Source organism: Planococcus glaciei, assembly GCF_900099655.1.
Classification (GTDB): Bacteria; Bacillota; Bacilli; order Bacillales_A; family Planococcaceae; genus Planococcus; species Planococcus glaciei.
The window spans coordinates 460,410-669,795 of sequence record NZ_FNDC01000001.1; the positions used below are offsets into that span (position 1 = coordinate 460,410).

The following is a 209,386-nucleotide window of genomic DNA, read 5'->3' on the forward strand; positions in this document are numbered from 1 at the left end:
GGACTTTTGACGGGTCGGTGTAGACTTGCGCTTCTTTATCGCGGACCACTGCCCCGTCTTCCCAGCTTCCTTCCCACAGCTTGTAGCAGACTTCCAAATATTCCGCTGCGTAGTCATAGCGCTGGTCGTGGCTCATCTGGTCTTCTTGGCCGATATTGAGGGCCGCACTTTTCAGGTAGGATGTGACGACGTTCCAGCCGACCCGCCCTTTCGTCAAATGGTCAAGCGTCGACATGCGCCGCGCAAATGTATAAGGATGTTCGTGACTGACCGAAGCCGTCACGCCGAAACTCAAATGTTTGGTTGCTGAAGACATGAGCGGCACGACGAGCAAGGGGTCATTGACCGGCGTCTGGACCGCGTTGCGGAGAGCGGCGTCACGTGAACCCTCGTAAACATCGTATGTACCCAATACGTCGGCCAAAAAGATCGCGTCGAACTTCCCTTTTTCCAACAGCTTCGCAAGCTCGATCCAGTACTCGCTGTCTTTGTACGTATGGGAGCGGTCGTCTTCATGCCGCCATAAGCCCGGGGACTGGTGGCCTCCTGCACATACCATTTCAAATGCGTTCAAGTAAATCCGTTTCTTCGTCATATTATTCCTCCTCATTTTTTGTTTTGGAATTGCTGCGGCTTCGTTTTATTGGAACATATAAAAAGCCCTCTTTTCTCTGCATACGAGAAAAGAGGGCTGCGTTAATGGACGATTCCGCTCTCTTATCTCCCAAGAAAAATTCTTGCTGGAATTAGCACCTTTCTGACAAATGTCAGAGGTTGCTGAAGCGTCAACGGGCCAGTCCCTCGGCTTCTCTGGATAAGATTATTAAATTTAAATCCAATCATAGTACTAGGAAATTAAGAAGTCAACCAAACATTTTAAATTATTTGATTATTTATCCAACATTTTTATACTTCTGATTTCTCTAAAGCTTTAGCTTATCGCCTTTAAAGCGCTTCCAAATTATTTGAAAATTATTTATTTATATTGTCTTCTTTCTCTATAAATTCTATGATGAAATGAAGATGGATTAAGGGGTTGGGGTTATTGCGGAAAACAGAGGCGTATTCGAAAAATGAAGTGTTCACCGATTAAAAATATTGAGGAGAAAAACATGACAAATATTATTCCAAACCTGTTTACCGGGGAAAAGCTAAAGCTTTCCCAGCCGCGTGAAGAAGATACAGAATTGATGCTGAGGTGGGGAGAAGATTCCGATTACCTGCGGAATATCGATACCGAGTTCGCACTTCCCCGCACGCAGGAACAGCTCGCCAGCGAAGGAGCACCGAATCCCCATGAAGTATATTTCCGGTTGCGGACAATTGACGAGGACCGCTTGATCGGCTTTATCGTCATCCATTCCATCGAGTGGAATAACCGTGCGGGTTTGCTGGCGATCGGCATCGGCAATGCAGAAGATCGCAGCAAAGGCTTCGGAACGGATGCCCTGAAGCTGATCCTTCGCTACGCATTTCATGAACTGAACCTGGACCGCGTCGGCCTTGAAGTGATTGAGTATAATGGAGGCGGCATCCGTGCCTATGAAAAAGTCGGCTTTCAAATTGAAGGCCGCAAACGTTCGATGGTATACCGTGACGGCAAACGCTTTGACGTTATCGTCATGGGCATTTTGCGCCCCGAGTGGGAAGCAATCCAAGCTGAAAATTAACGAGGAAAAGCCGGACATCTCAATGGATGCCCGGCTTTTTCCTGTCAGCTTTCTTATTCTTCTAGCTGTTTGATGGTTCTGATCGGATTGCCGCCAACGAAGGCATTGGCTGGAACGTCTTTGTTGACGACTGCACCGGAAGCGATGACTGCGTTGTCGCCGATGGTGATGCCTGGATTGATGACAGCCCGCCCGCCAATCCAGACATTGTCTCCGATTCGGACAGGTCTCCCGGCTTCCGGTCCGGCAATCCGTTCTTTGGCATTCAAGGGATGCGTCGCTGTGTAGATGTGGACGCCCGGCCCCATCAGGCAGTTTGCACCAATCCGAATTTCACTGACGTCCAGAAAAACGCAGTCAAAATTGGCGTAGAAGTTTTCCCCGACATGGATGTTGTAGCCGTAATCACAGCGGAATGCCGGTTCGACTACCAAAACCTCTCCCGTCGAGCCGAACAGTTCTTTCAACAAGGCGGTTCGCCGGTCCATGTCTGCTTCGAGCGACTGGTTGAACAGCCGAGTCAGACGCCGCGCGTGCAGGCGTTCTTCCTGCAGTTCCGGATCCGCCGCGTCGTAAAGTTCACCTTTCAGCATCTTCTCTTTCTCGCTTTTCATCTGATGCCCTCCTCTTTCTGCATTTATTGCTCTTATCATCCTATTTTTCGGGGTAAATGGCTACTGGAAAATGCAGCTGCAATGGCTCTCGAAAAGCTTCTTTTCCCAATAAACGACAGAAAGAGCCTTAGCGAATAAAGGCTCTTTCTGTTGCTCTAGTTGATCACTTTTTCTAAATAGGCTTTTGTCAATTCGATCAATTCGCCTAAATCTCTCTTTTCGTCAATCGTGTACATTGCTGTCCGCAGTTTGTTCGCCTGTTCCGCACCGATAATTGGGTGGGTCAGGTTATTGAATTTCCGGGCCAAGTCTTCATCGGTCATCGGATTTTCGATGGACCCGGTCGCGTGTTTCACGACATGCTCGACTGTGCTTCCATCTTTCAGGAATGCCGTGGCATAGACTTCTTCTTCCTTGACGCTGGCGTCGACTTTCGGTGAAATTTTCGAGCGGAATTCAACAACTGCCGGGTCGGTGACTTTGCCGTCTGCATACTGCGCCTCAGCGGCATCGCCTTCCAAGAACGCCACGGCGCCTGTGTGGTAAATGCTGAATTTGCCTGCAAGGCCAGTCGGCGGCGTCGGTTTGCCGGTCAATTCCAGGACATACGGATTCACCGCCAGCTCAATGCGCTCCACGTCTTCCGCCTTCACCTGCTTGCCGAGTGCAATGCACGCATCGATCGACGGATGCAAAACTATGCCGCATGCGTAGGGTTTGAACGCATTCTTCAGCAATTCCCACTGGTTGCCCCAATTGACGTTCACTTTTGACAAATCGTGTTCAGGTGCCAGCACATTGGCAAATCCGCGCTTTGCTTCCAATACTTCCGTTGAACTCGTGAAGTTCTTTTTGGCGAGCAGCGCCGCCATCAGGCCGTTCTGCGCCGCTTTCCCCGGATGGAACGGTTTCGTCATCGTCCCGAACATTTCACGAAGGCCAAACGACTGCGTCCCGGCGATTCCGAGCGCCCATATCATCTGCTCCTCGTCGAGTTCAAGCAAGATGCCCGCTGCGACGGCTGCTCCAAAAACTCCTGTTGAACTCGTGATGTGGTAGCCAAGATGGTAATGGCTTGGATAAACAGCATTGGCTATGCGCAGCTCCGCTTCACAGCCGAGGATAAATGCATGCAGCACCTGCTCGCCTGTCAAATTGAGTTTCTCAGCGAGCGCCAATACGACCGGCGCAACCGGACCGCTTGGATGGTGGATCGTGTCGAGATGCGTATCGTCGTAATCGAAAATATGCGAAGACATGCCGTTAATCAAACTGCCGAGCAACAGATCCACTTTTTCCGTACGGCCGAAAATCGACACTTGTTCCGCGGAGTTGATGTCTTCTTTCAGGCCAAGCACCATATCGACCGATGGATGCTGCGATGCGCCGATGGCGACCCCCATCCAGTTGAACAAACTTCGTTTGCCGTGGAGCTTTACTTCTTCCGGAATGCCGCTCATTTTTGTCTTCATTACATTTTGCACCAATGTTTTGGTTTCCATCATCCGTTTCCACCCTCTGCTATTTTTTTAAGCGCATTTTCTTTTGCTTTCCGTACATGGAACCTCGCTGTACTTTCCGCAAAATCCCCATCCCCCGATTGGATTGCGCTGATCATCATCTTGTGTTCTTCGATATTTTCAAGCGGACGCCCCGCGTGCGACAGCGATGTCGCCATCATCAGGCTGATTTGCGTTTGCAGCATCGTCATGATTGCTTCCAAATAGAAGTTCTCGGACAGCCGCGCCACCGTCAAGTGAAATTCCGAATTGATTTCAGACAACTCCTTGATGTTGTTGGCGACCGCTTCTTTTTCCGCCCGCGCAACGTAGCCCTCCAATTCTTCCATGATTTCAGGCGTCTGGATTTGCGAAAGCGTCCGTGCCGCCAATCCTTCAAGCAGCTCCCTCACTTCATACAGCTGCTTTACTTTTTCGACCGTCAGCGTGACGACTTTCACCCCTTTATGCGGCACATGTGTCACAAGCCCCTGCTCTTCCAGCTTCCGGATGGCTTCCCGGACCGGTGTCCGGCTGACGCCGATTTTATCCGCCAAGTCCCTTTCCGTCAGCGTCTGCCCCGCTTTTATGTCCCCCGTACGGATGGCGTTGTATAAATAATCATAAACGGAGTTCTTCTTTACTTCAGTGATGGGAATCATGGATTCGCTCCTGTTCTTCTTTTGAATGGTATACCATCTTTAAAATTAGTATAGATAGAAAGGATAAATAGGTCAATATAAATATCTGAATTTTAATAATTGTATACCAAATATCTTATTGACTCATTATGACGATGCCAGGCACTCTCTCACAAGGGCAAAGCGCAGAGCAAAAGAAGGCTCTCCGGGAAATCAATCCGGAAAGCCTTCTTTACATTGTGTATCGGTGGAAATACGTGCGCACAATTTGTTCAGCGCTTTCTTCCAGCAACTCCGCCGCGTTTTGCATCGCTTCCTGGAGCGCCATGGGTGAGTTGATGATGCTGTGAATGCTGACAACGCCGTGTTCGTGCAGGACATCGGTGCCTTTTCCAACGGAGCCGGCGAGAATAATCGTCGGCACATTGCTGCGGTTCGCCCGCTGCGCGACCCCGAGAGCTGTTTTTCCGAATGCCGTCTGGTGGTCCACTTTTCCTTCGCCCGTTATGACCAGATCGGCTTCCTGCAAATGACCGTCGAGACCGATGTAATCCAGGACCACATCGATGCCGCGTTTCAGTTCAGCCGGAAAAAAAGCTTGAAAAGCACCGCCGGTTCCTCCCGCTGCCCCTGCACCTGGCCGGTTATGCAATTCCAGGCCGGTTGCTTCTAAAATCCGGTCTGCCCAGTTCGTCAGGTTGCGGTCCAACAACTCCACGTCTTCCGGTGAAGCGCCTTTTTGGGGACCGAAAACATGGGAAGCCCCATCTGGCCCAATCAGCGGATTTTCCACATCCGAAGCAATGACGAAACGGCTCCGGCTGATCCGTTCATCAAAATTTGTGAAATCCAGTCCGCTGACTTTCTGCAATTCGCCGCCGCCCGGGCCGATTTCCTGGCCGACGTTATCGTAAATCCGCAACCCCAAAGCTTGAAGCATGCCGGCGCCTCCATCATTGGTTGCCGAACCGCCAAGCCCGACGATGAATGAGGAAAAGCCGTCATCGAGCGCCTGGCGAATCAATTCGCCGGTGCCGAACGTCGTGGTTTTCAGCGGAGCGAGTTTTCCATCCGGCACCAAATGCAGTCCGGATGCTGCAGCCATTTCAATGGCGCAGGTTTTTCCGTCCCCCAACACGCCGTAAGCCGCCTCTACCGTATTTCCGAGAGGCCCGGTTACGCTCAGCTGCTTTAATTCCCCCCCGGTCGCCGCCACTAAGGTTTCCATGGTCCCTTCGCCGCCATCCCCGATCGGAAGCAGTACCGTTTCAACATCCGAAAAAGCTTTGTGGACTCCTTTGCCAATCGCTGCCGCTGCCTCGACGGCACTTAAACTTCCTTTAAACGAATCCGGTGCAATGATGATTTTCATCCGATCCCCTCCAAACCGCGTCCTTCTGCTTACCCAAATTATAGGGATATGGCAGCCATCCGTCCATCGGTTCCAAAACTCCAAGTTTTTTTCATTATGCACTTGTCTATTCCCCGCTCATTTCATACGATAAAAGAAAATGAGGAGGCTGATGGAATGGACAACGAAGACCGTTCGATTTATATTGACGCCGACCCTGAAACGGTCTGGCATGCGCTGACCAATGAGGACAATTTCTCTGCCTGGTATGCACCGGGTTCGGTTTGGCGGATTCCGGAGCTGGAAGCCGGCTGCAAAGCCCTCTTTACCTTGATGCCAAGTGAACACAATCAACTCGAAGAAGGCGAACATGTCGACATGAGTTTTACGATTACGGAAGTTGTGCCATACAGCCGCTTTTCCTATATGGCTGACGAAGACGAGCTTCACTTTATTTTTGATGTGCGGCCGGAAAATGCCGGCAGCCGGGTAACAGTCAACATGGACGGTTTTGGATTGAGCCTCGAAAACTTGAAGGCTTTTGCAGAAGGCCGGGAACCTCCAAATGTCTAAGCATACAAAAAAGCCGCCGCTCTTTTTTTAAGGAGCGGCGGCTTTTTTGCTTCAGATGCCTCGGTCTTCCAGCCGTTTCAAGTCATTCCGGTGTCCCATGACAATCAGGATGTCGCCAAGCTGCAGCTGGTCATTTGGAAGCGGTGCGATATCCACTTCTTCCTGCCGCTTGATCGCCAGTACGATGCATTTGTATTTTTCACGGAAGTTCAACTGGTTCAGCGTTTTATCCGCCACTTTCGCGGATGCCACCAGTTCAATGATGCTGTATTCGTTGGACAAATCGATGTAATCGATGATTTTATCAGAGTGCATATGCTGCGCCACCCGGATGCCCATTTCGTTTTCGGGCTGAATCACTTTGTCCGCGCCCACTTTCTCCAAAATCTTCTGGTGCTGCAGGTCCCGCGCTTTGACCCAGACTTTCGCGATGCCGATTTCTTTCAGCATCAGTGTACACAATACACTTGCCTGCAGGTTGTCTCCGATCGCCACGATGGCGTGGTCGAAATTCCGGACGCCGAGCGATTTCAATTCGCTTTCGTCGGTCGCATTGGCCACAACGGCATGGGAGGAATAATCCCGCAAATAGTCTACCCGGTCAACGTTGGTGTCAATGGCCAGCACTTCATGGCCCAGCCGGTAAAGCTCTTTGCATACACTGGTGCCGAATCGGCCCAGCCCAATTACCACTACTTGTTTTTTCACTGCATTCCCTCTTTTCTGCAGCATCCTGCCTCTTGGCTACAGTATAGCTTCTCGAACTCAGGAGTTGAAGCATTTCGTGTAAATCGCTTGAAATTATTGAATAGGCTTCTGAGCTGCGGCCGATGTGTGGCGAATTGTGACAAAGCTGCCTTGAGTTGCTACCAATCTTTCCTGAGTTACAACCAATCCTTCATGAGTTGCAACCACTCTAAGATTTCAACAATACTAGGCTGCCCATAAGCAGCTGTATCCCCCCTTTTTTCATCTTTCATTCTCTTCCAGCAGGAATTTTTTTATCTTATACCAGCAACACTTTCGGACTGTACAAGTCACCAAATTCTACCGCTTCAAATATGAATATTTGTTTTTGAAAAGGATCTTTAATCCCTTATAATGAGCTAATACTACTATTCGGTATTTATTAAAGGAGAATTCTAATGGAGACAATGAAATTCGGCGAACAAACCGAAGGCATCGAATACCCTGTAAGAAAAGGCGTTTACGCGGTCATTTTCAATGAACAGAAAGACAAACTGGCCATTGTGCAGTTGACGCGCGGACCGGTTTTCCTGCCGGGCGGCGGTCTGGAAGAAAACGAATCCCCCGAAGAATGCCTGAAACGTGAAATGCTCGAGGAGACGGGCCATGAAGTGGTTGTCGGACCTTATATCGGGCACGCGCAGCAAGTTTACCGGTCCAGCCAGAACGGCCCCGCCATAAACGACGGCTCTTTCTATCTTGCCGCAATCGGCGATAAAGTGCAGGAGCCGATCGAAGAAGACCATCACCTGAAATGGCTGCCGGTCCGCGAGGCCAAAGAACGCCTTTTCCATGAACACCATCGCTGGGCGGTACAGGAAGGGCTGAAAAGCAGCGGTTCGAAGTAAAAACAGCATTAAAAAAGGAATTGTCCCAAATTACTTTTGGGACAATTCCTTTGCGACGAAGCTAGCGCAGCGATGCAACGGTTTTTCATGTCCCGAAGCTAGCACAGCGATACAGGGACAGGGACAGAAACAGGAGCAATAGCATTACCACACCTTTATTTAGAAGCAAGTGGCTGTCCAATAAGTCTATTATCCGACTTATTGGACAGCCTTTTTTTCAATATCCGGCTTTGTTTTTCTGCTCGATCGCCATAAACCCCTCCACCATCTCCGCCAGTTCCGGCTCTTCGATGGTACGGAAGTCGAGGCAAACCCGTTCGTCCTGGATCCGGGAAATGATAGCCGGCCGGCAATCCCGCAGTTTTGCAGCCAGCTCCTGGGCCGACAACTGAATATGCGAGACGGCCGCCATGAATGTCGGCAGTTCCACGCCTGGCATCGTACCGCCGCCGACCTGGGAGGTGCTTTCTTTTAAATACAGGCGGTAAGCGGATGTTTTTGCTTCCATCTCGGCAATAAAGGCTTCTGCCTGGAGACGGATTTCTTCAGGCGTCCGGATGACGTCCCGGACCGTCGGCAATTCCATTGCTGCCGCTTCGCCGATAACATAAGCTTTCAAGGTTTCTTCGAGTGCCGCAAAGGTCAGTTTGTCGACGCGCAGCACCCGCGCCAGCTGATGCTTTTTCAGCCGGTCGATCAGTTCTTTTTTCCCCGCGATGATGCCGGCCTGCGGTCCGCCAAGCAGCTTGTCGCCGCTGAAAGACACAAGGTCGGCACCTGCAGCAATGACTTCCTGCACGAGCGGTTCGTCGCCGATGCCGTATTTTTTGAAGTCGTAAAGCGCACCGCTTCCCAAATCTTCATAAAACACGATTCCGGCGTGGCGCCGTTTCAACTCAGCTAGTACAGCGGTATCCACTGTTTCGGTGAAGCCCGTGATCAGAAAGTTGCTGGTGTGGACCTTCATCATCATGGCAGTTTCTTCCGTCAGGGCGTTTTCGTAATCGGCCAAATGCGTTTTATTGGTCGTTCCCACTTCCACCAGACGCGCACCGCTTTCTTCCATGATCGACGAAATCCGGAAAGAGCCGCCGATTTCAACGAGTTGGCCCCGCGACACCACCACTTCTTTGTTTTTCGCGAGCGCGCTCAATATCAAAAACACTGCCGCAGCGTTATTGTTGACTACCATCGCTGCTTCAGCCCCGGTCACTTCCCTCAGCAAATCTTCAATGATGTCGTGGCGGGAGCCGCGCTTGCCTTCTTCAATCTGATACTCCAAATTCGAATAATTGCGTGCCGCCTTGGTGACATGGGCGACAGCCCGCTCACTCAGCCGCGAACGCCCCAGATTTGTGTGCAGGACCGTTCCGGTGGCGTTAATGACCCGCATCAAGCGGTCATCGTTCCACTTCCGTGCTTTTTGGGAGGCATTTCCGAAGATGACATTGGTGAAGTTTTCAACAGAAGGCGCAAAAGCCAACTGGCCGCTCAAAACCTCTTCGCGCAAATCGCGGAGTTCCTGCTGGATGAACCTTGTCGCCTGTTCAGCAGTCAGCCGAAACTCGTTTAGGAATTCCGTAAAGCGTTTGTCTTTTTGTAGTTCATGTACCGGCGGAAGCTGGCGCAAATATTGTTTCATCTCAAATCCTCCATCTGCTTGCGGAACTTCCTGTTTCCGCAGGCAGCCTTTCCGCAATCTCTAGTTTTCTATTAGCCGGATGACTTCATCAATATCCGGATACTTTCCAGTCTCAAGCTTTGAATGGACCTTAACGCCATTGGCCGTCACTTCAAAAGCGCCTCCTGAACTCGGAATCAATTCCAGCGAGTCAATCCTTGAAGAAAAATGGTTGAATAACTGTTCCGCAAACCTTGCGGCTTTGGGGGCGTAGTTTCACTGCATGCAAAATTGAACTGAAATTTTGTAGCCCATGCCGATCCCTCCTTGGTTTTCTTCTATAAATAACTATTGCTCTTTATTCGCTCCAGCAGTCCAATGGCGCTGTTCTTCCCGGCGTTCCGTCAGGTTGAGGCCATCCAGCAATTCCAAAAATGGAATCAAATATTTTCTGGAGACATCGAGCGCATCCTTGGCTTCTTTTAAGCCGAACACCACTTCTGTCCCGTTCCGTAATTTTTCGACCGCTTCTTCAAAAGCCGTCCGGTGGATCAAGGTATCATCAAGCAGGCGGTAAGCCTGCCGGGTATTCAATAAATAAAGCGTCAATTCAGGGATGTCATTTTTCGGAAGCGGCGTGCCTTCAAAATATTCGTCCCACTTTTTCACTTTCAGTCCGTCCGTTTCCAGTGCCGCGATAATATTTTCTATACGCGTCTTCCACTTCTTCGGCAAATGCGGCTCAAAAGAAGCAAGTGCCACGAACTGGCCTGTTTTCTTGATATCGCCTCCGCCGCTGAGTGCCGTTAAGCTGTATTCAATGAATGGTTTCGGGTATGCCGCACTGAGCGACTGGACCAGTTCCGCTTTGCCGATGCCGGCTCTCATCGGAAATTCTTCGTGGTAATCGGCAAGGCGGGACGCTATGTCGTCCGTTATTTTTGCCAACGTTTTCGTTAGGCTGTAACGTTTCGGAGCCACTTCCAAAAAGCGCCCTTCTTCGATTCCGCTAGCTAAGGTATCCAAAAGCACATGCTCATCGAGTGAAGTGTGCTGAATCAGCTGCTGAAGTTCAAGGATAATGTGCTTGTCTAACGCATCTTCCACTAAATCTCGCGGCGTGCCTTCTTTTCTCGACTGCAGCATCTCCATGGTTTCATTGCCAAATCGGTACTTCGCGCCTTTCGGCTGAATCACCCAACCGCCGCCGAGCGTTTCCACCGGCGTCGGCCGCCGCAGAATAAACCGGTCTCCGCGCCGTACGACAATTTCTTCATCAAGCCGGATTTGGCACAGCACTTCTTCCTGCGCCGGCGCCAGTTCGTTGCGGTCGAAAAAGACGATCGTGCCCATGACTTCGGAAGTGCCGACATGGACTTTTACCGGGGAACGCTGCTTAAGCGGCGTGAAGTCCGCCTCGATCGGCTGAAGCGCTACATCGATCGTATCGGTTACAACAAAATGGTCGGATGCGACAAGCACATCACCGCGCGTGACCTCCGCCTTGTCGATGCCGCCCAGATTGATGGCTGTCCGCTGCCCTGCACGCGCCTGCGGCTGTTCCTCGTGGTGAACTTGAATCTGCCGTGCCTTCACTTTCAAGCCTTTCGGAAGCAGCGTCAGCTGGCTGCCTTGCTGGACAACGCCTTCATAAATCGTGCCGCGAACTACTGTGCCCTGGCCCTGGACCGTAAACACCTGGTCAATCGGAAGGCGGAACGAACCGTAGGCGTCGCGGAATTTCACTCTTTTCAATTCACGGAAAATCGTTTCTTTCAGTTCATCGAGGCCTTTGCCGGATAAGCTGTCGACTGCGACATAAGGCGCCCCGTCAAAAATCGTTCCTGCCAAACGGTCCTGAATGTCTTCGGTCACCAGTTCCAGCATGTCTTCATCGACCCGGTCGATTTTGGAAATGGCGACGATGCAATGTTCAACGCCAAGAAACTGGAGAATTTCAAGATGCTCTTCGGTCTGCGGCATGACGCCTTCATCCGCTGCCACGACAAGAATCACCAGATCGATGCCGGCTACGCCAGCGATCATTTGGCGAATAAACCGCTCATGCCCGGGGACGTCAACAATCGAAACATGGGCACCGTCTTCGGTCTGAAGAGGCGCATAGCCGGGTTCGATGGAAATGCCGCGCTCTTTTTCTTCTTTCAGCCGGTCGGTATCGACGTTTGTCAGCGCTTTTGTCAATGTGGTTTTGCCGTGGTCAATATGCCCGGCCATGCCGATTGTAAAATAAGTCTCGTCCATTCCGCTCCCACGCTTTCCTTAAATACTCATACCCCTACTTTAATCTTCGCCAAAGGGGGTTTCAAGTGATGGGACCCGGTTTTCCGGAAACCCTTCTCCCGCTTCCTTCAAGCGCCTTCCTTGCGCTTCCCTTTTTTTCGTTATAAACTTAGAGGGCTTGAACATTACGGGGTTGGATGGGTGACTGGTGTCTTCCTGGGTCTTCAAAACCCTGAGGGGCCTGCGTGCCAGGCTCGGTGGGTTCGATTCCCACACAATCCCGCCATACATAGCACTTTCAAAAGGCTGCCTTTTCCGGGCTGCCTTTTTTTCATGCTTGCATACAGGCACGAAAAGTGACAAATCCCCCTAATTTCATGATAATTGATAGAGGAACTTGTTATGGTCCTGTATTTTGTCAAAATCCTCTGCCCGCAGAGTGAATAAAGGATTGAAAAACTTATGAAGATTGTACTGGCCGCACCAAACTATCCGCAGCCGCGCGGCAACACGGTAACGGTTCGCCGAATGGCCGCCAACCTGGAGCAGCTCGGGGTGGAAACACGGATCGTGTCGACTACCGGAGAAAACCGGGCGGCCTCTCTTCCTTCTGCAGACCTGATCCATGGGTTCCATGCATATTATTTCCATCAGTTTCTGCAGAGTCTGGATGACTTGACGGTCCCGTATATCATCACGATGACCGGTACGGATTTAAACGTGGATTTATTTGATCCCGAAAAGCGTGAAGGCGTATTATCTGCTCTTGCCGGCGCAAAAGCGATCCACGTATTCGACCAATCCGCGCAGGACTTGCTGCTGAAGGAAGCGCCGGAATTTGAAGGGAAGGTTTTCCCGATTGCGCAAGGGGCCAGCAGTTTCGCCGAAGGCAGTCCGCTTTTCCAAAAGGAAGACGGAACGTTTTTATTCGTCCTTCCTGCAGGCATCCGGCAAGTGAAAAATATCCCGTTTGCCGTCTCGGCTTTGGAAAAGCTTCATCAAATCTATCCACACCTCCGGCTTTGGCTGGTGGGACCGGTGTTGGAAGAAGCCGAAGCGCAGACTGTACTGGCCCTGACCGAAAAGCATGCCGGCTGGATCCGCTATCTCGGCGAATTGCCCCATGAACAAATGGGTGCTGTCTATGAACAAGCGGATGCAGTATTGAATACATCGCTGTCGGAAGGCCAGCCGGCGGCGATTTTGGAAGCGATGGGCTACGGGCTGCCGGTGTTGGTTTCGGATGTCCAAGGCAATAACGGAATGGTTGACCATGGCAGAACCGGGTACTTGTATAACGGCCAGAATGAATTTCTGGAGTATGCCGAGCAATTGATGAATAATAAGGAAGTGCGGCAGCGGATCGGCCAGCAGGCGAAGCATTATGCAATTACCGAGCATTCCGCTTTGCATGAAGCGGAAGCGCTGCTGAAGATTTACAGGCGCGTCGTAGAATAAGCACCGCTTTTCTGCGGCGCGGCAAGTGATTTTATTCGAATAAAAGGAGTGAATCAATATGACTGAAAAAGATATGGTTAAATTAACGTCTTTATCATCTAAAGGTGGTTGAGGCTGCAAAATTGGTCCTGAGGACCTGGCGCAGGTTCTGCGTCATTTACCGAGAAATGTAGAAGACCCTAATCTGCTTGTCGGACTGGATACAGCCGACGATGCAGGTGTTTATAAAATCAGCGATGACGTCGCACTTGTCCAGACACTGGATTTCTTCACGCCAATCGTGGACGATCCGTATATGTTCGGGCAAATCGGCGCAGCCAATTCACTGAGCGACGTTTATGCGATGGGCGGCAAGCCGTTGACCGTCATGAACATTGTCGCTTTCCCGATCAACACACTTGATAAAAGCATCCTGGCCGATATTTTGGCCGGCGCTTCCGATAAAGTGAAAGAATCGGGTGCCACGCTTGTCGGCGGGCATTCGATCGACGACAAAGAGCCGAAGTTCGGCCTTTCTGTCACCGGAACCATCCATCCGGACCGCATCCGTTCAAACGCCGGTGCGCGTCCCGGGGACCGCTTGATCCTGACCAAACCGATCGGCGTCGGCATTCTGACGACCGCCATCAAACAAGGCGTTCTGGAAGAAGACGATTTGAACGAAGTGATGAACGTGATGGCGACATTGAACAAAGCCGCGGCGGAAGCCATGGATTCGTACACCGTCAATGCCTGCACCGATATCACCGGTTTTGGCCTACTTGGCCATACGATGGAAATCGCCAAAGGCGGAAACGTCGGCGTGACCATTTCGAACAAAGACGTTCCCGTGCTTTCCAAAGCGAAGGAACTGGCTGAAAAACACATCATTCCAGGCGGAACTTACAAAAACCACAGCTGGCTGGCACCAGACATCGATTACGATGACAGCATCAGCAAGCTCGACCAATTGATTTTGTGCGACGCTGTTACATCCGGCGGATTGCTGATTTCCCTGCCGGCTGACGAAGCGGAAGCGCTGCAGCGCGATTTGCAGGAACGCAACGTGCAATCGGCCATTATCGGCGAAGTCACCAGCGAAAACGCAGGACGCATTCACGTGATTTAATCTAAAACAAGGACTGTAGATAAAGTCAAAAGTAGATAAAGATGTATAAACCCAACCGGACCGGCCACTTCGCTTTCCGTGGGCTCGGCTTCAGCCTCCTCGTCACTGAAAAACATGTGCTCCTGCATCGCTGCGCTAGCTTCGTCGCAAAGGCTTGGCCTCACTGCCTTCGGCCAATGCCTTTCCTGCGGGGTCTTCAGCTCTCGTCGCTCAGTCGCGTTGCTCTTTCACTGCTCCCACAGGAGTCTCGTGGCCAGTCCGGTTGGGTGTGTCATGTTGAATGACAGCGACTCTTTATCCACAATTTCAGAATCCGGAACGTAAGGCGGCGACTCCAGCGGGATAGCGAAGTGCCGAAATCCACTCGGGCCGCAAGTTCCGAGTTAGTTCGGCGCGAGCCCGCGGAAAGCGTCCGCCTGAAGTGAAGAAGTCGTTTTCGATTCAGGTGATTTCTCTTAATTCCAGCGAACGAATAAGTATCCTTTTGTCTACAAACTAAAACAAGGACTCAACCAGAGTCCTTGTTTTACATAATGCTTTAAAACTAAAAAACAGAATAAGTGAGGTGTTTCCATTGAAAAAATGGAACCTATTAGCCCTTCTGCTGTGCCTGGCCGTTATTTTGGCAGCATGCGGAAGCAATTCAGAAGAAGAACAAACGACATCGGGCGGAGAAGCGGAAAAAGACGCCTTTACAATCGGGGTTATTCCGGTTCAGACGGAAGGCCAGATGGATACCGCAATGAAAAAGCTTCAAACTCTTTTAAGCGATGAACTTGGCCGTGAAGTTTCGATTGAAGTATATCCCGACTACAACGGCGTAGTTGAAGCGATGAATTATGACAAGATCGACATGGCTTACCTTGGGCCTTTGACTTATGTCATTGCCGAAGCGAACAGCAATGCCAAAGCGATCATCACGCAATTGATTGACGGTGTGCCGTATTACCATTCTTATATCGTGACGCACAAAGACAGCCCATTGACTTCCATTGAAGACCTTGTGGCAAAAGCAGGCGAAACGGATTTTGCATTCGGTGACATCAACTCCACTTCGGGTTCTTTGATTCCTTCCATTGAATTGCAGGACCAAGGCGTCTATACATCTGAAAATGACAATAAATTCGCCTCTGTGCGTTTTACCGGTTCACATGATGCGACTGCTTTAGCTGTCCAGAACAAACAAGTGGATGCTGGTGCGATTGACAGCGCCATTTACAACCAGTTGGTCGAATCCGGGAAAATCGACGGCGACCAGTTTAAAACCATCTGGAAATCGGAAGAATTGTTCCAGTATCCATGGGCAGTCTTAGAAAGTACAGACGAAGAAACCATCAAAACTTTGCAGGAAACGTTCCTGGCAATTGAAGATCCTGAAATTCTCGATGCATTCGGCGCCAGCGGCTTTACCGAAGCGACCAATGCTGATTACGAAAGCATCAAACAAGCAGCAATCAAGCAGGGAATCATTAAAGAATAGAGTTGATCATGCGTGTGGTTTAAAAAAAGCAATCTACTGACATTGGCGATATTGATTCTATTTGTGTTCTTCAGCATGCGGCTGACGGAATTCGATTTGTCGAAATTCAAGGATTTCCGCAATATGATCGATTTCCTGTCGCAGTGGTTCCCGATGGACTTTTCTTTGCTGCCGGACATGGTGCAGGATACGCTCGAGACATTGGCGATGGCCTTCCTCGGAAGCGTGCTCGGCCTTGTAATCGCGCTGCCGATCAGTTTTATCGCAGCCCGCAACACATCGCCTTCGCCGTTCCTGTTCCAAACTTCGCGCATTGTGCTGAGTTTTGTCCGCTCGATTCCGGAAATCGTGTTCGGGTTGATCTTGCTGACGACACTCGGCCTTGGGCCATTCCCGGCAGTGATTGCCATCATGTTCCACAACGTCGGCGTGTTCGGCAAGTTGATTTCGGAGTTGATCGAAGCGGCAGACCCTGGTCCGCAGGAAGCGATGAAAGCAGTCGGCTCGAGAACATGGGTGGCCAATTTGTTCAGCATTTTGCCGCAGATTTGGCCGAATGTCCTGTCCCAGTTTTTCTACCGCTTCGAAGTGGCTATCCGGACGTCGCTCGTCCTCGGCTTTATCGGGGGCGGCGGCATCGGGCAGCGTTTGTTCAACGACTTTAAAACCTTCCAGTACTCGTCCGTTTCACTCGATGTACTGATTATCATGGTGATGGTTATCATCATCGACTTTTTTGCCAGCTATATCCGGAAGCGGATTATATGAAGGAGGCAGGCTCAATGATTGAAATCAATAACCTCTCTGTCCTTTACGAAGGAAACACGGTGGAATCTCTTTCGGATGTGAATCTGTCGCTTCAAAAAGGCGATTTTATCTGCGTGCTCGGCAAAAGCGGCGCCGGAAAATCCACCTTTATCCGCTGCATCAACGGCCTGCAGAAACCGACATCCGGGGAAATCCATTTGAACGGCAAGACGATCACGAATGCCGGCGAAAACCAATTGCGGAAAATCAGACGGGAAATGGGCATGATTTTTCAGCATTTCAATTTGATTCCCCGGCTTAGCGTGCTGCAGAACGTATTGACCGGCACATTCGGCTACCGTCCGTCATTTAAAAACCTGGTCGGCTGGTTTTCCGCAGAAGAAATGGCTTTTGCCAAAAGCGTCATCGCGGAAGTCGGCCTTTCTGAAATGATGGACCGCCGGGTGGAACAGCTGAGCGGCGGGCAAAAACAGCGTGTCGGCATCGCCCGGGCCATGGTCCAAAAACCATGTGTGCTGCTTGGCGATGAACCGGTCGCCAGTCTCGATCCCGGCACTTCCAACCGGATTTTCACTTTGCTGAAAGAAATGCACGAGCGGCTCGGTTTGCTGACCATCATCAATGTGCACGATATTGATCTGGCAAAGCGCTATGCCACCCGCATCATCGCGTTGAAAGACGGCAAAGTCATTTACGACGGACTGCCCAAAGACTTTACAGAAGCGGAATACCAGGAAACGTACGAATCGCAGTCCCAGGAATATTACTTCGGTTCGGAAATCTGAACGGATAAGGAGAGGATCGGCATGATCAAAAGCCCTTGAGCAGTGGACAGTTCCAGAGTCGTGTACGGCTCTTCCAATCCCGATATTTTAACCAGTGTTCCAGGCGAAAAATCTGTAATCCTGACATTTGATGACGGTCCAAGCCGCGTACTGCCGCAGATTCTGGATGTGCTGAAACAGGAAAACGTCCCTGCCGCTTTCTTTTGGCAAACGCGCCTATTGCATCCCGAACGGCCGTGGAAACGCGTATTGGAAGACGGGCACCAAATCGGTTCGCATACCGTTAAACATTCCAATTTGGTGAATCTGCCTTTCGAGAAACAGTATAAGGATATTCAAAACAGCATCAACAAAATCGAACAAGTGACGGGTGCGAAAGTCACGTATTTCCGCCCGCCGTTCGGCCAGTTTAACGCCGATACCTTGCGGGCAGCGGAAGCGCTGAACGTCAAGCCGGTCATGTGGCGAGTGGCTTCGATGGACTGGGAGCTGCAGAACAATCCGCAGCAAGTGGTCTGCACCGTCCGGGACAATCTCGAAGACGGCGCGATCATCCTGCTCCATGAACTCCAGCACACTGCCGATATCCTGCCGGACCTGATCCGGGCAATCCGGGAACAGGGCTACGGGTTCAAAGGCCTGCCAAATGAATCAAAATAAAAAACAGGATTCCCCGTTAGAGGAATCCTGTTTTTTCATATTACGACTGCGCGAATTCTTTTACAGCATCATCCGGGATAAACCCGACTGAACGGTTCGCTTCTTCGCCGTCTTTTATCAAGATCAAAGTCGGAATGCTCTGGACACCGAATTGCCGGGCAAGTTCCGGCGCTTCATCCACATCCACTTTGTAAAAATGCACTGAATCGAGTTGTTCAGCTACGTTTGAGACCACCGGCCCCAAGAAACGGCAGCTTGGTCACCAGTCGGCAGTGAAATCGAGAACTACCGGTTTGTTGGCGTTTTTTACAAGCGTGTTGTATTCTTCTGTCTTGATTGATTTAACCATCTTCAAACCTCCCTTGATTGCTCTTGATGTTACTTGTTCAGTGTAAGGGCTGGCGTTTTTTCCATCAACCTATCTGCTCTGGCCGGACTAAGAATGCTTAGATTTACGGCTGGACGAACTTCTCGACGGCATCAGGCAGGAATGCCTCATCCCATGGATACCACAGCCATTGCCCGTTTTCGTTGTAAAGGTAAAATGCATGGGCAAACGGCTCATCGGTGTAAAGGATCATTCGATATAGTTCCGGGTCCGGCCGGTTGGCATTCTGGGCTTTTGGTACAACGTCCTCCGCCAGCAATTCTTTGAATTGTTCCAGCTCCCGTTTTGTGATGCGATTCAGCAATTCCGGGTTTTGTTCTCCAGTGTAAAATTCAACAGCCTTCACTCGATCCAACTCCACGTCTTTGAAATGGTGAGGGAAATCTTCCTCCGCTTCTTCTGCCAGGTACAGGCGGTAGCCATTCACTTCTTGCTCGTCCTTCACTGCCAGGAAATCCGGCATTTTCTTGACTTCATAAAGAGCGGTGCCTTTTTCCCAGAAAGCGGCGTCTCCGTTTTTCACCTGGTAATTGGTGCTGTTGATGTTATCCGCTACTTTAAAACCTACTTCTCCGACCTTCCTTCCAAATCCGTTCTTTTCGCTGAGAACAGCCGTATCGACTGCCGTATAATGCTTGCCTTCAAATTGGACAAAATCCACCCAATCGATGACGGTGGCCCCTTCTTCTGCCGCCTGCAATTTCTGTTTTTCGGTTTCATCCACTTCCGCATTGGCTGCCGGAAAGTCCTTTTGGCAAGCCGCTAACGCCATCGCAGCCATCATCAATATCACGAGTCTTTTCATCCCTCTGTCCCCCAATAGTCGCTTTATAGAGAAGACGTCCCGAGGGAATAAATGGTTACAATAGTATTTACTTGAAAGCGATGATTTAGCAGAATTTATTGCTCCAATATGGCCGCTACAATGGCTTCGACATGGATTTCCGTTGTGTTCAGCTGCGGAATTACAGAATCTTCGGGTTTGATTAGCATCGGCAGTTCCGTGCAGCCAAGAATGACGCCTTCGATGCCGTCTTCTTCAACCATGCGGGACACAATCTTTAAGAAAGCTTCCTTTGTATCGTCTTTGGCCACGCCTTTTTCCAGTTCCTCGACAATTTTCTGGTGGATGAACTCCTGCTCCTGCTGCGTCGGGACCACAATTTCTTTTTGCCGGCCGTTGAATACTTGCTGAAAAAAATCATTTTCCATTGTGAATTTGGTGCCAAGCAATCCGACTTTACCAAGCTTCATGTCATCAGCTGCCTGGACACTTTCCTCCACAATGCTGATCAATGGAATTTTTGCTCTTTGCTGGACCGCTTCAAAGACGATGTGTGCCGTATTCGCCGTCAGCACAGCGAATTCCGCTCCGCCTTTTTCAAGAACGCCAACCGCTTCTGCCAGATAGTCCGTCAGTTCTTCTGTTTGATTATTCTCAAGCAACTCAAAGATTTTGTACATATTGATGCTATTGATCAGGAATTCGGGCAAACTTTCCGGATCTTCTGTCTTTTCCTGGTATTTTGCAATGATGGATTGATAGTAATCCACGGTAGCTTCCGGCCCTGTGCCGCCGATCATGCCAAGCTTTTTCATAGGTTTCTCTCCTTTGCTGATGTAACTCTGTCTATCGTTTCCTATACCCGTTATTTCCACCGCCTCAACAATTCAGCTGTGCACCTTTATCAGGGCAATAAAAAAAGGAGAAACCGAAGTCTCTCCTTTCACGCTTTATCCCTGATTGGTCGGGCGGACGATGATTTCATTGACTGCCACGCCGTCCGGCTGGGAAGCTGCGTAGTAAACGGCGTTCGCCACATCTTCGCTCGTCAGCGACGGAATATTCGGGTCTTCGAAACGCGGCTTGATGTCCGGGTCGGTAATGAAGGAAGCCAGTTCCGTCTGGACAACGCCCGGGGAAATGCTGGTCGTTTTGATATTCGTCTGCGCGAGCTCTTTGCTCAAGCCTTCCATGAAAATCCGGGCCGCAAATTTTGTGCCGGAGTAGACTGTTCCGGAAGGAAATACATTGTGCCCGGCGACTGATGACGTCGTAATGATGTGGCCGCTGTTGCGTTCCTGCATATGCGGCAGGACTGCCGCAATGCCGTACAGGACGCCTTTGACGTTCACATCAACCATGCGGTCCCATTCGTCTATTTTCAATTTGTCCATAAACGACAAAGGCATCAGCCCCGCGTTGTTGAACATGACATCGATTTGGCCGTATGTATCAATCGCAAACTCCGCCAGCTCTTCAACTTCAGAATAAGACGTGACATCCGTCACTTTGATGACCGCTTCGCCGCCTTCCTGCTCAATCGCTTCTTTTAGGGTTTGCAGCCGGTCTTCACGTCTTGCCGCGAGCACCACTTTGCCGCCTTCGCGGGCAAACTTTTTCGCCGTCGCTTCCCCGATTCCGCTTGATGCCCCGGTGATGATGATCACTTTTCCTTCAATAGTAGACATTGCCCATCCTCCTTAATAATTCACCAACAATCGTGCAGTTTTTATAGCTTGCAAAAGTCCGTATTCCACTTTGTTCAACCGTCTTTTAAGGATGGTCTGCCACTCAAGTTCCGTGTCACTTCCAGGCGAGGTTTCTGCCAGCAAAATGACGTCTTTTAGTAACGGCAGCACCGGCTGATTCATTGCCAGATCCTGATCATAAATATCGCCGTTGACATAATTGAGTGGTATGAGCTGATGAGAAATTTCCAGCATCTGCTGATTTATGCTTTTGGCATCCTCATCTGGCCAATCCGTTTCTAACACAATCTGGTTTATTTCTTCTCCCAGCTTTTCAAGTGTTTCCGCTCTCTCTAAGGCTTTACGGAAATCCAGGCGGTTGCCTGCAATTTCCGCATACCCTTCCAGTGCACTTTTGAGTTCCCGCACCCCTTCTGCATGGTTTAAAGGCATCACTTTTCGAGAACAGGCGTCGTAGATAACTGAGATATACACCTGGCAGTCCCGGCGCAAATTTTCTTTATCCAGTTTGTCGAGTGTATCTTCCGTCGTATGCCACCACCAGCCAAAACCTCCTGATTTCACACCGCCAAATAGCTTTACCAATGTGCGGGAAGCTAAGTCATCGCTTAATGGCTGCTCCGACAATCCCATAAACAGGGCCGGAACGCCCGCTCCCCAAAATGACTGGTCTCCGCCGCGCCCGAATCGTTTACCGATAAATTTTTCGCCTGTCAGCGCTTCAACAAATGAGCCGCCGTATTTTTTGGTTTCTGCCATGCAATTGCTTTCCCCAAGAATTGCAGCACCTTTTCCGCCGACCGAATCGATGTAAACATGCAACAGGCAATTTTCATGAATGTCTTCCCAATGGCTGTCGCAGTAATGCGTCGATCCTGAATAGCGGCCATGTGAATGCCCCGACCAGAACACAATGCGCAAACTTCTTCTGAGCGGCAGCTGCTGTTCTTTTATTAGCCGGGCCACTTCAAGCATCGTGGCGTTTGCACCAGCGTTATCCATGGCTCCGTGATGCCAGGAATCAATGTGTCCGCTAAACAGGATAAATTTTTCGGGCTCAACTTCTCCTTTAATCTCAGCTACCAAAGTAGGAATGGGGCGCCACCCCGTATCAACCACTGTTTTTAGCCAGGCATCCAAGCCTTCGGCATCCGCTTCGAGTAAAGTTTTTAAACGATTCCCTTCATCTTCAGCAACCGAAATTACCGGAATTAACGGAAATTCCTTTCGAGTCTCAGGCGTCGGGTTGCCCCAGACCCTGGAGATGGTCATCTCATGGGTCCATGGCCCATTGATGAAAATGGCTGCCAGCGCACCGCTCTTTTCAGCTATTTCTACCGCGCCCGGCGTGGCAATTCCTTCTGTCAGAATGATTTTCCCTTCCGAAGATAGAATGCCTTTCAGTTCCTTCACATAAAGAAGTTCTCCGTTTATGCCTTCTTCTCCTGTCGATGCGGACATAGAATGTGTTATACAGGCGAGATTTTCACCTTTAACGGTCAATTCGGCTTCTACCGGCAAGCTGATTAAGCCTTTATGAAAACTCAATTCTGTTTCCGCACCAAATTCATCCATTTTTTCTTTAGCATATCGAAAGGCGCGGAGTTCTTCTTCCGAACCCGACAATCTTACTTCCGCGGACAAGCGTTCTGTAAAAGCCATCAGCCGGTCTGCCGATACCGCTTCAACCAGCTTCAGATGAGGTTCCTCCAGTTTAATGGCCATTCCGAATCCCCCTTTTTAAAACATTCATTGATGGAGATGTTCTTTATAAGACAAAGTCTTCCTTGCCGGTTTTCACCTGTTCAAACGGCTGGAATTGAGTTCCCGTTAAACCGCTGACTGCATCAATGAACGTATTTGTAGTATGCGGAGTATCGTATAAAATCTTGAAAAAGTCTGCCCGCTTTTCTTTCGCCACTGCATCGTAAGCTTTTCCGACCATCCAGCGTCCATAATAATAAGAGGGGTAATACGTTTTCTGAATCGGATCCGAGAAAAAGCGATGGCAATTTTTCGCTTCAATGGCACTCATAAGGCCGGTGTCCATCATATAGTGGATGGCTTCTTCTTTATTCATTTCTCCATTATTGAAAGCGCAGCAGGCATTCGTCATGGCCATCCGCTGCATATCAATCCAGTCGCGCGCCAATTTGTAGTGATGCTTTTGCAGCGACGTAATGCCTTCCGTCTCCTCTTCATCCCGGTCCCACCCCAGAAAATGAAGGGCACTTTCCGGACCGCCCTCGAACAGTGCATTCGTCGGTGAATTGATCAAGTAGTACGAAGTTTCAATCGGCAATTTGCCTTGCTTGTACAAATAATCCCACCGGCAATAAAATGCCTGATGCCCCGGGTATCCTTCGTGAGTCATAATCTGGGCAAGCACCGGTTCTGTCCAAGGCCGGTCGATGTTAAACGTCAGATTGCCGCGGTAATTTCCGGTGTATTTTGAATAGCCGCTCCAGAAAACCCCGGTAATCGGCTTAATGGAATCAATTCCGTCTTCTTCCGGCAGCCCGATAATCCGCTCCAATGTACCCGCTTTACTTTTCTCCTTCATTGACTCAGCCACCTCCACCACTTTTTCAGGTGGAATCAATGTCTCTTCAAGCCATTTTTCCGCTTTTTCCTTTAATGTACCTTTATATCCAAGATCGGCCAAGCCTTGCTCGACCAGTTCTTTTTGTTTCGATATAGTTTCCGGTCCAATCTGTGCTACAGGAAGTTCCTGAATATTCGCGATGTACTCGGAATACGGCAAATCATCTCCCTGCAAACTCCGGCAAAAATAGCGATAGGCATTGGCCATCGAGCGAAGGTATCTCCCTGGATGCCCTTCCAGCCCTTTAAGTTCATGATCCACTTCTTCTATTTTGCGGCTGATTTCCTGCAAGCTGTTAAGCGTCGGCTTGATGTCGCTGTAGCTGGCTGTAGCCACTTCCTGGCTGTACATCTTTTGGGTCTGCTCATTCAAACTTAATACGATGTCGACAATTGCTTCCCCTACCGGTTCAGAAGTCCAACGTAACGTCATTTTATCGTCCCCCTTTGTTGTTGCTCAAGTTCCCACAACACTTCGATATCTTTCAAAATCAGCTCAGTCAACAGCTCATATAGTTGCTGGCCTTTTTGGACGGTCGCTGCTTCCGCATTGCCTGAAAAAGCCTCTGGATACAGCACCGCTCCCCCATCTTTGAACCTGAAGCGCTTCGGAAGCGGAATTTCGTGGCTGCCGACCCCTTTCGTAAAGGCATAGTTTTCATCGATTGCCAAAACCAGTGAGGTTTCGTCTTCCCCGGCATGGCCTGGATCCGGCGTAATCCGTTTAATGTCTTCCCGGTAATCGATAAACCAATTGATCGTCAGGCTCCGAACCCCTATATCCGCCAGTTTTTCTGTCACGACATCCAGACTCGAATTATTGCCCCCATGGCCATTGAATAGAATGATGTTTTCAAAACCATTTTGGTAAAAGCCACGGCAAATTTCGAAAACATAGTTTGAAAAAGCCTGTGCAGATACATCAATCGTCCCAGCAAACGGGGCAAGTCCCCAAGAATGTCCATATGCCACTTCCGGAGCCATCAGGATTTTATCGCCTGCGACTTCTTCCAGGCGCCGGACAAATTCTCTTGGAATCAGGACATCCGTGCCCAGTGCACAATGAGGGCCATGCGCCTCAATCATGCCGATCGGCAACAGCACTGTATTGATCTTTTTTTGAATGGCTTCAAATTCCCTTAAATTCATTGTCATCATGTCCATAAGCGATACTCTCCTTTCAATTCATGTGGCGTTTGATCAATTCCGCAAGAAGGGCTGACCGGTAAGGTAGATTTTCAAGAATCACATGTTCATTCTCCGCGTGAGCTCCGTCACCTACCGGACCGAGGCCGTCAATCGTCGGAATTCCAATCGCAGCCGTCAAATTCCCATCACTTGCGCCGCCCGAATTGCCATGCTCCAACTCATATCCATGGCCTGCTGCTATTTCTTTTAATTGCTGATAAAGTTCCATGACTGCATCTGTTTGCTCCATTGGATAGCGATTGATATCCCCTGTCACTTCTACTTCGGTTCCTTCAATGAATGGTGTCCGGTTCAAGATAGCGGATTTCAGCCGTTCTCCTTGCTCAATATTCCGGAAACGCAAGTCAATATCAGCTTCTGCAAAAGCAGCTACTACATTCGTCCGGCCACCGCCTGAAACAGTGCCGATATTGATGGAGATGTTTTCCTCTTGATTATCCAATTTTTTTAGTTGCGCAAGCTGCATTACCAGTTCATCGATGGCGCTTGCGCCTGCCCATGGATTAATGCCGGCATGGACAGGTTTCCCTCGGACGCTTATTTTAAAAATCCCGATTCCTTTACGGGATGTTTTGACCGCTCCGGTAGTGGAAATGCTGGATTCCGGCACTAGCACTAAGGCACTCTTTTTGGCTTCTTCTTCTATCAAGCCCCTCGATTGGGCACTTCCGATTTCTTCATCAGAAGTTACAAGAAACACGACCTTTCTTTTCCCTTCTTCTCCAATGTGCTTTAATGCGCGAAGCGCCCAAAGGACAATTACCAATCCGCCCTTCATGTCAAAAACGCCCGGTCCATACAATACGCCTTCTTCTTTGCGAAGAGGCAAAGCACCCTGATCCCACACGGTATCGTAATGGCCGATGATCAAAATCTGTTCCGCCCCGCTTCCATAAGTAAAACGGTATTGATTGCCCACTTCTTCTTTTACAATGGTTTCTGCAGTGCCGCCGACTATTTCTTCAAACAATTCTTTGAGTACTGTCCCGCATTGATCGGCAAGGGGCTTATTTTTTGAAGGAGACTCTGCCTCAACTAATTTCTGAAGTGCAGACTCCATTTCTAGCTGTTGGCCTTTCAAGTAATCCAATATATCAGGCATCGATTCAATTCCTCCTATCGGGTAACAATCGGCGGGAACTTCATTTCCCTTGTTTGTTCAAGTGCATAAGCTGATTCAAGCAGTTCCATGTCTTGAAAATGCGGCGCAATCAGCTGCATCCCGATGGGCAGACCATTTTCCGCAAATCCCATATTCAATGTCAGTGCCGGATGCCCCGAAATATTGAATGGTCCTGTAAACTGCATTTCATCCAACTCTTCGCTGCCAATCACCGGATCTTCTTCAGGTGCTTCAAACGCCACGGTCGGCGTCAGCAGTATATCAACTTCATCGAATAACTTTGAAACGCTTGCTGTAAACCTTTTGAGGTCCCTTAACCCGTTTAAATAATCCACCGCTTTGTGCTCCATGCCGAGTGCAATTTGCTGATAGGTCAATGGTGCGTAGTCATTTTGCCGGCCAAACCAGTCCTGGTGGATTTGTGCCGCTTCCGGCAGAAGGACATTCATGATGATATCTTCCGTCCGCTCCCAATCGACAATATCAATTTCCTTCAGCTCCCAGCCGAGTGACTGGATTTGTTTTAATGTATCGTCATAGACCCGCTTCACATCCGGCTTCAATCCACTTAAACTTTTTTCAGAAAGGATACCCACCCGCTTTTTCCCAAGATTTTTTCCAAACTCTCCTATTGAATATCGGCCAATGCTTTCAGCTCTCGAATAAGAGTCTTTCGGGTCATAGCCCGCTATCGCCTCAAGTACAATAGCAGCGTCTTTTACCGTTCTTGTAATCGGTCCGGCATGGTCGAGCGACCACGACAGCGGAAAGACACCATGTGAACTGACGAGCCCGCGGGTCGGTTTCAACCCAATGGTTCCGCAGTAGGAAGCAGGGATGCGGATGGAACCACCGGTATCCGTACCGAGAGAGAAGCAGCCGATTCCGCTCGCTACCGCTGCCGCTGATCCACTCGATGAACCACCAGATGTCTTGGCAGTATCCCATGGGTTATTCGTTTTTCCGAAATCCGGATGGACGATGCCATAGGCGAATTCCAACATATTTGTCTTGCCGATCAAGACACTTCCGTTACGTGAAAGTTTCTCGATGGCCGTGGCAGAAAAATCCGGCTTAAAATCTTTCAAGACATTTGATGCGCATGTCGTTAAGATGCCTTTCGTGTAAAACAGGTCTTTTGCGGAGTATGGAATTCCAGTTAATAGATGAACTTTGTCACCCTTCAAAAACTTTTTTTCCGCTTCCTGTGCCTGTTGATAAGCATCCCTTTCCAATAGTGTAATAAAAGCATTGAGTTCCGGTTCGAGCCGCCGCTGCTGTTCGAATGCGCCCTTGGCCACTTCAACAGGTGATACTTCTTTTTTACGGTAGAGTTCTGCGATTTCTGTAATGGATTGGTTCAATAATTTTTCCATGTGCTATGCCCCCACTGCAAGCAAAGGATCTGTATCATTAATCGCCAATGAGCTGACCAGAAATAACACGGTGCCTTCTGTATGGGAGACAACTTCTTTGACCGTATCCCCGAATTCGTTCGCCAGCTTGCCCAGAACTTGCCCTTTGGCTACGGCATCTCCTATCTGTACAGCGGGATACCAAAGCCCTTTCCTGTCCGATCGATACCAATCAAATACCGAAAGAAAGGTGGAGTCGCTTTTTTCTGCTTCGCCTTCCAATAGTCCGAGAGAAATTAAAATATTTTTCACACCTTTTTGCAGAAGAAGCGAATGTTCCTCACTCATGATTCCTTGCTGCCCTGCTTCGGCAATAATGGCCGGAATCCCTTGCTCGGCAGCACAGCCATATGTAGAACCCGGCACTTGCCCTTTGCTTCCGATAACGTATTCGATGTCAAAAAGAGAAGCGATTTCTTTGGAAGAGTTTAAAACCTCTTCGTCTTCGGTTACATGGTAAATGGTGAATGGCACTAAAGCTTCAATCATATCTCCTCCATGAAGGTCAATGATGTAATCCACTTCTTTAAACACAGACTCATTCAGCCAATAAGCCAACCGTTCGGCATCTGTCCCTTCTTTTTTTCCTGGAAACACCCGGTTCAGGTTTTTCTGGTCTCCTGGATGCACATAGATGCTGCGGGCATAAAACGAAGCCGGATTGGCGATCGGCAACACTATTATTTTCCCTTTGACTTCAGCTGGAGTGATGGAAGCGCCAACTTTTTGCGCTGCATCAATGGATGTATATTCACAGCCATGAATCCCGCCTAATACCAATACTTTCGGTCCTTCTGCTATGCCATTGACCAGAAATGCCGGCAGCTTTTCGGCAATGGTCGGCAACTCTAAATACCCTTTTTCTTTTTGTCCTTCAGCAACAGATAAATTCCGGATTCCCCAGCCATTGCTCATCGCTTTCACCTTCCGTTCAAGGATTTTGGTTTTTAAAATGGTTTTTGCTAAAAAAAGTGGGATGCAGCTGCAGTTACACAGCCGCCCCCCTTTTCCTTACTGTTCTTTTGTGATTTTGTGGAATGGCACATACCACGTGTTCATCGGATTCAGCTCGTAACCTTTCACCCAGCTTCTTACAGGAGCCTGAATCTGCGGTTGAGCCACGAAAATGTATGGAACTTCTTCTGCCATCGTGTTTTGAATTTCTTTGTAATTGTTTTCGCGCAAGTCTTCATCTGTACTTGTTCTAGCTTCTTCCAACAAGGCATCCACTTCCGGGTTTTCATAGAATGCCAAGTTGAAACCAGGCCCCTTGCTGGAAGAATGTGCGAAATACCATAAGTTGTAATCTGGATCCGGATAGTCCGGTGTCCACGAAACGAGACCGAAATCGTGTTTGCCGCTTGTCACAAGATCCAGGAATGTCGGCCATGCGTATGTCTTGATATTTAATGTAACGCCTACTTTTTCAAGATCCGACTGCAGCAAAAGCGCCGTGTTGCTTCGGACTTCATCATCTTCAGAAATGGCGATTTCGAGTGTCAGCCCTTCCGCTTGTCCAGCTTCTTCTAATAACGCTTTTGCTTTATCTAAATCGTATTCATAAAGTTTTGCATCGGGGCTAAAACCGAACATGCCTTTTGGCACCGCTCCTACGATTCGTTCCGCATTTCCTAAATAGACGCTTTCAAGCAGTGCATCATAATTGATGCTGTGGGCAATCGCTTGACGGACTTTCACATCGGCAAGCGGACCGCTCTCGATATTCATCGGCATGTAGTCGATTTGGAATCCGGTTGCCTTCACGACTTCAATTCCATCGGTGCCTTCCATTTGTCCCAGCACTTCCGGGGAGACCATCGTATTGTCGATCAAATCAATTTCACCTTTTTCAAGCATCAGGCGGGCTGTTGAAGCTTCAGAGACAAATCGGATATTAACCGTTTCCATGGTCGGCTTTTCCCCCCAATAATCCGGGTTCGCTTTCATAACCAAGGTTTCGCCTCGATCCCAACTATCCAGGATATAAGGGCCAGAGCCCATTTCGGCTTCAGCCAGGAAACTTTCTCCCAAATCATCTCCGTGGTTTTCTTCCAAAGCCGGATTGATGATATTGGCAAAAGCAGTTCCCAATGTGCTGATGAACGGCGCAAATGGCTCTTTTAACGTAATCTTGATCGTATGATCATCGATAATTTCAAAACTGTTTTTATCAATGACTTTGCTGAAAATACCTGCTGCTGATTTCCCGACGTCAATTGCCCGCGTAAAAGAATACTGTACAGCTTCAGCTGTTACGGGGGATCCATCGTGGAACTTGGCATCTTTGACCAAATGGAATGTATATTCCATGCCATCTTCTGAAACGTCCCAGCTTTCTGCAAGCATTGGCTGCGGTTCTGTTGAAGTTCCGTCATACGTTACCAGACGGTCATACATCATGTAAATGACACGGAACGTTGTATTCGCTGCTTGTCCATGAGGATCTAAAAGCGGTATATCTTGGTTGGTGGCAAAATTAAAGACATTTTCATCAAAGTTCTCATTGGATGCTGCCGGGTCCGTAGCATCAGGCGAATCGGTACTTTCGGCATCTTCGCTGTAATTCTGGCATCCGGCAAGAGCTAATATGGCAATGACGAAGAACAATAGCAGTTTTGACCATCGGCTTTTAAAATTCATTGTATTTCCCCCTTATTTTTTATACTGGCCATTCCATAAGATACCGTCCGCTCTCAACCTCAGCCCTCCTTTCGATCAATTCATCCTAAAACGGATTAGCGCTGCTTCGGATCCATTACATCGTTGAGCCCGTCTCCGAGCAGGTTGAAACCCAAAACGGTGAGAAGGATGGCGATGCCTGGGAAAGTCGCCGCCCACCAAGCTTCCCGCAATATTTCTCGGCTGTTTGATAACATGGCCCCCCATTCCGGAGACGGCGGCTGTGCACCAAGGCCGATGAAACTCAAACCGGCTGCAGACAAAATCACAAAACCTAAATCGAGCGAAGCCTGTATAGTAGCAGGCGCAATAGAATTCGGAATGATCTCCTTGAACAAAATCCGGAACGGATTAGCACCTAGCGCACGCGAAGCTTCAATAAACTCCGAATGTTTTATGGAGAGAACCGATGAACGGACAATCCTTGTATACCAAGGCCACCAAGTGGCTGCTAGAGCCAGCATGACGTTCTCAATTGACGGCCCAAGCGCTGCTGCGATGGACATTGCCAGAATAATGCCGGGAAACGACAGGAATATATCCGTAATCCGCATAATGATCTGGTCCACCCGCCCTCCGATATAACCCGCAATCGCTCCAAGAATGGTTCCAATCGGGAAAGAGATTAATACTACCAATAGCCCAATGCGTAAAGAAATCCTTGTGCCGTAAACAATCCGGCTGAAAATATCCCGCCCGACTTCGTCCGTACCAAAGTAATGTTCTCCACTTGGCGCTTCTAATTTGCTCAGCAAATCGACTTCGGTAGGACTGTGGGTGGCGATTGCCGGCGCAAATATGGCTGACACTATGATGATTAAAACAATAACAAGCCCCAATACAGTGAGCGGGCTGCTTACAACTCTACGCACCAATCCGGCCACCTCCTCAATTGTGTTTCAAACGCGGATCAATGAAGAAATACATCGTATCGACAATCAGATTGACTAAAATGAACATGATGGCAATTAATAGGGTCACTCCCATAACTGCCGGAAAATCCAGGTAATTGATGGCATTGACTGCATATTGTCCGAGTCCCGGCCAAGAGAATACCGCTTCCACCAATACACTGCCTCCCAAAGCATGGCCAAAAGCCATCCCCAGCAAAGTGATAACCGGCATAACCCCGTTGCGCAAAGCATGGCCATACAGTACCCGATTTTCTGGAGCCCCTTTAGCATAGGCGGTGCGGATATAGTCACTTTGCAAAACGGTCAGCATACTCGAGCGTGTCATCCGGGTGATCATTCCGACCGTGACAGCTGAAAGCGTGATGCCGGGCAGCACCAAATGCATGACTGCCGAGATAAATACTGGCCAGTTACCTGTCAATAAAGCATCCACGGTGTACATTCCGGTGATATAGTCCGGAGGCGACATGCCATTATCCAGCCTGCCCGACCCCGGAAAAACTCCAAGTCTCAAATAGAAAAACAAGAGCAATAATAAGCCGAGCCAGAATGCCGGCATGGCCACCCCCAGCAAGGCGAATATCCTGGTGAATTGATCAGCGATTTTATCTTTTCTGCTGGCACTGATAATGCCGAATGGAATACCGATCAATAGCGTGATGACCATTGCGAAAATTGTCAGTTCGAATGTAGCCGGTGAATAGCGGATCAAGTCATCTGCAACCGGCCTCTGGGAATAGGTGCTTTCTCCAAGATCTCCCTGAAAAATCCCTGCCATATAACGGCCATATTGGACATAGAGCGGATCATTCAACCCCATATCCTCCCGAAGCGCTTCCAGTCCTTCCGGAGTGGCTTTTGGCCCTAATATTAGCCGGGCTGGATCTCCGGGAATCGTATTTGAAATGGCAAAAGTCAGTATGCTGATCCCGATCAATATTGGAATCATCAACAACAGGCGCTTGGCGATAAATCTTAAGGCATCCATTTGATTGTCACCCCTTTTTTGCGTTTTGATTCTATGTGTGGATACAGGCTGCAAAATGATCGGTTGTTTTTTCTTCCAATGGCGGAACAATTTCTGCACATTCTTTTGTCGCCATCGGGCATCTTGTATGGAATGGACAGCCTGGCGGTGGATTAGCTGGACTTGGCAAATCGCCTTGCAGAATGATCCGGTTTCGGACACGCACAGGATCCGGAATCGGCAATGCTGAAAGCAAAGCCCGGGTATATGGATGCAATGGATCCTTATAAACTTTCTTTACATCTGCGATTTCCACCACTTTCCCCAAATACATTACAGCCACTTTGTCCGATACATGTTGGACTACAGACAAATCATGGGAAATGAACATATAACTCAAATTTCGTTCCTGCTGAAGATCCAGCATCAGATTCAGCACTTGGGATTGAACAGAAACGTCCAAAGCTGAGACCGGCTCGTCAGCAATGATCAATTTGGGGTTGAGCATTAGCGCCCGGGCGATTCCAATACGCTGTCTCTGTCCGCCTGAAAATTCATGAGGATAGTTGTTTAACTGTTCTTTTCGCAAACCAATTTTTCCGGCCAAACTCTCAATTCGTTCCTGGCGTTCTTTTTTATTTCCTGTACCGTGAATAAGAAGCGGTGCTTCCAATATTTTCCGGACCGTGTTGCGAGGATTGAGGGAAGCATAAGGATCTTGAAAAACAATTTGCATCTCTTTCCTCAATTCCTTCATCCCCCTAGGGGACATGCCGACAATTTCCTGGCCATTAAATTTAACACTGCCTTCAGTAGGCTCTACCAGGCGAAGGATTGAACGGCCCAAGCTGGATTTGCCGCAGCCCGATTCCCCTACAACTCCTAAGGTTTTTCCTTCCTCAATCGAGAGGCTGACGCCGTCTACTGCTTTGATCACCGTTTTTTCTCCCATAAACCCTTTTTTAGTTGTGAAGTGCTGTTTCAAGTTCTGTACTTCTAGCAGAGCCATCGTTTTTCGCCTCCTTTTCATCGTAAAGCCAGCAGGCTGTCTGGTGATTTTCCTGAATGTTAATCATTGGAGGGAGGGTGGATCTACAGATATCCATTGCATGAATACAACGGTCAGCAAATCGGCAGCCTGCCGGCATATTCCCGGGTGTTGGAACCGTTCCCGGAATTGAGCCTAATTTCTTTTTGCGTTCCCCCAGTTTCGGGATCGAATCCAGCAAGCCTTGTGTATAAGGATGTTTAGGATTTTGGAATAGCTCAATGACCGGTGCTTCTTCTACAATTTTCCCGGCATACATCACAATGACCCGGTCGCATACTTCCGCAACCACGCCCATATCATGGGTGATCATAATGATGCCCATCTTGGTCTGCCGTTTGATATCATTCATCAATTCCAAGATTTGCGCCTGGACGGTAACATCTAAGGCAGTAGTAGGCTCATCACAAATCAACAGCTGCGGTTCGCATGCCATGGCAATGGCAATCATGACGCGCTGCCTCATTCCGCCCGAGAGCTGATGAGGGTATTCGTCAATCAGTTCTTCTGCACGCGGCAAGCCAACCGCCCGCAACAAATGAAGGACACGATCACGCCTTTCTTGTTTGCTTTTTTTCGTATGAAGGATCAAGGATTCTTCTACTTGTGTTCCGACGGTATGGAGAGGATTGAGTGACGTCAATGGGTCCTGGAAAATCATCGACATTTGATTGCCCCTGATTTTCTCTAATTTGCGTTTTGAAAAACTGGTGATTTGTTCTCCCTGCAAATCCACTTTTCCGCCTAACCTTGCTTTATCGGGCAGCAGCTGCATCAGCGACAGCGCCGTCATGCTTTTTCCACAGCCGGATTCGCCTACAATTCCAAGCGTTTCTCCTTGAGCCACCTGAAAAGAGATTCCGTCCAGTATTTTTGAATATTTCCCCGCTCTTTTGAGCGATAAAGACAAGTCGTTCACTTCTAGCAGCATCTGTTTCCACCGTCCTTTACTCTTTGGTCGAAGCTACTTTAGACAAATCTTTTAATGCTGTTTTATAGTGGTCTGAAAATGCGAGTTGAATTCTTTCACAGTCCTTGGTCCGTAAAGCATCCAGCAATATTTGATGGTTATGGACAACTTGTTCCACCCGCAGCGGCACCTGATTGGCAATGGTCAAAAACATGGCCCCGACTTGTGTATCAAGATGTTTATGAATGCTGATTAACCGATTATGTCTGGATGCCCCAACAATCGTGCTGTGGAATAAAATATCGCATTGTGCCTGTTTCTCCAGATCCTTCGCAATCATCATTTGATGGAATTTCTCCAGCAGGCGCTCCAGCTTGGCAAAATCTTTTTCTTTCAAATTAGGTACAGCAAGCTGAGCTGCTTCTCCTTCCAGCAAAGCACGAAGAGTATATATTTCAAATGCATCTTGCTGGGATAACGTTGCAACAAAAGTGCCTTTATTTGTTTCATGCTTGATCAAACCTTCGTTCTGAAGCAATTTCAAGGCTTCTCGTACGGGTCCTCTGGAGATGCTAAGCTTTTCAGCTAACTGTGCCTGATTAATGCGTTCTCCAGAACCGAATTCTCCATTTAAAATCATTTTCCTTATTATTGCTGCAACATCATCTGATAAGGTTCTCTGGTCCGGGATCAGCATCTTCTTCACTCCTATTTTTAACTTGCTTTAGTAGGCAAGGATTCATAAATTTTCTTCAACTCGTAAAGGTTGTCCCAGCTCATTTCTCTGGTTCCCTGCTCTATTTCTTTGATTGAATCAACCAAAGCAGACAGCAACGGCATTTCCACTCCGTTGTTTTTTCCAATTTCAAGTACATCGCCCAGTTGAGCATCAACTTCCGTTTCACGTTTACGGACTGCCAAATCACGCCAAATGCCGCTTTTTGTTTTTTTATTGGCGGCCATGCGTTTTGCCAATTTTTCCAGCTGCGCTTCCAATTCTTTTCGATTGCGCTGCTCTCGCGGATAAACGAGTGCCGGTTCCCAGTCATCAAAGCCAAGAGGAGAAACATTCAGTTTGTCTGCCACTTCCAGTATTTCAGAACACAACTCCATCAACATTCCTCGTAAATCCTGCCTTCTGACCACTTCCGCCATTGTTTCATCTACTAAAGCGGTTGCGTACAATAGACCCGCATACGACATCTTGCCCCACAAATATCCCCATATATTATCGGTCACTTGGGCAGGACCCCAACATTGCAGTTTTTCTTTCAACACTGTGATCCGGCTGGAAATGCTGCCATCCAGTTCGCCTAAATACAAAGAGGCCACCCCTCCGTAAAGAATTCTTCCCGGCTCCAGATAATCGGCAGAGAAGTTAACAAAACAGCCGATTGTCCGTTCTTCTCCAATCATTTTTGAAATCTTTCTTTCACACAGACCATTTTGCAAGGAAATTATTTGTGAATCAGGAGTTAAAAGAGGTAAAAAAGGCAGCAGAGCTTTTTCTGTATGGTGGGCTTTAACGCAAAGGAATATTGTTTCAAGAGGTACGTTTCTTTCAACTAGTTGTTCTGGAGTATAAGCTGTTCCCTTAACCGTAAATGTTTCATCGGGACCTTCAATAGTGATTCCGTGTAAATTCATCTTGCTGACATGATCTTCAGCAATGTCACAAAAAATGACCGTCTCTCCTGCCCTTATCAAGTAAGCACCAAGAACACCGCCAATCGCACCCGCACCAATTATTGTAATTGCCATCTTACCCCTCCTAAAAAAGTTGCATTCCACCATCTGCGGATATTACTTGACCGCTTACATAGCGGGCAAAGTCTGATGCAAAAAAAAGCACAGGGTGCGCAATGTCTTCTGGTGTCCCCAGTCTTTTTACCGAGATGGATTGAATCAGATTTACTTGTTCTTCATCAGACATCGCCTTCCACTGCCGTTCTGTAGAAGGATTGGATAACACAAACCCCGGCGCTACATTGTTGACGGTTATTCCAAATGGGCCCAATTCTCTGGCCATTTGCCTAGTAAAGCCAATCTGTCCAGCTTTGGCACTTGTATAAGCCTGTATGCCGGTCAAGCTGCTGCTTCTTCCGGCACCGCTTGAAATATTGACGATTCTTCCATATCCTGCTTCCTTCATATGCGGAACAACTGCCCGCACCATGAAAAAAGTGGATTTCAAGTTAATATCGATCACTTTTTGCCAATCATCATCCGCTACTTTTTCAATTGGTTGATGCACTTGACCCGCCACACCTCCAGCCACATTGACTAAAATGTCTATTCTTTTGAAAGTTTTTATGACTTGCCGGATAACGGATGCTACTGCATTGGAGTTTGTGACATCGCATAGATATGTAGTCATTTCCCCTGATGAATGGGCTGATTTTATATCTTTTTCTGCTTCATCTTTAGTGGCATTTAAAGGGTCTTCAAGGATATCCAGTGCAATTACGTGGGCACCGCGACTGGCAAGTTCCCGGCAAATGCTTTTGCCAATCCCATGAGCGGCACCGGTCACTACAGCAACTTTTCCTTCGAAAGTTAACTGTAAACTGTTAACACTTTGCTCCAATCCAATCCCTCCCTCAACGATTTTTTTTAGTATATTCTTATCATTTTCAAATTGCAATACTTTTTTGAATATTTAGTTTTCTATTTTTATTACTAGGATTCTTCTTTTAGTATTAAAAAAGGAGTTGTCCACTAAGTCGAATAATAGACTTAATGGACAACTCCTTAAATTTTTTATTAACTGGTTACTGTGCAGTGTAGCCACCGTCGACCATTACCGTACTGCCCGTCACAAACTCATTTTCGCACAGGAAGATGATCGCATGCGCCACTTCTTCCGGCTGCCCCAAGCGTCCGATCGGATGTTTCGCTACCGCTTTGGCATAAAGTTCGGGGTTTAAAGTATTTCGATTTGACATTCCCGTCTCAATATAGCCAGGGCTTACCGCATTGACCCGAATGTTCTTGTCTGCATATTTGAGCGCCAACGATTTTGTCATTAAATTTACCGCACCTTTAGATGCGGTAACCGCAAAAGCATTTGCTTCTCCCACCGAGCCCAATATAGAAGCCGTATTGACAATCGCACCGCCTCCGGTTTTCAGCATTTCACGAATGGCATGTTTTGATCCGAAGAAAACTCCGTCTTGATTGACCGCAATTACTTTCCGGTAATCTTCGAAGGAAAGCTCGTGCGTTTCAGCAGTTGACCGGACTCCTGCATTATTGACCATGATGTCAAGCTGTCCAAACCGTTTGACTGTTTCGGCTACAAGGTTTGCTGCGGAGTCTTCCCGTGAAGCGTCGAATTCAACAAATGCAACTTCTGTTTCATTGTTTTGAAGTTCTTTTGCAGCCGCTTCGCCGCCTTCCACATTGATGTCTGCGATGACCACGTGTGCTCCTTTGTCCAATAATGCTTTTACAGTAGCCAGTCCAATTCCGGATGCGCCGCCTGTTACAATTGCCACTTTTCCTGCCAATTGCATGTGAATTGCCTCCTTGTATGGAAAATCTCACTCATACAATTATAGCATCTATTTTCTGAAAATTTTAATATTATATATATATATAAAAGGCAATCTGTTCTTTTGAACGGATTCCTGGTTCACCAATTTCAGCCTATCAGTTTAGGACGTACTTTTTTTTTGAACAATGTTCAATGAACTCTTTCGTTTCTGCTGTTGCGCGCATCTCACGGTCCTGCATCAGCAGCTGAATTTTTTCAATCATTTTATGTCCCAGCCCTTCGCCCCGGTAAGAAGGAAGGACGGAGATGTGGTGGACTGTAAAATACGTATCTGCAACTTCCACGCCAACCAGTCCGATATAATCTTCTTCATTTTTCAGCAAGTACAACTGCCAATCCGGATCTTCTGTGTAGCGGTTCATGGTTTGGCATAAATTTTTCACGTTTCGTTCATTCGGCATAAAGGACAATAACCCCATCGCTATCTTCTGGCATGATTTCTTATATCTGACTAACATAAGTCCGTCCTCGCTTCGTTTTTAATATGCTGCTGTTCGCAGGCATTTTTAATTCATGTATATTTGGCCTTTTAATTCCTCAAGTGCTTCAAGTGCTCCTGCCAGCCGCTCGGCAAAGTATTCCGGACGCTCTTTCGACTCTAAATGCACACAAACAATATTCGGATTCGAAATCAGGCGCTGATGGAAATCCGTTGGCAATGGAATCGGATAAGCGTTGAAATTGGATAAGAAGCACGGAAACTCTTCAGGCAAAAGATAGATTTCCGCTTTGTTGTGTGCCGTCCCGTCTTCTCTGAAACGGTCAAAGGAGATGTCAAAATTCAAAGTACAGCTAAAAAAGGCGGTATTGGCATGAATTTCGAGCGTTCTTTTCTTTTTGACGATACACCCTTTCGGCTGCAGTTCAATTTCCGATTTTAGCAGCATCCCCACTTTTTCAGCCACTTCTTCTAAATGTTCCACCCTAACCCACTCCTTATAAATTTTTAGCATTCCTTTTAGTTCAACTGGATAAAGTCGTTTGAAACGATTCACAATGTGCACACCTTTTGTACTTCTGTTCTTTTACAAGCAGGTCCACATAGTTGGGACAATTCGTAAACTCTCTGCTTTCAATCGACGTTCCCACAAAGCCGCATCGATCTCCCGCAAACTTTTGCTGATGAATACTTTTTTTGTTGTGATCAATAAAATACTGCATCATTTCCGCTCCTTTTTCCGGTCCAAACATACAAAAAACGCCGAAAAGAATGTGGTGAAATCCTTTTCGGCGTTGTTCCCAGCTCTATTGTCTGTAACATCCAACCAGAGTATTTAGTTGTTTATAGCAAGGTAAAGTATTTAAATTTCAGTCAGCACAGAAACACCAATGTTTTCTGATTACTTACATCCTATAATGCGTTCACCAAAATGTGAAATCTTTAGACCTAGTTTCGTCAAAAATTTTTAACAAAAAGTTAAAAATCGACGCCAGAAGTCGCGGATACTTTATAAATACCCTTCCCTAAATTTTGTTAAACCTACTTTTAGAAAGGTAATTTTCCCATTCGAAGCGGCTTCTTTTACGCTAAGATGACTTTCATCCATCCTCTGATACTATTGATGAACCACAACGCGTCAACGTCCGCCAGTTCATTTTTCAGCATCACTTTTTCTTCAATTTCGCCCCGGTCAATCAAGTACTGGCGGAAAGTTCCCGGCAATAATCCGCAACTGACAGGCGGGGTAAAAAACTTCCCGTTTTTTTCAATCACCAGATTGCCGATTGTAAATTCAGTGAGCTCTTCTTTTTCATTCCATAATAATACCGAAAAAATGTCGCTGCTGCTCTTATGCTCGTCGTAGACTTTTCTGTAAGTCGTTTTATGGAATAGAAAAGGATTGCCACTGTCTATCGGAGAAGCAGCCAGCCTGCACATAACCGGTTCTTGGATTGGCTGGGTTTCAAGTGCTTCCGCAAAGACGTTTCCACGTTCATTTAAAAGCAGCCGTACTTTGAACAGACCCATTGGGTGTTGATGTGCCAGGCTTTTAAGCACATGTTCTACCTCTGCTTTATTTCCCGGGAAATGAAAATACTTGGCCGAATCGCTCAAGCGCTCCAAATGATATTCCAGTAACGGATACGTACCATCTTCCAGCTTTAAGGATTCCAGCAGCTCAAACTCCGGACGCTTCGCTGTCAGGACTTGCGCCTTGGTGTACAGTTCCTGGTATTCGCCTTCTGAAGTTGAGTCCCACGTAATGCCTCCACCGACGCCGTAGCGCGCTGTTTCCCGTTCTGCATCGATGACGACTGTCCGGATCGGCACATTGAAAACCGCATTTTTTTCTGGCGTGATAAAGCCGATGGCGCCGCAATAAACTTCACGCGGCGACTGTTCCAGTTCCGCGATTGTTTTCATCGTGCTGATTTTCGGTGCGCCGGTGATCGAGCCGCAAGGAAACAGCGCTTTGAACCAGTCGTATACAGTCGCTCCGCTGATGAGTTCCGCTTCCACGGTCGAAGTTAACTGATGGACCGTGGGATAGGTTTCCACTTCAAAAAGTTTTGCGGCATGCACCGTTCCGGGTTTCGCCAGGCGGCTTAGGTCATTGCGGAGCAAATCGACGATCATCAAGTTCTCGGCCCGTTCTTTTTCTGAAGCTAGCAGGCGCTCGACGTTTGCTTCGTCTTCTGCCGTCGTGCGTCCGCGCGGCGCCGTCCCTTTCATTGGTTTCGTCGTCAATTTGCCGCTGTCGACACGGAAAAACAGCTCCGGCGATGCTGACAAGATCCGGTACTTGCCCAGATTCAAATAAGCGCCATAGCCCGCCTGCTGATTTCTGGCCAGCTGATGGTAAAACGAACGGTCGCTTCCTGAAAATTTCGCATGGAGCCTTTCCGTGTAATTCACTTGATAAGTATGCCCTTCTTCAATGGCTTCTTTGATTTTTTCAATGCCTTGTTTATAGCGGTTCACCGAACTCGCCATATTCCAGTCCGATACTTGGTAAGGTTCTTCTATTGCTGTGTGTTCCAGTGCAAGCGGTTGTTCAAAAAGCCCGAACCAGACAAGCGGCATTTCTGCGCCTCGGCGAACCTGCATTTCCGGCTGAAAGGCAGGAGCTGCTTCGTAGGACACATAACCGGCAGCGTAATAGCCGTCTTGAATCGCCTCTTCGATGTTTTCCATAATGGCTGGCACTTCTTCCAAACGCTCCGTCTGCAGCACTTTGACGGGATTTTGGAATACGAGAGGCTGGATATTGCCATTGGCATCCTGGAACTCGAACATAAGGTAAGGGTTGGTCATTGCGCCGCCCTCCTGTTCTGACTAGCTTTCCATGCTCGCGCATCTTCATAGCAGTTTTGCAGCATGCGGAAGCCCTCTTCCGTCAAAATCGACTCCGGATGAAACTGAATGCCGGTAATCGGCAGCGTCCGGTGCCGAACGCCCATCACGACGCCGTCTTCCGTTTTAGCAGTAATGATTAAGGAATGCGGCATCTCCGCTTGATCGGCAATTAGCGAATGGTAGCGGGTCACTTTCGCCGGAGAAGCAATTCCTGCAAATACCCCTTTGCCATCGTGGTCCATCAGCGAAACTTTGCCATGCATCGGCTGCGCTCCTTTGATGATGCGCCCCCCGAAATGCTCGACGATGGTCTGATGCCCCAGGCAAACACCCAGGATCGGAAACTCTTCCGTAAGTGAACAGAGAATTTCCTTGGTTGCGCCCGAACGGACCGGCCGCCCTGGACCCGGTGACAGCACAATCAAATCCGGCGATAAGTTTCTCACTTCTTCGGCTGTAATTTGTCTATTTTGAAAAACGGCCACTTCCGGGTCAAACTGCTCCAGGTAATGGACCAGGTTATAAGTAAACGAATCGTGGTTGTCGATGATGACAATCATGGGTGCACCTCTTTGCATTCAATCTATTGGTGGTTTCATTATACTTTTTTGCGCTCGCAATGTGTGAATTCAGAGATAAAAAAGGGATGCTGCAAGTAAACTCCGGTTTGCCGCAAATAAATTTTCTTTGCAGCAAGTAATCCCTTCTTCCGCAAAGAAAACCCGGCCATATCGAATGGCCGGGTTTTCATTATTCAAAAGATGAGCTATTGGCTGCGGCAAGTGCCTGGCCGATCTGTTCGGCCGCTTGTTGGAGCAGCGGCAGGAATTCTTCGCGCAGCACATCCTTGCTGACGCGTCCGGCGTGCACGGAACAATTCATCGCAGCAATGACTTTGCCGCGGGCGTTACGGATTGGAACAGCAATGGAACGCAGGCCTTCTTCGAACTGCTGATCTACGCCGCCCCAATTTTTCTCACGCACCCCTTCCAATACTTTAAGAAACTCTTCTTTGTCGGTAATGGTTTTGTCCGTAAATTTTTCGAAATTCATCTTTTCCAGGTAAGCTTCCAGTTCTGCTTTCGGCAGATTGGCGAGAAGCACGTGCCCCATGGACGTCGCATATGCCGGAAGGCGGGAACCGACGCCAAGGTTGATCGACATGATGCGTTTTGTCGAGACACGGGCAACATAGAGAATATTCGTTCCATCCAAGATGGAAATGGAGCACGATTCCCCTGTCTGGTCGACGAATTGCTTCATAAACGGATGCGCCATGCTCCAGCTGTTATTGGAAGACAAATAGGCATACCCAAGCGATAAGGTCCGTGCCGTCAAGGAATAGCTGCCGTTTTTCGATTCGGCAAAGCCGAGCGCTTCAAGTGTTAAAAGGATGCGCCGTGCCGCCGGTCTGCTCAACCCTGTTTTTTTGGCAGCATCGCTGACGGTCATAGATGAGTTTTGCTGCGAAAAAGCCTGGATGACCTGCAATCCACGCTCCAATGACTGGATATAGTCACCCGATTTTTTAAAATTGTCTAATTCTTCTGTTGACATTTACTCTGCCCCCTGTGTAAGATGAGATTGTACGTAAAGCGATATATTGTACGTTTATCGTACAATAAATACTTTGGCATTGCAAGTGCTATTCTCCAATCCGTTCTTTTTTTAGCACAACATGAATGCGTTTACATTTGATGAACTCACTTACAAAGGAAATTCAGCATGACCATACTTTTTATGAGGAGGAATTTAGATGACAGAAACAGTAGTAAAAAATGAACGCGTGTTATCAGCTTACGAGGGCTTCGTCAAACACATGAAAAACTTCTTGGACGAGCAGCAATTCAATCATGAAGAATACACGAACTTTGTAAAATGGGCAGATCGCCTTGGGCGCAGCGGAGAAATCCCGTTGTTCTTGGACGTCTTCGTTGAGACATATGTTTTGGAAGCGAAATACAAAAATTCACCAGGCACCGAACCTTCTCTTTTAGGGCCGTATTACGTAGAAAATCCGCCATTGCTTGAAGAAGCCCCATTCGTTATCCCGCAGCGCGAAAACGAACCAGGCGACAAACTGGTATTCTTCGGCAACGTCAGTTCCGTAAACGGACCTCTTAAAAACACAAAAGTGGAGTGGTGGCAGGACGATGCAGACGGCCTGTATTCGAACTTTGACTCCACGGCACCAGACTTCAATCTTCGTGGACAGTTCTACACGGATGAAAACGGCAATTTTGAAGTGCACTCAATCGTTCCGATCCCTTATCAAATTCCGACGAGCGGACCGACTGGCGAATTTACGTTTGCGGCAGGCTACCACGCTTACCGCCCTGCGCATATCCATATCAAATTTGAACATGAAGGCCATGAAACATTGATTACCCAAGTATTCTTCGAAGGCGACCAGTGGCTGGAAACAGATGTGGCAGGCGGCGTTCGCTCTACATTGCTCACTAAATTGATCGACAAAGGCGACCACAAGGAAGCATCGTTGAACTTTGTCATGAGAACGGAATAAGCAAATATCCTGTGGCTGTCGAGGAAACCTTGGCAGCTTCTTCTTCATTATAGGCATTGCCAATCTTTGAACCGAGGTGGAACAGATGGAATTGTATAAAGTGAATGTTAATGGAAATGAGATTCAAGTAGCCGATTATCCGGGAGAAAAAGGACCGATACTCGCGATTCACGGACTGACCGGCACTCATAAAAACATGCATTATTACGCAGAAAAGCTGAAAGGCGACTACCGTTTTATCGCGGTAGACCTTCGGGGACGCGGAAACAGTTCGAAAGCTGATCCGGATACTTCCATTTTCAAGCATGCGGAAGATATCATCGGCCTTATTCAAGAACTGAAGCTGGAAAACCCGATTTTATTCGGCTATTCGATGGGCGGATTTATTTCCGCGATTGTGGCAAGCCGCTTGAAATCCGTGGAAGCACTGATTTTACTGGACGGAGCCGCTAAAACTTCCGAACATCAGCGCGGCATTATTCAGCCGTCGCTTGGCCGCATCAGCCGCCATTTCGACTCTAAGGAACATTACGCGGAAGAAATCAAGAAAATCTATGCGAACCTCGGAATCGAGTGGACGGATGTATTGCAGGATACAGCGGAATACGAAGTCGGACCGGCCGGCGGCCACTGGGAAAACAAAGCCGATGAGTCCCGGATTGTTGCCGATTTCGAAAGCTTCTACACATTCGATCCCGCAGCAATCGGCAACGATATTGACTGTCCGACCCTGCTTGTTTACGCCGAAGGAAACATCGGATCCATGCCGCCGCTATTCTATCTTGACGACTACAAAGAAACGCAGGCTTCGATCAAGCAAATCAAAACGGTCGTTTCCGACTGCAATCATTACACCATGGTATTTGAACAACGGGATGATATCCAAAAAGCTTTAGATGCTTTTTTAGAGAAACTGTAATTCATTAGCAAAGGCGAATGGGGGAACATAAATGAATTTTTCATTTAAGAAGCTGAACCAAAGTATGTGGAAATCCCACAAAGACACGAAAGACCTGGTGACGATGGCGGAACTCCGGACACACAGCAATGCTGGGGTGGCAACTGCTGAAATGCCCGGGAAGAAACAAACGGCCGCTTTCGAAAAAGAAGGGACCGACCGCAAGAAATCTTACAGCACGACACAAATGATCGGCCTTTTTCTAGGCCCTATTCTCTTTTTATTAGTCCTCTTCGCTTTGCCGCTTCCTGGGCTTAGCGATCCCGGACGCGCGGTGCTCGCTATCACGGCCTGGATGTCCGTTTGGTGGCTCTCGGAAGCGATTCCGCTTGGCATCACTTCCCTCATGCCGCTGATTTTACTTCCTTTAATGGGAGCGGTTGATGGCAACACCGCCGCTTCAAGCTACGGCGATTCGCTGATTTTCTTATTCATCGGAGGATTCGCGCTAGCTCTGGCACTCGAACGCTGGAATCTTCATGAACGGATTGCCGTTACGGTTTTGAGTGCGGTTGGCGCCAGTACTTCCGGCCTTGTTCTCGGCTTTATGATTGCGACCGGCTTTATCTCGATGTGGGTGTCCAATATGGCGACCGTCATGCTGATGATTCCGATCGGTCTGGCCATTATCGCCAAAGTGGTCACGTTGATGAAAGAAGACAACGTCTATACGGTGGAAGAAGAACAGAAATTTACGAAATCGATTGTGTTTGCGATCGGTTTCGGTGGTACGATCGGCGGCAGTGCCACGTTGATTGGGACTCCGACAAACTTGGTGCTGGCAGGCCTTGCCAAAGAACTGTTCGGGTTTGAAATTTCTTTCGCCCACTTTTTCCTTTTTGCTTTTCCTTTGACTGTCCTATTGATGATTTTCTCGATTTTCTATATCACGAAAATCGCTTACCCGATGAAAGTTAAAAAAATTGCAAATGGACGCCAATTTGTGCTCGACCGCAAACAAGAGCTCGGCAAACTGGGATATGAAGAAAAAGTCGTCCTGGCGATTTTCCTCTTGACCGGCTTTTTCTGGATGACGCGGACGTTCCTGTGGAGCGATTTGATCCCGGGACTGAGCGATACGATGATTGCCATGGTGGCAGCGGTCCTGCTGCATGCTATTCCCGCTTCCGGCAATACGGGTGAGCGCCTCCTTGGGGCTGACTCCCTGAAAAACATGCCATGGGGTGTGCTGCTTCTTGTCGGCGGCGGCCTTGCGCTTGCCTCAGGCTTTAACGGTACAGATCTGGCTTCCTGGATTGGCAGCCAATTGATGCTGCTTGATGGCGCCCCTTACCTATTGGTTTTGTTTGTTACTACTTTGCTTGGCATCGGCATGACGCAAATGACACCGAATACTGCTACGGTGACGATTCTGGTTCCGATTGCTGCCGCATTGGCGCTTGCTATTGACGTCCACCCGCTTCCACTGATGACGGCAGTAGCCATGGGAGCTGGATTCGCCTTTATGCTGCCGATCGGTACACCATCAAATGCCATTATTTTTGCTACTGGCAAGATTACGATGATGGATATGTTGCGAAAAGGAACGGGATTGACCGTTTTAGCACTTCTTTTGATCGTTGTATTTGTTTACTTTGTCCTGCCAATGATATTTGGCATCAACCAGTTCGAATATCCGGCAAGTTTAAAATAATTTTTTCCTAGGAGTGTATTACATGAGCAAAGCGTTGGAGTATTTCAAAGAAGTTTATGATGTGGTTCCGGGATGGGTACAGAAAATGCACGATTACAGCCCGGAAGTCCTGGACAAATATACTGGCATCCGCGGTGAAATCATGCAGGACGGCTCCCTGTCCCGCAAAGAAAAAGACGCGCTGATTGCCAGCATGAACGCAGCACGCCTTTACTCACGCAGCATGCTGTTCCATACGAAAGGGGCCGTCGATTTCGGCTACTCTGCAGCGGAACTGCTTGAGTTTTTCCTGTCTGCTTACTTGTACAAAGGCGATGCAGCGTTGAAAAGAGCGTTTGAAGCGATTCCGTATGCACTCGAATTGAGCGGCAACCCGGTTGTTCTTCCGGAAGCCATGCCTGAAACGGCTGATGATTTGCTCGGCACGATGCTTGGCTGGCTGAAAGATGAAGAGACGGCTTATCTTGAACAAGTGGTTTCGGCAATCAAACAAGGGAACAAAGAAGAGCTATCCAATTTGATTATGGCAGACGGCAAAGTTTCTTCAAAATTGAAGCATCTGAATATGGCGGGCAACTTCATCGTTGAACTTGACGGCAGCGGGGCTGCGCCTTGGATGGAAAAAGCGCGCGCAGCTGGTGCCACGGAAGCGGACTTGGCTGATCTCGGCTACATCTGCATCTTGACGGCCGGCATCCCGGCGTGGTTCGAACTGAGCGATTCATTAAAAACGGTGGAATAAGCACGGAATGGAGGCACACAATGTCAAAAATACAGCATGACATCCAACAAGCATTATCTTACGTAAAATCAGGGGATACCGTTTTGGTCGGCGGCTTCGGCTTGATCGGCGCTCCTCTTACCTTAATAGATGGACTGACGGAAAAAGACGTCAACGATTTGACGATTGTCAGCAATAACCTTGGCGAGTCCGGCAAAGGGCTCGGCATCCTGTTGAACCAGAACAAAATCAAAAAAGGCATCGGCTCTTATTTCACGAGCAACCGTGATGTCGGCGACAAATACCAAAGGGGCGAAATTGAACTCGAACTCCTGCCGCAAGGGACGCTCGCCGAATCGATGCGGGCAGGCGGTGCCGGAATTGGCGGCTATTATACGACGACCGGCGTCGGCACCGACCTCGCTAAAGGAAAAGAAGAACGCGAAATCGACGGTGTGAAGTACATCCTTGAAAAAGCGATCCGTGCCGACGTCGCGTTAATTCGCGCCCATAAAGCGGATACACTCGGAAATCTTGTGTATTACAAGACGGCACGAAACTTCAACCCTTTGATGGCGACCGCTGCGAAAACAGTGATTGTCGAAGTCGATGAAATTGTAGAGCCGGGCGAATTGAATCCGGAAGAAATCGTGACGCCTTTCATCTATGTGGATTTCATTGTGAAAGCCCAGCAAATCCTGACAAAAGAAGGAGTGGTGAGCGTATGACAACCCAGATGAGCAAAGCAGAAACTCAGCATATGATCGCGAAGCGCGTGGCTCTTGAACTCCAAGGCCCTTGCACGGTCAATCTCGGCATCGGCATTCCGACGCTGGTGGCGGAATATATGACTGAAGACAATATCTACCTCCACACGGAAAACGGCCTGCTGGGTGTGACGGATGTCGAGGAAGCGGATATAGATCCGAACTTGGTCAATGCCGGGAAATTGCCGGTCGGCGAAGCAATCGGTTCCTCTTTCTTCAACAGCTCGGATTCGTTTGCGATGATCCGCGGCGGACATGTCGATGTTGCCATACTCGGTGCACTGCAAGTAGACGAAACCGGCGTCATTGCCAATTGGGCGGTTCCCGGCAAAAACATCATGGGTGTCGGCGGTGCGATGGACCTGCTCGTCGGCGCGAAAAAAGTCTTTGTGACAATGAACCATACGTCCAAAGACGGCAGCTCGAAATTGCTGAAAGAATGCACCTACCCCATTACATCGACGCGCCAAGTGGATATGATTTTTACGGAACTGGCCGTATTCAATGTAGAAGATGGACAATTAAAACTGGTCGATTTAATGCCAGGGGCAACGATTGAAGAAGTCCGTGAAAAAACGGAAGCAGCTTTTATTGAGTAAAATGCAGAAAGTGGGTTTATTCGCATGAAAATACGTTCTTTTGAAGTTTATATATTGGATTTGCCGACCATCCGTCCCCATCAACTGGCAATGCACACCATTACCGTGCAGACGATTGTGGTCGGCTGCGTGACAGACGACGAAGGCCGTGAAGGCTGGTCCGAAGTTGCGACAATCGGCGGCGCATCCTACGGCGAATCGACGCCGGAAGCCATCAAGGCGAATATCGACATGTACATCACCCCTCTGATCATCGGACAGGACCCGAATCATTTTGACCGCATCATGAACGATGTATCGAAACTTGTCCGCGGCAATTACTTCGCCAAAACCGTTGTGGAAAATGCCATTATCGACTTGGCGGCGAAAGCGAAAAACATCCCCGCTTTCGAATTGTTCGGCGGCCAGATCCACAAATCCCTGCCGATTGCGTGGACGCTCGCCAGCGGCAATACCGAAAAAGACATTGAAGAAGCACAGGAAATGCTGGAGAAAAAGCGCCATAATATCTTCAAGCTGAAAATCGGCAAAGGCGATCCGTTCAAGAACGTCGAGCATGTCCGCCAAATCAAGGAAGCGCTCGGTGATGCGGCGCGCCTGACAGTCGACGTCAACCAGGCATGGGATGAAGATACTTCGAATTATTGCATCGCAGCACTCGAAGCGGCTGGCGTTTCGATGGTCGAACAGCCGCTTGCTGCATGGGATTTTGAAGGCATGTCCCGCCTCACTGCCAAATTCAACGTGCCGATCATGGCGGACGAAGCAGCGACGAGCATCCAGGACGTTTTCCGGATTGCGAAGTATCGCGCCGGCAACTCCATTGCCCTAAAACCATGCAAGCACGGCGGCATGACCCAGACAAAAAAAGTGGTTGGCATCGCCGAAGCGGCTGGCCTCGGGCTATACGGCGGCACGATGATCGAGTCAAGCCTTGGGACAGCCGCGTGTGCTCAGTTGTATTCAACAATTTCTGACATGAAATTCGGTACCGAAATCTTCGGTCCCCTATTGTTCAAAGACAATGTCACGGTCAATGGCATCAAGTTCGAGAACTTTGAAGTGATTGTTCCGGACGGACCGGGATTCGGCATGGAAATCGACAAGGAAAAAGTGAAGCATTACGCACGGGAATTTTCCGGAAAACAGGAGATGATGAATTGAAGAATGCAGTAATTGTAGATTCTGTCAGAACCGCCATCGGAAAACTGGGCGGCACAATCGGCAATGAAACCGTCGATTTGCTTGGCGCCCACGTCATTGAAGAATTGCTCCGCCGCACTGGGCTTGACCCGGCTTCTGTCGAAGAAGTGATCATGGGACAAGCAAAGCAAAGTGCAGACGTTTCCAACTTGGCGCGCGTCGCTTTGCTGCGCGCCGGGCTTCCGGTCGAAGTGCCGGGCTACACCTTGCACCGTCAATGCGGTTCCGGCGTGCAGGCCGTCAATTCCGCTGTGCAGCAGATCGGCATGGGACTCGGCGACATCATCATCGCCGGCGGCGCCGAATCGATGAGCACCGCACCTTATTACGTCACCAAAGTGCGCTTCGGTACGGGTTCCGGCGATGTCTTGTTGAAAGACCCGAACACGGCGAGCCAGCCCGGTTCGCAGCCGGTAGAAACCTACGGCGAGCTGAATATGGGCATCACGGCGGAAAATGTCGCGGAGAAACACAAGATTTCGCGTGAGGAACAGGATGAATTTGCGCTGGAGAGCCAGGAACGGGCAGCGAATGCGATTGAAAAAGGCTTGTTTGATTCGCAGATTGCGCCTTACTCGGTAAAAACGCGCAAAGGGACAATCGAATTTAAAACGGATGAGCATCCGCGCCAGACATCGCTCGAAAAACTGGCGGCACTGAAGCCGGTCTTTAAAGAAGGCGGCACCGTCACAGCAGGCAACGCCAGCGGACGCAACGACGGCGCTGCAGCACTCCTTGTTATGTCAGAAGACGAAGCGTTAAAGCGTGGACTTCAGCCAAAAGCGCGCGTCATTGCCCAGGCTGCAGTCGGCTGCTCCCCGGAATTGATGGGCATGGGTCCGGTCCACGCGACGTTCAAAGCATTGAAGCAAGTAGACTTGAAGATTGAAGACATCGACATCATCGAACTCAACGAAGCGTTCGCTTCCCAGGCCGTCGCCTGCATCAACGAACTCGGCGCCGACCGCAGCCGGGTCAACCCGAACGGCGGCGCCATTGCAATGGGCCACCCGATCGGTGCGACCGGCGCCATTCTGTTGACGAAGCTCGTGCATGAACTCGAGCGCACCGGCAAGAAGTACGGCGTCGTCACGCTGTGCATCGCCGGCGGCATGGGGATCGCGTCTGTTGTGGAGAATTTGAGAGTTTAAGAGTGAAGTGCAGGATCCGCTGATTTTCAGCGGGTCTTTTTTTGTTGCAGCGGGAGTAAATGCGTTGGAGCGCAGATAAATCTCCTAAAACGCAAAAACAGAGTGGCGCGTGGCCGCTCTGTTTGAAATTACTGTTCGTCATAAATTAATTATTTTCGTCTTCTTCATTCTCGTCGTTTTCATTTTCATCGGCTTCATTTTCGTCTGACTCATTTTCATTCTCATCGGCTTCGTTCTCGTTCGTCTCGTTTTCATTTTCTTCATTCTCGTTTTCGTTCACTTCAGATTCATTCTCATTTTCTGAATCGCCGCTGTTTACTCCGCAAGCTGCGAGCATGCTTAAGGATAAAAACGCAGCTGCACCGAGTTTCCACCAATTATTTACCGTCATCCAAGTTCCCCCTCAGTAATGGTCTTTCCCCTACTGATTATACCCGCAAATATACCGAGGAAACGCTGGCAGCCTTTTTGTGACGCTGGCAATCAATTTTTCACATCGTATGATATCTGCCTCTTGAGGCACCAGTTCGATTTTTAACGTCGCGGCCAGCTTCGTATGTACAAACAGCATATCCCGGAAGCGGTCGACAGCGCCGCAGAATTCGGCGAAAAAGCTGTCGCCGGTCCCGAAGACAGCCGTCACCAATCCGGTTCGGTCCAACCTCTCGAATGCCTCGAATAAGCCGTGCATTTCTTTCGGAATCTCGCCGCTGCCCCATGTATAGGTGCCGACCATAACTGCGTCGTAACGTGAGAGTTCAGCAAGCGGGAAGTCCGCTACTGGCCAAAGCTCCACTTCCAGCTCCTTGGAAAGGCCGATTTTCTGCAGTATCTCCGCCACCGCTTTCGTATTCCCAGTGACAGATGCATAGACGATGGCAATCCGCGGCTCATAGTTCGTCGAAGCCATTCGACTGCGACACTTTCGAATAGGTCCGGGATTTCTGTTCAAAAAAGTCCGATTTGGTTTCATTCATCATGTCATCGCCAAATACCTGGATCCACGGCATCGGGTTGCTTTGTTCTGCGTACAGATTGTCGAGACCGAGCTGGCGCAGGCGTTTGTTGGCCAAGTATTCGACATAGCCTTCGAACTCATCCAGATCAAGCCCCTGGATGTCCTTCAGAATGTGGTGCGCCCATTCTTTCTCCAACTGCACCGCTTTGTCTACAGCGTCATAGACGTATTGGATATTTTCTTCGGTATTCAGTTCCGGATTTTCCGTCAGCATGATGCGGATAAACTGGGAAATGAAATACGCGTGCTGCATTTCGTCGCGCTGGATGTAGCTGATCATCGTGCTCGTCTTGAGCATTTTTTGCTGGCGCGCCAAATGATAGAAAAAGGCGAAGCCGGCGTAGAAATAAATGCCTTCCAGGTTGATCGAATTGACGCTCAAGCGGAACAAGGTCTGCGGCGTTGGGTTCTGGCGGAACGCCTCGTAGGCATCCAGGATCAGGTCGTTACGCTTTCTTACGATTGAATCGCTTTTCGCCTGGTTGAAGCGCGCATTTTGCTCGCTGATCGACACCAGTGAACTCAGGATATACGAATACGACTCGTTGTGCACCGCTTCCTGTTGGGAAATGACCGCGAAAATCGCCTTGAAGCTCGAGTCGGTGACATAGTCCATCGCCTGGCTCATTGTCGGCGTCTGCAGGCTGTCGAGCGACGCCAGCTGCGTGTTGATGCGCAGAAATACGTCCCGTTCAACATCCGTCAAATGGTCCCATTGCTTGATGTCGTCCTGCATATTGATTTCCTGCGCTTTCCAGAAGTTCGACAAAAGCGTTTGGTACAAATCGTACATTTGCGGATAGGCGATATCGTTCCAGTTTAATAAACCGGACGATTCCCCGTTGATGATGCCGGTGGATTTATTCGGCTGCTCGGGATTGAGCAGCTTGATCTTTTGCAGTGGTGCGTGAATGGACATAGTGGTTCCTCCTTAGCTTTGGCATGCTTCGCATTCTTCGATTTCCGCCTGGGATGTGCTGCGGACGTAGTACGTCGTCTTCAAGCCCTGTTCCCATGCTTCAAAATGCAGCCCCAGTAATTCTTTCGCTTTGATCGTATGCGGCACATAGAAATTGAAGCTGATGGCCTGGTCAATATGGCGCTGGCGGGCCGCGTTCTGGCGGATGCTCCAGTTTTGGTCGAGTACGTGGCGTGCGCGGCGGTAATAATCATAAGTGTTGTGGTCAAGATCCGGCGCCGTCACTTTGAATTTGAAGTTTTTCTTTTCTTCCGCAAATTCCACTGCATAGAGCGGGTCGATGCCGTCCGTTGAGCCGCCGATTTTAGCCGTCGATGAGTTCGGTGCCACCGCCATCATCCAGCCGTTGCGGACGCCGTTTTCCGTAATGGCGCTTTGCAATTCGTTCCAGCGAACGCTTGTATAGCCTTTTCGGTCAAAATACTCGCCGGTCTCCCATTCGGAGCCAGCAAATTCGCGGTATGCGCCTTTTTCCTTGGCAAGTTCCATCGAAGAGAGAATGGTATAGTAGGCGATTTCTTCGTACAATTTATCAGCAAACGCCACGGCTTCCTCGGTTTCCCAGTGGATGCCTTCAAGCGCCAAAAGATGGTGCCATCCGAAAGTCCCTAAACCAACTGCTCTATATTTCTTATTTGTTGCATCGGCCTGACCGACGGAAATGGTATTCAAATCAATGACGTTATCCAGCATGCGCATCTGAATCGGCACTAGGCGTTCCAGTACTTCTGCTTTCACCGCACGCGGCAAGTTGATCGATGACAAGTTGCAGACGACAAAATCGCCCGGCTTGCGGATCATCACAAGGTTGCCGTCTTCGTCCGTATATTCTTTTGTGATGGTTGTAGCTGACATATTTTGGGTTATTTCTGTACACAAATTACTACAGTAAATCGATGTAAGCCCCTTGCCGCGCAAGTGCTTGTTCGGGTTCTGGCGGTTGACTTCGTCGCGGTAGAACATATACGGCGTGCCGGTCTCAAGCTGCGACACCATGATGCGCGCCATAATGTCCATCGCCCGGTAGGTTTTCCGCGGCAATAACGGATTGCTGACCGCTTCTTCGTATTTCTCTTTGAAGTGCTTGACGTCCGTTTCATCGTAAAAGTCTTCCAGGCCAAGTGCAGTTCCCGCGCTGTCTTTCCAGCCCATGATGGTCTTCACTTGGTGCGGGCAGAACGTATGCCATTCGCCGGTGCTGCGGCCGTTTTCATCGGTTTCCTTCAGCTTTTCCATGAATAGGTCTGGAATCGCCACGCCGGTGAAAATGTCGTGTGCTTTCCGGCGCTCGTCGCCGTTGTTCGTCTTCAAATCCAGGAAGCCGTTCATGATGTCTTTATGGAACACGTCCAGGTAAATCGCGACTGCGCCTTGGCGCTGGCCGAGCTGGTCGACGCTGACCGCCGTGTCGTTGACAAGGCGGATCCACGGAATGACGCCGGACGAATTGCCTTTGAATTTTTTGATGTCAGATCCCAAAGCGCGCACTTTGCCGTAATAGACGCCGATGCCGCCGCCGTCTTTGCTGAGGCGTGCAATGTCCCAGTTGTTCAAGTAAATGCCGTCAAGCGAATCGTCCACCGTATCGATAAAGCAGGAAGACAGCTGGCCAAAGCTCTTTCCTGCGTTCGACAGCGTCGGTGTTGCCACGGTCATATACAGATTGCTCATCGCCCAGTAAGCTTCCTTCACCAAGTCCATGCGCTTTTCCTTCGGTTCGTTTTGCATCAGCGTCATCGCGATGACAAGGAAACGCTCCTGCGGCAATTCGTGGACATTTCCTTCGTAATCCTTCGCCAAATAGCGGTCTGCCAGTAAAAACAAGCCGATGTAATTGAACAAAAGATCGCGATCTTCCTGGATTTCATTGCCCAGAGCCCCGATTTCCTCTTTTGAATAGCTCTTCAGCAAGTCACCGGAATAGATGCCGATGCTGCTCAGTTTTTCCACCAGTTCATAAAAATCGCCGTATTTGGATTCTGCCTGGTAGCCCCGACTATTCGCCGCGCCTTTGTACAAATCATTCAAATAAAGTTCCGCGGCAACGAATGTCCAATCCGGTTCCGCCATGGAAATGCGGTTGAGCGCATAAATCAAAGACTGCTCGCCTTTTGCCTGCGTTTCGAGTTCTGCTACTTTTTCGAGCAGCGGTGCGGCGTCGAGTTTGTAGACATCTCTCGCCCGCAGGATTGCTTTTGTCACGGCATCCGTTTCTGTGTAGATAAATGTATTCATATTAAACCAGCTCCTTTGCGTATTCGTTGATTTTCATGCGGCGCTGCTTGCGCTCCTGTGCACTTTTGAACAGCTTTTTCTCGTGTTCTGTTTCCGGCACCACTCCCGGCACCGGCGTCGGCTTTCCTGCTTCATCGACGGCGACCATCGTCAAAATGGCGGTGGTCGTCAAGGTTTTCTCCCCCGACTCGATGCTTTGGCATTCCGCTTTCACGTACACTTCCATCGATGTGCGCCCCGTGGATATGACGACGCCTTCCAGGAGCAGGACATTGCCGACCCGTGCGGACGACAGAAAGTTCACCGTGTCGATCGACGCGGTCACCACAGCTTTGCCGCTGTGTTTCATCGCCGTAACGGCGGCGATTTCATCGATATAGGCGAGCACGGCACCGCCAAAAATGGTCCCCATGTGGTTCGTGTCCGGCGGCAGCACCAATTTGGTCTGAATGGTCCGCGAACGGCCTGCTGTAATTTGCTCTGTCATCGCTATTCCCCCAGTCGGTATTTGGGCATATAAAAAACCCATCTTCTCAAGCGAGAGGATGGGTCGGATAAACGTAAATAATCAGGCGGAAACCGGCAAAAAGCCGCTGCACCGCGCAGAGTACCTTCGTTATACCTCCCAGCTCCCGGAGAAGGTCATTAACTTATAACGATGGCAGGTCTCCTGGCTCGTGCGTCTTCCTACACTATGTCCTTCCCGTCCGTTGGACAGTGGATTGCCATAGTTCGTCAGCACTTACAGTTGCGGGTACAGCTCCGGTTTTCAGCGGATTCCCTATTAAGCCTTTTCAGGCACCATTGTTATTGGTTTTACTATATATAGTGTTGTTTTTTATACAATTTACTAAATACTGTATCTATAAACTATAAACCAGATCTTTTTCTTTTACAAGCCAAGAATGCAGTCCAAAAATACAAAAGCCCGCAAGCATCGGCTTGCGGACTTCGCCGTTCTAAAGGTGCAGCTGCTGATGGCCGTTAAAGCAATTTCATCAGCTCAACGGCTCCGAGATAAACAAAAACGACGACACATGCAGTTAAAACGGTATTTGTGATCCATCCGTTCCGGAATTCCCGGTCCACCCGTTTGGAATTGAGCAAAAGCATTAGGCTGATAGCCAGAAACGGCATGAACAGCGCACCGAGCGCTCCGTATAAAATAACGAGCAGGACTGGCTGGCCGAAAAACAGCAGCAGCATGGGCGGGAATGTCAGCCAAAGCAGATACGCACGGTACGCAAAGTCTTTTTTCGAAACTTTTCTATCGGAATGCGCCCCTTTTTTTCGCACCATCCGGACAAAATCCGCAAACAGATACGGCACTCCGTTCCAAACACCCAATAACGAAGAAAAAGCGGCTGACCAGGCGCCGATTAAAAACAGCCAGCGGGCAAAAGAACCAAATTCATCGCTGTACAGATTCGAGAGCGACACCAGCCCTTCCTCGCCGTTGATTTCAATGCCGGTGCCGAATAAGAATTCCGCTCCGACGACCAAAAGCGATAAGGTGAAAATTGCTGTAATGATGTAGCCCGTAGCAGAGTCCATGCGCATCATCGGGATCCAGGATTTGCCCTCCCAATTTTTTTCGCGGATCCAGTAGCCGTAGGACGCCATCGTAATTGTTCCTCCCACACCGCCGAGCAGGCCTAAAACCAGCAGCAGCGAACTTCCGCCGGTCCGTGGGACAAAGCCGCTTACAATGTTGCCGATATCCGGCAGAAGGATCACTGCAGAACCCACCACCGTAATAAACATGAGGCCCACCATGAAAGTCATTACTTTTTCAAAGAGTTGATAATGCCCGAGCATCACCAAAGCCAGCCCCGCCAATCCGTGTATCACCGCCCATGCCCAGAGCGGCATAATCGGGAACATGGTGACCATCATGATGGCGCTTGTCGACATGGCGGCGGCTCCGTAACTGAATCCCCAAATGATGGAGTAGATGCCGAAATAGCCGGTCGCCCATTTTCCGAGTGAATGCCAGCCTTCCAAAATCGACTGTCCTGTGGCAAGCTGCCATCGCCCCATTCCTTCGGTAAAGTAAAACTTGAACAACGACCCGAGCAGAATCGCCCATCCGAGCGTCATGCCAAAAGCCGCGCCGGCCACAAGAGCCGCAATCAAATCGCCGGTCCCGACGCCGGTTGCCGCGGTTACAAATCCCGGTCCGACTAATTTGGCTTTTCCAGTAAACGTTTTTGGCGGAGCAGGTACTGAGTTTTCAGTGCGAGAAACTGTAGACATGCAATAACCTCCCTGTACGTTTTTTATTGCACCAAAAATAGGCCCGTTTTGTGATGAGCTTCAGGATGTAGGGACGCATTGATTTTTCTAAAAGCTTTTTTCATTGCTGCTCGTTTCTTCAACTGCTGTTTACATAAATTATAAAACAAGTGAATCTAAAATTGATAGAATTTTCAATAAAAAGATATTCCCGTTAAAGGAAGCAGCCAAAACAGCTAACTAGTTCCTCTTTTATTTTTCACATAAAAACCCCGATCTTCTCTTGGAGAAAATCGGGGTTCCGGAACAGCAGATGGCTGCAGTGCATCGGCATTTACAGATAAACGATATAAATCAATGCCGCAAGGACGATTCGGTAAATCGCAAAAGGCACCAATTTGATTTTGTCGATCAATTTCAAGAAGAACTTGACGACGACGAGCGCCACGACAAAGGCACTGATGAAACCGACGATAAAGAACGGAAGGGCATCCATCGTGAAGTACTCCCAGTTTTTCAACAGTGACAGGCCGCTGGCACCCAGCATGATCGGCACCGCCATGATGAACGTGAAGTCAGCCGCCGAGTGGTGGCTCATTCTCAGCAAAACCCCGCCGGCAATTGTTGAACCGGAACGCGAGAATCCTGGCCAGAGGCCGAGACACTGGAACAGCCCCATTCCGAATGCCTGCTTGTAGGTCATCTGGTCAACTGTGTCGATATGCGGTTTTTTCTTGGTGACGTAGTCGGCGATCAGCATCAGAATCGCTCCAAGAACAAGGCCGATGATGACCGTTTCTACAGAAAACAAATATTCATCTATGTAATCTTCGAACAACAAGCCGAGAACTCCGGCCGGGATCAATCCGACAATTACTTTTGTTAAGCTGAGCCGCTGCTTTTTGCCAGCTGTCTCTTTTCGGTTCAACCCGAGCAAATCTTTGAAACGGTCTTTGAAAACGATGACGACAGCGAGGATAGACCCCAGCTGAATGACGACTTTGAATGTGTTCGCGACCGGCTCTGTGTAAAGTTCTTTTGAATTCAGCCAAATATCATCCACGATGATCATGTGGCCTGTCGACGAGACCGGCGCGAATTCCGTCAAGCCTTCAACAATTCCCAATATCATTGCCACAAATAATTCCCATAACTGCATGTTCTTTTTCTCCTTTAACCTCAAATAATTATTGTTCTTTATAAATTAAACCAAATAAGCAGTAAAAACGACCAATCTGAATGAAAAAACTTTCCAAACTTTTTTTGCCTAATGCTTAAATTTTTTACCAGTTTAATCATACACTTTTTTCGGCCATTTACACAGCTTATTAAAAAAAGAGGAAAGACTAAAAAGATTTTAAAAGCTGTCTGTTAACTGTTATATGAAAATACCAACTTTCTGAATCCTTTTATTTTTTCTCATCGAATACTTTCTTCTTTCATTAAATCTAAATCGTGCTATGATATTAAATTGTGATTTTAAAATAATTATTTGATAAAAAGTTTACATAGCTTAGTTAATCTTATAAAAAATGGAGATGCACGATGAAACACCAGACAGGTTATTCTTTCCACTACGGCTGGGTAATCATTGCCTTAGCGGCTTTATCCCAGTTTTTCTCTGGCCCCGGACAAACTTATTCCAATGCGATTTTTATCGATTATTATATAGACGAATTCGGCTGGAGCCGTTCAACGGTTTCCGCTATCTATTCCAGCGCCACTTTGGCAGCAGGCTTTCTGCTGTTCTTTATCGGGCGGCTCATTGACCGCAACGGTTCAAGAAAGATGGCCGTCATTGTCTCTTTTGCCCTGGCAATCGCTTGTTTTTTCAACAGCTTCGTCACGAGCCTCGCCATGCTGTTTATCGGTTTCTTTTTTATCCGGCTGCTTGGCCAAGGCTCGATGGGCCTGATTTCAAGTTCATTGATTCCGCAATGGTTTGTTAAAAAAAGAGGGCGCGCCATCAGCATCGCTGCCATCGGCGGGCTAGTCAGTTCGGCCGCTTTCCCGCTGATGAACGTCTGGCTCATCGATGCTTTCGGCTGGCGGGCTTCCTGGCTTATCCTTGGCGCCATTGTCGTTGTCTGCTTTACCCCGCTTGCTTTTTTCCTGATCCAAAACTCTCCTGAAGACATGGGCTTGCTTCCGGATAACGGCAGTGCCGCAAAAGAAGGCACAAGCAATCCCGCAATGAAAGAAGTTAGCTGGACCGTTAAAGAAGCAGCGGCTACCCGGTCATTTTGGCTGCTGCTGGTCTGTGCCATCATTCCCGGCATCGTCAATACCGGCCTGACGTTCCATTTGCTGTCGATTTTCTCAGAGAAATCACTGTCCCGTGAAGCGGCTGCCAGTGTATTGAGCTTAACCGCACTGATCGGCCTTCCGGTGACGTTTCTTGCGGGAATCGTTCTCGAGAAAGTAAAAGTGCAATACATGCTCGCTCTTGTTTTTGCCGGCGAAATCGCTTCGTTGCTTTTATTGCAAAACGCTTCCAGCTTTTCCGTCGCAATCCTGTTCGGGATAGTTTGGGGCGTCAGCATGGGCATCGAGCGGATCGTCATGGCTGTGGTCTGGCCCAACTATTTCGGCCGCAAGCATATCGGCAGCATCAGCGGCATTTCTATGGCCATGATTGTTACCGGATCGGCTCTTGGACCATTGCCGCTCGGCATCGCGTTCGACCATTTCCATGGCTACGCTGAAATCTTGTGGGGCATCATGCTGTTTCCGGCAATCGGGATTCTGGCCGCATTGGCAGCCCATCCTCCGGTAAAGAAAAATGTGCAGCAAGAAGAACCATCCGCTATTGCGAATCCCCCGGCGCCTTTACTCCAAGAGTAAAGGCGTTTTTGTATGACTGCGGAATCGGCTGTTCCAGCCCATAGCGGACAAAAGCGGTATCCACCTGCGGATACAGGCGCTCTGCGAGTGCTACCGTTTCTTCCAATATCGCTTTTAATTGCTTCACAGCAGAAAGCGGCGGTTCCACATATAGTTGACGCAGCCGGAAATCGATTTGTTCCGGCACCACCGGCAATTCGGCAAGGCGTTTGTAGAACCATTTGTAAGTCGGAAAATAAGACCGGTTCATCGCAAGAAGGACAACGAACAAGCCGTCCAGAATGGAGTTTAAAATGCTGTAGAATGCCGTCGGATTGTCCCGCCTCGCTGCATACAACAACTGCCGAAGATGAAAATGCGGCAGAAATCTTTTGAGAAATTCCACCGCCAGTCCATCGGGATATTGTTCAACACACTCTTTGATCTGTTCTAGATAATCCACTCCATAGAGTGGAATGGCAAACCGTATCGTATCCAGCACATTGCCGGCATCGAGATCCGTGCTGAAACCGTTCAGCACCTTGTCTGCAGCCGCCTCTTCCTGTTCCATGGTTCTATGCCACACATCGACAGGAAACCCGTCAATCAGATAGGCGCTGTCATAGCCCACATCCATTTTTGGATACCGGCGCTCTGCATTCAAACAGTTGAAAACTGCAAGCCGGGTTTCGGCATCAGGCTGATGATTCCAGTAAACAAGCAATTCCAAATCCGAATAGGCATCGGCGTATCCTCTCGCTACCGAACCGCCGGCAGCAACCGCATGCACTCCGCTGAAATCCGACAGTTGTTTGCTTAAATTTTGCGCCAGCTCCAGCCGCCATTTTCCATGCTGATTCATTCTTGGCAGTTTATTAGAATTTCTCATGATCCGCTTTTTTCCTTTCGCACCGGAAGCGTTCGACGCCCGGGTACTTCTCTCCAAGGCTGATCGCTGTAAAGCCTGCTTTCCGGTAGAATCCCACGGCTTCACGGTCCGTCTCCACTACTATGATGTAAGGGGAGTGTTCCGCTTGAATCCACTCAATCATTCGGCCGCCGATCCCCTGTCCTCTCGCTTCAGGAGATACGGCAATGTGTCTGATTTCCAGCTGACCCTCTTCCAAATGAACACCGATACATCCGATAATACCTTCTTGAATTTTAAATCCGTACAGCCGGTGATTGGCGGCCGCCATATATCCCTCATATGCCTTCTCTGCCTGGGCGGACGACGCGGCGTAGCCCAGCAGGCTCTTTATTTCCCGGGAAATAAAAGGGGAAATAAGTTCTTCCACTGTTAATGGACTTTGCTGCAAGCCGTTGAGCCATTCTATAAAAGCAGCGGCCATTTCATCCGTAAACTGATGGCCGACACCGTCGTATAAAATCATCTTTGTATGTTGGGGTCCGTACTTTTTAACTCGGCACTCATAATAAGCCATCTGCCCTTCGACTGGAATGACTGGATCCTCTTTTCCGTGAAGCAGCAGCAAAGGTGCCGGACACCGCGCCGACTTTGCCGGGTCGTATTTTTTCCATTGCTGCTCTTCTTCGGGTGATAAAGCCAGCCGCTGATCCCTTTTTCTCAAAAGCTGTTCTGTCAGGAGAAACGCTCCTGAACCATTGATGCTTGCCACTCCGCCCAATTGGTTTTGCTGCGCCCCGATGCCCGCCGCGATAAAGCCGCCCATAGAACTGCCGGCCACAATCAATTGGCTCGCCGGAATTTCGAGTGCTCTCAGAAATTCGTCGAATTCATCGATGCTTTCAAAAATCGTTTTCCAAAAATATTCTTGCAAAATTGTTGGATAGAAAGGATTGGCCAACGGATTTCGCGAGTCATGATAAGGAAGCTCAGGCAAAACGACAGTATACCCTTCCCCGGCCAAAGTTTCGGCAAATTCCAAGTAGCTTTCAGCAGTCGTCCCCCAGCCGTGGTAGAAAATGACCGTCAATCTTGCATTTTTTCCATTCGCCGGTTCGACTGTATGATAGGGAAATCGCCCTTTTGTGATTGTCTTCATCAAACTTCTCCTTTTTTCTTTACCGGTTCCCACTACCGTTTTGCTATTAGCAGAAACCGCTTTGAATTGGTGCGGATGCCTTGTTCTTGTCTGTTCTCTTCAATAAATCCATTCAGCACTGCTAAATCATCCGGCTTCTCGCCGAAATCCGGAATAATCGGCGTATGGGTCAACAGGAAAATCAAGTCTTCCGGTGTTTCGTAGTATTCATCCGCATCGTACTCAAACGCCTCTACTTTTGAAAAGCCCGCTGCCTTCAGTTTTTGTATGTAGGCCTCTTTCAAGGATCCGTCCTTTTCCCCAAAGCTCTGGCCACGGCCGAATGCCTTCTTCAAATTCAGCTTGTCGCCTTCACTGACTTGCTGCGTCAAAAAACAGCCTCCCTTTTTCAAGACCTTGGCAAGCTCTAAAGCGTCAAATGAACAATGCCGGCTTGATGCCAAGTCGAAAAAGCCTTCCGGAAATCTCAGGTGTTCTGCTGGCAGCTCGAAAAACCGGACATTCGAAACCTGTGAGTTTGCCAGATTGGTGCGGGCAGTATTGATCATTTCTTTGGAATTGTCGATTCCGACAATTAGAGAATAAGAGTCGGCGATTTCCAGCACTTTTTCCCCTCCGCCTGTACCGATGTCCAGTAGAATATCGGAAGGTTTTGCCCTGTTTGCCACTTCTCTGTAAAAATCCCAACCTGTCCCTTCTACAATGCAGCGGACCGAGCTGAAATCCCAGCCGTTCGTTTTGCCGACTTTGTCGTAAAATTCCTGTTCCGTCATGCGAATCCGCCTTCCCTTATCTTCACCTGTGTATTAAATTCTTTTCAGTCTTTTTTGCTTCTCCTTGGTTTCACTCATCTTTATCTTTTCTTCTTTTTGAGGCGAAAACCCTTTTTATTTTCGAAGGCAGGATTGGCTGCAAAAAGCGCGAAATTAAAGAAGAAGAAACGGTGGTGGAGATGGAGGACAATAAAATGGCAAACATGAAACTGCAGGTTGAAGGGAAAGAAGTGAGCTACCTGCATTACGGCGATAACAGCAAGCCGCTCCTGGTCTGTTTCCACGGACTGGCGGGCAGTGGCTTGTACAGTTTCGGCAAATTGATTCCGCGGTTGGAAGAACGGTACCAGCTCCTTGTACTGGACAGTCCCGGACACGGAAAATCAGCAGCTCTTGACCGGGAAGAAGATTATCTCTTTTCAAACCTGGCCCTTTGGTTCAAGCGGGTTTTGGATCAGCTAACAGAGAAGCCGTTTTTTGTCATGGGGCATTCCTGGGGGGCGGACCTTGCTTTGCATTTTGCCCGGCATTATCCGGACCAGGTGCTCGGAGTCGTCTTGCTGGACGGCGGCTTTACGTTTCCGCAGAACCAGCCCGAAATGACATTCGATTATGCGCTTTCCGGCTGGAACGATTATATGGATAACCGGACATGGTTCCGAAATTGGCCCGCTGTTGCAACAGAATACAGGCCATACGCCAAAAAATGGGACAGCGATATAGAAACATCTATTCAAACGATTTTTCACCGGAATGAAAAAGATGAATTTGAATTGCGGGTGTCTAAATTTACGGTGCTGTCAATCATCCGTGCGTTTTTCCAGGAGCCCTTTACCAGCGTATATCCTTTTATCCAGGCACCTTTGCTGCTGATTTATCCGGATTCACCGAAAGAGCTGGAGGATGCCCAGGCTTTGGGGATTGCACAGCTGCAGGAAGCCATAGAAGATGTAAGCATCCGGAGAATTGAACATGCAGGCCACATGCTGCAATGGGATGAACCGGACGAAACGGCGGATGCCGTTTCAACTTGGCTGGACAAAAAATGCCATTCTGCCAGCACTTCATAAAAAACACCCCGGAGCATCGATTGCTCCGGGGCGTTAATGGGCTGTTCCCTATTTATTTCGCCAATACTTTTTGGATTTCTTTCTCGAATGATTCGGGTTTGTCCTTTGGCGAATAACGGCCGACGATGTTGCCTTCTCCATCGATGAGGAATTTTGTGAAGTTCCATTTAATGCTGCTGCCAAGGAGCCCTTTGGTGTTGTCGGTTAAGTATTTAAACAGCGGATGCGCTTCTTTGCCGTTGACTTTGATGATGTCGTGCATCGGGAACGTGACGCCGTAGCTCATCCGGCATGCCTCTTCCGCTTCTTTTGCATTTGCCAGTTCCTGTGCAAACTGATCAGATGGAAAACCAAGAACTACAAGGCCTTGGTCTTTATATGTTTTGTACAAATTTTCAAGGCTATCGAATTGATCGCTGAGTCCGCATTTGGTCGCCGTGTTGACAATCAGCATCGCTTTGCCCTGGTATTCGCTCATGGGGTAGGTTTTTCCGTTTGCATCCGTTACCGTTAAATCATAAATTCCCATTGCACATCACTCCTTTTCTTGGCTTTGCCATTCTACAAATCCATTTCGCTGAAAAAAGCGTTCAGTTCTTTCAGGTTTTTCATCAGCGTGATGGCGTTGACGTCTATAAAATTGCAATCGATCAGTTTTTCTGCGACCGCCTGTTCAATCGGCTGATGCTCCCTCTTCGCTTTTTCTGTCAGCGAAATGATGAAAGCACGCTTGTCGCCAGGCGATTGTTCTTTGACAAGCCGTCCGCGTTCCATCATCCGGTTGATGATTGGATTGAGCGTTCCAGTCCCGAGCCCAAGCCTTTCTCCGATGTCTTTCATCAATAAATGATCTTCTTCCCATAACACAAGCAGCACCAGGTACTGTGTGAAGGTCAGATTGAACGGTTCGAGCACCCGTGCATACATCTTTGTGAAATTGCTTGATGCTTTATAAACTTCAAAACATAATTGCTGATCCAGTTTCGACAGCTGATCCATTTCAACCACATCCATTATCTATTTAGATAACGACAATTTCTACATCAATGGAATTTTTGACTGCTTTGGAGTACGGGCAGTAGTTATGCGCTTTTTCCACGTATTTGTGTTTCAGCTCATCGTCAATGCCGGTAATTGTTACTTCCAGTTTGGCCGCTAATTTAACGCCGCCATTTTCTTTGTCGCCGATGAGAGAAATTGTCGCTTTGACTTCGCTTTTTTCCACTTTCACTTTATCATGTTCCAATACCAATTCCAATGCGCTGTTAAAGCAAGAACTATAGCCTGCTGCAAATAGTTGCTCCGGATTGGTCGCTGTTGTCGCTTCGCCGCCAAGTGCCTGTGGTTTTGCTACGTCCATGTAGAAGATATTGTCTTCTGAAAAAACTTCCCCTTGTCTGCCGCCTGTATTAATAACTGTAGTTTCGTAAAGTGCTTTCATCATTCATTCCTCCAATATGTTTGTATCGTACACGATTTACATTAAACTAAATCGTGTACGATGTAAATTAATCTGCTTGAACCTCCGTTTTATTTTTTTGCACAAAAAAAGCTGCCTCTCTCGGCAGCTTGTCTTCCATCAATCTACGTCAACCCAGCCTGATCCTTCATCTTTCGGCTGGCTGTTCTTTAGATCGTTCGCTTTTTTGTTTTTGCTCGTATATGGCTTGGCATTTTTCGCTTTCTTAGCGCCTGTTTGCCAGCGCGTCCAGCCTTTTTTGCCGGTTCCCCGTCCAATTCCGCTTTTTGCTTTATCTTTTTTAGGCATGTTATCACTCCCGTACTGTTGCCCTGTTATAGCGCGATGACATAAAGCTTATCACATCTGGCAGTAAGAGTGAACTTTTTTCTCCGGATGGAGGATGGGTGGGTTTTATTCGCCCAGACAGGAAGAAGCCGATCTGCTTTGCCATTCCTGTTCCAGCACTCCATAAATCAGCGAATCCCGCCAGCCGTCTTTCATGCGCAGATTTTCCCGGAGCGTCCCTTCCCACATCATGCCCGTTTTTTGCAGCACTTTTTTTGATCCGGCATTTGCCGGATCGCATGTGGCAAAAATCCGGTGGAGGCCCTGTTTGCTGAATCCGTAGCCAATCAGCAATTCCGCCACTTCTGTCGCAATTCCTTTTCCCCAGTAATCCGGATGGAGGATATAGCCGATTTCCCCGACACGGTTCGCCGCATCCTGAAGAAACAGTTCCCCTGCACCGATCAGCTGGCCGTTTTCTTTCCAAACTATTGCATAAGCAAACTGAGTCCTGTCGGCTTTCGCCGCGTGTTCCAGCAATTGCTCGACATAAGTCCGACTTTCTTCTTCTGTATTGGGCCCCCACGGCTGATAGCGGCTGACGGCTTCGAGTGCAGCGTACCGATGGACAGCCGGCCAATCCCCTTTTTCAAATTCCCTTAGGTAAAACCGGTGTGTTGAAAGCTCCTCTTCCATCCCCTTCACCCTTTCCGCAATCGCCGCTTGATGGCCCGGATTTGGCCCCGATGGCTGATTTCATCCTCCATGACGTGAAACCAGAGATAGTAGTTATTGTACGGTACACCGTTCGGCCAATAGCGCTCTTCGTAAAGCCAGCTGTCTTCTTTTGTCCGAAGCTTGTCGAGCGTCGTGGACCGGAGCTGTTCCAGTCCGGTTAAATAATCAGCCAAAGTTCTCCCTTTGAATTCTGAACGCGCCTCTTCCCCCAGTTCAATCGCCGCTCCCCATTGCTGCCATTCCTCTTCGGTAAAGTCCCGGTCTTCAAATGAAATCAGCTGATGCACTTTCTCGATGGCTGCGATATGGGCAAGCAGCGCGCCGATTGAATTGCCGCCGGCCTCTTCTATGTCATCCAATTCGCCCATTTGAAGATCTTTTACATCATTCAGTGTGACGCTGCGTGAGTGTTCAAGCATAAAAGCCAGTTCCCCGATTTTTTCCGTAAACCCTTCCAGCGGCTTGATGGCATAGTTCATCGTTCCACTTCCTTCAGCAGTTTTTTAAAATAACCAAGCGTCGCTTTTTCATTTAATTGCTGTTTTGTGCCAGTCCAGACGTAGCCCGCTTTTTCGTACAGCCGGCAATTGCCTTCTTCTTCCAGGATCGTCGCAAGTTCCCAGCTCACAGCTTCCGGAAACTGTTCTTCCGCCAATGCCAGTGCTTTTGAGGCGATTCCGCGCCCCTGGCAATCGGGATGAATAAACAAAGGGCTGACCCAGAAGCGGCCCTCTTCTTTCCAATGCACACGTATGGCGCCGCATAGCTGGCCATCTTCGATGATTTTAAAGAACATGCTGTCGGGCCGGATCAGGCGTTCAGCAAATTTGTCGATTGATTCATTTGCCGGACTGGTATTGTAATCCCGGTATTTTTCAAGCAACGGCAAAAAAGCCGTGTACTGCATATTAAAAAGCCGGTATATATCCTCCAATTGCGCTTTCTCCAATTTTATTGCCAACCCATGTCACTCCTTTGCCGACTCTTCCAAACAAGCAAGAAATTTTATGAAAAAATACCCCTTCTCCGCTGTTTGAGCGAAAAGGGGAAATATACGGACTGCTGATTCTAATAAAGAAACGGAATCAGCCGCGCACGCTCTTTCATCCACTCTTTATACTGCACACCAAATTTCTCGATCAAGAGTTTTTCCTCGTAGTCGATCCGCTTCAAAAGTGCCCATACCATCAACGCTCCGCCTGCAACTGCCGCAATCGGGCTGGTAAAATAGAGCGGCATGCCGAGGGCGATGAAAAAAAGGCCGGTATAAAGCGGATGCCGCAGTTTCCGGTAAGGTCCTGTGCTGACGATTTCATCACCTTCGCGTACCGTCACATGGCGAGTGAATTGCGATTTCAAGTGCAGGATTCCCCAAAATCGGAAAAAGACGCCCGCGGCAAATAGAATTGTGCCAATAACCTTGAGAACGGGTGCAATTTCTTCGCCTTGCATTTCCTGCAGCAAAATGGCCGCCAGAATCGTTCCAAGCAAAACCGCCAAGATTCGGTAAAATGAACCTCTTTCAACTGGATCGCTCGCAGTCCCGCGGTTCCGGAACAGCAGAAACTCAGCGATCCAAACTGCTCCGATCAATGTGAAAATCCAATCAATTAATGTCATCATCCATGCCCCATTTTCTCGTCTGTCCCTTAAAATATAAAGAACATTCCAACAGAATACAACTTCCAGACCAACCGGGCCAAACAAAACAAGCTTTCTTCCCGTTTGCTGCGGGAAGAAAGCTTGTTGGTTTTTACTCTTCTGTTGTGGACACTTCAACCAGCATTGCTGTGAATACGGTGAAGATTACCATTAAAGATAAGACCATCGTGAACATGTTTATCATCTCCTACCAAGTTTTAAGTCCTTCTGAGCCAGGCGGTGCGTGCTGAATCATGCTGCTGAGCGGAATCGCATAAGCGATCAAAATCAACGCAAATGCAATGCCAATCCAGATTTTCCAGTTCTCCAAAAACTTCGGTGAGCTTTCTCTGTCGCTGTCGGCCAGCGGAAACTCGACGATGTCTTCCGGTTTTTCCGCTTTCGGCGACAGGAACATGGTCATGACCACGATATACATCAGCATCATAGCGGATATGAACAGGATGCTTCCCCCAATTGCCATCGTTACGTGGCTGGTCAGGATGCCGTCAAACCATTCCAGTGCGGCCGGATGGTTGTTGTAAGAAGAATAAGCGGTCCGGCGCGGCGCTCCGAGTAGGCCCAGTACGTGCTGCGCTGTTGACATCAAGAGCATGCCGATGGACCAGGTGATGATTTGGACAAAGCCGAGCGTCTGCATCGATTTGGTGAACTTACGGCCGGTCAAATACGGAATCAGCCAGAACGTCATGCCCATGAACGTCATCGCAACCGGCGTACCGACCGTGATGTGGAAATGTCCAACAATCCAAAGCGTATTGTGGACGACTTCGTTCAATTGGAAACTTGCATTGATGATCCCACCGGCGCCGCCGGGAATGAAGAACGCCATCGCGATGAAAATCGACGTAAAGCGGACATCTTTCCAGGGCAGCATGGCAAACCAGCCGAACAAGCCTTTCGCGCCTTTTTTGCGTCCGGATGTTTCAAAAGTAGCGAACATCGAGAAAGCGGTCATAAGCGACGGGACGATTACCATGAACGTCAGCACAACCTGCAGGAATTTCCAGAAGTTCGAAATGCCGGGTTCGGTCAATTGGTGGTGGAAGCCGACCGGAATCGAGAACAGGATAAACAAGACAAAGGACAAACGGGCCAAAGAATCACTGAATACTTTTACGCCAAGCAGTTTCGGTACGATCAAATACCAAGCCATGTATGCCGGCAGCAGCCAGAAGTACACGAGCGGATGTCCGAAATACCAGAACAGGGAGCGGCTCAGTTCAACGTTGATGGTGTCGGTCCAGCCGAATGCCCAAGGGATGTATTGGAACAGAACCGTTGCCACAACGCCCAGGCAAGCGATCAGCCACAACACAAGCGTGGCAATTGTCATGAACGCGAACAGCGGACTCATTTCGCCTTTATGCGCTTTGCGCCATACCAAGTAATGGGCGATCAACGCGAAACTGCTGATCCATGTACCGACGACATAAAGCGCCAATCCGACATAATACCAGCCGCTTGCTTTCAGCGGTGCATAAAATGTATAAAGAACCGATGCTTCTCCGGAAACGATCATAATCGTAGCGAGTACTGTACCGGCCAGTGTTACCCAGAAACCGATCCAGGAAAACAGCCAGACTTTCGGGCCAAATGTTCCAAGCGTTTTGCTCATACCGGTAACAAAAAATCCAAAAATGAAAAATGCTGTATAAATAAGAGCTAGAAGCACGCCGTGAGCGGTTAAAATCTGGTAGTAATCAAGCCATGCAGGCAACTGCAAAGCGTCATTCCGGATAAATACTTGAAGCAATCCGCATAACGTGCCGATCAAAAAAGCCGTATACGCGACGCCGATATTCCATAATGCAATTTTTCGGTCTTTTGCAGCAATCATGTTAATACACCTCTATTTCGTTGTACATCAAATGGTGTCCCGTACCGCAGTACTCGTTGCAAAGAATCAAATACTTGCCGGGCTTTTCGAATGTATAGGATTTGGTTGTAATCTGGCCGGGCACGACCATCAAATTGACTTTCGTGTTATCAATCGTAAAACTGTGGACCACATCGGTGCTGGTCACTTTAAAAATGATTTCTTTTCCGGCTGGCACTTTCAGCTCCGGTGCGTTGTAGCCGAATGCCATCGAGACCACTGCGACTTGGTAGGTGTTGTCATCGAGCTGCGTCACGCCCGGTTTGTCAAAAGGCGCCGTTTCGTTCACTTTCTTCGGATCGATTGTTTCCATCCCGCCTGCCGGTGTATGGTCATGTGAAAATGCGCTGACGCCGACAACGCTTAAAAACACCACCAGTGCCGCTACCCCGAAGGCCAGCCAAATTTTTTCATATTTATGAAGATGCATCTTGATCTACTCCTTTTTTTCCACTTGGATTAAGCGATTCCGCTTATCTTGCGACATACATTAAATACACAGCCACCCACATGGCAATAATGACAATCCCGACAAAAAATACACTGATCAGCGTCCCTCTCAAGTCGACTCCGTGTTCCTCGGTTTTTTTGCTCATTTCCCTCACCTCTTATTGTTCATCTCTTGAGTACAGAGTAATCTTTTCCAACATAAGGCAGTGTGACTTTTCTCACACCTGTGTGATTTTTTATAGTTCTTGTCAATTTTTAGACAAAAAAAAGAAGCCGCACCGGACTTTTTCCGGTCAGCTTCTTCACTTTATGCCCAAGTTCGGGATCATTATGCCCATCTCTTCTTTTATATGCCCATCTTAGCCGGCTTTACGCCCAACTGCCTTTTTCTTGGCCTGTTCAGTCGATTCTGCAGAAAGAAATGGGGCAGTTTTCACAATTGATTTCCTCTTTTAAATGGCGGAGATCCCGGACCAGCAGCTTCCCATCCACCACCGAAAGTTTCCCTTCTTTTTTCAAGTCACTCAGCATCCGGTTCACCACTTCCCGTGTCATGCCGCAGAAGTTCGCCAAATCCTGATTGGTCAGAACCAAGTCAATCAAGATGGCGTCGCCTTTTTCCAAGCCATGGCTATTGCACAAACGGATCAGCGTAGAGTACAGCGCCCCTTTTTTGCCGTGAAGCATCAGGTCCCGGAATTTTGTCTGGGTTTTCTGCTGGTCAATGCCCATCCACTTCATAAAAGCGGCAGCCAGCCGCGCATTTTCAAGCAATGCATCTTCCAGGTCCTGTATGGCGATTTTGATGCAGCTGACATCTTCAAGCGCTTTGGCATCGAGCATATAAAGCGGATGCTCTGAAAAAACCGTGACTTCTCCCACCAATTGACCCGGACCGCAAATCCGCAAGGTCAATTCCCGTCCTTCCGGCGTCACTTTGCCGATCTGCACTTTTCCGGAGCGGAGGAGGTAGATGCCTTTGACGGAATCGCCTTCCCGAAACAGGTACGCTCCTTTTTTATACTCTTTCGTTAAATGGCGGATGGACAGCAATTCTTTCAGCTCTGAAGATATTTCTGCACCCGGTGTTTTCTTGACCATACAATCACCTCGATTATGCCTTTAATTTCTGCATTTTATTGATTAATATCGTACCATATCCGCTCTTCATTAGCTGTTGTATTTTCCCTCTCCTCCATAAATTGGACAAATCTGCCTTAAAAATTTCAGGAAAAGAAGGAACTGTTTATCCGCTTACCGAAATTAACTAGTATAGAGAAGGAGGAAGCTGCTATGACTATGTTATACAAACAGATTTTGGTGGCGGTCGACGGTTCCAAACAAGCCGAACTGGCTTTTAAGAAATCCGTTGGCATTGCTGCACGAAACAAAGCGGTCTTATACTTAACAAGTGTCATTGATAACCAATCTTTTGGAACGATCGAATCCTACGGCCGTGAATTTGTCGAGGAATCTAAAAAATATGCAGAAAAATTGTTGGCAGACTACCAGGCGAGAGCTGTTGCAGCTGGCGTGCCTGATGTAAATATCGTCATCGAAGTCGGTTCTCCGAAAACACTGATCCCTGTTGATCTGGTTCGCCGCTTCAACATCGATTTGATCATCTGTGGAGCCACCGGCACCAACTCCGCTGAACGCATCTTCATGGGAAGCGTCTCCGAACGCATTGTGCGCGCCGCTAAATGCGATGTTTTGATTGTGCGGACGGAAGAAAAAGAAGAACAATAATAATTAAATTATTTCACAAAAACCTTTGCCGTTTTCAATAGCAAAGGTTTTTTTCTGTTTTTTCGCTCAATTATCTAAATTTTCCTTGTTCCCAAATATTACTCCCTTTAAACCATTTGATACAAAACTGTAATAAAAAATAGTTTTTTATGATGGTACAATACCTTTGTCGGTTTTTTTAAGGACATTGTCCTTACGGATTATTTACATACATCTTTTCGAAGATTTTATAGGAAGAAAAGGCATACGCCGCAGATAATTGGAAGGGGAAAAGCAACGTGAACAAATTATCAAAATGGGTACTCGCTGCCATCGCAGCAATATTGGCTTTATCAATTTCAATTCCTGAAGCAAGCGCTGATAAGCTAAGCGACTTGGAAAACAAGAAACAGCAAGTCGAGCAGAAACAAGGCGAATTGAACTCAGGAATTCAGCAAAAAGCAAACGAGATTTCTCAAAACGATTCGAAACTTGAAGAAATCGCCAGAAAAATTTTCGAACTGGACAGCAAAATTCAGGAAACACAAAACAAAATCAGCGATGTACAGGCTCAAATCGACCAAACGAAAGCCGAAATTGACGCTTTGCAGGCTTCGATCACTGAATTGCAGCGCAAAATTGATGAAAGAAACGCTTTGCTTCAGGAACGCGCACGCGCGATTCAATTGAGCGGCGGATCTGTAGATTACATAGATGTCTTGCTTGGTGCCAACAGCTTCATTGATTTTATCGACCGCTTTTCAGCAGTCAATACCTTAATCGAAGCGGATCGTGAAATCATGCGCGAACAAGCCGCAGACAAAAAATTGCTGGCGGAGCAAAAAGCACAGGTTGAAAAGAAACTGGCAGAGCAGGAAGTCCGGAAAGCGGAGCTTGTCGGATTGAAAAACTCGCTTGACGGCCAGAAAAAAGAACAGGCTCAGCTTGAAAAAGAATTGAACGCGGAACAGAAACGTTTGGCGAACGAAAAAGCAGCACTTGAAAAAGAACATCAGAAACAAATGAACATCAGTGCAGGACTGGAAAGCCAGATTGCCAAGGAGCAGGCGCGCCTTGCAAAAATTGCAAGAGAAGCAGAATTGAAGCGCCAGCGTGAAGCGGCCGCTGCCAGAAAAGCACAAGCGGCTAAAGCAGCTGCTAGCTCAAGTTCCGTTTCAGCTGTCTCTCACGCTTCCATGCCTAAAGCCGGAAGTTCTACATTCATTAAACCTTCTGCAGGCCGTTACTCATCGGGCTTCGGCGGACGTGACATCGGAGCAGGAGCTGAATCCCATTTAGGGCTTGATATTGCAGCCCCTACCGGCACACCAATCGGCGCTTCGGCAAGCGGATACGTATCGTATGCCGGCTATATGGGCGGATACGGAAATGTTGTCATTTTGACGCATTCCATCAACGGACGTTCTTATGCCACTGTCTACGGACATATGAGCCGTGTCGGAACATCAGTTGGCCAGGCAGTTTCACAAGGCCAGAAAATCGGTGAAGTCGGAAGCACAGGCCGTTCGACCGGCCCTCACCTTCACTTTGAAATCCATATCGGTTCTTGGAACGGCGCGCGTTCAAACGCAGTCAACCCGGCACCTTATATTCAATAAATTTAAAAAGGCTGCCCCGGTCAATCACCGGAGCAGCCTTCAGCTTGTTGAGAAAGATATAGAAAAAATCCCACTTAGAATATCTCCGATATTCCGCAAACCAGCTGCGCTTGCCGCGGGCGATCCGCCAAGCCTCCTCAGCCGCTGCGCGTCTTGCGGGGTCTCGGCTGTCTCGCTTTCCCGCAGGCGTCTCCGCTGGTTTGCTCCATATCGACAGTGAACTGTGAATAAAAAGCATGCCTACTCTTCCACTCTTTCTGATAAAAACAATTCTTTATGAAAAGAGTGAGCCGAAGGAAGCGGAAAGTGGCGAGGGCAAACATTGTGCTCCTGCATCGCTGCTCTAGCTTCGTCGCAAACAATTCTGCTTCGCAGTCTTGTTTCCTGCGGGAACAGCACGAGCTGAAGACCCTGGACTGAGCAGCGCGAAGGAAGCGGCTGAAGCTGTGCCCGCGGAAAGCGTCCACTTGGAGCGAAATGGCTTAGAGAATGGAATGTTTCTCGACAGCCTAAAGGCTGCCCCGGTCAATCACCGGAGCAGCCTTTTTGATGTTTTGAGTTTTGACTTGTTGAGGTTCCAGCAAATACGGCACGCCGGTTTGAAAATACGATTTCAGCTTTTATTTGCCGCCGTATAATTGCTGAAGTTCCTCTTCTTTCATTGTAAAACGGTGTTCTTCTGCCGGGAAAGCACCGGATTTCACTTCATCTACGTAAGCGCTCAAGCCATTCTTCATGATTTCACCAGTTTCTGCATAAGAACGCACAAACTTCGGCAGATGGTGCGAGCCGTATTTCAAGGTGTCGTGATAAACCAGTACTTGCCCATCCGTTTCCGCCCCTGCCCCGATGCCGATCACTGGAATCGACAAGGCCGCTGTCACTTCGCGTGCCAATTGATAAGGAATGCACTCAAGGACCAGCATGCAAGCACCGGCAGCTTCGCAGGCTTTGGCATCTTCCAGCAGTTTCTGGGCAGCATGCGCAGTTTTCCCCTGAACTTTATAGCCGCCGAGCACGCCGGCCGTCTGCGGCGTTAATCCAAGATGGCCCACTACCGGAATGCCGGTGCGCGTCAGCAAACGGATCACATCCAGCACTTCATCGGCGCCTTCCAGTTTCAAGGCTTCAGCGCCGGTTTCCTGGAAAATCCGCATGGCCTGCTGGAGGCTGCGGTCCAAGCTTCCATGATAGGAACCGAACGGCATATCGACTACGATGAACGTATCTTTTGCTCCACGCCGCACCGCTTTTCCGTGGTGGATCATGTCTTCCACTGTGACTTTTACTGTCGAATCATACCCCAGCACGACCATGCCAAGGGAGTCCCCGACCAGAATGACATCCACTCCTGATTCTTCTGCCAGTTTGGCAGAGGGATAGTCATAGGCAGTAAGCATGGCGATTTTTTCACTTTGTGTTTTCATCTTGATGAATGAGGCTGTGTTCTTCATTTCTTTCTCTCCTTCCGGGAGGAAAACCGGCTAAAAAAGCCCGTCTGTCCTGAATTGGACAGACGGGCAGAAATTTATCAAGTAGGTTTCTCCGTCCCTGTCATTTTCAGATCAAGGCAGAACTATTCAATTGCTTCGTGTGGCCTTGCCGGTGCAGTTCGCTTGGGATACTGCCCTCACCCTCACTATATCAGAAGCCGAACTGGAGTGGCAATCTTCAGAATTCCTTTGCCGCCTGTTTTGACCAAGAAGGTTTAGCCTTTTTGCATAAGCGGGTATGGTACAGACAATCGGAAAACAATTAGCGTTTCTGATTTAGCAAGTGAAGGGCACGAGCAGCTGCTCGGGTTTAAAATAAAGGAATTTACCATTTGGTTGGATGTGGCAGACATTAGCGCTGTAAACAACGCCGAAAAGAGTCCCAGGATTCTTTTCGGCTTTTTTGTAGTTACATCAAAGAAAGGGCGGAGAGTTCAATGAAATACGTAGTGGACCATCATAAAAAGCATGTCCATGAACAGCGCTATTCACTGGACAATTGTGGAGTTGACCGTATTCCTTCAGATGCAGTTGAGTTTACAGATTCGCAGGATTATATTAAAGATCTTGAAAACACTCATTCATACGTAAAATGCCCATATTGCCATGAAGTTCCCCTTCTGATCGATTAAAAATCACCTTGGCTATAATATGAAAAAGGAGTGCCGATTTCGGTACTCCTTTTCAGGCTTAACGGGCCTACTGCTCCTGCTGCTTTTCTTGCGGTTCCAGGATAAGCACCATATAACCAATGTCAGTTTCAAAGTTCCAGTCAACAAAGGTTTCCAGGATATTGCGGTTCAAGGTTGGCTGTATATTCGACTCTGCCACTATTTTATACTCCACGGGCCTTTTAGCAATTTTCAGCTGTTCTTCAAAACCGTTTTTTATCAGTTCTTTTTCAAGTTGAAGCAAAATGCCAAAACGCCGAATTAAGACGGTCCGTTCATTCAGCCAGTAAATAGATGTTTCATCCGGTTCTTTTTGCGCTTCTATGCTGCCGATTTTCACTTGTCTATAAAATTCCTCTTCCTTTATATCTTCCGGCCATTGCCAGTTTTCCTGCTCCTCTTCTTCGTTCAGCACCACGATAATCATTCCGGTTTTTTGTTCCAGATGCCAGTCTGCATACACTTCTTTGGCATCCAGTTCTGCAATTTTCCATAAGTTCAGTTTGATTTCCTGCTTCAGTTCATTCATTAGCAAGTCGCGTGTTTCGAGTACCCGTTTAAATTGTTTCTGTTCCACGAGAATCCTTTCCGTAGGCGCTAAAAATCCACGGAGATGGATGGCGATAAATGGCCGGGCAACCGTCACGTAGGCCGATGTCGGGCCTTTACCGAAATGCGTGCGCAGCAATGTAGAAAGATAGCCTCCGATTTCACTTTGCATCGTTTTTTCCTTAGGCATACGACCACCCCATCCTTTTAAAAATTCCAGAACCCCTCTTTAGGAGTCTGCATCCACGCGTCTGTCGATCCTTTGTGGTTTGTATTTCCCGGCTTAACAGATTGCAAACCCTTCTTTCGGGAATCCCTTACTTCTCTCAAGTCATTTCTTTCAACAAATCTACCCCTTCAGGAAATGCTGATTTTGCATGATGAAAGCAGCTTTATCCCTTTTCAAATCAAGGCTTCGATTTAGTTGCGTTTTTCCAAAGGAGTGAAGCCAGTCCAGCAATAGCTGAGGCCGTCAGCACTGGATGCTTGGCAGCTTTTTTCCGCCAAGTTTCTAAATTGCTTTCCTCTATTAGATGGCCATTTGATGTTCGGTCAGTACCCAGCTTCATGTCCTGGCGTTTCTTCGGCATGATGGCGCCTCCATATGGGTCGGTTCTTTTTGTTGAAAACTGTCTCTTGGGTCTTTGGTGATTGCGGGACACTTTAACCCCTCCTTCAATTGTTACTTTTCTATTCCCGGCTCAACAAATCCATAAGCCGTTTTTCAGCTGGAATCCATAAGAAAAGAGCTTAGGCATGCCTAAGCTCCTCGTATCCTTTATGCTTTATTGCTGCGCTGCATCCACAGTTCCACCGGGTTGTCCTGGTTTTCTGCCAGCGGCATCTGCGCCATCGACAAACGGCGTTCTGAGGCAGGTTTCTGCAGGTCTTCGTAAATAATTTTGGATTTGCCAAGCCCCGCCTGTACCGCTTCTTCAAGGGAAGCACAGTAATAAGCGGTTTCGATTCCAGCCAGATACATCGCACTCAAACACATCGGGCACGGCTCTCCGCTCGCATACATGATGCTTCCCGCCAAGCTGTCCACGTTCAACTCCTGCTGGGCACGCCGGATGGCGAGCATTTCCGCATGGCCGCTGACGTCCTGCACTTTATGCAGTTCGTTGACGCCTTCCGCTATGATTTCGCCGCCTTTGACCAAAACCGCTCCAAACGGCTGGCCGCCTTCCCGGACATTCTGCAGTGACAGTTCCACTGCCCGTTCCATGAACTGATCCATTTTTCCAGCCTCCTTCGTTTAAACCGAAAGCACGAACACGCCGCCGCAATGCGACACCGGATAGAATTCGCAGCGGCAAATTCCTTTCAATGCTTCACGGATTTCTTCATAAACAAAATAAAATTCATCGTGGTCCCAATAACCGGCACTGTCTTTTCGGCACTGCTCCAATTGGCCGCGCGTTTCAAAAGCGATATCACCGATATAGATTCTGCCTCCAGCCGCCAATGAAGGCAGCAGTTCCTGGATAAATTCCACTTTTCCGTCATCCGTTAAGTGATGGAGCGCATAAGTGCTGATGATGGAATCGTAAGTTTCATCTTTCAATTCCGCCGGCAAACCTTCTGCGATATCCCCTTCGATCAATTTCGCTTTCGGCATTTTTACTTGGGCAATGGCAATCATCTCAGCGGAAAAGTCCACGCCGTCGATCTGATGGCCTTCCTGGTACAGCCTGCTTGCAAGTATGCCCGTGCCGAAACCGATGTCGAGAACATGCGAGCATTCCGTTTGCATCGCTTCGTTGAAAATCGTATTGAGGATTTCTTTGTACCCTGCAAACGGATACTGGTTATTTTCTTCACTGATCTGCACGGTCTGATCGTAATCGTTTGCCCATAAATCAAAGCCTTGTTTGTTTAACATTCTCTTCCTCCTGAGTTTCTTCTATAGTTGTTGTTTCCAGCGCGTATACGCAGACGTCCTTGCCGGACAATCGAATTTCTTTCTCCAATGCCAGTCCGGTCCGTTCGGCCACTTTTCTGGAGCCGATATTTCCCGGCTGGATCAGTGAAATCAACCGCTTGTTGCCAAGCTGTTCCGTGCCGTAATCACGGAGCGCGGCGGCCGCTTCCGCCGCATAGCCTTGCCCCCAGTAATCCTTGGCGATCCAATAGCCGATCTCCAGTTCTTCTCTGCCTTCAATGGTTTGTTTGACGAGGCCCGCATGCCCGATCGGCACATCGTCTTCCGAGCGAACCAGAAGCCGCAGCCCGAGTTCGGGGTTTTCGCGGTATGAACGATAAATCCAATACAAAAATTCCAATGCCCCTTCCCGGCTGCGCGTCCGTCCGTTTCCAATAAAGCGGACCACTTCCGGATCGCTTAAAAGAGAGCAGAGAAAATCAAAATCTTCGTCCTGGTACTTCCGGAACTCCAGTCTTGCTGTTTTTATTGTTGCGCCCCGCTTTTCTCCCTTTTCCCGCGCTTGGTGCTTTGAAGGCTGCACTTTCACTTTTGGCCATTTGGCTTTCCAGTCTTTTTTCTGCAAGCGGCTTTCGTAAATGGCCGCCAATTCCTCGTTCGTCTGGAAATGCGGCGTCGGCTTCACAATCATCCGCAAAACATCTTGTATGCCGCAGGGCGCCGTTAATACGAGCCCTTCTTCTGTATCCAGTTTCACCCCCAGAGCCGTTGCGGTTTCCGGAAATTTTGAAATGGCATCAACCGAAGAGAGGTAAGGTGCAAAGCCATTGATCCGGTGCATACGCGCCTGATTTTTGACCGACCAAGGGAGATCCGGCATCCGTGCCCGCAGCTGTTGTTCAAATTTCGTTTCTTCCGATTCTTCTGTAGCGTTTTCATCAAAATAAATGACATCGATGTCCGGCAAAGGCGTCCGTTCGCTGTAGCCGTGAAGGTCGTCCCATATTTTTGAGCGCACAAATCCTGCACATACCCACCAATCCGGCAATTCCAGAGTTTTAACGGCTTTCAGAATTTCTATCATCCGGCGATCCTGCTGGATGGCCGACACGATATCCTGTTCATTTTTCAACATAACGCGCTCCTTTTATTCCTTTTTATAGACGATAAATTGCAGCAGAAAGGACCGCCATACATCCGATAATTCCAAAGGCCGGCTTTCCATTCGGCAAATGGCTGTTCTGGAAGTTCTTGATCATCTGCCCCACTCCCTCCTGCTATTTGGAACCCAGAAACTCTGCCTGCAGCTTCTCTTCCTGTACGTGCCCATCGAAGAGCACGCGGTAAGCATGGGCATTTGGCCGCGAACTGACAATCCGGTGAATGTCTTGGCCGATGTAATGAAGGGCCGTGCCGTCATCCGCAGCGATGCCGCCTTTGATGGTTCCTTCCGCAATCAGCCGTTGGTATACAGGCCTTCTGTCCATTTCTCCGTCGTAATGCGGACAGTTGCTGCCTTCAAGAAAGCCTAGGCTCCGGATCGGCTCCAACTGTTCCCCGTAGGAATCGGTCACTCCGTCTTCAAACCAGCACAGTGAACCTGCACTGATGCCTGCCAGCACAATCCCCTGCTCCCAGGCTTTCCGCAAAATTGCATCCAATCCCCATTCTCTCCAGAGCACCAATAAATTTTTCGTATTTCCGCCGCCCACATAAATAATATCTTTCTCCAAAACGAACGCTTCCAGATCTTTAGCAGGTGGTTTAAACAGCGACAAATGGGACGGCTCACAATCCTGTTCGTTGAAAAAGCGATAAAAATTGGCGATATAGGTGTCGGAATCCCCGCTAGCCGTTGGCACAAAGCAGATTTTCGGTCTGGTTTTTTGGGATTGTTCCAGTATGTATCGATCGAGCAGCGGATTGTCCGGTTCCATTGAAAATCCCCCGCCGCCAAGTGCAATAATTTGTCTCATCCTACTTCGTCCAATCTGATTTTAATAAGGAAAACAGCAAGGCATCGTGCGATTGGCCTCCCTGATACAGGTAACTCCGCAGCTTTCCTTCTTCCATGAACCCGAGCTTTTTCAGCAGCCGGCTAGATGCCCCGTTATCCGGAAACGTCACAGCCCCCATCCGCACCAAGTCCAATTGACCGAATGCATAGAACAGCACCGCCTGAACCGCTTCCTGCATCAAGCCCTTCCGCCAATAATCGGGATGCAGTTCATAGCCGATTTCGGACTTTTTTGCCCGTACATTCAAATTGTTCAGGCCGATCGTACCGATAAATTCTCCATTTTCCTTTAAGGTGATTCCCCAGCGGATTCCCCGTTTGCTTTCAAACAGCGTCTGAAATGATTCAATGACAGCGGCGGCTTCCTGCACATTGATCAATGGATCCATGCCGTAGTAGCGGGTCACGTCTTCCCGGGACATGATTTGATAAAAAGAATCGGCATATTGCTGGCCGATGTGCACCAACCTCAGCCTGTCGGTTTCAAGTACCGGAAATTCCATGGCAACTCCTCCTTCAATTCCGTATATCCCTTTTTCGCCATTCCTTTGCGACTCTCCTGTTTTTTGGCAAATAAAAAAGACCCGTACTGTGCTTTAAAACACAGCGGGCCTTCCGTTACTTCAAATAAAACGTGCAATGTCTTCAAGCGGCAAACGGGACGTGCCAAAAGCTGGCGATGCTGCTTTTCCGACTGCGATCAATACGATCGGGAAAAGGTGTTCCGGCAGTTCAAAGCGCTCTGCAAACTTCGCTTTGTCAAAGCCGCCCATCGGAATGGTATCGTAGCCGCGGTCTTTGGCAATCAGCATCAACTGCATCGAAATCAAACCGGCGTCGTATGCGGCGATGTTCATTCGCGCTTCCACTGGGGCATTCGGATACACCTTATACGTATTTTCGATGGTCCGTTCTTTGATGGACTCATCCATATGGCCTTCTTCCACATTTTGCGTATAGATTTTTTCTACGTTCTTATATGCATCAATATTGCCAAGAACGGCGATGATGGCTGAAGACGTTTCAACCTGTGCCTGGTTATTGGCAATCGCACGCAATTCTTTTTTCACTTCCTGGTCCTGGATGACGATGAAATTCCAGGACTGCAAGTTGCTTGAAGAAGGAGCGGTTGACGCAAGCGTCAGCATTTCTTCCAATTCTTCTTTTGAAATTTTAAAGTCCGGATCATATGCCCGCACTGATTTTCTTTCCTGCATTACTTTCACTACCGGGGATTCTACATTGACTGTCATGGTGTTGCCTCCTTAAATTCAGCTTACTTTTAGTAAGTCACTGAGCATAACTTACCACTGCTGAAATAAAGAGTCAAAAGAGTTGCTCAGCCCGGCATAGCTTCTTCCCTTAATCTTCGGGGTTGATGATCGCCAGAATTTGATGGTCCTGCCAGACGCCATGAATCTGGACATTTTTAATAGCGATGCCTTCTTTATGGAAACCGGCTTTTTCCAGGACGCGGATCGATGCCTCGTGATGCGGCATAACCCCCGCTTCGATGCGGTGCAGCCCCAGTTCGCGGAATCCATACTCGGCCAGCAGCCGGACCGCTTCTGTCGCATACCCCTTGCCGTTATGGTCCTGGTCAATGGTATAGCCCATAATGGCGCTTTGGACTGGTCCCCGAACCACCTGAACCAGATTGATCGAACCGACCAGCACGTCCCCGTCATTTAAAAAAACCCCGAAATTGTACTGGTCGTCGTTCTGCCAGCTTGCTTCCTGCATCTGCAGCCGGAGCGCCTGCCCTTCAATTGAATAGAAATCGGGACGGCGAGTGACGGAAAACTGCTCAAACAGTTCTTTGTTCCGTATTTCCATGTCCACTAACTCCTCTAAATCATCTACTGTCAGCTTCCGAAGATAGATTTTTTCACCCTTCATCATTTTTCACTTCCCTTTCGTTTACTTATTTCCAGATAACTGAAACATTTTCCTGCTCTTTGCCGTATAAAAGGGGAGGTGAAAGATATGTATATAAATATAGAAGAACCTACCCGAAGGATTTCCCCTGACGCGGTCCGTGTCTGGCGGTTGTCCAACTTCCTAATGGAAGCCATTGGGTTTCTGGTAATTTGCGCCCTTCTTGTTGCCGGCAATCATTTCGGCTGGTGGCCATGGGTCACTTGGATCTTATGGGGAGCAATCGGAATTTCCTTGCTTTCTTCCCTTTACTCGATTTGGTTTGAGCCCGCTTGGCTGCAAAAAACCTGGCGCTACGAAATTGATGAAGAGTATATTCAATTGCAGCATGGCCGGTTCAACAAGCACCATACCTTGATTCCCATGGCCAAAGTGGAATACGTGACAACCAACCAAGGGCCGTTCCTGAGAAAATACGATTTGTATGACCTGACAATCGGAACGGTCACTTCTTCCCACAAAATTCCGGCCATTCCGAAAGAGCAGGCGCTTGCCCTCCGCGCGCAAATCGGCGTTCTGGCAAAAATCAAAGACAGCGACGAAGAAATGGATGTGGCTCCATGATGGAAGCCGAAAGACAACACTTCCATTTTAGCTGGCCGCTATTTCAACTCGTCTCTTTGGTGAAAGGCAGCGTCTTCTTTATTTTTTATCTGTTTATCCTGAAAGCCGGCAGCGACTCGGCATTTATCCTGGCGCTGAAAGGCCTGTTTATTGCATCCATGTTTTTTTCCGTCACCAAGATTTTTTTGAATTGGGTGTACACCCGCTATGAAATTTCCGATACCACCGTTACGTTATACCTTGGAATTTTCGTCAAAAAGCAGCGCAATGTGGAGCTGAAGCGGATTCAGAATGTCCAGCAGACCACTAACTTTTTGCATCGTCTGTTAAAACTGACGTCGCTGACGCTTGAAACCGGTACGGCTGGAGAAGATGCCGCTGTCAAATTCCCGGTATTGTCCCATGCGGAAGCCGACCGGATCAAGGGGCTTGTCGAGGAAGCAAAACGGGTACATGCCGAACCGCTTAAATCGATAACTGAAGAAGAAGTGCCTGTTCCATCACCACCGCTTCCTGAACGACAGATTTATTTCACAGCAGGCATGAAAGATTTGGTGAAGGCCGCCTTTACCTCGTTAAGCATGTTCGCCATTTTTCCGATTCTCTTTTCGCTGTATTTTCAATTCGATGATTTTTTCAACCTGGATGAAACATCCCAATCTGTATTCGCCTTTTTTGCCTCCCGGCTTTGGCTGCTTGTCCCGGTCTTCCTGACTGCATTGCTGCTTTCAGCCATCATCGGGTTTGTCACCACGTACTCCAAATACGGAAAATTCGTCATTTCCGCTGATGAGCACCGAATTTATATCCGCAAAGGCATTTTTACGGAAACCCAATTCTCGATCCGGAAAGACAAGGTCCAGGCCATTAAAATTGAACAGCCTGTTCTGAAACGCCTTCTCGGGATGGCAGAAGTGAAGCTGATAAGCGCCGGGAGCGTTGGGAATGATGATAATGAAATCAATTCCCTTTTCCCGTTCCTTCCTGCGAAAGAAGCTTACCGCCTGGTGGAGGAGCTGCTGCCGCAATATGAGATTTCCAGTTCGATGCAAGCCTTGCCAAAAAGCGCTTTATGGATTCGGCTGCTGCGCCCTTACTATTTCTGGATTGCAGCAACAATCGCCCTTGCCGTTTTCAAAATGGAATGGCTCTGGCTGTCGGCTCCGCTTTTCGTGATTTTCATCGTTGCCCGTTTCCTGGAGTACCGCTATACGCGCTATCGTTTAACGGAACGTTTTATACAGATTCAGACAGGTGCATTTTCAACAACTACCTTATTGACAAAGCGGGTAAAAATACAGGAAATCGAAGTCACACACAGCTGGCTGCAGCGGAAGTTCGGCGTTTCGAGCCTTCACTTCCATATCCGCAGCAAACCGCTTCTTGCCACTGAACTGAAAGACGTTCCACGTGAAACAGGCGCGCAGTTTTATCATTGGTTTAAAGACCGTACCCATTTCGTGAAATAAGCCGCAAAAAGGAGTTGTCCCAAAAGCAATTTGGGACAACTCCTTTGCGACGAAGCTAGCGTAGCGATGCAACGGTTTTTCATGTCTCGAAGCTAGCGCAGCGATGCAGAGACAGGAGCAATAGTATTCCCTTACGCTTTATTAGAAGCAGGGGCTGTCCCATAAGTCTATTGTTTGACTTATGGAACAGCCCCTTTATCGTTTCGCTGATCGAATGCGCATCCGCCACAGTTCTTCTGCTGTACCTGAACCAAACAGCACGCCCAAGGCAATGACGACAAAACCGACCATGTGGTGATACGTGATGGTTTCTCCAAGAAACCAGGATGAGCCAAGCAAGGCAAAAAAAGTGTTCAAATTAATGAAAATAGCTGCTTTGGAAGGCCCCACTTCGCCAATGGCATGATTGTAGAGCATGTGACCGAGCGCGGTGGCGATGATTCCGGATCCAACAAGAATCGCCCAGAACTTAGGTTCCATCTCGGCAAAACGCCTCCATTCGCCCGGCTCCTGGAGGAGGCTGATGAAGAAAATGCCGATCGATCCAAAAACGAACATATACGCTGTCAAAAGGCGCGGATCCAAAGTTTTCGAAGCTTTGCTGATAACCATGAAGCTTAATACTTGGGCCACAATGGCCAGCAATATGTATAAATCGCCAACCGAACCGGCACTCGTTTCCGCATTTCCGGCGAGCACTGTGGCAGTGACGCCTGCAAACCCAAGAACGAAGCCGAGCCACTGCCATTTCGATGGGCTGAGCTTTAGCAGAAGCAAGCTGAAGACCGCGGTCATGATAGGGCTTGTTCCGATAATGAGTCCTGAATTTGTTCCGCTCGTCAACGAAATGCCGATTGAAATCAAATAGTGATGAGCCACTACGTTGAGTGCAGCGGCTATCATTACCAACGGCCATTCTCTTTTAGCCGGTTTGCGGATCATTTTAAAGACAGCCAGGATGGCGAAGACCGTCACTCCTGCTAAAAAGATCCGCAGTGATGTCATTGTCACCGGGCCCATCTGGGAAGTCAGGTATTTCATGGCCGGTACGTTCATGCCCCATGCAAACATAATCATGACGAGTAATATGTATAATCTGAAATTGTTCATGTACGTATCCCCCGGTCTCTCCTTTTCTGCATTATACCCCCTTTCTTCTTCCGTAAAAACGGACCGGCAAAAGAGTATTTCCCCCACCACCAGTCCACTTGTTTTAGACAACTGCGCTGTGATTTTTTCCGCGCAGCTGCTCCTTCTCTATGAACCCATTAAGGATTTATTCAGAAATGGTTTTTCTAAAGCCGTAAAAAGGACGATACCCCTGCAATTCGTAATACGAGCTGGACGTACTGCTTGCCAGTAATTCAAGGCGGGTTTTCGGATAAAGTGTGTGGGCATACGCAAGAAGTTCTTTGCCTATGCCGTTTCCGCGCAGTTTTTTATCCACAATCAACTCTGCAACGTACAAGGTAATGTGCCCATCCGTCAGGCCGCGCAGGCAGCCCACCACCACTTCATCCTTTTCTGCAATAAAAGCGGCGTTGGAATGGCCCCAGGCCTGTTTCGCATCTTCATGCTTTTCCACCAGATTGCTCCACCCTTCCGTTTTATTCAGTGCATGAATTGCCGGGTAGTCGCGCTCTTCATAGCGGCGGATTGTGACTGTCTTTCTCAATTCCATAACTGTTTTTCGCCCTTTCTTTGCTTATGCATCTTCGTTTTCTTTCAAGCGGAGCTCTGCTTGGCTGGTTTCTTCCGCTTCATCGAATAGTACAGATGTAAAAAACGTCAGGATGCCAATGAGCAGACCCGCACCGAACAAAATCCCCCCGATCATCATGAAGCTGGCCGTGTAAGTCTCAATGACCATATAATAAATTTCAGAATCGCTTCCTTCCACCTGCCGCATCAACCAAGAATTCCCTCTGGCTATACCGAAATGGACACTCGTAAAAATCAAAATCAAACCGGCAAGCATCAATAATAAGACAAGCCAAGTCAATCCTTTTACATGCTTTGCCATCACTCCCGCCCCCTTTCTGCCACTGCTCTTCCAGCTACTCTTCCTGAAAACAGGCAGCCGCCGAGAAAGGTCCCTTCAAGCGACCGGTAGCCGTGGACGCCCCCGCCGCCAAATCCACTTACTTCCCCGGCCGCATACAGGCCGGGAATCGGCTGCCCTGCATCGTTCAAAACACGGGCTGACAAATCGGTCTGCAAACCGCCGAGCGTTTTGCGGCTGACAATGTTCAAACGCACGGCAATCAACGGGCCGTTTGCAGGGTCCAGAATTTTATGCGGCTTCGCCACCCGAATCAATTTGTCGCCGATGTATTTGCGCGCCCCCCGCAGTGCAGTCACCTGCAGGTCTTTTCCGAATTTATTGGTCAGCTGAAGGTCGCGCGCTGCAATCTGGCGCCGAATGTGTTCGGCATCCAGCAGCGCTTCGCCGGTCAGCCGGTTCATTCCGCCGACCAGCTCTTCTAAACTATCGGCAATAATAAAGTCTTCGCCTTTGTCCATAAATGCCTGCACCGGCGCTGTGGCACCCGGACGGATGCGCTCCAGCACCTGCCGTATGCTTCTGCCGGTGAGGTCCGGATTCTGTTCAGAACCCGACAGCGCAAATTCTTTCTCGATGATTTTTTGCGTCAAAATGAACCACGAATAGCTGTAGCCGGTTTTCTGGATTGCTTCCAATGTGCCGAGCGTATCGAATCCCGGAAAATTCGGCGCCGGGAATCGGTCGCCCCGCGCGTCCAGCCAGATCGACGATGGCCCGGGCAAAATCCGGATGCCGTGTTTGCTCCAGACCGGATTCCAGTTTTTGATGCCTTCCGTGTAATGCCACATACGGTCGCGGTTGACGATGCGCCCTCCGATATTTTGCGTGATGGCGAGCATCCGGCCGTCGACATGCGCCGGCACTCCGGACAGCATTTCTTGCGGCGCTTTCCCGAGCCTTTCCGGCCAGTTTTTGCGGATCAGCTCATGGTTGCCGCCAATGCCGCCGCTCGTGACAACGACCGATGCCGCTTCATGAGAGAATTCTCCGATTTTCTCACGGGAACTCGCTTCGCCGCGCTGTACATCGCTCGGAGCGAGCACTGAACCAAACACTCCCGTTACGGCAGAGCCGCTTGTCAGCAGCCCGTCCACTTGATGGCGCGGGCGGTATTCCACCACTCCCGCCTTTATGTACTCCCGCAGCTTTCGCTCAAACGGCTCGACGATTCCAGGGCCCGTTCCCCAGACGATATGAAAGCGGGGCACCGAGTTGCCATGCCCTTCTGCCAAATAGCCGCCGCGTTCTGCCCAGCCGACCACCGGGAAAAATTTTACGCCCATGTCGGCCAGCCATGCCCGCTTTTCACCGGAGGCGAAATCGACATAGGCCTCCGCCCATTTCCTGCCCCAGAAATCTTCATCTTCTTCCCGGTCAAAGCCAGCTGCCCCGAGCCAGTCCTGCCAGGCCAGCTCTTTGGAATCCTTGATGCCAAGGCGCCGCTGTTCCGGTGAATCGACCAAAAACAAGCCGCCAAAAGACCACCACGCCTGCCCGCCGAGCGATGCTTCCGGTTCCTGATCGAGCAGCAGCACTTTCTTGCCGCTGTCCGCGATTTCAGTTGCAGCCACTAATCCCGCGAGCCCTGCCCCTACTACGATTGCATCGTACTTCATTCAGCCATCCCCCTGTTGTTTCCACATCTTCTTTTCTATTTCCATCGTAGCAGAAGCGTTTAGGAGATTATAGCTATTTTTTAGTATTTTCTGATAACGGATAAACAGGACACAGATCAAGCTATAAAACTTTAATTAAATATGCTCAATTAGTCCATGGTTATGCCCAATTTCGGCCTTTTTACGCCCAAGTTTCCGCTGAATACAACCAACTTCTTCCGCTTTATGCCCATCTTTTCCATATCAACGTAAAAAGCGGCCCGGAATCGTCTTGACGCCATTCCGGGCCGCTCTTTTTTCATTCCATATGCTTGCGCTGAAATTCGGCAATGCTTTCGTACTCTTCTTTCAACAGACGCGACAAGCGGATATAAATTGGCAGCAGTTCTCTGTAAGTTTTGCTTGCCGCTGCGTCCGGATGATGGGTACGAGTTGCGCCGATCATGTCAGAGACGATGCTGAAGTCTTTGATTTCACCCAGTGCATACATGCCGAGCACGACAGCTCCCAAACAAGAACTTTCGAAGCTTTCCGGCACGGTGACCGGTTTATCGAAGACGTCTGCCATCAACTGGCACCACATGTCCGAGCGCGCAAATCCGCCGGTGGCCTGGATGCGCACCGGTTCGCCTGTCAGTTCTTCAACAGCGAGCAGAACCGTATACAAATTGAAGATGATGCCTTCCAGTACGGCGCGGATCATGTGCTGTTTTTGATGGTGGATGCTCAGGCCGAAAAAGGAGCCCCGGGCGTTGGCGTCCCAAAGCGGCGCCCGTTCACCGGTCAAAAAGGGGTGAAAAAGCAGCCCGTCCGAACCGGCATTTACGGTGGAAGCGATTTGAGTTAATACGTCGTAAGGATCGATTTCCAGCCGCTTGGCGGTTTCCACTTCCGAAGACGCAAACTCATCCCGCAGCCAGCGCAGGACGATGCCGCCATTGTTGACCGGACCGCCGACGACCCACTGGTTTTCCGTCAACGCATAACAGAACGTCCGCGCTTTTGGATCGGTTTTCGGTCTGGGCGACATGGTGCGGATCGCTCCGCTGGTGCCGATTGTCACGGCTATGACGCCTGGCTCAATTGCCCCCGCACCAAGGTTTGCCAAAACGCCGTCACTAGCACCGATGACAAATGGCACATCTTCCCGAATTCCCATAACTGCGGCATATTCCGATTTGACTCCTGCCAGCTGGTGCGTCGTCGGCACAAGGCGCGACAAATGGCCGGCTTCCACTCCGGCAACCTCAAGTGCGCCTTCGTCCCAATCAAGATTCCTCAAATTGAACAAGCCTGTGGCAGAAGCCAAGGAATGGTCGATAATGTATTCTCCGAACAATTTATGGAAAATGTATTCTTTGATTCCGATAAATTTTTCGGCTCGTTCAAATACGGCCGGTTCTTCTTCCTGGAGCCAAACCAATTTGGACAGCGGCGACATGGCGTGAATCGGCGTGCCTGTCCGAAGGTAAATGGCATGCCCATCCTTTTCTTCCTTGATCTTTTTCGCCTGTTTGGCACTCCGGGTATCTGCCCAGGTAATGCTCTGGGTTAGCAGCTTCCCGTCTTTTCCCACTGCCATCAAACTGTGCATCGCCGCACTGAAAGCCACCAGTTTCAACGCTTGCGCTGGAATGCCGCTTTTACGGATCACTTCTTTTACCGAATTAAGGACTGCATGGAAAATCTCTTCCGGTTCCTGCTCGGCCACGAGCTGATTCGGCGTATGAAGCGGATAGAAAACGGCTTCGCTTCCTTTTACTTTCCCGCCCCTATCAAAAAGCACTGCTTTCGTTGAAGTTGTTCCTATGTCGACGCCAAGGTAATAGGATTTTTCGGGCACCCGGTTCCCTCCCTCTCTGGATGTTTCCGTGAAATTTACATTCGTTCCCTTACCTTTCTTCACCCAACGGCCGAATCCTCTTTTTTCTACGGTGCCTGCCACCTGCACAATTCAGGCGCAATTGAAAAAGCAGCTGCACATGGGGCAGCCGCTCCTTCCAGTTCACTCTTCTTTGTTTTTCAACGGAATCCAAATTTCCGAATAGGAATCCGGCTGGTACGCATTTTCATGCGGATACACCTCGAGTTCCGGTGTGCCTGCGGGTTCGTAAGGATTGGACGGAAACCATTCGGTGAAAATCTTTTTCCAGGCGTCCTGCATGGCATCAGGCATCGGGCCATGCACTTCAAACACGCCCCATTTGGAAGCAGGAATCTCCATTTCTTCGAACTCTCCCGTTGCGCCATCGTCTGTCTCAGCTGCAATCCAGTAATCCATATGGGTGCCTTCTCCTGCAACGCATACTCCCAATACGCCTTCAATCTCTCCGCGGTTCAGTTCAAACAGCTTTTCATCCAAGCCGCTGGCGTTGGTTTCCTGCCACATTTGCGGAATGCCCCGCATGTTTTCATCGTTCAAAGTTGAAAATGTCCGCTTGAAGCCCACCACTTTAAAGCTGCCTCTTTCCACGACTTTGTACTTCATCGGTTCTGCTCCTCTCAGTTTCACCTGGATCACCAGGCGGTTATAGGATTTCAGCCCTCCCAGATTTTTTCGGGCTTCGCTTGGCGTGATGCCGTGCTGCCGCCGAAAAGCTTTAGAGAACGCTTCCGGAGTGTCGTAGCCATATTTGTAGGCGATATCGATGATCTTGTTGTCCGTGCTCGACAATTCATGGGCCGCCAAGGTTAAACGCCTTCCCCGCAGATATTCACCGACCGTCATATCGGTCAAAATCGCAAATGTCCGCTGAAAATGAAACACCGAAGCATTTGCCCGCTTCGCAATTTGCTCGATGGCCAGCGGTTCCTCCAAATGGTCTTCCATATAGTCGATAGCCTGCTGCAGCGATTCCACCCATCCCATATCGCTCACTCCTTACTTGTATCTTATTCCTTCTGGGGAGCAGGTTCCTGTCAATAAATGCTCACTTCAGACAGGTCTGCGTAATGGTTGCAGATTCCTTCCGCCTCGTTCATACTTCTATCATAATGCGTGATTTTTCAAAAAACTACTTTAATTGGAGGTCAAACGATATGGAGCACTTGCAAGACACCACCACTTTGCCTAACGGCGTGAAAATGCCCTGGTTCGGTCTGGGGCTATCCGGGGCTGAAGACGGCGACGAAGTGGCGAATGCGGTTAAAACCGCCATCGTCCATGGCTACCGAAGCTTCGATACTGCTGCCCTATATGGCAATGAAAAAGGAGTCGGCCGAGGAATCCGTGAAGGACTTCAAGCAACCGGCCTCTCGCGCGAAGATTTGTTCATCACTTCAAAGGTCTGGAATTCGGACCTTGGCTATGAATCAGCGCTTGCCGCTTATCAAACGAGCCTCAAGAAAACCGGTTTGGATTACCTGGACCTATATTTGATTCATTGGCCGGTCGAAGGCAAATTCAAAGACGCCTGGCGCGCGCTGGAGACTTTGTACAAGGAAGGCCGCGTCAAAGCGATCGGCGTCAGCAATTTCCACATCCACCACTTGGAAGAACTGCTGAAAGATGCCGAAATCAAACCGATGGTCAACCAGGTCGAATACCATCCGTTGCTGACACAAAAAGAGCTACACGAATTCTGCAAATCCCACAGCATTCAGCTGGAAGCCTGGTCCCCGCTTATGCAGGGCAAACTGCTTGAGGAGCCGCTGCTCGTGGAAATTGCTTCGAAGCTTGAAAAAACCGTAGCCCAAGTCATCCTTCGCTGGGACCTGCAAAACGGCGTCGTCACCATTCCTAAATCGGCCAAGGAATTCCGCATCGTCCAGAACTCCCAAATTTTCGATTTTGAACTTACGGAAGAGGATATGGAGCGCATTTCCGCGTTGAATGAAAACAAACGTAGCGGAGCCGACCCGGATAATTTCAATTTCTAAACAAAAACCGCTGCCGGCAAAAGGCAGCGGTTTTCTGATTCAAGTTATTGAACAGCAGATGTAGTCCTGTAAACAGCAAGATTCCATCTGATCTGCAGTACATAAATCAGTAGAATGATTGCGATGAATAAAATAACCCCCATAAGACCGCCTGCTTTTTAAAAGGTGTGATACTGATTTTATCCACCTCATTATTCTTGCGATAGTGTATAAGCAATTTCCGCTTTAAAGCGCTTTGGCAGCCAGTTAATATAATCGATGGTGCCGCCCATTTGGCCGGTTGCCTTCCCTGCAAATATTCCCCGACCGCCATATCGGTCAAAATCGCCAAACTACGCTGAAAATGAAACACTGAAACATTTGCCCGCTTCGCCATTTGCTCGATAATCAGCGGCACTTCCATATATTCGATTGGCTGCTGCAGCGATTCCGCCCAATCCGTATTACTTGTATCTTGTCTCTTTTATAATAGTCTTATCCTGCTGTTTTATGCTTTAGCAGGACAACTTTTCACCAGGTATATTTATTCATTTTTAAGTTTCCGCTTTCTCTATAGAATTCACTTTGAAAATTTAGTCAAAGGCAAATGTAGAACTTAATAAGGAACATAGAACTGCTCTTCAGTAATTTTTAAGGGATTTTTTAGTGAATTCAACTAAATTAACGGTAAGTGCTGTAAGTTCAAAAGGCATAATTCAGACGACAACTGCCGGAAATTGATTTTTAAAAATGATTTAAACAATCAAAATATTTTATATACAAAAAAATTATTCTGTTATATGCTATCCAAAATACAAACAGCCTGAAAAAAGGAAAGCGATAAAAGCGGCTTAATCTAATAGTCAAATGGCCTTGCAGGTATCTTATTTCTCTAAGCACCACAGCTGTTCGTATTGACTATATTCGGCGGAAATACAACAAAATTCAAAGGGGAATAAGAACGATGGCAAATGATTTATTCAGAAAAACAACAATCCAGGACTTAAAAATTACTGCTGAAAAAAGAAGCGGGCTTTCTAAGGAATTAGGAGCTTTTGATTTAACGATGTTGGGGATTGGCGCCATCATTGGTACCGGTATATTCGTTTTGACAGGAACAGGGGCTTTGACAGCGGGGCCGGCGCTAACCATTTCTTTTATCATTGCCGGACTAGCCTGTTTTTTTGCCGCTTTGTCCTATGCGGAATTTGCATCTACTGTGCCAATTTCAGGTTCTGTCTATACTTACACCTATGTGACGCTTGGAGAGCTTATCGCTTTTATCATCGGGTGGGATTTAATACTTGAGTATTTACTGGCAGTCAGTGCCGTCTCAGTAGGCTGGTCCGGTTATTTCCAATCGCTGCTCGGCGGATTTGGGATTAATTTGCCTACCGCCCTTACTGCAGCTCCCGGAGCTGTAGAGGGAACTACCACATTCTTTAATCTTCCGGCCTTCATCATCGTCATGCTTATTACTACATTGCTTTCAATCGGCGTCAAAGAATCCAAGCGGGTAAATAATGTGATGGTAATTATCAAAGTATCCGTAGTTTTACTCTTTATCGCTGTAGCTGTTGTATATGTAAAACCAGAAAATTGGCAGCCGTTTACACCTTTTGGTTTTGACGGAGTCTTTGCAGCAGCCGCCTTAGTGTTTTTTGCTTTTATCGGCTTTGATGCTGTTGCTTCTGCTGCTGAAGAAACACGAAATCCGAAAAGGGATCTGCCGCGCGGCATTATCTTCTCGCTTATGATTTGTACGCTTCTTTACGTCATCGTATCTGCTATTATGACCGGAGTTGTTCCTTTTGCACAATTCTCACAGGCTATCGATCATCCTGTATCTCTTGTTCTTCAATTATCCGGACAAAATTGGGTGGCTGGAATTATTGATCTAGGGGCTATACTTGGCATGACGACTGTAATGCTTGTTATGCTTTATGGCCAGACTAGAGTTATGTTCGCTATGTCCAGAGATGGCTTGATGCCTAAATTTTTCTCTAAAGTGAGCATGAAAACCCATACGCCTTATTTGGCAACCTGGTTTTTTGGCATCGTTGCCGCTTTGCTGGGCGGTTTGATGCGATTGGATGAACTTGCGAAACTTGTAAACATCGGAACTTTGTCGGCATTTATCCTAATATCAGTTGCCGTTATTGTGCTGCGGGTAAAACAACCGGACCTGCCGCGAGCTTTCCGCTGCCCGGCCGTTCCGTTAATACCTTCATTGGCCATTTTGTTCTGCGGCTTCTTGATTTTCCAGTTAGGCAGCGCCACCATGATTCGATTTGTCATTTGGATGGCAATCGGATTGGTCATTTACTTCGTTTACTCCCGGAAACATTCAAATTTAAATGACCGCCCTTAAAATCGGTTACACCTGTAAGAAGCCCGCCTCTCTCATTGAGCGGGCCTCTTTTTATTCCGCTATAAAGTCCGCTTTTAACACAGCATACATGGCCAAATCAACAAAACGGCCTTTCATAAGGAAATGCTGGCGCGCGACTCCTTCTTTCACCATCCCCACCTTTTCCAGCACCCGCTGCGACTGGAAATTGTCCGGAATAATAGGGGCTTCCACTTTATTGAGCCCCATCTTTTCAAAACCGAAAGCGATCAGCGCTTTTGCCGCTTCTTGGGTGAGCCCATTGCCCCAATAGTTGCGTGACAAGGCATAACCAATTTCCGCCCGGCCGTGCTTGGACAGCCATTTTACATAATCGATGGTGCCGATCATCTTCCCTTCGCTCTTCAATTCGATTGCCCAAGTCAGCTTGTTTTTCTGTTCATAGCCGTTCAGGATGAAGCGAAGATATTCCTCTGTGTCTGCCGTCGTCTGATGCACTTCCCATGGCATGAACCGGGAAACCATCGGATCAGATCCATACTCAAACATGTCTCCGGCATCTGCCAAGGTGAGCTTCCTGAGAAGTAAACGCCCTGTTTCGATAACCGGCAAATGGCCGTAGATGTGTTCACTGTCTGTCATTTCATTTCCTCCTTTTATTGATTGCTCGCCAGGCTTCCTTTTTCGGCAACTTGTACTTTCCAGGAAACAATCGTTGTGCTGTCCCGCACTCCATTTTTCTCAATTTCCGCTAGCAGCGCTCTAGCGCCTTGTTCGTTTGAAACTCCTTCAAAACACCCTCTGATGGCTTTCGGTTCCGCGAACGGTTCACCTGGACATTCAACCAAACCATCGGTCGTCAGGAACAATTGATTATCCCCTTGGCGCAATTCTCGGGTACCGCTTGAATAACAAGGCACCACTCCTTCAAAAGTGTTCACTTGCCCGATCCATTCGTAAAATTGGCGCTGGTTCAGCTGATACTGCCCAAATTCGGCCAGTTCCGGATGAAACAAATACATCAGGCAGTCGCCGATCGAAAACCACCAGACGTATTTGCCTTTTCGGACGGCAATCAAACAAGCCGTTTCTCCCTGGACATTCCGGCACACTTTGCGGAATTCTTCAGCTTGAAACATAGCGAGCACCTTTTTTTCAAGCAACTGAAAAAAGGTCGAACCAAGCGGCCGGTTCAACAAAGTTTCCAGCGGTGCTTTGTGGGCTTCCACTTGTTCCAAGACTTTCTCCGCGCTCTCTGCCGTATTGTGCGCATCGAGCAGCAGGACGAATTCCCAATCTGCCTGTGCGTTCATCCACACCAGGCAGCCGTCTTCGTTCTTGTACTGTCCGGCCGATGAATTGCCGCCGAAGCGCCCGATTGTTAAATGGTTTAAAGAAAGGACATGCGGCCGGTCGACAAAACTGTCGCGGCTTCCGACCCAACTAAAGCTTTCTGCTGCTTTCTCCAAATGCCCTTCCCCCTTTTTATATTTCTAACATTATATGGGAGATGGAAGAGGAATGGAATACAGACCCTAGCTCTTCACACAAATTTCCGTAAGAAAATTAGACAGGAGCAGGAAAATTTGCTATTGTATATTAGTTAGCTTAACTAACCATTAACCAGGCTAACCATTTTTCGAAGGAGGTCTTCCCATTAAAACGTTTCAGCAATTTTTCCACCAATTTATGCTGTTGTATCGGCCTTTCGAACATCACCTCAATATAGAGCTTGGCAAACACGGCTTGTACCGGGCAGAATGGACAATTCTGTATTACCTGGCTAACAACGAATCGGCAACATTGGTCGAGCTTGCCCATTATCAGCGTGTCGAAAAACCGACGATGACCCGGATTATCAGAAGCTTGGAGGAATCCGGCTTTATCGAGCACATTCCCGGAAAAGACCGGCGTGAAAAGCCGATGAAGCTGACCGAGCTTGGCAAAAAAGTATACGCAGAAGTCCGGGTGACGGTCGACCGGTTTGAACAAGATATTCTAGAAGGAATTTCCGAGGAGCAGCAGTTGGAAGCTATCGAAGTCATGAACGCAATACGCAATCAACTAATTAGTAAGGAGTCGGGCAAGTGAATCAAAACAAGCCGCCATTATGGACAAAGAATTTTATCATAGCATCCTTAATCAACTTTTTTCTTATTTTAATCTTTTACCTATTAATTGTTACCATCGGCAAATATGCCGTTGAGGAATTCAGCGCCACTACCAGTGAAGCGGGACTCGTGACCGGAATTTTCATCATCGGTACGTTGATCGGCCGTTTGGGGATCGGGCGGGTCATCGACAAAATTGGACGGAAACGGACGCTGCTTATCGGTCTCGCTTTGTTCACCGTCACCACCCTTCTTTATTACGTGCAGCTCGGCCTTCCTTTCTTGATGGTCAACCGCCTGCTGCATGGCATGACTTTAGGCATCGCCAGTACGGCAGCAGGTACCATCGTGGCCCAGATCATTCCCATGTCCCGCAAAGGGGAAGGCATAGGCTATTTCAGTATGAGTGCTACAATGGCAACGGCGATCGGCCCTTTTATCGGCCTTTTTATGACCCAGCGCACCAGCTTTGAAGTCATTTTCGGCCTTTGCCTCGCTCTAGGAGCCATCAGTTTACTCGTTTCCTTGTTTGTTCAGGTGCCGCCTTTGGAAGCAGCTCCCGCGTCGGCACAAACAAAAGGTTTCAGCGTTTCGAATTTTCTCGAACCGAAAGCGATTCCGATTGCCTTTATTACACTGGCGGTCAGCTTATGTTACGCGAGTGTGCTGTCGTTCATCAATTTCTACGCCATTGAAATCGACCTGATCGACACGGCCAGCATGTTCTTCGTGGTCTACGCATTAGCTGTCTTGGCTTCGCGCCCATTCACCGGCCGCTTGATGGACGTAAAAGGTGCGAACTACGTCATGTATCCCGCTTTTGCTGTCTTTGCCCTTGGCCTATTTTTGCTGAGCACGGCAGACAATAGCGTTACGTTATTGTTGTCGGGTGCGTTGATCGGCCTTGGTTTCGGCAATATGCAATCGACCACGCAGGCAGTGGCGGTCAAACTGACGCCGCCTCACCGCATGGGACTTGCCACTTCAACATTCTTTATCTTTATGGACGCCGGACTCGGGTTCGGTCCCTACATCTTGGGTTTTATGATTCCCATTACTGGCTACAGCAATATGTACGTGATTTTAGCCATCGCGGCGCTGGCCACAGCGTTCTTGTATTACTTGCTGCATGGCAAGAAAGAGCACGCAGCAAACGAGACAGCGTCAGTAGTATAGGTTTGAAAGGCATCCTTCTACGGGTGCCTTTTTTTGGTTTTGCACAGCCGACAAATTGCTTTCCCATTCTTCATCTGGGAAACTAGTAAAAAAAGAGATAAAGGAGTGACGCTTGAAATTGAGTTCATCAAATCCCCGGCTATGGACTAAGGATTTTATCCTTACCTCTTCCGTCAATTTCTTTCTGGTTTTGATTTTTTACCTTTTGATGGTGACCATCGCGCTTTATGCCGGTGATACTTATGGAGCTTCCACTAGCGAAGCTGGCCTCGTGACCGGCATTTTCATCATCGGCGTATTGGCCGGCCGCCTGATGATCGGTCGATTTCTGGACCGCATCGGACGCAAAAGGACGATGGTAATTGGCCTCGCCCTGTTCACGCTTACGACTTTCTTTTATTTTCTGGAACTGGGGCTTCCGTTTCTGATGTTCAACCGCTTTTTGCATGGCATAATGCTCGGGTTTGCAGCAACCGCTGCCGGCACAATTGTCGCGCAGATCATCCCGGCATCACGAAAAGGCGAAGGCATCGGTTATTTCAGCCTTAGCAACACGCTCGCGACAGCTATCGGACCGTTTATTGGCCTTTACATGAACCAGCACGCAAGCTATGACACGCTCTTTGCGCTGTGCCTTACCTGTGGTGCAGCCAGCCTGGCCCTTTCCTTTCTTGTTACCGTGCCGCCCGTTGAAGCTCTGCCTGCTAAAGATGAAATAAAAGGATTCAAACTGTCTCATTTCGTGGAACCGAAAGCGGTTCCCATTACGATGATCATCTTCATCGCCGCTTTCTGCTACGCGAGCGTTTTGTCGTTCATCAGCTTCTATGCCGTCGAACGCGGGCTGGTGGAAGCTGCGAGCTTTTTCTTCATCGTTTATTCCATCGCCATTCTTTTCTCAAGGCCCTTCACCGGCCGGCTTATGGATGCCAAAGGCGCAAATTACGTCATGTATCCGGCATTCTTCATTTTCGCGGCGGGGCTTTTGCTGCTAAGCACCGCAGAAACGACTTTCCCGTTTTTGCTTTCCGGTTTCTTGATCGGCCTTGGCTTTGGCAATATGCAGTCTACCAGCCAAGCCGTCGCCATCAAACTGACGCCTCCGCACCGAATGGGACTGGCAACGTCGACTTTCTTCATCTTTATGGATGCCGGCCTTGGATTTGGCCCGTATCTTCTTGGCTTTATCATAGCCATGACCGGCTACAGCACCATGTATGCCATTTTAGGCGGAGTGGTCGCTGCAGTTTCCGTTCTTTACTATTTTCTGCACGGCAAAAAAGAACACCAGGCCAACCGGCTTGCTTCGGCTTAACGCAAAAAAGGGCATCCTCCATGCAGAGGATGCCCTTTTCATATATGCTTTTATTCTTCTTCCGCTTCCGCAGCGTCCGCTTCGGCTTTTGTCTTGTGGACAGTGCCGGGCTCATGTTCAGGCGGTGCGTAGATGGAGTAGACTTTCAATGGCTTATCGCCTTTATTGGTTACGTTATGGTATTTGCCTGCCGGAATCATGATGGCGTCGTCGTCTTTTGCGTCCTGCTCGAACGTCAAATTGTCTTCGCTGTCGCCCATCTGGACGAATCCGCTTCCGCCTTCGATGCGCAGGAACTGGTCGCCTTCATGTTTTTCGAGTCCGATGTCATCGCCCGGTTCGACGCTCATGACCGTTACTTGCAAATTTTCTCCGGTCCAGATGGTCGTGCGGAAATTTTCGTTTTTCGTTGTCGCTTCTTCGATATTCACCACATAAGGTTCTTTTCCATGATCTTTAAAATCCATTCAGAATTCCTCCTTTGAATTTAACTAGACATTCCTTCTATACCTTTGAATGTCCCCGTTCAAACAAGGATTCCTTCAGATCAATTGATCAACTGCTTGACCAGTTCTTTATTGCGCTCTTTAAAAACTTCGTTATGCGATGACACCATGGCCATGCCATAGGCGTCCGGCTGGACAAACTGCTTCGCTTTGTTGACAGCATTTGCCGCATCCTGGAATGTCCCGGCGATCAAGTTAAGTTTTCCAGGATGCTGCAGGATGTCGCCTGCTGCGTACAAGCCTGGAACGGAAGATTCACTGTTGGCGTTGCCGGCGATGTAATAGCCTTCTGCAATTTCAATATCCAATCCGCTTTGCTCCAGCAAGGTTGCATCGCGTTCATAGCCGTGGTTGATGATGACTTCATCAATCGGCAGCAGCGAAGTGTTGCCCGTTTCCTGGTTTGTCAGTTCAACGAGTTCGATGGCATCGCGGCCGTCAGAAGCGATCAATTTCGTGATTGTGGTATTCAATAAGCATTCAGCCGAACTGTTCATCAGCTGCTTCACTTGGGCTTCGTGGCCGGCAAGCTCCTGCTTCCGGTATGTCACATAGACTTTTTCCGCAATCGGTTCCAGTTCATTGGCCCAATCGACAGCGGAATTGCCTCCGCCCGAAATCAGGACGGTTTTGCCTTTAAAGCGGCCGAGTGACTTCACGGTGTAGTTGAGATTCGACACTTCAAAACGTTCTGCGCCTTTGATTTCAAGTTTTTGAGGGTTTAAGATGCCTCCTCCAACAGCGACAATGATTGTTTTGGACAAGTGGCGTTTGCCTGAAGAACCGGTCAGTTCAAAAAGACCGTCTTCATTCCTGTTAATCGCTTCGATTTTTTCATTTAATACGACTTCCGGATTGAACGTCAGCCCTTGTGCAACCAGCTGTTCAATGAGCTTAGCACCTTGGATTGGCATCTGGCCGCCGACGTCCCAAATCATTTTTTCCGGATAGACATGGATTTTTCCGCCAAGCTGCGGCTGGTACTCAATCAGTTTGGTTTTCATTTCTCTTAATCCGCTGTAAAAAGCTGAGTATAGTCCGGCTGGCCCTCCGCCGATGATGGTGACGTCGAAAATATCTGTTTCGCCCATAAATAATCCACTCCTCTTGTCAATTTTCAGTTGACACTGAAAAAATTACGACTTATAGTATTGATTGTACTGAAATTGATAATCATTATCAATGAATTTATTATTAATTTGTTTTGAACGCTTAAAGGAAGTTTTTGTACATAGGAAATTTGCTTCTTTTGGTTTATTTCATCCCAAAGAAGTTGAAGGAGAGGTTTTGCAGGATGGTCCGTCTTTTAACAGAGGAATTGAATGTCGGCTACGGGGAGCGGCTGATCGTCAAAGATTTGAGCGTTGAAATCCCGGATAAAAAAATCACTACCATTATCGGATCGAACGGCTGCGGCAAGTCGACTCTGCTAAAAGCGATTACCCGCATCATTTCTCAGCAGTCCGGTTCGGTTGTACTCGATGGGGGCAACATTGCGAAAGAAAGCACCAAAGCGCTCGCCAAAAAAATGGCGATTCTGCCGCAGACGCCGGAAAGCGCCAATGGTTTGACCGTCGGAGAACTCGTCTCTTATGGAAGGTTTCCTTATCAGAAAGGCTTCGGCCGCCTGTCCAAAAAAGATTACGATATGATCAACTGGGCGCTGGATGTTACCGGCACACAGTTTTTCAAATACCACCCGGTGGATGCACTGTCCGGCGGCCAACGCCAGCGTGTCTGGATTGCCATGGCTTTGGCACAGGACACGGAAATGATTTTCCTGGATGAGCCGACCACTTACCTGGACATGGCCCATCAGCTGGAAATCCTGGAATTGCTGGAGAAGCTCAACCGTGAACAAGGGCGCACCATTATCATGGTGCTCCATGACTTGAACCAGGCCGCCCGCTTCGCTGACCACATCATTGCCATGAAAGACGGCCAGGTCGTGAAAGCCGGTACGTGCGAAGAAGTCATTACGCAGCCAGTATTGAAGAAAGTTTTCCGGATCGACGCCGAAATCGGGCTCGATCCGCGCACGCAAAAACCGATGTGCATCACTTATAACTTAATCAAAGGAGTATGACCCATGAAAAAATACTTGATACCTTTTCTTTTATTAGCCATCCTGCTGCTTGCAGCTTGCGGCAATGAAAAATCGAACGAAGCAGAAGCTGAAAGCACAGAAGGCAAGTCTGAAACGATTACATACGAATCCGAGAACGGCCCGGTAGAAGTCCCTGCTGATCCGCAGCGCGTCATCGTCCTGTCCACTTATGCAGGGGATGTCATGGCGCTTGATGTACCGTTAGTGGGCGTAGATGCCTGGTCAAAAAACAACCCTCGTTTTGACAAAGATTTAGCGAATGTAGAAGAAGTGACAGAAGACAATTTGGAGAAAATCATCGAATTGGAACCGGATTTGATCGTCGGTCTTTCTACCATCAAAAATATCGACAAACTAAAGGAAATTGCACCGACCGTAACGTTTACTTATGGTAAGGTGGATTATCTGACACAGCACCTGGAAATCGGGAAATTGCTGAACAAAGAAAAAGAAGCTCAAGACTGGATCAATGACTTCCAAAAACGCGCTCAACAAGCCGGCGATGACATCCGTGCTGAAATCGGCGAAGACGCAACCGTATCCGTCATTGAAAACTTCGACAAACAGCTTTACGTCTTCGGCGACAATTGGGGACGCGGAACTGAAATCCTTTACCAGGAAATGAAATTGAAGATGCCGGAAAAAGTAAAAGAAATGGCATTGAAAGATGGATACTATGCCTTGTCTCAAGAAGTGTTGCCTGAGTACATGGGCGACTATGTCATCTTCAGCAAAGACAGCGAACAGGACAATTCATTCCAGGAAACCGATTTGTATAAAAACACTTCAGCAGTGAAAAACGGCCAAGTGTTTGAAGCCAATGCCAAAGAATTTTACTTTAACGACTCCCTCACATTAGAATATCAACTCGAATTCTTTATCGAGAAATTTTTAGGCAAACAATAAGCAAAGAGGGATTCTTTTACCAGAATCCCTCTTTTATTCTCTTACAGAAAAGATGATGATCGATGTACGGCAAAATGCCATTTTTGACGAAATTACTTATAAGCTTTGCAGTATTTGTTTTAATATTTGTTACAGCGATTGTTTTCGGAGCCGCTGATATCTCGTTGAAAGATGTTTGGCTGGCCTTGTTTTCAAGTACAGCAAGTGACGACATCAACGTTATCCGGGAAATTCGCCTGCCACGGGAAGCTGCCGCTGTTTTGGTTGGAGCGGCACTTGCCGTTTCCGGCGCGATGATGCAAGGGATGACACGCAATCCATTGGCCGACCCTTCCCTTCTTGGTTTAACGTCCGGCGCCAACGCAGCACTCGCTGTGACGCTGGCGTTTATTCCGGGAGCCAATTACTTCTGGATCACCATCGCCTGCTTCATCGGTGCTGCAATCGGCGCCGGCATCGTTTTCGGGCTCGGCGCCTCGCAGCGGGGCGGGTTCTCGCCTTTTCGCATCGTATTGGCCGGAGCCGCCGTTTCGGCGTTTCTTTCCGCTTTGGCAGAAGGCATCGGCCTGTACTTCAAAATTTCCAAAGATGTCTCGATGTGGACAGCCGGCGGCCTGATCGGCACGTCCTGGGGCCAGCTGCAGATCGTGATCCCGTTCATCGTCCTCGGCCTTTTGATTGCGCTCTTTTTATCGCGGCAGCTGACCATCCTGAGCTTGAGCGAAGAAACAGCGGTCGGGCTTGGCCAGCGGACCACTTACATCAAAGGCGTTCTGTTTGTGGCCATTACGATTCTTGCGGGTGCTGCAGTAGCACTTGCCGGAAACCTCGCCTTTATCGGCTTGATGATTCCGCATATCGTACGGGCCATTGTCGGCACCGACTACCGCTTCATCATTCCGATGTCAGCAATTGCCGGCGCTATTTTCATGCTGTTTGCAGACTTGCTTGGGCGGATTGTCAATGCGCCGTTTGAAACGCCGGTCGCAGCCATTGTGGCGTTATTCGGCCTGCCGTTCTTCTTGCTGATTGTCCGGAAAGGAGGGCGTGCATTCGCATGATCCATCCAACTTTACTGAAAAAACAACGCCTTTATTTCAGCATTCTTCTTGCTTTAATCGCCGCAACCGGAATCCTCAGCATGGGGATGGGTTATTCTCCCCTTTCCTATGACCGCTTGCTGCCCGCTATTTTGGGCAACGGCACATTTAAAGAAGATTTTATCTTGTTCTCTATTCGTTTGCCGCGCATTCTGATTACTTTGCTCGCCGGAATGGCCCTCGCCTTGTCGGGAGCCATCCTTCAGGGCGTAACGCGCAATGACCTGGCAGACCCGGGAATTATCGGCATCAATTCAGGTGCCGGCGTCGCCATTGCGGTGTTTTTCCTGTTTATGCCGATTGAAGCCGGCTCTTTCGTTTATCTATTGCCGCTTGTCGCTTTTGCAGGCGCTTTGGTGACCGCACTGCTGATTTACGCTTGTTCCTACAACAAAAATGCCGGCCTTCAGCCGGTCCGGCTTGTATTGGTCGGCATCGGCTTTTCGACGGCGTTGTCCGGCGTCATGATTATCCTGATTTCCTCTGCGGAACGCGAAAAAGTCGATTTTATCGCCAATTGGCTGGCGGGCAATATTTGGGGCACGGACTGGCCGTTCATTTGGGCACTGCTGCCTTGGCTCATCATCCTGCTGCCGTTCACTTTGTACAAAGCGAACCGGCTGAACATCCTGAATCTCAGCGAACCGGTGGCTGTCGGCATCGGGGTGTCGCTCGAAAAAGAGCGCATCGTGCTGTTGCTGACAGCGGTCGCGCTTGCCGCTTCCGCAGTTTCTGTGACCGGCGGCATCGCGTTTATCGGCTTAATGGCTCCGCACATCGCGAAGACACTTGTCGGCCCGCGCAACCAGCTGTTTCTGCCGCTTGCTATCTTGATCGGCGGCTGGCTCCTGCTGCTCGCGGATACCGTCGGGCGAAATTTGCTGGAGCCAAGCGGAGTCCCTGCTGGCATCATGGCAGCACTAATCGGAGCTCCTTATTTTATGTATTTGCTGTTGAGAAAATAGCAACAGCCATTGAGAACTTTTCGGTTCTCAATGGCTGTTTTTTTAATCCGGCCGTTTCATAGAAAAAATTTCGCCAAGCTTGGCATAATTGGTGCCTGCCAGGCGGCTGACCGGTTTTAAGGTTTCGGGATTGATGCGTCCGTTTTCGTAAATCGATTCGTCAATATGGAAACGGACCACTTTGCCGATCAAAAGCCGGGTGCCGCTGAGTTCCACTGCCTGCTCCAGCTGGCATTCAAACCGCACTTTCGCCTGCTCGACCGATGGTACTTTCACCACTTCGCTTGGGATAAGCGTCAGCCCAGTCAAATCGATTTCGCTTTCTTCCGGCGGCAAGGACGCCGCGGTTTTGTTGACTTCGGCGACATTCGATTCATCCACCACGTGAATGACGAATTCTCCGGCTTCAATGGCGTTCCGTGCGGTGTCTTTCAACACGCCTGCCCTGCTCTGGACAGAAACCGAGAGAAGCGGCGGATCGGATGACACAATATTAAAGTAGCTGAACGGTGCCGCATTCACAAGGCCATCTGCGGACATGCTGGTGACAAACGCAATCGGGCGCGGAATGACGGTTCCGACCAGCAATTTATAGTTTTCACGTTCTGTCTGTTGGGTTGGATCGATTGAAAGCATGGCAACTCCTCCTGAAAGTTAGTTTTTCTCTTTGGAAGTGATTTGCCGCGATAATTTAAGAATCATCGTCAGCATGACACCAATTCCGGAAATCATATAAATAATGGTGAAGACTTTACCGAAGTCAGTGGCAGGTTCCAAATTAGCAGACCCAACCGTTGTCAGGGTCGCTGTACTGAAGTATAGCGCATCAATAACGGAAAACTCTTCAACGGTTGAGTAAAAAATCGTTCCCGACACCAGAATTGCCAGCGTGATAACCAAAAGCACCTGAAATTCCTTGTCTTTGATCAATTGAATCATTGCTTTCAGCATGCGCCGCAAAGTGAATATAAATGAAATCATAGATGTGTCCTCTCTGGCTCTAATCTTGGAGTACTCTGTCTTTCATTATAAATGTTTTCAAGAAGAATATCTTTTTTAACCAAAAAGAAGCGCTGCTGTGTAAGCGCGCTTCCCTTTTGGATGTCCATATCTCTTACAGCGCAAGAGCCACATCCACTTCCATCGGTGTTGAAGAGGGCTTTCCGAAATAATACCCTTGGAAAAGCTGATAGCCCTGCTGCTTCAGCCAGTTGAAATCCGTCCGTTCTTCAATCCCTTCAGCCAACGGCACAGAACCGATTTCCAGCGCTTTCCGAAGAAATTGAAGCGCCACTTTCTGCTTGGCCGAATCAGTTGCGACACCTTGTACATACTGCATATCCAGCTTCATATAATTCGGCTTTAAATCAGACAGCATCTCGATGGTACTGTAGCCTTCCCCGACATCGTCAAGCGCGTATTCAAAGCCTTTTTCCTTATAGTAGGCCAAAATTGTTTTCAAGTGGTCCAAGTCTTCCACTTTTTCGGTTTCCACCACTTCAAACACGAGCTGCTCAGGGTTCACGCCCAGTTGATTGGCCAGATGGGTTGTTGAACGCAGACAAAATTCCGGAGAATAAATCGAAGTCGGGATGAAATTGATAAACGCTTTCGCTTCTTTTAAGGCCACAGCATATTTGACAGCCGTCATCCGGCAAACCCGGTCCAGGGCATACAGGCGTCCACGGCTTTTAGCTGCAGGAAAAATCTCCCCCGGATAAATCACCGAGCCGTCTTCGTTTTGAAAACGTGCCAGCATTTCATACGCATAAATTTTCCCATGGGCATCGACGATTGGCTGGTAATGGCATCGGATGAGTTCTTTTCGAATTACTTCATCAATCCATTGCATGTCCATCACCGTTTCAATGTCGGCAAATGGCTTCCACCGTTCACGGTTGACCCGGAACAGCACTTGTTCCGTCTCCATAAAATGATGGCAGAAATCCATGAATTCTTTTGCGCCGGATTCCGGAACAATAAGCCCCTGCTCTTTGGCTTTAACGGCAATGCCCCGCCGTTTCATATGTTCAACGATTTGCGGCAAAGCTTCTATATTGGTGTTGCCCATTACTTTAATTTCAAATTCCAGCTCCAAAACAGAGCAATTATTGCATTGCATACGGAAGGCCTCCCTTTTCCTGTTAACTAAATTCTACTTTATCCAGAAAGGATATAAAAGGAAATTGGTTTTACACCTGTCAAAAATTTTCATTATTTCCCGGGAAATAATGAAACTCCACTCTTCCGCTTCTTCTTTCTTTCTGAGCGGGCTGCTTTTAAATAAAGGGTTTCTGCTGTGAATGGAGAATATATTCTTTATTATCCTGTATTTCTTCAAGCTGAAAATAAAGGAGCTGTTCGTATGGGGAAAATTGTTGTATCGATGTATGTGACGCTGGATGGAATTATGGAGATGCCTTCCTGGACCGCCCCTTATTGGAACGATGAAATTGCTAAATTTGAATTAGACTTGCTGTCTGCCAGCGATGCCTTGCTGCTTGGGCGCATCACTTACGAGGAATTTTCTGCACGCTGGCCGGAACGGGACAACGAAGAAGGGTTTGCCGACCGGATCAATTCCATGCCGAAATACGTCACGACCACGACGTTAACAAAAGCCGAATGGAATGCGACATTTATAAAAGAAAATGCCGGAAAAGAAATTGCGGAGCTGAAGAAAGCCAATCAGAAGTTATTGGTCTATGGAAGCGGAACTTTGGTCGAGAAATTGCTGGAACATGATTTAGTCGATGAATTGCATTTGCTGACATTTCCATTGGTGCTGGGAGAAGGGAAATGCCTTTTCCAGCAAGGAATGGATTCGAAGAAATTCATGCTGACCAACAATTGGGTAACAGAAACCGGAGTCGTCATCTCAAGCTACGCACCGGAAACATAAAAAAGCTCCCTTAACGGGAGCCTTTTTTTCATTGAAAGTTAAGTTTTCGCGAATTTATTCTTGGCGTAAATATAAGTAACGGCCAAAGCCGCTACCAAGACGCCGCCTTTGATGATGTCAAACGCGTAATAAGGAAGGTTGAGGATGGTCAGCCCATTCAGCAGGATGCCGATGACGGCTGCGCCGAAGAATGTGCCGAGTGCGTTCGGTTTGCCGGCGCCGAGCACCGAATAGCCGACGAAAACGGCCGCTACCGCTTCCATCAATAATGGCGCTCCGGCATCAATCTGTCCTGATCCGACGCGTGCAGTAAACAAAATCCCTGCCATGGAAGCAAACACGCCAGAGACGACATACGCGGTGAATTTCACTTTTTTGACGTTCACGCCGGACAACGTGGCCGCTTCGGCGTTGCCGCCGGTCATGTAGAGGATCCGTCCCCAGCGTGTGTGGTTCAGCACGATGTAGGACGCAAGCACCAACACTAGCATGATCCATACCGGCACCGGCAAGCCGAGCATCTGCCCTTGGCCGATCCACAGAAACGCATCCGATAACTGGCCTGGTGCGGTGCCGCCGGATGTCAGCGGCATATTGTTGTAGATGGAGTAGCCTTCCGTATACGTCCGGTGCAGGCCGGCTACGATGTACATCATGCTCAAAGTCGCAAGCAGATCCGGAATGCCAACCACGACAATCAGGAAGCTATTGACCACCCCGACCAAGACACCGACAAGAAGCGGCAACAGCAGCACCAGCCACAACGGCATTTCATACCAAACCATTAAAGAAGCCGTCACTACTGTCGACAGCGACATCGTCGAGCCGACCGACAGATCAAAGCCGTCCACGACAAGCGTAAACGTCACTCCCAGCGCCAACAGCGTCACAATGGAAATCGAACGAAGGATATCCGTGAAGTTGCCGTATGTGAAAAAGGCGTCGCTGATGGTGCTGAAATATAAAATGATAAAGGCCAGTAAGGCGATCGCCCCGTATTTAAACAGAAACTGGATGGCTCTTTCTTTTGCTGAGCTGCCGGTCTTCGGCAGGCTCTTCTTTTCCACCGCTTGCATATAACAAAATCCTTTCCTGGGTCGCTTCTTGCCGTGAAAACTCCTTCACGATCTGACCGTTGTACATAACCAAAATCCTGTCCGATATTCCGAGGGCTTCATGGATTTCGCTGGAGAAATAAAGACAGCCTTTGCCGCTTTCCGCCAGGCTCCGAATGAGCTTGAAAATATCCACTTTGGCGCCGATGTCGACGCCTTTTGTCGGCTCATCAAAAAGGTAGACGGCCGAATCGAGTGAAATCCATTTGCCGATTGCCACTTTCTGCTGGTTGCCGCCGCTTAAATGGACCAGCGGTGTATCGGTGCTGTCCGTTTTGATTTGCAGCCGCTGGATGATTTCCTCTGCAAAGACCTTTTCTGACTTTTTATTCATGAACAGTCCGGGCGAAAATTTTTTCAAATTCGGAAACGATGCATTTGTCTGAAGGGATTCGTGGACAAACAGCCCTTCTTTCCGCCGTTCTTCCGGTACCAGCGCGATTCCCGCTTTGATGGCACCTCCCGGATGTTTGAGCTTCAACCGATTTCCTGACAAATCGATCGTACCGGACGTCAACGGCGTTTCGCCGAACAAGGCTTTTGCCAATTCCGTCTTTCCTGCTCCAACTAATCCGACGACGCCGACGATTTCACCGGACGCTACTGTAAATGACACGTCGTTGACTTTTTGCCCATCGGATATGTTTTCTGCAGTCAGCAACGGATCGCCGATCTCATGACCCCGGTGGACGAGTTCCTCGCTGAGCGTTTTGCCAAGCATCGCTTCCACAATTTCTTCTTGTACGGCCTGCTCCGTTTTAAAGGTATGGACCCATTTTCCTTCTGCCATCACCGTGATGCGGTCGCTGATCTCGAATACTTCCGGCAGCCGGTGGGAGATGAAGATACAGCCGACTCCCTGGCTTTTCAGTTTGTGGATGACCGCAAACAGCTTGTCCGCTTCGCGCAGCGACAAGGGAGCGGTCGGTTCATCGAAAATGATAATTTTTGCGGAATGGACGAGAGCCCGGGCAATCAGCACCAGTTGCTTCTCGGCCAATGTCAGGTGGGCCGCTTTTTGTTTGACGTTGATATCTTCCGACTGCAACTGAACCAATGCCTCTTTCGCCCGCGCGTGCATTTTCGTTTTGGAAACAAACAAGCCGCCTTTTGTAAACGTATCCAGCAGGATGTTTTCAGCCACCGATAACTCCGAAACAATCGCTGTATCCACTTCCTGGTATACGCAGTAGATGCCTTGCTGTTTTGCCGCTTTTGGCGACGGCAGCTGGATGTTTTGGCCGTCCAATTCGATTTCTCCCGCGTCCTGTTCATAAACGCCTGACAGGATTTTGATCAATGTGCTTTTTCCGGCGCCGTTGACGCCAAGAAGCGCGTGCACTTCCCCTTGCTCAAGGCTGAACTCAGCGTGCTCCAACGCGGTCACTTTGCCAAAGGTTTTCCGTATGCCTGTCATCTTCAGCAATGAATTTCCCACCGGCTTCGCCCCTTTCTTGGAAAGGAGCCGCCCCGTTGTATAGGACAGCTCCGCTTGGTTTTCTATTTAGCACCTGTGCCCTTTTATACAAGTTAACGGGCTGACCAGGTGCATCCGCTTTTTTTATTGTCCAGACTCCAGCGATCAAACCTTCGGGTCATAAGCCATCCCAGCTATGTGGCAAAGTACGCCACTTCGCCGGTCCGTCTTATGCCTGTCAGGTTTACCCGATCGCCTCCGCTTTTCTTTGTTATTTACTCTCCAATTCGCGGAGCGCATCCGTATACCCTTGTTCGCTTGCGCCCCAGCCTTCGATATACTCGCTCAACTCAGCGGTCGTGATCGCTTCTTCCGGCAGTTTTTCCGCATCTACGAAAATCGGTTCCAATACCACTTTTTCTTCCGGTTTTTCGCCGTTGATCTGCTGGTACAGGTAACGCACCTGGATGCGTCCGATATCAACCGGATCCACCGCTGCCGATGCAACCCATGGGCTGCCGTCTTTTTGGATCATCTGCAAATCTTCATCGCTCATGTCGATGCTGTACACGTTGATGTCTGTGCGTCCGGATTGTTCAATAGCGCGTACGGCACCTTTTGCAAATTCATCCCATGCAGCCCAGACCGCTGTGATTTCGCCTTCATTCGGATACTGCTTCAATACCGCTTCCATCTGCGCCTGCGTATCAAGTGCGGTATTTTGCGTCGCTGCACCAAAAGCCGTTACTTCTTTGATGCCGGTATTGGTTTTCAAAAATTCCTCGTAAGCGATTTGGCGGCGTTCCATCGGTGCGAAGCCAGCCACCCAGATTTTCACGATATTCGCTTGGCCGTTATGGTCTTCAGCTAATTTTTCCAAAGTCAGTTCGGCCATCTTTTGGTCGCCTTGCTCTAACGAAACGACGCCGTCCACGTCCACTCCTGCGTCAAACGCGACAACCGGAATGCCTTTTTCGACCGCTTTTTCAACGCCCTGGTTCAGCGCCTCTTTTGTGCCGTGGTCGATCAGAATGCCGTCAAAGCCCTGGTTGATAGCTGCATCCAGGTTAGATGCCATTTTCGCCAAGTCGCCGTCCGATGTGAAAACGGTCACTTCGCCGCCGAATTTCCCAACTTGTACTTCGACCCCTTCAATATACTGAGCGGAAAAAGTTCCGAGGTTTTGCTGCATGATGAGCGCTACTTTCTTGCCGGACAACGGATTGTCCGAAGCTTCCGCTTTTGTGCCATCCGCCGTCTTTTCCGCGCTCCCTTCGCCTTTTGGCTGGCAGGCTGCCAGAACTGCACTGATGATCAATAAAATTGTTAACAATAAGAGCGACTGTTTTTTCATGATTTTTCTCCTTTTCCTGCATATAAATTAAGAACTTCGGGAATGTTTCGCTGAAAATCGCCTTGGATGATCCCTTTTTCTGTGATGATGGCGGAAATCAAATGCGCCGGCGTCACATCAAATGCCGGATTGAAGACTTTTGTGCCAAGAGGCGCTACCGGCTGATTGCCGATATGGGTGATTTCTTCCGCTTTCCGTTCTTCAATCGGAATTTCTTCCCCGCTTCGGGTCGCAAGGTCAAACGTTGAGGCAGGGGCTGCCACATAAAATGGAATCCCGTAGGCATCCGCGAGAATCGCGAGATTGAGGGTGCCGATTTTATTAGCCGTGTCGCCGTTTGCCGCGATGCGGTCTGCCCCGACGATGATGGCTTCAATGTCTTTTGCGCCGATGGTATGGGCGGCCATGCTGTCGGTGATGAGGGTGACATCCACTCTGGACTGCTGGAGTTCCCAGACGGTCAGCCGTGCACCTTGGAAAACCGGGCGGGTTTCGCAGGCATACACTTCAAACTTTCGGCCGCGTTCACTTCCCAAGTGAAACGGCGCCAGCGCAGTCCCGTATTTGGCCGTGGCAATCGAACCGGCATTGCAAATGGTCATGACGCGCTCCCGCCCTTCCAAGAGCGACAAGGCGTATTCCCCGATCTGGCGGCAAGATGCTTCGTCTTCCTGGTGGATGCGCTTGGCTTCTTCGAGGAGAAGCGCTTTTCCGGCTTCGGCCGTTTCGGCTTTTTTTACGGTTTCAAGCAGCCGCTCAAGCGCCCAGACCAAATTCACCGCTGTCGGCCGTGATTGGCCCAGATATTCTGCATCTGTTTGCACAGCCTCCAAAAAAGCTTCGACCGTTTCCGTATCATGGCGCTGGGCGGCAACCGCCAGCCCGTAGGCAGCAGCAATGCCGATGGCCGGCGCACCCCGCACTTTCAGCGTAAAAATCGCTTCGTAAACATCTTCAATGGTTTCAAGCGTCAAATAATCGATTTCATGCGGCAGTTTCTGTTGGTCTAAGATAACCAGCTGCCCATCTGTCCAGGCAATGGATAACGGAATACTCATGGCTGCAGCTCCTCAAGCAGTCCGGTTACCGCGCCGATTGATGTCAATTCGGCACGTTTTAGAATCAGGGCTTCTCCGGTTTGCAAAGTTTGCTTTTTCAGGCGGATGCGCAGCTCTGCATCTTCAATGCCGTCCAGGTCTTTTACATGCGCTAAACCAATCGTGCGGCGAATCAATTCACAGCCGGCAAAGCCCAGCGTATCGCGGAAAATCTTTTCCAGCACAAATTCTTTGTAGCCGGCCGTTTCTTTAAATGCTTCAATGCCTTCCTGCTCCCACAACTGCGTGAAGCGGGCTGAGAAAACGTCCCATGTTTTTTCAATATGGCTTAAAACGACTTGCCGCTCTTCGCCTTGGCGTGTGATGGATTGAACCATCAAATTGGCCAGGAACAAACCGACGTCAAAGCCGATCGGACCATAAAACGCAAATTCCGGGTCGATGACTTTGGTCTCGGACTCGCTCGCGAAAATGCTGCCGGTATGGAGGTCGCCGTGCAGCAGCGCTTCCGCTTCCGTCAAAAAGCTGAACTTCAGCTTCGCCGCTTCCAATTTCAATGGAGCGTTATTCCAAATCGCTTCTACCGCACCCTGCAGTTCCGGTTCATAGTCGTTGGTGTCGTTGTTGAAGAACGGATCGGTGAAAATCAGGTCTTCTGTAATTTTGCACAGTTCAGGGTTCGAATACTCGGCCACCAAACGCTTTTTCTCAAACGGATGAAGCGCGAAATCGGATGTATGGAACAGCGTACGCGCCAAATATTCGCCGATGTCTTCGGAAAGTTTCGGGTAGGCTTCGCCTTGGATCAACCCTTCACGCGCAATCGTCAGATGTGACAGGTCTTCCATCACCGTAATCGCCAGTTCCTCATCGGTTGCGTAGACGGCCGGAACCAGGCCAGGTGCGAATTCGCCGTGTTTTTGGAGAGCGTTCGCTTCAATCACTGCACGCTTCAAGGTCAGCGGCCAGCTTTCCCCGACCACTTTCGCATACGGCAGTGCCTGTTTGATGATCAGAGCCTTTCCACTTTTCGGATCTTTGACCTGGAATACGTAATTTAAATTGCCATCGCCGATTTCGCGGCACACCAGTTCTGCGCCTTCCGGGAATGGATATAAGCTTCGAGCCAGTGCAATGGCTGTTTCTTCTGTTAATGCTTCGTATTGTTTGGTTGCAATTGTCATCATTCATCTACCTCTCCGGTTCAATATAAAAAGCCTCTTTCCGCAAAGAAAGAGGCTTAGAACGACAGATTCCGCGCCTCTTATCTTTCAGAAATGTTAGTTTCTGATGGAATTAGCACCGTGCCTTGCGGAATTTTGCATTCCGGCGCGAAAGCGCCCCTTCTCACGAAGGTATTACGGTCGGTTGCTGGGCGTCATAGGGCCAATATCCCTCTGCCTGCTCTTGATAAGAGTACTATTTAAGTATGTGTATGCTGTTTGAAAAGAATCCTATCACGGTTCAGAATTGAGTGTCAATTACTTTTTTTACTAGATAAAATTTTTAAAATATTTATTGACAGAAAGTTTCTGCCATGAAATAATCAGAATTAATTTCTTTAAACTAAACCAATTGAATACCATTCTTATTCAGAGCAGGTGGAGGGACGAGCCCTATGAAACCCGGCAACCGGTCCAATGACGGACACGGTGCTAATTCTTGCAGCCATTCGATGCGGCTGGGAAATAAGAAGTTGTTAAGCCCCTTAACCTCTTCTTGTTTGAAGAGGTTTTTTATTTTGATTTTTAACAGGAGTGTGAATGCAGTGAGCAATTTAACAGCGACATATCAGTTGTACGGCAAACCCAGGTCGTTTGGGAAAAAAGCGGAAGGGATTGCCCTCGGATTGACGATTGGTTCGTGGACCGACTTGCCTTTGCTGGAACAGCAGCAATTGCAGCAGCATAAAGGAAATGTCGTTTCCGTAGCGGAATTCGAAGATTCTCCGCATCCGCTAAAGCCGGATGAAATCAAAGCGGTGGTGAAGATTTCCTATCCAAGCGCCAATTTCTCGGCGGATTTGCCGGCGATTTTAACGACTGTATTCGGCAAATTGTCGCTCGATGGTGAAGTAAAGCTGCTTGATCTCGATTTTGATGAAGCACTGCTCGCCCATTTCCCGGGACCGCGGTACGGCATAGACGGCATCCGGGCTTTGCTCGGAGTAACTGGACGCCCGCTTGTCATGAGCATCTTTAAAGGCGTTATTGGCCGCGACCTGGACTTCCTGGCTGCGCAGCTGCGGCAACAGGCGCTTGGCGGTGTGGATTTGGTAAAAGACGATGAAATCCTTTTCGACAATCCGCTGACGCCTTTTGAAAAGCGGATCACGACCGGGAAGAACGTCTTGCAGCAAGTCTTTGAAGAATCCGGACACCGGACGCTTTATGCGGTGAACTTATCGGGACGCACTTCTGGTCTGCGGGACAAAGCGAAAAAAGCACGTGAACTGGGAGCGGATGCCCTACTGTTCAATGTGCATGCTTACGGGCTCGATGTGCTGCAGGAACTGGCCGAAGACACGGAAGTCGGGTTGCCGCTCATGGCGCACCCGGCGTTCAGCGGTGCGTTCACTTCATCCAGCTTTTACGGTCTGGCGACTCCTCTTGCCCTCGGCAAACTGGTCCGCTACGCAGGAGCCGACTTTTCGCTGTTCCCCTCACCATACGGCAGTGTTGCACTGGAAAAAGCGCAGGCGCTGGCACTCGGTGAGGAATTGGTGAAGGAAAGTCCTTTAAAGCGGACTTTCCCGGTTCCTTCCGCGGGCATCCATCCCGGTCTGGTGCCGCTGTTGATCAACGATTTCGGCATCGACAGCATCATCAATGCCGGCGGCGGCGTGCATGGCCATCCGGACGGTGCAGCCGGCGGCGGGCGGGCTTTCCGCCAGGCAGTCGATGCGGTTTTGAGCAAAACAACACTCACTGACGCTTCCGAACAGCATGAAGAACTAAAAACAGCATTGGAAATATGGGGGTAAGCATGTTGAGCAAACCAGTAATATTCTGCGACTTCGATGGCACTGTCACCAATAACGACAACATCATCGCCATCATGAAAAAATTTAATCCGCCCGGCTGGGAACCGATCAAAGACGATATCCTGTCCCAGCGTGTGTCCATAAAAGAAGGCGTGGCGAAGATGTTCTCGCTGCTGCCATCCACAAAAAAAGACGACATCATCCGCTATGTGCTCGAGCAGGCGGAGATCCGCGACGGCTTTGCCGAATTTGTAGCCTATGCCAAGGAACAGAACATCCCGCTTTATATCGTCAGCGGCGGCATCGACTTTTTTGTCCTTCCGCTGCTTGAGCCATTCGGCCCTTTTGCCGGCGTCTACTGCAACGAAGCGGACTTCTCCGGTGAAACGATCCAAATCGATTTCCCACATGGCTGCGACGGCGACTGCACGAGCCAAGGCTGCGGCTGCTGCAAGCCGTCCATCATCCGGAAACTGCTGGAAGGCGGCTCCAAAAGCATTGTCATCGGCGATTCCATTACCGACCTTGAAGCGGCGAAACGGGCGGACCTTGTCATTGCCCGCGATTTTCTCATCGAGAAATGCGACGAACTCGGCTTGCCATATGAACCGTTTGAAAACTTCCGGGACGTCACTTCCATCATCGACGCCCGTTTGGGTGTAAAGCTATGACGGCCCTTCAAGAACGGTGGCAGGAACTTGCAGACGTCAAAGATGAATTGGCGCTCCGCGATTGGTTTATGGGAACGAGCGGCAATCTGGCCATCAAAGTACAGGGCTCGCCAACCGAATTTCTGGTGACCGCCAGCGGCAAAGACAAGCGCAAACGCACAGCGGAAGATTTTCTGCTGGTGGATGCCAACGGCCAGGCCATTGAAGATACCCATTTGAAGCCGTCAGCGGAAACTCTGCTCCATTGCGAAGTCTATACAAAAACGGCCGCTGGCTGCAGCCTTCATATCCATACTGTGGCAAACAACGTCATTTCGGAAATTTACGGGAACCGCGGAAAAATCGAATTCCAAGGCCTCGAACTGATCAAAGCATTCGGCTTATGGGATGAAGATGCGGTGCTGACCATCCCGATCATTCCGAACCACGCCCACATCCCTGACCTAGCGGAAGAGTTTCAGAAGCACCTCCACGGCGACAGCGGTGCAGTGCTGATTCGGAACCACGGCATAACGGTATGGGGCAAAAACGCTTTTGAAGCCAAGAAGCTGCTGGAAGCCAGTGAATTTCTGTTCCAGTATCAACTGGCTTTATACCAAATACAATCACAATAAAACCCAATTCAGAGAGGAAGATTTCTAATGGCAATCATCAAAATCCAAGGCACAAACGAAACAATCGAAGCGCAAAACGAAGTGGCGGCATTCCTGGAACAGCAGGAAGTCATCTATGAACACTGGGACATCAACAAATTGCCGGAGCACCTGCGCGAGAAATTCGACCTCAGCGATGAAGAAAAAGAGGAGATCCTGGTTGCTTTCAAAGCGGAAATCGATGATATTTCTGCACGCCGCGGCTACCAGGCAGCGGACATCATCTCGCTGTCCGACTCCAATCCGAAACTCGATGAACTGCTGAAAAACTTCCAGCGCAAGCACATCCATACAGACGACGAAGTACGCTATATCGTCAGCGGCCACGGCGTTTTCATCATTCAAGGAAAAGACGAGCGCTTTTTTGAAGTACACTTGTCCCCTGGTGACCTGATTTCCGTGCCTGAAAACATCACCCATTACTTTACATTGGCAGATGACCGCAAAGTGGTGGCTGTCCGGATCTTCGTCACAACGGAAGGATGGGTTCCGGTCTACCAGGAAGAAGAAACCGTCCAAAACTAAATCGCAAAAACGGACACCGGCGTTCTCGTACCGGTGTCCGTTTTTTATATGAAACTTTTCCTTTTACTAACCGTAAATTAAGTGCATAGCAGAAAGGATGAATTTGATGATGGCAAAGAAAACGTTCGAACCGAATTTCGGGACGGGGATAGCGATCGGTATGCCATTCTTCATACTGGGCATTGTCCAGCAAAACGTCGCCTTTTTCCTGATCGGCATTGCTTTATCGTTGTCGCTTGGCGCTTCATTCAAGTCGGCTTCATCAAAAGAAAAAGAAAATGAATAAAGGCAGGCTCCGTTTCTATGATGGAACGGAGCCTGTTTTATTCAACTAATACTTAATTTTAAGTTCTCCTTCTTTATTCTTACTAACCTACTCTGTATACTTATAAATAATTCAAGGAGGCCTCCCTATGACGATTCCAAAACCGCTTGTCCAAACCAATCAATCATTCATCGTTATTAGCGTCATTCTGGCGTTGATTTTCCATAAAGCGATTCTGCTCCTGCCATTTGCTGTAGGCGTCTGGACGCTTGCGACGGGCAAGAATCCTGTCATCCTGTTCGCCCGGAGATTTTTGAAAAAACCGGCAAACGCCTACATCCAGGAAGACCGCGACCAGCAGCTGTTCAACCAATGGATCGCAACGGTTTGCCTGGGGCTGTCACTGCTGGCTTTCACGCTTGGCTACACGGCAATCGCGTACGCTTTCAGCTTAATGGTCGTGGCAGCGGCCGGAGTCGCGCTGATGGGCTACTGCATCGGCTGTACGATTCGCTACCGCTATATGATGTGGAAACACAAGAGAACGAAAGCAGTCAGCTAATGTACTATAGAAAAAGGCCGGAGCGCAGATTGCGCTCCGGCCTTTTGCCTGTTATTTCACTTGTCCGTTCCCTTGGATCAAGTACTTGGTAGAAGTTAACGCCGGCAAGCCCATAGGCCCGCGTGCGTGGAGTTTTTGCGTACTGATGCCGATCTCCGCCCCAAATCCGAATTCAAAGCCGTCCGTGAAGCGGGTCGATGCGTTATGGTAAACTGCAGCAGCGTCCACTTCCATAAAGAATTGGTCGACGCTCTCAAGCGTTTCTGAAACAATCGCTTCTGAATGTTTTGTGCCGTACGAATTGATGTGCGCAATCGCTTCACCGACAGAAACCACCACTTTGATGGCGACTTCAAGTCCCAGGTATTCAGTGCCCCAATCTTCTTCGCCGGCCGGAATCACTTCGCCGTATGGCTGGACCGCCTCATCGCCGTGGATCTGCACCTTGTGCTGCTGCAGCGCTTCGACCAGTTTGCCTAAATGATCCTTTGCCCATTCTTGATGGACAAGAATTGATTCGCAGGAATTGCAGACAGACGGACGCTGCGTTTTCGCATTCAAGGCGATCGAGACCGCCATGTCCGCATCGGCCGTTTCATCGATATAGACATGGCAGTTTCCGGCTCCCGTTTCCAGGACCGGCACGCTGGCATTCTGCACAACGGTCTGGATCAGTTTGGCGCCGCCTCGCGGAATCAGCACATCAAGATGCGAGTTCAGCTTGAACATTTGTGCCGCCGTCTCTCTTCTCGTATCTTCAATCAGCTGCACCGCTTCTTCCGGCAAAGCGCTTTTTTGGAGCGCATGGTGAATCACCTGGACGAGGGCTTTATTGGAATGGATGGCTGTTGAACTGCCGCGCAGCACCACCGCATTGCCGGTTTTCAGGCACAGGCTTGAAGCGTCCACTGTGACATTGGGGCGGGCTTCATAGATCATTCCGATGACACCGAGCGGCACCCGGATTTTTGACATCGCCAGCCCATTCGGGCGCTCCCATTGTTCGAGCACTTCACCGACCGGGTCATCCAGTTCGGTTAGCTGAATCAACGCCTCCGCCATGTCGCCCAAACGGCCGGCATCGAGCTTCAGGCGGTCGATCAGCGACTCGCTCATGCCGCCGGCTCTCCCTGCAGCAACATCTTTTTCGTTTTCAGCCAAAATGAACGCCTGCTCCTCCAGCAATTGGGCGGAAATCAACTGCAGCGCCTCGTTTTTCTCAGCTGTCGTTTTTTTCGCCATGGCGGCTGCGGCTGTTTTGGCAAGTTGTGCTTTTTGAAGCAAGTCCTTCGCTTCGCCTACTTGAAGAAGTTCACTCATTGGTTATTGTCCCCTTTCCTGTATGGCTGAACCACTGGTTGCGGTGGATGACGACTTGGCGTTTGCCTGTCTTCGTGATGACGTTCGCTTCCTGGCTGCAAAGGCCCTTGATTTCCAACAGTTCCTCCGATGAATAATTCACTTGTCCGCGCCCGACAATTTGCCCGGCCGGATCAACGACTTCCACCACATCATTCGCAGTGAAATTGCCGGCAATGTCAATTACGCCGACCGGAAGCAAACTTCTTCCTTGCTCCGAAATGGCCAGTGCGGCGCCGTTATCCACTTTGATTTTTCCAAGCGGAATGGAATGCAGGGCAAGCCATTGCTTGGAGTTTTTCACAGTGGCCTGTGGATCGTCGCCGATGTAGGTGCCGTCCCCATTGCCCTCCAAAATTTTCAGTAGTTTTTCGCTTCCGGCTCCGGTTCCGATAAACACTTGCGCGCCCAATGCCAGCGCAGTCTGTGCCGCTTCCACTTTTGACTTCATGCCGCCGGTGCCAAGTTCCGATCCTTCACTTGAAGTCGCTTCGATCAGTTCATCGGGAATTTCAGAAAGAAAATCGTACCTTTCGGCATTGGGGTTGCTGCGGGGGTTTTCCCGGTAGATGCCATTGATGTCCGTTAAAATCACCAGCAGTTGGGCTTGGACAAGGCCGCTGACCAAAGCCGACAGCATATCGTTGTCGCCGAATGTCAGCCCCTCGACAGAAACCGAATCGTTTTCATTGATGATCGGCAGCACTTTGCGCTTCAGTAATTCGCTCAATGTGGCTTCGGCATTCTGGTACAAATCTTTGGCCAGCAAGTTTTGGCGGGTCAGCAGCAATTGCGCCGACACCACCCGGTGCTTCTTGAACTCTTCCGAGTAGGCCTGCAGAAGCTGCCCTTGCCCGACCGATGCGGCTGCCTGTTTGCCGACGATGCTCACCGGGCGCATAGCGTAGCCGAGGTCTGTGAAACCGGCAGCTACCGCTCCGGAAGAAACCAGGATCACTTCGTGGCCCGCTTCCTTTAAACGCGCGAGCGCTTCCACATGCTCCTGCAATTTTTCCAGGCACAATCCTCCGTTTACATTCGTCAAAGAACTGCTTCCAATTTTAACGACAATCCTTTTTTTCTTCACTTACCGTCACCACCTGTTTTTTATCGCCGAACTGTTTTACGAAAGATGAATAGAATTATTATGCAACATTTAGAATTTTTAATCAACCTATTCCGGCATTTATTAAAAGATAATTTACCAAAAGAGGACACCTGCAAAAAAAGTGATTTTATAAAAATCTTTTTTCGTTTCTTTGTTCCTAGGAAAAAAAGAGAACTTAATGCCTATCAGATATACTATCGTCAGAAAACCGAAATACGGAAGAAGCGTTCAGCAAATTCGGTTTTTATGCATAAAAATGTATAACGGATTTAATAAGGAAAATACAAAAAAAAAAAACAGGAAAAGAGATTTAATCTCTTTCCTGTTTCATTGCCGTTTATAAGCTCAAGGAGCCATCGTCTTCCAGCTGTCCACATAATGGATTGCAATGCCGCCATATCCTGGTATACCGGCATAATGAGCTTGAACTTCAGCCAATTGGCTGTTCATATAGGCTTCGCCTTCTTCAAAAAACGAGATGGCATCGCCTTCGTCGGTTGGCGCTGTTTCAACACCGACCACTGTTGACTTGCCGTATTTTGCTGCAAAATTCACTTCATTTTTCACCAGATCGATAATGAAAGGGGCCGTGTCCCGGTAAGCCATGATAGTGACGCTGCTGGTATTCGCAATCACCCACTCTGCGAGCAGTCCCCGGCCTAATGTATTGTTATAAGAAACTTCATCAAACCAGAATGGCATATCCGCCTCCAACGGAAGCGCAAGGCTGTTAGCACTGGCTTTCGCTTTCACCAGCAAGTTCTGGTAAGCGAGGATCGTTGCTTTTTGATTCGTGGACCAGCCGCTGTATAAATACGGTTCCACATCTAAATGGATGCCGGTGAACTTCTGCAAGGCACTTGAACCCGATTGATAAGTTTTTAGCCACGCCATCAATTGATCCTGGCTGGTGTACCCTTTTTTGGCTACCCATCCCGGAGCGCCGTCTAATGCGTACACCTTTATGCCTTTTGCGGAAGCTTTTTCAATAAACCCGCGGTAGACCTTCACCGGAATATCCCGGTCCACTTGGACATAAACTTTATTGACGTTTTTGTTTTCCAGAAAAGCCAATGTCCCGGCTTCGTCACTGATAAGATCCCAAGGATTCCATAACCAGGTTGCCCGGACTTCCGTTGCCGCTTCTCCGGACAAACCGTTTGAAAATACCATCGCCATTAGCAATACAGCCCCTATCCAAACTTTCTTCATTAGTACAAACCTCCAGTATTTGAACTCATATAACAGAAAATGATATAAACAGATACTTTATCATATATTTTTTCCTTATATTAACACCAAACAAGTCTTTTTACTACCATTAAAATTAAGGATTTACTATTTTTCTTCTACACATCCCCGTTATAATAGAACCAACAAACGAGAACCTGAAATGTTTCTATGCAAAAGCCGGTGCTTATTCTAAGGAATCGGAGGAATGGATGATGGAGCAAGTGGAAATCGCCCAAAAACGGCTGGCCGCTCAACACATTGAAGGGCAGAAATTTCAAGAACCGGAACAGGTCGTCCGATGGATGGGCGCCATGCAAGCCCAAAATTACCCGCAGGCTTTATGGGCAATCGGAAAACGGATGGAATCCGCTACTCAGGCACAAGTGGAACAGGCCATTGCCGAAGGGAAAATCATCCGCACCTGGCCGATGCGGGGTACCCTTCATTTTATCGCGCCGGAAGACAGCAAATGGCTGCTCGCTTTAACCTCCCCGCGCATGCTGGCTGCAAGCAAGGGCCGCCTGAAGCAATTGGAACTGGACGATGCTGTCCTGCAGCGGTCCGCGGAAATTTTCCAGCAGGCTTTAAGCGGAGGCAGCCGGTTATCCCGCGCCAGTATGTTGAAGTTGCTGGAGAGTTCGGGCATCCGGGTGGACGGACAGCGCGGCTATCATATTCTCTGGTACTGGTCCCAAAAAGGCTTGATCTGCCTCGGTCCGCTAGAAGCCAAACAGCAAACTTATGTCTTGCTGGAAGAATGGGCACCGCAGGCAGAAGAACTGACGCGGGAAGAAGCCCTTCTGGAACTGGCCAAGCGGTATTTCATGAGCCATGGCCCTGCCGCGTTGCGGGACTTTGCCTGGTGGTGCGGTTTGCCAATGAAAGATGTTCGCCTCGCCTTGGAGTTGGCAAAACCTTTCCTGGTTTCAGAAGAAGTGGACGGCGCCGAGTACTGGTTTTCTGGAACAGATTCCCCTATGGCTGCGAACGATTCGTCCCTTCACTTGCTTCCTGCTTTTGATGAATACTTGCTCGGCTATACCAACCGCAGCGCTGTGCTGCCTGTGGAATATTCCGGCAAGGTCGTGCCTGGCAAAAACGGCGTTTTCTTTCCGATTATCGTTGAAGATGGCCAGGTGACCGGTACTTGGAAAAAAGAAATCGCCCGAAAAAGCATTGCTTTTGAATTCAATCCGTTTTCGCCAGAACGCGATTTGCCGGCTTCCTGGCAAAAAGAAGCCGTAGCATTTAGCAATTTTCTTGGAATGCCGATGACTTTATAAAACAGGAAAAAGCGGCTGAGCAGTGTGCTCAGCCGCTTTTTATGGATGTTTTTATTTTGCAGGACTTATCATCGCTTTCCGGAAACCTTGGTACATATCACTAACCGCAACAACGACTACCGTTAGAATAATTGCCCCTATAGTCCAGCTCAAACCTGAAGTTCCACCAAATACTGAGCTGATTTCGTCCAAAAATGCTTGGTTAACCAATTTTGAGTTGGTGAGAATCAGAACGATAATCCCGGTTGATACGATTTGGACCACCGCATTGAATATTGCCACGCGCCTTGTCCACTGGCCTTCCCTCCATTTATAAACCGCCAAAGCGATTTCCAGGACAAGCATCAGTATGATCAGCGGCCAGTATGACAGCAGAACATCCTGGTTGAAAGTCGGTGCAACAAACTCAAGGCCTTCCCCTCTGTTGTGATAGACGCCCAACAGCCGGTCCGCGTTGAAGTAGCCCGCCGTCCAAATCACGGTCCAGATCAAACTGCCCGCAATTTCAAATTTGGAAATCGCTTTTTCCTTCGGAATATAAACGACTTCTTTTAAATCATCCGGCGTCCATTCTTTGCTGTTCATCGTCATTGGCGCCTGCGACGAAGAACGGTCTGCCCGTTCAATCAGTGCGATGACAAGTGTTAACCAAAAGAAAACTTGCATGGCCGCATTGACACTGGCACTAATCGCATCACCGATCAAAGAAACCGTTGCATCTATGATTGTCGTTTCACCGCTATTGGTAAAAATGGCAACCACAATGACCACAATCAGCGTCACTGTAATGGCAATGGGCAGGATGAGCTTTAACAGGCTGATATACAAATCAAAATAACGCGGACCTATTAAGTGCATCGGCTTGTCACGGTAACCGCTTGCCAGAACAGCCGGATTTCCCATTTCAGCCAATACTTCCTTCACGTCCTGTTCCGAAGGATCTTCCGGCAGCATGTCTTCGATAGCCGAACGCAGTTCCAGCGCAATGTCCTGCCGGTTCTTTTCCGGCAGCCTGCGCGTCACTTCGCCGATATACAGGTCAATCAAGTTCATCTGGACCCTCTCCTTTTAACAGATTGTAGAGTTCCTGCGACGTTTTTTCCCATTCATTTTTTAATTGGCCAAAAATCTCTTTTCCGTATTCACTCAACACATAATATTTCCGTGGCCGGCTTTCCGTCGTATCCCAGCTGCTGGTGACGAGTTCCTGCTTTTCCAAGCGGCGCAATAACGGATACAGCGTGCTTTGTTCCATCGCAATGCCGTTGCGTTCCAGCAATTGCACCAATGAATAGCCGTACTGCGGCTTTTGTAATTGGCTCAGCACTGCCAGCGTCAAAGTGCCTCTGCGAAGCTCCGTGGACAGGCTGTTGAACAAGGAATCGTCCATCTGTACACCTCCGTTCTTATACTATGTGACGTACACTATCTATACTGTATATCATACACCATTTAAAATTCAATAACAATAGAAATCTGATAATTTAGTAAATTATTTAATGCATAAAAATCAGCCCATTCCAGGCAATCAAGGAGCTCCGATTCCCCATTCTTCAACAATAAAAGGCATGAATCCGGATTGACGGGATTCATGCCTTTTTCATGGTCTATTTTTTATTATGCTGCGTATTCGGAATCGCTTGCTTTCAAGCTTCTGTATTTGATGATTTGCACCGCATACCAAAGCAGAACCACTAAAGTGATGCAGGAGCCGATGATCATCGAAATTTGATAGTCCATGTTCAAGCCTTCCGGCGCATAGAAGATATATGTCGATACCACGCCAGTCATAAAGCTTGCCGGCACTCCTGAAATCCAGTGGAATTTATAGCTTCTCAGCAAAAAGACGGTCGCTGTCCACAGCATGACGGTTGCTACGACCTGATTGGTCCAGCCGACATATCTCCAGAGGAACGTGTAATCGATGGTCGACAGATAAAACGTCGGAATCGCCAGTGGAATGGTCACCAAAAGGATTTTCCATTTGCCTTCCATGTTCGTGAATTTTGAAAGGATATCGGTGACGATCATCCGGGACGAGCGCAATGCCGTGTCACCCGTTGTAATCGGCAAGATGATGACGCCAAGAATGGCCAGGATGCCGCCCATTGATCCCAATAGCGAGATGGAGATTTCATTGACTACGCCTGAAGGGCCTCCAGCCGCCAACGCCGCCTGCAGCCCCGTCGTGCCGTTGAAGAACGTCATGCCAGCAGCTGCCCAGATTAATGCGATAATTCCTTCAATCACCATAGCGCCGTAGAAAATTTTGCGGCCATCTGTTTCTTTCTTCATCGTGCAGGCAATGATCGGACTTTGCGTACAGTGGAATCCGGAAATGGCGCCGCAGGAAATGGTCACCATCAACAGCGGCCAAATCGGCAGTTCGCCCGGATGCAAATTGGCAAGCGTCAAGTTCGGCATCGGTTTGCCGGAAAATACCAGCGCAACAGCCACTGAAACGGCCATGAACAGAAGAATGCCCCCTAATAATGGATAAATGCGACCGATAATGCGGTTGATCGGCAAAATCGTAGCCAGAATAAAATAAAAGAAGATAAGTGCTAAAGCGGCCATAAAACTCAGCGGTGAGATTTGGGAAATCAGCTGGGCCGGCCCTGCTGTAAAGGCAGCTGCCACCAACAGCATCAATACAAGTGAAATTCCGTTGATGAACAATTTCATGTGCTTGCCGAGGTACTTTCCGACAATCGTCGGGAACTGGGCCCCGCCGTGCCGCAAAGACATCATTCCTGAGAAATAATCATGCACGCCGCCGGCAAAGATGCAGCCGACCACAATCCAGATAAACGCTACCGGCCCGTACAAGGCTCCGGCCACTGCCCCGTAGATTGGGCCGAGCCCGGCAATATTCAGTAACTGGATCAGGTTCCCTTTCCACCAGCTCATTGGCATAAAATCAAGGTTATCCCTCTTCGTATAGGCCGGTGTGGGCGTGTTGTCATCCACCCCGAAAACTTTCTCGATAAATTTTGAATAAAGTGCATAGCCTAGAATTAGAAATAAAAGTGCTCCGAAAAAAGTAATCATCCCTTTGGCCTCCTGTCGACTTGTTTTATTTTGTACAATGGCTTTGTGTATTTCTTTATGATAGATATAATATTTTGAAAAAACAATATTTTCGAACAACTTTAATCAATATTACCCTTTTCCACTATTTTTTTTGCATAAAAATAAGGAATAAATGCCTATAAATCAGGCTTCATTCCCTTTAATGAAAGATATTTCAATTCAGGATTTTTATTCCTAGCAATTGCATTAAATCTTCTTTTTTATTATTTCAATAGTTTTTTGCGTTTCCAAATAGACTTCTTTGCCTTTTAAGAAATCGGCATTTCAGGTGGTTAGCGCAACCAGAAATCGACAGTTTTGGCGTCGGCAATTTCTTCTGTTCCTTTGGCAATTACATCGCTTATCGTAATCGTCAGGAATTCAAAGCCGGCTTCTTCCAGGACAAATCCAAGATTGCCGCTTTTGGTTTCCACTGGTGCTATTTCGCTGTCCAGTTCTTCCAGATAAACATCATCATCCCACAGCTTTTTCTCGCTTGTACTTGTTTCCAATAGAACGACTGGTGCAAAGTGGAGCGGCGCATCTGATCATAAAGTGAAAAGAGAGCCGCCCATTACTCCAATAAAAAATGCCCTCTAATTAATAGAGGACACTTGGCCGTCAGCCTTTGTTCTATTTCAGGCACGTTGCTTAACCGCATCTTGTGCCATTTGCTTCTGTTTTTCATATCGTTTGACGAAAAATAGATAGGCGAGCAAAGCCAGCAAACACATCGAGAAAATCGTCAGCCCCATAGGAACGGCTGTATCTTCCCCGCCCGCTCCGACCAACGGCGCGGCAAGAGCCCCTAACACAAACGGCAAGAGGCCAAGCAAAGCGGATGCGCTGCCTGCCGCTTGGCTTTGCGATTCCATCGCCAGCGAAAAAGAAGAAGTGCTCACGGTTCCGATCGACGCCACAAAGAAGAAAATCGGCACGACGACTGCCCATAGCGGCCCTTCTGCAATCACAACCGCCAGCAGGATGGTTCCCGCAATCGTTGCCACGTATAAAGCCGTTTCCAGAAACTTTTTCTCAGAGATAATATGCGCAAACCGGCCGACTGCATAACTGCCGATGATCAAGCCAATGCCGTTCATTCCGAAAAGAATGCTGAAGGCCTGCGGCGATACACCGTAAATGTTCTGGTAAATAAACGGTGTGCCTGACACGTAAGCAAAAACACCGCCGATCAGCAGCCCTTGCGCCAGCGCATATCCGGTAAACTGACGGTCTTTTACTATCGAAGTAAAACTTGAAAAAGTGGCTCCCAAATTGCTTGGCACCCTTTTTTCAAGCGGCAGGCTTTCGGGCAGACGGAACGCTGTAATCAAAAGAAGAATCAGTCCCACAACCGATAAAGTGAAAAAGACGCCTTTCCAATCTGAAAACAACAAGATGCCTCCACCCATGGAAGGAGCGAGCAACGGCACCATGTTATTTATAACCATCAGCAAAGCAAAGAGCCTTGTCAGCTCCGGCCCGTCGCTTACATCCCGGACTATTGCCCGGGAAATAACCAGCCCTGCAGCTGCGGCAAACCCTTGTACAAAGCGCAAGACAATGAATAGGTAGATATTTGGAGCAAAAATGCACGCAGCAGAAGCTGCAACATAAACGACCAATGAAAGAATCAGCGGTTTTCTCCGGCCATGCATGTCGCTGAGGGCGCCTGCAACCAACTGGCCGATTGCCAACCCAAGCAGGCAGGCGGTTAAACTGAGCTGGACAAAAGAGGCCTTTGTATCAAATACCTCTGTAATGTTCGGGAATGCCGGCAAATACATATCAATCGTGAACGGAATAAGCGATGTCAGCGCTCCTAACAGGATAATAAACCGTGCACGTTTTGCCCCACTTAAATTTCCCATTAAAACAGCTGCCTTTCCTGTTGCTTCTATAAAACCTTATGAAGTTATTGTACCAACTTTGTCCAATGAGCAAACTAACTTTTTGCAGATTCTTACTATACTTCACATAAAAAAGCGCTTTTCTCAAAACAAGAGAAAAAACGCTTGATAATTTGTTAAGTATAGAGGCAGTTTTATCGGCCTGCAAGTATGGCGCATTGAGTACCTTTGCCGATTTTTTCAGGACCCGTTAAGCTCCTGGCCGCAGTTCCTGCCGGTTCACCCATTCCCGGATTACATCGACATACGCTTGCGGTTCTTCCAGGCTTGGCATATGGGAACTGTTTTCAAACACATGCACTTCTGAATCCGGCGCCAGGCTTGCATAATATTCGGTGGTTTCAGGCGTCGCTTCGTCGTAGCGCCCGCAAGTGAAAAGAGCCGGTATCTCAATTTCGTGCAGACGCGTGGTTGCGTCGAAATCCTTTAATGTTCCCGTGACGGTAAATTCCGATGCGCCCCACATATAACGGTAGATTTGGTCATTTGATGCCCCAAAGTCTTTCCTCATTTCGTCCGGCCACGGATCCAGCCGGCACATATGGCGTTTGTAGAAAGCCATCATTGCCTGCTTGTATTCTTCGGAATCCGTCGTATGGTTCTGTTCGCTTTGTTCAATGGTGTCCTGCAACTCCTGCGGCAGCTCTTTCAGGTAATTGCGCTGATCCGCCACCCACCGGTGGGCGCTCAATGCCGGCCCTGAAAAAATCACGCTGCGGACGCCGGCCGGTTTTTTCAAAAGAAAGGAAGCCGCAAGCATGGATCCCCAGGAGTGGCCGAGAAGATGAAACTCTTCCAGTTCAAGCGCTTCGATTACATGCTCGAGCTCTTCTATATAATGCTCTACAGTCCATAATTCTTTATCAGCTGGGTGGCCCGAGTTCCCGCATCCCAATTGGTCGTACTGGATGATTGGGCGCTCTGCCCCAAGCCCGCGCAGCGGGTCCTTGTCATTGCTTTTGCCGCCGGGTCCTCCGTGCAGCAAAAGCAGCGGAATGCCGGGTCCATTGCCGGTGATCCGGTACCAGACGTTTCCTCCTTTGACCGGGATAAACCCTTCCGTTACGTTCTCCATTCTTTTTTCCTCCCTCTTTTATAGCTGTTTTAGTAGGTATTCCATTCTTCTTAACAAATTCCTTTATTTTCCGAAAAAGAGCCGCTCCGCATGTAGCGGAACAGCTCTTAATTTCATCAATTATTTCACTTCTACTGTCCAGCCCAGTGTGTCTTCCACTTTGCCTGTCTGGATGCCCGTAATCGTGTCGTATAGCTTTTGGGACAAGTCCCCGATTTCGTGGTTGTTGATGATCATTTTTTTACCTTGCCAGTTGAGTTCGCCCACCGGTGAAATGACAGCTGCCGTTCCGGTGCCGAACACTTCCTCGATCAGGCCGTCCTGGAATGCCTGGTAGATTTCGTCGATGGAGATTTTCTTCTCGTTGACCTCAATTCCCCAAGAACCCAGCAATTCAATGATCGACATGCGGGTGATCCCTTTCAGGATGCTGCCGTTGAGCGCAGGCGTCACCACTTCGCCGTTAATCTTGAAGAAGATGTTCATGCTGCCGACTTCTTCGATGTATTTCTTTTCAACGCCATCCAGCCACAATACGTCCGCATTGCCTAGCTTTTTCGCATTGGCCTGCGCCTGGTAGCCGGATGAATAGTTGCCCGCGGTCTTCGCCATGCCGGTACCGCCTTTTACGGCTCTTGTGAATTGGTCTTCCACGTGGATCGTAACCGGCTTCAAGCCACCTGTGAAATACGAACCGACTGGCGACATGATAATCATGAATTTATAGGTCTTTGACGGAGCGACCGCCAAATTCGCTTCTGTCGAAATGATGAACGGGCGGATATAAAGCGATGTGCCCGCTGTTGATGGCACCCAATCCTTTTCCAGTTCAATCAGTTTCGTCAAATATTCCAGCACGACGTTCTCATCGATCGGCGGAATGCTTAAGCGTTCGCTCGACAAATTCAAGCGTTCAAAGTTCTTCTCCGGACGGAACAGCAAAACGCGCCCTTCCTCGGTGCGGTAGGCTTTCATTCCTTCAAAAACCGTTTGGCCATAATGAAAAATCATAGCGGCCGGATCTAATGTAATCGGAGCATAAGGAACGATTTTCGGTTCAAACCAGCCTTTGCCCGCTTCGTATTCCATCGTAAACATATGATCGGTAAAGAGGGTTCCGAAAGGCACCTGGTCCTGTGACGGCTTATCTTTCTTTGATGTGCTTTGTACAATTTCCAATTCGTTGGTGGTCAACAAGATGAAGCACTCCTTCCAAAGTGAACAATTTATCACGTAATGTGAATAATTATACGCTCTCATACAGTTTTTCGAAAGAACTTTTTTAAATACTGGAAAAATTAAGAGAAAAGGCCTGTTATCGACAGGCCTTTCATATATAATATTTAATTTTCAATTGGTACGAGCCCTTCGAAACCTTCAATATCTCCATGTTTTTCATACATTTTTTCCGCATACTCTTTAAATGGCAAGTGAAAATTCTCAGATGGTGTCCCTAATATAATTTCAAAAACGCCTTCTGTATAGGTGACCAAAAAACTTTTTTTCAATTCCGGATCTGTTGCTAAAATTTCTGCTTTGCACTGTTCCACATCGACCGGAAAACAATTGAACATGGTCATTTCTAAGTGCCCTTCCTTCGCAATTGATAGACAAACTCCGTATCCTGGATTTTCATGTACATCATGCCCATATCTTCTGGCTTCTTCAGGGTTACGGGATGTAACGGCATTATAGCCGCATCGTCTGCAATGGATATACGTTACGTCAATCTTATAATAATTATCGGCAAAAGCTGAACGCCCGCACTGTGGACATTCAACAGCGTACATAATAGAAGCCATTTTGAATTCTCCCTTTCTTTATCCTAATAGGTTTGATAAAAAAGGGATGGTTTTTCCGTCAAGGAGGGCTTTTAAATAAGAGGGGGATGATTGAAGGCAGTCTGCGTGGAGCGTGTTTTATTCCAGTATACGTAATTAGATTTTTCCGTCAATTTTATCTGGAGAAATTCAATGAGGAAAGAAGAAAAGAAAATGCTCTGTTCGAGAGCATTCGCTTTCCTTTTTTAGCTAAGATACATATTGCACTTCCGATAAGCCCTCATATGTAAACTGGTCTTATTTGGTTCCTCTATATTTTAAATTAAAATAAAAAATATAATTTTTTACCTACTTAAAATTGTAAAATACAGAATAGGAACTCTATCTTCTTTTCATGTTATACCATCATTTTAAAAGGTAACTAAAATTAGGAGGACTAAGAATGAAACTATGGGCATTGGAAGAAGACGACAATTATAAATTACCGAAAGTTTCAAGAAAGAAAATTAAAGAAATAGAAAAAAGCTTACAAAAGCAATTGCCGGACTCATACAAGAAAATCGTCTTGAAACAAAATGGTGGCTATCTCCGATACAATGCCGTAACCGTGCAGTCTTCTGAAAGCGAGAGAAGCACGTTAGACATCAATCATATTTATGGTTTAGGCGAAGGCGGAGTCTTGGATTCGGATTATCTTATTCAGGAATGGAATCTGCCAACTAATATCTTAATTTTCAGCGGAGATGGCAACCATTTTTATGCACTGGATTACAGAACTCCCTCACACACTCCTGCAGTGATTTATCTCGAGACAGACACAGAAGAAATTATCCGCATCGCTGAAACATTCGAGAAGTTTTTAGCGAATTTAAAAATTGAAGAATTTTTTTCTGATTCCAATGAAGAAATATCCATAGAGGAAGCCGAAAGGATTTTTTCGGGCGAAGACTACTTAAAGATGAATGAGACCATACTGAATTTGATCTATACCCACCAGACAGAATGGTATTTTAAAGCTTTATTAAAGCTCAGTTCCCACAAAGAATTACTGATAAGATCAACCGTATTAGCTGTGTTAGACACGAATCTTAAAATCTATTTAGTTGATTATGACAAGGAGTTTCATCCCTTATTACGGGAAATAACCGAAAGCTTACTGGCAGATAAAGATGCCAACATTAGAAATAAAGCAAAAGAATTAATTAGAGAGTTCGAATAAATACATTGAGAGTATAGCCTTCAAATTATAAAATAAAAGCGTTCGTAAAAGTACACTTTCACATACAAAAGAGAGGAAATAAGCTTTAATCCGCCTATTCCTCTCTTTATATTTGCTCAGCTTCCGGTAATCTCATGATATGTAAACTAAAACAATATACTGGTTAATCATTTTTGTTAATTGGTTCGATTCATGAAATATCTAATAACATTAAAAGAAACACCCCAAAAGTCAGGAACTTTTGGGGCTCAGTGCCGTTTCTTCTATATAAAAAGTGTTAAAATTTTCTGAGCTTTAAGCGATATTTAAATTCGTATGAATAATCTCCAATAACCTCTTCACTTTCTGTGAATCCTGAGGATGCATTTCAAGATATATGTCACTTACTTTTAAAAGATATTTATAAAATGTCTCGAAAGTGACGATTACTTCTGATTCATAGGCGTGAGAAACGTCAATTGTAAAACGTACGCCATCTGCGAAGTACTCTTCTTCCAAAGGATGCATCTCATGAGAAAACTCACAGTTGTGATAGTCTACTGAAAAGCCTTGATTCTGTGAAAAAGATTCTAATGCTCCTAAAAAAAGTATTGGTCCTTTTATAATGAGACTGTAGTAATCACACATAGGCATTAACTCTTGAGGAACCTTTAATTTTTCAGCTAAATGTATCATCTGTTCACCTCTTTAATTAGTTTGTTCTATTACAGGGAAGAAATTAGTTATTTCATTTGTGATTTCGTTTCTAAATCCTTTAAATTGCAATCCATTTGAAGCTACTCCATCAATAGAAGTTGTATTACCTGACCTAATTTCAAACGTACCTGCATTTAATCCATTTTGCATTGCTTCAATGCCTAATTGAATTATTTCATCATCTGTAAAAACAGCAGGATCATATACAGTTTTCAATCTAAAGTTGAACTCTCCTTCTAGTATTTCGCCGTTATAGTATTTAGGATATTGATAGCGGATTAGTGTTATACCATCAATGGTAGGATGTGGGGTTCTAGATGTTATGGTAATTGGCTTATCAACAATATACTTGTTGAACTCGCCCATATTATGTCCACCCTTAATACCAGCCTTCCGAGTAAATGTCTCGACTTTAATTATATGTTCTCTTGCACTTGCTTGCAAAACGACTGGAATAGCAGATATGGCATCATCCACCAAAGAATCGGCAGTCTTCGCTGTAAAGGTGCTCGCTTTGTATGCATTCCCCAGGCGATACATGACAACTGCTTCAAAAGCCAATCCTGCCGCATACTCACCTGTTAGTGCGAGAATCACTTTGTCCCCCGTAAAGAATGTCTTATAGATTTCTCCTTCTGCATTTCTGCCGAGAGATACATCGTCTCTGGCATAACCGAGTAAACGGTTGTCAAAGTTGCCGTTTAGCTCAAATAAGCCCCCCATTTCAGTTCTTGGATCCCACTTGTTTAATGCCGTTTGATAAGCAATGACGCTATTGAATACTTCATTTGAGTAGGTAGACGTAATTGGACCATCATAGAATTTCATCTTGGTCATCAATTCCTGCATTTCCTGTATCTGCGCTGCACTATGACTTGTATTCAATCCGTCTAACAACAGTTTATGCTGGAATTCACCTTCACTTGAGAAGTTCAGTGAATAAGGTGTAGAGGCGGTACCACTGGCTGTTGGGCTTGAGACTTTGATGTAATAGGTTTGCTGCTCTTCAGTTGCTATATCGACTGTTCGATAGCCTGAAATTTCTGTTTGCTGTGAAGTTCCTTCAGGAGTAATGACCTCCACTTTATAATCGCTAACTTCCGGAATTGAAACTTTTATTGTTCCATCAAAATCAGCGGTGAACTTATAGTAGTCCACATCTGTTGAATTATGAAGCGTCAGATGTTCAAAGGATTCCGCAGCGGTTTCGGTTGCCGTTTCCAAAGAATTATTGTCTTCAAGCAAATCGCCTATACCTGCTGTTTCGTTATGTTTGTTATCGTCCCAGATGCCGCGCGGATCCATTAAGGTAATATACTGCCAGGCTGTCGCCGCTACAGAGGACCAGACGTGCAACTCGTAAGGAAATGGCGCATAGCCTTCGTTCGTATATGCCAATCCGCCCTCGGGATCCGCATTTTGCATAGCGAACATGGAGTTCACCAACTTACTGACGTCTTTTCCTTGGCGCATAAACAAGTTAATGACGCCCCAGGTCCCTTCTGTCCAAACGATATTGGGAGCATCTGAATACCCGGCTCCATAAGGTTTATAACCAGAAAGTAATGAGGAAGTCTGATAAGTCATATTATACGAATTCTCATCATTGCTTAATGACATGGAAGCATCATTCACTTCAAATTGGTCAATATAAGCCGTGGCTGTTTGAGATAAATCAAATCTGCCTATTGCTTCTAAGAAGATGGATCCCCATGAGTTGGTGTCCAATGCAGCTGCCGGATCGTTTATTCCCTGATTGAATCGTTTTTCCGCATGGTTCCAATGATAGGTCAATAAAGCATGCTGAATTCGATTTGCCGCACTTGAATATTTTTTGTTTCCAGTAAGTTCTCCAAGGTTTCTGAAAAAGAAGTAAGAATCGATGTTGTGTTCAGTCGAATACCAAGGAACGTCTGGTCCTCCCTTAATACTGCCTGTACTTGGATTTTGTTGCGTCAGCAAGAAATCGGCAATGCGAAGAGCCAAGCCTCTATAGGAAGCGTCTCCGAAAGTCTCTTCGTATTTAACGGCAGAGTCTCCCACCCAGGCTATGGAACCACTTCTTTTTCTTTCGTCCAATGGTCCGGAATAAATATCATAGGAAAAGGCTAAAGAGCCGTCTTCATTTTGCAACTGCGTGAGCGAAGACAGGATAGCAGAGGCTCTGCTGCGGTCTCCCGCCATCGAAAAGGCCATCACCGCTAATGCATCGTCATAAATCCAACTCCGTCTATCGATCCCTAAAGTATTAACCGGATCATCTATTGGTACATTATAGGAACGGATTAATTGATACTTAGGCACTTCCGTTGTTCCGTAGACCTTTTCATCTGAAACCCGAACAATTCTCGCAATTTTTCTCCCTTCCTTAACACCATTAAAAATATCTACTTCAAGTCCCAAGATATTAACCGGATTTTTAGTTGTAAAAGTTCCATTGAGCTTAATCGGAACTTTCGCCTGAATGTATGGGATGTCTGATACCGAGTAGATCCATACCTCATATTCTTTGATAACTTGTTCTACAGAATCTGATTCTGCATATGCAACAATTTTATTTTCAGAGTCAACAAGAACAATAGTCGGAGTTCCATTAATCTTTAATTCTCCTGCGTTCCAAGTTCCATCGCTCTTCAATTCAACCTTTGCTATTTCATAATTAATATCCGTCTTGTCATAGACAATTACGGAATAGTTTTCTGTTGAATCGATATTCTTCCAAATGCCACTTACTTCACCTGTATAGCCGCTGCTATAGCTTTGATTGCTCTGGATAGATGGAACTGCCTTTGAAGTGTGGTTGGGCAAAGACGATAAGTCCACACTTCCTTCCACATGCCCCGTGTAATCATCGCTATAACTTTGAGTTAGAGACAATTGAGAGGGATAAGAGGGACGATCGGTTTGTTTTTGCAGCCAACTTAGAGACTTAGAAACGTTATTACCGCTGGCAGAAACTTCAGGTGTTGAATAAACAGGCAATAAAGATATTAATAGAGTGAGAACTAGAATTACAGTGAGAGAACTCTTAATTTTGTTAGTGTTCATGTCATATGCCCCTTATTAAGATTTTTAACTTCTAAATTATATACATTTTATGTAAATTCAGAATAAGCACATCTATGTGTTTAAATTTCATTATTATTGATAATAAAAAACAGACTGATTAGAAAGGCACACTTTCAAAAAAGCGTTCGTAAAAGTACACGTTTACGAACAGGCTAAAAAGGGTCCAAAAGCGCAAAAAAGAACGTTCGTAAATGTCTGAAAACACTTTACGAACGTTCGCTTATTCATAGATACTTTTATGAACACTTTTGTGGGTAGTAAGGAGAGAAAAGAGCCATACTCAAAACGGATTGTGAAGGCATTTGCCATTCAAGAAGCGAAACAACATTGCCCATAATAACTTAAAGCAACAGTTGCTCCGGTTTTGAAGCAACATACCTTACTTGATAATATCAATAAAATGCGACAAGATCCGGGCAGTCAGCCCCCAGATTACTTTGTCTTCATAGAGATAAAAATATTCTTCCAAATTCCGCGTTCGCCAGCTGTAATCCCGTCCTCCCACAATCAAATCATAAGGGAAGCTTTCCTCCGGCTGGACATCAAAATTAATCTGGTAAACCCGCGGCGGATTTTCAAGGAAAAAAGAAAGCGGCACGCTGAACAGTTCACCCACTTCATCCGGATTCGGCTTGAACTCGGCCGACGGGTCGATAAACCCCGCAAATGCGTAAATGATCATGCCGAACGGCGATACCATATAATCCAGTGGGAACAAGTCCGAAATTTCGTCTTCACTGATTCCCAATTCTTCATCGGTTTCGCGTAAAGCGGCTGATTTCGGCGAAAGGTCCTCGGGGTCGATCCTGCCGCCTGGGAAACACACTTCTCCTGGCTGTTTCCGGAGTGTTTCCGCCCGTTTTTCAAACAGCACATGGACTTCCCCGCCTTTTTCGATCAAGGGTAAGAGAATGGCAAACTTCGCAAAATCGCGGCTGCCGAGCACTTCCGGTTTATGGGTTCGGATTTTTTCGGTTATCTTTCTAGCGTCCATCCAATCACCTCTCATGTAATCGTCAGTATTTCCCTTATGTCTTCCTCCGTCAAAGCAGCAAATGATTCCTGCCCCGACTGGATCACTTCATCAATGAGATTTTTCTTTTTCTCCTGGAGTTCACTGATTTTCTCTTCAATGGTGCCTTTTGCAAGCATCCGGATGACCTGCACTTCGTTTTCCTGGCCCATGCGATGCGCCCGGTCCGCCGCCTGCTGTTCAACAGCCGGATTCCACCAGAGGTCATACAAAATGACTGTATCGGCTCCCGTCAGGTTCAGCCCGGTGCCACCTGCTTTCAAGGAAATCAAAAACAGATTGCCTTCGCCTTCGTTGAAACGGTCGCATAACTCAACCCGCTCCATCGGAGGCGTCTGGCCGTCCAGGTAAAAATAAGGCTGGCCATGCTGGCTGAGTTTGCGACCGATGATGCCGAGCATTTGGGTGAACTGCGAAAAAATCAGGACCCGCCGGCCCGAGAGCCGGCATTCTTCCACGATTTCCATCAGCTGATTGAACTTGGCCGATCCTCCCGCATACCCTTCGACAAACAATGCCGGGTGGCAGCAGATCTGCCGCAGACGGGTCAGCCCGGCCAAAATCCGGATGCGGTTTTTGCGGAAACTGCCTTTTGCCAAGTGCTTCAGCGCATCGTGCTTCAATTCTGCGAGATACGCCGCATACAATTTTTTCTGTTCGGCTTGCAGCTCTGAAAATTGAACCGTTTCGACCTTGTCCGGCAGCTCCGTCAAGACCTCTTCTTTCGTGCGGCGCAAAATGAACGGCCGCACCCGTTTAGCGATGTTTTCACGCCTTAGCTCACTGAACACCCGCCGGTTCGGCAACAAATCCGGAAACACCACCTGGAAGATGGACCATAATTCATCAAGGGAATTCTCTATTGGTGTTCCCGTTAATGCAAACCGGTAATCCGCCTTCACGGATTTTGCCGCTTTTGCGGTTTGGGTCACCGGATTCTTGAAGGCCTGTGCTTCATCAAAAAAGACGGTATGGAATGGCTTGTCGCGGTAGAGTGCGCTGTCCATCCGCAAAGACGGGTAGGAAGTAATGACGACGTCAACATCCGCCCATTCTTTTAGTGCAGTGGTTCTGACAGCTTTAGTGCCATCAATGATTTTCGCCTTTAGTTCCGGCGCGAACTTTTTCAATTCGTTTGACCAGTTGTAGACAAGCGATGACGGGCAGACAACGAGCACCGGCTGCCGCTTCTTGCGGATGTCCGGCAGCACGGACACGATAAACGCGATGCTCTGCAGCGTTTTTCCAAGCCCCATATCATCCGCCAAAATGCCGCCGAAGCGGTAAGAAGCCAAAAGCTTGAGCCAATTGAATCCGATTTTCTGGTAATCGCGGAGCACCGGTTCAAGCGATTCGGGCAAAGCTTCATTCATCCGGCCGGGTTCGTTCAGGCTGAGCATGAGTTTCGCGAAAGTTTCCCCGGGTTCTGCAAGGCCGCCTTCTTCCAGCCCTTCCACCAATTGCATGCCGTGGATCAGCGGCACCCGGATTTCTTCTTCATCGAGCTCTTCCGCGGACAATCCGAGGTCTTCCAGAAAATGATCGAGTGCCCAAAATTCCGGCGTTTCAATCGACATCAAGGTGCCATTCGGAACGCGGTAGTATTTCCGCTTCTCGGAAATGGCCTTTAGGAGCTGCTGGATTTCTTTTTCGGGAATGCCTTTCAGGTCAAAGCGGAAAGCCAGCCAATCTGTGCGCTCTTTGATTTCCACACGGATTTTCGGGGCTGCGGCCGCTTTTTGGACGCGCAATTTCACGGCAGTCGTGGCATAGACCTGGACCAGCTCTTCGAGTACAGGCACGGCATGGTAAAGAAAGTCGTATTCGGCCTCTTCATCCTGCAGGTAAAAACCGCCCGGCGTTTGCACAAATTGGCTGTCCTGCATTTTCTTCAGGATGCGCTGCTCCTTGTCCCGCTGGCGCTTTACCCCCGGCATATACTGATAGCCCTGCTCCAGTTCTTCGCATGGATTGATCGACATGCGGCCGTAATGGAACTCGAGGCCTGCCAGCAGCCGGTTGTTGACCCGGTCCAAAAACAGCTTCGCTTTTAGCGGCGTTTCGTTCAGCCCTTTCGTTGCCCGTTCTGCAATGTCCACCTCGCCGAGCCGCATCAATCCCGGAATGGCCGTTTCGATGAAATCGCGCAGTCCCGCTGCCGGAATCTGCAGCTCGCTTTTGCCGCTTTCTTCAACCAATCGCTGCAATTCAAAAAGCCGGCTGCAGTCTTCCTCTTCCATTTTGAGCCACTGGCCTTCCGAGAAAGCGTAGCCGTACAACTTGAAAACGGTGACCCGCTCAAGCCCTTCCATCAGGAGGCGGTATCCGGCAGGAGCGGTATCCACTTCAAACCACAGCGGCAACCGATCGCCATAACGGACGCCGTCATACAGCCGCTCTCCCTGCTCAAACACGACTTCTTCCGCCTGTTCCAATAACGGCAGCAGCAATTCCCATTCGGCGGCTGAAATCAATAGCGCTTCTTGTTCACCCGCTTTTGTCAGCTGGCTTTTCACTAATAAACGCAGAACAGCATCCGTTGCCCGGCTGAAATTGTGGCGTTCCGGGTTGTAAATACGTCCCGGCGCATATTCGAATGGCCGGCGGCTGGCGATGTTCCGGAGAAAATCGAGCGGATCCGGTATTTTTTCCAAAGCTTTCTGGCCGGCATGCAGTTCGATTCCGATCACATTGCCCGCATCGCCAAAACTGAACGGCCCGCAAACAAACTCCACCCGCAAGGTTTGCCGTTTGTCGAAATGCAGCCCTTTGCCGCTCGACTGCACCGGCTGAGTGCCGAACAATCCGTGTACACGGTCTGCCAAGGGGTTTTGGGTTTGCTGAAATTCTTCGATGGCCAACAGAACGGCCGCAACATGCTGGCAATGGGTCGTTACAAAACCGACAGGCGGACAGCTGCAAGCAGCTTCGATTTGTCCGGCAGAGCCCGGTTTCACCGTTACGTGAAAACCGCTGCCCACATTCACCATCCCTTTTCGGATAGAATCTTTGCCAGACTGCGGCTCAAGTTCGACTTTTCCGCTCAGGAAATAAGACTTGCCCTTTTTGTAGGCAGCCTCACCGCACAGATTTTTAATTTTTGTTTTATTCAGCACCAAATTCATCAGCTGAGCCTTCCTTCAGTCCATATCAGGTACTTCATATTATCGCTAAAACACTCGAGTTAAACAATGTTTACCCCTTTTTCCCAGGTCTTCTTTACAGAAAAAAACCAGGCAGAAGCCCTGGTTTTTTAATTTGTTTTTTAAGGTTTCACGTGAAACGCGCCTATCCTTTTTTGACGAATTCCGATTTTAATTTCATCGGGCCAAAGCCGTCAATTTTGCAGTCGATATTGTGGTCGCCCTCTACCAGCCGAATGCCTTTCACTTTCGTGCCGATTTTCAAGACAGATGAACTGCCCTTTACTTTTAAATCTTTGATCACTGTCACGGAGTCCCCGTCTGCCAGCACATTGCCATTGGCGTCTTTCACGACTTTTTCGGCTTCCACGGTTTCCGCTTCTGCACCAAGCACCCATTCATTGGCGCATTCCGGGCACACCAGCATATTCCCGTCTTCGTATGTATATTCAGATCCGCATACCGGACAATTCGGCAAGTTTTCCATTTTGCATTTCCCCCATTCGGTTTCTTAAGTGCATTGAGAAGTTTCTTCTATCCTACCATGCCTGTCCGTTTTGCCGCATAGAAAAAACCTGTATGAGATTTGCCCATACAGGTTTTCAATCCTTAATTTAATTCTCCGGATTTGCGATAGGCGCTCTTCCGAGTTTTTTCAGTTTAACCATTTCTGTGAAGGCTTCTTCGCGTTTGGTTTCGTCAAACTCGCCTACGCTTTTCGCGACAACGATTGTGGCGATTCCGTTCCCGATCAAGTTGACAATCGCACGCCCTTCACTCATGAAGCGGTCGACGCCAAGCAGCAAGGCCAATCCTTCAAGCGGAATTACCTGAAGGGCAGCGAGCGTCGAAGCGAGGACGATAAAGCCGCTTCCTGTAACTCCTGCAGCCCCTTTTGACGTCAGCATCAGAACCAAAATGATGGTAATTTGCTGGCCAATCGACAAGTCCACTCCGAATACTTGCGCAAGAAACACAACAGCCATGGAAAGATAAATCGATGTCCCGTCCAAGTTGAACGAGTAGCCTGTTGGAATCACCAGGCCGACAACTGATTTTGAAGCTCCGTAGCGCTCCATTTTGTCCATCATCCGCGGCAATACCGATTCAGAAGAACTTGTGCCGAGCACAATCAGGATTTCGTCTTTAATGAATTTCAAGTAATTCCAAAGGCTAAAGCCGTTCATTTTACAGATGATGTTCAGCACTACAAAGATGAAGATGAACATGGTCGTGTAAACCGAGAACATCAATTTGGCCAACGGCACCAGTGAAGTTAAACCGAAATGGCCGATTGTGTACGCCATTGCTGCAAATGCCCCGATAGGAGCTGCTTTCATGACATAGCCGATGATTTTAAAGAACACCAAGGAAACCCGGTCTAAAAAGTCGATGATTGGCTCTCCCTTTTTCCCAAGAGAAGCCAGTGCCACTCCGAATAATACAGAGAAGAACAAGACTTGCAGAATGTCGCCTTTTGCAAAAGCATCCACCATATTTGAAGGAACAATATGCGTTACGAATTCAATCCAGTTGATTCCTTGTCCTCCGTTTTCCGTGTACTGCGACACATCGCCTTTTTCCAGTTCACTGAAATCCAGCCCCGCTCCCGGTTTAACGATATTGACAACGATCAAACCGATAACCAATGCCAGTGTGGTCACTACTTCAAAATAGATAAAAGCCTTTCCTCCGACTTTCCCTACTTTTTTCATGTCCCCCATTTTTGCAATTCCCAGCACAATCGTCAAGAAAATAATCGGCGCGATGACCATTTTGACAGCGTTGATGAACGTGTCGCCGACCGGCTTCATTTCTTTTCCGATATTCGGCCAAATCAAGCCAAGAAGCACACCCAATACGATAGCAGCTAAAACCTGAAAGGTTAGATTTTTATAAATTCGCTTTTTCATTTGTTCTCCTCCTTGTGTGAATAGTTAGTCATTTGGATTTCTTCAAATGATAACGCTTTCACTAATAGAGGAATAGCTTATGGTCATAATGGATGTTTTGGTCATTTTGGTCTTAACTTTTTTCTTTATTGTAAACGTAGCGGTTTACCGGCCGGCCGACTCCTCCGTACTGCACGTCCAGACGGATGACGCCGTTTTTCTCCAAGTAATCCAAATAACGGCGTGCCGTTACCCGCGCGATTCCGATGGCTCCCGCCACTTCTTCAGCCGAGCGCGGTACTTCCTGCGACTGGATCGTAGCCGTAATTTCGTTCAATGTAAATTCATTCAAACCTTTGGGCAAATAAGCTTCGTCTTTTTTCTTGGCTTGTTCCGAGTACAGCAGTGAATCCAGCTGTTCCTGTGACACTGTTTCCGAACCGGCTAAGCTCATGCGATAATTCCGGTATTTTTCCAGCGCTTGCTGAATCCGGTGAAGCTTAAAGGGTTTCATGATATAATCCACTGCACCGTTTTGCAGCATCAATTTAACCGTTTCGCTGTCTTTGGCCGCCGAAACCACAATAACGTCGACTTCCAGCTTCTGCTTTCGGATTTCCTGCAAAGTTTTAATGCCGTCTTTTTTCGGCATGAAGACATCCAAAATCACTAAATCCAGGTTCAGTTCTTTGATCAGCGCGAGTCCTTCTTCGCCGTTTCCTGCGACTGCTGCCACACGGAACCCTTCGACGCTTTCGATGAATTCCTTGTTGACTTCCCGTACCATCGGATCGTCTTCTATCAATAAAACCATCACTTCGTTGTTAACCGGCATATGCTTCGTCCTCCTCGTCCATCGGGAAAGTAATGATGAAAGAAGTTCCCTCATCCGGTTGAGATAACACCTGAATTTCCCCTCTTCCTTTGTCGACAATCTGTTTCACCAAGTACAGACCGTACCCGGTGCCCTCCGCTTTATTGGCGGTGAATCCTTTTTCGTAGAGCTTAGGCAAGTGTTCCGGCCGAATCCCCGAACCGTTGTCTTCTACAAGAATCGCACACATCCCTTCTGACTGCTCGATGCTGACATCGATCCGTTTCGGGTCAATTTCCATCCCTTCAAATGAGCCAAACGCATTTTCAATCAAATTGCCGAGCAGCAGGACAAAGTCATGCTGGTCCAACTCGTTTGGAAATGCGGCAAAATGGCTGTTCGGATCAACTTCCATCTCAATGCCAAGTTCTTTCCCTCGTTTGATTTTGCTTAACAGAAGGCCTGCGACTGCATCATTGTTGATTTTGTCGTTCAGGAAGTTGGTAACATTTTCTTGTTCTTCCGCTGAATTATGGGCAAGCTGCAGCGCTTTTTCAGGCTTGCCCAGTTGAATGAGGCCCGCTATGGTGTGCAGCTTGTTCATATGCTCGTGGCTTTGGACCCGCAAAGCTTCTACGAAATTTTTTACGCCGGTCAGTTCTTCTGCCAGTTTTGCCGCTTCCGTGCGATCCTGGAAAATCGCCACCGCTCCGATTAGTTCCTCGTCTTTCCGGATCGGGATGCGCGTGCTGACAATCACTTTCCCACTTACTTTGATTTCTTCATTGTACACGGCTTCGTTTTTTTCAACAATTTCAGGCAAGCGTGTGTCGCTTAGAACGGCACGGATCGGCTGGCCAACGAACGATCCTTTCACATTGAAAACCTTCTTAGCTTTTTCATTGAAAATCGTAATGATTTCATTGTTGTCTATCGCGATGACCCCTTCATTCATTGCATGAAAAGTAGCGGTCCGTTCTTCATGCATCCGTTTGATTTCGAAGGGCTCCAGCTGAAACATCTGCCTTTTAATGTGGTTCGCCAACAGAAACGAACCCGCTAGCCCAAACAGCAGCGTCAATAAGACAATCAACCCGATCTCCTTTGATAACCCTGCCATAATATCGAAAACGTCTGGAATTTTGTTTCCTACGACGACGACGCCAATCTGATTCAAGTCAGCGTCTTTGATCGGCACAAAAGCGCGGATGACGGTGCCGATTTCCCCTTTCGCTTTTGAAAAATATATATGCTCAGCAAATGCCGGATCTTCGTCTGCTCCTGCGGAAAGGGTTCCGATCTTTTCTTTCACGGGATGGGAAAAACGGACTTTATCCATATTCATGACGACGATATAATCACTTTCGTTTATGATCCGGATTTCATCAACTACCGGATCCACTGTTTTCCATCCCCCGGGCTGCTGAACAGCGCTTTTTATATCGGACAATTCCGCAACGGTCCGTGCGGTGTTCATTGACCGGAGCCTCAAATCTCTTTCTTCGGTTTGCTGGATATTTGCAACGATTACAATGCCGCCAATCAGCAGGGAGAAAATGACGACGGCATATGACAGAATCATTATTTTCCAGCGGATCGGCAACTGTTTCATCTTTTGTGCTCCTTTCCCTTTACGAATGAAGGGCTGGTGATTATGCTTACAGTAAAGATTTTTCTTAACTATAACGAACAGTAAGGGTTGCAGCCTCTGCTGATTGAAGTTTCTACAAGGAGGTCCGCTATGAAGAAATCCTCAATTGCTGTGCTCTTTTTGAGCATCAGCATTGTGCTTGTGGTTTACCTGGGCTATCAAAACTTATTCCCTCAAGCAGAACCGCCTTACGATGACGACCAGGAGGGCTTAAACGGCCAGCTCATTTTCAAGTTTAGCCACGTAGTTGCCGAGAAGACCCCTAAAGGACAGGCGGCAGCCAAATTCGCCGAACTTGTTGATGAAAAATCCAATGGCACCATTCAGATTGTAGTCTTCCCTAACGGCAGTTTATATTCCGATATTGAAGAAATCAATGCGTTAAAAGATGAACAGGTTCATATGATTGCCCCTTCTACTTCAAAACTCGATATGCTTTCTCCAGAGTGGGGCGTGCTGGATCTTCCCTTCGCTTTTTCGGAATATGACGCGATTACGGAAGGCGTACACGGTCCGATTGGCGAAAAGCTGCTGCAGTCGCTACAGAAAGAAGGGATCAAAGGGCTTGCGCACTGGCCTAACGGCTTTAAACAAATTACGACCAATAAAGGTCCCGTAATCAGACCGGAAGACCTCGCTGGCCAGAATTTCCGTATTATGCAAAGCAAAATCATCCAGGCACAGTTTGGCATGCTGGGTGCCATTGCGCAGCAGGAATCGTTTAACTCGACATTTAAATTGATTGAAGAAGGAAAAGTGGACGGTGAAGAAAACACCATTTCCAATATCTACTCGAGGAAATTCTATACTGTTCAAAAGCATATGACAATCACCAACCACGGATATTTGGGATATGCCGTCATGATGAACCAGGATGTCTGGGACCGGCAATCCGACAACACCCAGCAAATCCTGCTGGAAGCGATGGAAGAAACCACCGCTTGGAACGATGAAAATGCACAAAAGCTGAACGAAGAGCAGCTCGCTCTTATCAAAGAAAATTCTTCCATCGAAATCCACGAATTGTCCCAAGCGGAGCAGCGGCAGTGGATGGAACGACTCAAACCGTTATACGAAGAATACGAAGAAATAATTGGCCAGGAATTAATGGAGGAACTGCAAGAATTAAAAAAGCGCTACACTTATGAAGATTAATTTTTGCCAGCTGTACAGGAAAGGACCTGCTTCCAAGCAGGTCCTTTTTACAATTTCCCGCTCTTTATTTCCCTCAATATATTAATATTGACTTTTTAAAAAAGCGGAGTAGAATAACGTTCATCGAGAACTAAATACCTCGGCCTAATCCTTGAAAAAGGAACGGAGGAACCAATTTATTGGGGCTAATTCTGCGGTTTTGCAGAAGGGATGAGAGCAACTCTTTCGCCATCCTGCCCGTCAGCTAACTTCGTCGGCTAAAGCGAAGGAGGTCCAAGGACCCCTTTATTCGGGATGCTTTTTTGTACAGCGCAAAAAAATTCCGAAAAAAATGCAGGTCTTTTTGTTATGCCTGCTTTTAGCAAGAGGAACCGTTCAAACATCGCAGGAGAGCCGGGATGAAAAAAATTAGAATGACGCCACTAACACGATAAACTAACAGAAAAACTAGTTACAGTCACATACTTAAAAAATGGAAGGTGTACATCATGGTCTCTGCAATCAAACGATTCTTTATTGGACGGCCGTTAAAATCCAACATGCTGGGCGAACAAAAACTCAATAAAAAGAAAGCCTTGGCAATTCTCTCTTCCGATGCGCTTTCTTCTGTAGCTTATGGGCCGGAGCAAATCCTGATTGTTTTAATCACTGTCAGCGCCACGGCATTTTGGTACTCGATTCCGATCGCCTGTGCCGTGTTGGTGCTGTTGTCGGTACTGATTTTGTCGTACCGGCAAATTATTTTCGCCTACCCTCACGGCGGCGGAGCGTATATTGTGTCGAAAGAAAATTTAGGCACCAATCCCGGCCTGATTGCCGGCGGTTCTTTGCTGGTCGATTATATATTGACCGTTTCCGTTAGCGTCTCGGCCGGAACGGATGCGCTCACTTCTGCTTTTCCAGGGTTGCATGGCCATAACGTCGCAATAGCTGTTGCGTTTGTGGTGTTTCTTACGCTCTTGAATTTAAGGGGCGTAACAGAATCGGCTTCGATTTTGGCATACCCGGTTTATTTATTTGTCCTGGCGCTTTTTGTCTTGATCGGCGTCGGCATTTATCAGATCCTGACCGGCACGGTGCCTGCTGATCTGCATCCTCAGCTTGGCGCGCCTGTCGCGGGCATCAGTTTGTTTATCCTGCTGCGCGCATTTGCCTCAGGCAGTTCCGCACTGACAGGGGTCGAAGCGATTTCCAATGCCATTCCCAATTTTAAAGATCCTGCTCCTGTCAATGCCGCCAAAACCTTGACAGCCATGGGAATTCTATTGGGGCTGCTGTTTTCAGGAATTGTTTTTCTTGCTTATTACTACGGCATTTCACCGCTTGCGGAAGTGACCGTAGTTTCCCAAATTGCCGAAGAGACATTCGGCCGCAACTTCCTGTACTTTTTCGTTCAAGGGACAACCGCCTTGATTTTGATTTTGGCAGCCAATACCGGCTATTCTGCGTTTCCCTTACTGGCGGTCAATTTGGCGACCGATAAATTCATCCCAAGAATGTTTATGGTCCGCGGCGACCGGCTGGGCTACTCAAATGGGATTCTGATTCTGGGGCTGGCTTCCATCCTGCTGATTGTGGCATTCGGCGGACATACAGAACAACTGATTCCGCTCTATGCCGTCGGGGTTTTCATCCCGTTCACATTGTCCCAGACCGGAATGATGATGAAGTGGATCCGCGAAAAACCGAAAGGCTGGGAACTGAAGTTTGCCATCAACTCAGCAGGGGCTTTGATCTGCTTTACCGTCACCATCATCTTTTTCCTGACGAAATTCACGCAAGTGTGGCCGGTCCTTGTTTTCCTTCCGATCATCCTGTATGTTTTTTACCGGATCAAGAGCCATTACCTGGCGGTGGCGGAACAGCTGCGGATTTCGGACCGGGCCCGAGCAGTAGCGGTTGAAGGGAATGTCATGATCATTCCGGTGGCCGGCATCACGCAAGTCGTGCAGACTTCCATCGACTATGCCCGTTCATTGAAAGTGGATCAAATTATCGCTGTTTACATCGCCTTCGATAAAGAAGATGAAAAGAAATTTGAAGCCAAGTGGAAACAGTGGCAGCCCGATGTCCGGCTCGCGACGCTGTATTCGCCTTACCGGAGCGTGATTCATCCGCTGATGAAGTTTATCGATACAGTCGAGCACAAAGCCAACGAACTGCATTACCGGGTGACTGTGGTCATCCCTCAATTTATTCCTAAAAGAGGGTGGCAGAATATCCTCCATAACCAGTCTGGATTTCTCATCCGGGCCGCTTTGCTGCTCCGGAAGAATTTGATCGTCATCACAGTGCCTTTTCACTTGAAAAAATAAAAAAGCAAAGTCCGCAAATAAAGCGGGCTTTGCTTTTTTTATGAAGTTGTTTTGGCTGACGCATCTTTGTTTTGCCGATTTCTGACTTCTTCCATCTTGCCGTAGAAACTTTCTTCCAAATCAATGTCAAAGAAATTCGCAAACTTCATGATGTAAGCCAGGCAATCGGCCATTTCTTTGCCGATGTCTTCTTTTATGGTTCCCGCTGCCAAGCGGAACGCCTCTTCTTCCTCCATGCCATTCTGTACATAGTTATAAGTCAGGTTAAACGCTTTGCGCAGTTCTTCCGCAATTTCGGCCACTTCCGTCGTCAGCAGCATATAGTTGTTCAATAGCGAAGCCCGATTTTTTTCATAATCGCCGTCTTCGATGCTCCAGCCCATTTCTTTTTGGTACTGCTTTGCAAATGCCTGTGCTTCTTTCATCTTGTGCCTCCTTTTTCAATCGGTTGCCTTTATCGGCAAGACCGTCGAATACTTGACTTCCCGAAGCGCCAAATTGGTTTGGATCTTAGTGACGCCGAGTTCATTCAACTTCCGAATGAACGCCTGCAAATCGCCGCGGTTCCGGTTTGCGACTTTCAGCAAATAATCGTACTCCCCGGTGATGCACTGGCATTCCAGCACTTCCGGCATTTCCAGCAAGGCATTTTCCAATGTGTTCAGTTCTTCCGCCTGATGGAGATTCGTGCTGATGAAAATAAAACACAGTAAATCGAAACCGAGCTTTTCCTGGTCCAGTATGGCGACTTGCCGGCTGATGTAACCTTCGCTCTCCAGCCGCTTGATCCGGGAGTGGATAGCAGGAGACGACAAATTCACCCGTTTCGCGATTTCCGTATTGTTCAAGTCTGCCTGTTTTTGCAAAATGTCCAAAATCTCGATATCTGTTGGGTCGAGCACTTTGCGGACGATCGATTCCACCGCTTTCCCCTCCTTTCATTATTTTTACTGGGTATAGATTTTTCAACTCTTACATGAATAATTTAAAGATAACACATTCTTTTATTTTAATAAATTTCAAATATCCGATCTCTTACAGAATACCAATCAGTTTTAGGCTCGTAAATGATAAAATTATTCATATCAATAAACCGTTTTTTCTCTTGCCTCCAAAGGCTGAAAGGATGTTGTGCATGCGTTATTTCTATTGTTTATTATTGCTGCTTACCAGTTTTTTATGGGCAGGCAATTTCGTGGTGGGCAAATGGCTCATTGGCCACGCGTCTCCGATCACTTTGACCAGCCTGCGCTGGATGATTGCGGTCCTTTGCCTGATTCCGCTCGTTTGGCTGACAGAGAAAAAGATTGTTCCGCCGCGGAAGGCGCTTCTGCCATTGGCATTGATGGGAATCACGGGAGTTTCCTTGTTTAACATCCTGCAATTCATCGCCTTGGAGCATACGTCCGCTTCCAATATCGGCTTGATTTCCACTTTGAATATGCTTTCCATTGCGGTCTTTTCAGCGTTCCTGCTAAAAGAGAAAATCCGTCCGCTGCAGCTCGCTGCGATGGGTTTGTCGCTGTTTGGCGTCATTCTGGTGCTGACAAAAGGAAACACGGCGCTATTGTTTTCAATGCAGTTCAACAAAGGCGATTTGTACATGCTGGCAGCCGTTGCGGTTTGGGGCCTTTACTCGGTCTGCAGCAAATGGGCAATGGCCTCCACTTCGCCGGCCATGGCGACTTTGTATTCCGGCGCTTTCGGCGTTTTAGTGCTGCTGCCGTTTAATCTTACGGACTTTACAGTGACGAACGTCAACGCTTCTTTTGTCTACTCCCTTTTGTACACCGGCGTCATTTCGACCGTTGTCTGTTTTGTGCTGTGGAACATCGGCGTCAAAAAATTGGGCGCGACCACATCCGGTTTGTTCCTGAACTTCAATCCGGTCTTCACCGCCGTTTTGGCGTTTTTCATTCTTGGCGAACAAATGACGCGAGCCCAGTTGCTGGGCAGCGCCGTGGTGATTGGCGGATGTATCCTCTTCAGTTATTTCAAAACAAATACACTTCCAATAGAAAAAGTTTCAGACATGACAAACCCTCTGACAAAACAGGCATAGCCTGTTGTCAGAGGGTTTGTTTTTAAGGCACGGAAATTATCCTTTATCTTAAGGTGCGCTTCAAGAATTCGCGCGTCCGCTCTTTTTGCGGTTGATTGAAGATTTGTTCAGGCGGCCCTTCTTCGACAATGACCCCTTTATCCATAAAGACGACGCGGTCAGCCACTTCTTTCGCGAACTCCATTTCATGTGTCACGATTAGCATAGTCAACCCGCTTTTCGCCAAGTCCTTCATGACTTTCAGCACTTCCCCCACCATTTCCGGATCGAGCGCTGACGTCGGTTCATCAAATAGCATGACGTCCGGTTCCATTGACAGTGCCCGCGCAATCGCCACCCGCTGTTTTTGCCCGCCTGAGAGCTGCTGGGCTTTGGCGTTGACGTACTGGTCCATCCCAACTACATTCAAATATTTGATCGCTACTTTTTCCGCTTCTTCTTTTCGGCGTTTCATCACTTTCACTTGTCCAACTACGCAATTGTTTAAGACATTGTGGTTGTTGAACAAGTTGAATTGCTGAAACACCATTCCAAGTTTTGTGCGGTATGCATGGATGTCGTGACGGTCACCCAGAATGTCTTCTCCGTTATAGATAATTTTTCCGCCGCTTGGTTTTTCAAGCAGGTTGATGCAGCGCAGAAGTGTCGACTTGCCGGATCCTGATGAACCGATGACACAGACCACTTCCCCTTTTTGTACGGAAAAATCGATGTCTTTTAGCACTTCATGCGTACCAAAGGATTTACTTAAATGCTGAATTTCAATTACTTTTTCCATAAGCTCTCCTCTTCCATGTTTGCTTATTCACACGGCTATTCTTTGATTTTATGCGAAGGGTCTTCCGGGTTTACCACTTGCATCGGCAGACCGCCAATCATGCTGTAGTTGCTCGGGCCTTCCATTTTCCGTTCAAGTCTGCGCAGCAGCAAAGTAATCGTGTAGGTCATGATGAAGTACAAAATACAGGCGATGAAAAACGATTCGAAATACCGGAAATTGTTCCCTGAAACCGTTCTGGTCTGGAAGAACAGCTCGGTTACCCCGATAACGCTCAATACAGCTGTATCTTTGATATTGATGACAAACTGGTTGCCGGTTGCCGGTAAAATATTGCGGATTACCTGCGGCAACACTACATTGATCATCGTTTGGAAATGATTCATCCCAATAGCCTGCGCCGCTTCAAACTGCCCTTTATCGACAGAAATAATTCCGCCTCTGACGATTTCTGCCATATACGCTCCTGTATTGATGGAGACAATGAATATAGCGGCAGTAAAGACATCCATATCAAAGCCGAAAGCCATAGCAGAGCCATAGAAAATAACCATGGCCTGAACAATCATCGGCGTTCCGCGGAAAAATTCAATGTAAGCGGAAAGAAGCCCGTTGATGATTTTCAAGGTGATTTTTTTCATTCCCCGCTCCGGCATTGGAATGGTGTGAATAATACCGATAATCAATCCAATGGCGGCCCCGATCAACGTGCCGACCACTGAAATCCATAAGGTCATTCCTGCTCCGCGCAGGAACATGGGCCAATTATCTGTAAGTATGGTGATAACCCAATCTAAACTCATTGTTTTCCTCCTAAAATAGTTAAAACCGGCTACATGCAGATGCAGCCGGAACACCTAATCTTTATTGGGCGGCTGGTTGATTTTGAATTGCAGCATCCATAATTTCCTGGCGCTCTTCTTCCGAAATGCCCGCCAATGTTTCATTGATTTGTTCTGCCAGGTCACTGCCTTTTTCAAGCCCTACCGCAACTGCTGTATCGTCCGGAGAGGTTTCAAACCCGTCTTCAAATTCCACCATAGCGAAATTTTTGTTTGCAGCAGAAGCACTCACTGCTTCCGGCCGCTCGGACACATAGCCGTCAATGACACCGGATTCCAGCGCTACCCGCATGGAAGGGAAACTATCCATTGCAGTTTCTTTCGATACGCCATCGATTTGGTCAATAACCGAATAATGGAATGTGTTCAATTGGGCAGTAATTTTAGCGCCGCTGAAATCCGAAAGCGAAGTTGCGCCTTCATATTCCCCGCCCTTTTTAACGACCATTACCAACTCAGATGTATAGTAAGGCTCTGTAAAGTCAATCGTTGCTTTCCGTTCTTCTGTTGGAGACATGCCGGCGACAATAGCATCAATTTTCCCGGAAGTCAAAGCTGGCACTAAACCATCCCACTCCGTTTTTACGATTTCTAATTCCTTGCCCATGCCTTCAGCGATTCGTTTGGCTATTTCCACATCATAACCGCCTGCATATTCAGCGTTCCCGGAAATTTTTACAGCGCCGTTGGAGTCATCTCCTTGCGTCCAGTTGAACGGTGCATATGCAGCTTCCATCCCTACCTTAAAAGTATCCGATTCTTCCGAAGATCCTCCGCTTCCGGATTCTCCTCCTGATCCGCACCCTGACAGCAGCAACGTTGTTGATAAGAATATCGTTGATAAGAACGCCATTTTTCTCTTCATCACTAAAATCTCCCCTTCATTACGGCAATTGAATATGCAAAAAGGGCAACGCTGTACAAAAGATCTGAGGTAGACTCAGATCGCAATATACATAGTTGCCCTAAATCCTCTTCTTCGTCCCTGGATGAGATAGCACTTCACAATGGATCGGGAAATCCAGTGTGACAGTCCTGCAGCTATTAACTGCAGACCCAGCATGAAATGGTGAGAGCCATTCCACACTTCGGCAACATTTCCTTCTCCATAGAATCATCATCTTCTCAAACTCCGCTAAGGACCGTTAAACGTTGCGCCTCTACCTCACCACAAAAAGTGTGAGGTCATATTCAATTCGTGTTTTTCATAGTCTACATTGATAAATTTTATCTGTCAATCTTATTTTCACAGCTGAAACCTTCTGGCAAAGCAGACATTTCCTGCACCTTTCCGACAGCTTCTTTTTATCGCCGGAGAGACCGCTTTATTTGCTTGGCTGCATTTGCTTGTTTTTTCCGCTCAATTGCGGAAGCTTGTCTTTCACGATCTGGATAGCTTCTTCGATATTACCGACCGGCAAAAATTGTTTCTGCGAATCCGGATATTGAAGGCTGGTATGTTTGTAGCGGGAATCGTAATAATGTTCGAGCAGCAATTGGATGGCCGATGCGAAATCACCGCTTTCCAAATCTTCTTCGATCTGTTTGGCGACCGGCACATGGATGCGCGACTTGATCAATTGGAACGCTTCCATGCACTCGCTTTGGTGTTCGGTTGGCCGGTAATCCAGAAGGATTTCCTTGACCCGCTCTTCCATCGGCATGTCGACGATCAACTGCTGGCTGCTGTTTTTCAAATCGCATAAAAACGGTGGGATCACCACTTTGCCGATGCGGTGGCTTTCTGCTTCAAACAATACGTACGGGACGTCTTTCAGCGCTCTCAACCGGTGGACCAGCAAGGAATCGAACACTTTCTGGTTGTGCGGCTCCAGGCCGATCTGGCCGAAAATCGATCCCTTGTGGTTGGCCATCCCTTCAAAATCAATCACCGGATAGCCTTCTTTCTCCAATGCCTTCAGAATCCGGGTTTTTCCTGCCCCGGTATAGCCATTCAAAACAAACGCTTTTTCAGGCGCCTGCATTGTTTCCAGTTCGGCCACAACCCATTTCCGGTACGCACGGATGCCTTCTTCCAGGCGGCTGACGTGGACGTTCATCAAGCTCAGGAGCGTTGCGGTCGTTTTGCTGCGCATGCCTCCGCGCCAGCAAAATACCACTTTGTCGCCTTCAATTTTTTTGAAGGCGCGGATAAATTCCGGCAATTTCGCTGAAATGATATCCAACCCGCGTTCTTTTGCCGCGTCTATGCTGACTTGTTTATACAGCGTCCCCACTTCGGCCCGTTCCGCATCATCAAAAAAAGGAATATTGATGCTTCCCGGAATGGAGAAATTCTTATATTCAGATGGCGACCGGACATCAATAAGCGTCATGCTCCGGTTTTCAATGACCGGTATCAGTTGTTCTACGTTTATATTGCTATACATCTTTTTTTCCTCCAAAAAGCTCTCCAGAGAGCTCTGTCGTTTGTCCTAATTTTTTCAAGTTCACCTTTTAAGTATACACCCATTGATTTCACTTTGAAGCTTTCGCGCCTTACCCCTGGAGGCTGGCCGGACAAATAAAACAGGCAGGCCGCTGCCGCAGTCCCGCCGTTTCGAACCTCTTATTATTTTATCGCTTCATAAAGCCGCATTGGCGGGAGGTTGCGCAGGAGGTATTTATCGTGCGCTTCGGAAAAGTAATCCTGCAAATAAACCATCAGGTGCTCGTCTTTCTGGAAAAAAGTCTGATACGGCAGAAATTTTCCGCCTGGCTTTAACACATGGCTGGTCCTTTTCACAATGTCTTCCCGGACTTCTTCATCCAATAATGAAAACGGGATGCCTGAAATCACATAATCCACTTTTCCAAGCCCGTACTGCTTGACGATGTTATGTACATTTTCTGCACTGTCATGGTGAACCTTTAAGCGTTCGTCTCTCGTGTTTTTGGTTAAGTAATCCACGAAATTTTCATTCTGTTCAATCGCGATGATCATGGAATCGGCTGTTATGTGTGCCAGCAGATAATCGGTGAACACACCGGTAGCCGGTCCGTATTCAATAATGATCACTTTCTTGGTGAGGTCCATTTTTCCGCACACTTTCTGCACACCAACCTTCGAAGTTGGTGTAATTGAGGCGATGTTCGGGTCTTTGATCAGGTTTTTCATGTATTCTTTCGTAGTCATTTTTTGGCCCCCTGTTCGTCATTGGTATGGCTGCAAACAAACTCGTTAAATAGAACACATTCAAAATATAGACGCTTTCATACCTGTCTTTATCCTTTTTCAAAAAAACTGTAAAATGTTATTTTTATCATATACCCTTGAAAAAAGCGGGTCAATCTATTCCTTGGGCCTTAAGTTGCGGGCCATTGTTAAAAAACTGACCGCAAGGGTACAAGTTTCAAAACCTTTTTTTGAAACATCCCCAATCCGCACGAAAACGGTATGATAGAAAAAGGAGGCTGATCAGATGAAAACAACAATTTATCTGGACAACGAAAAATTCACGGCCGGCATGACGCTTAAAGACCCGGCCGAATTCGAAGGGAACAATATGGCGCTCCATGTCTGTGAAAATCCGGCTCAAATTGTGGAAAACCGTGAAAAATTAGCGGCTTCTTTGGGCCTTGGGCTGAATGATTTTGTCTGTGCCCATCAAACGCACAGCGCGAATTTCCACCGGGCAACGACGGCTGACAAAGGGCGCGGTGCCGAGCGCCAGGAAACCGCCATTGCAGACACGGACGCCTTGTATACATATGAACCCGACTTATTATTGGCGAGCTTTTCTGCCGACTGCGTTCCGGTGATGTTTTTCCACGAAAAAAAGGGCCTTATCGGAGTCGTCCATTCCGGCTGGCAAGGAACGGTCAAAGAAATTACGTTGAAGCTGTTCCAGCATTTGAAGCAGGAAGAACAATGCAGCCCGGAAGATTTTTACGTTCAGCTTGGCGCTGCGCTCAGCCAGGAGAAATTTGAAGTGGACGAAGACGTCTATATGAAATTCAAGAATCTCGGCTATGCAGCAGACTTCATGTATTTCAATGAAGCAAGCGGCAAATACCATATCGACAATCAGCTGACCGTCAAAAAGCAGTGTGAACTCGCCGGCATTCCGGGCAACCGCATTCACATCGACCGCACCTGCACTTTTGAAAGCCCCGATGGCTTTTCTTATCGCCAAGACAAGAAAAGCGGCAGGCATTTGAGCTTTATTGTAAAAAAATAACGAAATTGACGATCTGCAAGTAAAAGCCGGCATCCGCAAAACGGGGCCGGCTTTTTTTCTTCAATATGAGGCCGGCACAGGCTTACTTTACCTTTGGATGGGGTAAACAAAAGCGAAATTGGTTCCGTTTTTTATGCAGGCAAAAAGGGTATTCCAGCTTTAATTCACTGTCAGAATCTGTTATATTCTAAAAAATGAAACTTCTTTATGGTATGCTCGTATTTTTAAATGAGGTGAGAAGATGGGATTTTTAAGCCGTTTATTTTACGGGACAGAAAAAGACAAAAAAGGGCCGGCCGTTGAAAAGCGGACATTGCGCAATTTGCAGGTTAAAGATTTTGTAACGTATGACCTGATGGACTACGAAGTGGTCGGAAAAATCCATTACAACGACAGCGGCTACACATGGGACGCTTTTCAATTGGCGTCTGCCGGAAAAAACATCTGGCTAAGCGTGGAAATGGATGACGAACTTGAAGTCGGCGTTTACGAAAAGATCCGGATTCCGGGGCTCGAACCCGGCAAAAAGGAAATCAGCTACGATGGAAAAACGTATTTTCTTGAAGAACAAGGACGCGCCTACGTCACTTCATTCGGCCGCAGCGAAAATGTAAACGGGGCAGAAATGGCCTATTACGAATACTTGGATGAAGCGGGAGAGTCGTATTTATCCGTGGAAGTTTGGGGCAGCGAAGTGGAAGTCAGCAAAGGCTATGAAATTGAAGAATACGAAGTCACCATTCTGGCGGGAAGCTAACAAAACTGGAGGAGAGAATATGTTTCAATTTTTCAAGCGTGTACAAACTTATGTTGAATCCGAACTAAATGCCGCACTTGATAAGGCGGAAGATCCGGTAAAAATGCTGGATCAGTTTATGCGGGATATGGCATTGGATATCCGGGAAGCCGAAACGGCCGTCGCCAAACAGTTAGCCAATGAAAAAATATTGAAAAAGAAATACGATGATGCCAGCAGCATGGTCGAAAAACGCCAGCAGCAAGCCGTGGAAGCGGTCGAAGCCGGAAATGAGGACTTGGCCCGCCGCGCGCTCGAAGACAAGCAGAACCATGTTGTTCAGGCGAATTCCATGAAAGAAGCCCACGAACGGGCAGCAAGCGATTCGGCAGTGCTGCGCGAAAAATTGGCGGAAATGAAACGTGAATATGAACAAATGCAAATTAAAAAAGATTCCTTAAAAGCGCGCGCCGAATCTGCGAAAACGCGGACGAAAATCAACCGCACCATGAGCTCCGTCGGAAGCGATGAATCGCGGCAAGGATTTGAGCGGATGGAAGAAAAAGTCATGCACCTGGAAGCGGAAGCCGAGACATCTGAAGACATGCGTTCTGGTTCCCGCAGCCTGGATGATGAATTTGAAGACCTTAAAAAAAGCAGCTCAGTAGACAATGAACTGGCCGCGCTTAAAAAACAGCTTGGAAAAGAATAACGAACTGCGGTCTGCTCTTCTGCGGGCAGGCCGTTCCCGTTCATTTGGAGTGTGCGAGCAATGAAAAAAAAGAAATGGCTAACGGGCCTATTGGCTGCAGTGCTCTTCTTGTCGGCATGCGGCAGCAGCCTGTCGCAAGCAGAGGACTACGTGGAAAACAATTATACCTTTGTCAATGCCGTTCAAAGTGACAGCGGCTCAAACAGCAGCGCCATGTTGTACCGGTCCGATAAAGATTTGGCCGGCACGGTGGCAGAGTTAAGTGAAGCGCAGGAACCGGATCAAGTCGGTGAAGAAATCGAAGGCCGGCAAGTACTGGTCTATGATGATGATTTCATCATATTGACAGAGGACCCGGACAATCCCGGCACTACGCTGGTAGAAGTGGCAGATGAGGAATTTGTCCGAACCCATTATAATCCCGGCTTTTTCTCAGGGATGTTGCTTGGGTCTCTTTTAAGCAATCGGTTCGGATCCGGCTGGAACCAGTCGCAGGCAACCCGCTGTGCACGCGGTGGATGCTATTCGGGCGGAGGCGGTTATAATTCCATTCCTTCAGCTACCACTGGACGCGGTTCGACATTCCGCGGCGGCGGACCGGGTGTTGGAAAATAAATCATAGCAAAGGAGCTTGACCCGTGAATTCATTCTTACTGACTTTTTTGTATTTCCTCGCAGCGATTGCTGTGGTTCTTGTTGGATTGGTCATTTTCGAGTTATTGACCAGAAAATACAAGGACTGGGAAGAAATCAAAGAAAACAATACGGCAGTCGCTTTGTCGATTGCCGGAAAAATTATCGGTACCTGTATCATCCTTACGTTTTCCATCCTGCACAATGACACCATTTTGGAAACCGTCGTCTGGGGGCTTTTCGGATTGCTTCTGCAATTCATCGCTTACTTCCTGTTCGAACTGCTGACTCCCCGCTTTTCAGTGGAAGTCCAGTTGAAAGAACGCAATACGGCGGTAGGCATCATTTCATTCGCCGTTTCAGTTGGATTGGCGTTCGTCATCGGCGCCTCGATTACATAAGGCGGTGTTTTGAATGGGATTAGAACAAGAATCCGTCCGGCAAAGCCGGGCGATTTACTATGCATCCGGGATTGTTTCCATCTGCGGCATCATCTTTGAAGTATTATTCGGAGCGCTTGGTTCCTACATTTTAGGAGATGGTGTGAAGCAGTATACGCTCACCATCTCTCTTTTTTTAACCGGCATGGGCATTGGCGCGTATATCAGCGAGAAAATGACGCGCCATTTGATTGCGTCGTTCATCTGGATTGAATATTCCATCGGCATCATCGGCGGCTTTTCGGCGATGCTGCTGTTTGGCGTTACCGCTTACCTGCCGCCCGGCACAGGTTCGCTGTTCTTGTACAGCGTCATCCTGATTGTCGGTTCTTTGACTGGGGTGGAACTGCCGATTTTGATCCGAAAAGCGAATGAAATCGGGGTATCTCTCCAAAAAAGCGCGGCCAAAGTGCTGTTTTCCGACTATGCCGGCGGTCTTGTCGGCGGGCTGCTCTTTTTGTTCTTGCTGCGCCCTTATTTCGGTCTGGTGAAAACGTCTTTTCTCGTCGCTCTGATCAACGTGGCAGTCGCACTTTGGATTGTCTTCCGCTTTAAGCACGAACTCAAACGGTTCAAGCTCCATGCTGCATTCGGCGTTTTTTTCCTGGCCATTTTGATCGTCGGCGCTTTGTTCGGTGAACAGGCGGCATTCCATTTTGAGCAGCAGCTCTACAAAGATCCGGTGATTTTTTCCGAGCAGACCGCTTACCAGAAAATCATTTTGACGAAGCAGCAAGGCGATACCCGCCTGTATCTGGACGGACAGCTGCAGTTCAGTTCGCTGGACGAACACCGCTACCATGAAATTCTCGTCCATCCTCCGATGGCCGCAGCTGCCCGCCACGACCGCGTCCTGGTTCTTGGCGGCGGCGACGGATTGGCGGTCCGCGAACTGTTGAAATATGACGATCTTGGACAAGTCGATTTGATCGACCTGGATCCGAAAATGACCGAACTCGCAAAGACCAATCATTTGCTGACGGAACTGAACGGCGGTTCCCTCTCCAACCCGAAAGTCCATGTGGTCAACGAGGATGCGTTCCGCTTCCTTGAGAGCGCTGACGGCTTCTATGACGTCATCATCATCGATTTGCCCGACCCGAACAACGAATCGCTCAACAAACTGTATACGACGGAATTCTACTCGCTTGCCCGCAACCATCTGCAGCCCGACGGCGCCATGATGGTCCAGGCAACAAGCCCCGTATTTGCGCCGCAAGTGTACTGGACCATCGATAAGACAATCCAGTCAACCGGCCTTCAGACGGAAAACCTCCACGCCGACATTCCAAGTTTCGGCGGATGGGGCTACGTGCTGGCATCGCGTTCTGAAGTGCAGGCGGAAGGCCTCCGAATCATTGAAGACACAGAGTATCTGACCACAGATCTGCTGCCGGCACTCACTGCGTTTGGGAAAGACGAAGATGCCGTAATCGAAGACGGCAACGGCAAGCTCATCGCCTTGGAACCCAATTCGCTGATCCGGCCGAATCTGATTGGGATTTACGAGAAGTCCTGGACGAATTATTAATAGGTAAGCAAATGAAAAAGGTGCTGAAGCGTAAAAGCTTCAGCACCTTTCTCGTTTATTAGGGTGTATTCAAACAACCCGCGTTATCGCTTAAAATATTTCCAATAGCTCATTGAATTCATCGATGGCGTAGTCGTAATCCTCTACTTCGCCGAAACCGTATTTCGCAAAGACAAAAGGAATGCCCGCGTCTTTGGCCGCTTTCCGGTCCCCCGCTGTATCTCCGACATACACCGAATCTTTCAAGCCGTTGCGTTCCATAATCAGCTTGATGTTTTCTCCTTTTGACAGCCCGGTACGCCCCGGGTTCTCAAAGTCCTGGAAGTATTTATCTAAGCCGTGATAGTCATAGAAGGCTTCAATATAACCTTCCTGGCAATTGCTGACGATGAACAATCTGTATTTCTCCGATAAGGCACGGAGCACGTCTTCCAGGTTCTCATAAAGAACACCGCCCCGTTCGCTGATAAAATCGCCTTCGATTTCCCCGCAGGACTGAATGAGTTCATTATGCATCTCAGCATTCAGATGCGGAAACAGCTTTTGCATGATTTCATGCATCTGCAGCCCCATCGTTTCTTTCAAGTGCTGCTTTGTCAGCGTATGATCTATTTTGTCGTTCTGCTCAATCGCTTTGTTCCATGCCATGACGACGGTTTCCCGCGAGTCCCACAGCGTTCCGTCCAAGTCAAAAATGATGCTGTCCATTAAACCCTCTCCTCTGAACTGATATGCCTCCATTCTACCCTTTTCGGACGGGAAACCAAACCATGTTGCCCCCCGCCTGCTTCTACCGAAAGAACGCTATTCTTTATTGTTCCTTAATCCTACCCAGGCACCCACAACCACGATTCCGACCAGAACGCTCCAGAAAATGGCTGTCCAGGCGAATGAATGCGGAAAATCATGGGGCAGGACATGGATTTTTTCATGGGACAAGGTCATGACCAAGAGCTTGACGCCGACCCAACCGACGATGATGAAAGCGGCAGTTTCCAGCTGCGGATAAGTTTCGAGCAGCTGGACAAATTTATGCGCCGCAAACCGCATGATGACCACGCCAATCAATCCTCCGCTCAGCATGACCACAAACGGTCCGGCATTGATGCCGCCGATATTCGTTTCACCCAGATGCGGCAAAGTCAGCGCTAAGGCAACAGCGGCCAGCATCGAGTCGACGGCAAAGGCAATATCCGCGATTTCGATTTTTAATACTGTGGTCCAAAAACCCGAACCTTTCTTCACTTTCAGGATCGTGCCGTCTCCCTGCCCTTTCCGCTGGTCGTATATGTGCTTAAATGCAATGAATAATAAGTAAGCTGCTCCGAGTGCCTGAATCTGCCAGACGCCCACCAAAAGCGTAATCATAAAAAGAGCGGCAAACCGGAAGATAAAAGCGGCAGCCAACCCGTAGAACAGGGCTTTCTTTTTCTGCTCCCCCGGCAGATGCCGGACCATCACTGCCATGACGACCGCATTATCTGCAGCCAGAATTCCTTCCAGCCCCACCAGAACCAGCAGGACCCAAGCATATTCCAATAAGATGGCTCCCATTCTTTTTCCTCCCATAGGATTGGACATCTGATAAAGTGATCTTCTGCCGATAAAGAAGCTTTTTCTATACTATACTAAGGAAACAGAATAATTGACTAAATTTTCCGCTATTTAAAGAAAAAAATTTGGCAAGCAGATGAATAATGTCTTTTCCCTCTCTTTTTCCGGCTCTGATATGGTAATGTTTCGGTATAGGCGAGGATGCCATAAGAAGTAAGGGGAAGAAGCAATGAACGAACGTGACTGGCTTATTTTAAAAGTGCTATATGAAAAAAAGAACATCACGAAAACGGCCGAAAGTTTGTATATTTCTCAGCCTTCTTTAACTAAAAGAATTCAGCAAATAGAACAGGAATACGGACGGACTCTTGTTGTCCGCGGGGCGAAAGGCGTCCAATTTACCACAGAAGGCGAATACCTGGCAAAATGCGCAGATGAAATGCTCGAGCGCCTTTACCGGATTAAGGACCATATCCTGAGCATGGGTGAGGAAGTCAGCGGCACTTTACGGTTAGGCGTTTCAAACTATATCACCCGGCATAAACTCCCCGTCCTACTCAGACTATTTGGAGAACAATTCCCGAAAGTGAATTATAAAGTGCATACAGGCTGGAGCCGTGACGTGTTTAACCTTGTCTATAATCAGGAAGTACATGCCGGAATTGTACGCGGCGATTATAACTGGCCCGGCCCAAAACATCTTTTGTTTGAAGAAAATCTTTGCATCGTGTCGAAAGAAAAAATAGGTCTCCACGATCTTCCTTCTTTGCCGAGGATTGAGTATGAAACAGACAGTCTTTTAAAAAAGATGATCGATCATTGGTGGAGCGGTACATTTTCAAAGCCGCCGCTGCTTGGAATGGAAGTGGACAAAGCAGACACCTGCAAAGAAATGGTATTGAATGGCCTCGGGTACGGCATTCTTCCCAGTGTCCTTGTTGAACATTCGGAAGGCCTTCATCAAATCAACTTGAAGGACGAATTTGGAAATCCGTTAGTAAGAAGAACATGGCTGCTTTACCATGAAGAAGCTCTTCAATCGAAAGCAGCTAAAGAATTTATTCAATTTGTGCAGACAATCGATTTTAAAAATCAATTATAAAAAGAGCGGAGATTTATTCCCCGCTCTTTTTTGATGTCATTGATGTCATTTTTCTGCCTTCCGCTATTCCTTTTTTCTATGCCTATCCATCTACTATTGGTATTTTAATTAGCTTCTTAATCGCCTTATGATTAATAGCAGAACTCCAAATAAGATGGATAACTTAGAAGCCAGAAGCATTGATCGCTTTTTCGGAAGGGAAGAACCGCATATGGAAGTTTTATTGCTCATTATCGTCAACGTCATTTTGCCGGTCTTTCTGCTGATTGGTGCAGGTGCTGTTCTTCATATCCGCTATTCACTGGATATGAATACATTGGCAAAATTGAATACGTATCTTTTAATGCCGGCTCTGAGCTTTGTTAATATTTATCAGAATGAAATAGATGCCCATACGCTGTTTCATGTCCTCAGCTTTTTAATCCTCCAAAGCCTTTGTCTGATGGCTTTGAGTGCCGGGATAGCAAAAGCGGCTAAATTCGATAACAGCCTCTCCGCGACCTTTAAAAACAGCGTAGTTCTCGTTAATTCCGGCAATTTCGGCTTGCCAATCAGCCAGCTGGTCTTCCATCAAAACCCGTTGGGGCTGTCCATTCAGATTATCGTCTTGATTTTTCAGAATCTGCTTACCTATACATACGGCTTGTATAATTCCGTATCGGTCAATACCAAGGGGCTGCAGGCAATGAAGGTTTTCCTGAAAAATCCGGTCATCTACGCTTTTTTGGCCGGCCTTCTTTGCCACTCTCTATCCATCCAGATTCCAGGCTTTATCTGGACGCCGATTGAAAATTTAGCTGATGCATTTCTGGCAATAGCTTTAGTTACACTCGGCGCACAGAGCGCATCGCTTAAGCTGATCCGGTTTTCGTTGCCGCTGATTTTAAGTATCGTTGGCCGTCTGATCCTTTCCCCGGTTATCGCCATCATAGTGATTTTGAGCTTGGATCTTGAAGGGACTACAGCACAGGCCTTATTCATCGCCAGCTCTTTTCCGACTTCCAGAAACAGTTCTCTCTTCGCTCTGGAATATGGAAATCATCCCGAATACGCTGCTCAAGCTGTACTGATGTCTACTGTATTCAGCATTGCTACGGTGACTGCGATTGTCTATTCGGCAAAAATATTATTTCCAGGATAGCTCAACTTTGTTGGACCGGCACTATGAAAGCAGTTTGACAACCTGCCGCGAAATATCATGTGTATTGATGGCCGATTCCACTTGGCCAGCCTTTACGCAGTCCATAAATTCCTTCAACTCGTAATACATCGTTTCATACTCCTGTGGAATGGAAAGGTCTTCTGTCCGGCCATCGCGGTATTTAATGATGACTTGGCGCGGGTCGCTGATTTTATTGATTTCGATGACGCCTTCTTCGCCCTGGATTTCACACGGCACATACGAGTCAGTGATTTTCGAATACATGACAATTGCTTCAAATTCCTTATAGGCCAGGATCATGCTGCCTTGCCCGTCTGCTCCCGTTGACAAGGAATAGCTATTCGCCAGGACGTTTTCCGGTTCGCCGACAAGATGGATAATTGGCGCGATGCAATAGACCCCAAGATCCATTTTTGCGCCGTTCCCGAATTCCGGTTTAAAGGCGTTTTCAATAATGCCTTCTTTGTACTTGTCGTAGCGGGAAGAATACTGGTTGAAATGGAACACAAGACGCCGGATGGGACCAATCTTATGCAGGTTCTTTTTCAAATTCAGGAAAGTCGGCGCAACGGTCGATTTCATCGCTTCCATATATGTAGTTTGGTGTTTTCGGGAAGCTTCCATGATGCGCTCCATCTCCGCTTCAGAAATCACCGCCGGCTTTTCGCATAGCACGTGAATGCCATGCTCCAACGCTAAAAGACTTTGTTCCACGTGAAACGAATTAGGGGATGCAATGTAAACCGCATCGATTTTTCCACTTTGGAACATCTCGGACATATCCGTATAGACGGCTTCCACGCCGTATTTTTCCGCAAACTCCTGGCCTCGTTCTTCCGTACGGGAATAAATAGCCCCTACACCAAACTCAGGTAAATCTTTTGCCGCTTTAAGCAGCCGGTCGGTAATCCAGTTTGTTCCGATAATGCCAAATCTCATCAATTATTCTCCCCTTTTTGGTCCTAAAAACTTGTTCTTTTTCCAATATACTAAGCCCTTAGGAATTTAGCCAGTTTCTGCAAGAGGTTCCCATCCTCTTTTAAATAAACACCTGGCCTAATACTAACACACGGAAAAGGTTGATTTTAAAAGCACCAACTGCATGTGCTACGCCGTCGCTGCTTCTTTTCAATTTATATTTTATTGCGGATCGAGAAAGTGTATTGGACGTTGGCGATGATCAGAATAAGCGCAACGACGAAAATCGCGAATAATTGAGAAACCCCAGTGCTGACGGAGTAGATCATCAACAAAAGCAACGCTATAAATAAAGCAAGATTCATGGTGTTATGTGTACGGTACAGGCCTTCCAACATGACGTGCCGTTCTCCTTCATCTGAAACCGCCAGTAACTTCTTGGCGTAATCCTTCTCCCCTGGTTTTGGCAAGTCGCGTTCTGGATAAATCAACTTGATCAGTCCCGGGGTGATGATCGAAATCACGATAGCACCGATCAATGTTGCACCGGCTGCCACCACCACCCATATTGGCTGTTCGGTAATAACGGCAATTGCTGTAGCCACCACACTGAGCACCATTGCCACAACGGAACCTAAAGTGATGTCACTGAAGCTTTTGTATTGTTTCGAATCAAGTTCGTCTTCTTCTTCGCCTCTTAACTGAAGCTTTGCTTTTCTCTTAACCCGTTGGATGGTCACCATAGTAAAAACCAGCAGCAATACAGCAATTCCGGTTATAAACAGCGTCAGTTCCAATCCGAAAATTGAAAAATCACTCGTGAAGTCCAAGGACAATGCAAAATACATTCCAAAAAAGCCCACGATTCCGCCAACCAGTGTTTGAAAGATTTGTTTCATTCCACTTCCTCCTCTGTGAATATAAAAATATTTTCAATCGGCTCATTAAAAATTTTGGCAATCCGGACGGCAATAAGCAAAGAAGGTATAAATTCTTCCCGTTCAATCAAGCTAATGGTCTGTCTGGAAACTTTCGCCCGTTTCGCCAGCTCTGTCTGATTAAGTCCATCGCGTGCACGCAATTCCTTCAATCTCGTTCTCATAAGCTCACCTCTTAACAGAAGTGTATAATATACCTTTCAATTTGACAAGTATATTTGTCAAAAAGACCAGTATGTTTGTCATAGAGATATATAAAATAGCCTCTTATTCTTTCGTCTAAATGCATTCACTAAAGAATCCATCAACGAATAATAAGAGGCTATCGTTTGTTCTGCGTTTTTTATTTTATCGCTTAATCTCTGCCAATACCTTTTCATACATGGTGTCAATGCCGATGCCCGTCAGAAGCGGAACGCCGTCAATAACTTTGTCGCGGATTTTATCCGGCACCAATGTGGTTGACAGCACCACATCGTATTCATCGATCCGGTTGATTTCGTCGCTGACCTTGGACTGGTAAATCTTCACTTCCTTGCTTAAGTTGTTTTCTTTCAACCATTCTTCCACTTTGCCTTTTACAACGGTCGATGTCGCAATGCCCGTTCCGCACATAATCAATAATTTTTTCATTTAAACCCTCTTCCCTTCCACTGTTTCATTTTCATCTTTCAGTTTTTCTGTATTTGGATGATCGCGTCTCGGCTTGATCTTGTTCTGGTAAATCAAGCCGAACAGAATGAGCAAGCCGAGTGCCGACATGCCGTACCAGCTGAGAATTTTCGGAATCCATACGAATAGGAAGGTCGTCCATACCGCTCCGTCAATCAACGAGGAAATGCTGGTGTTCTCTCCCATATCGAAGTTGGAAGCGATGGCCGCTTCTGTAAACAGCGGCGCAATCCAAGTGGCAATATACAAACCGATTCCGATATAGACAGCGCCTCCGATAACGGTTCGGATGATGTTCCCTCTGAAAATCGGTACCATCAAGCAAATCAGGAATGGAATCGAGGCCAGATCAGCAAACGGCAGCACCGAGTTCCCAGGCAGCAGCACCGCCAGGAAAATCGTAATCGGAATCAGCAATAACGCCGATGACAAAACTGCCGGATGGCCGATTGCCAGGGCACTGTCCATGCCGATGTACAAATCTCGGCCCGGGAAGCGCTTTTTAACAAATGCGCCCGCTGCTTCAGACACGGGAGTTAATCCTTCCATCAACAGCGCCACCATGCGCGGCAACAATACCATGACGGCACCGGTCTGGATGGCGAGTTGCAGGATGCCCGGAATGTCATAACCGGCCAGGATCCCAATCAGGATCCCAATCAGCACCCCGATGATCGTCGAATCCCCTAAAATGCCGAGCCGTTTCTGAATGGTTTCCGGATCTGCCTCCAGTTTATTGAAACCCGGAATCCGGTCAAATACCCAGTTCATCGGAATCGCCAGAAAAGCCGACGGCGCAGAAGTCCCGTGCGGAAACGTGATGTTCTGGAAGCCGTAAAAGCGTTCAATGTATTTGGCCAATACATCCGCCATAAGATACAGCAGCAGCAAATGCACAATGATGGTCAGGATGCCGAGCCAAAAATCGTTCGTCAAAGCGTAAACCAGCGAACCGGTTAATGCGACGTGCCAGAAGTTCCAAATGTCGACGTTCAAGGTTTTCGTCAAACCGAACGTCAATAATAGGATATTGACGCCGACGCCAAGCGGAATTGCCAGACTGCCGAGAGACGTTCCATACGCAATCGCTGCAGCTGCTGGCCAACCGACATCGATTGTGCTCAAGTTAAACCCGAAATTGTCGACCATCGCCTGAGCTGCCGGCCCGAGGCTGTCCACCAGCAACCCGATGACCAGGTTGATTCCGACAAACCCGATGCCGACAATAATCCCGGCACGGAGTGCTTTCCCCGGTTTTGTTCCCAGAGCCAGTGCAAAAATGAAAATTAAGATTGGCAGTAAGACTGTGGCACCCAGATCAACAAACCATTGCAGAAACCCCATCGTGTTCCCTCCTTAATTCAATTTTTTTGCGTTCTACCCTTTTTTTGCGATTCACTTCTACTCCTTGCTTGCGACCAGTCCATTCAGTTCCTCTGCATCTTTCACGCCCGCTAATTGGGACACGGTTTCCGGATCCTGGAATAAGCCGACCAGCTTTTGCAGCGTCTCCAATTGGTCCGCCGGGTTTTTCAACGCCAGCATAAACACCAGCTTCACTTCCACTTCCACATCTCCCTGCCCCATGGCCGTAAACCTCACCGGATTTTTCAAGGATGCAAAAGCGATTTTCGATTCGTTGACCATATCTCCATCGGTATGTGGAATCGCAACCCCGTAAGGCTGAGTCGGCAAACCTGTCGGGTAGGACGCTTCCCTCTGAAGGACACTGCCTACAAACCCTTTTTTTACAAATCCTTTATCCAGCAGTTTGTTTCCGAGCAGTTCCAGCACTTCTTCCTTGGAAGCCGCATCCACGTTGATCAACGCCAATTCTTTGTCTAATTTCACGTTCACTCCCCCTCCTATTCGTGTAAATCAGCGCAGTGCTTCTAAAAATGTTCCGTCCGCTTACAATTGTTCCAGCACGGCACATTTGATGTCACTTACATTATAAAAGCGCTTTCAAAAATAAGCAATAAACATTTGCAATATTTAAAAAATGATAAATATAAAAAGGGTTCCTTCTGCTTTAATTCAAGAAGGATCCCTTTTTGTGGTTCTGAAGTTTATTGTGCCACCCAATACATGTCTTTTAAATCCACTGCCAACGGAACGGTCTGGCCCCTTGAAATGCTTTGCACTTGCTGGCCGGAAAGGCTGCATTCAAGCTCCAGGCCGCCCATCTCTACTTTGCATGTATAAAATCCGTGGTTGAACCGCAGGCTTTGGACAATGCCTTCAAAATTCCACCGGTCTTTACGGACAGTTTGGGCATTGCTGTTCATCAGCTGCAGCGTTTCTGCCCGAAGAATCAAAAAAGCCGGTCCGGTCAAGCCGGCTTCTGCAGCTGGAAAATCAACGCCGGCGGATGTTGCTGCAAACCGGCCTTCCGAGATGGCGCCCGGAATGATATTTTTCATCCCTAAGAACGAGGCAACTTTTGTGCTGGCGGGCTGTTCGTACAGCTCTTTAGCCGTGCCGACTTGCAGCAGTTCTCCTTCGCTCATGATCCCGATGCGGTCTGACAGATGAAACGCTTCTTCGCGGTCATGGGTCACAAAAACCACTGTGACCCGGAGCTCTTTCTGGATGCGCCCGAGCAACTCCCTCATCTCTTCGCGGAGGCTTGGGTCCAGCGCACTGAACGGCTCATCCATCAGCAACAGACGGGGATTCGTGACAAGAGCCCGTGCCAGCGCTACCCGCTGTTGCTGGCCGCCACTCAATTCATTTGGAAAACGGCGGCCGTATCCTTCCAGACCCACACGGGAAAGCATATTTCGGGCGCGTTCGATGCGCTCTTTTTTGCCGGACTTCTGCATTTTCAGGCCAAAGGCGACATTGTCTTCCACGGTCATATGCGGAAAGAGCAGCGGCTGCTGAAAGACCATGGCGAACTTTCGAGCTTCCGGCGGCACCCTCGTTAAATCAGCATCCCCCATCCACAATTCTCCTTTGTCGGCTTCGAGCAATCCTGCTACTAATTTCAACAGCGTCGTCTTGCCGCAGCCGGAAGGGCCAAGCAAGGAGAAGAATTCGCCTTCTTGGATGGCCAAATCAACCGGCTTCAAGGAAAACGCACGGCTTCCGGTCTGCTGAAGCGATCCGTATTGTTTTTCGATATTGACGATGCGCAGTTCACTCACGTTTTCACTCCTCTACGGTTTTTCCCGCCGCCGTTTTCTTATTGCGGTAATATCTTTTCAATGCGAAATCCAGTCCCATTAAAGTTCCAATCGCCATGGCGGCAAACAGCAGCGAATAAGCTGAAGCGATCGCCGGGTCTCCGCCGCTGATAAATGGAAACAGCAGAATCGGCAAAGTCACCACCCGGCCGCTGCCGATGATAAACGTGATCAAATACTGGCTTAAGGAAATCAGGATGCTCAAACTGGCACCCGCTGCAATTCCCGGCAGCAAATGCGGCAGCACGACGTGGTAAAATCGGGAAAATGCGCCCGCGCCAAGCATCCGCGCCTGGTCCTCCCAGTCGGTTGACAAGGTGTTGTAGCTGATGATGACTGACCGCACGACATACGGCAAGGTTGGGGAAATATGGGCCAGGACAACCCCTAAGATGGTCTCGGTCAATCCAATCCGCAAAAACGTCAGATGGATTCCCATGACCGCAACAAATGGCGGAATGACAATCGGCGCAAAAAGGATGGCTTCCACCAGCCACTTCCCTTTTATCTGATAGCGGGCCAGGGCATTGGCAGCAGGTACGGCAAGCACTACATTAACGGCGGTTACAATAAGCGCAATTGACAAACTCACACCGATTGCCCGCAAGGTATCCGAACTGCCGAACAGCACGTACTCCCATGCCCGCAGGCTGAACGATTCCGGCAAGACATTTGGCCATTGCCAGCCATAAGAGATGCTGGACAAGACCAATGGGACAAATGGGAAAACGATGAAGACAAACAGGAATAGGAACAAGAAAGCTTTTATAAAGCGCGGAAAGCCTTTCATCAATCCCACCCCTTCAGCACATTCCAGCGTTTGCTGAAGTAATAGACAACCAGCCCCAACAGAACAGTCAATGCCGCTAAAATGATATTGACCGCCAGCGCTTCCGGCCGGTCAGCCAGCGTACCGCTTGTATACAGCTGGTACGAATACACCGGCAGGACGCTTGGATACGTGACGCCCAATAAAAAAGGAACTTCAAATGCCGAAAAAGTAAAAACGAACACAATGAATGTGGCAATGGTCCAAGCCGGCATCATCACCGGCAATACGATGTCACGGATAAAATCCCAATTCCCTGCCCCGAAAACCCGCGAAACATCCCGCCAGGAGCGGTGAATCCGTGCCAAAACCGGATACACCATCAACGAGACGAACGGAGCTTCTTTCCAGGCATATGCCAAAATAATGCCCCAGCCAAACGAATCGTTGACCAGCACAGGAAAATCCGTTATTTCACCGATCCAGCCAGCGGATGCTGCCAGTTTCGACAAAAAGCCGCTTTGCATAAACAATAAAACAATAATATAGCCTCCCACGAGATGCGGAATCGTCAGAGGCAATTGAAAGAGGCGCTGCCAAAACCGGGAGCTCCGGCCTTTTTCAGAAGCCTGCAGCATAAACAGCGAAACCGCCATCGCTGCTCCTAAAAGAGCGGCAATCACTGAAGACAATGCAGCAATTCGCAAAGTGACGGCTAGGGAATCCCAAAATGCCTCAGAATTCAGCAGATCGTTGTACGCAGCAATTCCAAAACTGGTTTCGCCGAGTGCCGGGAAGTAGCCAAGGCTTTTCAGGAAACCATCAAAAAGCCCTCCAAAAAACAGGAGGACGATGGCTGCGACGGCTGGAAACAGCAAGAGATAAGGTTTAATCTTTTGCGACATTTTCCATCCATCCTTTTTCGATGATCTCGATATAATCGGATGAAAGTTCAGGGAGGCGCTTTTGTTCCAATTCTTCTATTGGCAGTGTCGCAGCACCTAAATCTACATCATTTAGTGCTTGCTGCTGTTCTGCAGACAACTTTTCAAAATCCAAGGCGGATAAATCGCCCCAGTTTTTAGGGGACAGTTTCGCCGTCTGTGCTTCAGGCGACATCATTTCATTGATGGCCACCATCGCACCCGCTTTTTGGGAGGAATTGAACGGAATCGACAAATAATGAGTGTTTGCCAATGTCCCGCCGTCAAGTACATACGTGCGGGTCGATTCAGGGAATCGGCCTTTCAGAACTTCACTGGCTGCAAGCGCCGGGTCGTAACTCATGGTCATCCATACTTCACCGCTTGCAAATAATTGCTCCTGTTTTGCCAGGCTTTCCGGATAGGTTTCGCCTTTGCGCCACAAATAAGGTTCAATGCCATTCAAATACTGCCACATCGGTTCCAGGCGCGTTTCCAAGTCGGCTATTTCCGCTGCCGGCTGCTGGTACTGCTCATGCCCTCCTGTGGTTTCGTAAAGCACATGGCGGATAAATGCACTGCCTGTAAAATCCGGCAAAGCCGGATATGTGAATTTCCCCGGATTTTCTTTTGCCCATGCGGCCAGTTCTTCCATCGATTTTGGCGGATTTTTCACTTTGTCTTCATCATAGACGAGGACAAATTGGGCTTTTCCCCAAGGCGCTTCCAAACCTTCTACAGGCTCGCCAAAATCGGCTGCGACTTCAGGCGCCTCCGGGTCGATGTAATCCTGGAAGTTGGGCAATTGGCCGGTGAAATTTCCCCACAACAAGCCATTGTCTTTGGCGGCTTTGAAATTTTCGCCGTTGATCCAGATGATATCCATGCTGCCTTCGGTCTTGTCTGCTGATTTTTCGTCCACCAATTGATTGACGAAGTCCTGGGCATCATTCACCGGTACCCGGTTCAACTCAACGTCATGCTCTTCCTGAAGGCGCGGAGCCACCCATTCATCCAAGTAGCGGTTGATGTTTTCATTTCCGCCCCACATATACATATTGACTTCCTGCCCCGCCGCCTCTTCGGTGACGTTTTTCCAGTCGCTTTTCAGCAGACTGTCCGCTTCTTCCGCTGCGCTGTTTCCCGTTTCATTGGAGCAGGCAGCAAGCACGAGCACCAGCAATCCTGAAGCCATCAGTGAAATTTTCTTCATTCGTCCACTTCCTATGTTCTTTGATAAATTACGTTTTGCTTGCCGAGTTATTGAGGCGGCTACGCCGCTTCTGCACTGCAAGCGGAATGCCCGCCACAATACTAAAGACTATGATGCCCAGGATCACCATTTTCGGGTTGCCGCTGATAAAACTGCTGCCTAAAAAATTCAAAGCAAAAGTCCCCGGAATGATGCCGATGATTGTTGCCAGTGCAAACGAGCTGAAGCGGACTTTTGCAACGCCAGCCGCATAACTGACCAAGTCAAAACTCAATCCCGGAAACAGCCGGAACAGCAGGACATAAAAAAAGCCGTTCTGTTCCATCTGGGACTGGATTTTCCCGGTGTTGCCCGTCCACTTTCCCTTGCCCAGGCCGGCGCCCAATTTTCGGGCCACGAAAAACGACAGAAACGCCCCCAGCGACGCGCCGAGAACGGTGTAGAGGGTGCCCATCCAAGCGCCGAAGGCCAAGCCTCCGGCGAGGGACAGGATTGAAGCTGGAAAGAACAGCAAAGGCCGGATGGTGTATGCCGCAATGTAAATGACGGGTGCCCATAGCCCGAACGACAAGATCCAGCTGCGAAGGCTGTCCACGTCAAACTGAAGAACCGAACGGCTAAACCAGACCGCCAAACCCACGGCAACAGCCACCAGCAGCCATTTTCCCGCCTTTACAGCCCTATTCATATTCACGCGTTGCGGGTATGCGTTGAAATGCCGATATAGCGGTTTCTCATTTCATTATAACGCTTGCGGTTGACTCCGGCATCTGAGTAGCCGACCCGTGAAGCGGACCGGAATTCGATTTGCTGGGCTGCGTCGTTAAAATAGAATTCAATATCGTCTTTGAACTTCAATCCTTTCGATTTTGCAATCGCATGGACGTAGTTCTCTTGAACTTGAACAATCGAGACGCCTTCATAGCCTTTCAGCATGCCGATCAAGTTTTTCTTCGCCTCTTCCTTGCTGCCATTGTAAGGCCAGGCCGGAACAAATTTGTCCGATTTGGCGGATTGGGAAGAAACCGCGTTCGGTGTCGATGGAACTGGTTTTAAGCGGCCGTTTTCGACGCCCAATTTCGGCTGGGCATTGTTTTTGATGGCCATGTTCGCAATGCCGATGCCGGCTGCTGCAACCGTTCCATAGATTCCTATTTTTTTCGCAGGCAGTTCCCCGGCTTTTGCCTTGTTGAAGGTTTTCACGACCGGCTGGTTCAATAGATTGTCGACATAGACTTTCTTGCCGATTTTCACCAGTACTTCGCTGTAGGTCGGATATGGATGGATGACTCCTGATAATTTGCCCATGTTGATGTTCAGCGACTTGATGGTCTGGATTTGGCTGATGATTTCACCCGCACGGTCCCCCAGAATGCTGGCGCCCAAGATATAGCCCTTTTTATCCAAAATAATTTTCACTTTGCCGATGCTGTCTTTTTTCGTATTCGCCCGGTCCAAGTCAGCGTATTCGTGTTCATAAACGCGGATCGAATCGCCGTGTTTCTCCCGTGCTTCTTCTTCTGACAAGCCGGATCTGCCCAGTTCCGGATCCGTGTATGTACACCATGTGACATGCTCGTAATCCATTTTTTTATTGATTGGCAAAATGGCATTTTGTGTGGCTGTAATGCCTTGCACATTGGCCATATGTGACAACTGGTAAGGGCCGACCACATCACCGATGGCATAGACCCCTTTGGCGGTCGTCTCCAGATGTTCATCCACTTGGATGCTCTTCGAATCGTATTGGACACCCGCTTTTTCCAGGTCATATCCTGTGACATTCGCCTTGCGGCCAAGTGCTACGAGCAAGCCTTCTCCGGAAACGGTCATTTCTTTGCCGTCTTTTTCAATGACCAAATCGATGCGGCTGCCTTCTTGATTCGCTTTCACAGCGGTAGCTGACGTATGGATGGCTACGCCTTCATCAACCAGGCGCTGCTGGATCATCAAGACCAATTCCTCTTCGTCTTTCGGCAATATCCGTTCAAACTTCTCAACAAGCGTCACTTTAATGCCTAAACGGTTCAAGGCCTGCGCCATTTCGACGCCAATCGCGCCTCCGCCGAGAATGGTCATCGATTCCGGGAAAGACTTTTGCTTAAATATGGTTTCATTCGTTAAATAAGATACTTTGTCGAGTCCTTTGATTGGCGGAACCATCGGAGATGAACCCGTGGAAAGGATGATTTTCTTCGCTTCGATGCGCTCTCCGTTGACTTCCACTGCGTGTGGACTCACAAATTTCGCGTATCCATTGATAAAATCGATGCCGGATTTCTTCAGCACTTCGGGAGATTCGCCTGAGTATACTTTTTGGATGATATCCTGGATGTCTTTTAATACGGCCGAGGTATCGACTTTTAAATCCGGGGTATATTTTTTGGCGTGGTGAACTTCTTCCGCGATATTGATCAGCGACTTGCTAGGAATACAACCTGACCACGTACATTCGCCGCCTGGCAGGTTTTTGTCGATCAAGACGACTTTTTTGGAAAAGCCCGCTCCTGTAAATGCTGCTGTCAGTCCGGCTGCACCGGCTCCTATTACTGCGATATCATACTTCTTTGCCATGTTTATCATTCCCTTTCTGTTTGTGGAATTTTATATTGTAGAACCATCAATCACGTTGCCGTGTTTTAACGCCCTGCTATTCCAACGCACAAGCGCGATAGCAGGATTGAAAGCCGAACCTGTTATATACTGGACCTATCTTATTAACGAAAAGGTGAAGCAGATGCTCGATACACATGCCCGAAAACACGTGCAGCCAGTGGTGGAAAAAACAGCTGATTTCCTTTTGAAAAGGGGATTTACTGCCAATAGCATAACAAAAATCGCCTTCGTAATCGGGGTATCTTCAGGAGCTTTCATTTACTTGGACCAGCCGGTTCTGGCGGTGCTCGTTCTGTGGCTCTCCGGTTACCTCGATGTCGTCGATGGCACCATGGCACGGAAAACCAAACCTTCCCCTTGGGGCACTTTGCTGGATATCAGCTTTGACCGCCTCGTGGAACTGAGCGTCATTATCGGACTGGCATTCCGTTTTCCGGATTCAATGTGGGCGCTGCTGCTTTTGAGCGCTTCCATCGTCGTTGCCATGACCGTTTTCCTGACAGTCGGCGCCTTGTCTGATAAAAAAGGAATGAAATCTTTTTACTACCAGGCCGGGCTTGCTGAAAGAACAGAAGGTTTTATACTGTTTACCCTAATGATCGTTTTTTCAACATATTTAACGACATTTACGCTGCTTTTTTTAGCGGTCCAGATATTCACGATTGGCCAGCGCATGGCAGAAGCTAGACGGCTTTTAAAGTAAAGGAGAGGTCAAAGGATGAAGACATTAACGCTGGTTGGAGGCGGACATGCCCATTTGCATTGCCTGGAGCAGTTGAAAAAAGAGCCGCAAAGAGACTGGCGGGTCGTCCTGATTTCCCCTTCCCGCCATCAGTATTATTCCGGCATGTTTTCAGGCTATGCAGAAGGCATTTACCGATTGGACGACATCCGGATCGATCTGCAAAAACTTTGTGAACAAGCAGGGGCAATCTTTATCAAAGACCGGATTGCGGGTGTCGACAGCCACAATAAAAGACTGGCCGGAACAAAAGGTGTTTACCCGTTTGATGTGGCATCGTTCGATGTTGGATCACAGAACGATATTCCGGCTGAATTGGCTGAGCGGGTATCCGAGATCAAACCGAATTACCGGTTTCCGGAAGCTTTGTTGAAGTTCCGGGAAGCCGCTTATCCGGTGATTGCCGGCGGAGGGGCTTCCGGAGTCGAAATGGCGTTTTCCGTGTTAGCCTGGAGAAAAAAGAACGGCTTGCTGCCCAATGTCTCTTTGTTCAGTTCCTCTTCTTTGCTGCCTGGCCACGGGGCAATGGCTGCCCAAAAAATTGAAGCGATCGCCAGGCGAAAAGCCTTGCCTTTTTTCACGGACGAACGAATTGAATCGGTTGATGAACACTCCGTATCGACCCAAAGCGGCCGAACCTACCCGCAATCGGATCTGCTCTGGCTAACCGGCCCGAAAAGCCCCGGCTTTTTCAAGCGTTCCGGTTTGACGACAGATGCCGGCGGCTTTCTGCTCGTCAACGACTCCCTGCAGAGCCTGTCACATCCAGACCTTTTTGGCGCCGGCGACTGCATTGCCATTGACCGCTATCCTGCGCTGGCTAAAAACGGCGTCTATGCAGTCCGCCAAGGCCCCGTGCTTTGGAATAACTTGAGAAACCAGTTAGGCGGAAAACAATTGGCTGTTTTCACGCCCCAGAAAAACTTCTTATCACTCTTGTCTACAGGCGGGGGTGAAGCTTTTCTAATGTACGGCAAACGGGCTGTCCACGGAAAACTGCCTTGGCTGCTGAAACAGCGGATCGACCAAAAGTTCATGCAGCGCTTTAAAAGACTTTATGAATAACCCAAGCCCTCTTTATAGAAAAGCAAAGAACGTTCGCCCTGGTTTCCAATCCTCAGCGAACGTTCTTTTTGTCCTTTTTTCACTTATAAATTCTTTGCGCTATGCCTTTTTCTCCATCACTGCAAAATAATTCTCTTCCCGGTCGGCGAAATTGAACACACGGCCAAATGGCATCTCATCGATTTCACCAACGGTAATGCCCTGTTCCGACAGGCGGCTATGCAACTGATCGAGCTTGTCCGTATAAAACATCAGCGAAGGCGTTCCCAGGTTCAAGCCTGGCGACATGCTCGCGACAGCTTCTTTGTTATGCAGAACAAGCGTTGTGCCAGCTCCGCTATTCGGCGCAACTTCAACCCATCTCATGCCCCCTGTCGCCTGTTCTGCAACCACTTGAAAACCGACTGTCTCCGTCCAAAACCGTTTAGCCTCCTCCTGGTCATTGACATACAGCATCACTTGCCCAAGTTTATCGATCACTGGTTTCCCTCCTTCATTAATTAAACATGTATATATCCCGAATATTAAAACAATTCATCGTCCATGTAAACAACTTCTCGATGAATAAAAAAAGAACCTCCATCCCGAAAAGGAATGAAGGTTCATTTGCGTATTAGTTGCTTAGTACTTCTTCTTTCGCCATCGCTTCAAGTTCGTCTTTCAACTGAAGCGTCTCAGCGGTTGTTTTGTGGACTTCACGGAGAAGTGCCGGATTTTCCATCAACGAAACGCCGTAAGATGGAATCATTTCTTTGATTTTCGGCTCCCAGCTGTTGATTTGTTCTGGGAAGCATTTTTCAAAAATCTCAAGCATCGCGTGCACAGCAGTTGAAGCACCTGGAGAAGCGCCAAGAAGCGCTGCAATCGATCCGTCTTCAGCTGTTACAATTTCCGTACCGAACTGAAGCGTTCCTTTGCCTTTGTCGGTGTCTTTGATGACCTGGACGCGCTGTCCAGCGACAACGACATCCCAATCTTCCACTTTGGCATTCGGGATGAATTCGCGCAGTTCTTCAACGCGCTTTTCATTCGACAGCAATACTTGCTGAACCAAATACTTGGTCAATGACATTTCTTTCGCTCCTGCCGCAAGCATCGTGAAGACATTGTTCGGTTTAACTGATCCGATCAAGTCCATGTTCGAGCCTGTTTTCAGGAACTTCGGAGAGAAGCCGGCAAACGGTCCGAACAACAAGGATTTTTTGTTGTCGATAAAGCGTGTGTCCAAGTGAGGAACGGACATTGGCGGAGCACCGAGCTTCGCTTTGCCGTATACTTTTGCATGATGCTGCTCGACGATTTCCGGATCTTTGCATACCAGGAACAGCCCGCTTACCGGGAAGCCGCCAATGTGCTTCGATTCAGGAATGCCTGTTTTTTGTAGCAATGGAAGGCTTCCGCCTCCGCCGCCGATAAATACGAAGTCCGCGTTATGGTATTTAATCTTATCGTCCGCCATATCGAGCACTTTAACTTCCCATTTGCCGTCGCCGCTGCGTTTGATGTCTTTTACCGTGTGGTTGTAATTGATCTCCACATCCTGCTCTTTCAAATGTTCAAAGAGCATTTTGGTCAAAGCACCGAAGTTGACGTCTGTTCCGGAGTCGATTTTTGTTGCAGCAATCGGCTCGTCTACCGTACGGCCTTCCATAATTAAAGGAATCCATTCTTTCAGTTTTTCAGGGTTATCGGAAAATTCCATTCCATGGAACAACGGGTTTTTCGACAAGGCTTCAAAACGTTTGTTCAGGAAGCTCACATTGTCTTCTCCCTGCACCAAACTCATATGCGGAATAGACATGATGAAATCCTGCGGGTTGGCAATGCGTTTGTTTTTCACAAGGAAAGACCAGAACTGTCTTGAAAGCTGGAACTGCTCGTTGATATTGATCGCTTTTTTGATCTCAACGGTGCCGTCCTCTTTCTCTGGCGTATAGTTCAGCTCGCAAAGTGCAGCGTGGCCGGTACCGGCGTTGTTCCATTCGTTAGAACTTTCTGCTCCTGCCTGTTCAAGCTTTTCAAATACTTTGACGTTCCATTCCGGTGCCAATTCTTTAATCATTGATCCCAAAGTGGCACTCATAATTCCAGCACCGATTAAAATAATGTCTTTCTTATTTTGTTGGTTGCCCATTATAACCTTCCTTTTCTACTCTATTGTTGGCAGATCAGATGCAAATCTTCCGGGTCAGGAACTTGTCCAAAAATCCGAAAATGGCCAAAAACCGCACCTTTTCTGTCTTTATACTAACTATATCACAGTGAATGGTTATTATTTACGTATTCAAACATCCTCTATTATACGTGATTTAGATAAAAAAGTCCTTATAGAATGCTTGAAAAACAGACGAAAAAGGCCCTCTCGCAGAGCGCCTTCTTCAATCATTGCCTTCTGTTTTCCGCTGGAACCAAAAAGATTCCAGCAAGCTCGGTCTGTCAAAATTTAAAAGTTCCAGCTTGGTCGTTGTTTTAGCTGCCTGGCACTCAAAAAAACTGCTTCAACCCTCCTCTTACGTCGCAGCTGCCGAAGAAGCTGCCGCCTGATCGGATTTGACGCAGTCAATGGCAACAACCAGCGCAATTACTGCAGTCTCCATTTCTTCGTCCAATACCTGCACTTTATAGCTGTCGCCCCAAGTGAACCATTCCTTGCTCACTTGGCCAACTACTTCGCCGTTCTGCAGGATTTGAAAATCCATGTCCCACCAATTCCCCTGGACATCCAAGCCTGCCCCTTCAATTGTGTAGCGGGCCTTTAAGAAAGTGAATTCCTTCTTGATTGTCAGGGCTTCCCGGCCGTTCACTTCCACAAAAAACTTGGGAAGGAAACTGAAGGTTTTTTTCGTGATCAGGGCAACTTCGTCCCTCTTCGTGTTCAGGATGGAAAACGTCTTTGGAATCTGCAAAAAACTGCCTTCCACGTAATACACGTCCTGTTCCTGCTGATCTTTCACCGTAAATTTGCCGCTTAGGCTGAAGACTTTTTGCTTGATATAAAATTGTTTCATGGATGGCCCTCCTTTGGTGAGTTAATGGATAAAACTTGCCTACCTGCATTTCGAATAAATGGCCATGCTTTCGGAAGTCATACAAACGCTTATATTCCTATATACGGTTTGAATCCGGAAAAGCTTCATAATAATTAATATTTCTTAATAGATTTCCAGGCATTATACTAAAGGCAATTATTCCTTTCAGAAAGGATTGGTTCAAAATGGAAATCGAGAATTTGATCCACACAAAGACCCGGCAGGAACTGAGGGATTGGCTGGAGGCGAATGCAGCGACCGAGAAGTTTTGCTGGGTCGTGGTGAGCGTGGCTCCGCGCCCCGGCGTCATCCAGTATTTAGATGCCGTGGAAGAAGCCTTATGCTTTGGCTGGATCGACAGCACGAAAAAGCGCATATCGGACACGGAAGTGGCGCAAAGGCTTTCTCCGCGGAAGAAGAACAGCAACTTCACCGAGTTGAACAAAGAGCGAATCCGCAGGCTGGAGAAATTGGGCTTGATGAAAGAAGCAGGCTTGAACGTTCTCCCGGATATGCGCCCGGAATCGTTTGTGATCGACTCCGAAATCGAAGACCGTCTGAAACAAGACCCGCACGTATACCGGAACTTTCTCGGTTTCCCGGAACTGTACAGGTGGATCCGGATTGACACCATCCAGAGCTACCGGAATGAACCGGATGTTTTCAATAAAAAATTGGAAAAATTCATTGAAAATACGAAGGAAAACAATATGTATGGCCAGTGGAATGACAATGGCCGCTTGATCAACTATTAAATCCTGGCATTGAGAAAATTCACCGCCTCTCCAAATTTTTTATTGCCTCCCTATTCATCAAAAAGGCTTTTGCTTAAGCCTTTTTATTTTGGCTTTTTCTTCCTATAATGCCTTGTTGGAGAGGCCAGTGTATGTCTCCTTTACTTCTTCCTAATATTTCCCTAAATTCTACTCAAATTCTCATGCCATTCTCATAATTTTCTCATAATCTCAGGGTAACTTAGAGAGTATCAGAAGTTGAGGAGGAGTTTAGAGATGAAAATTGTCATTGTACCTTCAGGTTTTAAAGAGTGTCTGGATTCGGAAGATGTAGCGGCAGCCATGGAACGGGGCGTTAGACGGTTTGATCCATCAATCGAGACGGTTGTCATTCCGATGATTGACGGCGGGGAAGGGTTTGTCAAAACGATTATCCGCTTAAAAGGCGGCAACTTGGTGGAAAAGCAAGTGACAGGGCCCGTCGGCAAACCCATCAGCAGCTATTTCGGAGTCTACAAAGAACACGGCAAACAGATTGCAGTAATTGAAATGGCGGCGGTTGCCGGACTGAAACTTGTGCCACGCGATGAACGAAACCCGCTAAAAACGACCACTTACGGCGTCGGAGAATTGATAACGGCTACCCTTGACTATGGCGTTGACCGCATCCTGATTGGCTGCGGCGACTCCGGCACTTCAGACGGCGGAGCCGGCATGGCCCAGGCACTCGGCGTGCAATTTTTGGACAAGCACCAGCAACCTGTACACATCAAAGGCGGCGAAGATTTGTTGAAAGTGGAATCCCTTCTCACTGCGCATGTAGACAGGCGAGTGAAGGACATTCCGATTGACGTAGCATGCAATTGGCAGAACGTCTTATGCGGCGAAAGAGGCGTGGCGCGCGTGTTTGGACCGCAAAAAGGAGCCACACCGAAGCAGGTGGACCTTCTCTCTTCAGCATTGGAGCAATATGCCGGGGCCATCCAGCAAGCGACGGGGCTCGATGTCCGTACCTTGCCCGGCAGCGGCGCATCGGGCGGATTAGGGGCCGGCTTACTGGCATTTACCAACGCCGCCTTGCATCCCCGCTTTGAAATCATCATGGACTTTATCAACATCGACGAGGAAATTTCCACGGCCGATATCGTCTTTACAGCTGAAGGCAGCTTGGATTTCCAGACGCCGAACGGAAAAATCCCATCGGAAGTGGCGCGGATCGCCAAAATGAGCCATATTCCGGTGATTGCCTTGACCGGAACCATCGGTGAAGGCGCCGACCTCAATTACAAGGCGGGCATCGACGCTTACAGCTGCATCATCCAAAAACCGGTTTCTTTGGAACTGGCGATGAAAAACGCGCCGAAATGGATCGAGGAAAGCACCTATTCCGTGCTGCGGAAAGTCGCCATCGGCTGGCGCATGACCAATAAAGGCGGGTTGAAGAAGGTGTCCAGTTAATATGATGGAAGGATTGGAAAAACAACTCCACAAGAACCGGCTGTTCCTTTCCAGAGACCGCTTGTTTTCAAGGCCGGCTGTCCTCTCGGGCTTGCATTTGTTTTTCCTGGCAGCCATCTTGTTGGCCGACGGATTGGACTACCCGGCCAAAATTTCGTTATTCGCTTTTTTGTCGGCGATGGTTTTATGGGTAGCTACGAAAATCCCCGCTGGATTCGTCGCTGTTTCCCTTATTGCCTTCGTCATCCTGATGAATGCAGCAGAACCGGAACTTTTGTACGAATCGCTTTCCGAGGAAGTGGTGTGGCTTATGATCGGGTCGTTCATCATCGGCCAGGCCGTCAAAGAATCGGGACTCGCGGAACGCTTAACGTTCGTCCTGCTCCGTAAATCGAAGGAAAAAGGCCAGGTGCTTGCGGGCATCAGCGCTGTTTTGTTCGCCACCGTCTTTTTCATTCCATCCACTTCAGGACGCGCCGCACTCGCAATGCCGATCATCAATCAATTAAGCCAAAAATACACCGAAAAAGAACATCAGGTACTGGTTTTGTTGGCGCCCGTCGTCATCCTGATGAGCACATCCGCTACCTTGATCGGGGCAGGTTCCCACTTGATCGGCATCGGGCTCCTTGAAAGCACCGCCCAGCAATCCATTTCATTTATCCAGTGGTTCGTCTGGGGATTGCCGTTTGCCGCCGTGGCGACGCTTCTTTCCTTCCTGGCGGTAAAATGGCTGTTTTGGCCGAAACACGGGGAAAAACGATTGGAAAGTGAACAAGTTGTGGGCTCCTCCCTAGTGAAAAAGCAGCTGAAACCGATCGAGAAAAAGACGCTGATCCTGCTGGGTGCGTTGATCGTCTTTTGGATGACCGAAAACCTGCACGGTTACGACATTGCGTTTGTCGCAATGGTCGGCGCCATTCTGGTCATGGCGCCGAATTGCGGCGTCATCACCTGGAAACAAGGCATGAAATCCGTTTCCTGGAATTTGATTGTGTTTGTGGCCGCCGCTGCAGCGCTTGGGAAAATCTTAGTGGACACCGGCGTTGTGGAATGGCTCGAAGGAGGCATGGTGAACTTTCTGCAGTCGTTTACGGATGCACCGGAATGGCAAATCGTTTTCGTCATTCTGTTTGTATCGGTGACCAGCCATTTGTACATCACCTCCCATACGACCCGGGCCATTGTCTTTATCCCGGCGTTCTTACTGTTCAGCGAAGCGATCGGCGTCAACCCTTCTGCTGTGGTGTTCTTGAGTTTAATCGGCATGAACTATTGCGTGACGTTTCCGGTCAGCTCCAAAGCCTTGCTGCTGTTTTACGAAGATGAAGGCGTTTCATATGATGCCGGCAGCCTGGTCAAGCTGAGTGCCGTCTTGATGCCGCTCTATATCGCCCTGATGATGCTGTTTTATTTCACCTATTGGCAGTGGACCGGATTGCAACTGTAAAGAAAGACCCAAAACAGAGCCGTGCAGCACCGGCTCTGTTCTTTTTATGGGTTCGCGTGGATTCATTACGGCTGCAGCTTCTTTTTCACCTATTTTTTTTGCCAAGCCGGAACCTTTCTCTCAATTGCCATTTCCCACATGAGAACCCTTTCAGCAATTTGAAAATTAAAATTATTTTGAAATACTATAAATTACCATATGGGTGTTCGTGCTTTATTTTTGAAAATGCGGCAATCCTTGCTGTACAAGCGGATTGGACAAGTTATTAATTGGGTCCACTTTAATGTCAGGGTATCCTTTGACAAAAAATCTATTTCCTATAACATTGAAGATAGGATTAGAATCATTATAGTTAGATAATCATATTAATTGAGGTGAACCACTTTGATTAATATTTTTTATGGAGTTATCGGCTATGATCATTCTAAAAAAACATTTAGGAGGAATTTAATATGTCTTTGATCGGAAAAGAAATTCAACCATTTGCAGCTTCAGCTTACAACGCCGGAAGCGGTGAATTTATCGAGGTATCGGAACAAAACATGAAAGGCCAATGGAGTGTGGTTTGCTTCTACCCTGCAGACTTTACATTTGTTTGCCCTACGGAACTTGAAGATCTTCAAAAACAATACGCTACCCTTAAAAATCTGGGTGTGGAAGTGTATTCCGTTTCAACAGATACTCACTTCACGCATAAAGCATGGCACGATCATTCAGATGCGATCAGCACGCTTGAATACATCATGATCGGCGACCCGTCTCAACGTATTTCCCGCAGCTTTGATGTGTTGGACGAAGAAGCGGGCCTTGCACAGCGCGGTACGTTCATCGTTGACCCGGACGGCATTGTTCAAGCTGCAGAAATCAATGCTGACGGCATTGGCCGTGATGCAAGCACGCTTGTCGGCAAAATCAAAGCGGCTCAATATGTCCGCAACAACCCAGGTGAAGTTTGCCCGGCTAAATGGGAAGAAGGCAGTGCGACACTTAAGCCGAGCCTTGACCTTGTAGGGAAAATATAAGGAGTTCTGAACATGATATTAGATGCAGATATAAAAGCACAATTAGCTCAATACCTAGAATTGTTGGAAGGCGATGTGCTGCTGAAAGTCAGCGCAGGATCGGACGACGTTTCCCGCGACATGTTGGCTTTGGTAAATGAACTATCCGCAATGTCTGCGCGCATCAAAGTGGAACATGCACAGCTTGAAAGAACGCCGAGCTTCAGTGTCAGCCGCATCGGCGAAGACACCGGCATCACGTTTGCCGGCATCCCTCTTGGCCATGAATTTACTTCACTGGTCCTTGCTTTGCTGCAAGTAAGCGGGCGGGCTCCGAAAGCCGACGCGAAAGTCATCGACCAAATCAAAAGCATCCAAGGCAACTACCATTTCGACTCTTATATCAGCTTAAGCTGCCAAAACTGTCCGGAAGTGGTCCAGAGCCTGAACTTGATGAGTGTGCTCAACCCGAATATCTCGCATACGATGATTGACGGCGGAGCATTCAAAGAAGAGGTTGAAAGCAAAGACATCATGGCGGTACCAACGGTCTTCCTGAACGGCGAACCGTTCTCCAGCGGACGCATGTCGCTGGAAGAATTGCTTGCCAAACTGGGCAGTGCACCGGATGCGTCCGAGTTCGCGGACAAAGACCCGTACGATGTCCTTGTTGTCGGCGGCGGGCCGGCGGGTGCAAGTGCGGCCATCTATGCTGCGCGCAAAGGCATCCGGACAGGCATCGTTGCGGAACGCTTTGGCGGCCAGGTGCTCGATACGATGAGCATCGAGAACTTCATCAGCGTCAGACAGACAGATGGGCCGAAGTTCGCTGCGAGCCTTGAAGAGCACGTGAAAGAGTACAACATCGATGTGATGAACCTGCAGCGCGCCAAGCGTTTGGAAAAGAAAGAGTTCATCGAACTTGAACTTGAAAACGGTGCTGTCCTGAAAGGCAAAACCGTCATCCTTTCCACAGGCGCGCGCTGGCGCAACATCGGCGTTCCTGGCGAAGCGGAATTCAAGAACAAAGGCGTGGCTTACTGCCCTCACTGTGACGGCCCATTGTTCGCCGGCAAAGATGTAGCAGTTGTCGGCGGCGGCAACTCCGGCATCGAGGCAGCCATCGACCTGGCAAACATCGTGAACCACGTAACCGTTCTGGAATACAAGGCAGAGCTAAAAGCGGATTCTGTGCTGCAGGACCGCCTGAAGAGTTTGCCGAACGTTACGGTTCTCACAAACGCCCGTACACACGAAATTACCGGCACGGACAAAGTGAACGGCATTTCCTATATTGACCTTCAAACAGGAGACGAAAAGCATATCAAACTGTCCGGCGTCTTTGTCCAGATCGGCCTTGTTCCAAATACCGACTGGCTGGGCGACACGGTTGACCGCAATAAATTCGGTGAAATTATCATCGATCAGCGCGGCGCAACGAACATCCCGGGCGTCTTTGCTGCAGGCGACTGCACAAACAACCCGTATAAACAGATCATCATTTCGATGGGATCCGGCGCGACGGCTTCATTGAGTGCGTTCGACCACCTCATCAGAAGCGAAGTTCCGGTTATGGCATAATGGATAAAAATAAAGGATTGTTGGGAGGAATTAAAGTCCTCCCAACAGTCCTTTTGCTTTGTATGAACGATTGAGGAAGCGTTTGTTTATCCTCTTATGCATTGCCTGCGGCTACTCTTCGGTTCAGATATGATATGATAACTTAGTTGCGCTTTGGCGCGAAGGAGGTTATGTGATGAAATTCAATAAAGGTGTTTTATATATATTAATAGGTGCGTCTTTTTTTGGTTTTACTCCGATATTTGCCAAAATCGGATTCAGCCATGGGTATTCACTTGGCCAGATCAATATCGTCCAAATGATCCTTTCTTTTATTTTGCTATGGTCTTTGACGCTCATTAAACGCGCCAGTTTTAAAGGGCTCCATAGGAAAAATATTCTCCAGGTCATGGTGACCGGCTGTTTTATCGGTTTAACCAGTATTTTTTATTACGGCTCGATGCAGTATTTGCCTGCTTCCTTGGCCATTATTTTGATGTTCCAATTCGTTTGGATCGGGATCATTTTAGAATGGATTTTCAGTAAAATAAAACCTTCCAAGCTAACGGTATTGTCCATTCTTTTAATCCTGGTCGGAGTCTTTTTTGCTTCGAATTTTGTAAATGGCGATATAAACGGATTGCCGCTGAAAGGGTTTGTTTTTGGCATTCTGTCTGCCTTCACCTATGCCGGATTCATCTTCTGCAGCGGCAAGGTGGCTGTGAATGTAGATCCGTGGACGCGCAGCTCTTTGATGGTGACAGGCTCAACCATTTTAGTGCTTGTTGTATTCATGGCGGATATACCCGCTGTGCTGCCTTTGGAGAAAGATTTGCTGACCACGGCAGTTGGCGTTTCGCTGTTCGGGGCTGTCCTGCCGCCATTGTTTTTTGCAGCGGGCGCTCCTTTGGTTTCAGGCGGAATGGCCAATATCTTAACGTCCATCGAATTGCCGATCGCCATCCTGTCGGCGAGCCTTATTCTGTCGGAAGCCGTATCGCCGTTCCAATGGTTCGGCATTGTGATCATATTAGCCGCTATTGCCTTAAACGAACTCAGTCCGAACCTTTTCCGGATCAAAAAGTTCTTTTAACTAACGTATCCTAAAAAACAAAGTACGAAATAAAAAGGGCAGCCGGCATCAAAATGATGCCGGCTGCCCTTTTGTCACCTGTTCTCAAACGGAGCCATGATCCATTCATAAAAAGCATGTGGGATTAGTAGTCTTTATCAAGCATACTTAGGATTAAGCGCTCAATTCCCAAGAAATAAGAAGCTGTTTCATCTTGCTTTATCTATTGCTGGCTCTTTTCACGGCCCCATGCAGCAATGGCTGAAATGTCATCTGGAGTTGTTCTGCAGCAGCCCCCGATCAGCCGGGCTCCAGCGTTGTACCACCTTTGTGTACTTGAAGCAAAAGTATTTGTTAAAGGCTCTTCTTGCCATGTCTTGCTTACGGTGTCATACGCTTCACCGGAATTCGGATAAACAATTACCGGTTTAGACGTTCGGCTTTTTACCTCTTGGATCAGTGATTCGATGAAATCCGGTGCTGAGCAATTAATGCCGATTGCAGCTGCCTGTTCTTCTTTATCCAGCCATTCCGCGCAATTGGACATTCTTTCTCCGTCGCTTATATGGCGGCCGTCTTTGGCACTAAAGCTGAACCAGGCATAAATGTCCGGAAAGCCCTTCAGCACTTTTATGATAGCTTTCGCTTCTATCAGGCACGGTAGGGTTTCACACGCTAAAATATCGGCTCCTGCTTCCATCAGCACTTGGATCCGGTCTTGATGGAAAGCCACAAGTTCCTCTTCGGTCAATGAATAGTTGCCGCGGTACTCGGAGCCGTCTGAAAGAAAGGCGCCGTAGGGACCGACAGAAGCCGCCACTAATGGTTTCGGCCGGCTGGTTTTGTCTTCAACGCCTGCCCAGAATTCATCGCGTGCCTCGACGGCAATCTGGACCGACTTTCGAATCAGGCCAATCGCGTCTTCCTCCGTCAGCCCTCTTTCCCGGAAACCTTGGATGGTTGCCTGGTAGCTTGCCGTGATGGCACAGTCTGCACCCGCCTCAAAATAATCCAGATGGACTTTTTTGATCATTTCCGGATTTTCCATGACAATTTTCGCTGACCACAAGCGGTCATTCAAATTGCAGCCGTAATTCTCCAGCTCTGTCGCCATAGCACCGTCGAGAATGAGGAGGGGGAAATCAGTTAAAATTTGTTCAATCGGGTTCATGCTGCCACATCCTTTCCCTGTCCAACATCAAGTTTCTGCCTTTAATCGTTTCTGTTTGCCCTGCTTAAAAACTGCTTCGTCCGTTCTACTTTCGGATGATTGAAAAGCTGCTCCGGCGTCCCTTCTTCGACGATCTTCCCGTCTTCCATAAAAACGACGCGGTCGGAAATAGCACGCGCAAACTGGAGCTCATGGGTCACGATCAGCATCGTGTTTCCTTCGTCCGCCACTTTTCGGATCGTTGCCAGCACTTCTCCCACCAGCTCCGGATCCAGCGAGGAAGTCGGTTCATCAAACAGCAACACTTCCGGCTCCAGCGCGAGTGCCCGCGCAATGCCGACCCGCTGCTGCTGCCCGCCTGACAATTGGGCGGGATAATGGTCCAGCCGGTCCGCCAGTCCGACCCGTTCCAGAATTTCGATGCTCTGTTTTTTGGCTTCTGCTTTATGTATTCGCTTGACGCTGGTCAACCCGATCATGACGTTTTGCAGCACCGTGAAATTCTTGAACAGGTTATATTGCTGGAACACCATGCCTGTCGAATTCCGCAAGGAAACGATATCCGCTTTTTTGGCGGATTGGGCATCCACTCGTCTCCCGCCGATTTCCACAATTCCGCGGGTGGGCTCCTCCAGAAAATTAATGCAGCGCAGGAGCGTTGATTTGCCAGAACCGCTTGGCCCCAAAATCGAAACCACTTCGCCTTTCTGGACGTTCAAGTCGATGCCTTTCAGGACATGCTGGCGCTCGAAATACTTATGGACATTTTCCAATTTAATCATCAGGCAATCCCTCTTTCATATCTGCGTGCCCGTTTCTCCACTTTCACCAACAAACGCTCCACCGCTATACAAAGAATCCAGTAGACGATTGAAACCGCGATGTACACTTCAAAAAATGCCAAGCCGCGCGAACCGAGAATTTTGGCTTCTCCCATGATGTCGATGACGCCAATGATAAACACAAGAGACGTATCTTTGATCGTGCTGATAAACATATTTCCAAGGTTCGGTATGGCTGTGGCCAAGGCCTGCGGGAAAATGACCTTAAGCATCATCTGGGCCGGCGTCATCCCGATCGATTTGGACGCTTCAAACTGCCCGCGGTCGACCGATTCAATGGCGGAGCGGATCGTCTCAGACAAATATGCTCCCAGATTCACGGAAAACGCCAATAACGCATAAACTTCAGGCGGAATGCTGTTGACGTCCGCCGATTGGAGCCAGCCATATTCGATCTGCATGTAATAAATGATTTTCGGTATGCCGTAAAACACCAGGTAGATCTGAACCAATAAAGGCGTCCCTCTGATAAAAGATACGTAAATAGCCGAAATCACCCTCAATACCGGAACCCGGTAAATTTTAATGAGGGCGGTGGCTACGCCGATAAATAAGCTTAAAATCAATGAGCCGACTGCAATCCCTATGGTGACGGGCAGCCGTGAAATAATTGCGGGAAAGCTATCGATTAAAAAATTAATATCCAGTAAATTTTCCATTGTCTCTTCCCCTCCACAAACCTATTCAGGGATGTACTCTCCGCCAGTCCATTTTTTCGACAGTTCAGCTAAAGTCCCGTCTTGCTTGAGCTCTTCCAAAATAGGATCAATCAGCGCTTTCAATTCTTCGCCCTGCTCCCCTTTTTTCAAGACGATGCCCATGTCGTCATTCACCAAAGGCTGGCCGACAATTTCCACGTCTAAATCATTCTTTTCCAAAACCGCATCGATCATGATTGGATCGTTTACATAAGCATCAATCCGGCCGTTTTGCACATCCTGCAAAATTTCTGAAGGGTTGCCGCTTTCGCTGTACTTCAAATCAATCGGCTTTGCTGCTTTTTTGTTATACTCCTCGAGCAATAAGGTGTAAGAATCTCCGGCTAAGGCGCCGATTTTCTTGCCTTCCAAATCCTCAATGGTCTGAATGTCTTCTCTTCCAGTCTTCACCGCAATAACGGTTTCAGCTGCAAAATAGGATTCATCGGTGAACAAATACTTTCCTTGGCGTTCCGGCGTTTTCGCGACTTGATCGGCAATGGCCTGGATTTTATTGGATTCCAGCGCCAGGAACATGCTGTCCCATGGCACTGCAGTGAATTCGAACGTGTAGCCGTCCAATTTCTCATCGACCGCTTTGACCACTTCCACATCGTATCCGGTCAATTCGTTGTTCTCATCTGCAAATGCAAAAGGCGGATAGTCGTTTTGCGTTCCAACGGTGATTACTTGCTCGCCTGTAGCGCCTGCTTCCTTCGACGAACATCCGCTGAGAACGCTGCCTGCGCCCAGCAATAAAACCAGAGAAAGGGTTATGTACGATTTTCTTTTCATGATAAAACTCCTTTGTTGGTAAAGAGAGTCGCAAAGTTCTTTCATACCCGAAAGCTTTGCGCTGCTTGAATGCGGCCAATAAAAACAAAAAAACCCATTCCGATAGGAAATAGGTTTTAATCTAGATCTTATCTCTCAGAGCAAACGCTCTGCAGGAATTAGCACCTCTCATATGAAATGATGGTTGCTGGACGTCATTGGGCCTGTCCCTCAGTCTCTCTTGATAAGTTATTTAATTTTTTAACATATTACAGATAGTATTTTACATTGCCCGTTCTGTCAAATACATTTTTTTCTATTTTGAATTTTTATCGCTTGTTTTTCGCTAAAACAGAAAGATTAAGAGCGATAGTCACAGTAGCATTTTACTTGCCAGCGCTGGATTTGCGGATGAAATCTTTGCAAAGAATTCTTTCTCTGGCACCTTTTTAAATTTCGAGCAGCCAATTGACAATAGACCGAATCTTACATACTATCTAATAATACTTCGGAAGGCTTTTTACTAATTCACTTTACGCTGTCCTGATTTTTTAGGTATGGCCCAAATTTAACGAAGAGCGGAGCGAATCGGCAATGATAAAAGAAACGGTTTATGACATAGCCATCGTTGGCGCGGGAACAATGGGAATGGCTGCCGGTGCCTTTTTGGCGAAGCAGAACGCAAAGACCTTGCTGATTGATGCCTTCGACCCGCCGCACATCAAGGGCAGCCACCACGGCGATACCCGCTTGATCCGGCATGCTTACGGCGAAGGCAGGCAGTACGTGGCGCTTGTGAAGCGTGCCCAGCAATTATGGGAAGAGCTCGAACAGGAGACCGGCTGCAAAATTTTTGAAAACACCGGCGTTCTTGGCCTTGGCCCGAAAGACTCGCCTTTTCTTCAGGAAACCATCGCTGCCGCCCAGAAATACGACCTCCCGTTGGAAATCTTGGACGCCCAGGAAATCCAACGGAGATGGTCCGGCTTTTCAGTGCCGGAGCACTTTATCGGCTGCTTTGAAGCAGGATCGGGCATCATTTACAGCGAGGCAGCCATCCGGGCTTACAAGGAAACCGCTCTTAAAAACGGTGCAGAACTTGTCCCTAATACACCCGTTCAGCATATCGACTTGAATGATGCAAATGGAGTAAAAATTTCGACCGGCCACTCGGTCTATTTTGCAAAAAAAATAATCGTCACTGCCGGTGCCTGGGCTGCTAAATTATTGCCGGAGTTAAGCCTTCCGATTCAGCCGACACGAAAAGCTGTCGGCTGGTTTGACGCACCTTCCAACCTGTATAGCGATGCTCACTTTCCGGCCTTCTTTATCGAGGACGGTGACAAAAAAGCGTATGGTTTCCCTAACTTGGACGGCGCCGGCCTTAAAATTGGCAAATCAGACGGCGGGCAGCCGATTGACCCGGATGTGCACACCCAGAACTTTGGATTGTATGAAAGCGATGAAGGCGATCTAAGGCATATGCTTCATACCTATATGCCAAAAGCAAATGGCCCATTGAAACAAGGAAAAACTTGCTTGTATACCAATTCGAGCGACCATGATTTTATCGTTGATTACCATCCGGACCACCCGCATGCCATTTTTGCCTGCGGCTTTTCAGGGCATGGTTTTAAATTCGGCAGTGTGATGGGCGAGGTATTGAGCCAAATGGCGTTGGAAGGCCGAAGCGCCTTTGATATTTCCATCTTCTCTCTCAAGCGGTTCAAGCCGTGATTTTTCTTATCTGTTCACTTAAAATATAGCCGAAAAAAAGCACCTCTTATGGAGATGCTTTTTTCATGGTTTATATTGAAGGCTGAAGAGAACGCGAAAGAAAATACGCCGCTGCCTTCAGTAGCAATTAATTTATTTCCCGGGAAATAACCGCTATTCCCAAGCTTTAATCCAGCTGCTCTTCCTCCAGAAGCTTGAATCCTTCGATCATCGCATCTTCTTCCACTTCAATCAGGATGCAGCGTTTGCCGTTGTAATTGACGCCTTTGACGTAACGTAAGTCTTGCGGGCTGATTTTGATTTCGGCTACTTTCGTATTGATTTTGATCGATTTGGATGTGTAGCTGGGAACGACATGGCTTGCTTTTATTTCGTAATTTTTGTCTTCCACCACTTGCTGGAAAGCCCTCTCCACTTTTTCCGGCCTGATGTCTTTGGCACCGCTCGCCTTTAAGACACGCGTCACTTCCACCGTATCCAAAACCGGCGTTTCTGCGTCTTCCTTCTCCGCTTCTTTTTCCACTTCCAGCATGAGGTTGATTTCATCGTAAAGCCCGGCAAGGGTTCTCGAATTCACTTCTTCCCCGATTACGGCTTTGACGATTTCTTCAAACACCACTTTATCTTCTTCTGCGGTCATGATTTCATCGCCATTTAATACGTTCTCGATAAACCGGTAATCGGGTTTGTTCACTTTGCCCGAAGCATAGACGATGTGGTTGACGTCTGCCGCATTGTCCGTAAAGCTTGGGAACAGGAAGCCGCCGATCGGGGAAGCCAGTTTAATGACCGGATCGACCAGTACATTCGACTTGAATTCTTTCCCCACAAAATCAAATACCAGTGAACTTTTCGGCAGTTCGGTCTGGTTCATGCTGCAGAGGATAAAAGGAGTCGTAAATACTTCATCCCGCATATCGATTTCCGTTTCATCCTGCTGGCGTTTCGTTGTCTTGAAATACGTCCCGCGAATGAACGTGACGACCATATCCTTTTCATAAGGAGTTTCTTCCACCATTTTCAAGGCGATGCGCTGCATATTTTCTTTCCATTCATCTACTTCCTTTGCCTCAAGCCCTTCGTACAACAGGCGCTGTGTATGGTCTGCCTGGCCTTCTTCCTGCGGCTGGAATTTCACTTCAAACAGCTTCTGGTCCAGTTTCCCGCCAAGCACTTTCTTGAAATTATTAAGAAACAGCTCCTGCTGCTCACGGTCCAGCAGGGAAAATGAACGGTTCTCTTCATGAAAGATTTCCGTGCTCTCCCCTTGAATGTATACATTGTAAATTTCAGCGATTTTCAGTAAATCGGTATCCAGTTTAAATCGTTTGCGGATATCGGCTATATCTTTCGTGTTCATTGCTATTCCAACTCCCTGGCTAGTTAAAATCATTAAGTCACAAAAAAAGAACCGCCAAAGCAATTGTTCAGCTTTTGGCGCTCCTTTATTATAACAAGTTTTCAGAGTTTCCGTTTTTCAGCGCTTGATCCCGTTCTCGATATAACTGCGCCGGCTTTCTAAAAAATCCGGCAGGAATAACGGGATGGCATCGTAGTCTTCTGTCGCCGTCTTTGGTTTGACGAAGTTCGTCTGCTCCGTTGCTACTTCAATCAATAAATTATTCGGCTCGCGGTAATACAAGGATTCAAAGAAGTCACGCTGTTTGATGCCGGAATACCGGAAATTGGTGTCTAGAATCATTTTCTCCATTTCATACAAACCAGTGCGATTTTTGGCATTCAGTGCGATGTGCTGAACAGAACCGATCCCTTGTGTTTCAATGTCGCGGGTGCGGTCTTCAATGAGGTGGAGCTGCTGGCCGAACAAAACATCCTCTGCACCCAATACGGTCACTTCGTGATGATTGTGTTCATAACTCTCCAGTTTTTGGTAGCCATGCATATTCATAAAAGCGCGGGCAGAAGCTTCTGCGTAACGGACACGGCATTGGAACGAATCGATGCCCAAAATGGCATGTTCCAGCGGAATATCCGCTGACTGATGCGGGGCGTGCTCCGATGCATCGCCTACTCTTAAAGGCGTCAATGCCAGCTGGATTCCGTCGCGGTCTTCAAAATGCAGGTACTTTCTGCCTTGGTAGTCTTCAATTTCACAATTGAAGACGTCATGGGCTTCAAAACGGGCCAGCCAAAATTGGAGCGATGCTTCAGATGGAACCGCAAAAACGGTGCGTTCCAGACTGTTCGTGCCGAACTGTTTCTGCGGGGCATTTTGCATTTCAAATACACTGAACTCGGTTCCGGGACGGCCTGTTTTATCGCCGAAGAACAGATGGAGCATATCCACTTCATCCTGGTTTACGGTTTTTAATAGAAATTCCAAACCGAGTAGCTTATGATAAAAATCAAAGGTAACATACCGGTCACGGTTAATGACCGACACATGGTGAATAAGTGGGCTCGCCATAAGGCACACAACCTTCCTGCAGATTGGAGAATGAATTATGGAACAGTTTAACATAGCCGGAAAGTCTAATACATCGTTTATTCTCTTCCATGGTACAGGCGGAAACGAATATTCCTTGCTGCAAGTGGTGGGAGATATCGATCCAGCTGCCAATATCCGTGCTTACATCGGTGAGTTCTCCACAGGAAAGGAACGCCGCTTTTTTGCACCGCTGCAAAACGGCCAAGTGGATCGCGCCGATCTTGAAAGGCGTGTTGTGAAGTTTCTGAAAGACTGGGCGCAGCAAAAGCCGGAAGGCAAGGTGATCATGCTTGGCTATTCGAATGGAGCCAATTTCCTGCTGGCGCTTTTGGAAAAAGAGCCGAATCTCGCAGACACGGTCGTCCTTTTGCATCCATCCAATTTAACGTACCGTTTTTCAGGGACTTCAACGACAGCGCTTATTTTGACAGCTGGTGCACGGGATACCATATCCAGTCCAGGCGAATCTTTAAAACTATCCAAAACACTCGCTGCGCATTTCCCGCAAACAACGTTCAAGCTGTTTGATCACGGACACGAACTCACGGATGAAGAAGTGAAGTTTATCCGGGCACAACTGGCATAAAAAGATCATGCAGAACGTTTTTCTGCATGATCTTTTTCGCTTTCTATACTTCCAGCGGAAACCAAAGGCGGTTAAAGAGTTTTAGTGATTCACTTAGCAATGCCGATCGACGAATTTTCATATTGGGCATCGTTCAAAGCCTTCAAGATGAAATGGGCCACGTCCGCTCGTGCAATCGACTTGGATTTCTCCGGGACACCCGTCGCCGCTTCTCTATAATTGCCGGTAAAGGCGCCATTCGTTAGGCCCATCGGCCGGACAATGGTATAAGTTAAGCCATGCGCTTCAATCCAATCCACAGCGGCCCGGTGATCTGTCAGGGCGTTTTTCAGCATACCCATCATCAGTTTCCCGCTGACGCCTGGAAGCTCCTGATAGATTCCTGCTGATGCGGTATAGACAATCCGTTTCACGCCGTGATCCTGCATGCCGGCTACAATGTTTTTCACCATTTCTTCAAGCTCTGATGATTTCTTCATCCCCTGGCTGGATCCAAGACAAGACACAACCGCGTCATGGCCCGCAATGGCAGCGGAAACTTCCGCCGGATTGAAGGCATCTCCTTGAACAACGTTCAGATTCTCATGTGTGACTTCCAGCTTAGACGGCGTCCGTACAAACGCCGTCACTTTAAATCCATTATCTATCGCTTGCTTTACGACCGATTGGCCGACGCCGCCGGTTGCGCCGAATACGATAATTTTCATGAGACTCACCTCTTCTTTTCTTCTTTATTTTGTGTCCTCGTTTAGATAAGATTCTCCGCAACTTGGTGAAATGCCTTTTTTAAGAAATGCGGCTTCTCAGCAGAGCGGGGAACCGCCCGTCACTTTTTGCTCGTCTCCGTTAAAAAGTCGACCAGTTGGTAGAAGGTGTTTTCAGCCTGCGGCGTATTCATAATGAATTGATACTCATGCCCCAATTCGGCTTCTTCCGCCGGATAAAAAACTTCCGTAATTTTAACGCCGTTTTTATTTAATCTGTCTGCCAGCGCCATGCCTTGCTCTTCAAATGACCCTACGTTTCCGTCGGTTATGAATGCAGGGGGGAAATGGCCGGAAACATGGTCAATGATAGAGGCTTGCTTCACTTGATCTGAATTTAGCCATTCTCTCTCGCCGATATATGCCCATCCGACCCGGTCGAACAGGAAATTGATCAGAAAACTGTCACTGGTACCCCCTAATTTTGAAATATCGTATGGTCCGCAAAATAGAAGAACGCCGGCAATCTTCTCAGGTGAAACAATGCCTTCCATCCCCATCAGGCTTGCATACGCCTCTTCCACTTGTACATTAACAAACTGGCTGATGATTTGAGCACCCGCAGAATCCCCTGCAAAATACACGCGATCCATATCCATCCCGTATTTTTCCGCATTCTTTTCGATGAATTGATAAACTTCATTTACTTGGTACAAAGGGGTGGGATAAGTCGCACCCGGCGCCAATTCATAATTCATGTTGACAACGATAAAACCCTTGCTGGCAATTTGAACAGCGTACTCGGTGATATCGGATTTGTCGCCGCCCAAAAAAGCGCCTCCGTGTGTCCATAAAATGACCGGGAGCTTTCCTGAAAATTCCTTAGGGGCAATAATATCCAAATTTCCGTCTTGGTGTGCAGAATCATACGATAGATCGTTCTCCACATGAATCAGTTTCTCGATCTCATCGTAGTTTTGGGGCTTTACTGCCACACCGCCCTCAAACATTTGCTGAACCAGAATTGCAGTCGGCTTTGGAGATGCGATAAATGCAACAACGAGGATGAGGCATAACGCTAAAATTGCTCCGAATATAAACACCACTATCTTTTTTATCTCGTTCACTCTCCGTATTTTCTGCGTCAATTTTATTCCGGCAGCTCAGTATGCCCTATCAAAAGATAACTGGTCTGGCATCAACACTTATAGATTCCTTCTAAAAAAACGCATTTGCTTATGATGAGGCTCACCGTATTGTATCTAAATGAGGTTTATTTGATTTATTCTTCTTTAAAACAAAAAGAGCTAAGTCTGATGACAAAGCTCTTTTGCGAGATTGCGTTACTAGATAAGTCTACTAGTTCTTTACAGAACTAATATGTCCTTGCTTAATTCGATTTTAAGCCGAACAAGGACACCGCAAGTTCACAATAAGCATAACTTAATTAATATTGATAATCAATTTCCTTCTTTTAACAATATTTCCCTCAATTACAGTGAATTCTATTCTTAGCTGCGTTTCATCAATTCTATTAGATGATTTGTAAACTCATTAAAATCGTATCCGTATTTACTTATAGTCATTTTTTGGTCCCTGATCCATCATAACCTCTACCATATTTGAAGATCCCATCGTAAGTTTAGGTCTATATTCCGAGTTCGGCATGCTGTACAGCTCTATTGGACTGATAATCACACCGTTTTCCGTATTTTGAAGAATTCCGGGCACACAAGTATAGATTCTGTCATTATTATTTGCATTTTTGGAGGAGATGGTAACGGAAGTCCCGTTGTGATTATCTATACTCATGGATACCTTGTATCTGTAGAAGGAGCCTGTTCCATTTGACTGAGCAGAATAAACCACAGGAACCACTGCGAGAATATCATTTGTCAATCTTAATTTAATGATCTCTTTTTTAACTGAGCCACTGTTTCGCCCAATGTCCCCCATATGTTCCACTGCGCCGTTGCCAAACCGGCTGAGAGGCGGGGTTCCCATCGCCCCAAACATAGCGACATCCACCTGCTTGCCATTCTTTGTGTAGACTAATGCATATATATCGTAGTCTGTCCCCGTCTTCCAGGATACTGTAGCTGTAATCTCCGGTGTTTTATCAATTATAATCGGCTTTTGACCTTTAGCGAGATTTATCTTGCCTTTTACTTTTTCAAGGTTTATCGATGAAAACGCATTCTGGCTGCTTTTATTTTTAGGTTCCGTGGAGAGTTTTTCAGGCTCTTTTGGCTCTGAAGGCTTTACCGACTCCACCGGATCAACTTCCACTCCGTAATTCTTACATAGCCCTTCAAGACCGGAATCAAATCCACGCCAGATTGATTTGGCCTTTGTTTGGCCATTCCTTAAGTATAATTCCAATACTACTATTCCATTTTCCTTTGAGAAGTTAGCGGGGATTAACTGGATACTCCTATCACCGCTGCGTATCTCTGCCTTTAAGTTTTTTACATTTGAAAAACCCGTGTTATTGTCCTCTGTAAGCGTAACAGCTATTTTAGTAATACCTGGAGGAACTTTACTCAGATCAAAATCAATCTTATGGACTTTTGTATTCCCCACTTTCACAGAAGGCTTCAGAGTGGCTGCTCCGGAAGAGCTCTCTGGCTGATTATAAAATATAATTCCATTGTCTCCCTGGACCTTTTCTAGATCAGTTAAGAGGAAAGCCGTTAAGGAAATATCTATTGCATCAGAAATTTCGTAGCTCACCGTAACATCACCTTTTGGGGAATTCAAAGCGGTGTTTGCTCCCATTTGAAGCGGTTGATTCATTTAAACCACGCCTTCCTCATTTATGGATTAACTAGGTGTTGTAAAGTTTCTTTTTATGATTAATTCTCTTTCATTGTAACAAAAATTTACATTTCGTTGGAATATATCTACTTTTATTCAGCAACCAAACTTCAATAAAAAGAAGCATTAAATTTCTTTAATGCCCTTCCTTTGCTTCCTTATTTTTAAAACCTCATTTACTTATGATACGGTTCACTGTAATGAGTATAAGTGCAGTCTTCTCATTAAAAGAAGAATGAACCTTTCTAGTAAACTCTACAAATGAAAAAAATCTGCCTCAGACTTCTATGTAAGAAGAAAAAGGCAGATGCTTTCTAAAATCTAATTGTAATACAGGTTCTCAGTTGGATATACCGGGTCATTGGTGATGTCGATTCCAAGCTTCTTAAAGGTTTGTTCGTTTTCTCTATTCAATATGACCGTGGAATGAGCTTGAGTGTCTTTTAAATTTGGCAATTGCTTATAAGCCAGCTCAGAAGTCGGATTGGTGACCGCACTGATTGCCAGCGCAATGAGCACTTCATTGGCACTTAGTGTCGGGACGCGGCTATTCAAGTCATCGGTTTTCAAACGTTGAATCGTCTGCAGAATCATCGGCGACAACAAATCAATTTCATCGGAAATATTGGTCAATTTCTTCAACCCATTCAGAATCGCGGCTGCCGAAGCATCCATCAAAGTGGTCGTGCGACCGGTGATCATCTCGCCATTCGGCAGTTCTAACGCAATTACGGCTTGTAAATTCGTGCTGTCCATTTGCGCTTGGATTGCTTTCGCATAGTTACGGGCTGGCAATACAGGTGCCCGGTCCTCTTTCTTTAAACCGGTCTCTTCGAGAATCACTTGCATGTGGCGTACACTGTCTTCATCGGCAAGCCCTTTTTTATAATCGTTCTCAACGACGAAACTGCGCCGAATGATTTCCTGCTTGGCAGCTTCCTGGACAACGCTATCGTCAGTGATGCCCGATTTCAGGCGATTAACCCCCATATCAGTCGGTGAGCTGTAAACAGAGTCTTTGCCGGTAATTCTTTCAATAATCCGTTTGATGACAGGAAACGTCTCAATGTCACGATTGTAATTGATCGCTACTTTCCCGTATGCTTCATAGTGATAATTATCAATCATATTTACGTCTTTTAAATCGACGGTAGCCGCTTCATAAGCGATGTTTACCGGGTGCTTTAACGGCAAGTTCCAAACTGGAAACGTCTCAAACTTGGCATAGCCGACTTCATTTCCTAGTTTATTCTCATGGTACATTTGGTTAAGGCAGGTGGCTAGCTTTCCGCTGCCTGGGCCAGGGGCCGTTACGACCACGATTGGCTTTGTGGTTTTAATATAAGGATTCGTCGCAAATCCTTCTTCCCCAAGGACCGCGTCCACGTTTGTCGGATAACCTTCGATTTCGCGGTGAATACAGACGCTAATTCCGCTTCTCTCAAGCTTTGTCATGAATACTTTGACTGTTGGCTGCCCTTGATAACGAGTAATCAAGACACTGTTGACAGAAATGCCATATGCCCGATATTCGTCAATTAAGCGCAAGACATCTTGGTCATAAGTGATGCCATAATCTTCACGGACTTTGTTTCGTTCGATGTCTCCAGCGTACACACAGATAATGATTTCCGCATTTTCTTTCAGTGTATGCAATAGTTTGATTTTGGCATCTTCATCAAATCCAGGCAAGACACGCTTGGCATGTTTGTCGCCTATCAATTTTCCGCCAAATTCCAAGTAAAGTTTATCGTACTGCTGCACCCGTTCCAGGATGTAGGCTGATTGTTCCTGCAAATATTTCTCCGAATCAAATCCAATTTTTTTCATTAATTTCAGTCCCGCCTTCTATGTTTCAAGCTTTCTCTTAACCCGCTAGACAAAAACGCCTTAAGAGAAAATCCTAGCTAAAATTCACCTTTTACCATTATAAAGCTTTGAAAAAAAAAGACAAAGAAAACCCAACCTTCTCATTTCAATGATTGAATGATTCTACTAAGCGCAGTGACCTCACTGCCAATGTATTCAACCGAAATAACGAAATTTAGAAACGTGTTTAGCACATCCAAACGTCCTAAACCTTATTTACTTATGATAAGGCTCATTCTTCATTATCCGGAAAGCCCGGTAAATCTGCTCCACCAAAATCAGCTTCATCAACTGATGGGGAAACGTCATTTTTGAAAACGACAATTTCTCATCTGCCCGCTTCAATACTTCCTCGTGGAGGCCAAGCGATCCGCCGATGACAAAGACGATCTTGCTGCGGCCGTAGGTCATAAGCGATTCAATGTCTTTCGCCAACCCTTCGGAAGTTTTCATCTTGCCGTCGATTGCCAGTGCAATGACGTAAGCATCCGGTGAGACTTTTGCCAGGATCCGGTCCGCTTCCTTCTTTTTCACAATCTCCATATCCGCCTCGCTTAACTGCTCCGGCGCTTTTTCATCCGCTACTTCGATTTCAGCAATTTTTGCGTAGCTTCCAAGCCGCTTCGTATATTCTTCAATCCCGGCTTTCAAATATTTCTCTTTCAGTTTTCCGACACTGATAATCGAGATATTCACAACTTATCCCCCTTTACGCTAAATTTACAAACAAGTTACCCACAGATGTTATGCACATATCCACAGGATTTTCTATATCTTGTGCCCGCTCATTCGTTCGCCACAAGATACAATGCAGCTTCCTCGCAATAATCGCACTTTGTGGATAACTTTTCTTGTTCTGATAATTCTGTAAGAATAGGATAACTTTTTGTCTCGGCCACGAACATGTCCAAGCCATGCTCCACGTGGGTTTTGCAGCACATTATCTTCATATTTTCTCATCCTTTCGATTTCCGAATATTCCACACAGTTATGCACAATTTATTCACCTTTATCCACAATCTATTTTAACAGAAGTCAAACCCTCCGGATAGCGAAGCTTTTGCCGAGCTGTGGATAGTTGGTAACTCTCATTAATCTTAAAAGTTATCCACATGTCACTTTTCTGCTTTCACGAACGATAGTTATCATTTATTAAGAGAGACTTCATAAATATTACAATAGCATTACAAAGGGAAATGATAGTTTTCCTCGTAAATCCAATTTTAAATTTTATAGTTTTTCGTCAAGAGGGAAATGCTTTTAAAGTATTAAGCAGAACTTTACTCTGTGTTGCTCCAGTAACTTATAAAAGAAAGAGCGGATAGCGGCGAAGGCAAACATACTGTTCCTGTTCCTGTTCCTGTTCCTGTTCCTGTTCCTGTCCCTGTCCCTGTCCCTCCATCGCTGCGCTAGCTTCGAGACATGAAAAACCGTTGCATCGATTCCGCGAAAAATGCTCGTCAGGAGCTGCTTCTTACGGGTTTTCCTTTTGCACTTTTATACTCTCCAAAAAAACCACCAAACGCCGCTAAACGTTTGGTGGTCTTTTCTCCCTCTATTAAACTTCCGGTGGCGGTGCCCCCATAGCTGCCCATTCCTCTTTCGCCGGCCCGTACAGCCCCGGCACCTTCAATCCTGCTTGGCGCATCAACACCGTCATCTGGCCGCGGTGATGAATCTGGTGTGCATACAGCACCTTTAAAACCGTTGCGCCGTTCCACATCTCGCCGTACATGTCATATTCTTCTTTTAAGGTCTCGTCCGTCCAATTCTCTTTCATCGCCGTCACCATCGATTGATTGGAAAAACGGTATGCTTCCGCAATTTCTTCTGCCGTCTCCGGCACCGGCGTGCCGAATTTCGCGCTTGAAAATTGAAGGCCCGTATGGCTGACCATTTCATCCAATGTCGTCACCAAATGCCACCCCAAACGCCCGAGTGTCCGGTAGCCATCCGCTACTTCTTGATTGAGCGATTCATCAGTCAAGGCGTCCAAAATCCGCTGGGTCAATTTCGCTTCCTCGTGCCATTCCGTAAAAAAGTCTTCCAGATTGGTAAACATCGTATTCCTCCTGTCATGTCTTTGTTTGTACTTTATTCGTGAAAAAATCCGCTTTTCCTGCATAAAAAAAAACGGATCCAAGAACGGATCCGTTTTTCTTTTACAATGCGGAGTTATCAACAAGCTCCAGTTCAAAGTCCATCAATTCGCCGTTCCGGTAAGCTTTGACTGCCAAGGTATCCCCGATTTTCTTTTCGTTGTATAAGTGCTTCCGCAGTTCGATGATGTCGCCGACCGGTTCGCCGTCCATCTCGACAATCACGTCAAATTGCTGCATGCCTGCTTTAGCCGCTGCTGAGCCGTCCACAACCGAGTTGACGACTACACCTTCCTTGACGTCTGCCGGAAGGTTCAAGGTCTCTTCACGCTGCGCCTGAGGCACTTGTACCAAGTCCATTAACGTGATGCCCATTGCTGGACGGATCATTTCGCCGTTTTGTTCAATCGACTCAATCACCGGGAGCGCCGAATTGATCGGAATGGCAAAACCAATTCCTTCAACCGCATCGGTCGCAATTTTCATCGAGTTGATGCCGATCAATTGCCCTGCCAAATTGACGAGGGCGCCGCCGCTGTTGCCGGGGTTGATGGCCGCATCTGTCTGCAGCACTTCAGCCTGCCAGTCTTCTGAGCCATTGCCGTCCAAGTCGACTGGAACTGCCCGGTCTGTCCCCGAAACCACGCCGGTCGTGACCGAACCTGAAAAATCAAGGCCGAGCGGGTTGCCGATCGCAATAACCGTTTCGCCCCGTTTCAATACGTCCGAATCTCCCAGTTCCGCCACATCCGGTACATTGGCATCGTCCATTTCCAGTACCGCAAGATCGGTCCAGATATCGCTGCCAACCAGTGTCGCTTCGACTTTCGTTCCGTCTGACAAGGTCAATTCAATGCCGCTTGCCCCTTCAATGACGTGGTGGTTCGTCACCACATACGCTTTGCCGCCTTCGTTTTTATAAATGACGCCGGAACCGGTCCCAACTGCCTGTTCCTGCCCTTGTCCCTGTGACCAGAAATCGTTGGCCGCCTGCAAATTCGTCACACCGACTACTGCATCCGCTGCCTTTTCCACCGCTTCTGTAACATCCGTCGTGATTTCAACGGAAGCCGTCGCTGACTGCCGGTCCGTTTCCGCCAGCTGTGTACTGGTAGCCGTGTCATTTTTCGGAGCAAGCCCCGGCACTGAAGAAAACAATAGCCACACCAACAACGCGCCAATTGCCACTCCTGCCAGGCCAGCCAGGAATGTGCCTGCGCGGCGCGGTTTCGGCTGTCCTGACGGATTATTGTAATATCCCATTCGTTTCATCCTCTCTTCGCTCTTCCTATACTCTTATATAGCCTTAGTTTATGAAGGCGAAACAGACAATTCAAGCGGTAAATATGGCGAAAATGGAAATAAAAAAACCGGAAGCATCGCTGCTTCCGGTTTTTTCACTCACACAACTACTAATTCTGTCGGCACATTGGCGTCGGTATCCAGTAAATCAACGTATTCCCCGACAATGATGCCTTTGGTTTGCAAGGTTTGCTCGACGCTCATGCGCGCCAAGTCTTTCATGTTGTTGTCTTTGCTTAAATGCGACAAGTAGATGCGCGTCGGCTTTTCCGCCATGACTTCGCTCATCGCCACTGCTGCATCTTCGTTCGATACGTGTCCGACGTCACTCAGGATGCGCCGTTTGACGGACCAAGGGTAGCGGCCCATCTGCAGCATGCCGACGTCGTGGTTGCTTTCAAACACAAATGCATCGGATGCCTGGATGATGCCTTTCATCCGGTCGCTGACATAGCCTGTATCGGTGATCAGCGCCAATTTGCGGCCATTTTCATGGAACACATAAAACATGGGATCGGCTGCATCGTGCGATACGGCAAAAGATTCGATATCGAGCGAGCCGAAGCTCTTGACCGTATCCATGTCAAAGTGGAAGCGCTGCTCCACAGGAATCGCGCCAACCAGCCCGTCCATGGCCTGCCAGGTTTTCGCATTGGCATAGATCGGCACTTTGTGTTTCCGTGCCACAATTCCGAGGCCTTTAATATGGTCACTGTGCTCATGCGTCACCAGAATGCCGTCCAGGTTATTCATTTTTTTGCCGATTGTCGCAAACAGCTCTTCCATTTTTCGTCCGCTGAGCCCTGCATCGACCAAAAACGAATGCTGGTCATTTTCTATATAAATAGCATTGCCGCTTGAGCCGCTTGCTAATACACTAAACCGCATAATAAAAATCTCCTTATTGTGTAACTTCTGCCTGCTCTGTCTTCTTCAGTTCGATGACATCCCCTTTTACCGCATTCACGAAGAACTCTTCTTCGCTGCCATCTTCAAACGTCGCTTGAATGCGCCATGTCGGAAGGAACATTTGAGTATTTTCCGATACCGTCACGTATTCCGAATAGCCGAGTTTGGCTGAATCAATTTCCGTATTGGATGGCAGGAATCTTTTCTGATAAAGGTTATGGATGGCCTGGACAGGTGAAATCAGGTCTTTTTGCTGCTCGCCTTCGACTATATTCTCGAAGATGGCTTGTTCATAATGCGTAATTTCTCCATCGTCGTTCCAGTAAACCGTCAAGTTTCCACTGTCGCTGTAAAACAAGGGCTCCCCGTTGATTTCCTGAAAAAACATCGCTCTTTTTTCTTGTTCTTCAATCTTCCATAAGCCGTACTGTTTCCCTTCGTAGATGGTTTCTTCCACGAATTCCTCCAGTGTTTCCGTGCTTATTTTGCCGTCGAGCGCCATAGGTTCCGTAAAGCTGACGGACAATAATTTATCATTTCTCCGGTTCTCTTTCAAGTCTACACCCGGCACGTCAGTCGCTACAAATGTTTTCATCGTTCCGGTCACATAAGGCAGTTGGCCCGCGGCTTCCGGCAAATTGGAATACGTAATGCCCTCCGCTTCCAGTTTTTCTTCATTGGAAGACTCTGTGAGGAAAACCACGCTTTCCGCTTCTTTGTACCGCTCCAAATAAAGAGAATACAAAAACACATTGAGTATGGCAAAGACAATGATGAAAATGGACTTGGTTTTATTCCAATCCAACTTGTCCACCTCCTAACTCTTCTTTCGTTAAGCGGGTCCATACGCCTTCGGATTTAAAGTACCAGGCCGGCTGCAAACTCAACAGCCGCGCCGGATCTTTGTCATCGAGCGTCAGCTCATAGCCAGGCTCAATATCGGTAATCTTCTTCAAGTCCTGCTCTTTCAGATGCGCGATGGCATGCAGCGCCGCTTTCCCGGAAGGCAAAGTCGCCGCACCGGTTTCCGCCCATGATTCCAATACATAGAAAGGGCGTTTATAGCGGAATACCTGCTCCATTTCCGCATCAATCCCCCAGACCAGCTCCAGCTCGGTTGAAAGCGTCGGGCTGAATACCGGCATATTGTCCAAGTAAAGCCGGTACTCGATCTGCTGGTTCAGCGGACTCATCGCAAAGTAGCGGTAGTCATTTGTCCAGCCGCTGTGGCCATTGATAAAGTCGACTGTCTCAAAAAGCAATTCTGATGGAATGGCTGGATCCTGCGTTTCCGCTTTTGGCTGGACGTAATTGATGCTTTTATGGCTGCTGTCCACGCTCATCAACGCATCGGATTCGTCGCTGTATTCCTCGTTCGCCAAATCGCCGGTCGATTGGACGCGGCCAGGATTTTCAAACAGCCCGTCCACGAACTTCTGGCTAACGATGTCTTCCTGCAAATAACGGTATGTGTTCATTTCAAGCGCGTTCTCCGGCACATAAATCGGCAAAGCGCCAATGTCTTCATTGGTGATAAAGGTTTCGTAATTAAAAGCTGGCTCCACTACTCTCGATTGGAACTGCTCCAGCTCTGAAGCGGACACATTTGCCTGCAGCACGCGGCCGGTTCGGGTGTTGATGAAGTAAAGCGTGAAATCGGTATTTTCCGTTTCGCCCCATTCAATGACCAGCCGGTCGAACGATGCTTCCGGAATGCTGTCAGCTGACACTTCCATAATCGTATCGAAAACCGGAAACGGTACCGGTCCGGGGAAATACAAGACAGCACGGTTCGGTTCATGCATATACGATTTCAATACATTCATCGGTGCTTCTTCAGCAAGCGACAGCACATCCCGGATTTGCCATTGCTTCATGACTTCCAGCAGCAGATCGACCTGCTCTTTTTCGGTTGTTCCGGTGACGACATCATTGTAATGATAAAGCACTTTGCTTGGCTGGATGACTTCTTCCACGGTTTTCGTCTTTCCAAGAGCCACTTCGATGGCCGGCGTCGTTTCAATCCGGTCAAATCCCGGCGTAAACGTCCAAATGATAAAGGTCAGGAAAAGGCTGAGCGCAATAAGCAAAAACAAAGCGATAGATTTGACGTACTCGATATACTTCATTCCCACTCACCTCCGACATCCTCTTCAAATGGCAGCGTGAAGAAAATGGTCGTCCCTTTTCCGTACTGGCTTTCTGCCCAGATATGGCCGCCGTGCGCATTGATCATTTCTTTTGAAATGGCAAGGCCAAGGCCTGTGCCTCCCATTGCCCGGGAACGTGCCCGGTCAACCCGGTAGAACCGGTCAAAAATCTTATCCACATTCTCTTTTGGAATGCCCATGCCCTGGTCGACGATGCGAATGAGGATAAAGCCGTCTTCAATTGTCATGGCAAAGCGGATTTTCCCGCCTTCCGGCGAATACTTGAGCGCATTGGAAATGATGTTGTCAATGACCTGCGTCAATTTATCCGGATCGATTTCGACGAAATACTGCTCTTCCGGAAGTTCGCGCTCAAAATAGACATTTTGCGATTTCGACATTTCAAAGCGGTCGATGATCCGGTTGAAGAAGACATTGAACTCGACCATTTCTTTGTTGATTTCCGTTTCGCTAGCATCCATTTTCGATAGCTTCAGCAAATCGTTGACCAGGCGGATCATCCGTTCCGTTTCGGTTTGGGTGACATTTAAAAATGTCGGCGCCAGTTCCTGGTCCTGCCATGCGCCGTCAGCAAGCGCTTCAAGGTAGCTTCTCATTGTGGTCAATGGAGTCCGCAATTCATGCGATACATTGGCCACGAATTCCCGGCGCTCCATATCGATTTTTTCCTGTTCGGTATTGTCATGCAATACCGCGATAACACCGTTCACAAAGCCGGTTTCTTTCTGGATCACCGAAAAGCTTGCCCGCAGGAGCGCGCTTTCGTCATAAGAACTGAAATCCAATGTGATGGCATCTTTTAAGTGAATCAAATCTTCAAAAGTATATTCTGAATCCAAGCCCAACACCGAAGTGATCGGCCGGTTGATGACCGTTTCACGTGAAACATTCAATAGGCGGAGTCCCGGATCGTTGATCAAAATGACGCGCCCTCTCCGGTCGGTCGACAGAACCCCGTCGGTCATATTGGCAAGTACGGACGCCAGTTTCCGGCGTTCGCTTTCTGTAGACTGCTGGGATTCCTGCAGCCGGTTCGTCAGGTTATTGAACGACTTCGCCAATTGCCCGATTTCGTCATTTCCGTAGACGCGGACCTTCCGGGAGAAATTCCCTCTGGCCATCGCCTGGGCTTGCCGCCGCATATCGGAAATCGGTTTGGAAATCGTCTGGGCTACCAGCACGCCGAGCACTGCCGTTACAGCCAATGCAATGGCGGTGCCGACAGCCAAAATGGCATTGATGTCATCCATCTGGTCGTAGACATTTTCAATATCTGCTTCCATATATAAAGTACCGAGCACTTCGCCGCCCTCGGCGATGATTGGCTGAGTTCGGACCCATACTCGGTCTGCTTGGTTGTTTACATATGTCCGTTCATCGGGTGTTTCAGCGACAATGGACTGCGTCACGATATCCAGTGTAGAACGCTGGCCGACTAAAGACTGGTTGTCAGGGGCGGATGAAGCCAAAATCCGGTACCTGGCATCCACGACGCGGATTTCATCAATGTCCGACGACTGAAAACCAGCCAGTACCGAGCGCAGGCTTTCTTCAATCGTCGATTCTTCTTCAGTCCGCGATTTGACCATTTCTTCCCGTACACTGAACTCGACAATATTCATTCGTTCTTCGATCGAGTCCTTAAAGTTCTGAGTTAAAGTTTGCTCAAGCTCTTGTGCAAAATAAAGGCCGATAATCTGCATCGCCAACAGGATCAACAAGAGGTAAATCAACACAAATTTCACATGAATCGATTTAAAAAAACTTACTTTCTGCATTCAACCTACTCCTGTTCAGGATTCCGCAAGTAATACCCTACTCCCCTGCGGGTAACGATCCATGCCGGATGGCTCGGATTGTCTTCAATTTTTTCACGAAGGCGCCGGATCGTTACGTCAACTGTCCGAACGTCCCCAAAATAATCATAGCCCCAGACGGTCTGCAGCAAATGCTCGCGTGTCATCACTTGGCCGATATGTTTTCCAAGGTAATGCAATAACTCAAATTCGCGGTGCGTCAGTTCGATTGTTTCGTCGCGCTTTTGAACCAAATAGGCATCCGGCTGGATGATCAATGACCCGACTTCGATATCGTTCGAATTCGGCCCTTCTTCTTCAAGCGGCACGACATTCTGGCGGCGCAAGTTGGCTTTCACCCGTGCAATCAGTTCGCGTGTCGAAAACGGCTTCGTGACGTAATCGTCCGCTCCCAGCTCAAGACCCAGCACTTTATCAATTTCCGAGTCTTTGGCCGTCAGCATAATAATCGGGAAGTCGAATTTTTTGCGGATTTCCCGGCATACTTCCATGCCGTCGCGGTTCGGCAGCATGATGTCCAGAAGCATCAAATCCGGCTGCACTTCTTCCGCGATTTTGATGGCTTCATCCCCATCGTATGCGCACAAAACATTAAAGCCTTCTTTTTTCAAATTAAACTGCAGAATGTCTGCAATCGGTTTTTCATCGTCAACAACCAAAATGGTTTTACTCATTTTTCTTTTCCCCCTTAGTTCCAACATTTACTGATGGAAATTCCTCCGCTGTACATTCTTTTCTACCCTTTACTTTATCACTGTTTTGGCGGTTTCGCATCTATCATTGCCTGCCTGCTATTTCCCGGGAAATAATTGGGGGAAGGAAAATCGAGTAGGAGGGAGTGATTAACTCCCGACCTCTCACACCACCGTACGTACCGTTCGGTATACGGCGGTTCAATTAAGATGGATGACGCAAAGTTTCATAACGTGCGACCAGACTTTTGAGTCCTTGGGAACTCCAGTAGGAGTTTCCGAGGGCTCTGTGCAATACGGGACTTTTTGAAATTCGCCAGTAGCTCTTTCGCGAGTTGCCCCATTCATAAGCCTTCCCTTTCGGGATACTCAACCCGATGAGTTTTCTCACTTTCGTACTCGGCTTCTTCCAATCTTTCCATATGCACATGCGGAGCCTTCTTCGAATCCACGATTCGAGGTCTTT

The 209,386-nt window shown here is 48.0% G+C and carries 207 protein-coding genes, 1 tRNA gene, 5 pseudogenes and 7 riboswitches (1 of these 220 running past the window's edge); of the genes and pseudogenes, 65 read left to right on the plus strand and 148 right to left on the minus strand.

Translation table 11 applies throughout. The features are described 5' to 3' along the window. Positions 1–595, minus strand: the 5' portion of a protein-coding gene (locus tag BLQ32_RS02230; RefSeq protein ID WP_074508933.1) for an LLM class flavin-dependent oxidoreductase. The gene continues 797 nt to the left of window position 1, outside the view; 595 of the gene's 1,392 nt are visible here — the first part of the coding sequence; the start codon lies at positions 593–595; the stop codon falls past the left edge of the window. A 119-nt stretch (positions 596–714) separates the two neighbouring features. Next, positions 715–821: riboswitch (SAM riboswitch) on the minus strand. 291 nt (positions 822–1,112) lie between these two features. On the opposite strand from BLQ32_RS02230, the gene BLQ32_RS02235 reads away from it, so the two are divergent. Continuing rightward, positions 1,113–1,670: a GNAT family N-acetyltransferase gene (locus tag BLQ32_RS02235; RefSeq protein WP_074508934.1), complete on the plus strand. Its 558-nt coding sequence runs from the start codon at positions 1,113–1,115 to the stop codon at positions 1,668–1,670. Between the two features lie 53 nt (positions 1,671–1,723). Here BLQ32_RS02235 and BLQ32_RS02240 read toward each other — a convergent pair whose 3' ends face one another. The 4 genes from BLQ32_RS02240 to BLQ32_RS02255 all read right to left on the minus strand — a co-directional run bounded on the left by BLQ32_RS02240 (position 1,724) and on the right by BLQ32_RS02255 (position 5,796). Then, positions 1,724–2,284 carry a maltose acetyltransferase domain-containing protein gene (locus tag BLQ32_RS02240; RefSeq protein ID WP_053166528.1) on the minus strand — a complete coding sequence of 187 codons (561 nt, stop codon included), beginning with the start codon at positions 2,282–2,284 and terminating at the stop codon, positions 1,724–1,726. Positions 2,285–2,439: 155 nt separating this feature from the next. Beyond that, entirely contained in the window at positions 2,440–3,789 is a 1,350-nt protein-coding gene (locus BLQ32_RS02245; RefSeq protein WP_244890304.1) for an MmgE/PrpD family protein, read from the minus strand. Then, positions 3,786–4,445, minus strand: a complete 660-nt coding sequence (locus BLQ32_RS02250) for a GntR family transcriptional regulator (RefSeq protein WP_074508935.1) — start codon at positions 4,443–4,445, stop codon at positions 3,786–3,788. The genes BLQ32_RS02245 and BLQ32_RS02250 overlap by 4 nt, the downstream gene beginning before the upstream one ends. 211 nt (positions 4,446–4,656) lie before the next feature. Then, complete coding sequence (locus BLQ32_RS02255; RefSeq protein WP_074508936.1) at positions 4,657–5,796, minus strand: glycerate kinase; 1,140 nt, start codon at positions 5,794–5,796, stop codon at positions 4,657–4,659. Positions 5,797–5,952: 156 nt separating this feature from the next. On the opposite strand from BLQ32_RS02255, the gene BLQ32_RS02260 reads away from it, so the two are divergent. Then, a complete protein-coding gene (locus BLQ32_RS02260; protein WP_074508937.1) occupies positions 5,953–6,348 on the plus strand; it encodes an SRPBCC family protein in 396 nt (131 codons plus the stop codon). A gap of 51 nt (positions 6,349–6,399) precedes the next feature. Here BLQ32_RS02260 and BLQ32_RS02265 read toward each other — a convergent pair whose 3' ends face one another. Then, positions 6,400–7,056, minus strand: a complete 657-nt coding sequence (locus BLQ32_RS02265; RefSeq protein ID WP_036811979.1) for a potassium channel family protein — start codon at positions 7,054–7,056, stop codon at positions 6,400–6,402. A gap of 437 nt (positions 7,057–7,493) precedes the next feature. Between BLQ32_RS02265 and BLQ32_RS02270 the strand changes: the two genes are divergently transcribed. Then, entirely contained in the window at positions 7,494–7,943 is a 450-nt protein-coding gene (locus BLQ32_RS02270; protein WP_083335248.1) for an NUDIX hydrolase, read from the plus strand. A 217-nt stretch (positions 7,944–8,160) separates the two neighbouring features. On the opposite strand, the gene selA is transcribed toward BLQ32_RS02270, so the two are convergent. From selA to selB, 3 genes and pseudogenes are all read right to left on the minus strand, one after another. Next, positions 8,161–9,585, minus strand: a complete 1,425-nt coding sequence (selA, locus tag BLQ32_RS02275) for an L-seryl-tRNA(Sec) selenium transferase (RefSeq protein ID WP_053166532.1) — start codon at positions 9,583–9,585, stop codon at positions 8,161–8,163. A 60-nt stretch (positions 9,586–9,645) separates the two neighbouring features. Continuing rightward, a pseudogene (locus BLQ32_RS20145) lies at positions 9,646–9,828 on the minus strand (Rdx family protein); the annotation flags it as partial. An 84-nt stretch (positions 9,829–9,912) separates the two neighbouring features. Then, entirely contained in the window at positions 9,913–11,826 is a 1,914-nt protein-coding gene (gene selB, locus BLQ32_RS02285) for a selenocysteine-specific translation elongation factor (RefSeq protein WP_074508938.1), read from the minus strand. 168 nt (positions 11,827–11,994) lie between these two features. Between selB and BLQ32_RS19775 the strand changes: the two genes are divergently transcribed. The 7 genes from BLQ32_RS19775 (at position 11,995) to BLQ32_RS02320 (ending at position 18,064) form a co-directional block, all read left to right on the plus strand. After that, positions 11,995–12,091, plus strand: a tRNA-Sec gene (locus tag BLQ32_RS19775). Between the two features lie 176 nt (positions 12,092–12,267). Then, positions 12,268–13,263: a glycosyltransferase family 4 protein gene (locus tag BLQ32_RS02295; RefSeq protein WP_074508939.1), complete on the plus strand. Its 996-nt coding sequence runs from the start codon at positions 12,268–12,270 to the stop codon at positions 13,261–13,263. 58 nt (positions 13,264–13,321) lie between these two features. Continuing rightward, positions 13,322–14,371, plus strand: a complete 1,050-nt coding sequence (selD, locus tag BLQ32_RS02300) for a selenide, water dikinase SelD (protein ID WP_082304864.1) — start codon at positions 13,322–13,324, stop codon at positions 14,369–14,371. Positions 14,372–14,945: 574 nt separating this feature from the next. Continuing rightward, positions 14,946–15,851, plus strand: coding sequence for a phosphate/phosphite/phosphonate ABC transporter substrate-binding protein (gene phnD / locus BLQ32_RS02305; protein ID WP_074508941.1), 906 nt, complete (start codon positions 14,946–14,948; stop codon positions 15,849–15,851). Positions 15,852–15,863: 12 nt separating this feature from the next. Next, positions 15,864–16,619, plus strand: coding sequence for a phosphonate ABC transporter, permease protein PhnE (gene phnE, locus BLQ32_RS02310; protein WP_036811339.1), 756 nt, complete (start codon positions 15,864–15,866; stop codon positions 16,617–16,619). Between the two features lie 14 nt (positions 16,620–16,633). Continuing rightward, positions 16,634–17,404, plus strand: coding sequence for a phosphonate ABC transporter ATP-binding protein (gene phnC, locus BLQ32_RS02315; RefSeq protein ID WP_053166538.1), 771 nt, complete (start codon positions 16,634–16,636; stop codon positions 17,402–17,404). Between the two features lie 42 nt (positions 17,405–17,446). Further along, complete coding sequence (locus BLQ32_RS02320) at positions 17,447–18,064, plus strand: polysaccharide deacetylase family protein (protein WP_036811334.1); 618 nt, start codon at positions 17,447–17,449, stop codon at positions 18,062–18,064. Between the two features lie 40 nt (positions 18,065–18,104). Here BLQ32_RS02320 and BLQ32_RS02325 read toward each other — a convergent pair whose 3' ends face one another. From BLQ32_RS02325 to BLQ32_RS02445, 24 genes are all read right to left on the minus strand, one after another. Further along, the gene (locus BLQ32_RS02325) at positions 18,105–18,308 is read right to left on the minus strand and encodes a thioredoxin family protein (protein WP_051413909.1); all 204 of its coding nucleotides are present in this window, start codon (positions 18,306–18,308) and stop codon (positions 18,105–18,107) included. 208 nt (positions 18,309–18,516) lie between these two features. Further along, positions 18,517–19,257, minus strand: coding sequence for a hypothetical protein (locus BLQ32_RS02330; protein WP_074508942.1), 741 nt, complete (start codon positions 19,255–19,257; stop codon positions 18,517–18,519). Positions 19,258–19,352: 95 nt separating this feature from the next. Beyond that, the gene (locus tag BLQ32_RS02335) at positions 19,353–20,051 is read right to left on the minus strand and encodes an aspartate/glutamate racemase family protein (RefSeq protein WP_053166540.1); all 699 of its coding nucleotides are present in this window, start codon (positions 20,049–20,051) and stop codon (positions 19,353–19,355) included. Between the two features lie 135 nt (positions 20,052–20,186). Further along, entirely contained in the window at positions 20,187–20,924 is a 738-nt protein-coding gene (locus BLQ32_RS02340) for an SDR family oxidoreductase (protein WP_053166541.1), read from the minus strand. Between the two features lie 12 nt (positions 20,925–20,936). Continuing rightward, positions 20,937–22,670: a M28 family peptidase gene (locus BLQ32_RS02345; RefSeq protein ID WP_074508943.1), complete on the minus strand. Its 1,734-nt coding sequence runs from the start codon at positions 22,668–22,670 to the stop codon at positions 20,937–20,939. Between the two features lie 43 nt (positions 22,671–22,713). Then, on the minus strand, positions 22,714–23,982 hold the full coding sequence (locus BLQ32_RS02350) for a hypothetical protein (protein ID WP_053166543.1): 1,269 nt from the start codon (positions 23,980–23,982) through the stop codon (positions 22,714–22,716). Continuing rightward, entirely contained in the window at positions 23,979–24,713 is a 735-nt protein-coding gene (locus tag BLQ32_RS02355) for a creatininase family protein (RefSeq protein WP_074508944.1), read from the minus strand. The genes BLQ32_RS02350 and BLQ32_RS02355 overlap by 4 nt, the downstream gene beginning before the upstream one ends. Before the next feature lie 16 nt (positions 24,714–24,729). Then, complete coding sequence (locus tag BLQ32_RS02360) at positions 24,730–25,860, minus strand: M20 family metallopeptidase (RefSeq protein ID WP_074508945.1); 1,131 nt, start codon at positions 25,858–25,860, stop codon at positions 24,730–24,732. 14 nt (positions 25,861–25,874) lie between these two features. Further along, positions 25,875–27,257 carry an Asp-tRNA(Asn)/Glu-tRNA(Gln) amidotransferase GatCAB subunit A gene (locus BLQ32_RS02365; RefSeq protein WP_074508946.1) on the minus strand — a complete coding sequence of 461 codons (1,383 nt, stop codon included), beginning with the start codon at positions 27,255–27,257 and terminating at the stop codon, positions 25,875–25,877. Between the two features lie 3 nt (positions 27,258–27,260). Further along, entirely contained in the window at positions 27,261–28,211 is a 951-nt protein-coding gene (locus tag BLQ32_RS02370) for a M14 family metallopeptidase (protein ID WP_053166547.1), read from the minus strand. Between the two features lie 96 nt (positions 28,212–28,307). Then, the gene (locus tag BLQ32_RS02375) at positions 28,308–29,936 is read right to left on the minus strand and encodes an ABC transporter substrate-binding protein (RefSeq protein WP_053166548.1); all 1,629 of its coding nucleotides are present in this window, start codon (positions 29,934–29,936) and stop codon (positions 28,308–28,310) included. A gap of 95 nt (positions 29,937–30,031) precedes the next feature. Next, positions 30,032–30,847 carry a nickel transporter permease gene (nikC, locus tag BLQ32_RS02380; protein ID WP_235525020.1) on the minus strand — a complete coding sequence of 272 codons (816 nt, stop codon included), beginning with the start codon at positions 30,845–30,847 and terminating at the stop codon, positions 30,032–30,034. 16 nt (positions 30,848–30,863) lie between these two features. Next, on the minus strand, positions 30,864–31,877 hold the full coding sequence (locus BLQ32_RS02385; protein ID WP_053166550.1) for an ABC transporter permease: 1,014 nt from the start codon (positions 31,875–31,877) through the stop codon (positions 30,864–30,866). Between the two features lie 31 nt (positions 31,878–31,908). After that, positions 31,909–32,865, minus strand: coding sequence for an ABC transporter ATP-binding protein (locus BLQ32_RS02390; protein ID WP_244890305.1), 957 nt, complete (start codon positions 32,863–32,865; stop codon positions 31,909–31,911). Continuing rightward, positions 32,819–33,835: an ABC transporter ATP-binding protein gene (locus BLQ32_RS02395; RefSeq protein WP_053166552.1), complete on the minus strand. Its 1,017-nt coding sequence runs from the start codon at positions 33,833–33,835 to the stop codon at positions 32,819–32,821. The genes BLQ32_RS02390 and BLQ32_RS02395 overlap by 47 nt, the downstream gene beginning before the upstream one ends. Positions 33,836–33,851: 16 nt before the next feature. Further along, positions 33,852–34,511 (minus strand): GntR family transcriptional regulator, encoded by a 660-nt coding sequence (locus BLQ32_RS02400; RefSeq protein ID WP_053166553.1) that lies wholly within the window; start codon positions 34,509–34,511, stop codon positions 33,852–33,854. Positions 34,512–34,528: 17 nt separating this feature from the next. Continuing rightward, entirely contained in the window at positions 34,529–35,575 is a 1,047-nt protein-coding gene (locus tag BLQ32_RS02405) for a ketopantoate reductase family protein (protein ID WP_053166554.1), read from the minus strand. Between the two features lie 10 nt (positions 35,576–35,585). After that, positions 35,586–36,401 carry an SDR family NAD(P)-dependent oxidoreductase gene (locus BLQ32_RS02410; protein WP_053166555.1) on the minus strand — a complete coding sequence of 272 codons (816 nt, stop codon included), beginning with the start codon at positions 36,399–36,401 and terminating at the stop codon, positions 35,586–35,588. A gap of 184 nt (positions 36,402–36,585) precedes the next feature. After that, entirely contained in the window at positions 36,586–37,329 is a 744-nt protein-coding gene (locus tag BLQ32_RS02415) for an SDR family NAD(P)-dependent oxidoreductase (protein ID WP_074508948.1), read from the minus strand. A 136-nt stretch (positions 37,330–37,465) separates the two neighbouring features. Further along, positions 37,466–37,828 carry a GNAT family N-acetyltransferase gene (locus BLQ32_RS02420; RefSeq protein ID WP_036811319.1) on the minus strand — a complete coding sequence of 121 codons (363 nt, stop codon included), beginning with the start codon at positions 37,826–37,828 and terminating at the stop codon, positions 37,466–37,468. Positions 37,829–37,876: 48 nt separating this feature from the next. Beyond that, positions 37,877–38,293 carry a hypothetical protein gene (locus tag BLQ32_RS02425; RefSeq protein ID WP_083335249.1) on the minus strand — a complete coding sequence of 139 codons (417 nt, stop codon included), beginning with the start codon at positions 38,291–38,293 and terminating at the stop codon, positions 37,877–37,879. Between the two features lie 599 nt (positions 38,294–38,892). After that, a complete protein-coding gene (pabB, locus tag BLQ32_RS02435; protein WP_074508951.1) occupies positions 38,893–40,626 on the minus strand; it encodes an aminodeoxychorismate synthase component I in 1,734 nt (577 codons plus the stop codon). Beyond that, complete coding sequence (locus BLQ32_RS02440; protein WP_074508952.1) at positions 40,623–41,228, minus strand: anthranilate synthase component II; 606 nt, start codon at positions 41,226–41,228, stop codon at positions 40,623–40,625. Before BLQ32_RS02440 ends, pabB begins: the two co-directional genes overlap by 4 nt. 190 nt (positions 41,229–41,418) lie before the next feature. Continuing rightward, the gene (locus BLQ32_RS02445) at positions 41,419–42,225 is read right to left on the minus strand and encodes an IclR family transcriptional regulator (protein ID WP_074508953.1); all 807 of its coding nucleotides are present in this window, start codon (positions 42,223–42,225) and stop codon (positions 41,419–41,421) included. 199 nt (positions 42,226–42,424) lie between these two features. Here BLQ32_RS02445 and BLQ32_RS02450 point away from each other — a divergent pair, with 199 nt between their 5' ends. From BLQ32_RS02450 to BLQ32_RS02485, 8 genes are all read left to right on the plus strand, one after another. Continuing rightward, positions 42,425–43,192 (plus strand): dioxygenase family protein, encoded by a 768-nt coding sequence (locus tag BLQ32_RS02450; protein WP_074508954.1) that lies wholly within the window; start codon positions 42,425–42,427, stop codon positions 43,190–43,192. 85 nt (positions 43,193–43,277) lie between these two features. Beyond that, positions 43,278–44,111, plus strand: coding sequence for an alpha/beta fold hydrolase (locus tag BLQ32_RS02455; RefSeq protein WP_074508955.1), 834 nt, complete (start codon positions 43,278–43,280; stop codon positions 44,109–44,111). Positions 44,112–44,142: 31 nt separating this feature from the next. After that, on the plus strand, positions 44,143–45,804 hold the full coding sequence (locus BLQ32_RS02460; RefSeq protein WP_074508956.1) for an SLC13 family permease: 1,662 nt from the start codon (positions 44,143–44,145) through the stop codon (positions 45,802–45,804). 22 nt (positions 45,805–45,826) lie between these two features. Further along, entirely contained in the window at positions 45,827–46,546 is a 720-nt protein-coding gene (locus tag BLQ32_RS02465) for a carboxymuconolactone decarboxylase family protein (protein ID WP_074508957.1), read from the plus strand. 20 nt (positions 46,547–46,566) lie between these two features. After that, positions 46,567–47,253, plus strand: a complete 687-nt coding sequence (locus BLQ32_RS02470; RefSeq protein ID WP_074508958.1) for a CoA transferase subunit A — start codon at positions 46,567–46,569, stop codon at positions 47,251–47,253. Further along, positions 47,250–47,891, plus strand: coding sequence for a 3-oxoacid CoA-transferase subunit B (locus BLQ32_RS02475; protein WP_083335250.1), 642 nt, complete (start codon positions 47,250–47,252; stop codon positions 47,889–47,891). The genes BLQ32_RS02470 and BLQ32_RS02475 overlap by 4 nt, the downstream gene beginning before the upstream one ends. A 24-nt stretch (positions 47,892–47,915) precedes the next feature. Then, entirely contained in the window at positions 47,916–49,055 is a 1,140-nt protein-coding gene (locus tag BLQ32_RS02480) for a muconate cycloisomerase family protein (protein WP_074508959.1), read from the plus strand. Beyond that, entirely contained in the window at positions 49,052–50,245 is a 1,194-nt protein-coding gene (locus tag BLQ32_RS02485) for a thiolase family protein (RefSeq protein ID WP_074508960.1), read from the plus strand. Before BLQ32_RS02480 ends, BLQ32_RS02485 begins: the two co-directional genes overlap by 4 nt. A gap of 145 nt (positions 50,246–50,390) precedes the next feature. Here BLQ32_RS02485 and BLQ32_RS02490 read toward each other — a convergent pair whose 3' ends face one another. The 7 genes from BLQ32_RS02490 to BLQ32_RS02520 form a co-directional block, all read right to left on the minus strand. Beyond that, positions 50,391–50,636, minus strand: coding sequence for a hypothetical protein (locus BLQ32_RS02490; protein WP_074508961.1), 246 nt, complete (start codon positions 50,634–50,636; stop codon positions 50,391–50,393). A gap of 30 nt (positions 50,637–50,666) precedes the next feature. Next, a complete protein-coding gene (locus BLQ32_RS02495) occupies positions 50,667–51,155 on the minus strand; it encodes a flavodoxin domain-containing protein (protein WP_074508962.1) in 489 nt (162 codons plus the stop codon). Then, positions 51,136–52,182 carry a ribonucleotide-diphosphate reductase subunit beta gene (locus BLQ32_RS02500; protein ID WP_074508963.1) on the minus strand — a complete coding sequence of 349 codons (1,047 nt, stop codon included), beginning with the start codon at positions 52,180–52,182 and terminating at the stop codon, positions 51,136–51,138. Before BLQ32_RS02500 ends, BLQ32_RS02495 begins: the two co-directional genes overlap by 20 nt. A gap of 12 nt (positions 52,183–52,194) precedes the next feature. Further along, complete coding sequence (locus BLQ32_RS02505; protein WP_074508964.1) at positions 52,195–54,477, minus strand: ribonucleoside-diphosphate reductase subunit alpha; 2,283 nt, start codon at positions 54,475–54,477, stop codon at positions 52,195–52,197. Position 54,478: 1 nt separating this feature from the next. After that, entirely contained in the window at positions 54,479–54,964 is a 486-nt protein-coding gene (locus BLQ32_RS02510) for an acyl-CoA thioesterase (RefSeq protein WP_074508965.1), read from the minus strand. 156 nt (positions 54,965–55,120) lie between these two features. Next, a riboswitch (cobalamin riboswitch) is annotated at positions 55,121–55,298 on the minus strand. 163 nt (positions 55,299–55,461) lie between these two features. Next, positions 55,462–56,733 (minus strand): Nramp family divalent metal transporter, encoded by a 1,272-nt coding sequence (locus BLQ32_RS02515; RefSeq protein WP_074508966.1) that lies wholly within the window; start codon positions 56,731–56,733, stop codon positions 55,462–55,464. A 313-nt stretch (positions 56,734–57,046) separates the two neighbouring features. Then, positions 57,047–57,871 carry an undecaprenyl-diphosphate phosphatase gene (locus BLQ32_RS02520; RefSeq protein ID WP_053166584.1) on the minus strand — a complete coding sequence of 275 codons (825 nt, stop codon included), beginning with the start codon at positions 57,869–57,871 and terminating at the stop codon, positions 57,047–57,049. A gap of 386 nt (positions 57,872–58,257) precedes the next feature. On the opposite strand from BLQ32_RS02520, the gene BLQ32_RS02525 reads away from it, so the two are divergent. Then, a complete protein-coding gene (locus tag BLQ32_RS02525; RefSeq protein ID WP_074508967.1) occupies positions 58,258–59,556 on the plus strand; it encodes an MFS transporter in 1,299 nt (432 codons plus the stop codon). Here the strand turns inward: BLQ32_RS02525 and BLQ32_RS02530 are convergent. From BLQ32_RS02530 to BLQ32_RS02545, 3 genes are read right to left on the minus strand one after another with little or no spacing between them, the layout of a single operon-like run. Continuing rightward, positions 59,519–60,424 (minus strand): nucleotidyltransferase domain-containing protein, encoded by a 906-nt coding sequence (locus BLQ32_RS02530; protein ID WP_074508968.1) that lies wholly within the window; start codon positions 60,422–60,424, stop codon positions 59,519–59,521. The two genes, BLQ32_RS02525 and BLQ32_RS02530, sit on opposite strands and share 38 nt — an antisense overlap. After that, a complete protein-coding gene (locus BLQ32_RS19780; protein WP_175557060.1) occupies positions 60,411–61,562 on the minus strand; it encodes a GNAT family N-acetyltransferase in 1,152 nt (383 codons plus the stop codon). The genes BLQ32_RS02530 and BLQ32_RS19780 overlap by 14 nt, the downstream gene beginning before the upstream one ends. Positions 61,563–61,594: 32 nt before the next feature. Then, a complete protein-coding gene (locus BLQ32_RS02545; protein WP_074508969.1) occupies positions 61,595–62,335 on the minus strand; it encodes a class I SAM-dependent methyltransferase in 741 nt (246 codons plus the stop codon). Positions 62,336–62,529: 194 nt separating this feature from the next. On the opposite strand from BLQ32_RS02545, the gene BLQ32_RS02550 reads away from it, so the two are divergent. Next, positions 62,530–63,405: an alpha/beta fold hydrolase gene (locus BLQ32_RS02550; RefSeq protein WP_074508970.1), complete on the plus strand. Its 876-nt coding sequence runs from the start codon at positions 62,530–62,532 to the stop codon at positions 63,403–63,405. A 52-nt stretch (positions 63,406–63,457) separates the two neighbouring features. On the opposite strand, the gene BLQ32_RS02555 is transcribed toward BLQ32_RS02550, so the two are convergent. The 12 genes from BLQ32_RS02555 to BLQ32_RS02610 form a co-directional block, all read right to left on the minus strand. Beyond that, entirely contained in the window at positions 63,458–63,934 is a 477-nt protein-coding gene (locus tag BLQ32_RS02555; RefSeq protein WP_036811249.1) for a glutathione peroxidase, read from the minus strand. A 32-nt stretch (positions 63,935–63,966) separates the two neighbouring features. Beyond that, the gene (locus BLQ32_RS02560) at positions 63,967–64,404 is read right to left on the minus strand and encodes a MarR family winged helix-turn-helix transcriptional regulator (RefSeq protein WP_074508971.1); all 438 of its coding nucleotides are present in this window, start codon (positions 64,402–64,404) and stop codon (positions 63,967–63,969) included. A 22-nt stretch (positions 64,405–64,426) separates the two neighbouring features. Continuing rightward, complete coding sequence (locus tag BLQ32_RS02565) at positions 64,427–64,849, minus strand: organic hydroperoxide resistance protein (RefSeq protein ID WP_224074439.1); 423 nt, start codon at positions 64,847–64,849, stop codon at positions 64,427–64,429. Positions 64,850–64,984: 135 nt separating this feature from the next. After that, positions 64,985–65,173: a DUF3934 domain-containing protein gene (locus BLQ32_RS20180; RefSeq protein ID WP_074508972.1), complete on the minus strand. Its 189-nt coding sequence runs from the start codon at positions 65,171–65,173 to the stop codon at positions 64,985–64,987. A 105-nt stretch (positions 65,174–65,278) separates the two neighbouring features. Further along, positions 65,279–65,848, minus strand: a complete 570-nt coding sequence (locus BLQ32_RS02575; RefSeq protein WP_074508973.1) for a GNAT family N-acetyltransferase — start codon at positions 65,846–65,848, stop codon at positions 65,279–65,281. Between the two features lie 5 nt (positions 65,849–65,853). Beyond that, complete coding sequence (locus tag BLQ32_RS02580) at positions 65,854–66,369, minus strand: DinB family protein (protein WP_074508974.1); 516 nt, start codon at positions 66,367–66,369, stop codon at positions 65,854–65,856. After that, positions 66,366–66,851, minus strand: a complete 486-nt coding sequence (locus BLQ32_RS02585) for a GNAT family N-acetyltransferase (RefSeq protein ID WP_074508975.1) — start codon at positions 66,849–66,851, stop codon at positions 66,366–66,368. The genes BLQ32_RS02580 and BLQ32_RS02585 overlap by 4 nt, the downstream gene beginning before the upstream one ends. A 107-nt stretch (positions 66,852–66,958) precedes the next feature. Continuing rightward, on the minus strand, positions 66,959–67,513 hold the full coding sequence (locus BLQ32_RS02590) for a methyltransferase family protein (protein ID WP_244890306.1): 555 nt from the start codon (positions 67,511–67,513) through the stop codon (positions 66,959–66,961). Between the two features lie 226 nt (positions 67,514–67,739). Beyond that, positions 67,740–69,392 carry a b(o/a)3-type cytochrome-c oxidase subunit 1 gene (locus tag BLQ32_RS02595; RefSeq protein ID WP_074508977.1) on the minus strand — a complete coding sequence of 551 codons (1,653 nt, stop codon included), beginning with the start codon at positions 69,390–69,392 and terminating at the stop codon, positions 67,740–67,742. 1 nt (position 69,393) lies between these two features. Beyond that, positions 69,394–69,861, minus strand: coding sequence for a cytochrome c oxidase subunit II (locus BLQ32_RS02600; RefSeq protein WP_074508978.1), 468 nt, complete (start codon positions 69,859–69,861; stop codon positions 69,394–69,396). Between the two features lie 43 nt (positions 69,862–69,904). Further along, positions 69,905–70,027, minus strand: coding sequence for a hypothetical protein (locus BLQ32_RS02605; protein ID WP_036811219.1), 123 nt, complete (start codon positions 70,025–70,027; stop codon positions 69,905–69,907). 253 nt (positions 70,028–70,280) lie between these two features. After that, complete coding sequence (locus BLQ32_RS02610) at positions 70,281–70,982, minus strand: Crp/Fnr family transcriptional regulator (protein WP_051413905.1); 702 nt, start codon at positions 70,980–70,982, stop codon at positions 70,281–70,283. A gap of 192 nt (positions 70,983–71,174) precedes the next feature. On the opposite strand from BLQ32_RS02610, the gene BLQ32_RS02615 reads away from it, so the two are divergent. Beyond that, positions 71,175–71,630 (plus strand): universal stress protein, encoded by a 456-nt coding sequence (locus BLQ32_RS02615; RefSeq protein ID WP_036811216.1) that lies wholly within the window; start codon positions 71,175–71,177, stop codon positions 71,628–71,630. 278 nt (positions 71,631–71,908) lie between these two features. Further along, a complete protein-coding gene (locus BLQ32_RS02620) occupies positions 71,909–73,228 on the plus strand; it encodes a murein hydrolase activator EnvC family protein (protein WP_074508979.1) in 1,320 nt (439 codons plus the stop codon). A gap of 620 nt (positions 73,229–73,848) precedes the next feature. Here BLQ32_RS02620 and panB read toward each other — a convergent pair. Continuing rightward, positions 73,849–74,682, minus strand: coding sequence for a 3-methyl-2-oxobutanoate hydroxymethyltransferase (gene panB, locus BLQ32_RS02635; protein ID WP_053166666.1), 834 nt, complete (start codon positions 74,680–74,682; stop codon positions 73,849–73,851). Positions 74,683–75,158: 476 nt separating this feature from the next. On the opposite strand from panB, the gene BLQ32_RS19660 reads away from it, so the two are divergent. Next, positions 75,159–75,353 (plus strand): hypothetical protein, encoded by a 195-nt coding sequence (locus tag BLQ32_RS19660; protein WP_074508982.1) that lies wholly within the window; start codon positions 75,159–75,161, stop codon positions 75,351–75,353. A 67-nt stretch (positions 75,354–75,420) separates the two neighbouring features. On the opposite strand, the gene BLQ32_RS02645 is transcribed toward BLQ32_RS19660, so the two are convergent. From BLQ32_RS02645 to BLQ32_RS02685, 10 genes and pseudogenes are all read right to left on the minus strand, one after another. After that, positions 75,421–76,131, minus strand: a complete 711-nt coding sequence (locus BLQ32_RS02645; RefSeq protein WP_074508983.1) for a Na-translocating system protein MpsC family protein — start codon at positions 76,129–76,131, stop codon at positions 75,421–75,423. 217 nt (positions 76,132–76,348) lie between these two features. After that, positions 76,349–76,531, minus strand: coding sequence for a hypothetical protein (locus BLQ32_RS02650; RefSeq protein WP_139150484.1), 183 nt, complete (start codon positions 76,529–76,531; stop codon positions 76,349–76,351). A 188-nt stretch (positions 76,532–76,719) separates the two neighbouring features. Beyond that, entirely contained in the window at positions 76,720–77,181 is a 462-nt protein-coding gene (locus tag BLQ32_RS02655; RefSeq protein WP_074508985.1) for a nucleoside deaminase, read from the minus strand. A gap of 18 nt (positions 77,182–77,199) precedes the next feature. Then, positions 77,200–77,826 (minus strand): class I SAM-dependent methyltransferase, encoded by a 627-nt coding sequence (locus tag BLQ32_RS02660; RefSeq protein ID WP_074508986.1) that lies wholly within the window; start codon positions 77,824–77,826, stop codon positions 77,200–77,202. Further along, positions 77,804–78,415: a GNAT family N-acetyltransferase gene (locus BLQ32_RS19560; RefSeq protein WP_244890310.1), complete on the minus strand. Its 612-nt coding sequence runs from the start codon at positions 78,413–78,415 to the stop codon at positions 77,804–77,806. Before BLQ32_RS19560 ends, BLQ32_RS02660 begins: the two co-directional genes overlap by 23 nt. After that, a pseudogene (locus tag BLQ32_RS19565) lies at positions 78,407–78,961 on the minus strand (nucleotidyltransferase family protein); the annotation flags it as partial. The pseudogene BLQ32_RS19565 and the gene BLQ32_RS19560, both read right to left, overlap by 9 nt. A gap of 142 nt (positions 78,962–79,103) precedes the next feature. Further along, complete coding sequence (locus tag BLQ32_RS02670; RefSeq protein WP_074508988.1) at positions 79,104–79,802, minus strand: Type 1 glutamine amidotransferase-like domain-containing protein; 699 nt, start codon at positions 79,800–79,802, stop codon at positions 79,104–79,106. A gap of 1 nt (position 79,803) precedes the next feature. Continuing rightward, entirely contained in the window at positions 79,804–80,346 is a 543-nt protein-coding gene (locus BLQ32_RS02675; protein WP_074508989.1) for a GNAT family N-acetyltransferase, read from the minus strand. A 120-nt stretch (positions 80,347–80,466) separates the two neighbouring features. After that, positions 80,467–81,096, minus strand: a complete 630-nt coding sequence (locus tag BLQ32_RS02680; RefSeq protein ID WP_074508990.1) for a nitroreductase family protein — start codon at positions 81,094–81,096, stop codon at positions 80,467–80,469. Between the two features lie 109 nt (positions 81,097–81,205). Beyond that, positions 81,206–81,745: a GNAT family N-acetyltransferase gene (locus BLQ32_RS02685; protein WP_139150487.1), complete on the minus strand. Its 540-nt coding sequence runs from the start codon at positions 81,743–81,745 to the stop codon at positions 81,206–81,208. A gap of 84 nt (positions 81,746–81,829) precedes the next feature. On the opposite strand from BLQ32_RS02685, the gene BLQ32_RS02690 reads away from it, so the two are divergent. From BLQ32_RS02690 to BLQ32_RS20190, 3 genes and pseudogenes are all read left to right on the plus strand, one after another. Beyond that, positions 81,830–82,345, plus strand: a complete 516-nt coding sequence (locus tag BLQ32_RS02690) for a PH domain-containing protein (protein ID WP_074508991.1) — start codon at positions 81,830–81,832, stop codon at positions 82,343–82,345. Positions 82,346–82,503: 158 nt separating this feature from the next. Next, a pseudogene (locus BLQ32_RS20185) lies at positions 82,504–83,349 on the plus strand (PH domain-containing protein); the annotation flags it as partial. Between the two features lie 210 nt (positions 83,350–83,559). Next, a pseudogene (locus BLQ32_RS20190) lies at positions 83,560–83,814 on the plus strand (PH domain-containing protein); the annotation flags it as partial. Positions 83,815–84,009: 195 nt separating this feature from the next. Here the strand turns inward: BLQ32_RS20190 and BLQ32_RS02700 are convergent. From BLQ32_RS02700 to BLQ32_RS02725, 6 genes are all read right to left on the minus strand, one after another. Further along, complete coding sequence (locus BLQ32_RS02700) at positions 84,010–84,924, minus strand: DMT family transporter (RefSeq protein WP_074508993.1); 915 nt, start codon at positions 84,922–84,924, stop codon at positions 84,010–84,012. A gap of 166 nt (positions 84,925–85,090) precedes the next feature. Continuing rightward, positions 85,091–85,495: a GNAT family N-acetyltransferase gene (locus tag BLQ32_RS02705; RefSeq protein ID WP_074508994.1), complete on the minus strand. Its 405-nt coding sequence runs from the start codon at positions 85,493–85,495 to the stop codon at positions 85,091–85,093. A gap of 24 nt (positions 85,496–85,519) precedes the next feature. Beyond that, entirely contained in the window at positions 85,520–85,837 is a 318-nt protein-coding gene (locus BLQ32_RS02710) for a hypothetical protein (RefSeq protein WP_051413904.1), read from the minus strand. Next, positions 85,837–87,495, minus strand: coding sequence for an FAD-binding dehydrogenase (locus tag BLQ32_RS02715; protein ID WP_074508995.1), 1,659 nt, complete (start codon positions 87,493–87,495; stop codon positions 85,837–85,839). Before BLQ32_RS02715 ends, BLQ32_RS02710 begins: the two co-directional genes overlap by 1 nt. Positions 87,496–87,793: 298 nt before the next feature. Further along, on the minus strand, positions 87,794–89,338 hold the full coding sequence (gene gntK / locus BLQ32_RS02720; protein ID WP_074508996.1) for a gluconokinase: 1,545 nt from the start codon (positions 89,336–89,338) through the stop codon (positions 87,794–87,796). Positions 89,339–89,500: 162 nt separating this feature from the next. After that, positions 89,501–90,364, minus strand: coding sequence for an AraC family transcriptional regulator (locus tag BLQ32_RS02725; protein ID WP_074508997.1), 864 nt, complete (start codon positions 90,362–90,364; stop codon positions 89,501–89,503). 170 nt (positions 90,365–90,534) lie between these two features. Between BLQ32_RS02725 and BLQ32_RS02730 the strand changes: the two genes are divergently transcribed. Further along, positions 90,535–91,374, plus strand: coding sequence for an aldo/keto reductase (locus BLQ32_RS02730; RefSeq protein ID WP_074508998.1), 840 nt, complete (start codon positions 90,535–90,537; stop codon positions 91,372–91,374). A 106-nt stretch (positions 91,375–91,480) separates the two neighbouring features. Here BLQ32_RS02730 and BLQ32_RS02735 read toward each other — a convergent pair whose 3' ends face one another. Further along, positions 91,481–91,777, minus strand: coding sequence for a helix-turn-helix transcriptional regulator (locus BLQ32_RS02735; protein WP_074508999.1), 297 nt, complete (start codon positions 91,775–91,777; stop codon positions 91,481–91,483). A gap of 540 nt (positions 91,778–92,317) precedes the next feature. Between BLQ32_RS02735 and bcaP the strand changes: the two genes are divergently transcribed. Then, complete coding sequence (gene bcaP / locus BLQ32_RS02740) at positions 92,318–93,724, plus strand: branched-chain amino acid transporter BcaP (RefSeq protein WP_074509000.1); 1,407 nt, start codon at positions 92,318–92,320, stop codon at positions 93,722–93,724. Between the two features lie 51 nt (positions 93,725–93,775). Here the strand turns inward: bcaP and BLQ32_RS02745 are convergent, their stop codons facing one another. Together BLQ32_RS02745 and BLQ32_RS02750 are read right to left on the minus strand one after the other, a co-directional pair. Beyond that, a complete protein-coding gene (locus tag BLQ32_RS02745) occupies positions 93,776–94,345 on the minus strand; it encodes a GNAT family N-acetyltransferase (protein WP_074509001.1) in 570 nt (189 codons plus the stop codon). A 14-nt stretch (positions 94,346–94,359) separates the two neighbouring features. Beyond that, complete coding sequence (locus BLQ32_RS02750; RefSeq protein ID WP_074509002.1) at positions 94,360–95,172, minus strand: PP2C family serine/threonine-protein phosphatase; 813 nt, start codon at positions 95,170–95,172, stop codon at positions 94,360–94,362. 220 nt (positions 95,173–95,392) lie between these two features. Here BLQ32_RS02750 and BLQ32_RS02755 point away from each other — a divergent pair, with 220 nt between their 5' ends. The 3 genes from BLQ32_RS02755 to BLQ32_RS02765 all read left to right on the plus strand — a co-directional run bounded on the left by BLQ32_RS02755 (position 95,393) and on the right by BLQ32_RS02765 (position 98,305). After that, a complete protein-coding gene (locus BLQ32_RS02755; RefSeq protein WP_074509003.1) occupies positions 95,393–95,794 on the plus strand; it encodes a MarR family winged helix-turn-helix transcriptional regulator in 402 nt (133 codons plus the stop codon). Further along, positions 95,791–96,990: an MFS transporter gene (locus BLQ32_RS02760; protein WP_074509004.1), complete on the plus strand. Its 1,200-nt coding sequence runs from the start codon at positions 95,791–95,793 to the stop codon at positions 96,988–96,990. The genes BLQ32_RS02755 and BLQ32_RS02760 overlap by 4 nt, the downstream gene beginning before the upstream one ends. 118 nt (positions 96,991–97,108) lie before the next feature. Further along, positions 97,109–98,305, plus strand: a complete 1,197-nt coding sequence (locus BLQ32_RS02765; protein WP_074509107.1) for an MFS transporter — start codon at positions 97,109–97,111, stop codon at positions 98,303–98,305. 50 nt (positions 98,306–98,355) lie between these two features. Here BLQ32_RS02765 and BLQ32_RS02770 read toward each other — a convergent pair whose 3' ends face one another. Together BLQ32_RS02770 and BLQ32_RS02775 are read right to left on the minus strand one after the other, a co-directional pair. After that, a complete protein-coding gene (locus tag BLQ32_RS02770) occupies positions 98,356–98,772 on the minus strand; it encodes a cupin domain-containing protein (RefSeq protein ID WP_036811150.1) in 417 nt (138 codons plus the stop codon). 80 nt (positions 98,773–98,852) lie between these two features. Next, the gene (locus tag BLQ32_RS02775; RefSeq protein ID WP_074509005.1) at positions 98,853–99,902 is read right to left on the minus strand and encodes an NAD(P)/FAD-dependent oxidoreductase; all 1,050 of its coding nucleotides are present in this window, start codon (positions 99,900–99,902) and stop codon (positions 98,853–98,855) included. A 203-nt stretch (positions 99,903–100,105) separates the two neighbouring features. On the opposite strand from BLQ32_RS02775, the gene BLQ32_RS02780 reads away from it, so the two are divergent. From BLQ32_RS02780 to BLQ32_RS02795, 4 genes are all read left to right on the plus strand, one after another. Further along, positions 100,106–100,897 (plus strand): ABC transporter ATP-binding protein, encoded by a 792-nt coding sequence (locus tag BLQ32_RS02780; RefSeq protein WP_036811144.1) that lies wholly within the window; start codon positions 100,106–100,108, stop codon positions 100,895–100,897. A 3-nt stretch (positions 100,898–100,900) separates the two neighbouring features. Then, positions 100,901–101,824, plus strand: coding sequence for an iron-hydroxamate ABC transporter substrate-binding protein (locus BLQ32_RS02785; protein WP_074509006.1), 924 nt, complete (start codon positions 100,901–100,903; stop codon positions 101,822–101,824). A gap of 62 nt (positions 101,825–101,886) precedes the next feature. Next, positions 101,887–102,885, plus strand: coding sequence for a FecCD family ABC transporter permease (locus tag BLQ32_RS02790; RefSeq protein ID WP_074509007.1), 999 nt, complete (start codon positions 101,887–101,889; stop codon positions 102,883–102,885). Continuing rightward, complete coding sequence (locus BLQ32_RS02795; RefSeq protein WP_036811135.1) at positions 102,882–103,889, plus strand: FecCD family ABC transporter permease; 1,008 nt, start codon at positions 102,882–102,884, stop codon at positions 103,887–103,889. Before BLQ32_RS02790 ends, BLQ32_RS02795 begins: the two co-directional genes overlap by 4 nt. A 42-nt stretch (positions 103,890–103,931) precedes the next feature. Here the strand turns inward: BLQ32_RS02795 and BLQ32_RS02800 are convergent, their stop codons facing one another. The 3 genes from BLQ32_RS02800 to BLQ32_RS02810 form a co-directional block, all read right to left on the minus strand. Next, entirely contained in the window at positions 103,932–104,525 is a 594-nt protein-coding gene (locus BLQ32_RS02800; protein ID WP_074509008.1) for a flavin reductase family protein, read from the minus strand. A gap of 18 nt (positions 104,526–104,543) precedes the next feature. After that, a complete protein-coding gene (locus tag BLQ32_RS02805; protein WP_074509009.1) occupies positions 104,544–104,870 on the minus strand; it encodes a potassium channel family protein in 327 nt (108 codons plus the stop codon). 133 nt (positions 104,871–105,003) lie between these two features. Further along, a complete protein-coding gene (locus BLQ32_RS02810) occupies positions 105,004–106,011 on the minus strand; it encodes an EAL domain-containing protein (RefSeq protein ID WP_074509010.1) in 1,008 nt (335 codons plus the stop codon). A gap of 243 nt (positions 106,012–106,254) precedes the next feature. On the opposite strand from BLQ32_RS02810, the gene BLQ32_RS02815 reads away from it, so the two are divergent. Next, positions 106,255–106,791, plus strand: a complete 537-nt coding sequence (locus BLQ32_RS02815) for a dihydrofolate reductase family protein (RefSeq protein ID WP_074509011.1) — start codon at positions 106,255–106,257, stop codon at positions 106,789–106,791. A gap of 38 nt (positions 106,792–106,829) precedes the next feature. Here BLQ32_RS02815 and BLQ32_RS02820 read toward each other — a convergent pair whose 3' ends face one another. The 5 genes from BLQ32_RS02820 to mtnK all read right to left on the minus strand — a co-directional run bounded on the left by BLQ32_RS02820 (position 106,830) and on the right by mtnK (position 112,922). Next, positions 106,830–107,867, minus strand: a complete 1,038-nt coding sequence (locus BLQ32_RS02820; RefSeq protein ID WP_053166685.1) for an ABC transporter permease — start codon at positions 107,865–107,867, stop codon at positions 106,830–106,832. Next, positions 107,791–109,323 (minus strand): sugar ABC transporter ATP-binding protein, encoded by a 1,533-nt coding sequence (locus tag BLQ32_RS02825; protein ID WP_074509108.1) that lies wholly within the window; start codon positions 109,321–109,323, stop codon positions 107,791–107,793. The genes BLQ32_RS02820 and BLQ32_RS02825 overlap by 77 nt, the downstream gene beginning before the upstream one ends. A 271-nt stretch (positions 109,324–109,594) precedes the next feature. Beyond that, positions 109,595–110,677 carry a sugar ABC transporter substrate-binding protein gene (locus tag BLQ32_RS02830; RefSeq protein WP_074509012.1) on the minus strand — a complete coding sequence of 361 codons (1,083 nt, stop codon included), beginning with the start codon at positions 110,675–110,677 and terminating at the stop codon, positions 109,595–109,597. Further along, positions 110,674–111,735, minus strand: coding sequence for an S-methyl-5-thioribose-1-phosphate isomerase (gene mtnA / locus BLQ32_RS02835; RefSeq protein WP_074509013.1), 1,062 nt, complete (start codon positions 111,733–111,735; stop codon positions 110,674–110,676). Before mtnA ends, BLQ32_RS02830 begins: the two co-directional genes overlap by 4 nt. Then, a complete protein-coding gene (mtnK, locus tag BLQ32_RS02840) occupies positions 111,732–112,922 on the minus strand; it encodes an S-methyl-5-thioribose kinase (protein ID WP_217629830.1) in 1,191 nt (396 codons plus the stop codon). The genes mtnA and mtnK overlap by 4 nt, the downstream gene beginning before the upstream one ends. Before the next feature lie 74 nt (positions 112,923–112,996). After that, positions 112,997–113,152: riboswitch (SAM riboswitch) on the minus strand. Between the two features lie 168 nt (positions 113,153–113,320). Next, a riboswitch (SAM riboswitch) is annotated at positions 113,321–113,430 on the plus strand. 73 nt (positions 113,431–113,503) lie between these two features. On the opposite strand from mtnK, the gene mtnW reads away from it, so the two are divergent. The 6 genes from mtnW to BLQ32_RS02870 all read left to right on the plus strand — a co-directional run bounded on the left by mtnW (position 113,504) and on the right by BLQ32_RS02870 (position 117,394). Then, entirely contained in the window at positions 113,504–114,718 is a 1,215-nt protein-coding gene (mtnW, locus tag BLQ32_RS02845; RefSeq protein WP_074509014.1) for a 2,3-diketo-5-methylthiopentyl-1-phosphate enolase, read from the plus strand. Between the two features lie 2 nt (positions 114,719–114,720). Further along, on the plus strand, positions 114,721–115,389 hold the full coding sequence (locus tag BLQ32_RS02850) for a 2-hydroxy-3-keto-5-methylthiopentenyl-1-phosphate phosphatase (protein ID WP_175557061.1): 669 nt from the start codon (positions 114,721–114,723) through the stop codon (positions 115,387–115,389). After that, positions 115,386–116,003, plus strand: coding sequence for a methylthioribulose 1-phosphate dehydratase (locus tag BLQ32_RS02855; protein ID WP_074509016.1), 618 nt, complete (start codon positions 115,386–115,388; stop codon positions 116,001–116,003). The genes BLQ32_RS02850 and BLQ32_RS02855 overlap by 4 nt, the downstream gene beginning before the upstream one ends. Before the next feature lie 27 nt (positions 116,004–116,030). Continuing rightward, on the plus strand, positions 116,031–116,567 hold the full coding sequence (locus BLQ32_RS02860) for a 1,2-dihydroxy-3-keto-5-methylthiopentene dioxygenase (RefSeq protein ID WP_074509017.1): 537 nt from the start codon (positions 116,031–116,033) through the stop codon (positions 116,565–116,567). 106 nt (positions 116,568–116,673) lie between these two features. Next, positions 116,674–116,853 carry a hypothetical protein gene (locus tag BLQ32_RS19785; RefSeq protein ID WP_074509018.1) on the plus strand — a complete coding sequence of 60 codons (180 nt, stop codon included), beginning with the start codon at positions 116,674–116,676 and terminating at the stop codon, positions 116,851–116,853. A gap of 127 nt (positions 116,854–116,980) precedes the next feature. Continuing rightward, positions 116,981–117,394: a DUF4395 domain-containing protein gene (locus BLQ32_RS02870; RefSeq protein ID WP_074509019.1), complete on the plus strand. Its 414-nt coding sequence runs from the start codon at positions 116,981–116,983 to the stop codon at positions 117,392–117,394. A 51-nt stretch (positions 117,395–117,445) separates the two neighbouring features. Here the strand turns inward: BLQ32_RS02870 and BLQ32_RS02875 are convergent, their stop codons facing one another. The 3 genes from BLQ32_RS02875 to BLQ32_RS02885 form a co-directional block, all read right to left on the minus strand. Beyond that, complete coding sequence (locus BLQ32_RS02875; protein WP_074509020.1) at positions 117,446–118,714, minus strand: glutamate-5-semialdehyde dehydrogenase; 1,269 nt, start codon at positions 118,712–118,714, stop codon at positions 117,446–117,448. Continuing rightward, the gene (gene proB / locus BLQ32_RS02880) at positions 118,707–119,840 is read right to left on the minus strand and encodes a glutamate 5-kinase (protein WP_074509021.1); all 1,134 of its coding nucleotides are present in this window, start codon (positions 119,838–119,840) and stop codon (positions 118,707–118,709) included. The genes BLQ32_RS02875 and proB overlap by 8 nt, the downstream gene beginning before the upstream one ends. Positions 119,841–120,206: 366 nt before the next feature. Then, positions 120,207–121,073, minus strand: coding sequence for an amidase (locus BLQ32_RS02885; protein ID WP_074509022.1), 867 nt, complete (start codon positions 121,071–121,073; stop codon positions 120,207–120,209). A 233-nt stretch (positions 121,074–121,306) separates the two neighbouring features. Here BLQ32_RS02885 and BLQ32_RS02890 point away from each other — a divergent pair, with 233 nt between their 5' ends. Then, positions 121,307–122,377, plus strand: a complete 1,071-nt coding sequence (locus tag BLQ32_RS02890; protein WP_074509023.1) for a winged helix DNA-binding domain-containing protein — start codon at positions 121,307–121,309, stop codon at positions 122,375–122,377. Between the two features lie 51 nt (positions 122,378–122,428). Here the strand turns inward: BLQ32_RS02890 and BLQ32_RS02895 are convergent, their stop codons facing one another. The 8 genes from BLQ32_RS02895 to BLQ32_RS19665 form a co-directional block, all read right to left on the minus strand. Next, entirely contained in the window at positions 122,429–123,430 is a 1,002-nt protein-coding gene (locus BLQ32_RS02895; RefSeq protein ID WP_036811085.1) for an HAAS signaling domain-containing protein, read from the minus strand. Next, positions 123,417–123,767, minus strand: coding sequence for a PadR family transcriptional regulator (locus BLQ32_RS02900; RefSeq protein WP_036811083.1), 351 nt, complete (start codon positions 123,765–123,767; stop codon positions 123,417–123,419). Before BLQ32_RS02900 ends, BLQ32_RS02895 begins: the two co-directional genes overlap by 14 nt. A 227-nt stretch (positions 123,768–123,994) precedes the next feature. Continuing rightward, positions 123,995–125,428: a carbon starvation CstA family protein gene (locus BLQ32_RS02905; RefSeq protein ID WP_074509024.1), complete on the minus strand. Its 1,434-nt coding sequence runs from the start codon at positions 125,426–125,428 to the stop codon at positions 123,995–123,997. A 314-nt stretch (positions 125,429–125,742) separates the two neighbouring features. Beyond that, on the minus strand, positions 125,743–125,961 hold the full coding sequence (locus tag BLQ32_RS02910) for a hypothetical protein (protein ID WP_074509025.1): 219 nt from the start codon (positions 125,959–125,961) through the stop codon (positions 125,743–125,745). Between the two features lie 126 nt (positions 125,962–126,087). Further along, positions 126,088–127,320, minus strand: coding sequence for a multidrug effflux MFS transporter (locus BLQ32_RS02915; RefSeq protein ID WP_074509026.1), 1,233 nt, complete (start codon positions 127,318–127,320; stop codon positions 126,088–126,090). 229 nt (positions 127,321–127,549) lie between these two features. Next, positions 127,550–128,434 (minus strand): proline iminopeptidase-family hydrolase, encoded by an 885-nt coding sequence (locus BLQ32_RS02920; protein WP_036811074.1) that lies wholly within the window; start codon positions 128,432–128,434, stop codon positions 127,550–127,552. Positions 128,435–128,554: 120 nt separating this feature from the next. Beyond that, positions 128,555–129,628 carry a branched-chain amino acid aminotransferase gene (locus BLQ32_RS02925; protein ID WP_036811913.1) on the minus strand — a complete coding sequence of 358 codons (1,074 nt, stop codon included), beginning with the start codon at positions 129,626–129,628 and terminating at the stop codon, positions 128,555–128,557. 149 nt (positions 129,629–129,777) lie between these two features. After that, positions 129,778–130,236 carry a hypothetical protein gene (locus BLQ32_RS19665; protein WP_139150491.1) on the minus strand — a complete coding sequence of 153 codons (459 nt, stop codon included), beginning with the start codon at positions 130,234–130,236 and terminating at the stop codon, positions 129,778–129,780. Positions 130,237–130,657: 421 nt separating this feature from the next. On the opposite strand from BLQ32_RS19665, the gene BLQ32_RS02940 reads away from it, so the two are divergent. Beyond that, positions 130,658–131,434: an SMI1/KNR4 family protein gene (locus BLQ32_RS02940; RefSeq protein ID WP_074509028.1), complete on the plus strand. Its 777-nt coding sequence runs from the start codon at positions 130,658–130,660 to the stop codon at positions 131,432–131,434. Between the two features lie 294 nt (positions 131,435–131,728). Here BLQ32_RS02940 and cdiI read toward each other — a convergent pair whose 3' ends face one another. The 8 genes from cdiI to BLQ32_RS02980 all read right to left on the minus strand — a co-directional run bounded on the left by cdiI (position 131,729) and on the right by BLQ32_RS02980 (position 143,693). Continuing rightward, positions 131,729–132,109, minus strand: coding sequence for a ribonuclease toxin immunity protein CdiI (gene cdiI / locus BLQ32_RS02945; protein ID WP_083335251.1), 381 nt, complete (start codon positions 132,107–132,109; stop codon positions 131,729–131,731). Between the two features lie 12 nt (positions 132,110–132,121). Continuing rightward, positions 132,122–135,178 carry an EndoU domain-containing protein gene (locus tag BLQ32_RS02950; protein WP_074509029.1) on the minus strand — a complete coding sequence of 1,019 codons (3,057 nt, stop codon included), beginning with the start codon at positions 135,176–135,178 and terminating at the stop codon, positions 132,122–132,124. A gap of 400 nt (positions 135,179–135,578) precedes the next feature. Beyond that, the gene (locus tag BLQ32_RS02955; RefSeq protein ID WP_074509030.1) at positions 135,579–136,193 is read right to left on the minus strand and encodes an NUDIX hydrolase; all 615 of its coding nucleotides are present in this window, start codon (positions 136,191–136,193) and stop codon (positions 135,579–135,581) included. Positions 136,194–136,204: 11 nt separating this feature from the next. Next, a complete protein-coding gene (locus BLQ32_RS02960; protein ID WP_074509031.1) occupies positions 136,205–139,357 on the minus strand; it encodes a DEAD/DEAH box helicase in 3,153 nt (1,050 codons plus the stop codon). A 163-nt stretch (positions 139,358–139,520) separates the two neighbouring features. Then, a complete protein-coding gene (locus tag BLQ32_RS02965) occupies positions 139,521–139,862 on the minus strand; it encodes a zinc ribbon domain-containing protein YjdM (RefSeq protein WP_074509032.1) in 342 nt (113 codons plus the stop codon). Between the two features lie 127 nt (positions 139,863–139,989). Beyond that, positions 139,990–141,288, minus strand: a complete 1,299-nt coding sequence (gene dctP, locus BLQ32_RS02970) for a C4-dicarboxylate transporter DctP (protein ID WP_074509033.1) — start codon at positions 141,286–141,288, stop codon at positions 139,990–139,992. 112 nt (positions 141,289–141,400) lie between these two features. Further along, positions 141,401–142,102 carry a response regulator gene (locus BLQ32_RS02975; RefSeq protein ID WP_074509034.1) on the minus strand — a complete coding sequence of 234 codons (702 nt, stop codon included), beginning with the start codon at positions 142,100–142,102 and terminating at the stop codon, positions 141,401–141,403. After that, positions 142,092–143,693, minus strand: coding sequence for an ATP-binding protein (locus tag BLQ32_RS02980; RefSeq protein ID WP_074509035.1), 1,602 nt, complete (start codon positions 143,691–143,693; stop codon positions 142,092–142,094). Before BLQ32_RS02980 ends, BLQ32_RS02975 begins: the two co-directional genes overlap by 11 nt. Before the next feature lie 129 nt (positions 143,694–143,822). Between BLQ32_RS02980 and BLQ32_RS02985 the strand changes: the two genes are divergently transcribed. Both BLQ32_RS02985 and BLQ32_RS02990 read left to right on the plus strand, forming a co-directional pair. After that, positions 143,823–144,887 carry a TRAP transporter substrate-binding protein gene (locus tag BLQ32_RS02985; RefSeq protein WP_074509036.1) on the plus strand — a complete coding sequence of 355 codons (1,065 nt, stop codon included), beginning with the start codon at positions 143,823–143,825 and terminating at the stop codon, positions 144,885–144,887. Between the two features lie 131 nt (positions 144,888–145,018). Then, positions 145,019–145,161, plus strand: a riboswitch (cyclic di-AMP (ydaO/yuaA leader). A gap of 214 nt (positions 145,162–145,375) precedes the next feature. Continuing rightward, the gene (locus tag BLQ32_RS02990; RefSeq protein WP_074509037.1) at positions 145,376–147,202 is read left to right on the plus strand and encodes an APC family permease; all 1,827 of its coding nucleotides are present in this window, start codon (positions 145,376–145,378) and stop codon (positions 147,200–147,202) included. Positions 147,203–147,240: 38 nt separating this feature from the next. Here BLQ32_RS02990 and BLQ32_RS02995 read toward each other — a convergent pair whose 3' ends face one another. Then, a complete protein-coding gene (locus BLQ32_RS02995; protein WP_074509038.1) occupies positions 147,241–147,627 on the minus strand; it encodes a MazG nucleotide pyrophosphohydrolase domain-containing protein in 387 nt (128 codons plus the stop codon). 15 nt (positions 147,628–147,642) lie between these two features. Next, on the minus strand, positions 147,643–148,125 hold the full coding sequence (locus tag BLQ32_RS03000) for an Lrp/AsnC family transcriptional regulator (RefSeq protein WP_074509039.1): 483 nt from the start codon (positions 148,123–148,125) through the stop codon (positions 147,643–147,645). Positions 148,126–148,337: 212 nt separating this feature from the next. Between BLQ32_RS03000 and BLQ32_RS03005 the strand changes: the two genes are divergently transcribed. Then, positions 148,338–149,264 (plus strand): DMT family transporter, encoded by a 927-nt coding sequence (locus tag BLQ32_RS03005; RefSeq protein ID WP_074509040.1) that lies wholly within the window; start codon positions 148,338–148,340, stop codon positions 149,262–149,264. 43 nt (positions 149,265–149,307) lie between these two features. Here the strand turns inward: BLQ32_RS03005 and BLQ32_RS03010 are convergent, their stop codons facing one another. The 5 genes from BLQ32_RS03010 to BLQ32_RS03030 all read right to left on the minus strand — a co-directional run bounded on the left by BLQ32_RS03010 (position 149,308) and on the right by BLQ32_RS03030 (position 154,020). Next, positions 149,308–150,042: an amino acid ABC transporter ATP-binding protein gene (locus tag BLQ32_RS03010; protein WP_074509041.1), complete on the minus strand. Its 735-nt coding sequence runs from the start codon at positions 150,040–150,042 to the stop codon at positions 149,308–149,310. 35 nt (positions 150,043–150,077) lie between these two features. After that, entirely contained in the window at positions 150,078–150,845 is a 768-nt protein-coding gene (locus tag BLQ32_RS03015) for an amino acid ABC transporter permease (RefSeq protein WP_074509042.1), read from the minus strand. A gap of 61 nt (positions 150,846–150,906) precedes the next feature. After that, the gene (locus BLQ32_RS03020) at positions 150,907–151,749 is read right to left on the minus strand and encodes a transporter substrate-binding domain-containing protein (RefSeq protein WP_074509043.1); all 843 of its coding nucleotides are present in this window, start codon (positions 151,747–151,749) and stop codon (positions 150,907–150,909) included. Positions 151,750–151,871: 122 nt separating this feature from the next. Then, positions 151,872–152,055: riboswitch (Lysine riboswitch) on the minus strand. A 154-nt stretch (positions 152,056–152,209) separates the two neighbouring features. Continuing rightward, complete coding sequence (gene mnmH, locus BLQ32_RS03025; protein WP_074509044.1) at positions 152,210–153,274, minus strand: tRNA 2-selenouridine(34) synthase MnmH; 1,065 nt, start codon at positions 153,272–153,274, stop codon at positions 152,210–152,212. 182 nt (positions 153,275–153,456) lie between these two features. Further along, positions 153,457–154,020, minus strand: coding sequence for a class I SAM-dependent methyltransferase (locus BLQ32_RS03030; protein WP_074509045.1), 564 nt, complete (start codon positions 154,018–154,020; stop codon positions 153,457–153,459). Positions 154,021–154,306: 286 nt separating this feature from the next. Here BLQ32_RS03030 and pgeF point away from each other — a divergent pair, with 286 nt between their 5' ends. From pgeF to BLQ32_RS03060, 6 genes are all read left to right on the plus strand, one after another. After that, entirely contained in the window at positions 154,307–155,065 is a 759-nt protein-coding gene (pgeF, locus tag BLQ32_RS03035; protein ID WP_074509046.1) for a peptidoglycan editing factor PgeF, read from the plus strand. A gap of 241 nt (positions 155,066–155,306) precedes the next feature. Beyond that, positions 155,307–155,822, plus strand: a complete 516-nt coding sequence (locus BLQ32_RS03040) for a DUF4178 domain-containing protein (RefSeq protein ID WP_074509047.1) — start codon at positions 155,307–155,309, stop codon at positions 155,820–155,822. A 19-nt stretch (positions 155,823–155,841) separates the two neighbouring features. Next, positions 155,842–156,513 (plus strand): PspA/IM30 family protein, encoded by a 672-nt coding sequence (locus BLQ32_RS03045; protein WP_074509048.1) that lies wholly within the window; start codon positions 155,842–155,844, stop codon positions 156,511–156,513. A gap of 60 nt (positions 156,514–156,573) precedes the next feature. Then, positions 156,574–157,128, plus strand: a complete 555-nt coding sequence (locus tag BLQ32_RS03050) for a DUF4247 domain-containing protein (RefSeq protein ID WP_074509049.1) — start codon at positions 156,574–156,576, stop codon at positions 157,126–157,128. Positions 157,129–157,151: 23 nt separating this feature from the next. Further along, a complete protein-coding gene (locus BLQ32_RS03055; protein WP_036811021.1) occupies positions 157,152–157,547 on the plus strand; it encodes a DUF350 domain-containing protein in 396 nt (131 codons plus the stop codon). Between the two features lie 13 nt (positions 157,548–157,560). Next, complete coding sequence (locus BLQ32_RS03060; RefSeq protein WP_074509050.1) at positions 157,561–159,117, plus strand: polyamine aminopropyltransferase; 1,557 nt, start codon at positions 157,561–157,563, stop codon at positions 159,115–159,117. Positions 159,118–159,207: 90 nt separating this feature from the next. Here the strand turns inward: BLQ32_RS03060 and BLQ32_RS03065 are convergent, their stop codons facing one another. Both BLQ32_RS03065 and BLQ32_RS03070 read right to left on the minus strand, forming a co-directional pair. Further along, positions 159,208–159,825 carry an HAD family hydrolase gene (locus BLQ32_RS03065; RefSeq protein WP_036811017.1) on the minus strand — a complete coding sequence of 206 codons (618 nt, stop codon included), beginning with the start codon at positions 159,823–159,825 and terminating at the stop codon, positions 159,208–159,210. A 96-nt stretch (positions 159,826–159,921) separates the two neighbouring features. After that, positions 159,922–160,671 carry a TerC family protein gene (locus BLQ32_RS03070; RefSeq protein WP_053166912.1) on the minus strand — a complete coding sequence of 250 codons (750 nt, stop codon included), beginning with the start codon at positions 160,669–160,671 and terminating at the stop codon, positions 159,922–159,924. Between the two features lie 229 nt (positions 160,672–160,900). Here BLQ32_RS03070 and BLQ32_RS03075 point away from each other — a divergent pair, with 229 nt between their 5' ends. Both BLQ32_RS03075 and BLQ32_RS03080 read left to right on the plus strand, forming a co-directional pair. After that, a complete protein-coding gene (locus BLQ32_RS03075) occupies positions 160,901–161,773 on the plus strand; it encodes a LysR family transcriptional regulator (RefSeq protein WP_074509051.1) in 873 nt (290 codons plus the stop codon). A gap of 211 nt (positions 161,774–161,984) precedes the next feature. Further along, positions 161,985–162,914: an AEC family transporter gene (locus tag BLQ32_RS03080; protein WP_074509111.1), complete on the plus strand. Its 930-nt coding sequence runs from the start codon at positions 161,985–161,987 to the stop codon at positions 162,912–162,914. A gap of 21 nt (positions 162,915–162,935) precedes the next feature. On the opposite strand, the gene BLQ32_RS03085 is transcribed toward BLQ32_RS03080, so the two are convergent. The 12 genes from BLQ32_RS03085 to BLQ32_RS03140 form a co-directional block, all read right to left on the minus strand. After that, positions 162,936–163,874, minus strand: a complete 939-nt coding sequence (locus tag BLQ32_RS03085) for a Gfo/Idh/MocA family protein (RefSeq protein ID WP_074509052.1) — start codon at positions 163,872–163,874, stop codon at positions 162,936–162,938. Positions 163,875–164,068: 194 nt separating this feature from the next. After that, a complete protein-coding gene (locus BLQ32_RS03090; protein ID WP_074509053.1) occupies positions 164,069–164,752 on the minus strand; it encodes a DUF3169 family protein in 684 nt (227 codons plus the stop codon). Beyond that, positions 164,749–164,955 (minus strand): helix-turn-helix transcriptional regulator, encoded by a 207-nt coding sequence (locus BLQ32_RS03095; RefSeq protein WP_074509054.1) that lies wholly within the window; start codon positions 164,953–164,955, stop codon positions 164,749–164,751. Before BLQ32_RS03095 ends, BLQ32_RS03090 begins: the two co-directional genes overlap by 4 nt. Before the next feature lie 184 nt (positions 164,956–165,139). Then, a complete protein-coding gene (locus BLQ32_RS03100) occupies positions 165,140–165,424 on the minus strand; it encodes a PTS sugar transporter subunit IIB (RefSeq protein ID WP_074509055.1) in 285 nt (94 codons plus the stop codon). Beyond that, positions 165,425–166,807, minus strand: a complete 1,383-nt coding sequence (locus BLQ32_RS03105; protein ID WP_074509056.1) for a PTS galactitol transporter subunit IIC — start codon at positions 166,805–166,807, stop codon at positions 165,425–165,427. A 57-nt stretch (positions 166,808–166,864) separates the two neighbouring features. Then, positions 166,865–167,314, minus strand: a complete 450-nt coding sequence (locus BLQ32_RS03110; protein ID WP_175557062.1) for a PTS sugar transporter subunit IIA — start codon at positions 167,312–167,314, stop codon at positions 166,865–166,867. A 218-nt stretch (positions 167,315–167,532) separates the two neighbouring features. Beyond that, positions 167,533–168,612 carry an ABC transporter ATP-binding protein gene (locus BLQ32_RS03115; RefSeq protein ID WP_074509058.1) on the minus strand — a complete coding sequence of 360 codons (1,080 nt, stop codon included), beginning with the start codon at positions 168,610–168,612 and terminating at the stop codon, positions 167,533–167,535. A gap of 4 nt (positions 168,613–168,616) precedes the next feature. Then, on the minus strand, positions 168,617–169,441 hold the full coding sequence (locus BLQ32_RS03120; protein ID WP_074509059.1) for an ABC transporter permease: 825 nt from the start codon (positions 169,439–169,441) through the stop codon (positions 168,617–168,619). After that, a complete protein-coding gene (locus tag BLQ32_RS03125; RefSeq protein WP_074509060.1) occupies positions 169,441–170,325 on the minus strand; it encodes an ABC transporter permease in 885 nt (294 codons plus the stop codon). Before BLQ32_RS03125 ends, BLQ32_RS03120 begins: the two co-directional genes overlap by 1 nt. Next, positions 170,309–171,556: an ABC transporter substrate-binding protein gene (locus tag BLQ32_RS03130; RefSeq protein ID WP_074509061.1), complete on the minus strand. Its 1,248-nt coding sequence runs from the start codon at positions 171,554–171,556 to the stop codon at positions 170,309–170,311. Before BLQ32_RS03130 ends, BLQ32_RS03125 begins: the two co-directional genes overlap by 17 nt. Positions 171,557–171,584: 28 nt before the next feature. Then, on the minus strand, positions 171,585–172,208 hold the full coding sequence (locus BLQ32_RS03135) for a TVP38/TMEM64 family protein (RefSeq protein ID WP_244890307.1): 624 nt from the start codon (positions 172,206–172,208) through the stop codon (positions 171,585–171,587). Between the two features lie 38 nt (positions 172,209–172,246). Then, a complete protein-coding gene (locus BLQ32_RS03140; RefSeq protein ID WP_074509063.1) occupies positions 172,247–174,130 on the minus strand; it encodes an FAD-dependent oxidoreductase in 1,884 nt (627 codons plus the stop codon). Positions 174,131–174,293: 163 nt separating this feature from the next. Between BLQ32_RS03140 and BLQ32_RS03145 the strand changes: the two genes are divergently transcribed. Then, complete coding sequence (locus tag BLQ32_RS03145; protein ID WP_074509064.1) at positions 174,294–174,875, plus strand: CDP-alcohol phosphatidyltransferase family protein; 582 nt, start codon at positions 174,294–174,296, stop codon at positions 174,873–174,875. 15 nt (positions 174,876–174,890) lie between these two features. Continuing rightward, on the plus strand, positions 174,891–175,979 hold the full coding sequence (locus BLQ32_RS03150; protein ID WP_074509065.1) for an FAD-dependent oxidoreductase: 1,089 nt from the start codon (positions 174,891–174,893) through the stop codon (positions 175,977–175,979). A 99-nt stretch (positions 175,980–176,078) separates the two neighbouring features. On the opposite strand, the gene BLQ32_RS03155 is transcribed toward BLQ32_RS03150, so the two are convergent. From BLQ32_RS03155 to BLQ32_RS03165, 3 genes are all read right to left on the minus strand, one after another. After that, entirely contained in the window at positions 176,079–176,459 is a 381-nt protein-coding gene (locus tag BLQ32_RS03155) for a VOC family protein (RefSeq protein WP_074509066.1), read from the minus strand. 133 nt (positions 176,460–176,592) lie between these two features. Next, a complete protein-coding gene (locus BLQ32_RS03160; RefSeq protein ID WP_036810979.1) occupies positions 176,593–178,113 on the minus strand; it encodes a malate:quinone oxidoreductase in 1,521 nt (506 codons plus the stop codon). Positions 178,114–178,489: 376 nt separating this feature from the next. Continuing rightward, a complete protein-coding gene (locus BLQ32_RS03165) occupies positions 178,490–178,987 on the minus strand; it encodes an LURP-one-related/scramblase family protein (RefSeq protein WP_074509067.1) in 498 nt (165 codons plus the stop codon). A gap of 206 nt (positions 178,988–179,193) precedes the next feature. Between BLQ32_RS03165 and BLQ32_RS03170 the strand changes: the two genes are divergently transcribed. The 6 genes from BLQ32_RS03170 (at position 179,194) to BLQ32_RS03195 (ending at position 186,304) form a co-directional block, all read left to right on the plus strand. Then, complete coding sequence (locus tag BLQ32_RS03170; protein ID WP_074509068.1) at positions 179,194–179,763, plus strand: YdeI/OmpD-associated family protein; 570 nt, start codon at positions 179,194–179,196, stop codon at positions 179,761–179,763. Positions 179,764–180,018: 255 nt separating this feature from the next. Continuing rightward, complete coding sequence (locus BLQ32_RS03175) at positions 180,019–181,200, plus strand: glycerate kinase family protein (protein WP_074509069.1); 1,182 nt, start codon at positions 180,019–180,021, stop codon at positions 181,198–181,200. A gap of 1 nt (position 181,201) precedes the next feature. Further along, positions 181,202–182,650, plus strand: a complete 1,449-nt coding sequence (locus tag BLQ32_RS03180) for an SLC13 family permease (RefSeq protein WP_244890308.1) — start codon at positions 181,202–181,204, stop codon at positions 182,648–182,650. A 452-nt stretch (positions 182,651–183,102) separates the two neighbouring features. Beyond that, positions 183,103–183,672: an alkyl hydroperoxide reductase subunit C gene (gene ahpC / locus BLQ32_RS03185; RefSeq protein ID WP_036810967.1), complete on the plus strand. Its 570-nt coding sequence runs from the start codon at positions 183,103–183,105 to the stop codon at positions 183,670–183,672. 12 nt (positions 183,673–183,684) lie between these two features. Further along, complete coding sequence (gene ahpF / locus BLQ32_RS03190) at positions 183,685–185,232, plus strand: alkyl hydroperoxide reductase subunit F (protein ID WP_074509070.1); 1,548 nt, start codon at positions 183,685–183,687, stop codon at positions 185,230–185,232. Positions 185,233–185,407: 175 nt separating this feature from the next. Next, on the plus strand, positions 185,408–186,304 hold the full coding sequence (locus BLQ32_RS03195; protein ID WP_074509071.1) for an EamA family transporter: 897 nt from the start codon (positions 185,408–185,410) through the stop codon (positions 186,302–186,304). A gap of 202 nt (positions 186,305–186,506) precedes the next feature. Here the strand turns inward: BLQ32_RS03195 and mmuM are convergent, their stop codons facing one another. The 4 genes from mmuM to BLQ32_RS03215 are packed head-to-tail and all read right to left on the minus strand — an operon-like array spanning position 186,507 to position 189,789. Next, complete coding sequence (mmuM, locus tag BLQ32_RS03200; RefSeq protein ID WP_074509072.1) at positions 186,507–187,454, minus strand: homocysteine S-methyltransferase; 948 nt, start codon at positions 187,452–187,454, stop codon at positions 186,507–186,509. Between the two features lie 41 nt (positions 187,455–187,495). Beyond that, the gene (locus tag BLQ32_RS03205; RefSeq protein ID WP_074509073.1) at positions 187,496–188,236 is read right to left on the minus strand and encodes an amino acid ABC transporter ATP-binding protein; all 741 of its coding nucleotides are present in this window, start codon (positions 188,234–188,236) and stop codon (positions 187,496–187,498) included. Continuing rightward, positions 188,236–188,955, minus strand: a complete 720-nt coding sequence (locus BLQ32_RS03210) for an amino acid ABC transporter permease (protein ID WP_074509074.1) — start codon at positions 188,953–188,955, stop codon at positions 188,236–188,238. Before BLQ32_RS03210 ends, BLQ32_RS03205 begins: the two co-directional genes overlap by 1 nt. A gap of 21 nt (positions 188,956–188,976) precedes the next feature. Then, a complete protein-coding gene (locus BLQ32_RS03215) occupies positions 188,977–189,789 on the minus strand; it encodes a transporter substrate-binding domain-containing protein (RefSeq protein WP_074509075.1) in 813 nt (270 codons plus the stop codon). Positions 189,790–189,914: 125 nt separating this feature from the next. After that, positions 189,915–190,019, minus strand: a riboswitch (SAM riboswitch). Between the two features lie 343 nt (positions 190,020–190,362). Between BLQ32_RS03215 and solA the strand changes: the two genes are divergently transcribed. Further along, a complete protein-coding gene (gene solA / locus BLQ32_RS03220) occupies positions 190,363–191,505 on the plus strand; it encodes an N-methyl-L-tryptophan oxidase (RefSeq protein WP_074509076.1) in 1,143 nt (380 codons plus the stop codon). Positions 191,506–191,671: 166 nt separating this feature from the next. Here the strand turns inward: solA and BLQ32_RS03225 are convergent, their stop codons facing one another. Continuing rightward, complete coding sequence (locus BLQ32_RS03225; RefSeq protein ID WP_074509077.1) at positions 191,672–192,865, minus strand: DUF4317 domain-containing protein; 1,194 nt, start codon at positions 192,863–192,865, stop codon at positions 191,672–191,674. Positions 192,866–192,982: 117 nt separating this feature from the next. Continuing rightward, entirely contained in the window at positions 192,983–193,933 is a 951-nt protein-coding gene (locus BLQ32_RS03230; protein WP_053166890.1) for a VOC family protein, read from the minus strand. Between the two features lie 37 nt (positions 193,934–193,970). On the opposite strand from BLQ32_RS03230, the gene BLQ32_RS03235 reads away from it, so the two are divergent. Continuing rightward, complete coding sequence (locus BLQ32_RS03235) at positions 193,971–194,540, plus strand: alpha/beta hydrolase (RefSeq protein WP_053166889.1); 570 nt, start codon at positions 193,971–193,973, stop codon at positions 194,538–194,540. Between the two features lie 89 nt (positions 194,541–194,629). Here BLQ32_RS03235 and BLQ32_RS03240 read toward each other — a convergent pair whose 3' ends face one another. The 14 genes and pseudogenes from BLQ32_RS03240 to BLQ32_RS19995 form a co-directional block, all read right to left on the minus strand. Continuing rightward, positions 194,630–195,247 carry an NAD(P)-dependent oxidoreductase gene (locus tag BLQ32_RS03240; protein WP_053166888.1) on the minus strand — a complete coding sequence of 206 codons (618 nt, stop codon included), beginning with the start codon at positions 195,245–195,247 and terminating at the stop codon, positions 194,630–194,632. 119 nt (positions 195,248–195,366) lie between these two features. After that, on the minus strand, positions 195,367–196,371 hold the full coding sequence (locus BLQ32_RS03245) for an alpha/beta hydrolase (RefSeq protein WP_139150493.1): 1,005 nt from the start codon (positions 196,369–196,371) through the stop codon (positions 195,367–195,369). 445 nt (positions 196,372–196,816) lie between these two features. Then, a complete protein-coding gene (locus BLQ32_RS03250; RefSeq protein WP_074509078.1) occupies positions 196,817–198,040 on the minus strand; it encodes a TerD family protein in 1,224 nt (407 codons plus the stop codon). Between the two features lie 342 nt (positions 198,041–198,382). Further along, positions 198,383–199,891 carry a DUF1846 domain-containing protein gene (locus BLQ32_RS03255; RefSeq protein ID WP_036810931.1) on the minus strand — a complete coding sequence of 503 codons (1,509 nt, stop codon included), beginning with the start codon at positions 199,889–199,891 and terminating at the stop codon, positions 198,383–198,385. A gap of 255 nt (positions 199,892–200,146) precedes the next feature. After that, the gene (rlmH, locus tag BLQ32_RS03260) at positions 200,147–200,626 is read right to left on the minus strand and encodes a 23S rRNA (pseudouridine(1915)-N(3))-methyltransferase RlmH (RefSeq protein ID WP_036810928.1); all 480 of its coding nucleotides are present in this window, start codon (positions 200,624–200,626) and stop codon (positions 200,147–200,149) included. A gap of 89 nt (positions 200,627–200,715) precedes the next feature. Continuing rightward, on the minus strand, positions 200,716–200,880 hold the full coding sequence (locus BLQ32_RS03265; RefSeq protein WP_036810925.1) for a CxxH/CxxC protein: 165 nt from the start codon (positions 200,878–200,880) through the stop codon (positions 200,716–200,718). Between the two features lie 608 nt (positions 200,881–201,488). Continuing rightward, positions 201,489–201,992, minus strand: a complete 504-nt coding sequence (locus BLQ32_RS03270; RefSeq protein ID WP_036810921.1) for a DinB family protein — start codon at positions 201,990–201,992, stop codon at positions 201,489–201,491. Positions 201,993–202,092: 100 nt separating this feature from the next. Continuing rightward, a complete protein-coding gene (locus tag BLQ32_RS03275) occupies positions 202,093–203,292 on the minus strand; it encodes a S1C family serine protease (RefSeq protein WP_074509079.1) in 1,200 nt (399 codons plus the stop codon). 138 nt (positions 203,293–203,430) lie between these two features. After that, positions 203,431–204,219, minus strand: a complete 789-nt coding sequence (locus BLQ32_RS03280) for an MBL fold metallo-hydrolase (protein WP_036810915.1) — start codon at positions 204,217–204,219, stop codon at positions 203,431–203,433. Positions 204,220–204,232: 13 nt separating this feature from the next. Beyond that, positions 204,233–205,045 (minus strand): two-component system regulatory protein YycI, encoded by an 813-nt coding sequence (locus BLQ32_RS03285; RefSeq protein WP_053166882.1) that lies wholly within the window; start codon positions 205,043–205,045, stop codon positions 204,233–204,235. Further along, positions 205,032–206,369 carry a YycH family regulatory protein gene (locus tag BLQ32_RS03290; protein WP_074509080.1) on the minus strand — a complete coding sequence of 446 codons (1,338 nt, stop codon included), beginning with the start codon at positions 206,367–206,369 and terminating at the stop codon, positions 205,032–205,034. Before BLQ32_RS03290 ends, BLQ32_RS03285 begins: the two co-directional genes overlap by 14 nt. Further along, positions 206,366–208,189, minus strand: a complete 1,824-nt coding sequence (gene walK / locus BLQ32_RS03295) for a cell wall metabolism sensor histidine kinase WalK (protein WP_036810907.1) — start codon at positions 208,187–208,189, stop codon at positions 206,366–206,368. The genes BLQ32_RS03290 and walK overlap by 4 nt, the downstream gene beginning before the upstream one ends. Before the next feature lie 5 nt (positions 208,190–208,194). After that, positions 208,195–208,902, minus strand: coding sequence for a response regulator YycF (yycF, locus tag BLQ32_RS03300; RefSeq protein ID WP_036810904.1), 708 nt, complete (start codon positions 208,900–208,902; stop codon positions 208,195–208,197). A gap of 223 nt (positions 208,903–209,125) precedes the next feature. Beyond that, positions 209,126–209,386, minus strand: a pseudogene (locus BLQ32_RS19995) (group II intron reverse transcriptase/maturase); the annotation flags it as partial.

Coding starts and splice junctions, on each gene's coding strand:
- BLQ32_RS02235 (WP_074508934.1), top strand. CDS start 1,113: ATGACAAATATTATTCCAAACCTGTTTACCGGGGAAAAGCTAAAGCTT.
- BLQ32_RS02240 (WP_053166528.1), bottom strand. CDS start 2,284: ATGAAAAGCGAGAAAGAGAAGATGCTGAAAGGTGAACTTTACGACGCG.
- BLQ32_RS02245 (WP_244890304.1), bottom strand. CDS start 3,789: ATGATGGAAACCAAAACATTGGTGCAAAATGTAATGAAGACAAAAATG.
- BLQ32_RS02250 (WP_074508935.1), bottom strand. CDS start 4,445: ATGATTCCCATCACTGAAGTAAAGAAGAACTCCGTTTATGATTATTTA.
- BLQ32_RS02255 (WP_074508936.1), bottom strand. CDS start 5,796: ATGAAAATCATCATTGCACCGGATTCGTTTAAAGGAAGTTTAAGTGCC.
- BLQ32_RS02260 (WP_074508937.1), top strand. CDS start 5,953: ATGGACAACGAAGACCGTTCGATTTATATTGACGCCGACCCTGAAACG.
- BLQ32_RS02270 (WP_083335248.1), top strand. CDS start 7,494: ATGGAGACAATGAAATTCGGCGAACAAACCGAAGGCATCGAATACCCT.
- selA (WP_053166532.1), bottom strand. CDS start 9,585: ATGAAACAATATTTGCGCCAGCTTCCGCCGGTACATGAACTACAAAAA.
- selB (WP_074508938.1), bottom strand. CDS start 11,826: ATGGACGAGACTTATTTTACAATCGGCATGGCCGGGCATATTGACCAC.
- BLQ32_RS02295 (WP_074508939.1), top strand. CDS start 12,268: ATGAAGATTGTACTGGCCGCACCAAACTATCCGCAGCCGCGCGGCAAC.
- phnC (WP_053166538.1), top strand. CDS start 16,634: ATGATTGAAATCAATAACCTCTCTGTCCTTTACGAAGGAAACACGGTG.
- BLQ32_RS02330 (WP_074508942.1), bottom strand. CDS start 19,257: ATGAAAAGACTCGTGATATTGATGATGGCTGCGATGGCGTTAGCGGCT.
- BLQ32_RS02335 (WP_053166540.1), bottom strand. CDS start 20,051: ATGAAAAAGCTTGGCATGATCGGCGGCACAGGGCCGGAAGCTACCGTG.
- BLQ32_RS02340 (WP_053166541.1), bottom strand. CDS start 20,924: ATGTCTACTATTGAAGGAAAAGTGATCATCATCACCGGGGCATCAAGC.
- BLQ32_RS02345 (WP_074508943.1), bottom strand. CDS start 22,670: ATGGCCATTAAACTGGAGGAACCTCATCTGAAGCTGGTTGAAGCGGTA.
- BLQ32_RS02350 (WP_053166543.1), bottom strand. CDS start 23,982: ATGACGTTACGTTGGACTTCTGAACCGGTAGGGGAAGCAATTGTCGAC.
- BLQ32_RS02355 (WP_074508944.1), bottom strand. CDS start 24,713: ATGGACATGATGACAATGAATTTAAGGGAATTTGAAGCCATTCAAAAA.
- BLQ32_RS02360 (WP_074508945.1), bottom strand. CDS start 25,860: ATGCCTGATATATTGGATTACTTGAAAGGCCAACAGCTAGAAATGGAG.
- BLQ32_RS02365 (WP_074508946.1), bottom strand. CDS start 27,257: ATGGAAAAATTATTGAACCAATCCATTACAGAAATCGCAGAACTCTAC.
- BLQ32_RS02370 (WP_053166547.1), bottom strand. CDS start 28,211: ATGAGCAATGGCTGGGGAATCCGGAATTTATCTGTTGCTGAAGGACAA.
- BLQ32_RS02375 (WP_053166548.1), bottom strand. CDS start 29,936: ATGAATTTTAAAAGCCGATGGTCAAAACTGCTATTGTTCTTCGTCATT.
- BLQ32_RS02385 (WP_053166550.1), bottom strand. CDS start 31,877: ATGGATGCCTTAAGATTTATCGCCAAGCGCCTGTTGTTGATGATTCCA.
- BLQ32_RS02390 (WP_244890305.1), bottom strand. CDS start 32,865: ATGGCTCTGCTAGAAGTACAGAACTTGAAACAGCACTTCACAACTAAA.
- BLQ32_RS02395 (WP_053166552.1), bottom strand. CDS start 33,835: ATGCTGCTAGAAGTGAACGACTTGTCTTTATCGCTCAAAAGAGCGGGG.
- BLQ32_RS02400 (WP_053166553.1), bottom strand. CDS start 34,511: ATGCTGATCCCGGACCAGAGAACCTTATCAGATGATGTTGCAGCAATA.
- BLQ32_RS02405 (WP_053166554.1), bottom strand. CDS start 35,575: ATGGCAATTACAATAATTGGTGCGGGTGCGATTGGCGGTGTTCTTGGT.
- BLQ32_RS02415 (WP_074508948.1), bottom strand. CDS start 37,329: ATGCAATTGGCAGGAAAAGTGGCAATTGTAACAGGCGGCGCATCCGGA.
- BLQ32_RS02420 (WP_036811319.1), bottom strand. CDS start 37,828: ATGTTAGTCAGATATAAGAAATCATGCCAGAAGATAGCGATGGGGTTA.
- pabB (WP_074508951.1), bottom strand. CDS start 40,626: ATGACCAACCCTTACCTTATGTTCGAGTTCCAGGATGCCAATGGCAAT.
- BLQ32_RS02440 (WP_074508952.1), bottom strand. CDS start 41,228: ATGATTGTCATCATCGACAACCACGATTCGTTTACTTATAACCTGGTC.
- BLQ32_RS02445 (WP_074508953.1), bottom strand. CDS start 42,225: ATGTCAACAGAAGAATTAGACAATTTTAAAAAATCGGGTGACTATATC.
- BLQ32_RS02450 (WP_074508954.1), top strand. CDS start 42,425: ATGACAGAAACAGTAGTAAAAAATGAACGCGTGTTATCAGCTTACGAG.
- BLQ32_RS02455 (WP_074508955.1), top strand. CDS start 43,278: ATGGAATTGTATAAAGTGAATGTTAATGGAAATGAGATTCAAGTAGCC.
- BLQ32_RS02460 (WP_074508956.1), top strand. CDS start 44,143: ATGAATTTTTCATTTAAGAAGCTGAACCAAAGTATGTGGAAATCCCAC.
- BLQ32_RS02465 (WP_074508957.1), top strand. CDS start 45,827: ATGAGCAAAGCGTTGGAGTATTTCAAAGAAGTTTATGATGTGGTTCCG.
- BLQ32_RS02470 (WP_074508958.1), top strand. CDS start 46,567: ATGTCAAAAATACAGCATGACATCCAACAAGCATTATCTTACGTAAAA.
- BLQ32_RS02475 (WP_083335250.1), top strand. CDS start 47,250: ATGACAACCCAGATGAGCAAAGCAGAAACTCAGCATATGATCGCGAAG.
- BLQ32_RS02480 (WP_074508959.1), top strand. CDS start 47,916: ATGAAAATACGTTCTTTTGAAGTTTATATATTGGATTTGCCGACCATC.
- BLQ32_RS02490 (WP_074508961.1), bottom strand. CDS start 50,636: ATGACGGTAAATAATTGGTGGAAACTCGGTGCAGCTGCGTTTTTATCC.
- BLQ32_RS02495 (WP_074508962.1), bottom strand. CDS start 51,155: ATGGCTTCGACGAACTATGAGCCGCGGATTGCCATCGTCTATGCATCT.
- BLQ32_RS02500 (WP_074508963.1), bottom strand. CDS start 52,182: ATGTCCATTCACGCACCACTGCAAAAGATCAAGCTGCTCAATCCCGAG.
- BLQ32_RS02505 (WP_074508964.1), bottom strand. CDS start 54,477: ATGAATACATTTATCTACACAGAAACGGATGCCGTGACAAAAGCAATC.
- BLQ32_RS02510 (WP_074508965.1), bottom strand. CDS start 54,964: ATGACAGAGCAAATTACAGCAGGCCGTTCGCGGACCATTCAGACCAAA.
- BLQ32_RS02515 (WP_074508966.1), bottom strand. CDS start 56,733: ATGTCTACAGTTTCTCGCACTGAAAACTCAGTACCTGCTCCGCCAAAA.
- BLQ32_RS02520 (WP_053166584.1), bottom strand. CDS start 57,871: ATGCAGTTATGGGAATTATTTGTGGCAATGATATTGGGAATTGTTGAA.
- BLQ32_RS02525 (WP_074508967.1), top strand. CDS start 58,258: ATGAAACACCAGACAGGTTATTCTTTCCACTACGGCTGGGTAATCATT.
- BLQ32_RS02530 (WP_074508968.1), bottom strand. CDS start 60,424: ATGAGAAATTCTAATAAACTGCCAAGAATGAATCAGCATGGAAAATGG.
- BLQ32_RS19780 (WP_175557060.1), bottom strand. CDS start 61,562: ATGAAGACAATCACAAAAGGGCGATTTCCCTATCATACAGTCGAACCG.
- BLQ32_RS02545 (WP_074508969.1), bottom strand. CDS start 62,335: ATGACGGAACAGGAATTTTACGACAAAGTCGGCAAAACGAACGGCTGG.
- BLQ32_RS02550 (WP_074508970.1), top strand. CDS start 62,530: ATGGCAAACATGAAACTGCAGGTTGAAGGGAAAGAAGTGAGCTACCTG.
- BLQ32_RS02555 (WP_036811249.1), bottom strand. CDS start 63,934: ATGGGAATTTATGATTTAACGGTAACGGATGCAAACGGAAAAACCTAC.
- BLQ32_RS02560 (WP_074508971.1), bottom strand. CDS start 64,404: ATGGATCAGCTGTCGAAACTGGATCAGCAATTATGTTTTGAAGTTTAT.
- BLQ32_RS02565 (WP_224074439.1), bottom strand. CDS start 64,849: ATGATGAAAGCACTTTACGAAACTACAGTTATTAATACAGGCGGCAGA.
- BLQ32_RS20180 (WP_074508972.1), bottom strand. CDS start 65,173: ATGCCTAAAAAAGATAAAGCAAAAAGCGGAATTGGACGGGGAACCGGC.
- BLQ32_RS02575 (WP_074508973.1), bottom strand. CDS start 65,848: ATGGAAGAGGAGCTTTCAACACACCGGTTTTACCTAAGGGAATTTGAA.
- BLQ32_RS02580 (WP_074508974.1), bottom strand. CDS start 66,369: ATGAACTATGCCATCAAGCCGCTGGAAGGGTTTACGGAAAAAATCGGG.
- BLQ32_RS02590 (WP_244890306.1), bottom strand. CDS start 67,513: ATGATGACATTAATTGATTGGATTTTCACATTGATCGGAGCAGTTTGG.
- BLQ32_RS02595 (WP_074508977.1), bottom strand. CDS start 69,392: ATGATTGCTGCAAAAGACCGAAAAATTGCATTATGGAATATCGGCGTC.
- BLQ32_RS02600 (WP_074508978.1), bottom strand. CDS start 69,861: ATGCATCTTCATAAATATGAAAAAATTTGGCTGGCCTTCGGGGTAGCG.
- BLQ32_RS02605 (WP_036811219.1), bottom strand. CDS start 70,027: ATGAGCAAAAAAACCGAGGAACACGGAGTCGACTTGAGAGGGACGCTG.
- BLQ32_RS02610 (WP_051413905.1), bottom strand. CDS start 70,982: ATGGTCAAGAAAACACCGGGTGCAGAAATATCTTCAGAGCTGAAAGAA.
- BLQ32_RS02615 (WP_036811216.1), top strand. CDS start 71,175: ATGACTATGTTATACAAACAGATTTTGGTGGCGGTCGACGGTTCCAAA.
- panB (WP_053166666.1), bottom strand. CDS start 74,682: ATGAAGAACACAGCCTCATTCATCAAGATGAAAACACAAAGTGAAAAA.
- BLQ32_RS19660 (WP_074508982.1), top strand. CDS start 75,159: ATGAAATACGTAGTGGACCATCATAAAAAGCATGTCCATGAACAGCGC.
- BLQ32_RS02645 (WP_074508983.1), bottom strand. CDS start 76,131: ATGCCTAAGGAAAAAACGATGCAAAGTGAAATCGGAGGCTATCTTTCT.
- BLQ32_RS02650 (WP_139150484.1), bottom strand. CDS start 76,531: ATGCCGAAGAAACGCCAGGACATGAAGCTGGGTACTGACCGAACATCA.
- BLQ32_RS02655 (WP_074508985.1), bottom strand. CDS start 77,181: ATGGATCAGTTCATGGAACGGGCAGTGGAACTGTCACTGCAGAATGTC.
- BLQ32_RS02660 (WP_074508986.1), bottom strand. CDS start 77,826: ATGTTAAACAAACAAGGCTTTGATTTATGGGCAAACGATTACGATCAG.
- BLQ32_RS02670 (WP_074508988.1), bottom strand. CDS start 79,802: ATGAGACAAATTATTGCACTTGGCGGCGGGGGATTTTCAATGGAACCG.
- BLQ32_RS02675 (WP_074508989.1), bottom strand. CDS start 80,346: ATGGAATTTCCGGTACTTGAAACCGACAGGCTGAGGTTGGTGCACATC.
- BLQ32_RS02680 (WP_074508990.1), bottom strand. CDS start 81,096: ATGACAGTCAATGTAGAATCCCCGGTAGTGAAAGTAATGCAGGAAAGA.
- BLQ32_RS02685 (WP_139150487.1), bottom strand. CDS start 81,745: ATGATGAAGGGTGAAAAAATCTATCTTCGGAAGCTGACAGTAGATGAT.
- BLQ32_RS02690 (WP_074508991.1), top strand. CDS start 81,830: ATGTATATAAATATAGAAGAACCTACCCGAAGGATTTCCCCTGACGCG.
- BLQ32_RS02700 (WP_074508993.1), bottom strand. CDS start 84,924: ATGAACAATTTCAGATTATACATATTACTCGTCATGATTATGTTTGCA.
- BLQ32_RS02705 (WP_074508994.1), bottom strand. CDS start 85,495: ATGGAATTGAGAAAGACAGTCACAATCCGCCGCTATGAAGAGCGCGAC.
- BLQ32_RS02710 (WP_051413904.1), bottom strand. CDS start 85,837: ATGGCAAAGCATGTAAAAGGATTGACTTGGCTTGTCTTATTATTGATG.
- BLQ32_RS02715 (WP_074508995.1), bottom strand. CDS start 87,495: ATGAAGTACGATGCAATCGTAGTAGGGGCAGGGCTCGCGGGATTAGTG.
- BLQ32_RS02725 (WP_074508997.1), bottom strand. CDS start 90,364: ATGGGATGGGTGGAATCGCTGCAGCAGGCTATCGACTATATGGAAGAC.
- BLQ32_RS02730 (WP_074508998.1), top strand. CDS start 90,535: ATGGAGCACTTGCAAGACACCACCACTTTGCCTAACGGCGTGAAAATG.
- BLQ32_RS02735 (WP_074508999.1), bottom strand. CDS start 91,777: ATGGAAGTGCCGCTGATTATCGAGCAAATGGCGAAGCGGGCAAATGTT.
- bcaP (WP_074509000.1), top strand. CDS start 92,318: ATGGCAAATGATTTATTCAGAAAAACAACAATCCAGGACTTAAAAATT.
- BLQ32_RS02745 (WP_074509001.1), bottom strand. CDS start 94,345: ATGACAGACAGTGAACACATCTACGGCCATTTGCCGGTTATCGAAACA.
- BLQ32_RS02755 (WP_074509003.1), top strand. CDS start 95,393: ATGCTGTTGTATCGGCCTTTCGAACATCACCTCAATATAGAGCTTGGC.
- BLQ32_RS02770 (WP_036811150.1), bottom strand. CDS start 98,772: ATGGATTTTAAAGATCATGGAAAAGAACCTTATGTGGTGAATATCGAA.
- BLQ32_RS02775 (WP_074509005.1), bottom strand. CDS start 99,902: ATGGGCGAAACAGATATTTTCGACGTCACCATCATCGGCGGAGGGCCA.
- BLQ32_RS02780 (WP_036811144.1), top strand. CDS start 100,106: ATGGTCCGTCTTTTAACAGAGGAATTGAATGTCGGCTACGGGGAGCGG.
- BLQ32_RS02785 (WP_074509006.1), top strand. CDS start 100,901: ATGAAAAAATACTTGATACCTTTTCTTTTATTAGCCATCCTGCTGCTT.
- BLQ32_RS02790 (WP_074509007.1), top strand. CDS start 101,887: ATGTACGGCAAAATGCCATTTTTGACGAAATTACTTATAAGCTTTGCA.
- BLQ32_RS02795 (WP_036811135.1), top strand. CDS start 102,882: ATGATCCATCCAACTTTACTGAAAAAACAACGCCTTTATTTCAGCATT.
- BLQ32_RS02800 (WP_074509008.1), bottom strand. CDS start 104,525: ATGCTTTCAATCGATCCAACCCAACAGACAGAACGTGAAAACTATAAA.
- BLQ32_RS02805 (WP_074509009.1), bottom strand. CDS start 104,870: ATGATTTCATTTATATTCACTTTGCGGCGCATGCTGAAAGCAATGATT.
- BLQ32_RS02810 (WP_074509010.1), bottom strand. CDS start 106,011: ATGCAATGCAATAATTGCTCTGTTTTGGAGCTGGAATTTGAAATTAAA.
- BLQ32_RS02815 (WP_074509011.1), top strand. CDS start 106,255: ATGGGGAAAATTGTTGTATCGATGTATGTGACGCTGGATGGAATTATG.
- BLQ32_RS02820 (WP_053166685.1), bottom strand. CDS start 107,867: ATGCAAGCGGTGGAAAAGAAGAGCCTGCCGAAGACCGGCAGCTCAGCA.
- BLQ32_RS02825 (WP_074509108.1), bottom strand. CDS start 109,323: ATGACAGGCATACGGAAAACCTTTGGCAAAGTGACCGCGTTGGAGCAC.
- BLQ32_RS02830 (WP_074509012.1), bottom strand. CDS start 110,677: ATGAAAAAACAGTCGCTCTTATTGTTAACAATTTTATTGATCATCAGT.
- mtnA (WP_074509013.1), bottom strand. CDS start 111,735: ATGAGTATTCCGTTATCCATTGCCTGGACAGATGGGCAGCTGGTTATC.
- mtnK (WP_217629830.1), bottom strand. CDS start 112,922: ATGATGACAATTGCAACCAAACAATACGAAGCATTAACAGAAGAAACA.
- BLQ32_RS02850 (WP_175557061.1), top strand. CDS start 114,721: ATGTTGAGCAAACCAGTAATATTCTGCGACTTCGATGGCACTGTCACC.
- BLQ32_RS02855 (WP_074509016.1), top strand. CDS start 115,386: ATGACGGCCCTTCAAGAACGGTGGCAGGAACTTGCAGACGTCAAAGAT.
- BLQ32_RS02860 (WP_074509017.1), top strand. CDS start 116,031: ATGGCAATCATCAAAATCCAAGGCACAAACGAAACAATCGAAGCGCAA.
- BLQ32_RS19785 (WP_074509018.1), top strand. CDS start 116,674: ATGATGGCAAAGAAAACGTTCGAACCGAATTTCGGGACGGGGATAGCG.
- BLQ32_RS02870 (WP_074509019.1), top strand. CDS start 116,981: ATGACGATTCCAAAACCGCTTGTCCAAACCAATCAATCATTCATCGTT.
- BLQ32_RS02875 (WP_074509020.1), bottom strand. CDS start 118,714: ATGAGTGAACTTCTTCAAGTAGGCGAAGCGAAGGACTTGCTTCAAAAA.
- BLQ32_RS02885 (WP_074509022.1), bottom strand. CDS start 121,073: ATGAAGAAAGTTTGGATAGGGGCTGTATTGCTAATGGCGATGGTATTT.
- BLQ32_RS02890 (WP_074509023.1), top strand. CDS start 121,307: ATGGAGCAAGTGGAAATCGCCCAAAAACGGCTGGCCGCTCAACACATT.
- BLQ32_RS02895 (WP_036811085.1), bottom strand. CDS start 123,430: ATGAACTTGATTGACCTGTATATCGGCGAAGTGACGCGCAGGCTGCCG.
- BLQ32_RS02900 (WP_036811083.1), bottom strand. CDS start 123,767: ATGGACGATTCCTTGTTCAACAGCCTGTCCACGGAGCTTCGCAGAGGC.
- BLQ32_RS02905 (WP_074509024.1), bottom strand. CDS start 125,428: ATGATTACTTTTTTCGGAGCACTTTTATTTCTAATTCTAGGCTATGCA.
- BLQ32_RS02915 (WP_074509026.1), bottom strand. CDS start 127,320: ATGGGAAATTTAAGTGGGGCAAAACGTGCACGGTTTATTATCCTGTTA.
- BLQ32_RS02920 (WP_036811074.1), bottom strand. CDS start 128,434: ATGGAGAACGTAACGGAAGGGTTTATCCCGGTCAAAGGAGGAAACGTC.
- BLQ32_RS19665 (WP_139150491.1), bottom strand. CDS start 130,236: ATGGCTTCTATTATGTACGCTGTTGAATGTCCACAGTGCGGGCGTTCA.
- BLQ32_RS02940 (WP_074509028.1), top strand. CDS start 130,658: ATGAAACTATGGGCATTGGAAGAAGACGACAATTATAAATTACCGAAA.
- cdiI (WP_083335251.1), bottom strand. CDS start 132,109: ATGATACATTTAGCTGAAAAATTAAAGGTTCCTCAAGAGTTAATGCCT.
- BLQ32_RS02950 (WP_074509029.1), bottom strand. CDS start 135,178: ATGAACACTAACAAAATTAAGAGTTCTCTCACTGTAATTCTAGTTCTC.
- BLQ32_RS02955 (WP_074509030.1), bottom strand. CDS start 136,193: ATGGACGCTAGAAAGATAACCGAAAAAATCCGAACCCATAAACCGGAA.
- BLQ32_RS02960 (WP_074509031.1), bottom strand. CDS start 139,357: ATGAATTTGGTGCTGAATAAAACAAAAATTAAAAATCTGTGCGGTGAG.
- BLQ32_RS02965 (WP_074509032.1), bottom strand. CDS start 139,862: ATGGAAAACTTGCCGAATTGTCCGGTATGCGGATCTGAATATACATAC.
- dctP (WP_074509033.1), bottom strand. CDS start 141,288: ATGAAAAAGCGAATTTATAAAAATCTAACCTTTCAGGTTTTAGCTGCT.
- BLQ32_RS02975 (WP_074509034.1), bottom strand. CDS start 142,102: ATGCCGGTTAACAACGAAGTGATGGTTTTATTGATAGAAGACGATCCG.
- BLQ32_RS02980 (WP_074509035.1), bottom strand. CDS start 143,693: ATGAAACAGTTGCCGATCCGCTGGAAAATAATGATTCTGTCATATGCC.
- BLQ32_RS02985 (WP_074509036.1), top strand. CDS start 143,823: ATGAAGAAATCCTCAATTGCTGTGCTCTTTTTGAGCATCAGCATTGTG.
- BLQ32_RS02990 (WP_074509037.1), top strand. CDS start 145,376: ATGGTCTCTGCAATCAAACGATTCTTTATTGGACGGCCGTTAAAATCC.
- BLQ32_RS02995 (WP_074509038.1), bottom strand. CDS start 147,627: ATGAAAGAAGCACAGGCATTTGCAAAGCAGTACCAAAAAGAAATGGGC.
- BLQ32_RS03005 (WP_074509040.1), top strand. CDS start 148,338: ATGCGTTATTTCTATTGTTTATTATTGCTGCTTACCAGTTTTTTATGG.
- BLQ32_RS03010 (WP_074509041.1), bottom strand. CDS start 150,042: ATGGAAAAAGTAATTGAAATTCAGCATTTAAGTAAATCCTTTGGTACG.
- BLQ32_RS03015 (WP_074509042.1), bottom strand. CDS start 150,845: ATGAGTTTAGATTGGGTTATCACCATACTTACAGATAATTGGCCCATG.
- BLQ32_RS03020 (WP_074509043.1), bottom strand. CDS start 151,749: ATGAAGAGAAAAATGGCGTTCTTATCAACGATATTCTTATCAACAACG.
- mnmH (WP_074509044.1), bottom strand. CDS start 153,274: ATGTATAGCAATATAAACGTAGAACAACTGATACCGGTCATTGAAAAC.
- BLQ32_RS03030 (WP_074509045.1), bottom strand. CDS start 154,020: ATGACTACGAAAGAATACATGAAAAACCTGATCAAAGACCCGAACATC.
- pgeF (WP_074509046.1), top strand. CDS start 154,307: ATGAAAACAACAATTTATCTGGACAACGAAAAATTCACGGCCGGCATG.
- BLQ32_RS03040 (WP_074509047.1), top strand. CDS start 155,307: ATGGGATTTTTAAGCCGTTTATTTTACGGGACAGAAAAAGACAAAAAA.
- BLQ32_RS03045 (WP_074509048.1), top strand. CDS start 155,842: ATGTTTCAATTTTTCAAGCGTGTACAAACTTATGTTGAATCCGAACTA.
- BLQ32_RS03050 (WP_074509049.1), top strand. CDS start 156,574: ATGAAAAAAAAGAAATGGCTAACGGGCCTATTGGCTGCAGTGCTCTTC.
- BLQ32_RS03060 (WP_074509050.1), top strand. CDS start 157,561: ATGGGATTAGAACAAGAATCCGTCCGGCAAAGCCGGGCGATTTACTAT.
- BLQ32_RS03065 (WP_036811017.1), bottom strand. CDS start 159,825: ATGGACAGCATCATTTTTGACTTGGACGGAACGCTGTGGGACTCGCGG.
- BLQ32_RS03070 (WP_053166912.1), bottom strand. CDS start 160,671: ATGGGAGCCATCTTATTGGAATATGCTTGGGTCCTGCTGGTTCTGGTG.
- BLQ32_RS03075 (WP_074509051.1), top strand. CDS start 160,901: ATGAACGAACGTGACTGGCTTATTTTAAAAGTGCTATATGAAAAAAAG.
- BLQ32_RS03080 (WP_074509111.1), top strand. CDS start 161,985: ATGGAAGTTTTATTGCTCATTATCGTCAACGTCATTTTGCCGGTCTTT.
- BLQ32_RS03085 (WP_074509052.1), bottom strand. CDS start 163,874: ATGAGATTTGGCATTATCGGAACAAACTGGATTACCGACCGGCTGCTT.
- BLQ32_RS03090 (WP_074509053.1), bottom strand. CDS start 164,752: ATGAAACAAATCTTTCAAACACTGGTTGGCGGAATCGTGGGCTTTTTT.
- BLQ32_RS03095 (WP_074509054.1), bottom strand. CDS start 164,955: ATGAGAACGAGATTGAAGGAATTGCGTGCACGCGATGGACTTAATCAG.
- BLQ32_RS03100 (WP_074509055.1), bottom strand. CDS start 165,424: ATGAAAAAATTATTGATTATGTGCGGAACGGGCATTGCGACATCGACC.
- BLQ32_RS03105 (WP_074509056.1), bottom strand. CDS start 166,807: ATGGGGTTTCTGCAATGGTTTGTTGATCTGGGTGCCACAGTCTTACTG.
- BLQ32_RS03120 (WP_074509059.1), bottom strand. CDS start 169,441: ATGAAAGGCTTTCCGCGCTTTATAAAAGCTTTCTTGTTCCTATTCCTG.
- BLQ32_RS03125 (WP_074509060.1), bottom strand. CDS start 170,325: ATGTCGCAAAAGATTAAACCTTATCTCTTGCTGTTTCCAGCCGTCGCA.
- BLQ32_RS03130 (WP_074509061.1), bottom strand. CDS start 171,556: ATGAAGAAAATTTCACTGATGGCTTCAGGATTGCTGGTGCTCGTGCTT.
- BLQ32_RS03140 (WP_074509063.1), bottom strand. CDS start 174,130: ATGGCAAAGAAGTATGATATCGCAGTAATAGGAGCCGGTGCAGCCGGA.
- BLQ32_RS03145 (WP_074509064.1), top strand. CDS start 174,294: ATGCTCGATACACATGCCCGAAAACACGTGCAGCCAGTGGTGGAAAAA.
- BLQ32_RS03150 (WP_074509065.1), top strand. CDS start 174,891: ATGAAGACATTAACGCTGGTTGGAGGCGGACATGCCCATTTGCATTGC.
- BLQ32_RS03160 (WP_036810979.1), bottom strand. CDS start 178,113: ATGGGCAACCAACAAAATAAGAAAGACATTATTTTAATCGGTGCTGGA.
- BLQ32_RS03165 (WP_074509067.1), bottom strand. CDS start 178,987: ATGAAACAATTTTATATCAAGCAAAAAGTCTTCAGCCTAAGCGGCAAA.
- BLQ32_RS03170 (WP_074509068.1), top strand. CDS start 179,194: ATGGAAATCGAGAATTTGATCCACACAAAGACCCGGCAGGAACTGAGG.
- BLQ32_RS03175 (WP_074509069.1), top strand. CDS start 180,019: ATGAAAATTGTCATTGTACCTTCAGGTTTTAAAGAGTGTCTGGATTCG.
- BLQ32_RS03180 (WP_244890308.1), top strand. CDS start 181,202: ATGATGGAAGGATTGGAAAAACAACTCCACAAGAACCGGCTGTTCCTT.
- ahpC (WP_036810967.1), top strand. CDS start 183,103: ATGTCTTTGATCGGAAAAGAAATTCAACCATTTGCAGCTTCAGCTTAC.
- ahpF (WP_074509070.1), top strand. CDS start 183,685: ATGATATTAGATGCAGATATAAAAGCACAATTAGCTCAATACCTAGAA.
- BLQ32_RS03195 (WP_074509071.1), top strand. CDS start 185,408: ATGAAATTCAATAAAGGTGTTTTATATATATTAATAGGTGCGTCTTTT.
- mmuM (WP_074509072.1), bottom strand. CDS start 187,454: ATGAACCCGATTGAACAAATTTTAACTGATTTCCCCCTCCTCATTCTC.
- BLQ32_RS03205 (WP_074509073.1), bottom strand. CDS start 188,236: ATGATTAAATTGGAAAATGTCCATAAGTATTTCGAGCGCCAGCATGTC.
- BLQ32_RS03210 (WP_074509074.1), bottom strand. CDS start 188,955: ATGGAAAATTTACTGGATATTAATTTTTTAATCGATAGCTTTCCCGCA.
- BLQ32_RS03215 (WP_074509075.1), bottom strand. CDS start 189,789: ATGAAAAGAAAATCGTACATAACCCTTTCTCTGGTTTTATTGCTGGGC.
- solA (WP_074509076.1), top strand. CDS start 190,363: ATGATAAAAGAAACGGTTTATGACATAGCCATCGTTGGCGCGGGAACA.
- BLQ32_RS03225 (WP_074509077.1), bottom strand. CDS start 192,865: ATGAACACGAAAGATATAGCCGATATCCGCAAACGATTTAAACTGGAT.
- BLQ32_RS03230 (WP_053166890.1), bottom strand. CDS start 193,933: ATGGCGAGCCCACTTATTCACCATGTGTCGGTCATTAACCGTGACCGG.
- BLQ32_RS03235 (WP_053166889.1), top strand. CDS start 193,971: ATGGAACAGTTTAACATAGCCGGAAAGTCTAATACATCGTTTATTCTC.
- BLQ32_RS03240 (WP_053166888.1), bottom strand. CDS start 195,247: ATGAAAATTATCGTATTCGGCGCAACCGGCGGCGTCGGCCAATCGGTC.
- BLQ32_RS03250 (WP_074509078.1), bottom strand. CDS start 198,040: ATGAATCAACCGCTTCAAATGGGAGCAAACACCGCTTTGAATTCCCCA.
- BLQ32_RS03255 (WP_036810931.1), bottom strand. CDS start 199,891: ATGAAAAAAATTGGATTTGATTCGGAGAAATATTTGCAGGAACAATCA.
- BLQ32_RS03265 (WP_036810925.1), bottom strand. CDS start 200,880: ATGAAGATAATGTGCTGCAAAACCCACGTGGAGCATGGCTTGGACATG.
- BLQ32_RS03270 (WP_036810921.1), bottom strand. CDS start 201,992: ATGTTTACCAATCTGGAAGACTTTTTTACGGAATGGCACGAGGAAGCG.
- BLQ32_RS03275 (WP_074509079.1), bottom strand. CDS start 203,292: ATGGGATATTACAATAATCCGTCAGGACAGCCGAAACCGCGCCGCGCA.
- BLQ32_RS03280 (WP_036810915.1), bottom strand. CDS start 204,219: ATGCGGTTTAGTGTATTAGCAAGCGGCTCAAGCGGCAATGCTATTTAT.
- BLQ32_RS03290 (WP_074509080.1), bottom strand. CDS start 206,369: ATGAAGTATATCGAGTACGTCAAATCTATCGCTTTGTTTTTGCTTATT.
- walK (WP_036810907.1), bottom strand. CDS start 208,189: ATGCAGAAAGTAAGTTTTTTTAAATCGATTCATGTGAAATTTGTGTTG.
- yycF (WP_036810904.1), bottom strand. CDS start 208,902: ATGAGTAAAACCATTTTGGTTGTTGACGATGAAAAACCGATTGCAGAC.